Here is a 221,184-nt window from a genome sequence, read left to right on the forward strand (position 1 = left end):
AGAAATGAATATAACTTTGCACCACCTGAAGGCAAACAGCTAAGTTCCAGCCAAAATATGCCTGTCTGGATTGATATTCCTCCGCCTACACGAGAAGAACTGATTGCTGCTGCTGATGCGGAGAAGCAAAAAAGAATAGATTCAGCCAATGATTACATGAACAGTAAGCAGTGGTCCGGTAAGGCGGCGATTGGCAGGCTGAAGGGCGACGAACTGGCGCAATACAACCTGTGGCTAGATTATCTGGATGCACTGGATGGAGTGGATACTTCCAGCGCACCAGATATTGAATGGCCTATGCCTCCGGGGGAACAGGCCAGCTAACACGCTCTGGGTCGGCTGTCACATCAGCCGACTTAACCTCATTTTTATACGCCATCCACGCCGACAGTTTAGCCCTGCTGGCGTCGCTGATTTCACCCAGCAGCAACTCTGTACGCCAGTCCAGCATCACAGCGTCAGCATCTTTTAGCAGTCGCTGACGCTCATTTTCAGCGTTCTGAATCAGTTCTTGCTTTGTGGGGACAGGAATATCAACCCATACCGGCATTCCGTCAGAATTGATACCCAGGCGTTTTCCTGTCGGGGGTATACCATTGTATGTATCGCGTATGTCTCCAGAGACTTCTATTACATCTTCGGGGAGAGTTCCTGCTGCCTCATAGTTGTTTCGTAAGACATCGGGATAAAATGCTAATGTACTGCGTGAAAATAAATACATAGTTATCTCCCTATTGCTATATATGCACCATTTTGTGGGGTCAGGCCGTTTGTTCCTGCCCGGAAACGGGTTAAAGATGCTTCAGTGTCAACAATAAAATTAACACTCGTATCTACAGCTCCGTTTCCTGTGTGTATTGCAACAGGAGGAAGTAATAATTCGTTTGGAAACGGAATAGGATAATTCGTTACTGGCCAGTTTGCTTTGTCTCCAACACCGGCAGTTAAAACATCAAACTGGATGATGTGTCCGCTGGGAAGCGTAATCCAGCGGCTACCAAATGCAAATGACGACATATCCGGTATCTGGTCCGCGTCTGTTCCTGTGTTCTTTTTGGCGGCGCTCCCCAGTTCAAGATATGACAACACTGATGACTTGGTGCTTGCCGCGATTATTGCCCTTCCGATATCAGAAAAATCGGTCATCGACATTACGTCTGGGCCAGAAAAATAAGGGAGTTTATTGGCTGCGCCAGCCAGCCTGGCAAGCGCTGTCAGGGTGTTATCTGCATCCTGCTTGCCTTTGAGTAAGTCGGGTACACCAAGATATGCCAAAACATCTGAGGTCGTGCCACCTGCGATTATATCTCTGCCAACTTTTGTAAAACCAAGGTATTCGAGAAGGGCAGAAACTGATTTTCCAGACAATGCGGTCAATGTGTTATCAAGCGGCTGCTTACCTGCCAGCGCGTTCGTCATGGTGGTGGCAAAGTTTGGATCGTTACCCAAAGCCGCCGCCAGTTCATTCAGCGTATCAAGTGCTTCTGGGGAAGAGGCAACCAGTGCAGCAAGTGCTGCTTTAACAAATGCAGTGGTGGCCAGTTGCGTATCATTGGACGCCTGCACAGCGGTTGGTGCTGTCGGTTTGCCAGTTAATGCCGGACTGGCCAGCGGAGCATAATCGGCGACTACGTTTTTAACATGCCCGGTAGTGGCCAGTTTGGTGCTGTTATCCGTTTTGGTTAGCGTAGGCGCGGTAGGTGTACCGGTCAGCGCCGGGCTTTCCTTTGGTGCATACTGGGTGTGCGGGTCCGGCGCAGCAATATGATCTGCCAAATTCTTATCACCGCTCTCAACCTGTTGTTTCAGGTACGACGTTCGTTTGGCCAGTTGCTTCGCCTGACGGTTAGAAATTCCGTCAGGCCCGCCCAGTACGGGGTCAGAGACCTCAATCTGGTAGATGCCGTCTTCCCACTGTGGGGTTTCAGGTAGGTTTGCCATAATTAACTGCTCCCGTGGTTATAGCTGCCGTCATAGTTGACGGTGTTGTTGTAGCGAATTGCGACAGACTGATATTCCAGACTGGCAAGGTGACAGCGGGCAGGAGCGAACGCAGCGAGGGTCTGTCGCAGCATTGCCGCCTGGTCGTTAGTGATGGGCTGCCGGAGGATAACGCGGTAAACAGCCCATGCCTCGGCGTCACCGTGAACATAGTTACCGTTGTACGTGTGTCTGCCGTCGTAGCCGATTTGACCGGTCCCCTCAATTAGGTCGACCTCGCCAAAACCAAAGCGGCGGATGATTTCCCGAATTGACCACGGCGTCCCCTTGTAGCGGTGCAGCTCGATGGCCGATTTAATCAGGGCGCGTCGCACGTCATCCGCTTCTGCCAGCTCCCAGCCATCACCGAACAGCGAGAACTGCTCCCCCAGCCACGGCAGCGCGGAGCTGTCGACGATATCCACCAGGTACACCATCAGGGCTTCCAGGTTAATGTTGTCCAGGCGCCCGGCCAGTCTGCCCAGCGTTCTGAGGCTGATATCCCCCTCAAGCGGCGGTGGAAGCTGCAGCGGCTCAGCCATCGGCAACCCCCGTCATGGTGATGTTGATGGAGGTACAGTTGGCCCACTCGTTTTCCGCCACCACAACCAGCGCCAGACCGGGCAGCTCAACCTGATACACCCCATCAACGGACAGCACGGCGTTAATCTGCCCTGGCACGATATCCAGCCCCAGCTTTGCCCGACGGGCCGCCACCCAGCGCTGAATGGCATTATTTGCGGCGTCTTTTATCGAATTGACGTCCTGACCGCGATAAACCGTGATGCGGGCGTCGATGGCGTAGTCCACCTGGACGGGCTTTCTGGCATGAACGGTATCGGTGAGCGGTCGGACTTTCTCATCTGAGCAGAAGCTCTCGACCAGCGTGAGGATGCTGTCGTCCGGCAGGCCGGTGCTGAGCAGCGGATACAGCTCAACGGTACCGGGCACCGGGGAGAGAACGGCGACGTCGACAATGCTGGGATGTGCTCCCATGGCATGAAAACGGTATGCGCCACGGCTACCGGCGTTGGTGAAGGATTCCGGGGCCAGCCTGATGCGCTCACGCAGCCGGTCATTGTCTTCCTGCTCTGAGCCGCCAGAACTGGCGGACAGGTTGGTGACCTGCAGGTCGACGTTGTCAATCTCATCGAGCAGCTGGCTGACCTGAGCAGGCTGCCAGCCGTTACCGGCATCACCGGGTTCGGTACAGGTCGCCGTAACGTTGACCAGCAGCAGACCCGCCTTCAGCACCACGTCCGCGTCGGTGGCGAAAATAACGCTGTCGGAGGCGCTGACGCGGGTGCCTGCAGGTATCAGCACATCCATCACCATCGCTTCGTCGACAGCGAACTGGAGAGGGGTGGATGCAGACTGCGCGGCCAGACGGTACACGCCAACCAGCTCACCGAGGTAATCAATCATCGGCTCACGGGCAAAGGCGACCAGATTCTGCTTTGCCGCCTCCTGTACTGCCACCCTGACCAGCATTTCGCGGTAGGCCCACAGGTCAATCAGCAGACGTTCGGCCTGCGCCGGATACAGCGTCTTGCCGGTGTCAGCCTCATACTGCGCAATCATTTCAGCCGTGATTTTGTCGGCATCGCGTTCAATAAAATTGGGTTCTGTCAGCGCCATAGCAGTTCCTGAGTCCGGGATTGTCCGTCCGAGCCTTTCCAGCTCACCCGGAGGGTAAGATGTTCACCGTCAACGGCGGGTTTAACCGACGTCAGCTGGCAGCGAGGCTCCCAGCGACGAATGGCATCGACGGACTCACGCACGACGTGTGGAATGGCACGCTCAACGGGCCAGTCGATATAAAGGTGCAGATTGCTGCCGAACTCCGGGCGGTGCGGGTCGCTGCCGCGAGGTGTGCGCAGAATGATTTGAATGGCCTGCCAGATATCATCCAGCCCCTGGACGATTTCGCCGGGGGCCTGCAGGGCCGGTTGCCAGAATACTGAGGTCGTTTTCATGGGGGCAGTATTGCCCCCGGAAGGGATAGCCGATATTAAAGGCGTTTAAGAAGATGTGCGGGACTGGTTGCCAGTATTACTGGTCCGAAGTGATACTGCCGGTGGCGTGGGCGCTGCCTTCAATCTCCAGATTGCCGGTGATGCGGGCCGCAGCGCCTTCACCACCAGAGGCTTCCAGCCCTCCTTTGAGAACGGTTTTCCCGCCAACGGTCAGATTGCCGGGAATTTCGGTTTCCTCAGCATCGATAACAGCGCTCTGCGCTTTGACCGTCACTTTGTTCAGACACTCAACCGTAATGTGCTCCACGCTGCCCCGGATGGTGAGCGTATGAGTGCCCCGGTGGTAGCTGAACTCGGCCCCGTCGCTGAATATTGTCCCGCGAACGTCCTTGTCACTGAACGAGGGTTTATCAACGGCTGAATAGACCGCACCGAGGATCACGCCATCTTCGCCATTTTCGTCCAGCAGCACCTTGACCTGTTCCCCCACATCCGGGAGCCAGTAGTCTTTGTTGTTCTGGGTGTTGGGCTGCAGGACGTCCAGCCAGTTGGTGCGCATGTTGTCGCACTCGGGCAGCCGGACGCGGGCTTTCACGCCAGCAGCATCGACGGCGCTGACGGTACCGGTCTGCAGGGTTACGCCTGTCATTTTTTCTTCTCCTTTATTACCGTGGATGTGCTGCCGTCAGGCTTGTAGACGGTGAGCGTCTGGGTCTTGCCGGTTTTGTTACCTTTCTTCGCCTTACCCCGCGTCACTGGCCCCCGCGCCACGTCCAGCTCGGTCACGTAGCCGCTGCTGCGGTCGAGGGTGTGGCGGGCGGTGGTTATCAGCCACGGCCCGGACAACTGACCAAATCCGGACAGCTCAATTTTATTACCCGCTATCAGCTGGGACGCTCCCATGAGGGTCAGGGAGCCACTCTGCTGATATTCATTGTGACGGGCCAGCGCGGAATCTGCCTTAATGCGGGCGCTGTCCGGGTCACTGACGCGGCTGTTGACCTGAAGACGGTCGGCGCTGGTGACCTTGCCGCCTTTGGTTTGCTTGCTGCTCTCACTGGTGCCTCCGTCAGCCTCATACACAATCAGCTTTTTCGTGCTGCTCTTCTGGTGCTTGACCCTGGCGGATTTGTAGACCCGATTGATGGTATCGCGCAGCGAGTAGCGAGCCACGTCCTGTGGCTTCAGCTGCTTAACCGGCTCCTGGCTGCGAAGTGTGGCCAGATGCGAAAATATCAGCTGGTCGCTGACAATCTTCACCGCATAGCCGTACTCGCTGGCGAGCCGGTGCAGAAAGGCCACGTCGGTCTCGGCGTACTGCGTCACCCGGTCAATTTTGATAGCCTCGATGCTGCCCACCAGTTTCAGTTGATGCTTTTTGGCAATGCGCCCGGCGATGGCCGCCAGCGTGGTGCTCTCGAAACCCCGGCTTGATTTCGTCCGTAATGCGCTGTTGACCGAGGTGGACACGCCCCGGATGGAGACCACGGACGCGGGCGAACTGACCTCTATCTCGTCAATGGAGAAGGTACCGCAGGACAGCAGTTTCTCCCCCTGATAGCCCACCTTCAGGGTCAGCGTGTCGCCTTTGCCCGGATACCACGCATCCAGCCAGCGACCATCGGTATCATCCAGCTCCACCTCGATGGTGTCGGACTCATTTTTGATGTTATCGCTGTACGTAATGCGGGTGACGTATGGGGTGATATCGCTGGTGATATTCTTTTTCAGATACCACAGGGTGAACACCGGCGACAGCACCTCGCTGACGCCGCCCGGGGCAGACGATGTCTGCGTGCTGCTTACCTCAGCCATGGCGGGGTATCCTCTTCTGTTGTGGCTTCTTCAGCCTCAATCACCGGGATAAGCAACAACAGCCCGGAGGGAAGCACCGGCGTGATGGCCACGTGCGGGTTAGCGGCAATAATCCGGGGGTAGCCCATCGGGTCGCCGTAGTACTGCCATGCAAGCGAGTCCCAGCGATCCCCGTTACGGGTGACATGTTTAAGGAACATCAGACACTCCTCGCCATAATTCTGGCTGCCATGGTGCTTAATCCCGGCGACATGCGGGTAAAGGTGGTACTGGCGGAGTTCAACTGACCAGAAACCGCATCCAGCGCCGCCGCAATATTGCTGCCGTCGACACCGTTCAACAAAGACTGCGCCTGCTGAACATACGCAGCGGCCTCACTGGTGGCCCGGGCCAGACTGACGGCCTCCGGCATGGACTCGGCCAGCGCATTAAACGCCGGGATACTGCTCCCCAGTGACCCGGAGATATTTCCCAGCCCACTCATCAGCCCCGGCACGCGGGTCAGTGCCACGGTCGGGTTATCTTTCATTTTCTCCGCAATCCGCACTGCGCTCATGGTGGTCTGGAGCGCCGATTGCGCCTGTTTTGCGTAGTTGACGCCGTCCCGGACAAACTGCGCCACACCGGAAGGCGATGGAACCGCAGAAGACACCGCGCCGGTGCCCGGCACCTGCGTGCGGATGGCAGGTGGCTTCAGGGGGTTTTTAGGGTCGCCGATGTACTCCCTGAGCGATGCGGTGGCGTTGACTGCCAGCACGTTGCCGGTGCTGTCGGTCTGTTCGCTGGTTGCGGTCACGTCGGTTATCACAAACCAGCCGCGATAGTCGCCGTTGCCAAACACCAGAGCCAGCGCCTGATGGGCCTTCATCGCCGTTCTGAGGCGGGCCAGCTCGACGTCGGGCACGCAATAATGCTGGTGAAAGACCAGGCTTATCTGGATTTCGTCCAGCTTGTCGCCGATGAACTGCAGGCCGGGTTTCCCTTCGATGCGGGGGTGCTCGGCATAATCGACACCGAACGTCGCTTCGAAGCCGTCCCAGTAGGTAATCAGCTCAAACTCAATATCGCCCAGAACCGCAAACATCAGCTGTACCTCCGGCGTTGTTGCTGGGCCAGCAGGCGCTCCAGCATTTTCTCCAGCTCGTGTACGCTCATATTCAGCGCCCCGGTTAACCCGGCGGGCGTCGACGTTTCTTTGCCGTTAAGGTAAAACTGGGGATTAAAGTCGATGTTAATACCGCCAGTAGCTCCGCCTCCGGCAGCAGTACCGGCTCCTCGTCCGCCATACCCTGCGGCCATAATCTCTGGTGACGGAAGGCGGGGGACGTCCGGGGTCATTTCTTCAGCCAGCCGCTGTCCGGCCAGCGCTGCAAGCGGAGTGGTTCGCTGCAGGCCAATGGCGGCACCCTGCGCGATGTTGTCACCGAATCCCATAAACACCCGGCTCGGCGAATGGATACCCAGTTTTTCTTTAAACCAGCCGCCGACGTTGTCGCCCATGTCGGTGACGGTGGTTTTGAGCGTTTCCCACTTGTTTTTGATGCCGTTAATCAATCCGTCGATAAGGTTACTGCCGAAGTCTGTGAACTTTGCGGGCAGGTCAACGCCCAGATATTTCAGGGCGGCGGCAAAGGCTTTATACAACAGGCCAACCGGAGACCAGTTCATCAGCAGTTTGCTAATCCCCACGATACCGCCATTAAACGCCATTTTAATGTCAGTCCAGCGCTGTTTAAACCAGCCGCTGACCGCACCCCAGTTGCGATAAATAAGGTAAGCTGCTGCCGCGACGGCGGTTGTAGCGAGACCAATGGGATTCATCAGCAAAGCCCGCCCCATCCAGAGAACGGCCCGCCCGACGAGCATGATGCCGCGAACAAGGCTGCCAGCCAGTACACGCCCCAGCGTTCCGGCCCCTTTAGCAACTGAGCTGAAGCCAGTCACCAGCCAGCGGAGTTTACCGCCTTCCCCCAGCGCCAGCGTAAGACGTAGCCAGTTGGCACGCAGCAAAATTAAATTTTTCCAGACGTTCACAAAGGGGGAAATCAGCAGGTTCAGCCCCAGTTTGAGGCCGATGGTGGCCATCTTAAACGCGAGCAATGCGCCTATTACCTGAATCGTACCGCTCACGAGTTGCGGGTTGGCTGCAATCCACTTACCGACGCTGTTCATTAATGGGATGAACGTTTCTCCCAGTTGGATCAACGCCGGGCGTAATGATTCACCGATGCTGATAGCCGCGTCGTTAAAGCCAATCTGCGTTCTGCGCCAACGCCCTTCAAGCGTATCATTCTGTTTCGCTGCATCCTTGTCCAACGTAGACATTGCAGAAGGAGTATTCATTTCCTGCTTGTTAGACTGGTATTTATCCCAGCCCTGACGCATCGACAGCAGATGGTTGACTGTCTGAATATCGGTGAATACTTCCGCTAGTCCGAAGGACTCCATCAGCTTCTGCTGGCCCTCCTGATCGCCTCTAGAGCCTGCGGCTTTCCATTGCTGCACGAATGCCTTGCCTTTACCGTCAATAAATCGGTTGGCAATCATGAGAGATGCTTCATATTGAGAGAGACCCTGGGCTACATAATTTTGCATTGACCCTTGGTAATCCACACCTGCCTTGGCGTATTTCTGCGTAGTATCTCCGCGTCCCATCGCCGCCAGCCAGTTGGACATATTAGTGACGGCTTCTTCTGCTGAACCGCTGCCTTTACCTACTTCCAGACTGGCGACAATTTGGGTTATGGCGTCTTTACCGTAAATACCACGGGCCGCAAAGGCTTTTGCCATGCCGGGTAGTGCTTTAGCCATATCCTTCAGTTCAAACGAGCCGAGCTTGGCCCCTGTCGCTGCGATACCAAATGCCTGTTCCAGCTCTTTGGCATCGGTAATTTTGAGGGCATCACTGAAGGCATAGGTCATTTTTGCCAGGTCAGTCATATCGGCTTTTGTCGCGGTGGCCGCTTTACCCAGCATCCCGGCAAACGTAGCAGCCTGCTCCGGTGCCATACCATCAGCAACCAGTTGGCCTACTCCTCCCATCAGGGATTCCTGTAGCTGGTTAATCTTCAGAGAAGCCTGCCTGATGGCCTGACCTATCGCTCGTTCCTGCTTTGCATCCAGATCGCCGGTGACGCTGATATCGCGCAACTGGGATTCAAACGAGGCATATTGTTTGACGGATGCCATGACAGGAGCGCCCAGCGTTCTGCCGATAGCGTAAGTTTCTGCACCCTGACCATAGAGCGCCATGCGGTTGGCCTTCAGTGCATCACTGGTAGCGGATGCAGCCGACAACCGGCGCTGCTGACGCTCAACCTGCTCCATTGTCCGGCCAACCCGTTGCAGTGCATTGTTCAGGTTCTGCATGGAGGAGGTGCCAAGGTGGCCGTAACGCGCTATTTTTTGCGTCAGATTATCCTGCCGCTCCTGCAGACGGCGGGAGGTATCATTAAGGGAGTCAAGCGCACGACGAGTACCGCTCATTGCAGAACGGAAGGTGCTGCCAATCATCCCACCGATAACAACGCCGACTGAAAACTGACCCGACATAGTGGTTAACCTCTGGGGTGAATGCAAATATGTGAGGGGATAATGCAGAACAGCCACCACTGGCGGCTGCTCATACTACGATTTGTCGCCGTACTCGCTGGCGATCTGTTCTTCAGCCTGTTCCAGCCACATTTCCAGATCGTCAATATCGAGAGCGTCAATTTCCCCCGGCTGGAACCGGAACCACCTCGCCAGCAGCCCCTGCGCCTTTGTCATCGTCTTCGGATTTCTTACCCACCCCTGTGATTTTCTGAAATCGTTTCTGCAGCTCCACATAATCAGCCAGATCCATATTGTCCAGGTCTTCCGGCAGGATGCCGGAACTGCGGGCAATCAGGGATTCATCCCAGTCATCCGGGTCTTTAGAGATTTTTCGAACCAGCTTCAGATCTTTAACGGTCAGACGTTTGAGTTCAATGCGCTCAATGCGTGTCCCGGCAGTGGTAGTGAATGGATGGGCTGGGATGAATACTTCGGGTTGTACCTGTGACATGTTCATGCTCCTGTGTGGTTTCAGAGCAGTATGTCCAGTTGAGGGGATAGCGGATATTAAAGGGGGTTAAGAAGAAAGGGAGCCTTGCGGCCCCCTGAAATATGACTACCCGCCAATATTGATGCGGTAATCGGTCAACTGGTCAACGCCGCCGACGCGGAAGATGTTGGCCAGATAATCCAGCTCCAGCAGCTCTTCGCCATCCATCACCTGTTTGATGTACGTGCAGGTGAAGGCGCTGGAGAATTCCGCATTCTCATGCTGTTTGAAGGTACCCAGCGGGTTCTTCTTGAACATGATGGTCAGGAACGTCACCAGCGGCACTTCATCAATCAGGCCCTGAGAGCTGTAGCGCTGAACGCTGGAGCGGCACTGCAGCGCCAGCGACTTATACGGGTTAGCGGCAGACAGCATCGCATCGCGGTAGAAGCTGTTCCACTTAATCTCTCCCTCCAGCTTATCGAAGCCTGCCGGGAGTTCCACCTTGCCCACCATACCCAGCGCTTTATGCTCCTGCATGGTCATGGATACGTCGGGAAGTTTGACCTCCTCGGCCCGCCCCAGCAGGTTAGCGCCATCCAGATAGATGTTGGCATTAGTGATGCGGTTGATCTCAATCTTTGACATCAGCTATTCCCCTTCAGGGTTAACAGGTATTCCGAGGTGATCTCGGTCTCAAACGTCAGTCGCTCCAGCGGCGGCGGTGGCGTGTATTTGTAGCTCAGCAACAGGTGACCGGCGGCAAGCTCCGTCTCTTCGTTACGGGCGGGATCAAACCAGCATTTAAAGCCCAGCAGCGCACCGTCGCCAATCATCTTGCGCCCGTAGGCGTTGACCGATTCCGTCAGCGCATCAATCAGCGCCTGGGTAATCGGCATGTCGATGTACTGCTGGCTGAAGTAACGCAGGGACTCGTTGATCACATCACCGGTGCGACGAACGTTCTCAAAGTTGCGCATATGGGTGACCGTTGGCCATGCCGCCGTCCGGTTGCCCCACAGACGCAGGCCGCTGCCGTAGCTGCTGAAGACCGTCGTGATGCCCTGTTCGTTGAGCAGATTCACCTCGCTCTGCGGGTCGTCAATCATGGCTGACAGCTGGCGCTCCACACCGGTGATACCCATAATTTCCTGGTTGGAGGACGACCACCAGTAGCCCTTGTCCAGGTCGACTTTGGCACGCAGACCCGCAGCACGCTGGCTCAGTGGTTCCAGCCGTTCGCTGTTGGTGGCCGCGTCGTACACCTTAACGTGCGGATAGCACAGACGGACACGGTCTGAACTGGTATTAAAGTTGATGGTACCCACCGGCCCACGACCCGCCAGCGCCTGCGCAAAGGTGGTCCCAATCGGCGCGTCGATGTAGGCCACTGCGCCCAGCTTTTCAGCCATGGCGATAAGCTCCACCGAGACGCTGTTCTGGGTACAGAACACCGGGGCAATCAGGATTTTGGCGAAGTAGCCGAACAGATTGAAACTGTCGTTCAGCAGCTTCATGCCGGTACGGTTGCCCGCCGCATTGACAGCACCGATGATATCCGCTGCCGTGACCTTCGTCGGGTCAGCGTAGTTATAGCTGGCTTTCACTTTGGCACCCGGTGCGATGCTTTTCCCGAGGTTCGTCAGCACGCCGGTCTGCGCATCAAGCACATAGTCCTCACCTTCAGCGTAAGGCTGGCCATCGCCCTCGGGTTTCAGAACCAGCTGTGCGACGACAGGGTTAGCGAGCGTTGCTTTGCCGGTGGTTTTGTCAAACGTTACCACTTCATCGGCCACAGCGGTTTTATGGGTAGCCGGGTCAAGGACGTTAATCACCAGCACCGTGCCCGCACCGTGGTCGTAGATAGCGTCCAGCGCCTGCGGAATGGTGAAGCCGGTAAGCTGGCTGCCAAACGCGGCGGCATCCTTCTCGGACAGGCACTGTACCAGGGTGTTGATGCTGCCCATAGGGGCGGTACCAATCAGCCCGATAACGGCAGATTTTACCGTTTTAACCGGACGGGCACCGTTCTCCACTTCAATGGTTTCAACGCCGTGCAGATAGTTAGCTGACATGGCTGTCCTCCGCTTTCGTATCAGTGTCGTTACCGTTGCGGCGTTTCACCGGGATAGTCTCGGGTGGGCTGGCGGGCGGCGTATCTTCGGCTTCTGGTGACAGATGCTTCAGCGCCACCAGTACCTTCACATAATCATGCTCCTCCGGCAGGGAGACTGTCTTCCCCGGCCAGAGCAGGACTTCAGTTCCGTCCGACAGCGTGACGCCACTGGCCGGGCCGGAATAGCGGTAATTTTTCGTCGCTTGTGCTTTCATCACTCGCGCTCCTCGTAGTTCACTTCGGTTAACAGTGGGCCGGACGGTAAATCGCTGTCTTCGATAAAGACGCTCTCCGTCGCAAAGTCGAGCGCGTACTGCCACAGCCCCTTAACTTCACCGATAAACACTTCACGGGTCAGCCAGATGCGGCGGCGGCAGTTCGGCGGGGTGTATCCACCGAGGATGCGGCGCACCATGTCCAGCACATCCACCGCCCCCTGCTTACCGTTAAGTTGACGAAAGATCACCGTGACACAGAGCTGGATTGTCTGGGGCTGGATCACCGCGCCAATATCGTTGGGTTTGTCGAAGCGCGACCCGGCGTAGCTCACCAGCAAGGCTCCCTTCGGATGGTTCAGGCGGTATTCCGCCGGTTTCTCCGGGAAATACTCCACCGCCAGCGTCGGGAGCTTCTCCTTCAGGCGGACAACAACCGCATCAATAACGGGCAGAACGTTCATCAGTATTTCTCCAGTAAGCCATCGCGCCCGCCAAAGGTAGGGCGGCGTGACCGTGCCCGGATTTCCCCGGACTCCGGTACATCCTTCTGAGTGGACTGCAGCCCCAGCGTGAGTTTTTGGTCACGGATGGCTTCCAGCTGGCGGCAGGCTGCTTTGTTGTCGTCCTTGACGGTATCCGGGATAGCGCCTTCCGGACGGCGGGCATACAGACGATAACGGGTCAGCGTGACAGCAATATCCCGCAGAACGGTCGGCACCTCCGCCAGCGGCAGGGTATAGCGCCCACGCAGGTGGGCATCTATCAGTTCACCGGCGTAGCGGATGCAGCTCTCGACCACGGTCGCGTTGACCGGAGGTTGCTCATCAAACCCCACCGTCTCATTGGTCAGTTCGATGAGCGTCCGCTCCGGCATCTGCTCCAGCAAATCGGAAAGCGTGCAGTACATGTCACACCCCGCGCAGAATGCGGATGGCGTCACCGGCTGCCAGCGCTTCATCCAGCGCAATCCCGGCGGATATGCCTGCCGGAGTATCTCCGGCTGCGGGAACCTGAGGAACGGCGCAGGCGTTCGCATCCGACTGGACGTTCTGCCCTTTGGTCACTGCCGCACCGGCTTCCACGACAATGATGCCGAGAACGTTCACCGGCACAATATCACCGGCGGCGGCATCGACTTCCGCTACGCCGAGCGCGACAGCACCAGCCTTGCAGGGGGCATTATCGGCCCCGACAAAGCGCTGTTGCGTCAGGGCGGCAAACGCCGTCACCGATGTGGTCAGAATGACCTGTTGAGTTGCACCCATGATCCTCTCCTTATTTCACGATGTTGCTGATGAGATACCCGGCATCGCCACCGACCACGGCAACTTTGTAGATATCGGTATAACGGCAGTAATTCACCTTGCCGCCTGCGCCGTCGTACTTATCGGCAACTGGCATGCCTTTACGGCGCAGGGTGTAGCCGAACGACGGTTCGTTTTCATCTGCACTGGTGGTTCCTGGCTGGGGCTTACCGACGTAATGCAGCATCAGGTTGTCGGCCCAGATATCGGACGGCGTTTTGTCCTTATCCTGCGCATCTTTCATGGAGGCCATGGATACCGGTTCGCCGACCACCACGTCTTCCACCTGGAAAAGGTCTTTCAGAATTTCGAGGGTGATCCGCTTACGTTCGTTAGCGCCAATCGCCGCCTGAATCGCCGGGTGGAACTTCAGCAGCGCCATGACGCTGGCTCCCATAGTCATCAGGTTCGGACGCAGGCCGGTTTTGTTACGCACTGCTTCGATACCGGCTTCAATGACACCAATCGGATCACCTTTACCGCCAACCCAACGCTCAGCTGCTGCTAAGGCCTTGACGCTCCCCTGTACATAGACTTTCGGATCCTGAGCCAGGCGGGCGGCATACAGCTCGCGCTTCAGGTTGACGCCATTCGTTACGCGGCGAATGGCCTTGGATTCTTCGTTGAACATTGACTCGGCTTTTTCGCGATAGTCCACCGGCGCGGCCAGATCGTGTTCATTCAGTACCAGGTCAAGGCTCCCGGTTTTCTCACGCACCAGAACGTTACTGTCTGCCCCCACGGCTCGCTGGGTTTCGAACTCAACAAATGCCGTTTTGCCGAAGGTAGGTACTGTCACACCTTCTTTATCGGTCTCAACAATCGGGAAGATGCGCTCGCCGATGAAGGCCGCATTTTTATAACCGCGTGCGATGCTGGTCAGCACCGGATCAACGACGCGCTTACCCTTTAAATAATCAGACATGTTCTCTCCTTAATTACAGGCAGCGGGAGACAGCAGCGTCGTAGCTGATGCCTTCTTTTTTCGACAGGTCCAGCGCTTTCTGATGCAGCGCCAGACGGTCCGGGTCGGCTTCAGCAAACTCCGCTGAAGTCGTTTTGGTATCTGTGTCCACGCGGTCTTTGGTCGCATGTTCACCGAAATTCAGCACAGGGGCAGTGCCGTCCAGCAGCGTCTTAAACGCCGCTGCCAGTGGGGTGCGGGTATCGCCTTCGGCAAACTCAACCGGCTTGTCTCCACCGGCTACCGCATCAAGAATGGCGACCACAACCGGCTTTGCTGCAGGAGTCAGACGGCCAGCACCGACCAGCTTCTCGGCAAAAGAAACGTTGTCCGCGTGCAACTTATCCAGCTTGTTCTTCGCTTCCAGCGCTTCCCGCTGGGTCGCTTCGGCTTTCAGACGGGTGTTTTCCGCCTGCAGCGCTTTGATTTCGTCTTCGGTCATTGCGTTACTCTCTTTTTGAGGGGATGGATTACGTTCACTGAAATCGGGGGTTTTGACTGGTTCATCGCGATAAGCCTCATCACGCAGTGAATCCAGCTGCCACGACGGGATGATTTTGTCGGTCTCATCAATCCCGAACCGGGCAATCAGGAAATCACGCAGACGGCTCCACAACGAGGCGTTGGTGATATCGCTCCAGTCGGCAAACTCGACGACGCCTTCTTCTTTCTCGCCAAACGAGACCTGCTTCAGCCCCTTAATGGAAGGTGGTTGTGCGCCCAGAAAACCGACATGGCGCAGGTAAAGCACACCCGGCTTCGGGTTATTCGGTGAGTCAGGGAGATAAAACGAGGCAGAGACCTTCTTGAAGCGTCCGTTGCCCACCAGTTCGGCAAACTGCGGGTCGAGCTGTTCAGGCTCTGCCAGCAGGTCAGCGCCGCTGAGTGACAGGGACTTCACCCAGCCCCACGCCGGGTCTTCGGTTTTCGGGTGACCAATGACGAGAGGAGCTTCGTGGACGGATGGATCGTAGGCTTTGACGCAGGCGGCAAGGTCGCTCTGCGTGAACGGCAGTTTCGTGCCGTGCATATCGGTATGGGTACCGGCTTTAAAAATATGAATGGCTGACATTTTGCTGTCCCGCGTTACGTTGTCGGAGACAGTCTGCGGAAAAGCACGCAATAGCGCTTTTAATCTGCTTTAGAAAAAACTGGGGGAGAGAAGTACGGCGAAGGGAAACAGGGACGATTAAAGCGGTAAACGAGGGGGCTGTAAACCTTTATAAAGGCTCCGGAGCGGGTAACGCGGTAAATCACCCGCCCCGGAGGGTTAAATTCAACGGTGGGCCGCTGATTCAAGATGCCGGACAATCGTATCCAGAACCGAGGTCTCAGCCTCTGGTTGCAGCTCACCGTCGCCGGTCAGCGGCAGATAAGGGCGGGCTTCCAGCTCCACGGAATGTTTACGCCCGGCCTCGCCACCGAACTGATGAATCGGGCCATACACTTTGTTGGTACCGAGCATCGCATGGCTGGCGTCATAATCGGTGGAAATACTCCCTTTCAGGCCACCGGCATTCCCCTTGTCCTGCAGCGTCATGCCGTCCCGCTCCTGTGCAGCCAGCGAAGGTGTCCAGGCCGGGCGACCTTCATCTTCGAAGTTCAGCAGCGTTTCCGTCAGGAGGGTCCCGGCGATTTTACGCATCGCGGGCGTGAGGTCTGTCGCTGCCAGCTCCAGCGCACTGAGGCTCTGGCGCAGGGATTTATCGTTAATGGTGATAGTGACCAGATTATCTGAAGCCATCGTTATCCTCTCAGTTCCTGCTGTGCCAGTGGGTGAAGCGTGCCCTGATAGCGGGCAAGGTCAGGACGGTACGCCGCACCCGGCGCGTATGACCAGCCGACGTCGGTGGCCACTTTTGTGGTGCCGGTGTTGAAGGTGGCGACGTTCTGCATCTCTCCCGTCTTCTCTGATACCAGCTTCAGCTCCCACCCCATGGCAGAACCTGAATTCGTCACCTTCAGGCCACGGGCGCGAACCTCGGCGGCGCTCAGGGCAATCACCCCACAGCGACAGCGCCAGCCGTTCGGCGGGTAGAACGCCTGCCAGAACGGGTCGTCATAGGGCAGCACCAGACCGTGCAGGACCAGATGGCTTTTGCGGGTGTGGCTGTCGTTGATACCGGTGTACATCCAGTACGGTCTGTCGTCGATGTTCTCCATCTGTTCGGCCCAGCGTCCGGCGCTGTAGAGCACCGACATATTGGTGCGAAAGATGGTATCGAGCCGCCACGGGCTGCCCTGCTGGATGGTAACCGGCTCACCGGTGACCGGGTCGGTGGTATCGCGTGGCCCCCACCAACCTTTGCGCTGCAGCTCCGGCTCCAGTTGCTGGCGGAACCAGCGGTCAGTCTTCCCCTCATCCAGCGCCTGCTGCAGGGCGCTCCTGATATCTTCCAGAATATCCAGCCGGGTCACTTTGGCGACGGTAAAGGCACGGGCATGGGCCTCCTGCCACATCTCCTCCCAGTCCCAGGTGAAGCTATACCCTTTGGACTTCAGATAGCCGATCGCCCGTTTCGGCGGCAGCGTCATGCAGTAAGCCAGCTCAGCCGTGGTTACGCTCATGCAGACGCCCCCAGATAGCAGCAACAAACATGATACGGGCCAGCCGTTCCTGCAGGTCATTCGCATTCATCTGCGGGTACAGTTCAGCCAGCGCCCCCAGCAGCTCTGACGGGTTAACACCGTCTTTCACCTGCTTAAAGAGTGGTTCCAGCACCGGCGTAAGCACACCGTTTAACGAGCCACCGTTCATCAGAATGTCCAGCGCGTCATCAAGGTCCTGCTGGGCCTGAATATCAGCATCAATGGCCTCGGCGAACGACAGCGGCGGCGCGTTCTTCTGGCGCTCTGATGGTGGTGTCTCGTCGATATCCCCGTCCTGCAGCTGGTACTCACGCTTGAAGTATTGCGGGGTGAAGACCACACCGGCGCGGCTGAGTTTCTCGTCGCGGGTTGCCTGGGTATCGTCGACCGTACCCTGTTCCCACATCTTCCAGACGGGGCTGGCCACGTCGCCAAAGTTCATCGAGACCGCCATCCTGATGGCCTGATTCACCGCGCTTTCCACGATATCGGCGTCGGCGTCCCGGATATCATCGGTAACCTCCAGCCCGGCTGTGGCTGATGCCTTATTCGCTGTCGCCTCAGTAGTCTGGTTCTGTCCCAGCAGGGCGATAGAGATTTCACTGCGGGCGAGCGTTATCAGGTTCTGATAAATATCGCTGCTGTCGGCCTTGCCTGCAGCCTCTTTGATCTCAATAGACGAATCATCAGGAATAGCGGCCACCGCGTCTTCGATCATAGATTCCATGGAGTCCAGCAGCAGGTCAATCTCACCCTGCGCTGTCCCGCGCGGATGTTTGCCGATGACCCACGGTGAACCGTACTTCTCGGCAAAGCGTACCCAGAATTTCATGCCACCTTTTTTGAAGGTGACCGGCCAGAAGCACATGGACAGGTCTGGAAAGCCATACGGGTTATCGTAAGTGGCATCCTGTCGCGGCACCACAAACTTACTCAGGGGAACCGCTTCACCGTCCAGCCCGGCGTCTTTCGCGCGAAAGCGCAGCAGGTTGTCATTGTCGAACTGGAACCACTCAGGCGGCTTACCCACGATATCGTTGATGGCCCAGGACTTCACCGAACGGCCCCACATGAGTTCGCAAGGCTGATACCCGTAGAGCACAGCGTCGGTCATCTCGCCGATGATGCGGGACATATCAAGATCGTCCAGCATATCCCGGATGAAGCTGAACACCCGCGCCGGGGCGTGGCCACGCTCCAGACCGCGCTCCAGTGATTTGACTGCCGCCTTGCGTCTGCGGATACAGCCACCAACCAGCGGGTCGGTACGCAGTTCACGATAGATGCGGATATCCCGCCCCTGAGATTTCAGAATGGGGTCAGGGTTCGGCAGGTACATCCCCAGCCCAAAGAAGTCGATGGAACGGCTGCGCGAGGCAATCTGCTCCGTCAGCGTTTTATCAGGTTCGGCAAATGAGACAAACTCAGTCGGGGAAACCCAGATTCCACGGGCCATCAGTAATCCTCCAGCATCCGGGCAGCCTGACGACGACGGCGTGAGCTTGCCTTCACCGGCCCTTTGTTAATTTCACGACTGGCAAAGTACGCCAGTGCCAGCGAGACAGCAGAGTCCCCGTGGCGCTTGCCACTGTCGGCTTTTGCCTTTGACCGCTGTTCAGGTACGCGGGGAACGCCGTTCACGACCTGCACGGCCCGCAGGTCATCCAGCGTGTCTTCATCCTTCGGCAAATCCACCAGGTTACCGTCCTCCAGCGCGGCCTTGACCGGCGGCATATGCTCCCGGTACCAGCCTTCGGTGGGCATAACCTGCTTAACCCGGCTGGAGCCGTAGCGCTGCATGGCATATTCCGCCAGATAGGAGCCGTTACCACGGGCATCAAACGCCGCCCCCATCAGGTTGGGCAGACCGTCCATCAGATACCAGGTGATTTGCTCCTGCTGTTTAAAGGGGACGTTGCGCAGCTCCATCACGAACGGCACGCGGCGGACCAGGTTCTTCTGCTGCAACAGGGGATAGTCCACCGACAGGTCACCGCTGCGGCCAAAGTCACGGCCCAAAAACGAACGGGCATCGGGAGGCAGCGCCTCCAGCAGCGGCTTCAGGTTTTTCTCCAGCCACTCCTGTGTCTCGCTCCACCGAACTTCGTCAGACTGCAGCTCATAGCCCTCCGGGCAGGTCAGGCGCAGCACCGGCGTGTCAGCCGACATGCGGGACTCAATCAGGGCGCGTGAGAGCCATGCTCCGCCGCCGTTCGCCGGAATGCAGTCAAGCTCCTCAGAAGCCCCGGTCCCGTAGAATTTGTACACCGATGCAATCCAGGCATCTTCTGCGTTCTGTGACCATGCCTTCCCGGTACGCAGGCAGACGCGGCGGAACAACCCTTCAGAGACGGCCTCTTTGAATGGAATACGCTGCACGCTGCCGCCCTGACGCCCGGCCCGGATATCGCCGATAAGCGTATTGAACGGGTTATCATCACCGTCATGAGTGGAGATAACGCGCACTTTACCGCCCCAGATAAGCATCGCCAGCGCCGCTTTCAGCAGTTCATCCAGCTGTTCGTGGAACGCGGCCTCGTCGATAACGATGATGCCCTGACGGCCACGCAGGTTAGACGGACGGCTGGAGAGCGCGACAACGCGGAAGCCGGAGTCGGGAAACTTGATGGTGTAGGTCTTGATGTGCTTGTCGTCTTCGTCCTCTTCCCAGAAACCTTCCTCAATTTCGCTGGCGGCATAGTTGAACATACGCGCCCACATCGCACAGGCCTGGATGTACTCGACGGTCATGTCCTGGTTGTAGGCGATGTAATAGACGTTCATGCCACCGGCTGTCACCGCTGATGCCGCTGTCAGGACATTATCGGACGCCTCGGCCCAGGTGATACCGGTTCGGCGGCTCTTCTCGATAATCTTGAGTGGAGAGGTATCAGCCACCCACCGCTGTTGATAGGGCATCAGTACGACGGGAACGTCGGAGGCTGAGGTGTCGGGTACCACTGGCGGTAATGGATTCACGATGCGATCCCCAAAATTTCGCGGCGTATTGCCTGAGCCGCCTCATGTGACAGACCACCCTTGCGGGCAATTTTCTCGGCATTGCTCGCTGCCTGCTGCGCTCTGGCGCGGACTTCGGTCTGGAACTTCTTCAGGTTGACCGAGGCTCGGGACAGCGTGGCTACGTTCTTTGCAACCTTGGACAGCAGAGCCACACGTTCTTTAGGGTCGATTTCTTCTTCGTCCTCCTGCAGCAGGACAATACTCTCGAACAGCTCGGTCTGAATCAGGGCAATCACCGCCTCAGAACGCGCGTCCTGATCGTCAGCGGCTCCCTCGGTCAGCATCCGGGCCGCTTCGGTTGCCGCACGGATGGCACCATAGCGGCGCTCAATCTTCTGCCCATAGCGATGGATAGCGGATTTGCTGATGACGTATCCCCGATCGCGCAGCAGGGTCTCCAGTTCGGTATACCCGCTGAAGCCGGACTCGTTCAGCGCCCGCTCAAGCCAGCGGCGAACATCTTCCGGCAGCTTGTCTATCGTGCTGCGTCTGGCCATCATTCACTCCAGTATTTTTCCGGACGGGCGATGCCGGGACCGCATTCCACGGTATATTCCACGATGTCAACGCCGAGGCGGGTCAGGTCGGCAAACCAGTCGCCGGAGGGCCTCTTCTCCAGCTCAACCATTTTTCGGTCAGACAGGTAGTCCAACTCACGACGCAGCTCAAGCGAGGTGGTGTCGGGATAAATCGCGCGGGCCACGTCCAGCAGCAGCGTTTCGCTGGCGGTGTACGGGCGGGTTTTATTCAACGCAACCAGCAGACTCCAGCGCAGGGATTCCCGGCGTACGCGGGCGATATCAACCATGTTTACCTCCGGTTATACGGTACTGCTGTACCACTTCCAGTTTGTTGTAAACCGCATCCAGCTTGGCCTCAATGACCGTCTGACCACGGATATAGTCCTCACGACGGACATACTGAACGGGTAATTCAGCCTGAAATCGCAGGAATTCTTTTTCCAGCTCGCTCCAGCTGGAGGTGGAGTTCTGCAGTGCCTGTTCCAGTGAAGTGAAACGCGCTGCCTGACGTTCTTCCGCTTTAGTGAAAAGCCACTTGGCCATCCCTCCGACAAAGCTCATGAAGGTGATGAGGAAGCCCACCACCGTCCAGAATTCAACCTGCAGCGTCATTTCTGTAATCCTTCTCGTTCGTCCAGCAGGCCGTTTATCTGGCTTCGCCAGACCCGGCACTGTTTTGCGTTGTCGATAATGTTGGCGAGAACGTCGCGCTGGCTGACGCCTGAGTCGCGTAGCCTGGCCTCAGCGGCTTCAGATTGCCGGGGCGCTTTGCCAGTGCCGGTGCCAGCGGGGGCAGTTGCGCCTGAATGACCGGCGTCGACGGATGCGTCGTCGTATCCGAGCGCGGCGTTGTACTGGCGCACGAAACCGCGAGTAAACACGCAGTTAATGGGATGGCTCTTGCCTTTTTCATCAATCCAGCGCTGTGTGACTTCATTAATCTGCCCCTGTAGTTGTTGGTTCTGGCTCTCAAGCTGAGCGATTTGCGCAAGATAACTCCCTTCAGCCAGATACCCGCTGATAACCCGATCCTGATAGCGCTTCGCGGATTCCCGCAGCGCTGCGTTCTCAAGGGTTGTCTGTTCGGTTTTGTAGGTATTAAATGCGGACTGCAGCCGACTGAGCGCCGCGTCACCGTCACGTTTTGCGTCTTCAGCACCGTCGTGATAACCCCAGCGGTTAAGCCCATAAAGCGCACCCACCAGGACAAGTGCCAGTACCATACCGCGCCACGGTAGTCTTTTAACCAGGTTCCACACAGCTACTGCCTCCCCATGTGAGATAGCGCGGTGCCAGATCCCGCAGGATGCGCTGGGGGTAATGGCGGTTCTCGCGCCAGTTTGCAGCGCTTCGTCCGGCATTCACCGTGGCGACATGACCAAACCAGCGAGCGCTGTCCAGCCCCTTCTGCGATGCCAGCCGCTTGTCACGCTGCACCCAGCCTAAGCCTCCGTTATAACCCGAGAGCGTCATGGCCATACGTTCGCAGTCGTTGGTGGCACTGACGCGCTGCCACAACCAGCGGTCATAGCTGACCAGCGCCCGGATAGCCCAGGCCGGGTTAAACGGCTCACGACTGTTAAGCCCCGGCATCAACTGGCTTATCCAGTCGGCAGTGGCAGGCATAAACTGCGCCAGCCCCTCAGCGCCAACTGGCGATACGGCATCAGGTCGCCAGCCGCTTTCCTGATGCAGCTGCGCCGCAAAGTCGGCCACCGGCGCTGACAGCCCCCATTCAAGCCGGGCATTGCGTATCACATCACTGCGATACTGCAGCGCGGCCTGCGGAGGCTGAGCTGCTCTGGCTTCGCTAAAGAAACCACCGCACCACAGCAACCATGCAAGCGCCAGATTCGCTACAAGTTGCCACCAGAAACTGTATTTATCGTTACGCGGTTGACCATGCCTGATGGCGGTTACGCCCAGCCCGAATGCTAAAAGGATGATGAGAGTGATTTGAGGCCAGTTCATGTTCACAGCCCCATAGCCACGGCCAGACAGACTGCCGCAACAATCAGCGCACGGCGAATCAACGCGGCAGAAAACACCATGTGGAGGCCGGTCTGGACGGGAAAACGACCATCAGCCATCAGCTTTTCGTCATGCTTCAGGTACTGACCGGGACGGGCTTTGGGGAAAAGCGAACGGTCAAGCCAGTAGCCCAGCACTGCTGCTAGTGTTATGAGCGACAACTTGTAAACCACCACCGGCAACTGCTGGGGCGAGACCAGGCCGATGGTGCCGAGCAGCAGCACAGCAGTCAGCAGCCAGCCGCTGAGACGGGGTGTTTTAACAGGGGGAATAAGTTTTTTGATGTTTTTCATGATGCGTCTCCTTGTGTGGTGGAGACAGCATCACAAATGTCAATTAAAGGGGATTTTAAAGCACGTTATAAGTGCGGGAACAATGCAAGCAGTCAGAATGGTAGTTGCATCTTAAATAACGACAGATTCGTACCCGCATCAGGCATTACTCATATCTTTAACTTTTCGTAGCTTGCTTGCCTGAAAATCCAGAACCGGAGAAAACAGGCGCTGCCAGAATCCCACAACAACCATCTGGTCAGTGGGGTAGTCCATCGACAGGATCTGCTCGTTATAGCAGATGCTGTCCAGTACCCGGAGAACTGGTGGTTCATCTTTTTCAATAGATAAACGCTCAGCTGTAATAGCCTGTAAGCTCTCTTTTGATACGTTGGTCACGAGTATCATTTTCTTCTCCAGCTCAAAGAATTTGCGGGCGAAATCAAAATGAGCACGGGCGCGTTGTGATGAACCAACGACCAGATTGATGGCAGAAAAGACGGTCACAATAGCGGCTGAAAGCACTGCTAAATTCGTATTAGCCTGAGACAACACACCATAGATAGCCGTTGAACCAAAAATCAGAGATAACACATTAGTGGTTTGATCCAGCCGATCAAACCAAGCCCTGCGGCGGTTATGGTAGCGAACGGACCGTCTTACATCGAATAGCAGACCTTCCCACTCATGAGCCAGATTTGTCTCCACTGTTATCTCCTTTTCCAGGGCGTACCGGAGGTGAAAAAGTATTCGTCACAATAGTACCCCTGCGTTCGCCATAGTCCAAAGAATCATTGTTGTAGTTTTTTTGGGATGGGCTGCGTGGGCAATTGTCGGACTCATGTTTCTGAGAGCCAGGCTTGTTTAAGTTATGTTTATCATTCATTCGTGACTTTCCTTTTCAGCGTAAATTACCAAACCAGTAAACTGCGTTAATAGCATGCAGACATCCCGAAACTGCATCCTGACAGTGAAAGAACGACCAGCCCGGTGCGTCAACACCGGGCTGGTCATCAACCCACAGAGTGTGCTGTGAGCCAACCAGGGTTCAGTCAGTCTCGCGAGACCAGACTAGCCTGCCATATTTTCACTGATTGCAAAAGGCTTACGGATAATGAAAGAAAAATCTTTACCCATCGTCCCATGGATTGGCGGTAAACGTCGTCTTGCCAGGCACATTCTGCCGCTGTTTCCGGCCCATACTTGCTATGTGGAACCGTTCTGCGGTGCAGCGGCGCTCTATTTCCTCAAGGTGCCCAGCAAGACCGAAGTCATCAACGATATCAACGGCGAACTGGTAAACCTCTACCGGGTGGTAAAACATCACCTGGAAGAGTTTGTCCGCCAGTTCAAGTGGGCGCTTGTTAGCCGTCAGATATACAAGTGGCTGCAGGATACGCCGGAAGAAACACTCACCGACATTCAGCGGGCCGCCCGGTTCTACTACCTGCAAAAGCAGGCTTTTGGCGGCAAGGTGGCTGACCACACGTTTGGAACCTCCACAACCAGTGCACCACGCTTCAACCTGCTGCGGATTGAGGAAGAGTTGTCGATGGCACACCTGCGCTTGTCCAGAACACTGATAGAACATCTGGACTGGCATCAGTGCATAGCGCGTTATGATCGCCCACATACACTGTTCTACTGCGACCCGCCATACTGGGGCACTGAAGGCTATGGAGTGGATTTCGGGCTGGAAAACTATGACCACATAGCGGAATTAGCGCGGAACATCAAAGGAAAGATGATTATTTCGGTCAACGATATCCCAGAAATGCGACAAGCGTTCAACGACCTGAATATTCAGACCGTCGATATCAGCTACAACCTGAAAGTCACGGGTAAGGCTACACAACGGAAAGAATTGGTTATTTGTAATTTTTAACTGTTAGAACAACTGAAGTGGTGCCGTACTTACAACCTACAGCACCACCTCAGTAGTTAATTCAACCTTGGGCATGTCCAAGAATCACTATTAGGCTTTGGTGAAAACACCTTCAGGCATCCCTCTCGTGGGGCCTTGCCATCATTTGTCATAGGAACATTTTCCTTATCAAGTTTCACGATAAGGTCTCCTCCGGGAACATCGGTTTTATCGAGAAAAACAGCCTGACAGGCGGATTTAGATATTTTCACTTCATGGACATTATTTGATATGAACAAAAAACAATTATGACCAGAGGCTATGTAGTCACCAGGAATATTATTCTCGTCTTTGATATGAAATTGAACCGTTGTCACCGGACGTTCGCTATCCTCGGATACTTCGAATTTTTCAAAACTGCCCGCATACTTATCTAAACCGGGGAGCTGTTGACGAATAAAAGGTAATTCACGCTTTACAACCGGGTTGTCAGTTTCAACGCTGAAAACCGGCTGCTCCTTGACTGGGGTGGACGTATCAGCAGGATCGGCATTATCTCCACACCCAGCTAAGACAAATACCAACGGTAAAAATAATTTGCGCATAGTCATATCCTTACACCTTTAATGTTCTTAATGGGAACAAATTAGCCCACATTTTTTAAATTATTTAGCTGTGCGGACAGCTCCTGGATCTGTTTTTCCATCTCAATCACACGCTGTTTTTCTTCAGCGCCTCGCATAAGATCTCGTCGAACCTCAGGGTCTAACTGATTTAATAGTTCAAGCATTTTAAGGTCTGCTTGACTGAAGCTTTGAGTTGCTGGTTCAACCTTCGATACCTCTTCCTCTCCCTTACCTGTGAGTAACCAGTCAAGAGAGATTCCTTTCTCTTCCGCAAGATTTATGCAAATTGAATAAGGCACAGAGTTTCGCTTTCTCCAACTGGCTAAAGTCTGTCTGTTAACATCCAGCGCCTTGGCTAGCCCGCTGTCGCTATCAACATTAAACAGTGACATGAGTCGCAGAAGTACTGCATCAACGGCCTTTTTATTCATTTCAAATAAATCTCACTTGAGTTATTTATTTTGAATAAGTACACTTATTCGTATTGAGTACATCATAACCCAATAGGAACACGGTGCATATGAACAAACAGCAGGTTCGAGCACGACTGGTTGAACGGGGCAGTAGCCTGCGCCAGTTTGCGCTTAACGCGGGCTATGAGCCACGAACAGTCACTCAAGCGGTAAGCCGCTGGGCTGGCAAAAACGAACTTCCTCGCGGACGTCTGACGTTTCGCATTCTGCGTGATTTGTCAGTCGTGATCGGCAAGGAAGTTACACCAGGCATCCTTCAGGAGGCGTCATGAGCAAAGCAAATGTATCCAGTTCCGGGGCCCGCATTCTACGCGTTCTTAAAGCGCTGCGTGGTCACGCTCTGAATGGGGTTTCTAATGGTGAACTGGCATCGGCTTTAGGCGAGTCCCCGGCGAATATTAATCGGGCACTTAATACCCTTATCGAAGAGGGATTGGCCCTGAAACTGGATAACGGGCGTTTCGCCCCTGGAGTCCAACTCTTACAAATCGCCATGGCGCACAGCACCGAGATGGCGCGGGCACAGGATCGTATCAATGAAATTAACCAGCGTGTTATGGCTGGCAGTCGCTAAGGAGTTGAAATGGGACGCACAAAATCACAACCAGTTGAACTAATGGAAGATGCACCGCTGACCGATGGTCTCAGCGTCAATCTGAATGTCATGACTGCACATCGCCTCGAAATCATGCAGCAGTTCGGTGATGGCCTGCCATATGACCGGGAACGCTTAATCCATGAAGCAAAGTTTTATATGTCACAAAGTGCTGAGGCCATGCTGGAAGCAGGTAAGCGCCTGATCGCCCTTAAAGAGAATGAACCTTATGGAGATTTTGCCTTAATAGTCCAAGACCGGCTGGGGCTGGAGCCTCGCATTGCAAGAAAAATGGCACAGGCAGCAGTTAAATTTCTATCTCCTCAGTTGGAAGATAAGCGGAAAACGTTTTCCGATCTGGGCCGTTCAAAATTATATGAATTAATGCTGGAAGACGATGAAGAACTGGCCGAGTTAGCCGAGGGAGGAACAGTTGCAGGACTGACGCTTGACGATGTTGAGCGTATGTCTGTGCGCGAACTTAAAGTGGCACTGCGCGAAGCCCGTGAAACCAACGCAGCACAACAGCGTGTACTGGCCGACAAAAACGAAAAAATCGACTCGCTTTCCACAAAACTGGAAAAGAAATCCCGTATCCAGCCGCCTAAGCCTGACGAAGAAGTGAAGAAGCTGCGGGCGGAAGTGACAGCGTTAGCGGTTGAGGCGGAATCAGCCATCGCTGTCCGGCTGTCCAGCGCTTTTGAAACGTTATGCGCCTACTGCGCTGAAAATGTCATTGATACGCCCAGAGACTTTATGGCGGGTCTGGTCTGCGAACTGGAGAGTGCGGCCCGCAACCTTCGCTCCACCTTTGACCTGCCGGATGAGCCTACAGGTAACACTGCCCCTTCATGGCTGACTGCCCCAACGCCACAGATTAACGGGCAGGAGGCATAACCGATGAGTGCCGCCCTGACTGAACGACTGGTTTATGTTGCCCGCGCGGCACGTGACGCGGGGCATGGTAAGCGCGGTGCAATTTACGAAGCTGCATGCGCCGAACTGGGCCTGTCCCGCGCCACTCTGCTACGTAAGCTGAAGGAGGTATCAGTGACTGACAAACGCAAAAAACGCGCTGACGCCGGGCGCAGCGCCCTGAGCCGCGACGAAGCCGCGCTGATATCGGCCACGCTACGCGAGGCCACCCGTAAGAACGGTAAGCGCCTGTATTCCATCGCGGATGCAGTTGAGACCCTGCGGTCAAACGGCTTTATCTCCGCAGGCAGAACAGACGAGACGACGGGCGAGTTTTTCCCGCTGTCCGAGGACACCATCAGCCGCGCCCTGCGTAACTATGGCCTGCACCCTGAACAGCTGGACGCGGCAGCACCATCCTCCGAGATGGCCAGCCTGCACCCCAACCACGTCTGGGAGATTGATGCATCGCTTTGTACGCTTTACTACCTGAGCAATGGTCACAAGGGACTTCAGGTGATGGACAGTGCGAAGTTCTACAAGAACAAACCTGCCAATATCGCCCGCATCGCCAGTGACCGCGTGTGGAGTTATGAGATTACCGACCATACCAGCGGCTGGATTTACGTTGAATACGTGATGGGCGCGGAGTCCGGTGAAAACCTCTGTTCTGTCCTTATCAATGCGATGCAGGAGCGCGGTGGCGCGGATGTGCTGCACGGCGTACCGAAAATACTCTACCTCGACCCCGGCTCTGCCAACACCGCCGGTATGACGAAAAACATGTGCCGCTCGCTGGGCGTTGACCTGATAGCGCACAAGCCGCACAACGCCCGCGCTACCGGACAGGTGGAAAAGGCCCGTGACATTATCGAGCGCAAGCTGGAGCCGGGCCTGAAGTTCCAGCCAGTTCACAGCCTGGAAGAGCTGAACGCGCTGGCCGTGAAATGGCGCAGCCACTTTAATGCCACGGCTGTCCACAGCCGCCACCGTAAAACCCGCACGGATATCTGGCTGAAAATTACCGCTGAGCAGCTGAAGAAAGCGCCATCAGTTGAGGTCTGCCGCGAACTGGCGGTATCAGCACCTGAACTCCGTAAAGTCACGCCAAAACTGCGTGTCTCGTTCCGGGGTGTTGAGTATGACGTGTCGGCGGTACCGGGCGTACTGGTCGGTGAAAAGCTGATGATTACCCGCAACCCATGGCGCAGCGATGTGGCGCAGGTGGTACTGACCGGCGAAGACGGTCACGAAACGTTCCTGCTGATTGATGAGATCAGGAAGAACGAGTTTGGCTTTGCCGAAAGCGCGGCGGTGTTTGGCGAAAGCTATAAATCCCTGCCGGAGACCCCGGCGCAGACGGCAGCAAAAGAAATTGAAAAGCTGGTCACCGGCACAGATAACGCCGCCGATGCAGCAGCTGCGCGTAAGGCGAAGGCGTTGCCGTTCGGCGGGAAGCTTGACCCTTATAAACATATCAACGACACCACGCTACCGGCCTATATGCCTAAGCGCGGTCAGACTTCAGACGTGCGCGGCCCGCGTATCGAGCAGCGCCCGCTGACCCATGTGGAGGCGGCGAAAGCCCTGCGCGAGAAGTTCTCGGCCATCGGTCAGATGTGGACACCGGAGCATTACCGTCAGTTAGCGGCACAGTACCCGGATGGTGTACCGGAAGCAGCACTGGATGAGGTGATGGTCACGCTGACCACCCCGGCCCGCAACAGCGTTATCAGCATCGTTAACGGCAACTGAGGAGGACAACATGCTGGTACTGAAACAACAACTTAAAGAGGCCCGTATCCCGCAGGCTGTGGTGGCAAGAGCCGTCGCCGTCTCCGAGGCAACGCTTGCCCAGATTGTGAACCATAACGAGTGGCCCCGCACCAGCCCTGAGGAAGTGCGCCAGCGTCTGGCGTCTTATCTGGAAAGTCAGGGGATTGATACAGCTAAGAGTTTTGATGCTGCACAGGGCGCTGCCACGCCCCGTACAGCGGGTACAACCAACCTCAGTGAGGAAGAGAACATGTTACTCAAAAAACAGGTGTTATTTCCAGCAACTAAAAAAGCATTTGGCCTTTTCCGTGACCCGTTCGCCGATGAAGCCATGCAGGGTGCGGATGATGTGTTCACCACGCCGGATATTCGCTACGTGCGTGAGGCGCTGTACCAGACTGCCCGCCACGGTGGTTTTATGGCGGTTATCGGTGAGTCCGGGGCGGGTAAATCCACGCTGCGCCGTGACCTGATTGAACGTGTCAACCGTGAGAACGCGCCGGTGATTGTTATCGAGCCATACATCATCGCCATGGAAGACAACGACGTGAAGGGTAAAACCCTGAAGGCAGCAGCTATCGCCGAGGCCATCATCAGCACCATCGCGCCGCTGGAGAACATCAAACGCAGCCAGGATGCCCGTTTCCGCCAGTTGCACCGCGTTCTGAAAGACAGCAGCCAGGCTGGCTTCAGCCACGTCCTGGTGATTGAGGAGGCCCACAGTCTGCCCATCCCGACGCTGAAGCACCTCAAGCGCTTTTTTGAGCTGGAGTCCGGCTTCAAAAAACTGCTGTCCATCGTGCTGATTGGCCAGCCTGAACTGGCGGATAAGCTGTCCGAGCGCAACATGGAAGTGCGTGAAGTCGTGCAGCGCTGCGAGGTGGTTGAACTGCTGCCTCTGGACAATAGCCTCGAAGAGTTTCTGGCGTTCAAGCTGCAACGCGCCGGTAAGCAGTTTGCCGACGTCATGGACACCAGCGCTGTGGAAGCCATCCGCGCCCGCCTGAGTAATCTGGGCAGCAACCGTAAAAGCATGGTCAGCCTGCTGTATCCGCTGGCCGTCAGTAACCTGGTGATAGCCGCCATGAATCTGGCTGCTCAAATCGGGGTTCAGCAGGTCAATGCTGACGTCGTCAAAGGGGTTTAACCATGAAATCCATTACCGATATCAACCAGCAGATGGGCAAGGTGCAGTCAGCCATTATGGCGCTCAATGCCATGAACACCACCGTGCAGAGTGTGATGATTGCAGGCAGTAAGCCGGTTATCCGTATCGCCCGCAATGGCCACTGTACCCGCCTGCTGGAAGAGGGAAAAGCAAGTTATACCCATGTTGGCCATGACTGTTCATGGCGCTTTCGTCAGGGCGTCTTTGAGTTACATGGCTGCCGTATTACCTGGTCAGAGTCATTACATTAACCATAAGGTGAACAAAGATGAGCGAAGTAAATAAAGAAGACTACATGAAAGACCGCAAGGGGCGTCTGGTGCCGATTAATCAGGTATCTGACTATGACCTCGCTATGGACTCTTTCGTCCGGGAGCAGGTCGCGGCGGCGAAAGTCAAAAGCGCTGACCTCAGCGACTTCAAGCAACGCGCTTTCGACGAGTGCTATGCATGGCTTGACCTTGTGGCTGAGAAGTACGGCAGAACGCGCGGCGGGGCTAAAGGTAATGTGACCTTCAGCAGTTTTGATGGCAGCGAGCAAATCACTATTCGTGTGCAGGAAACCCTGACGTTCGGACCTGAACTGCAGATTGCCAAAGAGTTGTTTGACGAGTGCGTCACCGAATGGTCACAGGGTGCGAACGACAACCTGCGGGCCATCATCAGCGATGCTTTTCAGGTAGACAAAGAGGGCCAGCTTAATACCGGACGTATTCTTTCCCTGCGCCGCGTTAAGATTCAGGACGTGCGCTGGAACCGGGCAATGGAAGCTATATCGGAATCACTACAAGTGGCAATGTCTAAAACTTATATTAATTTCCGGGAGAAAGATAAAGGCGGGAAGCTAATTAATATCCCGTTAGATATCGCTGCCATTTAATTTTATTTCAATTTCTTTTTATTTCGGCGTCAGCGCCGTGGGCTTCTGCACGCCGAAAACAGCATTGAGGAATAAATCATGTCCATCAAATGTACCAACTGCCAGAAAGGTATCACTACCCTGAAGTTCAGCAATGCCAGCGTCATTACCTCTGGTAAATACCATGTTCCGGCAGTTCTTATCACGCTGGTATGCCCACACTGCAGCCAGCATTACTACACCGAAGTACCGGCCATGGAGTTCATACCTTGCGAGGAAAAACAATGAAAATATGGGTAATAAGATTTTTGTATCTGGCGATGCATATAGTTACGGGCACTTTGGATTTAGTCGGCAAATTACTTTACTGGTCTCTTTTTGCTACCGCTGTTGGTGCCGGACTTACTTTCGGTTCTTTGTTGGCTTTTTTATACATCATTTACGGGGGGTAAGTATGGACATATCGAGTGATGCTAAAACCTTTTTAGAAAGAATAAAGGCTCTCAACGCAGATAACCGGCGAGACGTCAGGGTTAATCTCGGCGTACTTAAAGCGGCACGCAGTGAAATCCTGTCTCATGTAGAGCTAAACGGAAAAGGCGTAATGACAGATATGGTTCTTAATGCACTAAACAGCGCAATTAATAATGGCAGGTAATCTATGCAGCAGAATAATCAATTAACAAATGACCGCCTGGCCCAAGTCTATCGAAATCTGAAACGCTGGGCTGAGCACGATAACGCTTTAAATAGCTATATCAGCGGTCAAAAGATTGACCCAATATTTCATGACTGTGTTGTAGCACTGGCTGAGCTGTTGGAGCACCGCAAATCAGGTAAGCCAGAACCTGTTTCATTCGATGCGCTCAACGCTGCAGTAGCAGAGGTTACTGGCGGTAATCAGCACGCCTGGAATGGTAATATTTACAAGGGCCATCAGGAAGTTCCATTTATCAATTACAACTCTCTATCGCGCATTGTTGAGAAATTCAGGATACCCCTGCAGCCTGTGCCGGAAAAGATTATTCCAGACAATGATAACTCCTATGACTACGTAGAAGGCTGGAACGCCTGTCGTGTCGCCATGCTTCAGGCTAAACCTGCAAACACCAGAGGACCAGACCATGCCAGTGACTGATAAAGAAAAAGTGCTGGAAAAGTTAAAAAAACTGCTGGCGCTTTCAAAATCTGATAATCCCCATGAAGCTTCGCTGGCACTGCAGCGCGTTCAGAAACTGATGCAGGCATACGGTATCACCCGTGATGATATCGCGCTCAGTGATATAGACGAGAGCATCAGCAGCTACTGGGCTGCAGGAAGTATTAATCCTCCTCGTTACATACTGGGGCTGCTGGGCATCATCCAGGCCGCTTTTGGGGTTGATTCTATTATCCATTCAGGCCACAAACCCAGCGTTGGCTTTTATGGTAATAAAGACCGCATTGAGCTGGCGTCTTATACCTGGGATGTTCTCGCCAGACAACTCATTGCAGCGCGAAAAAACTATATCGGGCAGCAGAATAAAAGGATTAAAAGCACGACAAAGACCAGCCGGGGCGACAAGTTTGCCGAAGGCTGGGTACTTGCCGTGCGTAGTGAAGTGCAACTCTTTGCTGTGACCCGCGAGGAACGGGAACTGGCCAGCCTCTGGCTCGTGCAAAAATACCCGGACTCCAGCAAAACCAGTGGTCGTGGGGCCGGAAAATCGCGTGATGCGGATATGTCTCGTCACCATGGTTACCGGGAGGGAGAGCATGTCAGGCTACATCAACCCGTCAGCGGACAGGAACAGCGAAAACTGAGGAGCGACTTATGATGGCTGAAACCGTTGTGTGCGCCCTCGTCTGGTATAGCCTCGTGGGCTGGTGTACGGCTGACCTGCATCGTTATTCCGGTTTTTATTCCCGGTACAACGGCGCTAAATACTGGATTAGCTGGGCGGTGATGTTCGCGTGTTGGCCTGTGGCGCTTCCTTTATATGTTGACTATGTCAGAGGGCTGGCAAAGGGGGACATCGACGATGACTAAACAACGTCTCATCCAGCTTATTCATGTTGCCCGTAACGACCTGCAGATGGACGAGGATACCTATCGGCAGATGCTGCAGGGCCTGACAGGCAAAGCCTCCACGAAAGGCATGGACGTCACCCAGCTTAACCGCGTTATGGAGTCTATGAAGAAGAAAGGCTTTCGCATTAAGCCTGCGGGTAAATCCCGACCGGGTTTACCGCTTGATACCCATCCGCAGTCTAAGAAATTACGGGCGTTATGGCTTGAAATGGCCTCAGCGGGCATCGTCCGTGACAGTTCCGAGCAGGCGCTGGCTCTATGGGTTAAGCGGGAAACAGGCATCAGCGCGTTACGCTGGCTCAGCAATGAGCAGGCAAGTAGCGTTATTGAGAAACTGAAGAGGTGGCAGCGCAGAGCTGCGGGGGTGAAGCAATGAGCGACCTGAATCAGTTTCGTAGTAAGGGGCCGGAACTGTTGGTGGAACTGGCGCAGCACACTTCTGAAACCATCCGCGAGATTATTGATATTGAACCAGCGATTGCCGACCAGATTGGTCAGGCCACAGCAAATCGCATGATGCAGGTCTGGGGTGGGCAGAATGTCTATTTTCCGATGGGGATGGTCTGGAAGGTCAGTCAGCGTGACCGGGAAATCTTCCACGAATTCGACGGGCGCAACCATCACGAACTGGCCCGCAAGTTTGGTGTTTCACTACAGTGGGTTTACAGCGTGGTGAAGCGGGTCAGAAAAGAAGAACTGGATCGGATGCAGGGTAAGCTGTTTGATGGTGAACCTGATGCCGATACGGGGAAAAAGGAGTAATATCTGTAATCAGGCTGGCGCGAGTTCTGTTTTTTTTCGGGCCGGTCTGATTTTCACATACTGTAAGGTTATTGCATATTTCATCCAGTCTCTTCCCATGCTGGCCCGGTTCTTCCCATAATTATCTCACTTATTCCCTGTCATTTATCTCAAGTCTAATCACCTTTTGTCCACGAACGTGATGCGTTCTGGGAAATGAAGGAAAGAGGGGAGGCATACAAGCAACCTGCTAACTATGCCGAAATCCATATGCCGAAAAACAGCGGGGCGGGGCTGATTATTGGTCTGCTCTGCATCGGGTTTGGCTTCGGGGCTATCTGGCATATCTGGTGGCTGGCGGGATTGTCATTCCTCGGGATTATCCTGACCTGGGTTATTAAAAGCTTCGATGAAGATGTGGATTATTACGTACCCGTCGCCGAGATAAAAAAAATCGAGGATCAGCACTTTGCAGAAATAAACAAAGCCGGTGTGACATATGGTAAGTGAAGCCCTGGATTCATCCTTCCGCACCCGTGCTGAGCACGGGCATCAGGGTACAGGTACCAGTAAGGTCTTCGGCTTCTGGATCTACCTGATGAGCGACTGCATTATCTTCGCCACCCAGTTCGCGACTTACGGCGTCATGGTTCATAACATTGCAGGTGGTCCGGCGGGTAAGGATATTTTCGAACCTCCGTTTGTACTGGCGGAAACTGTGCTGCTTCTGTTTAGCTCGATTACCTATGGTTTTGCTGTTATCAGCATGGATAAAGACCGCGAGGGCGGTGTACTTGGATGGCTGACCCTGACATTTCTGTGTGGTCTGGGTTTTATCGGAATGGAAGTCTGGGAGTTCAGTCACCTGACTGCTGAGGGTTTCGGCCCACAGCGCAGTGGCTTCCTGTCAGCGCTGTTTACTCTGGTGGGCACCCATGGTCTGCATGTGACATGTGGACTGATCTGGATGCTGATCCTGATGTATCAGGTTGCCCGACGAGGTCTGTCAGGATTCAGTCGCCCCCGTCTGATATGCCTGAGTCTGTTCTGGCATTTCCTCGATGTCATCTGGATTTGCGTGTTCAGTATTGTTTACCTGATGGGAGCAATGCCATGAGACATTCTGCAGACGCACAGGGCGTAGCTTACGGCAATACGATGTCTTATATAACCGGCTTTCTCCTGTCGGTCATTCTGACGGTGATCCCGTTCTGGCTGGTTATGGACAGTGGTGTTTCCGCAGGGATCATCGCAGGCGGGGTCATGACGTGTGCCGTTGTTCAGGTGCTGGTACATCTGGTGTATTTTCTTCACCTGAATGCTTCTTCTGAAATGCGCTGGAACCTCGTAACCATTGTCTTTTCCGCTGCCATTATCTTTATCATTATTACCGGGTCGTTGTGGATCATGTGGAATCTCAATCATCAGATGATGTGAACAGGGCTTTGGCCTTTCTGTTATTCCTGTCTGCCTCATTGTGGGGGGCTATATATGGACATAAAAAAAATACGGAAGGAAAAGATAAACCGACTTGTGGTGTATGAAATTATGCAATGGATTGATGAGCATCTGGAGGAGCCGCTGAAGGTTGAGGATGTTTCTGCAAAAGCTGGTTATTCAAAATGGCATTTTCAACGGATGTTCAAGGAGGTGGCAGGAATAAGTCTAGGGAAATATATAAAGCTTGAAAAACTAAGACGTGCTTATTTTTTACTGGAGAATACGGATATACCCGTCATAGAGGTGTGCTTTATGCTCGGGTTTACCAGTCAGCAGGTATTTACCCGAGCGATGAGAAATGAAATGCATCATACACCAGGGGCTGTCAGAAGGAATAAACCTGTTCTGAAAAAGAGTTCTGGTATAAAGCGTGATGAGTTATAACCCTCTGTGAATATCATACCCCTCATTGTTTTGTTCTAAAATTACAGGGCGGATTTTAATACCAACTGACAAGGATAAATGGAAGGGGAAATACCATGAAGAAGATACAGAAAAATAACAACAGCATCTGCGTTGTCAGATGCTGTTGTTATCGTAATCCTGATTAGTTTTTTGCTGACTCAGGTAGCTTCATGACTGATATTTTTACTATATATATATGGGGGAACATAGTTTTCCCGGCACGTATAAAGATAATCAGACCACCACTGCATCATCGCTTTACGGGCTTCCAGATGTTCAGCTTTGTGGATATAAGCTATCCGCACGCTGTTGCGTTCCTGATGACTCATTTGGCGTTCAACAGCATCCTTCGACCAGAGTCCGGATTCCATTAAGGCGCTGCATGCCATTGCCCGAAAGCCATGGCCGCAAATGTCCATTTTTGTGTCATAGCCCATCAGTCGCAGTGCCTTGTTGACTGTATTTTCACACATTGGCCTGTAAGGGTTATGGTCACCGGGGAACACTAGTTCCAGATGACCTGAGATTTCCTCTACTTGTTTCAGGATAACGATGGCTTGCCGGGATAATGGAACAATGTGGGGCGTGCGCATTTTGGCTCCGCGTCCGGAATAACGAACACCGGGAAGAGCTTCGCGGGTAGCGGGGATGGTCCAGATACAGTTCCTGAAATCAAACTCGCTCCATCGGGCGAAACGCAGTTCACTGGAACGGATAAACAGGTGAAGGGTCAGAAGGACCGCTTGACGGGTTAACCCTCGTCCCTGCTGATAACCATCAATGCGCCCCAGCAATTCCGGCAGGCGTTCCAGCGGCAGGGCGGGGTAGTGGCGCTTAACGGGGGGCGCTGTCACGCCGTCAAGGTTTGCCGCCGGGTTGCTGTCAATGAATCCCTGATGAACCGCATGACGCATGATGTTACAGAGGTGCTGCCGCGTGCGGGACGCGACTTCCAGCAGACCTTTTTTCTCAATGCTTTTCAGCAGGTCAATGAAATGACGGGGTTTAAGTTCCGTGACGGACAGATGTCCGATAACCGGAAAAATATGATTGTGCATGCTGGCAAGCAGACGGTCAGCGGTATTCTGCGACCATTTTTTATTGCTTTTATGCCACGCCAGCGCCACTGTCTTAAAGACCTTTTCCGGTGAGCGGGCGGCTCTTTCGGCTATACGTTGCTGAGCGGGGTTAATGTTCTGCGCCAGCAACTTGCGGATACCGTCTCGTTGTTGCCGGGCGTCGGAAAGGGATACATCGGGATAAGCGCCTAAGCCAAGGCGGGATTCTTTACCGTTAATTCGATACTTAAGATACCAGAGACGTGAGCCGCCTGGATTGACCAAGAGGTATAGACCGTGTGAATCGGAGACTTTGAAGGATTTTTCAGAAGGCTTGAGACTGCGGATTTTCGTGTCGTTGAGAGACATATGGGGGTCACTCCATAATCGAACCAAACTGACCCCAAATCTGACCACCAAATTCTCCCGATGCGGAGGATAAAATCAAAATGCATCGGGAAGAGTTTTCACGCTAACCTGTTGAACCAACATCATATAATGATTCGCAAGGATGCATGAAAGCAGGAAATTGGCTCCTCTGACTGGACTCGAACCAGTGACATACGGATTAACAGTCCGCCGTTCTACCGACTGAACTACAGAGGAATCGTGTGAACGAGGCGCATATTACTGACCTCACCATGAGGTGTCAACAGTAAAATTAGCACGTCATTTCAATTGGTTAATTAATCTTCAAATTCAGCGTTAATGCACATTTGGTGAGCGACAATGACCACCTTAGCGGGTATTGCGTAACCGCTCCATGGGGTTCTGGCGGTAAAACTGAATGAAACGTTGCCATAAGGCCGGAAAACGTGGTGCAAATAATTCAGGGGCACTGAAGAAATACTCCGATAGAACGGCAAAGCATTCGGCAGGATCGATCGCTGCGTAGGCATCTATACTGCATGCGGTTTCACCGACCAGATCAATTTCATCCTGAATGTTATTCATTGCGGCATGCAGGTCGTGCTCCCAACTGGCAATATCTCGTAGAGGGATCGCCGGAATACCACTGGCACGGTCGCCATTACGCATATCAAGCTTATGCGCCACTTCATGGATGATCAGATTAAAGCCGGAGGCATCAAAAGAATCCTGAATGTCGAGCCAGTTGAGGATTATTGGACCTTGCTGCCAGCTTTGCCCGGACTGTACAACACGTTGATTATGTACCAGCCCAATATCGTCTTCCCATTCATCGTCCACGACAAACGGGGCAGGGTAGATGAGAACTTCATGAAACCCGTCGAGCCACTCGATCCCCAATTCCAGAACAGGCAAACAGAAAAGCAGCGCAATGCGCGCACTTTTTAGTGGATCCAGTTCAAACCCCTGAAGCGCTACCAATCTTTTTTGCTGTAAAAAGCGCTCGGCCAGGGCAATAAGCCTGGCTTGTTCTTGCTCGGTGAGATTCACCAGAAGAGGAATAGCCAGGGCGTCGTCCCACGGCCAGTCGTCACTCCGGGTTGTTTCTTGCTCTTTCCAGGGCCACTTAATCATCGTTTTGCTCGCAAACTCGTCACTTGAACGAAATTGACGGAACGGGGTCTGTTAAAATGCCAAATTACCTGGCATCATGGCAACCGCCAAAACGGAGAGATGCCAGAGCGGCTGAATGGACCGGTCTCGAAAACCGGAGTAGGGGCAACTCTACCGGGGGTTCAAATCCCCCTCTCTCCGCCACTATTCAAGCACTTGCACGCCTCGCTTTCAACGACAGTTCTCATGGATGTTTTTTTCTTTGAGTATCCTCACAAGTTTATCGTTGTAATGCCCGCGTGGTAAAAAAATACGTTTCGTATAAATAAAAAGCCCGCTTCATATGAAGCGGGCTTGCTTATTTTTGCGTCAATTAGAACTGGTAGACTAAACCAACGGCAACGATGTCGTCAGTTGCGATACCATTGCTTTCATAGAAGCTGTCGTCTTCATCCAGCAGGTTGATTTTATAATCAACATAGGTGGACATATTTTTGTTGAAGTAGTAAGTCACACCCACATCAACATATTTGACCAGGTCTTTGTCGGTGTAGCGTGGGGTGCCGTTGCTATGGTGATCCCAGCCGCCTAAGTCGACGCCTTTAGACTGCAGGTAAGCGATGGAAGGGCGCAGACCGAAGTCGAACTGATACTGCGCAACAACTTCAAAGTTCTGTGTTTTATTAGCGATCCCGCCTTTAGCAACATCTTTGCCTGTAGCATCTTGATAAGTTCCGCTACCGTATGCTGTCATGTTACGGGTTTCTGCATACATAGCAGCCAGGTAAACGTTGTTAGCGTCATACTTAGCGCCAATAGTCCAAGCATCTGCTGTTTCGCCGCCTGCGTATTTATTCTCATAGCTACGATCGCCACGGCCAGCAGCAACCTGATTGTTAGAACGGTCAGAACTGGAGTATGCAGCGCCAAGACTTAAACCGAAGTCGAAGTCATAAGAGGTGGACAGACCGAAACCGTCGCCGTTTTCTTTAGACAGTTTACGGTTCTCACCGTTACCAGTACCTTCGCCTGCTCCTGCACTTTCATTATTACCCTGGTATTGCAGGGCGAAGTTCAGGCCATCAACCTGACCAAAGAAACCTTTATTACGGTAGGTGGCTACGCCGTTGGTACGGCCGGTCATGTACACGTCGGTCTGGGTGTAGGAGTCACCGCCGAATTCCGGCAGCATATCGGTCCAGGCTTCTACGTCGTAGACCACGCCGTAGTTACGACCGTAGTCGAAGGTACCGTTCTCACCAAAGCCTAAACCGGCAAAGGCCAGACGAGTCCAGGAATTTGCGCCTTCACCTTCGGTGCCGTTGGCCTGAATGTTATATTCCCACTGACCGTAACCGGTCAGCATTTCGTTGATCTGTGTTTCGCCCTTGAAGCCTACACGCGCATAGGTCTGATCGCCGTCGCTGCCAGCATCATCAGAGAAATAACGCAGACCATCGACTTTACCGTACAGATCCAGTTTATTGCCGTTCTTATTATAGATTTCAGCCGCATTTGCTGCGCCTGCAGCTAATAAAGCAGGGAGAAGCAGTGCCAATACTTTTCTTTTCATTATGTATTCCCTTTGCATGATAATTAAAATGAATATGTAGCACTATCCGAGTGACTACATTTTGATACTATCTATGAAGTTCATTTTATTTAAAATATAACATGTAACAAATGTATTTAAAATATTTCAAAATATTTCTTTTGCATCTTTATATAATTATGCGTGTGTGTTAATTACATTGGCATTCGCCATATGAATTGTTTTTAATCAATGTTTTATATGTTTTTATCTATTTATTTGTTATGTGTATTTTATTTGTTTTAGATGTTTGTTTTTAATATTCATATAAATTATTTTTCGATATTGGCGTCGTGGGTTTTATAAATTCATGTGGATTTTGTTTTTAGTGCAATAATAAAAGATGATTATGTAATGAGGCGGGCAGTGGTCTGCAATGAAAATTGTTGCTAAGGTGATTTTCTTTCTACAAAGGGAGATAGCATGAAACTGCACGACTGGCAGTCGCGATTTGAAGCCTGGTTAGCTGATAACCATTCTGGACAAGATGCTGCACATGACATCTTTCACTTTCGACGTGTGTGGATGACGGCGCAAAAGCTGAGTACAGATGCAACCGTAGACTGGCTGGTGGTGCTGACTGCGTGCTACTTCCACGATCTCATCAGTCTGCCAAAGAACCATCCTGAGCGTCATTGTTCGTCGGTACTGGCAGCCAAGGAAACACGTCGTGTTTTGATGTGCGATTTTCCGGATTTTCCACAACAGCGGTTATCGGCAGTGTGTCATGCCATTGAGGCGCACAGTTTTAGCGCCAAAATCGCGCCAGAAACCCTTGAAGCGAAAATCGTGCAGGACGCAGACCGGCTTGAGGCGCTGGGTGCAATTGGTTTAGCGCGCGTATTTGCCGTTTCAGGGGCGTTGGGGGTTGCGCTGTTTGATGCGGAAGATCCGTTTGCCCGAAAGCGTAGCCTTGACGATAAACAGTACGCGCTCGATCACTTCCAGACCAAGTTATTGACGTTGCCGTTGACGATGCAAACCGAGCAAGGGCGGCATTTGGCACAACATAATGCGGATTTTTTACTGACGTATATGGCGAAGCTGAGTGCGGAGCTAAAAGGAGAATACGAAATGCTGGATCTTGACGCGATTCAACCCTTTAAAGCGCGCTAGTCGCCAATACGGCTGAAACGTCAACCGTGCTAATTTATGTTAATCTGTCGGTTATCCATTTCTGCCGGTTAAATGTATGCAGGATAATTTTTCAGTAGCAGGCTCCATGAACCCGATGACAGATGAAAACGAGGCCGACGTGCAGGTGATGTTGGCCAAGTTGCTTGAAATATATGACGTGAAAACGCTGGTTGCTCATCTGAATGGCGTTGGTGAGAACCGCTGGAGCCCGGCCATCTTTAAGCGAGTGGTTGCTAATGAAACATGGCATCGCCTCAGCGACCGCGAGCTCATTCATCTGAATACTTTGTTGCCGAAACCACCTGCGCATCATCCGCATTATGCCTTTCGCTTTATCGATCTTTTTGCCGGTATTGGTGGCATTCGTCGCGGCTTTGAAGCGATTGGCGGGCAGTGCGTGTTTACCAGTGAGTGGAACAAGCATGCGGTGCGCACCTATAAAGCGAACAACTACTGCGATCCGCTCCAGCACAACTTTAATGAAGATATTCGTGATATCACACTCAGCCATCATGACGGGGTGAGTGACCAGCAGGCGGCAGAACATATTCGCCAGCATGTTCCTGAACATGACGTGCTGTTAGCCGGATTCCCTTGTCAGCCATTTTCTCTGGCTGGTGTATCAAAGAAAAATGCGTTAGGGCGGGCACATGGTTTCGCCTGTGATACGCAAGGCACGCTATTTTTTGACGTGGTGCGCATTATCGATGCGCGTCGGCCCGCCATATTTGTGCTCGAAAACGTCAAAAACCTGAAGAGTCACGATCAGGGCAAAACGTTTCGCATCATTATGCAAACGCTGGACGAGCTGGGTTATGACGTAGCGGATGCGGCGGATAACGGTCCGGACGATCCGAAAATCATCGATGGGCAACATTTTTTGCCTCAGCATCGCGAACGTATCGTGCTTGTCGGCTTCCGACGCGATCTGAATTTGAAATCAGACTTCACGCTGCGGGATATTGTCACGCGTTATCCGCCGCGGCGTACCACGCTGGCGGAACTGCTTGAGCCGACCGTCGATGCGAAATATGTACTGACGCCGGTGCTGTGGAAATACCTCTATCGCTATGCGAAAAAGCATCAGGCGCGGGGCAATGGATTTGGCTATGGCATGGTGTATCCCGGTAACCCTGATTGTGTAACGCGCACGTTATCTGCGCGTTATTATAAGGATGGAGCGGAGATCCTGATTGACCGTGGTTGGGATATGGCGCTGGGTGAAATAGATTTTGACGATCCGCAGAATCAGCGCCACCGCCCACGCAGACTTACGCCCAGAGAGTGCGCGCGTCTGATGGGGTTTGAATCTCCGCAGGGCTATCAGTTCAGGATCCCTGTGTCAGATACCCAGGCTTATCGCCAGTTTGGTAATTCGGTGGTCGTTCCGGCATTTGCGGCGGTGGCCAGGTTGCTGGAGCCGAAAATCAGGCAGGCAGTTGCTATTCGCGAGAAAGAGAACCAGCGTGGCAGACGTTCACGATAAAGCAACACGCAGTAAAAATATGCGGGCGATAGCTACCCGCGATACCGCAATTGAAAAACGCCTTGCCAGCGTGCTGACAGAGCAGGGGGTAACGTTTCGCGTGCAGGATGCGACGTTACCCGGTCGCCCTGATTTTGTGGTGGATGATTATCATTGTGTGATTTTTACTCATGGCTGTTTCTGGCACCACCACGATTGCTATTTGTTTAAAGTCCCCGCGACACGAACGGAATTCTGGCTGGAAAAAATAGGCAAAAATGTCCAGCGCGATGCGCGGGATTGTGAAAAGTTGCAGGCTCTGGGCTGGCGCGTATTGATTGTCTGGGAGTGCGCCCTGCGTGGTCGCGAAAAGCTGGACGATGAAGCGTTATCTGAACGTGTCATCGAGTGGATCTGCGGCGGTGGCGACACCGCGCAGATCGACACACTCGGTATTCATTTACTGTAACGTTTTTTCCGACGGGGTAGCAACGGCCTCCGCTTTAACAGGGAACAGGTATTTCCCCAACGTTACCAGCACCACAGCAAACACGATCACGCCGAGCGCCAGCCATTCGATAGGGGCCAGTCTTTCTCCCCCCAGACCGGTACCTAACAGCACGGCAACAACCGGATTGACGTAGGCATAGCTGGTGGCTAGCGCCGGGCTGACATTGCGGATCAGGAACATATACGCATTAATGGCAATAATGGAGCCAAACAGGGCCAGGTAAGCCACCGCCATAAAGCCTGAAAATGTTGGCATGGTGGTCAGTTTTTCCCCGGAGAGTAGCGATGCGCACATCAGCACAATACCGGCGGCTAACATTTCAATGGCTCCGGCCATCATGCCAACGGGTAGCGTAATGCGTGAACCGTACACCGAGCCAAACGCCCAGCTTATTGAACCGATCAGGATTAAAATAGCGCCCCACGGATTGCCACTTAAATTGCCCCCGCTGTTCAGCATGATGATCCCTGCTAGCCCAATCGCTATCCCCAACCATTCCAGCTTGCGCGTTTTGATGCCAAAAAAGTGGCTAAAACACAGCGTAAATAACGGGACGGTGGCGACCACCACGGCGGCAATACCGGAAGGGACATTTTGGTGTTCTGCGACGGTGACCAGACCATTACCCACAGCCAGCAGCAGGATACCAATTAACGCGGCGTTCAGGATTAGGCGTAAGGGGGGCAGCTTATGCCCACGAATAAGTAAGAAACTTGTTAATAAAATTCCCGCGGAGAGAAAACGTACGGCTGCCATCATTAACGGCGGCCAGCTTTCAACGCCAATGCGAATAACGAAGTACGTGGAACCCCAAATGATGTACAGCGCGAATAGCGCACTGAAAAGCGGTAACAATTGCCTGAAACGCATAATCCCTCACGGTGGAAATAAAAAGGTGCAACATAGTAAACGTCAAAACTATCTTACTAGCGAGATTTATAATTACGTGTTGATGTTAAAAACTTGTTGACCAGAAAGGTCAGTTTCAGCATGGCGTGTTTTACTTCATACTTATGACTGCAAAAAAATAATATTGAGGGTGAAAATTTTGGCAGGAAGTAGCTTACTGACCTTACTTGATGATATCGCCACGCTGCTGGATGATATCTCAGTGATGGGAAAACTGGCCGCGAAAAAAACCGCGGGCGTGCTGGGGGATGATCTGTCGCTTAATGCGCAGCAGGTATCGGGCGTGCGGGCGAACCGCGAACTCCCGGTGGTCTGGAGCGTGGCGAAAGGGTCGTTTGTTAACAAAGTTATTCTGGTGCCGTTGGCGCTATTGATAAGCGCATTTATTCCTTGGGCGATCACCCCCTTATTAATGGTAGGCGGGGCGTTTCTCTGTTTTGAAGGCGTGGAAAAGGTTCTGCATACCCTGGAGGCGCGTAAGCACAAAGAAAGCCCGGAAGAGCGTCAGCAGCGTCTGGCTGCTCTGGCCGCACAGGATCCACTCACCTTTGAGAAAGATAAAATCAAAGGGGCAATACGTACCGACTTCATTTTGTCTGCCGAGATTGTCGCAATTACGCTGGGTATTGTAGCGGACGCCCCCTTGCTGAATCAGGTGTTGGTGCTATCTGGTATCGCGTTAGTGGTGACCGTGGGCGTGTATGGCCTGGTCGGGATTATCGTTAAGCTTGATGACATTGGGTACTGGTTGGCAGAAAAGCGCAGCCTGCTTGCCCAGTCGCTGGGGAAAGGGTTGCTGGTGGTTGCTCCCTGGCTTATGAAAACACTTTCTGTGGTCGGCACACTGGCGATGTTTTTAGTGGGAGGCGGCATTGTGGTACACGGAATATCGCCGCTGCATCATGCGATTGAACATTTTGCTCAGCAGCAAAGTACATTGATTTCGCTAATGCTTCCGACCCTGCTTAACCTGGTGCTCGGCTTTATCATCGGTGGAATTGTCGTTCTGCTGGTAAAAGCTGTCGCCAGAGTGCGCGGAATTTCGCACTAATTGTTACAGGACTGATTACGCAAAACGCTTCTTTGTCATCTAAGGTGTAAAGGTTTCTCTTGATACAGGAGGCAGGTATGGTCTTTTCTGTCAGTGAGGAAGTCACCTCCAAAGAGGGTGGCCCACGTATGATCGTTACCGGGTATGCCAGCGGAATGGTGGAATGTCGCTGGTACGACGGCTTTGGCGTTAAACGGGAAGCATTCCGTGAAGATGAACTGGTGGTGCCTGGCGAGCGAAGACAGCTCTGTCAGGATGCCTGAACATTTGGCTCGACCGTAACCTGGTGATCTCTAACCCATTAGTTATATTTATCATTCCGGTGAGAATTATTTACTTGTCAGGCAAAAAAATTGCAGATAAGGTTTGGTTCACATCAGATTTTCTGGTGTAACGAATTTACAAGTGCTTCTTGCATAAGCAAGCTTGATCCCGACCCGATAAGGGCCGGGATTTTTTTCGCCCTCAGTCAGCGATTGATTTCCGACACGCTAAAATCATGGATATCAAGCTCGAACGCATCGGCCAGTTCATGCCATGTATGGTAATCACGCCCGTCAACGCTGACGCGCTCCGGGTCATCCTGGCTGCGATGAATTTCACTCTCGCAGATTTCGTTGATTGCCTTTAGCAGCGCGTCGACATCGACGCTGACTTCACGTTTGGCCGTATCGCTGTACTCTTTCGCGGTTTTCATCCTCATACCTCTCAACCGTTAAGGATACCGGGGGAGCGTACCCAAACATCAGATACGCACAACTTAAGTATAGACCGTCGATAAAACCCGCAATCGCGCGTGCACAGCGCTGCCAGAAAAAGGAATTTGTTCTACACTGGCACAAAGCCACAGGAGGAAAACTATGAAGGTGAATGATCGGGTCACAGTCAAAACGGACGGCGGTCCTCGTCGACCGGGCGTGGTACTGGCAATCGAAGAGTTTAGCGAAGGCACTATGTACCTGGTTTCGCTGGAAGACTACCCGCTCGGTATCTGGTTCTTTAATGAATCAGGTCATCAGGATGGTATCTTTGTGGAAAAAGTGGAGTGACATGAGTTCCGCTGTTTGATTCTGACTGGTGGGGTCGCCACCAGTCAGAACGTCTTAGCGCATATTCACAAAGATACCATTGGTGACGTTATCCGTAAGCCTTACAACGTGATAGATAACTTGCTTATTATGCGTTTTAATCTTTCGTTTTATATTCCCCTTATGGGATGACACCGTCTTGGCTTTGATATTCATTTGATCTGATATCTGTATTGTTCCCTGACCCTCCATCCACATACGCAGCATGCTGGATTCGGTTCGACTTAATGATAATGTCGGCAGATTCACATCAATAGCAATATCTACTTCCTTTTTCAGAATATCGCCAAGTAGTTTATCCAGTGAGTCAGGTTTAATTGATTTAGAACTAATCAATAAATTTTTTCTGACGAGTAGATATTCATCAAAATGCACGTTGGCAATTGCCATAAACACAATAAATAATGTGCTGGGATGCTGATTAATGATTTGCTTTATTTGCTGGCTATTAGCAGGATCGTGGATAAAGCAGTCCTCATTAATAAACACCACAGCGGGTTGTTGAGAGACACAGGCGAGACTGAGTTCATCAACGTTGGAAATGTTGTTGATTTCCCTTTTTTTCACTCCCCGACTTACCAGATATCCGGTTAACCCTAGTCGGGTGTAACTGCATAAATCCATAATAATCGTTGACATGGCATACCCTCACTCAATGCGTAACGATAATTCCCCTTACCTGATTATTTCATCACAACTAAACGGAATAATAACGACCCAAGATGACGCTTTCGCTGTTTTTCAGGCGAATTTACTATCCCGTAAAGTTGCGTATAATTTGCCAGGAAACATCTTAAAGTAAAGTGAATGTTGCGTTATGTGAGTGAGGCAAAAACAAATAAGCCGCGACAGAGATATCCTGGTGGATGTTGTCACTTTTTAAATTTAGGACAATCCTTAGTAAAACAGGATAAAAATTAAGGGTTATTATTTTCCTGGCATTTCGCTGACGATATCGGCCAGTAAATTAAAAATTTCACTGAATAATCGTTCGCAGAATGGCGCAATTAATGGCATTAGCGCCGCCATTAGTGAAATACCTACGGTCAGAGTGAGAGGAAAGCCGATGACGAAAACCGACAGCTGTGGTGCCATGCGATTTAACAAACCAAGTGCGAGGTTTAGCGTGAGCAGTAGCGTCATTACCGGCAGGGCCAGCATTAGCCCGTTGAGGAAAATCAGGCTACCCGCCCGTGCCAGTGCAAGAAACGCATTGCTGTTCACCGGATTGCCGCCGATGGGCAGAGTATGAAAAGTATCTACCAGCAGCGAAATCAGCCATAAATGGCCGTTAAAGGTCAGGAACAGCAGCATGGCGAGCATGTCGATCAGTCGTGCCAGAACCGGCATATTCAGACGGCTACCGGGATCGAAGAACGTCGCGAAGGAAAGGCCCATTTGCAAGCCAATTAATTCCCCGGCGGTACGTACTGCGGCAAACGCAAACTGCATGGTGAAGCCTAATGCGATACCGATCAGGATTTGTTGCATTGCCTGCCAAAGCGCGCCAACAGAAAAGATGGGGACGTCAACGGCGGGAATCGATGGGGCGATAACGACGGTAATCATCAACCCCAGCCCCAGCTTTACCCGTTTGGGGATGGCTCGTTCACTGAGGATGGGGGCCGTTGAGATGAGCGCCAGTATGCGCAGCAAAGGCCAGAAGTATAAATTCAGCCAGTGGAGCCACTCAACGCTGGACACCTGCAACATAACGTTGTCTACCCGATGATATAGGGGATATTGCTGAACAGCGTACGCACGTAGTCGAGCAGCAGGTTAAGCATCCACGGGCCAGCAACAATGATGGCAATAAACACCGCGACAATTTTGGGGATGAAGGACAGCGTCATTTCGTTAATCTGGGTCGCCGCCTGCAGAATACTGATGATAAGACCTGTGACGAGAGCGACTAACAGCAAAGGCGCGGCAAGGGCCAGGGCGACTTTCATCGCCTCTGTACCCATCATCATGACCGATTCAGGAGTCATTTCGCGCCTCTAACTGTAAAAGCTTTGTGCCAGCGAGCCGACAAGTAGCTGCCAACCGTCTACCAACACAAACAGCATCAGCTTGAACGGCAACGCGATTGTGGCGGGCGGTACCATCATCATCCCGAGCGCCATCAACACGCTGGCGATCACCAGGTCGATAATCAGAAACGGAATAAAAATGGTAAAGCCTATCTGGAATGCTGTTTTCAGCTCACTGGTGACATAAGCGGGCAGCAAAATTCGCATCGGCACGGCTTCTGGTCCCTGTAACGGACCGCTGTTTGCTAAGCGCGCGAAGAGTGCCAGATCGGCTTCACGGGTCTGGCGCAACATAAACTCACGCAGCGGCTGGGCGCCTTTATCCATGGCTTCCTGCATGGAGATCTTCTCTTCGCTGAACGGTTGGTATGCGTCAACGTAGATTTTATCGATCACCGGCGACATGATGAAAAAGGTCAAAAAGAGCGCCAGGCCCAGGAGCACCTGGTTAGGTGGTGCTGAGGGGGTACCCAGCGCATTTCGCAGTAGACCAAAAACGATGATGATGCGGGTGAAGCTGGTCATCATCAGCAAAATTGCAGGCAGGAACGTCAGCGAGGTGATGAACACCAGCGTCTGCACGGGCAACGTCCAGTTTTGTCCGCCGCCCGGCAACGGCTGACTGACCAGACCCGGGAGTTGGGCGAGGGCAACGGGGCTGAAAAGCCACAAGCCTGCCAGCGTAAGGGATAACAAACGGCGCATCAGGATCTCCCAGGACGCTTCAGCAAACTCTTCATCATGGCCTGGAAATCCGCAGGGGAGGCCGTTTTTTCTTCTGCATCGGCAGGTGCCGGGGGCAGGGTATGCAGGACATTAATCTGCGAGGCTGTGACGCCCAGTACCAGACGGGCATCTTCGACCTCGACAATCACCACGCGCTCACGTGGACCCAGTGAGGTGCTGGCCGTGACTTTCAGCCCACGCGTACCGGCACTTTTGGGGGCAAACCCCAGACGTTTAATGACCCAGGCCGCCGCCAGGATCAAGACGATGATCCCGAGCAGCGCGCCGCTTACCTGCACCAGCGGTGAGCCGGGAACGGCGGCGGGTTGAGAAACGGTAGCCTGGGTATTCATGATTAACGGCTCAGGCGGCGCATACGTTCAGACGGGGTGATAATGTCAGTGATACGCACACCGTATTTATCCGCAACTACGACAACTTCGCCTTGGGCAATCAGATAACCGTTGATCAGAATATCCAGCGGTTCGCCTGCCAGACCATCCAGTGCGACAACCGATCCCTGCGTCAGACGCAGCAGCTCTTTGATGGTCATGCGGGTACGGCCCAGTTCGACGGTCAGCTTGACCGGAATGTCCATGATCAGGTCGATGTCCTGCAAAGCACCGCTGACGTCGCCGCCACCTAACTGCTGGAATACCGCATCGGCCGCACTTTTGGTGGGCGTGGTTTTTTGCTCGTTTAACGCGTCAGCCCACAGATCGTCCAATGCGCCAGTGTTCTCATCGGACGGATTATTCATATCACTCATTTGGGCTGTTCCTCATTCAGCGAATTCAAAATCGGGTTTATCAGATGTTCTACGCGTAACGCATACTGACCGTTTACAGTGCCATACTGGCTGGTCAGCACAGGCACGCCGTCCACATGAGCAATAATGCGGTCGGGTTTTTCAATCGGCAGTACATCGCCGGGTTTCAGTTTTAAAATCTGGGATAGCCGCAGCGGGATATCGGCAAAGTTTGCCACTAGCTCCAGCTCAGAATGCTGAACCTGACGCACCAGATTATTGCGCCAGTTCTGATCTTCATTACGTGAATTTTCCAGCGGCGGATTCACCAGCAGCTCACGCAACGGTTCAATCATGCTGAATGGCAGACAAATGTTAAATTCACCGGTCAGGTTGCCAATTTCAACGTGGAACGGGGTGTTCACCACAATGTCGTTCGGAGAAGTAGTGATATTGGTAAATTTCACCTGCATCTCCGAACGGACGTATTCCACTTCCAGCGGGTTGATGGCCTTCCACGCGTCGCTGTAGCTTTCCAGCGCCAGCTTCAGCATGCGGTTGATAACGCGCTGTTCCGTGTGCGTAAATTCGCGGCCTTCGACTTTCGTCGGGAAACGACCGTCACCGCCAAACAGGTTGTCTACGGCGATAAATACCAGACTCGGTGAGAACACCACCAGACCCGTACCGCGCAGCGGCTTCAGGTGGATTAAGTTCAGGTTGGTCGGAACCGGTAAGTTGCGCGCAAATTCATGGTATGGCTGGATACGTATCGCACCCACGGTAATATCCGGGCTACGGCGCAACAGGTTAAATAATCCCATTCGGAACTGGCGCGCAAAGCGTTCGTTAATGATCTCCAACGCCTGTAAACGCTCACGTACCACGCGACGCTGAGTGTTGGGATCATAAGGACGAATATCGCTTTCTTTTGCGATACCTGAAATGGGTTCGTCTTTGGTTTCGCTATCGCCGTTGAGCAATGCGTCGATTTCAGCCTGAGAAAGAATACTGTCGCCCATGTCTTTACCGCAGAATAAAAGCTGTATAAAGAACGTCGGTGACAACCTGTTTCGGCTGCCCAACAACGAGCGGAGTCGCCAGCGTCTCTTTGATGGCGGTAATCAGCTGTTGCTTACCTTCCTCGGTGGCGAGTGTGGCTGCATTCTGACGAGAGAACAGCAGCAGCAAGCGGCTGCGCACTTCCGGCAGATATTCGTTAAGACGTGAACGTGTCGCCTCATCTTTCATGCGCAGCGTGATACCGATATACAGTACACGATCTGCATCACCCAGATTGACGGTAAAGGTATCCAGCGCAAAGAACACCGGGGCTGGCGGTGGAGGCGGTTCCGCTTTGACGCTGGCGGACGGCTGCTGCTGCATGCGCCAGTAGCTATAACCCGCAGTTGCGCAGGCGGCGAGGGTAATTAATACCAGCAGAGGGATCCAAATAGCGCGTTTACTTTTTTTGTTAATCGCGGAGTCAGTCATCAGATACGGGCTTCCTGTTTCGGTACAGCTTATGGGCTGATTATCCCGTGTCCTGTCCACGACAAAGCGTGGAAAAGACGCGGATAATCATGCTACCTCTGGCGTTAGGCGAAGATGTCTACTGCGCCATCGCCGCGGGCAGCGGCTTGCAGCGAGGCTGGGGTTGCCAGTATTGCGTCATCTTCAGCGGCAAAAATGTCTTGTCCTTGAGCGCGACCAGCCTGCTGTTGCTGCCCGGAAGACTGCTGATGGCCAGCGAAGCTTTCACTGCTGATGTTGCTTTGCCCCAATTGGATCCCGCTTTCAGCCAACTGCGTACGCAGCATCGGTAATGCGGCTTCCAGTGCGGCGCGCACGTGACTGTGCGGTGAAACCATTTGCAACTGCGCGAGGTTGTCGTCCAGCTTGAGGGAAATATGTACCTGACCCAGGTCCTGCGGATGCAGACGCAGCTCTGCGCTTTGCTGGCCCTGGCGCGTGAACAATGTGACGTGCTGGCTCAGCGATTGCTGCCATTCATGGCTACCTAACGGAGCGCTTAACACCGGCGCGGCCGTCGGTAACGGTTGTGCGTGTGTCTGTGGACCACTTAGCGGGGCCGCAGTCATGCCAATGCTGGTCGGTGACGGGGTGCTATCGATTTCAGCTCTGGCGTTCGCCGCCGCCGTCAGCGGGGTTAGTGCTGGATTGTTTGCCTGATTAGCACCACCGCCAGCAATTGTGACATCCGCTTTGCCTTTTTTGGCATCACCCGGCAGCAATTCGTCTGCATTATCAGTCGTCGCGCCGAGTGCAGCGCCACGTGACAATGCGGAAAGCGTGGCATCAACCGGGGCTGGTGCGCTGTCGACGGCAGGCGTAGCCAGCGGTTGTCCTGGCAGCATGGCGAACAACGCACTTAGGTTGGCGAGATCGTCATCACTCAGCGTGGTGTTTTTTTCGTCCTGCTGAGCAACTTTGCCCAGCGTCGTCAGGGCATTAGCTTTCAGTGAAGGTGTGAGAGCAGACAACAGTTGCTGAGCGTCTGTCATGTCGGCAAGAGAAGACTCGGTTTGTAGCTCCTGTTGCGCCAACAGATCGGTTAATTTGACCGACTGTGCGGCATCGCCATTTTTTTGCAGTAATCCTTTCTGCAGCTTACTGCTGGTCGCCTGTAAGTCGGCAAGCGACAGCGGAGCGTCTTTACCCTGCGCGTCGCCCGCACCTAATGCGCCAGCCAGCAGCGCTAAAAAATCCTCGGGTGAATCTACCGCTTTGCCTGACTGAAGACCTGCGGCTACGTCGGTGTCGGTGGTAATCAGTTGGGGTAAAGTAATCATTCGGGTTTCCTCATAGCTGCGCGCTGAGCAAATTCATCCATTTTTTTCTGGTCCAGACGGTTTTCGGCCAGTAACGCCGCCGAGGTTTGTCTGTCCTGCAACGTCTGCCACGCCTGTAATCGTTGTTTTTTGTCGCGCCAACTGTTCAAAGCCATGTCCACTTTTTGCGTCCACTGATTGAGCTGTTGGCGGTGTTGCTCAATCGCTTTTTCCAGCGTCTGAATAAATTGCTGGTAGTTAATCCAGCGATTGCTGGTAATACCCTGGCCCATATCGGTATTCAGATTGTTGCGATACTCATGCTGATAATCGATCAGCATTTTTAACTGTTCTTCCGCCTGCTGACAGCCACGACGCATCTCTCCTAATAAGACAGCGGCGTCATCTACCTCTTTTTCAGCCAGGTCTTTCAGTGTTGCTAACGCACCATTTTGTGCCATGACCTATGCTCTCCTGCTTAATCACACACCAGGGAAAATCAGTTCTAAAGCTTGTAGAGAATCTTCCCAGTCAGCCCGTTCAAAGATGCCTTGCTGTAAAAACGCTTCCAGCTGTGGCCATAAGGCGATGGCTTTATCCAGCATTGGATCGCTGCCTTTGGCATACGCTCCCACGCTAACCAGATCGCGGTTACGCTGGAAGCTGGACAGCAACTGTTTAAAGTTGCGCACCCGTGCGTAGTGTTTTTCACTAATGAGCGCGGTCATGGCGCGGCTGATCGAGGCTTCAATATCGATGGCCGGATAGTGACCCGCCTCGGCCAGATGGCGGGACAGCACAATGTGGCCGTCCAGAATCGCGCGCGCGGAATCGGCAATCGGGTCCTGCTGGTCGTCACCCTCGGTCAGTACGGTATAAAACGCGGTAACTGAACCGCCGCCGTGAATACCGTTCCCGGCACGTTCAACCAGCGCCGGTAATTTGGCGAATACTGACGGCGGATAACCTTTGGTTGCCGGTGGTTCGCCGATCGCCAGGGCTATCTCACGTTGCGCCATCGCATAGCGGGTGAGGGAATCCATAATCAGCAATACGTGCTGTCCGCGATCGCGGAAATCTTCGGCGATGCGCGTGGCGTAGGCCGCGCCTTGCATACGTAACAGCGGCGAGACGTCTGCCGGAGCGGCAATCACCACCGAGCGTGCGCGACCGTCAGCGCCGAGAATATTTTCAATAAAATCTTTAACTTCACGGCCACGTTCGCCAATCAGGCCGACGACGATGACGTCGGCCTGGGTATAGCGCGCCATCATGCCGAGCAGGACGCTTTTACCGACGCCGGAACCTGCGAAAAGCCCCATACGCTGGCCGCGACCAACGGTTAATAACGCGTTGATGGGGCGTACGCCAGTATCCAGGACGTGTTCAATTGCGGTACGTTGCAGCGGGTTAAACGGTGGCGTAATCAGCGCGCCGGTTTCGGTGGTATCCGGGGCGGGCAGTCCGTCGAGCGGTTTGCCGCTACCGTCCAGCACACGACCCAGCAGAGCAGGGCCAAGCGGTAATTGCTTCCCGCTTTGCAGACCTTCTCCGGCAATGTTCTTCGCGTATACGCGTGCGCCGGGCAGAACGCTTTCGACCTCTTCGAGCGGCATCAGAAACAGACGTTGACCGTTAAAGCCTACGACTTCGCTTTCAACTTCCTGGGTTTCGTTGCCATCCTGACGTTCAATGACGCAGGTGGCACCCAGCGGCAGCTGTAACCCCGTAGCTTCCAGCACCAGCCCGGTTGCGCGGGTCAGACGACCGTAACGACGCACTGCAGGCAGCAGCGACATTTTCTCTTCGAAGTTGTCCAGCGTATTGAGCCAGCGAGTCAGGCGAGTGGTCATTACACGACTCCCGGCGCTGCCAGACGGCAGAGTTCTTGCCAGCGTGTGGCGACGCTGGCATCCAGATCGCCTTCGTCGGCTGAGACTTTACAACCGCCGTGATGCAGCGTGGGATCGCCGCGCAGCCGCCAGCCGTGCAGGCTGAGAGTGGCACCGAGCATCTCCTCAACACGCTGGAGATCGTCCGGATGTACGCGCAGCTGCGGTTTACCGCTAAACAGCGGTTCCTGTTGTAATAACTGTTGGATCTGCTTAATCAGCGCAGCGTTATCCACGATAGGCGTCTGACCAATCACCTGACGCGCAGCTTCCAGCGCCATTTGCATCAGGCGCGAGGCAATGACGCTGTCCAGTGCGTCCAGCGTATTCTGAAACTCGCTCACCAGTTGCTGCATACGGGCATGAATCGGCGCATGCTGCGCACGCGCCTGGTTCTGGCCTTGCTCCAGCCCCTGGCTCAGACCTTCCTGATAGCCTTGTTCATGACCCTTTTGTCGACCTTCCGCCAGCCCCGCGTTATACCCTTGCTCATGGGCCTGCATTTGCAGCTGTGCGAGCTGTTGTTCAAGCTGTTGCTCTGCGGAAAGCTCGGGTTCTTCCGTCTCTTCGGACAGCGGCGTTTCGCTGTGGTCGGCCAGCACGAACTCTGCCATCGGTGGGGCGAGATCGTCCGGAGTCCAGACTTTCCACGGCAGTTCGTTAGACATAGGTATCCTCGCCGCTGCCGATCACCATCTCGCCGGTTTCCGCCAGACGACGCACAATAAGCAGAATCGCTTTCTGTTCGTTTTCCACCTGCGACAAGCGCACCGGACCGCGGTTGGCAAGGTCGTCGCGCAGAATATCGGCAGCACGTTGCGACATGTTGCGCAGGAACTTCTCGCGTAGCGGCTGTTCGGCACCTTTCAGCGCAATCAGCAGCGATTCGGAATCCACTTCCTGCAGCAGACGCTGGATACTGCGATCGTCGACGTCCACCAGGTTTTCGAACAGGAACATCTCGTCGATAATTTTCTGCGCCAGTTCGCCGTCGAACTCGCGTACGGCGGTGATAACCGCTTCTTCCTGCTGGGTTTTCATCAGGTTGATAATTTCTGCCGCCGTTCTCACGCCGCCCATTTTGCTGCGCTTGAGGTTCTGGCCATCGAGCAGACCGTTCAGTACCTCGGTCAGTTCTGCCAGCGCGGCAGGCTGCACGCCGCCGAAGGTGGCGATACGCAGCATCACGTCGTGACGTAAACGCTCGTCGAACAGTGCCAGAATATCGGCGGCCTGGCCCCGTTTGAGGTGCACCAGAATGGTGGCGATAATCTGCGGATGCTCGTCGCGGATAAGGTCGGCGGCGCTTTGCGGCTCCATAAAGTTGAGCGTTTCAATGCCGCTGGTGGTATCGCGGGTTTCCAGAATATCTTCCAGCAGGCTGGAGGCGCGTTCCTCGCCCAGCGCTTTCACCAGCACGGAGCGCAGATATTCGTTGGCGTTGATATTCAGCGCGGCAAACTGTTCTGCTTCTTGCTCAAACTCGGCCAGCACTTCCGTCAACTGTTTGTTGGAGATCTGGCGTACGTTCGCCATCGCTGTACTCAGCGCCTGAACTTCGCGCGTGGAAAGGTGTTTAAACACCTCTGCCGCGCGATCTTCGCCAATGGTCATCAGCAGGATGACGCTTTTATCGGTACCGGTAAGGGCATTACTCATGATCGTTACTCATCCACTGGCGAATGACCAGCGCCACGACGCGCGGATCGTTATCTGACATTTCACGAATACGCTGGCTCATCACTTCTGCACCCAGACGCTGATTCGTACGACGCTGCTGGGTCTGTTCGTCTTTGCTGAGGCGAACTTCTACCGCTTCTTCGGTTTCCTGACGAATACGCGTTTGTTCTTGTACCGCTTTTGCTTCTTCGCTGCGGCGAACCAACTGCGGACGAACAGCCTTACGCCACAGGATCCAGGCAACAAGCAGAACCAGTAACCAACGGCCTGCGGTCATCAACTGATCAATAAAGAACGGCTGTTTCCAGAACGGCAACTCGCCCATGGAATCGTCGGTCGCCGTGAACGGAGAGTTCACCACGTTCAGGGTATCGCCACGTTTGTCGGAGAAGCCCATCGCTTCGCGGGTCAGGTCCTCAATCTGTTTCATCTGATCGGCGGTTAACGGCAGCGGTTTGCCGTCCGGCAACGTTTTATAGTTGACCACCACTGCAACCGAGAGACGCTGCACATCCCCGACGTTCATTTTGGTGTGGCGAATGGTACGGTCGACTTCATAATTGCTGGTTTCATTGCGCTGCGTACTGCGTGGTCCGGCATTATTGCTGTTATTTGCCGTCTGCGTGGTTTGCGCATTTTGCTGATTAGCCGGAGGGTTGGCGATTGGCGCGGTATTCGCCGGTGCTGGCTGATTAGACAATGCGCCCGGTACGCCGCCTGGCGCTCCGCTTCCGATCTGCTCGCTGACGTTTAACTGGCGTGAACGCAGCACGGCCTGGGAATCATCACCGTTTGGACGGTACTGTTCTTCGGTTTGCTCTTTATTAGCAAAATCCAGCTGGGCGGTGACCTGCGCATGTACGTTACCGTTGCCGACAATCGGCGACAGGATCGATTCGATACGACGTTGAACGCGGCCTTCGACATCGCTGGCGTATTTCAACTGCGCATCGTTAAGATCGCGGCTGCTGGTGTTCGACTGAGTTAACAGATGACCCGCCTGGTCGACCAGCGTAACGTTGCCCGGCGGTAACCCGGCGACAGCGCTGGAAACCAGATGCGTAACTGCACTGATCTGACCTTCATCCAGTGCACGGCCCGGTTCAAGGTTAACGGTCACGGAGGCTGAAGGCGCTTTTTGCTCACGCACAAACAGCGACGGTTTCGGCATTGCCAGATGCACGCGGGCGCGTTTTACCGGTCCCAGCGTTTCAATGGTACGGGCTAATTCACCTTCCAGCGCACGCTGGTAGTTGACCTGCTCGCTAAACTGGCTGATACCAAACTTTTCCTGATCCAGCAGTTCAAAACCAACGGCGCCGCCTTTCGGCAGGCCTTGCTGCGCCAGACGTAAGCGTAGTTCGTGGACTTTATCGGCAGGAACTTCTATAGCACCGCTTCCCTCTGTAAAACGATAGGGAACGTTCATCTGCGTCAGTTGGGTGACAATCGCGCCACCATCCTGATCGGAAAGATTGCTGAACAGCGTGCGATAGTCAGGCGCTTTGGCCCACAGGACCATCGCCACGATGATAGCGACGGCAGCGGCTCCCGCCACAATCAAAGGAATTCTGGGATTCGCGCGCAGGCGGTTTAACCACTCGAGAGGTTTAAGCTGGGTTGCAGTCGATGCTGTCGCACTCATCTCGCACCTCGTGGCTTATCGTGGACGGCGTTTTTTGCAAAGTGGAACAAGACTCACTCCCGGGTCAGCAAACTCGAAAAATTGACGGTCTCATTATTTGCGGTTTCGAATTTTTCTATGCGTTAAAAACCGTGGTTTTTTATCGTTATTTAACGCCTTTATCTTATTGACTAACTGGTAATCTCAGCTACGTAAAAAATCATCCAGGGGATCAGAATGTCGGCAATACAGGGGATTGAAGGGGTCATCAGCCAGTTACAGGCCACGGCGATGTCAGCAAAAATGCAGGATATGCAGCCACAACCGACCGTGAGTTTTGCCGGACAACTGCATGCGGCGTTAGACAGAATCAGCGATGTGCAAACCGCGTCCCGTACGCAGGCGGAGAAATTTACCCTGGGTGAGCCGGGTATTGCGTTAAATGATGTGATGACCGATATGCAAAAGGCGTCGGTATCGATGCAGATGGGTATTCAGGTGCGTAACAAACTGGTGTCGGCGTATCAGGAAGTGATGTCGATGCAGGTGTAGGGACAACGTGCTGGGAATGTTTGCCGGATAAGCGCAGTGCCATCCGGCAACCAGTTACTTCTGAATCAAATAGCGGATCGTTGGACCATCCTGCTGAATATCCAGCACCGTATAGCCGTGATTACGCGCATCCAGTGGTATATTGTTGATTGACTGCGGGCAATCGCTCACCACTTCCAGAATTTCACCTTTCTTCAATTGCGGCATCGCTTCCAGCGTGGCTACAGCCGGATATGGACACGGTTCGCCGACCATATCGAGGCGATAATCAGGCACGATATTTTTCATACAGACTCCTTGGCAGGCGTCAGCCCTGCGCGACGGAAGAAACGTTTTTCCCAGCCGATAATCAGCATCAGCGCAGCAAACAACAGCAGATAGGTCACCAGCAGACCGCCGAGCGGACCGAAGGTGTTGAGCAGATTCACTTTGTCCCAGTTTGTGGCAAGCGCGGGAGCAAAATCATCCCAGTAGTAGGCCAGAATGGTCGATCCAATAACGTTGCCAAGACCAACCCACCAGTAATGCACCTGGCCTTCGACGGCGCGATACATCCAGCCGGTTTCACATCCGCCCGCTAAAACGATGCCAAAGCCAAACAGCAAGCCGCCGATCACCGCATTTGGACCCGCCCACATGATTTTAGGCTCGACGCCCAGTTGCACGTAGCTAAAGATACCGATGGCGCTGACCGCCATCCCGAAGATGATCGCTTTTGCCATATGGGTGCGACCGGAAATCCACAGGTCGCGGAAGGCGGAGGTGAAGCAGATTTGCGCCCGTTCAATCAGCAGTCCGAACCCGACGCCGAACAGCATCGCCAGACCGAGCTTGGGGTTATCCATCGCCGTGAGTAGCGCCCAGCCGATCATGCCGATAAACACCAGCATGCCCAGGCGGAAACGGCGACGGGCCTGATCCGGCTTTTGCGTTAACGGCGAAGCGGCGGAGACTTTCTGCATTTTGACCGGAATACGGAACATTGGCAGCAGGGTAAAGCGTGCACCAAACCAGGAGCCAATAGCTGTGGCCAGCGCAAAAAACCAGGCGTGTAGCGAGAACTGCGGAATGCCGGTGAAGAATGCGGCCAGGTTACAGCCCATTGCCAGCCGTGCGCCGAATCCGGCGATTGCCCCGCCGACTATCGCCTGCATAATGCGCACTCGACTGCGCGGCATGCGTAACTTGACGTTGTTGGCCCACAGTGCGGCAGCAAAACAGCCGCCGAACATACCGAGGATCATCATTCCGTCGATGCGGGTCAGGGGCGAGCCTTCGAGATGGATCAGCTTGTAGTATCCCCACTCTTCGGCGTGCACACCAAACAGTTGCAGGATTTGACCACCCCAGCGGGTGAATTCACCGGTAACGGCCCAGAAGGTTCCCGTAATGCCGAAATAATAAGTGGAGAGAATACCCGCTGCGATGACCGCAGGGGCGGGGGCCCAAAATTTAATTAACCAGGCCTGTTTGAAGTGTTGCCATGACATGCGTTGTGCCTCTGAACTCAGAAGGTATGTAACAAGAAGTGTGGATACTACACCGTTCAGAATTTTTGACTATGAGTAATAAGAGGTAATACCGTCTGGATCAATCTTTCTCAACGCTGCCGAAAGGCTGGCGACATCAGGCCTTTAATGCCACAATCCCATTTTCTTCGCATGCAGGATGAATGATGAAAAAATTAGCAATCGTTGGTGTATTTCTGGCGCTTACCGGATGCGCCGAAGTAGAAAATTATAACGACGTGGTGAAAACGCCAGCGCCAGCCGGTCTGGAAGGATACTGGCAGTCAAAAGGTCCGCAACGCAGCCTGGTGAGTCCGGAAGCGATTGCCAGCCTGGTGATAACGAAAGAGGGCGATACGCTGGATTGTCGCCAGTGGCAGCGGGTGATCGCGCTGCCGGGGAAACTGACGATGCTCTCTGGCGATCTCACCAACGTGACGGTGAAACGCGAGCTGTACGAGATCGAGCGCGAAGGCAATACGCTGGAATATGACGGTATGACGCTGCAGCGGGTGGATCGCCCGACGCAGGAATGTGCTGACGCGTTAAAGAAAACGCCGCTGGCAACACCGCTGCCATAAGCCGTACGCCCCGGTAACCATCGGTCACCGGGGTTGAGCTTTACAACACGTCTTCAATCACCCACACGCTGACGCTCCCGCCGTTACAGAAAAACGTCGCTTCGCCGTTTTCATCGGTTACCACGCTTTCTTCACGATTTCCCAGATAGTCCCGCCAGGTTTTATTGCCATAATTGGCGCCGAGATTGATGGTCTTTTCTCCGTCATCGCCGTTAGACAACACCACCACACAGCCGGGATCCTCATCCGTACCGCTGCGGCTAAAAGCGATACAGTTAGGATGATCGAAAAAGAGCGTCTGTACCCCATGTGCGAAGCGCTGGCGTGCGAGGATCAGTTCATCAAGTTGTTCAATGATCGGCATGTCGATAGGATAGGTTTCGCCATCGCCGCCGGTGTCTTCGTAATGCGCTCCGTAGAGGTCAGGGTAAAATACCGACGGCACGCCGTTTTCGCGTAACAGGATCAGCGCATAGGCCAGCGGCTTAAACCACGGCTCGACGGGGGCTTCGAGTGCCTGCAAGGGTTGGGTGTCGTGATTGGCGACCAGCGTGACGGCATGAAAAGGGTCGGCCTCCACCAGAGTGTCGGTGAAAATCTGGCTCATGTCGTAATCGCGGCCCTGACGGGAGGCCTCGTGGAATTTCATCTGCAAAGGGGCGTCGAACAGCATGGTTTTCCCCTCCACCTGATTAATGTAGGTTTGCAGCTTGTCGACTTCGTGGGACCAGTATTCCGCCACAATAAACAGCGGCTTGGGTGCAACCTCCTGCACGTGCTCAATCCACTCTTTGTAAAACCATGCCGGAATATGTTTCACAGCATCTAAACGAAAACCGTCACACTGGGTTTGCTCCATTACCCAACGCGCCCAGTATTTGAGCTCCTCAGTCACCGCGTGATTGCGAAAATCAATGTTTTCGCCCATCAGATAATCAAAATTACCCAACTCATCATCGACCTGATCGTTCCAGCCTTCTCCGGTGTAATCGTTAACGATTTTAAAAATCCCGTCTTCGGTTGGATTCTCGATATGGTCAATGCCGCTGAAGCATTTAAAGTCCCAAATGAATTGCGAATACTGGCCAGCGCGGGCAGGGAAGGTATAGCGCGTCCAGCCTTCGCACTCGACAATCTCATCATCTATTTGCGTGCGATCTTCGGCGTTAACGCGCTGGACGCGGATCTTTTCTTTCTCATCAGCGCCCATTTTGTGGTTAACCACCACGTCCAGCAGTACGGCAATATCATTGTGCTTAAGTGCGTCAATCGCCGCCAGCAGCTGGTTTTTATCACCGTATTTGGTGGCGACGGTTCCCTTCTGGTCAAACTCGCCCAGGTCAAACAGATCGTACGAGTCGTAGCCAACGGAATAGCCGCCGGACGCGCCTTTATAAGCGGGGGGCAGCCATACCATATTGATGCCGATATCATTGAGTCCGCCTGCACGTTCGGCAAGCTCGGGCCAGAGTTGACCCCCATCAGGGTAATACCAGTGGAAGTACTGCAATAACGTGGGATTTTTCATCTTCCGTGCTCCAGAAGTCGTTTGGCCGACCTCTGGAGTATGGAAGATAATTCAGACGAGACGGGAAATTATTGTGGCGAGGTGGGGGCGTCGGGTACCAGCAGCATACCGGAAAGACGACCATAAGCGTTATTCAGCGTCTTTTGGCGTGTCGACTGGCCGATGAGGTTGCTGAGCTCATCCAGTCGCTGCTGCAACAACGTTTTGAGTAATTGTTCGTTATCCAGCGTTTGCTTAATATACCCGGCCACTAAGTCCTGAATACTTCGCGTAATGCCCGGTGGAGTTTGCTCTTCCATGACCACTTCAATACTTTGCAGATAGGTAACTTCCTGTTCCAGTAAAAGGTCCCATTCACCGCGCTGCGCCAGTTCCAGCAGCGAGTGACTGAGTAGCGCGATGCGCTGCCAACGGTTGATAAACTCCACGGCTGAGGTCATTAACGAGACTCCTGGGACGACGCTTTCGGTGAGATCTGTTTCCAGGCATCTGCAATGTTGCCGAGTAACTCTTCGACTTCTTCAATGGCCTGACAATCATTACGCAAGTTAGCTTGCAGTAAACGGCGGATCATATAGTCATACAGCGAGGACAGGTTGGTGGCGATTTCACCGCCAGTTTCCTGATCCAGGCCTGCTTTCAGACCATTGTCGATAATGTTAATGGCTTTACTTAACGCTTCACCTTTGGCGACGATATCGCCCTGTTGCATAAACAGGCGAGCTCGCACCAGGGCGCTGTTCGCGCCATCAAACAACATTTCGATCAGCTGATGCGGATTGGCGCTCATCACGCCACTCTCTATGCTGACCTGTGCATAGGCTTTGGTACCGCTCGCGGTATACATGCTTACCTCGTGTTATCAGGATTTATTCATCGCTGTAAATTGTTGGCCCAGGTAGGTACTGGTGTTATTCAGTTTGCTCATCATACTATCGAGCTGGGTAAACTGCGCCGTATAGCGCGCAACCATGTCGTCAATGCTGGCGCTGACTGACAGGTATTGTTTGGTCAGTTTTTTCAGCGTGGCGTTAATGGTGTCTTGCGCATTATCGATAATGCCGTCATCAGCCAGATAACTTTTCACTTCAGCGGCAATTTTGGTGGTGATACCGGTTTCTTTACCGTCGCCAGCCAACAACTCACGTACCGAAGCGGTGTTTTCGTCCAGCGCTTTTTTCAGTTTGGTGTCATCGATGGTCATCTTGCCGGTTTTGCCATCTTGCTTGATGCCAATTTCATTCAGCGTCTTAAAGGCGCCTTCGCTACCAGAGTTGGCAAACTGGGCGCGAATACCGGTCTGAATGGTACGTACCACGCTGTCGCCCACCAGAGCACCGTTATCCTTGTCCTGACCTTCCGCACCTGCGTCTACGGCTTTATATTTGGTCAGCGTATTAAAGGTATCAATCAGTGAGTTATAGGCATCCACCCAGCCTTTAATCGCTTCCGTGGCTTTCTCATTGCTTTTCGTGACGGTGACACGTGCGTCGGTGACTTTTTTGGTCAGTTCCAGCGTCACGCCCTGCGGGGCATCGGTGATTTTGTTACTCTGGCGTTCAATAGGGATCCCGTTCATGGTTAATTGAGAGTTTTGCGCAACTACTCGTTCATCCATTTTACCGGTACCGGTTTTGCTGTCGTAAGCCAGTAGATCGTTAAGCTTGCTGTCGCCGTCAACAGAGATAGTCATTTCGCTGTCCAGACCTTCGGCGGCGGTCAGCACCAGTTTAAACTCATCGTCTTTCACCTTGACGATACTGGCAGAAATCCCGCTGTCGGAATCGTTAATCGCCTTGCTGATATCGTCCAGCGTGGTTTTGTCCTGCGACAGTTTAATCTCCAGCGGCTCTTTCCGACCCGGCTGCTCAATTTTAATCGTGCGCGTGGCAGAACCGTCACCGAGAGCCTCTTTGTTTGAACCAACCGTTGCAGTACTTAAAGATTGCGCCTGCGCCAGCTGTGTAACGCTGATGGTATAAATCCCCGGTGCCGCGCCGGCTTCGGTGGTCACTTTCAGATCTTCAGTGCTGCTGGTCACATTACTGCTTCTGAACAGTTCAGGTTTATTTAACGCGGTATTGGCCGTCTGGAATTTTTCCAGCGCACTCTTCAGCGTACCGTAAGCCGTCAGACGGGCGGTATTGTCGGTTTGTTGCTGAGTGATTGGATTTAAACGTTTTTTCTCAGCGATAGTCAGGTTGTTTAGCAACGTGTCCAGTGGTAAGCCTGAGCCTACGCCTAATGATGTAAATGAAGCCATGCCCGATTCCTTGTGATTGCAAACAATTGTTAAGCGGGTTATCGGCAATCTGCGCGCAAAGTTTAATGATAGTTTTGTCAAAATAATGCGCGGAATAGTGGTGCATATAGAGGGTATTTCACGGACTAAGAAAAAAGAGAGCGGAAAGTAAAAATTTTCTAAAGTTCGAATTTAAGGTGCCGATACAAGGGTTACGGTGAGAAACCGTGGGCAACAGCCCAATAACATCGAGTTGTAATTGATAAGGAAAAGATCATGGCACAAGTCATCAATACAAACAGCCTGTCGCTGTTGACCCAGAACAACCTGAATAAATCTCAGTCTTCCCTGAGCTCCGCTATCGAGCGTCTGTCTTCCGGCTTGCGTATCAACAGCGCGAAAGACGATGCTGCTGGCCAGGCGATTGCAAACCGCTTCACCTCTAACATCAAAGGTCTGACTCAGGCGTCCCGTAACGCCAACGACGGTATCTCTATCGCACAGACCACTGAAGGTGCTCTGAACGAAATCAACAACAACCTGCAGCGTGTGCGTGAACTGTCCGTGCAGGCGGCGAATGGCTCTAACTCAGACTCCGATCTGAAATCTATTCAGGATGAAATTGATCAGCGTTTGAATGAAATCAATCGCGTTGCAGAACAAACTGATTTTAATGGTAAAAAAGTTTTAAGCCAGGATGGTCAGCTAACTATTCAGGTTGGCGCAAATGATGGTGAAACTATTACAATTGATTTGAAAAAAATTGATAAAACTGAACTGGGTCTAGATAAGTTAGATGTCAGCAAAGGTATTGCAACCACAGTCAAAGATGGCGCAAAATTAAAAGTAGATTTTGATGTAAAAATTGGTGATTTCAGTGATGCGGCTGCTACAAAATTAACCGCTAACCTTGCGTTAAAACAGGATAAAGCTGGTAATTATATAGTTTTTGATTCAGCAAACACTAAATATTATGATGCTACAGTTGATTCCGCTACTGGTAAAATTGATTTTGAATCTGGCGCAGGTAAGGAAACAACAAAAGATACATCGAAGCTTACTGATGTGACTTCTTTGTCTAAAGAAGTCACGGTTAATAGTGGGCTAGCTGATAACAAATCCTTAGTAAAATATAAAGGTACTGATGGTAAAGAACAGTATGCTGTGCAAACAGTTGATACTGCGGGAAATGCAACTTTCAAAGCAGCTGAATTTGCCCGAGATGGTAAAGTAACGGAAGGGGCCGATGTCAATCTGTCTGTTAATGTTGATCCATTATCAAAAATTGATGATGCACTGAAAACCGTTGATGCTTTCCGTAGTCAATTGGGTGCTGTTCAAAACCGTTTTGAATCTGCGATCACGAACTTGGGTAACACCGTCAACAACCTGTCTTCTGCCCGTAGCCGTATCGAAGACTCCGACTACGCGACCGAAGTGTCTAACATGTCTCGTGCGCAGATCCTGCAGCAGGCAGGTACTTCTGTACTGGCACAGGCTAACCAGACTACGCAAAACGTCCTCTCTTTACTGCGTTAATCCACCGATTGGGTTACATAGTAGTCAGAGATAATAAAGGCAGCGAAAGCTGCCTTTTTTCTATACTGGAGTCTGAAGAATGCAAGAAATTACCGTTACCGAACCGGCTTTTGTTAAGACCTTCCAATGCTCTGGAACACAATGCCGCGATCATTGTTGTAAAACATGGCGTATAACCCTGGATAGGTCAACGGTGAAAAAATATATTTCCAGTAAAGATGATCGTATCAGAAAAATCGCTAAGGAAAATATTATTCTCCTTAAAAAGGATATCGGTAATTGGGGATTAATCAAACTTAATGAAGATAGCGGGAACTGCCCTTATCTGACTGAGGACAGTCTGTGTCAGGTACAGAAAACGTTGGGTGCGAAGGCATTAAGTACAACATGTAAAACATTTCCGCGTAGTGAGCGTATCTACAAAAACGATGTAAGAAAAGCATTACATCTGTCGTGTCCGGAAGTAGCGAGTTTAGTCCTGACCGATCCCAATGCGATGGTTCTGAATGAGAGCACTAAAATTGTGCCTAATGCTTATACTGCACCGATGTTCTCTCAGCAACAAAAACTGCTTAATCTTTTCTGCCTGAGTCTTGTGGAACAGGCAGAGAGTGATGTGAATGTGGGGCTATATGCGCTTATAAAACTTATTTTATGCGTTAAGAAGTTTAATCAGATTGATAATGTGGCGCTGTCTGAAGTTGAGCAAATTTATCACGCGATTATGGCTCAGATACAGTCAGGTGAAATGCGAGAGGAGCTGTCGAAATTTTCTGCTGACAACAATGTTAAAGTCAATTTAGTGCTCTTGCTTCAGGATTATTTCCGCAGTCTTCCGGTAAGCCGCGCCAATGGTGTACTTAACTATTATATCCAGTGTCTTTTGAGAACATTGACCCTGGAAGAAAATCATTCTGTTGGTGAAGGGGTTGCTAAACTTGAGGCTACCTGGCAGAAGGTTTACGAACAACAGGATGAGGCTGGATTCGACCTTAAAAATTTTATTTTGTATAAAATTTGGGAAAACAACTTTCCCAATCAAAAGAACGTAGACCCGTTACGTTCTCTGTACATGATATGTGTCGAATACTATTTTATCAAAATACTGATTGCCGCGAGCGCCTACGAGAGAACGTATCTGGAGAAGGAGGATGCTATCAATATCGTCTATAGCTTCCATTCGCTAAGCCAGCATAATCCGACCGTGCATGAAAACTTCCATAAGCACATCGAGACCGTGCGCACAGGGGATGACCTGTCGATGATTCATCTCTTGACATAATTTTAACGGGGATGCGTTAAATCGCATCCCTCGCAAGCTAACCATTTGATTTATGTTTGATTATTTCTGATGCGAAATAACGCCATCAGCTACATAAGTGAAATAACCCTTCTTTTATAGCCTTATTCCTCCGATAGAACCCCCTGCAGAAACGGATAATCATGCCGATAACTCATTTAACGCAGGGCTGTTTATCGTGAATTCACTGTATACCGCTGAAGGTGTAATGGATAAACACTCGCTGTGGCAGCGTTATGTACCGTTGGTGCGTCACGAAGCATTGCGCCTTCAGGTGCGTTTGCCGGCGAGCGTAGAACTGGATGACCTGCTACAAGCGGGCGGCATCGGGTTATTGAATGCCGTTGACCGATATGACGCTTTGCAAGGAACGGCATTTACCACTTACGCAGTGCAGCGTATTCGTGGAGCAATGCTGGACGAACTACGTAGCCGGGATTGGGTGCCGCGTAGCGTTCGGCGTAATGCTCGCGAAGTGGCACAGGCGATGGGACAACTGGAGCAGGAATTAGGGCGCAACGCGACGGAAACCGAAGTGGCGGCGCGTCTGGCTATTCCTGTGCAAGAGTATCGTCAGATGTTGCTCGATACCAATAACAGCCAACTCTTCTCTTATGACGAGTGGCGGGAAGAGCATGGCGATAGTATTGAGCTGGTGACGGAAGAACATCAGCAGGAAAACCCGTTACAACAGCTTCTTGAGGGTAACCTCCGCCAGCGCGTGATGGACGCGATCGAGGCGTTGCCGGAGCGCGAAAAGCTGGTGTTAACGCTGTACTACCAGGAAGAGCTGAATCTGAAAGAGATTGGCGCGGTACTGGAAGTCGGGGAATCACGGGTCAGCCAGTTGCACAGTCAGGCCATCAAACGTCTACGCACCAAGCTGGGTAAGCTATAGGGGTACATCATTACCCCTGAACAATGCCGCATTACGAATTGACTACCAGGAGTTCTCATGACGGTGCAGCAATCAAAAAGACGGCCTCTAAGCCGCTACCTCAAAGATTTCAAACACAGCCAGACGCATTGCGCCCATTGCTTTAAGTTGCTCGACCGGATCACGCTGGTTCGTCGCGGGCAAATTGTGAATAAAATCGCCATCGCTCGACTGGACACTTTGTTGGATGAAGCCGAGTGGGAGCAGGAGAAAAAAGAGTGGGTGGCGCTGTGTCGTTTTTGCGGTGATTTGCATTGCAAAGAGCAGAGCGACTTTTTCGACATTATTGGATTTAAACAATTTTTGTTTGAGCAAACCGAAATGAGTCACGGCACAGTACGTGAATACGTTGTCCGCCTGCGTCGCCTCGGGAATCACCTGACCGAACAAAATATCTCTCATGACCTGCTGCAGGAAGGGTTCCTCGACGAAAACCTTGCCCCGTGGCTGCCGGAAACCAGCACCAACAATTACCGCATCGCCTTGCGTAAGTATGAGCAGTTTAAAGCCCATACCCATATGGGACATATGCAGAAATCCTCCTGGACAGCCAGTTCTGATATATATTAAAAACGAATAAGGTGTAACAGAGTCGTGTTTGTGGATCACGACAAACGCTCTACACTACAGTCATATACACGTCATCCTTCAAGCTGTCTCTGCGTTGGCTGCGCTTATTCACCCCAGTCACTTACTTTAGTAAGCTCCTGGGGATTCACTCGCTTGCCGCCTTGATACAACTCGAATGATTTTGTGAATAAATGATAGTCACTAATGACAATATTCGGGGTAACTATGAAATTAGCACTTCTGGGACGTCAGGCTCTGATGGGTGTAATGGCTGTTGCACTTGTCGCCGGAATGAGCGTAAAAACTTATGCAGATGAAGGTCTGTTAAATAAAGTTAAAGAGCGTGGCACGCTGCTGGTGGGCCTGGAAGGGACCTATCCCCCGTTTAGTTTTCAGGGCGACGACGGCAAGCTGACCGGTTTCGAAGTGGAGTTCGCTGAGGAACTGGCCAAGCACCTTGGGGTGAAAGCTAACCTGAAGCCGACCAAATGGGACGGTATGCTGGCCTCTCTTGATTCCAAGCGCATTGACGTGGTCATCAACCAGGTGACCATCTCTGACGAACGTAAGAAAAAATACGATTTCTCTACCCCGTATACGGTTTCTGGTATTCAGGCGCTGGTGAAAAAAGGCAATGAAGGCGTTATTAAGACCGCTGCCGATCTGAAAGGTAAAAAAGTCGGCGTTGGCCTGGGCACCAACTATGAAGAGTGGCTGCGCCAGAACGTGCAGGGCGTGGATATTCGTACCTATGATGATGACCCGACCAAATACCAGGATCTGCGTGTAGGCCGTATCGACGCCATTCTGGTTGACCGTCTGGCGGCGCTGGATCTGGTCAAGAAAACCAAGGATACGCTGGCTGTGACCGGTGAAGCATTCTCCCGCCAGGAGTCCGGCGTGGCGCTGCGCAAAGGCAATGAAGATCTGCTGAAAGCGGTTGATGCGGCCATTGCTGAAATGCAGAAAGACGGTACGCTGAAAGCGCTGTCTGAAAAATGGTTTGGAGCGGATGTGACGAAATAATCGGCATCCGATGAAAAAAGGCGCCTTTAACAGCGCCTTTTTTTATTTCATTGCGCCTGAGCGTGCATAATAAAAAGAACATCACAACAACGAATACCGGAGGCTGTATGCCGCTGCATAACTTAACGCGCTTTCCACGTCTGGAATTTATTGGCGCGCCAACGCCGCTCGAATATCTTCCACGCTTCTCCGACTACCTTGGGCGCGATATTTTCATCAAACGCGATGACGTCACGCCGATGGCCATGGGCGGCAATAAACTGCGTAAGCTGGAGTTTCTGGCGGCGGATGCGCTGCGTGAAGGGGCCGATACGTTGATAACCGCGGGTGCTATCCAGTCTAACCACGTTCGTCAGACGGCGGCGGTAGCGGCTAAGCTTGGCCTGCACTGCGTGGCGCTGTTGGAAAATCCGATTGGCACTACTGCGGAAAACTATCTCACCAATGGCAACCGTCTGCTGCTGGACCTGTTTAATACGCAGATCGAAATGTGCGATGCGCTGACCGACCCGAATGCGCAACTTCAGGAACTGGCGACGCGCATTGAAGCACAGGGCTTCCGCCCGTATGTGATCCCTGTTGGCGGTTCTAACTCCCTGGGCGCATTGGGTTATGTGGAAAGCGCGCTGGAAATCGCCCAGCAGTGTGAAGGGGCCGTTGCGCTTTCTTCCGTTGTGGTGGCATCGGGCAGCGCGGGAACGCACGCCGGGCTGGCCGTGGGCCTGGAACAACTGATGCCAGAGGTCGAGCTTATCGGCGTGACCGTCTCGCGCAGCGTCGCCGATCAAAAGCCCAAAGTTGTAACGTTGCAGCAGGATATTGCCCGCGAACTGGAACTGACGGCCTCGGCGGATATCCTGTTATGGGACGATTATTTTGCGCCGGGCTACGGTACGCCAAACGAAGAGGGCATGGAGGCGGTAAAACTGCTGGCGCGCCTGGAAGGCATTTTGTTGGATCCGGTGTATACCGGTAAGGCGATGGCGGGTTTGATTGACGGTATCAGCCAGAAACGCTTCAAAGACGAAGGCCCAATCCTCTTTATTCATACCGGTGGGGCACCTGCACTGTTTGCCTACCATCCTCACGTGTAACAACCAGGTCGAAAAACGCTAATGCATGAAAGTATCCAACTGGTAATTGATTCTCTGCCGTATCTGCTCAAAGGCGCGGTTTTTACGCTGCAACTGAGTATCGGCGGGATGTTTTTTGGCCTCGTGCTGGGGTTTATCCTGGCGTTGATGCGTCTGTCGCCGCTGTTGCCTGTGCGCTGGCTGGCGCGTTTTTATATCTCTATTTTTCGCGGAACACCGCTAATTGCCCAACTGTTCATGATCTATTACGGTCTGCCGCAGTTTGGTATTGAGCTTGATCCCATCCCGGCGGCGATGATTGGCTTGTCGCTGAATACGGCGGCCTACGCTGCGGAAACTCTGCGTGCGGCAATCTCTTCCATCGATAAAGGGCAGTGGGAGGCAGGTGCCAGTATTGGTATGACGCGCTGGCAGACCATGCGCCGGGCAATCCTGCCGCAGGCTGCGCGTGTTGCGTTGCCGCCGCTGAGCAACAGCTTTATCAGTCTGGTGAAAGATACCTCTTTGGCCGCCACTATTCAGGTACCGGAACTGTTCCGTCAGGCGCAGCTGATTACCTCGCGTACGTTGGAAGTCTTTACGATGTATCTGGCGGCCTCGTTGATTTACTGGGTGATGGCGACGGTGCTTTCTGCGCTGCAAAACTATTTTGAAGAACAACTGAACCGCCAGGAGAGAGAGCCGAAATGAGTGCTATCGAAGTCAGAAACCTGGTCAAAAAATTTCATGGGCAAACGGTGCTGCATGGGATCGATCTTGACGTCAAACCTGGTGAAGTAGTCGCGATTATCGGGCCGAGCGGATCGGGCAAAACCACGCTGCTGCGTAGCATTAATTTGCTGGAGCAACCGGAGGCGGGCACTATTAAAGTGGGTGAGATTACCATTGATACCGCGCGTTCGTTGACCCAGCAGAAAGGGCTGATTCGTCAGTTACGTCAGCACGTCGGTTTTGTGTTCCAGAACTTTAATTTGTTCCCGCATCGGACGGTGCTGGAAAACATTATTGAAGGGCCGGTGATAGTCAAAGGTGAACCAAAAGCTGAAGCGACAGCTCGTGCGCGTGAATTGCTGGCGAAAGTCGGGCTGGCGGGAAAAGAAACCAGCTATCCGCGGCGTTTATCGGGCGGACAGCAGCAGCGCGTTGCGATTGCCCGGGCGCTGGCGATGCGACCTGAGGTTATTCTTTTTGATGAACCGACCTCTGCGCTCGATCCGGAGCTGGTTGGCGAGGTACTTAATACCATCCGCCAACTGGCGCAGGAAAAACGCACCATGGTGATTGTGACGCATGAAATGAGCTTTGCTCGCGATGTTGCCGATAGAGCGATATTTATGGATCAAGGACGGATAGTGGAGCAGGGACCAGCAAAATCCTTATTCACGCATCCGCAGCAGCCGCGTACCCGCCAGTTTCTTGAGAAGTTTTTGATGCAATAAATAGTGCATATAGCACTCGTCGGAATTGTTTCTGGCGAGTGCTGTTCGCATAACTATTTATAATTATTGCTTTATTATTAATGCTTGAATCTGTTACTTCCTTCCACTGTTGAGTAATACTGAAGTAATTCTTCATTTGTCCGATAATTTGCATATATAAAATACATTTATGTGTTAGCTTGTTTCATATGTTTGGATGATTATCAATCTCAGGGGCATTACCACTTAGTATGCAGGATCATGATTTCTTCACCTGGCGACGGAGCATGCTGTTACGCTTTCAGGAAATGGCGACGGCAGAGGATGTCTATACGGAATTACAACAACAGACGCAGCACTTAGAGTTCGATTTTTACGCGCTCTGTGTTCGTCATCCGGTACCTTTTACCCGACCTAAAACGTCTCTTCATACGACCTATCCCAAAGCATGGGTGGCGCATTATCAGTCCGAAAATTATTTCGCCATTGATCCGGTGCTGAAACCTGAAAACTTCAGTCAGGGGCATTTACCCTGGAACGATACTCTGTTTCGCGATGCGCAACCTTTGTGGGACGCCGCACGCAATCACGGTTTACGCAAAGGGATGACGCAATGCCTATTGTTGCCGAATCGGGCGTTGGGTTTTTTATCGGTATCGCGTGCAAGTATCCGTAATAGTCGTTTTGCGAATGATGAAGTGGAGCTCAGGATGCAGCTTCTGGTGCGGGAAAGCCTGTCGGTGCTGACGCGACTGGAAGATGACATGGTCATGGCGCCAGAGATGCGCTTTAGCAAGCGGGAAAAGGAAATATTGAAATGGACGGCGGAGGGGAAGACCTCTTCAGAGATAGCCATCATTCTGTCGATTTCTGAAAATACCGTGAACTTCCATCAGAAGAATATGCAAAAGAAATTCAATGCACCAAACAAAACGCAGATAGCCTGTTATGCCGCGGCAACCGGGCTTATCTGAGTAAATTATCGTTCTGAGTGTCAGACGCAAAACCGGCTGAGAGCATTGCTATCAGCCGGTTTCTTTTTACTGGCGGTAAGCTTGTTTAATTTGCTTAACCGTGTTGGAAAATACCGCCGCCTGTGATTGATCTTCAATCAGCGCGAGCTGTTTTTCCATTTTAAGAATCACGCGGCCTGCATCGGCTTGACCCATTGCCTGCAGCATCAGCGTTAACATGGCTTTCAGGCAGGTGACTTCGTTGGCCAGTTCCTGGTTATTCTCAGCAGTGGAAAAGTCAGGCGTACTCATTTATTTTCCTCGTTATGTTTCAATGAAAAAGTGCGATGTCAAATCTTAAGGCGGCGGAGTATACCATAAGCGAGGCTAAAAATATCTGTGGTTGTTTTTTGCGCGGACCAATGTTGTGGACATTAAAATAAACAACATGTTGCAGTGCATATATTTTCTCCATATGTTGTTTATTTCGAGTATTTTCCTCGTTAATTATTGTTACAACTTTGACTGCCTATTTTGCATTCAGCGGGGGAATATGAATTTTTTGTCACTATTCTGAAACAGCTATGCAGATATAACCTTGGCAGAAGGCTGTCAGGACTGAAAGTTTCCACTCGTCGTACAATCTAATTTCCAAAAACGAGAGCAAAATCGAAAGTCGGGCGTTTTTTACATTTCAAAGTTGAGATAAAACCCGTTAACATAGGGCCGATTAACTATCGGTAGCGTTATCCCTATTCTGGAGATATTCCTTTGATCAACGTTTTTCTTGTTGATGACCACGAACTGGTGCGCGCAGGGATACGACGCATTCTGGAAGATATAAAAGGCATAAAAGTTGTCGGCGAAGCGTGCTGCGGTGAAGATGCGGTAAAATGGTGCCGCTCAAATTCCGTTGACGTTGTGCTGATGGATATGAATATGCCCGGTATTGGCGGTCTGGAAGCAACCCGCAAAATTGCGCGTTCCACGGCAGACATTAAAGTGATCATGCTGACGGTACACACCGAAAACCCATTACCTGCAAAAGTTATGCAGGCAGGTGCGGCAGGGTATCTCAGCAAAGGCGCCGCCCCCCAGGAAGTAGTGAGTGCCATTCGTTCGGTTTTTTCCGGGCAGCGTTATATTGCCTCCGATATCGCTCAGCAAATGGCGCTCAGCCAGATTGAGCCTGAGAAAACGGAAACCCCGTTTGCCAGTTTGTCTGAACGCGAGTTGCAGATTATGCTGATGATCACCAAAGGTCAGAAGGTCAATGAGATCTCAGAGCAACTGAATCTTAGTCCTAAAACGGTGAACAGCTATCGCTATCGAATGTTCAGTAAATTAAACATTCACGGCGATGTAGAGCTGACTCACCTGGCAATTCGCCATGGCCTGTGTAATGCGGAGACATTAACAAGCCAGTGACCGAGTTTGATGCCAAAGCGTTCCTGAAAACCGTGACCAGTCAGCCCGGCGTCTATCGTATGTATGATACCGCCGGGACGGTTATCTATGTCGGGAAAGCGAAAGACCTGAAAAAAAGGCTTTCCAGCTACTTCCGTAGTAATCTTGCGTCACGCAAGACCGAAGCGCTGGTCGCGCAAATCCAGCAGATTGATGTCACGGTAACGCACACTGAAACCGAAGCGTTATTGCTTGAGCACAACTACATCAAACTGTATCAGCCGCGCTATAACGTATTGCTGCGCGATGATAAATCCTACCCTTTTATATTCCTTAGCGGTGATACGCACCCGCGTCTGGCGATGCATCGCGGGGCAAAGCATGCCAAAGGCGAGTACTTTGGACCGTTCCCGAACGGTTATGCGGTGCGTGAAACGCTGGCGCTGTTGCAGAAAATATTCCCTATCCGCCAGTGCGAAAACAGCGTTTATCGCAACCGTTCTCGGCCTTGTCTGCAATATCAGATTGGCCGCTGTCTTGGTCCGTGTGTCGCGGGTCTGGTGAGTGAGGAAGAGTATGCGCAGCAGGTCGAGTATGTTCGTCTGTTCCTGTCCGGAAAAGACGATCAGGTATTAACGCAGCTGATCGCCCGCATGGAAAAGGCCAGCCAAAATCTCGAATTTGAAGAGGCTGCGCGCATTCGTGACCAAATCCAGGCCGTACGCCGCGTGACAGAAAAACAGTTTGTCTCTAATACCGGAGACGATCTGGACGTCATTGGCGTGGCGTTTGACGCCGGTATGGCCTGTGTGCACGTTCTGTTTATTCGCCAGGGTAAAGTGCTGGGCAGCCGCAGCTATTTCCCGAAAGTACCCGGTGGTACGGAACTCGGCGAGGTCGTCGAAACCTTTGTCGGGCAGTTTTATCTGCAGGGGAGCCAGATGCGTACCTTACCCGGGGAGATCCTGCTCGATTTTAATCTTAGCGATAAAACCCTGCTGGCAGACTCTCTGTCTGAACTGGCCGGACGGAAGATTAACGTGCAGACAAAACCGCGAGGGGATCGCGCGCGTTATCTGAAGCTGGCGCGAACCAACGCGGCAGTGGCACTCACCACGAAACTTTCTCAGCAGTCGACGATTACGCAACGTCTGACGGCGCTGGCCTCCGTATTGAAGTTACCCGCGGTGAAGCGTATGGAGTGCTTCGACATCAGCCATACGATGGGCGAGCAGACGGTAGCCTCCTGCGTGGTCTTTGATGCCAATGGCCCGCTGCGCGCAGAGTATCGCCGCTACAACATTACCGGCATTACGCCGGGTGATGATTATGCGGCGATGAATCAGGTTTTGCGTCGGCGTTACGGTAAGGCGATTGAAGAAAGTAAGATTCCGGACGTCATATTGATCGACGGCGGTAAAGGTCAGTTAGGGCAGGCGAAAGCCGTTTTTGCTGAGCTGGATGTTCCCTGGGACAAACAGCACCCACTCTTGCTGGGGGTGGCAAAAGGGGCCGATCGTAAAGCAGGCCTGGAAACGCTGTTCTTTGAGCCGGAAGGTGAGGGCTTTAGCCTGCCGCCGGATTCGCCTGCATTGCACGTTATCCAGCATATCCGCGATGAATCTCACGATCATGCGATTAGCGGGCATCGTAAAAAGCGTGCGAAAGTGAAAAGCACCAGCACGCTTGAGACTATCGAAGGTGTCGGGCCAAAGCGTCGCCAGATGTTGTTGAAATATATGGGAGGTTTGCAAGGTCTTCGTAACGCAAGTATCGAAGAAATTGCAAAAGTGCCGGGTATTTCGCAAGCTCTGGCAGAAAAGATCTTCTACTCGTTGAAACATTAGGCCCTCTGTAGCAACATAGGGGTAATTTCACTGACAACAGATAGTTATCCGTCATATGCAATTTAATATCCCTACGTTGCTCACGCTGTTTCGCGTCATCCTGATCCCATTCTTTGTATTGGCTTTTTACCTGCCATTCACCTGGGCTCCCTTTGTTTGTGCGCTGATCTTCTGTATCGCAGCGGTCACTGACTGGTTTGACGGTTTTCTGGCACGCCGCTGGAACCAAAGCACGCGTTTTGGCGCCTTCCTTGATCCGGTCGCTGATAAGGTGCTGGTGGCTATCGCGATGGTCCTGGTGACAGAGCATTACCACAGCTGGTGGGTGACGCTTCCTGCCGCAACAATGATTGCGCGTGAAATCATCATCTCTGCACTGCGTGAATGGATGGCCGAACTGGGTAAACGCAGCAGCGTAGCCGTATCCTGGATCGGTAAAGTGAAAACCACTTCGCAAATGGCTGCACTGGCCTGGCTGCTGTGGCGTCCAAATATCTGGGTAGAGTATGCTGGGATCGCACTTTTCTTCGTCGCCGCGATACTGACTTTGTGGTCAATGTTCCAGTATTTGAGCGCTGCACGTGGAGATTTGCTTGATCAGTGATCGTTTCGACGCAAATTTCAGCAAACGATCGTCAGTGGTGAAAAATATCGTTGACTCATTGCGTCAGGTAAGTAGAATGCAACGCATCGAACGGCAGCACTGATTGCCAGACGATAACAAAATCAAGTGATTAACAAAGTTACTTGGTGATGCGGGAATAGCTCAGTTGGTAGAGCACGACCTTGCCAAGGTCGGGGTCGCGAGTTCGAGTCTCGTTTCCCGCTCCAAATTTAAGACATCGGCAATAGCGGATGTCGGCTGTAAAGCAAGAAGATTTCGGCGCGTTAGCAAAGCGGTTATGTAGCGGATTGCAAATCCGTCTAGTCCGGTTCGACTCCGGAACGCGCCTCCAATTTCTTCCCGAGCCCGGATGGTGGAATCGGTAGACACAAGGGATTTAAAATCCCTCGGCGTTCGCGCTGTGTGGGTTCAAGTCCCACTCCGGGTACCATGGGAAAGAACAGAATAATCAAAGCAATAAGCAGTGTCGTGAAACCACCTACGGGTGGTTTTTTTGTTTTTGTGCTTCATGTTCACCATTGTTTCGCCATTCAGCTTCACCATAAAAAGAGGGCATTACTGCCCCCCAACGACCGGAACAACTGAAATTCTTCGATTATATCTCGCTGTTTGTGAGGCGTTTTTATGACCTGAAATTTCTTGTTTCTCACTCAGCGTACCTTCAAGATCCGAAATTCCTTTGGCTTTTAGATCATGGAAAGTGAATTGGAAATCTAGGTCTGGATATTTCTCAGCAGCAAGTTTTTTTGTCTTCATCCACTGTGCATTAAAAGCATCGCGTGTGTATCGCAGACCTGATGGCTGGTGGATGACAAAAATACTTACCATCCCGCTGTTGAGAGGAATGCTGTCAGCAAGATTAACGGCATCCTCCAGACGTTTTGTCCAGGCCTTAATCTGGCTAACTGCGGTTTTACTCTGCTGAATTAAAATTCCTTCGTTCAATAATTGACTCTTTTTGAGGTCAAGAATGTCTCCCTGGCGGGCGCAACATAGATATGCCAACTCCATTGCAACTTTTACGGGAATAGAAGCAACGCTATAAAGTGCATCATATTCCCTGTCGCTAATATAACGGGTACGAGCCTGCTCTTTAAATTGCTTAACGCCCTGGCAAGGATTCATCTTCACCTTTCCTCGTTCGTATGCCCACCGAAACACCCTGGACATAAATGCTTTCTCGCGGTTTGCCTGAACTCTGCTCTTAACACCTCGTTTATCCATATATTTTCTGATGTGCTCGGGCTTGATGTTATCCGGCTTCATTTTCCCGAAGACAACATTTACCTTTGAACCGTATTTTCTGTAGTCTTTACGTGTTTCAGTTGCTAACTCGTGGAAATCACCGGAATTAAAGAACTCTTCACAAAGTGCGTTGAAGTTCGTACCAACCTTTAAATCGTTTATGAAGTTTTCGTAAGCTGCCCATACCTGCGATTTTGTTAGATCAGGATTGCACAACCTGACGGTACGACCATCTGTTGTACGAAACTCATAAGCAGATTTTCCCCGACGAACGCGGGGAGGCATCCAGTTATCATCGGGGTTTTTGCGAGCTCTAGACATTACATATCCTTAAAGTTTGGTTCTTCTTCCTCTGGATTGCTCACTATCAACTTAAGGCCAACTGGGTTTGATACATGTTCCCATGTTGTTCCTGGTCTGCCGTCCTTACGTGGGATAAAAAAGACTCCACTATCCCTTAGAGCTTTACACTGTAGGGAAGGGCGACGATAACCAGTTAATTGATAGAGGTCATCTGGAGTAAGAAAACGTTGGATTTGTCCGCTCATACATAGTTCTCCACTTAAACCGGCTGCACCCGGTTATTTCATTCTGTAAGCACACGATGAACACCCGTGACGGGTTCCATCGTTGCAATTGCGACATAATGGATATTCTTTCGAACCCTTCCCATTTAGATGATGAACTATCTCTACTGGCACCATTACCGGAATTGGTACACGAATCACCATGCTTTTTAGTTCAGCAATTTCGTTTGCCTGTTCGAACACTCGCGCCTTACAGTATTGAGCTTCAGATTTCCACCATGCCACATCCGCTTTTAGGCGACGCACACGCCGCTGCTTGAGTTTACTGGGCATTAATATTCACCTTGATAGCGAACACTTTAACCGGCTCCGGCCCGAAGTGAGGATGAGTAATTACCTTGATTTCGTAGCCGTCATACGGGATATCAATACGCTTGCTCATATCGTCGCGCTTCGGATAACCACGGGTGATGATCAGTCTTTCGTAGTCCTTACCATGAATGCGGCGACCCCAGTACGGATTCACCAGGCGATACTCTTCCGTCTTCTCGCCAGACTTCATCTGGTCGAAGTATTCACCGTTAACTGCCAGTTGAAGGTTAGCCACGTTTCACCTCCTGCTGCGGTGCTGCTGAATGATGCCCAAGACCTTCGTCCGTGAACGAGATGATTATCTTTGTAGAGTCAGCGCACTGAGGTTCCTCGCCATGCCTGAACACAACAAAACTGCAGCCATGTACCTCGGCCAGCCGCTCTGCCTCTACCTTCCAACCATCCGGAGCTACCGGAGAGTTGCCAGCCTGTTTGAAGTTTGGCTTCGCATCCTGAACCAACAGGATGTAGCCATTCTTTGCCGTGTCCAGTTCAGATATTTCAGTTACAGTGCCGAAATAACGATGACCAGCATCTGTATCACAGGTGCTGACGTCTACTGATACCTCCATGCCTTCGATGCTTTTAAGCAGCGTATGAGTCTCGATTTCATGCTCATTGGTTGACGTTTCCGAGATTTCCCGACAATTGTTGGTTGACGAATCTGGAATTTCCCGAAAGTTGCCATCCTGAAGAATGGAGGCGCAGCAGTCATCACTGAGAACTTCGATCCCAGCCTTATCCAACGCAAGCAACAAGCCTCGTTCGCTGTCCCCGCAGTCGTCCAGTGTTTCGTTGAGCACAGAAAGCGCTTTTTCAAATCCCTCTTCGTAAATAGCGAACGGCACAGATACCTGGGCTGGAGGGGCGGTGTAGAGTGGAGCGATGTTTCTTTCAAGGTCAGTTATTACGCTCCAGACCGGAATAGATTCAATTCCGCGCTCAGCCATATCGCGATAACTATCCGCATAGGCCAACACAGGATTTCGTTGTGGCTCAGCACCAAACGCTGCAATCGCCACATCAATCACCTTCAATACATCAGCGAGAATGTAAGCTCTGTTCCCTCCGTTTGAGTACTGGGTATCATGCTGCAGGTGTTCACGTATTTGATGCAGGCGATCGAGTGATACAGGACCTTGCGCCGGGTGGTTGTTAGTTGTCATTGGTTAGTCCTCATCAATTACAACGCCATCCTTCAGCGTTATTCCGTGCCAATCGTCCGCGAAGCTGGTAAACCCAGTGCAATCAATGCTCGCCATATATACTGACGCGGTGTGGTAGTCTCCAGTCTCATCAATATCCGCTACGTGCTCGCCGTTATAACCATTTAGAGTATCGAGGACGCTGTAGAAATTACCGCCAGCAGCTTTGAAATCTTTCACAGCACGCTCAAGTCGTTTCCAGGCTTTCTCCTGCGCCGGGGTCAGGTCAATAAGTTCCTGCAAAGTAGCCATCTCACTCCCCCTTCACGCCAATGCCAGCGGCGGTGGATGATTCTTCACGCGAGCGCTTTACGAAGGTGAGGATTGTGCTCAGCGATGTGCTGGCACCGTTTTCACAAATGGCGTTGTAAATTGCAGCCATTCCCTCACGGAGCTTGCTGTGGCTCGCAGACAGTTCTGCTATGCGTTTCTCTGCGGCTTCCAGCTCATCCAGCAGCGCGTTAGCTTCATCTTCTTTCAGCACAACTGTGTCAAAGCTCTCGGTCTGCTTTTTGATTTTTGCAATCAGCGCCTTTTTGTTGAGTGCTGTCATTGGTCTGCCTCCTGGCGAAACATCATGATTGTCAGATCACCTTTAGTGGCCAGGCGAACCGTTGTTCCGGGCTCGATGCTGGACAGGTCAAACGCATCGTAAAATTCGTTCACTGCTTTTTGCCGACGAGATTGCTTTCTGCGCTTATCCCATTGTTTAAGCGCAACGGAGGCAAACCATTGGCCTGTCCTGATCATGATGAACAACCAACCCATTAAGGCGAGACCGGTATTTAGAATGGTGAGGATGCTCATAGCGCGGCTCCTTTGCGAATCTGGGCGGCGAAAGCATTGGCGAAACGCTGTAAATCTGCTGTTACCATCACTTTGTAGCTGTCATCTCCAAACTCATTCATCAGTTGATCAGCTTCAGCGGCCATCATCTCCACACCCTGCGCCCGCACTTCGGCCAGGAAAGCGTCTGTGGCTGGGGTTGGTTCTTGAGGTGATACAGCAACGCGAATGGTTTCAATGGCTGGGTCTGTTTCCACTGTCGGCACTTTGATATAACCCAGCTGCACCCCATTCATGATGAAAATGCGACGATTATCGCTAAGTGCTTTCAGCCCAATGTTCTCCGCCGCCATCTCCCTGCACTTGCTCTCGGCGTTAGCGAGCTGTACTGCCATGTCTGTGAGTTTCAGTTCCAGATTGTGAATAGTCGCGTCCGCTGCACGGAACTCGCGCTGGGATTCCGTTAAATTTGAGCATGCGCTCTGAATTGAGTAGGCCAAGATTGCAGTATCACGATCATCTGATTCTTCAGCTTTAACCTGCAACTGAACCGCCAGGCTGAAGAGATCAGCAATTTGAGTTTCTGTCATACGGTTATTGATCGTTTGCATTGGTATGTACCTGCTGAAGTTTGTGCTGTTTAACGAAGTGGGCCACTGCTTTAGACTGGCTGGCGATTATTTTGTTATCGCCTAAATCCAGGGTGACGTTCTTCCCGCGATAAATTATTGCCGAGCCGATTTCCTTACCGTCCAACTTCACATACAGCACTTTCCCGATAATCTCTGTCGTAGGGATTGGCTGTGAAAGGCGATAGGTTTCGCGAGCTTCAGCAATGGCTTTGTGTTCGTCGATGATCGCCAGAGCTTCAGCCAGTGCCGTGCCTTGCAAAGTGAACACGCCTTCATCGCTGATCGTCGCCATGGCCATCAGTTCCACGAAACGACGAGCACTTTTAATGTTGAGTTCCGGAGCGATAGAACTGCGGGTAACCTTTGTTTTCCCCTGGGCGGCGGCTACGGCTTTATCGTGCTGGAGAACCTCACCTGCTTGTTCGCCAAACTCACGAACGCGGTCAACAGCAACATCAACAGATACGGCACCAGATTTAACTTCCTGCTGAACGTCATAATTAGCGGTGCTCAGAGTGAGCAACTTCTCAACGGTCGCTACAGACTTATTGACCAGCTTTGCAATCTCGCTGGTGGTCTGGTTGAAAGCGTTATGAAGCTCCTGAATAACAGCAGACTGTTCAATATCGGAAAGTGGGAGTTGGTTATTACTGGTCATGATGCGAGCCAGTCGCTGCACATCGTTACCGTTAAACGGCATGATATGAATGCGGTCTACTGGCTTACCAGCTTCAGCACAACGTGCGTAGCAGCGACGACGGCGATGGCCTTCAACAACCCACACACCGCCTTCATCACGTGCGATAACCTCCAGCGGAGGAACGGTGCCGCCGTTCATCAGATAGTTAAAAAGGTCGTCATCTGCCTGACGGGTGCGTTCGTCGTCTTCACGCTTGTTGAAACCTTCACGCACGTGGATATGTTCAAGGCTGATAAACATCCCGGTATCGGTGCGCTTGATGGTCCCGTCACGGGACATCTGCTTGAATGAGTTAGCGGCCATTACGCAGTACCTTCGCGAAGTTGGTTAGCGAATAACAGAGCCTGATTACCAGCGTAAACAATGCTTTCTTCTTGCTCTTCTTTCCCTATGGCAATAGTGACGTATGCGTACTTTTCCACGCCAGTGGCCTGGATATCACGAATAACCTGATCGGTTACTGGAGTTAACTCGCGCAATTCTCTCTGCGCCTCCAGCATGTGCATATTGGTCGGCGATTTGGTATGACGTTCAACGATGCGGTCGCACTCTTTGGCCCAGCAGTTAACATCGTCGCGTAAAACGGTGTTCTCAATGGCCAGTGCTTTACGCTGTTCCATTGACTCGCACAGCGCCACGCTGACGATATCAAGGCGGTTAGCCAGTTCTGTCATGATCCCGCTGTAAGCAACAGGAAGGAGAGGGGCCGCTTTACGGGCAGCATCGATCAGTTGCTCTCTGGTCATACGTGGTTGTAACTCAGTGACGTTCTGTGTGGTCGTCATGGTTAGTTTCTCCGTGTTATATGCGCCCTGCACGGCGCTGAATTTTGGTTGCACGAATCCCGGCACTATGGATGCTGCCTAATTCGTTGAATTAATAATTAGTTAAAAATATTCCCTGTTATCCGATCTAACTCGTTCGAGAATAATTTTTGCCTCTTCGAATGATGGTGCCAGTAAAGCATTTTCAACTGCTCTGGCGAAGCAGGTAGCATCACATTCGTAACTATCAGATTTTGATTCCCATTCGGAAGCATCTTCTTCGGCGTCTGAAATACGATCTTCATATTCATATTCCAGTTCACGCCTTACCTCGGCGCGAAGACGCTCGCGAATGATGTCTGATGCTTCGTCCAGTGGAAGAATAATCAGTAAATTTTCGGGCTGGTAAGTACCGTACTTAACCGCCAGATCATTCGCAGACATACAACCTCCAGAAAAAGTGCCCGCCGCGAAGCGGGCTAAGAATATTTCTCCAATTCAACCAGAACAGTCTCAACGCCTCCTGTAAGGTTGAGATGGCGTTATTACCATCACCAAGCACCCAGTGGATGCTTGAGGCTGATCGCCATAACCGGTACTGCAATGCCGGTGCTTAGTTCTCCACTCAATTGAAAGCGCGTTCCGCTGGTTTTGGATTTAACGAACTGGCACTTAATGACAAGGGACAGAACGCGCTTTCAGTTGAGTAAAAAGGGCGGTACCAGGGACTTCAAAGGTTGGTACTGGTACCGCCAAGACTCCACACAGCTTTCTTACTTCCTTGGATCACGAGAACTACGTGATTCTGGTGCAGCATGCAGGGTTCGAACCTGCGACCCACGGCTTAGAAGGCCGTTGCTCTATCCAACTGAGCTAATGCCACAACTGGAAGCGCACTCCACCTGTTTCACACCTGTCATCCATAACTGGTAAGTAAAGGTGTGCGCTTTCATGTTGTGAGTTGTGCTGCCGGGACTCGAACCCGGATAACGTCTGGCCAGCCGCATGAGATAACCTGGGTTATGATCCTTGGTTAGTGCTCAACTCCTCCTTCAGGAGGCGCTCTACCCTTTTGAGCTACAACACAACGGTAAGAGCACTGCATTCTTTTCAATTTTGGCGTTGCGAAAGACTTAACAATCACAGCCAACATACAAATGCTCTTACCTGTTGTGTTCGTGGGGTCTACTTCCCTCCTGTCACGGTTCTTTCCCCGCGTCCGTCGCTCATTTCCGACTGTCAGCTTGCTTGATATGGCTCATTGGCCAGCCGAGCAGCTAAGACACATTGAAGAGAGCACTAAATGATGCTTCTAAACAGCTATCGGTTGGGCATCACGTCCGCGTTGCGGGTCGATGTGCTTATTCACAGATAATGCTCTCATCGTTGTGTGCCGGTCTTTCCCGGCTGTCAGTTCTTTATTGCCATTTGAACTCATCGGCCTAACAAGTTTTTACGGCCTGTCATGTTTGCATAGTTGCCGCCGCTGTTATCGGTGCGGTCACCGCCACTGTCCAGGACATTTATAAGGACCGTCTCCAAGTGGTAACTCTTCCAGTCCCGGTAAGAACCCTGCGAGATGCTTACCGTGACTGACTGAAACAGCTGTCTCCTTGTAATTAAGAATCTATCACTGCGGTGCATAATGAGTATCACCAATAGTGATTAATTGGTCAACACCTCTAGTGATAAAATTATCACTAAAAGTGTTAACTTCATGATTATTAAGGTGAAAAAAGATGCAAAAAAAAAGGAGCCGATTGGCTCCTTATTCGAAGATATTTTCAGGCCATTGGGCCTTAACAACCTTACCTATTATCCTGCAATGTTCATTACATTCAATTGCTTGGTATCGTGGGCTAGGATTGAGTGGTTCAAGCCACGGCCTTCCATCCTCACGAACAAATCTCTTAAATGTCACTTCTGAATCGTTAAAAATACCTGCAACGCAAAAATCACCGGCCTCAACATCCTGTTCTGGGTCTATGAGGATTAGCATACCCTCAGGAAAGCTTGGCTTTACGCCAGGTGGTGCGGTCATTGAGTGTCCAGAAACTTCCAGCCAAAAAGCTGAATCACTGGCTTTAACTGTAGTGGAAACCCATTCCTTTGCATCTCGCTCAGTGTAGGAGCTTACAGGACAGAAGGAACCAGCCTGAACTTCAGTTAGTAGTGGGTATTCATAAACTGAAGAATGGTTTTTTCCGTTTGCGATAGCTTCAAACATTGCTGATATTTCAGCTGCAAGCGATGGGCTGAAGTCGTCAACTTTCACACCTAAAATTTTAGCGAACTGAGCTGCATGAGTTGCATTAATTGCGTTGGTCCCATTAAGCAGTTGTGCAACGCCACTCTGACCCATACCCATCTGTTCAGCCAGCGTCTCCTGAGAGAGCCCAAGAGATTTCTTCTTGGACTCAAAAATGGCTTTAAGCCTACTGGCGTCAGCCAATTGTTCGGCGGTCAAAGGTTTCTTTTTCATTCTCATAATTTATCACCGCACGGCATATTTACCAATCACCGCTAGTGTTGACAATATTATCACTAGCAGTGATACTCCTTGTGTGCATCCACGAGGAAATCTAATGAAAATTATTCCGCTATCTGAATATGTTTTGGAAAACGGCCAGGCCAAAACAGCTGAGGCTCTTGGGGTTTACCAAAGCGCTATCAGTAAAGCTCTGAAGCGCAACCGAAGAGTGAACATCCTGGTTAAGGAAGACGGGAAAATCGAGGCTGAAGAAGTTCGACCTTTTCCAAATAAATATAAACCCGCTGATCCAGACGTTGCAGTAACACCGTAACTGATGATCACGCACTTAGTAACTACCAAAGGAAAAACAAGATGGTAGAGCAAACCCTGAAAGAAGTGGTGAAAGCGATGTGTAAAGCGTATCCCGGAGGCCGTCAGGCTATGGCTGGTGCGTTGGGCATGTCAGAAACCCAATTCAACAACAACCTTTACGAGAAAAACGGTTGCCGTTTCTTTGAAGTCACCGAGTTGGAAGCGATGGAGGACATTTCCAATACGTCATTCGTTGCTGACTACTTTGCTAAGCGTCGCGGCGCACTGCTGGTGGACGTACCAAGCCTGGAAGATCTGGACCGTGTTGACTTGTTCAGCCGTGCAATGCGCACAGCAGCTGCAAGAGGGCAGGTTGATCAGATTATCCAGAAGGCGCTTGAGGATGGAGTGATTGAAAAGCATGAAGCCGAAGAGATTCAGGAACATCACCGCCGTCATCTGGCAGCGCGTGAAGAAGAAATCCGCGCGATTGTGGCCTTATTCAGCCGCCGTCAAAAGAAGTGACGCCAGCGAGTGTGCAGCTCCTGGCGTCGTGGCGTGTCGTATTCAGTGGAGAAACTAACGCATGAACAGTGTAACAACACAGTACCGCAGGTCGCAACTTATTGCTCGACCTATGCCGGGTGGAAAAGGTCCGGCGCAGTTCGTGTATGGGGTAATGGTATCCGGATGCTTTGAGCCTGTCTGCTACCAGTTTGCCGATTGGGTTGTAGGTGATTTCAACGGCCAGGCGGAGAAGGTCGAATGCGAGCACTCAACAGACGGTTCAAAGACAGCTACGGCGTCCCAGTCAGGGTTATCCGGTGGGAGCCAGAAACTCAACGGGTTATATACCTGCGCGACGGATACGAGCATGAGTGCTTCAGTCCTCTCGAACAGTTTCAGCGTAAATTCAGGGAAATAGAGGATCAGAATGAGCCTGTTAATGACATCCCGGCCAATAGTAATAAATCCTGACCTTGCATACAGCATTGGCCTGAATGAGGCGATTGCTTTGCAGCAGATTAATTACTGGCTGCAAGAAACCAAATCAGGCATGGAAAGTGATGGTGTTCGCTGGATCTACAACACGACAGAACAGTGGCTGGAGCAGTTCCCGTTCTGGTCTGAGTCAACCCTGAAGCGTACCTTCACCCGCCTGAAGACACTCGGTGTGCTCAAAATTGAGCAACTGAACAAGTCCCAACGCGACATGACCAACTTCTACACGATCAACTATGAAAGCGAGCTTTTAGATGAAGTCAAAGTGACCGAATCGAAGAGGTCAAAATGCGCTGTTCCATCAGGTCAAAATGACACGATGGAAGAAGTCAAAGTGACACGCTCCATCAGGTCAAAACGAATCGATGTCATCAGGTCAAAATGCACTGATGATCCTACAGAGAATACAACAGAGAGTACTACAGAGAATAAAACCCCTTCTTGTCCGGAAGCTTCGCAACCGGACGCTTTGGTTAATCCAAATGATTTTCTGTCTCGTCATCCAACAGCGGTGGTTTTCAGTGCAGCAAAACGTCAATGGGGAACTCAGGAAGATTTAACCTGCGCGGAATGGATCTGGGGAAAGATTATCCGACTGTACGAACAAGCCGCTGAGTCTGATGGTGAACTGGTTCGCCCTAAAGAACCTAATTGGGTTTCCTGGGCTAACGAGGTTCGTCTGATGTGCACTCAGGATACAGGAGAAAGCGAAAAAGATAGTGGCGATGAAGGTAGATCCGGAGACACCGGAATCCTTCATGCTTAAACCCAAGCGTCGTCGCTGGGTAAATGAGAAATACACGAGATGGGTTAAGGCCCAGCCGTGCGTCTGCTGTAACAAGCAAGCTGACGACCCCCACCACCTGATTGGCCACGGGCAGGGTGGAATGGGTACAAAGGCACACGACCTGTTTGTGATTCCTCTGTGCAGAGAGCATCACGACGAGTTGCATGCTGATCCTGTGGCATTTGAAGCGAAATACGGTGACCAGCTGGTCCTGGTGTTTCGGGTTATAGATCGTGCGCTGGCAATCGGCGTACTGGCGTAAGTGGAGAACGCTAATGATTAATCCTTCTGAAGTTGGTAAATCTGGTGAAATGGTTCGTCTTCGTACTCTGGAAAGCATCTGGATACAGGGTAAGTTGCGCATGTGGGGCCGCTGGTCTTATATCGGCGGTGGTAGTGGTGGGAACATGTTTAACCAGCTTCTTGCATCCGGGAAAATCACCAAAACGGCAATTAACGAAGCACTACGCCGGATGAAGAAAGCGGGTATCAGCAAACCAGAACTTGAAGCGTTCTTCAAAGAGATTCAGGAAGGTAATAATAAAAGCGGCCTGGCGTTCTGTACCGATGAAGAAGCGCTGGCCATCAACGCTGTACTCAGCGGTGTCCTTGTGCAGTCAGGGCATAAGAAGTTATACGCTCTTATTGAAGATCGTTATATCAAGCGCCTGAGCAAAAAGGCGATGGCAAGAGACCTAAATGAAAAGCATCCTGAATGGTGTTTGCGAACCTGTGAAAGCCGGATTGATGTTTGGCTAAATGTAGCAGAATCGATGCTGTACAAGCCAATGTGTGACGCATTCGGCACAAATAGCGACAGATTTTACTTGAATAGTTGCGCGGAAAGTGCTTAAATTGTGTTAAGCTCGGGACGTTAAAGCGAACTGAGCAACAAACTTTAAGAACCCGCCATCGTGCGGGTTTTTTGCTATCATCCCCCAATAAATTTCAGGGGGTTTTATGGCTTGGCAAGGAATTCCGTTCTCCATTGAAAAGATTGAACAGGCGCTTACATCATCTGTTCAAACTGCACATCTTGTCTTGGACAAGCTTCCAGCGGTTATGGTTGAAACGCCGTTTGCGTGGGACGCCATCATTGGAGCAATCATTGCTGGCTCAATTCCCGGGATCATTTCTTACCTGGCCCTAAGGAATAGCTATCAACTCGCAAAAATGCAGCACGCACTGCAATCCAAAGAAAAGATTAACAATGAGATCAGAGCGGCAGCAGCTAACTACGTGACGGCAATTAATTACCTTTCGACCGATTATAATGCTTGGGTAAAAGATGTATTGGAAAGGCGCATCTACCACGTCAGTAAAGAATCCATGCCCGATCATATTCGAGAAAATATCTTTAGAGCAGAATCAAACAAAAATTTGCTTACTTTACTTATCGTCCCAGATAAAGATGGGAATGAATTGCTGGAAGCTATGGGTAATGCTCAGAATGCCTTAACCCCATTTTTGGAGGCAAAAGCAACCTATAGAGACAACCTCCAATTAAGAACATCAGTGAACAACTTTTTATATAAATGTCATGAGTATTTTCTGCGGGACTAGGAATACCTAACCTAATTATTATTTTATAAGGGTCGCACTTAGCGGCCCTTTTTCTTCCCCTCGTTCTGAGAGGACTCACAGCAATAAGAGGGGGCTTAATGTCCGATCCTGTTTCTGGCACTACGGTCGCGGCTGGTGGCCTGATGGGAGCCAGCGTATTTGGTCTTGCAACCGGTATTGATTATGGCGTGGTATTTGGCGCATTCGCTGGTGCAGTATTTTATGTAGCGACAGCGGCAAATATCACACGAGTACGATTGATTGCTTACTTCATGACGTCATTCATTGTTGGCGTACTTGCTGCTGGCCTGGTTGGTTCAAAGTTGTCACAGGCTACCGGGTACAGTGACAGACCATTGGACGCACTTGGTGCTGTTGTAGTGGCTGCGATGACAATCAAAGTGCTCACATTTTTCAACAGTCAGGATTTGGGAAGCCTGTTCAGTATTCTTTCGCGATTCCGTGGAGGAGGGGCCAGCAATGGTAACAAGTGATCCGTCAGCGATGGTGAATGCAGGTATTTGTGCGGTCATCGTCCTTGTCCTGATGTTCTACCAGCGTGAAGGGGCAAGACATCGCCCCGCTATATCATTGCTGGCGTACTTCGTTGTGCTGGTTTATGCCAGCGTTCCATTCCGATATCTGTTTGGCCTCTACCAGGAGTCACACTGGATGGTGGTCATCGTAAACCTTCTTATTTGCGCTGCCGTTTTATGGGCTCGTGGGAACGTGGCGCGTCTCGTTGATACGCTGAGGCATTAATGAACCAATCACAATTTCAACAGGCGGCTGGTGTAAGCGCCGGGTTAGCTTCGCGCTGGTTTCCACATATTGATGCTGCGATGAAAGAGTTCGGCATCGTTAAGCCTGAAGACCAGGCAATGTTTATCGCTCAGGCAGGACATGAATCAGCAGGATTTACCGCGCTGGTGGAGAGCTTCAACTACACTCCCGCATCTTTGCTGACCACCTTTGGACGCCGCATTACGAACTACCAGGCCTATATGCTTGGGCGTGACAAAGAAAAAGGGCAGGTAGCCAATCAGCCAGCCATTGCAAATCTGGTGTACAGCAATCGACTCGGTAACAAAGCATCAGGCGATGGGTGGAAATATCGTGGCCGTGGCCTGATTCAGATTACCGGTCTTGATAATTACCGCCGATGCGGAACGGGATTAAAACTGGATTTAGTCAGTAATCCTGAGTTGCTGGAAAAGGATATCAACGCAGCTCGGTCAGCTGCATGGTTCTACGCCACCAGCGGATGCCTGAGCTACTCTGGCGATCTGGTTCGCATCACTCAGATCATCAATGGTGGACAGAACGGCATTAACGACCGCCGTGCACGCTACGCCAAAGCAAAAACCGCACTGGCATGAGGTCGCTATGGGACTTGAAATGATTATCGGCCTGGCTGTTGCTGTGCTGGCTGCAATTGCAGGTGCTTTTGGTCTGGGTAAATCACGCGGTACTAACATCGCTGAGACAAAAGCTGACCAGCAACGCACTGAAGAACGCGCAGCAGCTACTGAAGCGGTTGCAGAACGCCGGGTAGACACAACAAAAGGAGCCAGGGATGTACAGCAGACTGTTAATCATCTTCCTGATGACGATGTTGACCGTGAGTTGCGCGAAAAATTTACCCGCAAAACCTGAAGTAACGGACACGGCCTGTGACTGGGTGAATATCATCTACCTAACCGAGCATGACATTGAGGTTATGGATCGCCAGACGAAGAAAGACATCCTGGCGCATAACAAAGCATGGCAGGCGAACTGCCAGAAGGTGAGCCCATGAGTTACACGCGCTGCACCTTTTGCGGTTCGGGTTTACACACCCGCGAGAATTGCCCGCACACATGGAGCGGCAATGCTCGCCGGGTGAATCTGCGCTGTAGCTACTGCGGCACCACCGGTCACAATTCTAACGCCTGCCCGCACAACGCCAGCAGTTCTAACCGTCGTCGTCTTAATGACGATTTTTATATGGACTGAGGATAAAAATGTCATCTCCAATCATGAAATATTTCGCTTATCAGCATCTCCCGTCTCACCTGCAAGAAGTGAGTAAGCCAATCGGTGACCTCGCGGCACTGATGGACGAAACCCTGCCAGACAGCGCGGAAAAGTCAGCAGGCTTACGCAAGCTGCTTGAAGCCAAAGATGCACTGGTGCGAGCTAAGTTGGGTTAAGGCATTACAGCAGGCATTCACTGAGTGCCTGTGATAATGCTACATTACTCTCCCTACACTATTAGGGAGATTTACCGATGGGTGAATGGTTTAATGATAATGCAAGTGCCATTATAGCAGCTAGTGCTGCTTTATCTGGTGCAGTTATTGCGGCTATATTTGCTTTTATTAACAACACTCAAAATATTCGTGCTGCAAAACTTCAACGTAGCGAACAGTATGATTTTGAAAAATGGAAAGCCAATCGACAAATTTATATTGAGAAGGGGGAGGAGGCTATTGGGTTGATTACCTCCCTCCTGAACGCTTTCTTGGGCGTCGTTAACGCGTCCACTTTAGATGTCGTAATGACGCATGAGCATGGAATATCTGATAGTGTAAAAAATCAATTAATAGATAATAAGTCCGGCGATAACCTAAACCGGTTAGACACTATCATTATCTCCTACTTTCCTGAGCTAATAGAACATAAAAGCCAAATGATTAAATATTACCAATGTGGAATTCATTCCTACATTGAGTCGGCAATGGGGAAAAGAGAAAAGAGCGCTGTTGCAATTGAGTTGTTAGATATCCAATCGAAATTAACTGAAAGCGCTAATTTGTTTAAAAATAAAATTTCTGAGATTATATCTAAACATCTCTGAGACCGACTTCAACGTAAGGCCACCATAACAAATTTGGTGGCTTTTTTTATTGCGCTTCGCACGCGCACATCAAAGAGAGTCTTTCAGTAGTGAGCCTGGGTGATGCCGTTAGGTTGCGTTTACCTCTCGGGCGGCGTTGCCGTGCGACAGGCTCACGTCTAAAAGGAAATGCACATGCAGGTCACAATAGATGGTGTCCCGTATGCACCTGTCAATAATTCACACTCAGCGGTAGGGATCGCCATAACTACGCATAACAGACCTGATGTTCTTAAGCGTGCCATCGAGCAGCACATGAAGCATCTTCCGTCTGGTGCGCTGGTGGTCGTCATCGACGATGGCTCAAAGCCTCCCGCTGTTGTACCGGCTAATGTAAAACTGGTTCGACATGACCAATCATGCGGTATTGTCGCTTCGAAGAACGCCAGCCTGACCGCACTGGTGGATGCCGGGTGTGAGCATCTCTTCCTGTGGGATGATGACGCGTGGCCCATCGCCGATAACTGGCATCTTCCCTACATCGAATCTCCCGAGCCGCACCTGGCTTACCAGTTTCTCGATCTTGCTGGGCCGAGAAAGCTTAATGATATGGCCGTGCTGTACCTACAGCGTACACATGACTCATTGCCAGGTGATGAGAAAATTGTGAATGACCAGTGCGCAAAGGTACTGGTTCTGCTGCATAAAGCTGAATATGTGACTGGCAAAAAAGCTGGTGGACCGAAAAAGAAAAAAGTTAACGCGGAGAATGGCTGATGTGGAATCCTTTTAGTCGGAAATCCTTTCTTATATCCAGGGGAGTAGGTCGTTGGTTGTTGATGACTCTGGAAAGCTTATCGATGGTGAGCCGCTTACACGCGTTCAGACAGCCCTGTTGGTTCTGCTTGGCTATCTTGACCGTAATCGTGGCGGAGAAGAGGAAGAGAAGCTGAAACAGGGGGAACTTCCATTTTCTGTATCAATGCTGATTTACGACCTCCGTAAGCCGACAATTATTTAAGGGGCATGTATGGCATGCGCTGGATGTGCCAGACGGCGCGAGTGGATTAAAAAGTGGACGAGGATTGCCTATGAAAGAGCAGCAGGTAAACGAACTAACGGCGGCACTGAAAGCGATGGCAACGTCTCAACTGAAACAGGCAGAAGCGATAAACCGTCTGGCTCAGGCTGATGAAACACTGATATCTCTGATTGCAAAAACGCTCGTTGATGAAATTGACGATGAGTTGCCACCGCAAACCTATCTTGATGGTAAGCCGAGGTAATTGTGGAATTTGCAAAACTGCGCCACCGCGTCACCATTCAGCGGAGAACCGCTATCCAGTCACCTACTACTGGTGCAATGGAATACACCTGGAATGACCTTGCAGAGGTGTGGGGTAGCGTGGTTGCCTCTTCGGTCAGGGATTTCATTACAGCCCAGGCATCAAACGTAAAAGTAACGGCCAGAATCACTATCCGATACCGGGAAGATATCCAGGAGAAAGACCGTATTCTTTTCCGTGGCAAAATCTACAGCATTGAGGGGATACTTCCTGATCCTGATAGTGGACTTGAATATCTCACGCTTCCGTGCTCAGAGGGGGTAAAGGATGGCTGACAGCATTGAGTTTAAGCTTGAAGGTGTAGATTCACTGCTTGGTAAGTTAGAAGCCATTACCACGGAAACTAAGCGCAAAACAGGGCGCTCCGCACTGAGGAAGGCGGGAAACGTTATCGTAACTCAGATAAAGAGAAACGCAGAGCGGATCGACGATCCTCACACCGCACGTAGCATTGCTGATAACGCCGCGCTGCGCTGGAATGGTCGTATGTTTAAACAAACCGGTGATCTTGCCTTCAGGATAGGCATTCTTCAGGGAGCCGTATTAAAAAAGCATCCAAGCACTGCGAAAGATGCACCCACTCCTCACTGGCGTCTTCTTGAGTTTGGCACTGAAAAGATGGCAGCAAAACCGCTCGTTCGTGCTGCTGCAAATTCCAGGCTGATAGAGGTTTTCAACACCTTCTCTGTTAACTACGAAGTAGGGATTGACCGAGCCATCAAACGAGCACAGAAGAAAGGAGAGACGGCATGATTGCTCCTATTTTTCCTGTTTGCGCGTCGAGTCCTGAAGTCACTGCTTTACTCGGAAGTAATCCGGTAAGAATTTACCCTTTCGGCATTCAGGACGATAACGTTGTTTACCCATACGCCGTCTGGCAGAACATCAGCGGCTCTCCTGAAAATTTCCTCAACCAACGACCAGATGCGGACATGTATTCGCTTCAGGTTGATATCTATGCCGATACCCCTGATGAGGCTATTGCGGTCGCTAAAGCCATGCGTAATGCGATTGAGGTAAAAGCAAACATTGTTCGCTTGGGTAATCAGACGCGAGACCCTGAGACGTTCAGGTATCGATATTCTTTCGACGTTGACTGGATAGTCAACCGATAACAAACCTTCCATAACCGGCCTTGAGCCGGTTTTTTTATACCCGGAGATAATTATGTCAGTAGTGACTCAAGGCACTCAGATGTACGTTCTGAATAACGGTGTGGTCAGTGAAGTTGAATGTATTACTTCGTTCTCACCAGGTAGTAGCCCGGCAGATCAGATTGAAGATACCTGTCTGAGTGAAACCAATACTCGTTCCTACAAAAAAGGTCTGCGAACCCCTGGTCAGGCTACGGTAGCTCTTAACGCAGACCCGGCAAACGCCAGTCATGTCATGCTTAGCAATCTTGCCGAATCAAGCGATCAAACAAACCTGACCTTCGCTATTGGCTGGTCTGATGGAACGGATGAACCAACGGTAGCGACTTCTGGTGATCCAGATACAGTAGATGGTCTTTCTCTACCGGATACGCGTACCTGGTATGTATTCCAGGGCTATGTTTCTGATTTCCCGTTCGACTTCCAGGCTAATACGGTCGTACAAACCTCAGCAACTATTCAGCGTTCAGGGCAGGGGGTTTGGGTTCCAAAGGCTCAACCAACTAGCTAATAACCAGGCATTAATGAGCGGGGGAAACCCCGCAAATTGAGAGGAAAGAAATGAAACTGAATATGGATTCGTTAAAACAGGTAGGGGCGTTCACTGGTCGTCCTGTTGAGAAGGAAATAACCTGGAAGCAGGGAGATAAAGAGATCACAGCTACCGTTTATATCAGGCCAATGTGCTATCACGATGCGGTATCAAATGTTCTTTCAGCAGTGGGTAAGATTGATGGTGTTGCAGGGCGTATCGCTGCATCAATCTGTGATGAAAATGGCGCTCCTGTTTTCACTGTCGCCGATATCACTGGCGAAGCAGACCCTGAGCGCGGCGCACTTGATGGTGCTCTTACCGTTGCTCTGCTTGTCGCTATTCAGCAGGTTAATGACCTGGGAAAGGCGAACTCAGCGCAGAAGACGAATTCTGGTGTGAATTAGTTCTCAACGGGATAGGTGGTCGTACCATTGCTGAAGCAAAAGAACGCGTTAGTGTTACAGAGTATCGCGACTGGGTTCTTTACCGTCAAAAGTACGGTAGCCTTAACGGAATGATGCGTACTGAGTGGGCCGCTGGCCTTATTTCTTCTGTGCTGGCTAACGTCAACCGTGGAAAAGATTCCCCCTCCTTCAAAGTAACAGACTTCACACCACACATTAACGAGCCTTCCATTTCACTGGAGCAGGCTATGCAGGAGTGGACATAGCATGGCTGGTAAATCCCTCGGAACGCTGACCATTGACCTAGTAGCTAAGGTTGGTGGATTTGTATCTGGTCTAAGCCAGGCTGAACGAGCATCACAAAAATGGCGAAAACAGGTTCAGGCTGATGCAAAAGCAGCTGCGGTAGCATTTACTGGTTTTGCTACCGCGGCAAGTGCGGCAGCTATCGGTGTCGGCGTCGCCGGTTAACTGCCAAAGAATACCGCGATTCATTCTACCAGTACGACAATGCCACATACCCAGGCAATGTAGCTTAATCAATATCAAATCAACCTGCCGAGGCGAGTTGTTTCTTTTATGAGGCCCATATGACCACTTATAACACCAGCAATCCGCTGGGGTCTGCTGCTGCAAAAGATTTATACGATAACGCTCAGAACTTTGATCATCTGTCGAATGATCTTGAAAATGAGATGTGGCCTGACCGATTCGGGAAAAGCAGGTTAACTTGGCATGGAATGGAAAAAAGATACCAGGAAAAGCTGGCGTCTATGGGGTGGGAACTGATTGATTCATTTCAGGGAGGAACTACGTTAACGAGGGCAGATCAGGCGTTGCGTTGGGAATTACCTGATGGGGATGGAGAGTATTACCGCTGGGATGGCTCTCTGCCTAAAACAGTCCCTGCCGGTTCTACACCAGATTCAACAGGTGGTGTTGGCACTGGCGCATGGGTTGGAGTTGGTGATGCCTCTCTTAGATCTGATCTAACAAAGTATGGTGCAACAATTGACCAGATTGCCCATCGGGTTACGACAATAAAGTCATTTGAAGAGTTTGGTGCCATTGGCGACGGGGTAACTAATGATACCTCCGCGATGCTGGCGGCATTGTCGTGGTTGGAGGGGGTGCCGTTTGGTAAATTAACAGGGCGAGTTGGGGCTAAATACCGCATACAACAGAGCTTGGTAATGAAGTTCGACGGCTCTTATACACAGGATGTTACCTCTACAAGGTATATTGATTTCACCGGAACAACAATCGTAGCAGGAGCTTCTGGCATCACATGCTTAAGAATGAGTCATGATTTCTGCCACATCATAAATCCAGTAGTAATTAACCCAGACAACTACTCTGACGTTATCGCCTACGCTATCGCGCCAGAAGACGAATCTCAGACTACCGTACGCGTATCACAGCAATTCTGTGTAATGGAGAACCCACGAGCACGGGGAACCAAAATTGGTCTTAATTTTAAACCAGGGCCTACAGTTGGTGGTAGTAATAGCGGTTCGTATTACCACTCAATTATGAATCCTAATTTTGAGCGTGTAGACTGCGGGTTTTATTTCGAACGTAGTGTAAGCGGAGATAATAATAATACCCGCATTCATATCTACAACCCACACCACGCCACTGGTAACTGCTCTTTCTGGATTGAGTCTACCGACACCTTGCGTGTGTTTGGTGGTCATTCAGAGAATATCACTACTGGCACATGGCCAGCTGACGTTCCGTGCGCAGTGCGTATAGTGAAGACTGTGAGCAGTGATACTTCAGTGGCTGGTAATATTCACTTCCGTGGATTCTTTGGCGAGTTGTGTACGCGTCCATATCAGATTGATCTTAACGTTGGGACGTATGAAAACCACTTTGACTGGTCATGGGTATATCTAACTGAGAGCGCACAGCGTCAAGGCGCTAACAGTTACGAAAGCATATCCCAGTTTGACGGAGTTCTTGTTAGCTCAAACATGGACCCAGACCAGAAAAACATTACTGGGTGCCGTAGGCGTTCTAGTGGTAAAGGGGCGCTTATGATTCAGCCTGACGACGAGTCGCCAGCTGAATTTTATTCCGACACAAAATGGAAATTTACCTCTCCGGTAGTTGAGGCACCAGTACAGGATTTACGCAACAATAACAGTGAAATTCAGATTCTTGGGGCTACTAATGCCGGGATTTTAGTGACTACTACCACCGGTACTAAAGGTGCAACCCTGTCCAGCTATGATGGTAAAACATCATCCGGAAACCCAAATGGCGACCTTAAGATTGGTGGATACAATGGATTCATGCCTGATACAGACAATACGACCGTATTAGGCTATACATCACATAGATGGTCTGTTGTCTATGCTGCAACGGGAACAATAAGCACATCTGATGAAACACTGAAGGTAAAAACCCCAGCAACAAACGAGAGTGCGGAAAGGGAAGCGGCTAATGAAATTCGCAAGAATATTATTCGCTATAAGTTTACTGACGCTATAGAGCTTAAGGGAGAAGAGTCTGCACGAGCCCACTTCGGTGTTGGTGCGCAAACTGTTGGTTCTATCATGACAAAGCACGGACTTAAACCAGAGGATTACGCATTCTGGTGCAAGGACGAATGGGAAGCGTCTTCTGAAATAATCATTAATCCAGAAACGTTAGAAGAAGTTGTAACAGTTAAACCAGCAGGAGTAAGGCACGGAATACGCTATGATGAGCTTATTATGTTCTTATTGATGTATGCGTAAATTGCATAGTTATGGCGTTACATGTACAATACTGCAAATTTTTTTTGGGTTATTAACATGAACGCCTTTTTGCTTTTTGTTGCTATATTTAGTGTTATAATCGACTTAGCTTCACCGTTATCTGTGTATGGCGCTCAGCTTATCATTTTTCCACTCTGTTGCATTCTGCTGTACATAAATAGCGGCGCAAAGATTTGCTACCAGTCTGTTATATTTGTAATTTCGTTAATAACTGTAATTTTTATAAGTGCATTTATACATGTCAATATATCAACGCACACAGAGATACTGATATATCAATCTTTGAAAATAAGCATTTGGTTATTTTCTGCCATGTTGTTATATCATGCTGCTGTAAATATCATGGAGCATATAGTATTTAAAGCTGTAAGTGCTGCTCTGGTTCTTTATGTGACGTGCCTGGTTTTGCAGGTTATCTTCTATAGTCTGCATGGGACAATTATAGATTACTCGACTATGATAGGCGGGGAACCGTCAAGAAATATGATGAGTGGAGTAGGATTTAGACCTACTGGATTGACCGCTGAGCCTAGTGTGTATTGTGGAATTACGGCATGGCTTATTTCTTTAAGATATGCCATAAATAAAAAAACAGACACACTATTTATATTATCATGCATGTCTATGCTATTAACTTTATCTTTTGTTGGTGCATTTTTATGTTTTGGTATTCTTTTGATAGGAATGCTCAGAGTTAGAATGATAATTCCTGTTGTGGGATTTGCTTTCATAGCATACTTGGTTCTAATTGACAGAATAAATGAAAGAGTGTCTCTTTTTCTTTCTGGTGCAGATGGAAGTAATAATGTAAAAATAGATACAATAACTAACTTTATGGCTAATCCTGACATATACACCTATGGTTACGGATTTGTTGGCAAATCAATATCAGCACCATCATTTTATGAGTCATTATATGATATGACTATCTTTGGTAATTTATTTACCATCTTTGGGATTCCTTTTGGAATCATTTCATTAATTGCATTCATTGCTTTTATTATTAGAATTAATCTTTCCAAAAGGGCAAAGATTATGCTGTTAATTTCATCATTGAAAATAAGCTTGCCATTCTTTGCCATTTTCTATCTCGCTATGTCTCTATTTCTAGTGATTTCCAAAAATAACAAATGTAAATCATGATTTAGAACATGACATTACCACCCTTGATTTCATGTCTGGTGATTGTATGTTGATACTATAATCACCAGAAAATGATTCTGTTAAAGTTAAAAATGAATCCGATCCGTTAATCCGATAATCCTTAGAACTCGACTCGGTAATAAAACTACGAATTAAAGTAGCACTATTGCCATTGAATTCAATGGCAGATGTGTTGTTTGTATCTATGATTAATGAATTTTTTCCACAATTTAAATTAATTATATTCGCACCTACAGGTAACGAAATAAAAGAAATCAGAAAAAGAGATGGTATCCTTAGCATTACACTTTCCTTTAGCTTGTCCGAGCATTTGATGCTATCATGACCAACGCCAACGCGTTGGAATAAAGGTATAAAGTGTAGCACCAAGCGAAGATTAGATCGACTTCCGTGATATGAAAGAATTGGTTCAACCATGCTCTGCATCATCATTCGACAAGAGCTAAAGCCGCATGAACTAAATTCATACCCATCCAAACACAAAGCGCATTTAGGTTGACTTCTTCGTATTTGCCGCTTGATCGCTAAAACATACTGCGTAAATAAACAGTATCCATCGGATGTGCATCATGAGCTTTCCTTCATCTGCGACATACTACATTGAATACGCCTGTGCCAGACAGTTATCTGTAGGATGGGGGCTGATAGCCACGTTCTTGAAACGGACATAGATTTTACAGTAATCGAACCAGTGAGTACAAAGAGACAAGGTGACGTGCTTTTGATCCTATGTGATGGCCATACACAGTTTGCAAAACTTATAGGTAGGGCGCTTCTCTCCGATGATGGTGAAGCGATAGACGGTTCTGCACTGTAATAAGTTGAAGTTTTGGGAAGAATGACGTTCTTTGTCAACCGAGCGAAAGATGATGGTTGCCATACAATTTAGAGATTTATACGTTCAGATTTCTTCTAAAAAAATTTCGCCATTGTGGCTTTTTGATAGTCACAACCAGTTGATTAGTCAGATCTAAATTTAATGAGTTAATGGCGAAAAATAAACCTATGTATCTGATAATTATAGATAACACGCGTGATTTAAAATCCCTCGGCGTTCGCGCTGTGTGGGTTCAAGTCCCACTCCGGGTACCATGGGAAAGAACAGAATAATCAAAGCAATAAGCAGTGTCGTGAAACCACCTACGGGTGGTTTTTTTGTGCCTGTTTTTTACAAGCATAGATACCTTGCGTCAAGCAACCTGCCAGAAACGTAAACTGCCCTCTATATACTCACTATTGCTAATCAATCTATCGCCGAATCGGCGCGTTAAACATAAAGCCCCCTCGGGCAGGGTTGTTGATAAACCCATCGCGGGCGGGATTATAGTTGTGGTCCTGGAAACCATTCATCAGGATGGGATCGCCAAAGCCATCCTGTATCGCCAGCTGTCTGTGGATTCGGTTTCGTGCCCTGAACGTGAAAGCGAAATCACCCGTCCCGCCAATGATGAACACACCATTACCAGCTCGAAGTGCCGCGCTCAACTCTTGCTCTCTGACGGCCTGGTTTTGTAACGCGCTGGCTGTGGCAGACGATGACGCCAACAGCAGTAATATGAGAACGGCGCATGAAAATACCGATGGCAGTTTCATGATTAATACCTATAAAAAGCATGGCTATTAAAGTATAGCTTTATGTTGTCATCTTAACTGAAAAGAAAACCAATAATTTAAACCTGCTATCCATACTGTGTTTAAAAGTCCGGAAGAGTAGTGCCGCGCAGTTAAGAACTATAATAAAAACAGCCAACAGGTGATTACTTCTTTTTGCTGGCAATGCTGGTTCAGGGGGCTGCTATGAGCATTTCATCTTTTCCGATAGTTATGCTCGCAGCATTGCTCACCCTTAGTGGTGCAGCATATTCGGTGGAAGAAGGGGATATCTTTTCGCAGAATGCCAGGGCTACGGATCCCATCGCGTTTTCTCAACAGTCATTTAATAACCTGACGTCTTATCAGGTCATGATGCGCTCCTCGTCGCCATCCGATGAAAGCAAAATTATTCGCTATAGCTTTCAAAAGCCTGGGTACGTGCGGATGGATTTTACCCAACCGCATTCAGGTGCGGTGCTTATTTTTAATCCTGTCAGCGGTAAAGTGACGTTATGGCCATTTGGTGTGGGTTCGTTGCCCATTTTGCACCTGTCGCCTACTAATTCATTGATCCAGGATGAGCGCGGTCATCGGGTGAATCGTTCTGATATCGGCGTGTTGTTGGGCAATATTCGTCATCTACAACGCGAAGGGACAACAACCACAGTTGGTAATGAAAATCTTGCAGGACGGGCGACGACGCACGTATCTGTGGTTGGGCCTGGAACAATGGCGGTTGATGGTGTTCACCGCTATGACGTCTGGCTGGATAATTATCACGGACTCCCTGCCAAAGTGATCAGCTATGCGCCAGATGGGCAGCGATTAGAAACCGTGCTTCTGGATGCTATGGTCATTAACATCCGTTTTCCCGCCAATTTCTTCTCGCCTTGAGGGAGTCTGTATTATGGCTAACTATCGGTTTTCCACCGTCTGGCGGGTTGAGGCTTCAATTCAGGAGGTATGGGATGTTTTTTCTCATCCCGATCAGTGGCCAGAATGGTGGGAAAGTCTGGAACGCATCGTTGAGATTAAAAAAGGTGATATACAGGGCATTGGGGCGCTGCATCGTTATACCTGGAAAGGAGCGCTTCCTTATCGCTTAACCTTTGATATCAACGTGTTGAATATTCTGCCCTGCTCGCTGCTTGAGGGGCAAGCCAGCGGGGCGGTTGAAGGGCGAGGCGTGTGGTCTTTTTCTGCCAGTGGCGCAGAAACCATCGTCAGATATGACTGGAATGTGCGTACCACGATCCGCTGGATGAATTACCTGGCTCCGCTGGCGGCACCTGTATTTCGCTGGAATCACGATATGGTTATGCGCGAAGGGGCCAGAGGGTTAGCCCGTAAGCTGGCAACGAATGTTTATATATTCTGAACTCGCTCTCACGGCTGTACTTTTTGCCTGCCTATGGCTTACTATCTGTCGCGCAGTTTCTTATTTCATTCACAGTTAACAGGTCTGTTATTGATGAATAACCTCCATCGGCTCACCTTTTTATGTCAGCGTCTGTCTGCTGTGATGATCGCATACGGTTTTTGCCTTCTTAGCCGTAGCCCAACTCTTACAACATGGACAGACAGCAATGCAACGTCGACAATTTCTCAAAAATAGCGTTCTCCTTTCCGCCGCCGGTTTAGTCGGTCCTGCGGTTATTAGCCAGACGGTTCACGCCGCTGAACCATCCGTTGCACCAGTCGCGCGTCGGCGCTTTGTGTTATCCCAGACGTATAAACTTAACCCTCCTAAGGGATCGAGCGGCGTGGTAAAACTGTGGATCCCGCTTCCGGTAGATACCGCGTTTCAACAAATGACGGCGCTTGCCTTTAGCGGAAACTATAAGCAGGCGTACGTTACCACTAATAATACTTATGGCGCGAAAACGCTGTTTGCCACCTGGCCTGACTCGCAGGGCGAACTGTTGATTAACGTTGATATCGACATTGAAACCGCCGACTGGGAGCCGCTGAAGCAGGACGCGCTGAAAACCTGGCAAGCGCCGGAGCAGATTATTTATCCGCTTGATGTAAAACCGTACCTGCTACCGACGACACATACCCCAGTTGATGGGCTGGTTCTGGAAACCGCGCGTAAAATTACCGGTAATGAGCAGGATCCGCTGAAAAAAGCACGCCTGATTTACGAGTGGGTGAGTAGCCATATGGAGCGCGATAATGACGTTATTGGCTGCGGCACGGGGGATGTGGCGGAGATCTTAAAAAGCGGTAAGCTCAAAGGAAAATGCACCGACATGAGCTCCGTTTTTGTTGCTCTGGCACGGGCCAGCGGCATTCCGGCGCGCGAACTGTTTGGCATCCGTCTGGGCAAAGCCAATAAACTCGAACGTTACTCGAAAAGCGCTTTTGGCAAAGCAGACAGTGCAGGCGTCGCCGATGTGAGCGGCGGACAACATTGCCGCGCCGAATTCTATCTGGCCGGTTACGGCTGGTTACCGTGCGATCCTGCTGATGTGACCAAAATGCGTCTGGCAGAGAAAAAATCGCATCAGGACGCCGATGTCCAGGCGGTAAACACTTACCTGTTTGGTAACTGGGAAATGAACTGGGTTGGATTTAACTACGGGCGTGATTTCGAGCTGTATCCGGCAACGGAGCAGGGAGCCATGAACAACTTTGGCTATCCTTACGCTGAAGCCGATGGCGACCCGATCAATTTCTACGATCCTAAAGCGTTCTCCTACAGCTATGTCGCCACAGAACAACGCTAAAGGGGCGGGACTCACCCTGTTGACGGCCGCTGCGGCTGCCGTCACCGCGGGCTTATGCTGCGTTGGACCGCTGCTCTATCTGTTGTTTGGTATTTCGGCGGCGAGCTTTGCTGTTTTCACCCAGTTTGAGTTTTTGCGAATTCCCCTGATGCTGGTGTCATTGGGCTTATTACTGCGCGTCTTCTGGCGGCTCTATTTTTCCAGGCGGCTGTGGTGCTCCGGATGGTTAACGTTGAAGCAAGCGCGCGTTCTCTACTGGTGCGCGCTGGCGTTGATTTTGCCGGTGCTATTTTATCCAACGCTCGTTGCCTGGTTTTATGAGGTATTTGAATGAAAATCTTCACATTAGTTGCATGCTTGTTGCTGCCGCTGTGGGCTCAGGCGGCCAATCAAAAAGTGGTGCTGGATATACAAAATATGACCTGCTCGCTGTGCGTTATTTCGGTCAATCAGGCGCTACGTGAAACCGATGGTGTGATTAAAGCAAAATCCTCCCTAAAAACCCGACAAGCAGAAGCGATTGTGCCAGAAGGTTTCCCAACCGATACGTTACTTAACGCGGTAGCGAAAACGGGCTATACCGCAACGCTCAACCGTATTGAACAACAGTAAACCACCTACGGGTGGTTTTATTGTGTTTTCCCGGTATGATGCCCGGCGGCTTAGTGTTCTCTTTTGTGCGTTAACTTCCGGAATTCCCCTCGTTTCCTGTTAACCTGAACAGGCGGCAGCTATATGCCGCATATGCCCATTTTTATCTGTTATCCCTCCAGCCATGTAGGATGATCACAGGCAAGATTTTTTGACTAAGGAAAAGCGTTATGAAAACGGGACCATTAAACGAGAGCGAACTGGAATGGCTGGATGATGTACTGACTAAGTACAATACAGACAAGGCTATTCTGGATGTGTCAGAACTGGATGGTTTGCTGACGGCGGTGCTGAGTTCACCGTATGAAATTGAACCAGAGCAGTGGCTGGTCGCAATTTGGGGCGGCGCGCAGTATGTCCCTCGCTGGTCCTCCGAAAAAGAAATGACGCGTTTCATGAACCTGGCGTTTCAACATATGGCGGATACGGCCGATCGTCTGGATGAATATCCTGAGCAGTTTGAGCCGCTGTTTGGTTTGCGTGAAATTGACGAGCATGAACTGACCATCGTTGAAGAGTGGTGCTTTGGTTATATGCGCGGCGTCGCACTGTCAGACTGGTCCGCGTTACCGGACACGTTAAAACCAGCACTTGAAGCTATTGCGCTGCACGGTACGGAAGAGAACTTTGCGGTGGTTGAGAAACTGACCCCGGAAGCGTTTGAAGAGAGCGTCGATGCCATCCGCCTGGCGGCGCTGGACCTGCATGCTTACTGGATGGCACATCCTCAGGAAACGCCGGTCAAAGTACCGGTGAAAGTGGATGCCAAAGTAGGGCGCAATGACCCTTGCCCATGTGGCAGCGGCAAGAAATATAAGCAGTGCTGTTTGCATTAACAGAAAGGGGCGAAAGCCCCTTTGTTTTAACCCACTTCTGGTAGTAATCCTGCTGCAATAGAAAACTGTACTGCTATCACCACAATGCCGCACAAAAATACCAGCGCCAGCGCCGGAGCACCGCCTGCTACGCGGTAGTTGGCCTGCGGATTATGTTTTCTGCTCTGCCAGGCCAGCATCGAGGGAATGAGCAGCGCCAGCACCGCCAGGGCAACGCCCGCATACCCTAATGCCATGACAAAACCACGCGGATAGAACAGCGCGAATGCCAGCGGCGGCAGGAATGTCACCGCGCCGGTTTGCATTCTTCCCGCTACGGTATTGCGGCGCTGGAAGAGGTCGGCCAGGTAGTCAAATAATCCCAATGCAACGCCGAGGAAAGAGGTTGCCAGCGCGAGGTCGGCGAACAGATGCACCGCCAGTTCGACGTGCGGCGAAGCCACGACTTCACGCAATGCCTGCAATAAGCCGTTTAAGCCTGCGTGGTTGGCTAATAGCCCCATGAACGTTGTCGAGTTAATGCTACCAAGCGTCGCCAGTTGCCAGAAGATATAGGCGACCAGAGGAATAGCGCTACCCGTAATAAACACCCAACGCAGTTTACGGATGTTACCGTTCATATAGCTGACGATACTGGGAACACTGCCGTGAAAACCGAACGAGGTGAAGATGACCGGGATTGCGGAGAGCGCCAACCCCTGTTGCAGCGGTAGCGTAAGCAGGTTCACTTTATGAATATGCGGCATTAACAGAGCCAGCATCGCCACCAGGAAGATTATCTTGGCACTGAATAGCAGACGGTTGAACAGATCGACCAGCGAGGTCCCCACGCAAACCACGCCACCGGCAACAAAGGTGAACAGCAGTACGCCTGTCGTCGGAGATATATTTGTTCCAGTCCAGTCGCTGATGCTGGAGGCCAGCAGTTCACCTGCACCACTGATGTACGCCGCCGTCAGGGCATACATTAAAAACATCATGCTAAAGCCCGTTACCCATTGTCCGTAACGACCAAGATAACGTTTTGCCAGCGTACCCAGCCCGGTGTCTGCCGGGACATGTTGATACACTTCAAGCAGCAACAGCGCGGTGTAGCACATCAACGCCCAAAGACTGACTAACAATACCAGCGTGACGCTAAACCCCACGCCTGCCGCAGCCAGCGGCATTGCCAACATACCGGCACCAATCGTGGTTCCCGCCACGATAAAAATACTACCCAGGGTTCTGTTTTTCACGCTTTCCTCTGTCCCAGAGATAATCAATGGTTATATCTGCGGCGCAGATTAAGGCAAAACGCTATTTTCGTCAAATCACCGTTACAATGACTGTACATTAATGTTTACGATTTTTTGACCATTAAGATGTATAACAAATGACATTTATCTGCTGATAAACCTGCGTTAGCGCAAAGCGACGATGTGCTGTTCACATTAGGCTACGGACTTTATTAAGGAGGTAATATGGAATCTATTCACGGTCACGAAGTGCTTAACATGATGATTGAATCTGGTGAGCAGTATTCAAATGCCAGCCTTGAAGCGGCGATTACGGCACGTTTCGGCGAGCAGGCGCGTTTTCACACTTGTTCTGCGGCGGATATGACGGCAGGTGAGTTGGTGGCGTTTTTAGCGGCGAAGGGAAAGTTTATTGCAAAAGAAGACGGCTTCTCTACGCACGAAAGCAAGATCTGCCGTCACTGATTTCAAGGGGTAATGATGGCGTGTTGCCTTCATTACCCTAAAATATTAATTCTGTGTATCAAGCGTAGCCAGTTCTTTATCGATGAAATAAAGACCTTCGCCGCTTTTTCCTGCCAGCGACAGCTTATCAATAACAGATTTAAATAATTTCTCTTCTTCATGCTGCTCGGCAACATACCATTGCAGGAAATTAAAGGTTGGATAATCCTGGTGGGTCATTGCCGCGTGTGCCAGCTCATTAATTTTCTGGGTGATTAGCTGCTCGTGTTCGTAAGTAACACGGAACAGTTCATCCAGAGAAGCATATTCAGCAAAGGGTGAAGAAACGGTATTAATACGCGGCAAGCTGCCGGTATCGGTCAGGTAGTCGAACAGACGCTGCATGTGCGTCATCTCTTCCTGGGCGTGACGGCGCAAAAACGCGGCGGCACCTTCGAAGCTGTGATAGCTGCACCACGCGCTCATCTGTTGGTAGAGCAGAGATGAATATAATTCAAGATTCATTTGCTCATTCAGTTGGTCGATCATTTCTGTTTTCAGCATGGTTCTGCTCCACAAACGTTATTATATATTGACGTGGCGCCACTATAATTTGTTATTTAATTATTTGCAAAAGGTAAAATAATAAATTTATTTATTAAAAATGCGAATGGGAATAAAACGCATTAACGATATTAAACGGAGGATATAAATAATAAAGTGGTAAAAGACCAGCAAAAATGAGCTGGTCGGAAATATTAATAATTGAAAGAAGGTGATTGGGGCACCGCGACACCATGACACTGCCAGGCGAGTGTAATTTTGGTATTTAAGCACAGAGAGCCTGCATACACGCTACAGGTTGACACCGGCTGACCAAACGCTTCTGCGCTGGCATAGCCCAGGCGCTGACACTCTTTGGTGGCTGTCCCTTGGGTAACGTAGTCATCGGTACGTGCTGTTTGTAACATGGCCTGATTATAAGTCAGGCGAACCACACCAGTGATGGCGCTGGCTTCGCTGACCTGTGCCTGTTTTGTAATTGTGCATCCTGTCAGCATGAGCGGCAAAAGCGCTAGGATAAAGGTCTTCATGAGATCGCTCTGAAAGTTCGAAGATACACTATCATGGCATACAGAGACCCTCATCAATGGCTTGAATAGCCCGAAGATCACCTGCGATTAATCACAACGAGGTCATTTGTTTGAGGTAATTCTGAACTGTTCAGACAGGAATGTGAGCGCAACTTTGTTTTTTAAAACTAAATTTCATTAAATTTGAAAGTGCGATTGCAAAATAGTAATGTGGCTGAATGTTATGACTTTCAGCGGGCTACCGCAGCGCATTCAGGAGAGTACAGAATGAAAATTGCATTGATGATGGAAAACAGCCAGGCAAGCAAAAACGCCATTATCCATAACGAGCTTAAAGCCGTTGCGGATGAGAAAGGTTTTCCGGTCTATAACGTTGGGATGAGCGACGAAAATGATCATCATCTGACCTACATCCATTTAGGCATTATGGCCAGCATCCTGCTTAATTCCAAAGCTGTAGACTTTGTTGTTACAGGTTGCGGTACGGGCCAGGGGGCAATGATGTCACTGAATATCCATCCGGGTGTGGTGTGTGGTTATTGCCTTGATCCTGCAGATGCGTTCTTGTTCTCTCAGATCAACAACGGCAACGCGCTTTCTCTGGCATTCGCCAAAGGTTTTGGCTGGGGTGCTGAGCTGAATGTGCGCTATATGTTTGAAAAAGCGTTCACCGGGCGTAACGGCGAAGGCTACCCACCGGAGCGTAAAGAGCCGCAGGTGCGTAACGCCGGTATTCTGAATCAGGTGAAAGCGGCTGTGGTAAAAGAAAATTATCTGGACACGCTGCGCGCGATCGATCCTGAACTGGTGAAAACCGCTGTATCAGGCCCGCGCTTCCAGCAGTGCTTCTTTGAAAACTGCCAGGACAAAGCAATCGAAGCGTTTGTACGCGAGGTGATTGGCTAAATCCTGTGAGCCCGGCGGCGTTCACCCTCCGGGCTACCTGTTCTTGTTCGATACTGCGCTTCCTGCATCACGGGTGAGCCGCAGCGTATCCACCATACCTACCAGACAAATAATGGCAATAGCGACAAAGGCCAGCCGGAAACTGATCCCCGGAATATTGCCCAATGCCAGCTTTTCACTGACCACATCGCCAATGCGGATGCCAATAGCGGCTAAAGAAATGCCCAACCCCACCGCTAATTGTGTCGCCGTACTGAACAGCGTATTAGCGTAGCTCATTTGTGCCGCGGGGACGTCCGCGAAGGCAAGCGTGCTGACGCCGGTAAACTGAATTGAGCGGAAAACACCGCCCAGATACAACACCAGCAAAATAACCCACACGGGGGTCTGCGGCGTAATTAATGCACAGGCCAGCAACGCCAGAACGTTAAGTGCACCGTTAATCAACAGCAGTTTCTTAAAGCCCAGCCAGCGTATCAACGGTGTGGTGGCAGGTTTAATCGTCAGATTGCCGACAAATACCGCCAGTACCAGCGAACCCGCGTGAAAAGCGTTCATGCCAAAACCTACCTGAAACATTAACGGCAGCAGAAACGGCACGGCGCTGATAGAGGCACGAAACAGCGATCCGCCATACATGGTGACGCGAAAAGTAGGGACGTTCATGGCATCAAGGCGAATCATTGGCCAGGCGGTGCGATGAAAATGATGCAGGGCAAACAGAAAGGTCACTGTTCCTAGCGCCAAAAGTCCGGCGGTCAGCCAGCCCTGAGGCTGTTGGGTTCCCAGTAACTCCATGGCATACACCAGGCTCACCATCGCAACAGAGGTTGCGATAAATCCCGTTATATCAAATGGGCGGCGCTCGTCGTCATGAATATCCGGGATAAAACGTAGCGCCAGCGCAATCGCCAGTATTCCGAGCGGTACATTAATGAAGAAGATCCAGCGCCAGTTGGCATAGCTGGTAATGAATCCGCCAAGGGGAGGGCCAATGATGGGTGCGACTAACGCGGGCCAGGTCAGGGTCGCAATAGCGGTGATCAACTGATGTTTAGGCGTAGTTCGCAATACCGCGAGTCGGCCAACCGGAACCATTAGCGCACCACCTACACCCTGTAAGATTCGCATGGCGACAAAGCTCTCAAGGCTTTCGGACAAACCGCATAAAACTGAGGCGAGAGTAAATATCGCCAGTGCAAGGGTAAACACCTTTCGGGCACCGAAGCGATCCGCAATCCAGCCGCTGGCGGGGATCAGTACCGCGAGGGTGATCAGATAGGCGCTGATACCTATGTTCAGGTCAACTGCGTGCACGCCAAAACTTTTCGCCATGTCGGGCAGTGCGGTGGCAATCACCGTGCCGTCAATAAACTCCATAAAGAAAGCCCCGGCAACAAGTAATGCCGCCGGGGATAGACCGCGTTTGTTCTCAACCGCTAAATGTTCACTCATGTTGTGCTTGCCATCTCAAAAGAAACTGACTGGAACTATTTTTATTTTCAGCGCATTCGGAAGGCATGCGCGGCTATCGTTTCGTTCGTTGAATGGGTACTATGACGACCTTTCTATAAGGAGCTCACTATGTCCCAAACACTGAATGCCGATCAGGAACTGCTCTCGGACGTTGTTGCCTGTCAGCTGGTTATCAAGCAGATTCTGGATGTTCTTGATGTTATTGCCCCAGTAGAAGTTCGGGAGAAAATGTCCAGCCAGCTGAAAAGCATCGACTTTTCCAGCCATCCTGCAGGTGCCGATCCGGTCACTATGCGCGCAATACAAAAAGCGGTTGCCTTGATCGAGTTGAAATTCACGCCGCAGAATGAATCTCACTAAAATAAACCGTTGTTTCAGATTTTAGAAAGGTTTTTTTGCGCCTCGCAGAATGAGAGGCGTGAGCGTAGAGAAAATTGAGCACCAGCCGGATAAGGTGCGTCGCATCGTTATCCGGCATTAACACGATGAAAATTGAAGATTAGTGATGTTGATAGTTCACGACGTTCAGCAGGTGCTTATCGGTTTGCGCCATGCACAGTCCCGCACGTTTAGCGCTGCGGACTTCATCAAGAATCGTCTGTAACAGCACGCCATCTTGCTGCTGCTCTTTTTCCAGATCGTGAAGAAAATCAATGGTTGTTGCATCATTCAAGGCTTCTGCTTCATTGGTTAAGCGTGATAGCTTGCTGTAGCGCTGTTGGTATTCATCCAGCGTTTTCTGAAACAGTTCTTCAAGGGAAGTTAGTTCATCACCCGGAACATCGATAGCCTTGACGATAGGGTTAGCCCCGGCACTTTTCATAAAATTAAACATACGCATCATTTGAGTCACGTTACCTTGCGCCTGGGTGCGTAGAAAGGTTGCGGTGCCAGTCAGGCTGTGTTCGTAGCACCATTCACTGAGATGCAGGTAAAGATTCGATGCGTAGAACTCGAGGTTCATTTGCGTGTTAAGTTTATGAACAATTCCAACTGCAGCCATATCAATATCCTTATTTCCAGAAAGGGGGATGTACGTTACTAACGTCAGTGCAACGGGCTGCCGCTACACCTCACCACTACGTACAATTAAAACTGTTAGCAGAATAAATCCGTTCCGCCGGTCCTTTAGTGATCACGAATTATATTCGCTCCCGATCGAGATTCAGCATAACTCCAGTCCCGACATAAGAAAATCCTTAAATCTGCGTATTTATGATTTTTTACATATTGTCATAGCAATATTAGTGATTTTTCCGCTTGTGCATATAAATGCTGTGAATATAACAGATTGATATTTATAGCATTAAAGTGAGATGTTGATAATGAAATGATGTTTCATATCACGAAATGGAATTTCATAATCAGGTATTGTCTGTCGCCAGATGATTATCTGGTCTTCGGATGAAGAAATTTCACCATTGACCCGCGTCTGTGAACGCTATCTGCTGGCTAATTTTTTTTGCGCCAGATCAGTTTTGTGGAAATTAATAAAGTTAAGCGCCTGAATGATTCGACATTTATTGTTTGGTGTATTTGGAAAAATCGAGGAGTGTGTATGAAAAAGGTTGCCGTGCTACTGGCACCTGGTTTTGAAGAGGCGGAAGCCATTGTTACCATTGATATTCTGCGCCGCCTGCAGATCGAAGTTGAAACACTGGCCTGCGCCGAGTCCCGTGCGGTGGTGAGCTACCATGACGTGCCGATGGTGACGGACAGCACGCTGGCTGCGCGTCAGACGGATCTTTATGATGCCGTTGTGTTACCCGGCGGGCCGCAGGGCAGCGTTAACCTTGCCGCCAGTGAGGCTGTCATCCAGTTTATCGCTCGCCATGACGAGGCAGGAAAACTCATTTGCCCGGTGTGTTCTGCGGCGGCGCGCGTGCTGGGTGGCAACGGCCTGCTGAAGGGGCGTCGCTACGTGTGTTCGGGAGATCTGTGGCAAAACGTCGCGGATGGAGAATATATTGATGCGCCGGTTGTTGAAGATGGCAATCTTATTAGCGGCAAAGGGTTAGGGCATATTTTCGATTTTGCTTTCACGCTTTCAGCGCGTCTGCTGGAAGATGACATTCCGGTTCGCGATCACGCTGACCACATTTATTACAGATGGTAATCATTGTGCTCCCGAATGCTTCGGTATTCGGGAACAAGGATTCGTTGGCTGATGTTATGGATTAATCTGCTACCCCTCTTTTTTCCCGTCGACAAAACCGCGTTTTTTTATGTCATTTCCCGCTGAATTTATGTACGCAATTACTGTAATTCTGTGGTGTGATGCCGCTCTCTTATGGAGAATCAATTTCCCGCTAAAAATACTCTCAGCACTGGCATTGATCTTATCAATAAAAGGTAATGCCTTGTTTTACGTCCGAATTACAAAAAATCGTCTGATTTTACCCTACATAAAAGAACGTTAAAGCTGGAGTTAACCATGCACAAATTCACTAAAGCGCTGGCTGCCATCGGTCTGGCTGCCATTATGTCACAATCCGCTATCGCTGAATCCATGAAGCTCGGTTTCCTGGTCAAACAGCCGGAAGAACCGTGGTTCCAGACTGAATGGAAATTTGCCGATAAAGCCGGTAAAGACCTTGGTTTTGAGGTGATTAAAATTGCCGTTCCGGATGGTGAGAAAACCCTTAACGCCATCGACAGCCTGGCTGCAAGTGGAGCAAAAGGGTTTGTGATTTGTACGCCAGACCCAAAACTGGGGCCAGCCATTATGGCTAAGGCGCGTGGCTACGATATGAAAGTCATTGCCGTCGACGACCAGTTTGCCAACGCCAAAGGTAAGCCAATGGATACCGTGCCACTGGTGATGATGGCGGCAACCAAAATTGGTGAGCGCCAGGGCCAGGAGCTGTACAAGGAGATGCAAAAACGCGGTTGGGATGTGAAATCCACCGCCGTAATGGCCATTACCGCCAACGAACTGGATACCGCACGTCGTCGTACTTCTGGTTCAATGGAAGCGCTTAAAGCCGCAGGCTTCCCGGAAAAACAGATTTACCAGGTCCCAACAAAATCGAATGACATCCCCGGCGCATTTGACGCCGCCAACTCCATGCTGGTTCAGCATCCTGAAGTCAAAAACTGGCTGATTGTCGGCATGAACGACAACACCGTGCTGGGTGGCGTACGTGCGACCGAGGGGCAGGGCTTCAAAGCACCAAACGTGATTGGTATCGGGATCAACGGCGTTGACGCGGTGAGCGAACTGTCAAAAGGCGAAGCGACCGGGTTCTACGGTTCACTGCTGCCAAGCCCGGACGTGCACGGCTACAAATCCAGTGAAATGCTCTACAACTGGGTAACGAAAGGTGCAGAGCCACCGGCATTCACTGAAGTGACAGATGTGGTGCTGATTACCCGCGATAACTTCAAAGAAGAGCTGGCGAAGAAAGGCTTGGGCGGTAAGTAACAGAAATGCTGCGATGTTGTAGGCCGGATTAGGCGAAGCCGCCTTCCGGCGCAATGCCCGGTGGCGCTGTGCTTACCGGGCCTACGTCCGGCGGTTTTCCAGGCCGGTAAAATCCTGACTCACGGAGACGTTATGCAACAGTCTACCCCGTATCTCTCATTTCGCGGCATTGGCAAAACGTTCCCGGGCGTTAAGGCGCTGACGGATATCAGTTTCGACTGCTATGCCGGACAGGTGCATGCGCTGATGGGCGAAAATGGCGCCGGGAAATCAACACTCTTAAAAATTCTCAGCGGTAACTATGCGCCAACAACGGGATCTCTGACGATCCGCGGACAGGAAGTTTCGTTCGCGGATACCACTGCCGCACTCAACGCCGGTGTCGCCATTATTTATCAGGAACTGCATCTCGTCCCGGAAATGACCGTTGCCGAGAATATTTATTTAGGGCAGTTACCGCACAAAGGCGGGATTGTGAACCGCTCGCTGCTGAACTATGAAGCAGGAATCCAGCTGAAGCATCTGGGGATGGATATCGATCCCGATACCCCACTGAAATACCTCTCCATTGGCCAGTGGCAGATGGTGGAGATTGCAAAAGCGCTGGCGCGAAACGCCAAAATTATCGCCTTTGATGAACCAACCAGCTCCCTGTCAGCTCGCGAGATTGAGAATCTGTTTCGCGTTATCCGTGAGCTGCGCAACGAAGGACGCATCATTCTGTACGTTTCGCACCGTATGGAGGAGATTTTTGCTCTCAGCGATGCCATCACCGTGTTTAAAGATGGTCATTACGTCAAAACTTTCACGGACATGCAGCTGGTCGATCACGATGCGCTGGTGCAGGCGATGGTCGGGCGCGACCTCGGGGATATCTATGGCTGGAAATCCAGACCGTATGGCACAGAGCGTCTGCGGCTGCATGAAGTCAAAGCTCCAGGCGTGCGTACGCCAATCAGCTTATCCGTGCGAAGCGGTGAAATTGTCGGGCTGTTTGGCCTGGTGGGGGCCGGACGTAGCGAATTAATGAAAGGGCTGTTCGGCGGTACGCGTATCACGGCGGGCCAGGTATTTATTGATGAACAGCCTATCGATATCCGTAAACCAAGCCATGCCATTGAAGCGGGGATGATGCTGTGCCCGGAGGATCGTAAAGCCGAAGGGATTATTCCGGTCCATTCAGTGCGCAACAACATCAACATTAGTGCACGGCGTAAGCATGTTTTGGGGGGATGCGTGATCAACAACGGCTGGGAAGAGACCAATGCCGATCACCATATTCGTTCACTCAACATCAAAACGCCGGGAGCAGAGCAACTGATCATGAATCTCTCCGGGGGTAATCAACAGAAGGCTATTCTCGGCCGTTGGTTATCGGAAGAGATGAAAGTGATTTTGTTGGATGAGCCTACACGCGGCATTGATGTGGGCGCCAAGCATGAAATTTACAACGTGATTTATGCCCTCGCAGCGCGCGGTGTGGCCGTATTGTTTGCTTCCAGTGACCTGCCAGAAGTACTCGGTGTTGCCGACCGTATTGTGGTGATGAGAGAAGGCGAAATTGCCGGTGAGTTACTTCATGAACAGGCGGATGAGCGCCAGGCGTTGAGCCTTGCTATGCCTAAAGTCAGCCAGGCTGTAGCCTGAATAAGGAGAGTATGATGTCTTCCGTTTCTACATCGGGTTCTGGCGCAGCGAAGTCGGCGCTAAATCTGGGCCGCATTTGGGATCAATACGGCATGCTGGTGGTGTTCGCCGTGCTGTTCCTGGTTTGTTCCCTCTTTGTGCCAAACTTTGCGACTTTCATCAACATGAAGGGGTTAGGGCTGGCGGTATCGATGTCGGGTATGGTTGCCTGCGGGATGCTGTTTTGCCTGGCATCCGGTGATTTCGACCTGTCTGTCGCGTCTGTAATTGCCTGTGCTGGTGTAACCACTGCCGTAGTCATTAACATGACCGAAAGTCTGTGGATTGGCGTGGCTGCCGGGCTGCTACTCGGTATTCTGTGTGGCCTGGTCAATGGGTTCGTGATTGCGCGGTTAAAAATTAACGCCCTGATCACTACTCTTGCGACAATGCAGATTGTACGTGGTCTGGCCTATATTATCTCCGACGGTAAGGCAGTCGGGATTGAAGACGAGCGTTTCTTCACACTCGGCTATGCTAACTGGTTTGGTCTGCCGGCGCCTATCTGGATCACGGTCGTTTGTTTCATTGTCTTTGGCTTACTGCTGAACAAAACCACGTTTGGGCGTAATACACTGGCCATTGGGGGCAATGAAGAGGCGGCGCGCCTGGCTGGGGTTCCGGTTGTTCGTACCAAGATTATTATCTTTATTCTTTCCGGTCTGGTATCCGCCATTGCCGGGATTATCCTCGCATCGCGTATGACCAGCGGCCAGCCAATGACCTCAATCGGTTATGAGTTGATCGTTATTTCGGCCTGCGTGTTAGGGGGCGTTTCGCTTAAAGGCGGCATCGGAAAAATCTCATATGTGGTGGCCGGGGTGTTGATCCTGGGGACGGTTGAGAATGCGATGAACCTGCTGAATATCTCTCCGTTCGCGCAGTATGTGGTACGTGGCCTCATCCTGCTGGCGGCGGTGATCTTCGACCGTTACAAGCAAAAAGCGAAGCGTACCGTTTGATGATTTAAACCCCAACTTTTTAGTCTAGCTTCTGCCCGTCGCCAGCCGCTACCCGGCTGGCGATTGTTTTTTCAAATGGCGAGCATGGTCACACTGTCTATACTTATATCCGTCATACATCATTTATATGCCGCGATCCGCGTGGCGTTCTGACCATGATGAGGAGGATAACCGGGTGACAGCATCACTGACTTTACCCCCTGAACAATCTGCAAACTGTGCTTACTTTTTTGATCTCGATGGGACACTTGCTGAGATTAAACCTTTTCCCGACCAGGTCGTTGTCCCGAAGACAATCCTGCAATGTCTACATCGGTTAGCGACGCAGAATGCGGATGCGCTGGCATTGATTTCAGGGCGCTCAATGGTTGAGCTTGACGCACTCACTACTCCGTTTCGTTTTCCGCTTGCCGGAGTGCATGGGGCAGAACGCCGTGACATCAATGGTCAAACGCACATAGTAAACCTGCCTGAAGGTATCGAACGTGAAGCCGGGGCGTTATTACACGCAGCGTTGGTGACGTTACCGGGGACAACACTTGAAACCAAAGGCATGGCCTTCGCGTTGCATTATCGCCAGGCACCCGAACACGAAGCGGCGCTGGTTACGCTGGCTGAACGCATCACGCGCAGATGGCCGCAGCTTGCTCTGCAGCACGGAAAATGTGTCGTGGAAATAAAGCCTAAGGGCAGTAATAAAGGCGACGCGATAGCTGCATTTATGCAGGAAGCGCCTTTTGCTGGCCGGATCCCTGTGTTTTTCGGTGATGATCTGACAGATGAAACAGGGTTTGCTGTAGTTAACCGCGCTGGCGGTATTTCTGTAAAGGTAGGGAGCGGGCCGACGCAGGCAACATGGCGTCTGGATGGTGTCAGGGATGTCTGGCACTGGCTGGAGAAAAATAACTCTTCGCAGCAAGAACCGAAAGCAACGAATAACAGAAGAGGTGGCTATGAGTCGTTTAGTCGTAGTATCTAATCGTATCGCCTCACCAGATGACAAAGGGAGCGCGGGTGGGCTCGCGGTCGGTGTACTGGGCGCGTTAAAAGCTGCTGGTGGTTTATGGTTTGGCTGGAGTGGTGATACAGGTAATGAGGATAAACCGTTAAAAAAGGTCACCCGTGGCAATATCACCTGGGCCTCGTTTAATTTGAGTGAGCAAGATTACGAAGAGTATTACTGCCAGTTTTCAAATGCGGTTTTATGGCCCGCGTTTCACTATCGATTGGATTTAGTTCAGTTTCAGCGCTCTGCCTGGGAAGGTTACCAACGGGTTAATGCCTTACTGGTAGATAAACTTCTGCCGTTGCTTGGCGATGACGACATTATTTGGGTTCATGATTACCATCTGTTGCCGTTTGCCTGCGAGCTGCGTAAGCGCGGCGTGCGCAATCGTATCGGTTTTTTCCTGCATATTCCTTTTCCGACGCCGGAAATTTTTAATGCGCTCCCGCCACATCTGGCGCTGCTTGAGCAAATGTGTGATTTTGATTTGCTTGGTTTCCAGACCGAAAACGATCGTCAGGCTTTTCTGGACTGTCTCGCAGCCCAGACTCGGGTGTCCACGCATAAAGATAAGCAGCACCTGGCATGGGGAAAAGCGTTTCGCACTCAGGTTTATCCCATCGGTATTGAACCGGATGAGATTGCTCGACAGGCGTCCGGTCCGCTGCCACCAAAATTGGCACAGCTAAAAGCGGAGCTTAAAAATGTGCAGAATATTTTCTCCGTGGAGCGTCTGGATTACTCCAAAGGCTTGCCGGAGCGCTTCCAGGCCTATGAGGCCTTACTGGAACATTATCCGCAGCACCACGGTAAAATTCGCTATACGCAGATAGCACCGACCTCGCGTGAAGAGGTGCAGGCCTATCAGGATATTCGCCACCAACTGGAAACAGAGGCAGGGCGAATCAACGGCAAATATGGGCAACTGGGCTGGACGCCGCTTTACTATCTGAACCAGTATTTTGATCGTAAATTGCTGATGAAGATCTTCCGCTACTCTGATGTAGGGTTGGTGACCCCGTTGCGCGATGGTATGAACCTGGTGGCGAAAGAGTTTGTGGCCGCACAGGATCCTGCTAACCCTGGCGTGCTGGTTTTATCGCAATTTGCCGGGGCGGCGAACGAGCTAACCTCCGCGCTTATTGTTAATCCTTATGACCGGGATGAAGTGGCAGGCGCATTAAACCAGGCGCTGACGATGCCACTTACCGAACGTATCTCGCGCCACGCTGAAATGCTTGAGACTATCGTTAAAAACGATATCGACAACTGGCAGGCGACGTTCATTTGCGATCTTAAAACGGTCACGCCGCGTCGGAGTCAATGCCAACTGCCAGACAATATCTCTTCCTGTTCTAAACTCGCATGAAGTCGTGGCACTGTGGATTAATCTCCAGCTAGCGGAACCAGAAGAACGTCCACCTGGCTGGTATGAATCACGCTTTTCGCTGAACAGGAAGCGCGCGAAAAAAAACTGTGGTTATGGTTGCCGTAAATGACCAGATCAATGGCGTGTTTGCGGCACACATCCAGGATATGTTCATTCAGAGCCCCATAGGTAATAAAGGTATGCTCAATGGGGTATTCTGCTTCTTTGCTAAGTTTGTCGATAAAATCCTGAGTCTCTTCCTGCATCACTTCACGCAGGTCTTCCAGCATGGGGGCAGCAAACTGGTTATACAGTTCGGGGTCTGAGACCAGCGTAATCAGGCTAATTCGGGCGTTGACAGGGCGAGCGATAGAAACCGCCTTGTCTAACAACTGCTGACTTTCAGGGGTGGCGGCAACAGCAACAAGAATGTGCGAATAGCTCATAACTCGCTCCTTTTTTTCAAGAATTATGAGAGGGCTTTTCAGCTTTACTCAGCTTACCCCATACTGCAACGTTTCCCGCCTCGATAGTGTGAATGTCATCATGATTATTCATTAATTATTCTTATAAATAGAATAATCGATTCATATTAGTTGCAGATATGTTCAGGTTACTTAAGTGAAACCCACCGCTAATGAAAACAATGTGTTAATAAAAATTAAACATATATTAACATTTGCAAGGTCGTCACATCGCGGTATTAATTAATCACTCTAAATATTTAACTTATTGTTTCTAAAGAATTTAATTAAAAAAGTTTTTTGAGTTAAATATGTGATCCAGCTCGCTATTTCACGGCGTGATATTAACGGATGTGAACAAAATACTATTCGGTTTTATTGCAAGAATATTCGTACATCAGGAATTGAAATAGATGATTGCAGATTAAAAAATAAGCAAAGTAAAAGCTGCGCTGATGGATTTATGTTAAGTGTTTGGTTGGTTTATGTGATCTTGATCACATATTCTTTAAATTCGCAGCATACCTCCGTTGTATGTGTAACTGACGGCGGGTAGAGTTGCGTCGAATTAGGAAAAATCTTAGACATTTGTAAGAATTGATGTGAGCTTGTAAGGGACGCTGCCTTCTTAAAAGGGAATGTTTAGACAACGCGTAAGTGTCGTCACGCTGCTATGTATTTGACCTTTTGCTTTTTTTTACCGGGCCTTCCCGGCGACATCACGGGGTGCGGTTTTACCGCATGAAAACAATGTTGGTTATTATGGATGCAAATAATGCATACATCCGAGTTGCTGAAACACATCTATGACATCAATTTGTCATATTTATTGCTTGCACAGCGTTTGATCGTTCAGGACAAAGCATCTGCGATGTTTCGCCTTGGTATCAGCGAGGAAATGGCGGACACGTTGGCAACATTAACACTTCCTCAAATGGTCAAACTGGCCGAAACAAACCAACTGGTATGTCATTTCCGTTTCGACGATCACCAGACTGTTACTCGCCTGACGCAAGACTCCCGCGTTGACGATCTTCAGCAAATTCATACTGGTATCATGCTTTCAACACGCCTGTTAAGCGACATCGATGATGCAGCACGTAAGAAAAGGGCTTGATGATGAGCGAAAAAAGCATTGTTCAGGAAGCGCGTGATATCCAGTTAGCAATGGAATTAATCACATTGGGCGCCCGTTTGCAAATGCTGGAAAGCGAAACGCAATTAAGCCGTGGTCGATTAATCAAGCTGTACAAAGAATTACGCGGTAGTCCTCCGCCAAAAGGGATGCTCCCGTTTTCCACCGACTGGTTTATGACGTGGGAACAAAATATTCATGCGTCGATGTTTTGCAATGCATGGCAATTCCTGCTCAAAACGGGTCTCTGTAGCGGCGTGGATGCCGTGATCAAGGCGTATCGGTTATATCTTGAGCAGTGTCCGCAGCCTGAAGAAGGGCCATTGTTGGCGTTAACCCGCGCGTGGACGCTGGTGCGATTTGTCGACAGCGGATTGCTGGAGTTGTCCCAATGCAATTGCTGCGGTGGGAATTTTATCACCCACGCACACCAACCCGCAGGCAGCTTTGCCTGTAGTTTATGCCAACCGCCATCACGGGCCGTAAAAAGACGTAAACTTTCCCAGAATGCTGCCGATATTATTCCACAACTGCTGGATGAACAGATCGAACAGGCTGTTTAACTGATACGGTGTGGATGAACACTCCAGCAGCGGTAAGCGATTACCGCTGCTTTTTTTTGTCCTGACCTTACGTTAATTGCCCGACTGCGCATCCTGTCATAGTCAATTGCGAAAGGATGATGTCGTGCTTATCTTATTAGGTTACCTGGTTGTTATTGGTACAGTTTTCGGCGGTTACATGATGACCGGCGGACACCTTGGGGCACTCTATCAACCGGCTGAGCTGGTGATTATCGGTGGTGCGGGTATTGGGGCATTCATCGTCGGCAATAACGGGAAAGCCATCAAAGGGACGATGAAAGCGATCCCGTTGCTTTTCCGTCGTTCGAAATACACCAAAGCGATGTATATGGATCTGCTGGCGCTCTTGTATCGCCTGATGGCCAAGTCACGTCAACAGGGCATGTTCTCGCTTGAACGCGACATCGAAAACCCAAAAGAAAGTGAAATCTTCGCCAGCTATCCGCGCATTCTTGCGGATGCCGTGATGCTTGATTTTATTGTCGATTATCTGCGACTGATCATCAGCGGCAACATGAATACGTTTGAGATTGAAGCGCTGATGGACGAAGAAATTGAGACTCATGAGAGCGAAGCCGAAGTTCCGGCGAATAGCCTGGCGATGGTTGGCGACTCGCTACCGGCATTCGGGATCGTCGCGGCCGTTATGGGTGTTGTGCATGCGCTGGCTTCTGCCGACCGCCCGGCAGCAGAGCTGGGTGCGTTGATTGCGCATGCGATGGTGGGAACATTCCTCGGTATTTTGCTGGCCTATGGATTTATTTCTCCGCTTGCCAGCGTTCTGCGACAGAAAAGCGCTGAAACAACCAAAATGATGCAGTGCGTGAAGATAACGCTGCTCTCCAATCTGAATGGTTACGCGCCGCCGATTGCCGTTGAATTTGGTCGTAAGACACTGTACTCCAGCGAACGTCCTTCGTTTATCGAACTGGAAGAACATGTTCGTGCGGTGAGAAATCCAACTGCGCAACAGACGACCGAGGACGCATGAAAAATCAGGCCCATCCCATTATCGTTGTAAAGCGACGCAAACATAAGAATCACGGTGGTGGGGCGCACGGCTCGTGGAAAATCGCCTACGCCGATTTTATGACCGCAATGATGGCCTTCTTTCTGGTGATGTGGCTCATTTCTATTTCCAGCCCTAAAGAATTGATCCAGATTGCCGAATATTTCCGTACACCGTTGGCCACCGCAGTGACCGGGGGAAATCGTATTTCGAATAGCCAAAGCCCGATTCCAGGCGGCGGGGATGATTACACCCAGCAGCAGGGCGAGGTGAACAAGCAGCCGAATATTGATGACCTGAGAAAACGTATGGAACAGAGCCGCTTGAGCAAACTTCGCGGCGATCTCGATCAACTGATTGAATCCGATCCCAAACTGCGAGCGCTGCGTCCGCATTTAAAGATTGATTTAGTTCAGGAAGGGCTGCGGATACAGATTATCGACAGTCAGAATCGACCGATGTTTAAGACCGGTAGCGCTGAAGTTGAGCCCTACATGCGCGATATCCTGCGCGCGATTGCCCCAGTGCTCAACGGGATCCCTAACCGGATCAGCCTTTCCGGTCACACGGATGATTACCCTTACGCGAATGGTGAGAAAGGGTACAGCAACTGGGAATTGTCTGCCGATCGCGCAAATGCATCGCGTCGCGAGCTGGTTAGCGGCGGTCTGGATGATGGAAAAGTATTACGTGTGGTAGGTATGGCCGCCACGATGCGTCTGAGCGATCGCGGTCCTGAAGACGCTATCAACCGCCGTATTAGCCTGCTGGTTCTCAATAAGCAGGCAGAAGAGGCCATTTTGCATGAAAACGCTGAAAGCCAGAATGAGCCGGTAAGTGTCTTACAACGGCCAGCGGAACTCCCGCCGGTAAGCGTTCCCACATCGCCACCAGCCAATCCGAGGTGATAGCGTGAGCATGGATATTAGCGATTTTTATCAGACATTTTTTGATGAAGCTGACGAACTGTTGGCTGATATGGAGCAACACCTGCTTGATTTGGTTCCTGAAGCCCCGGATTCCGAACAGCTGAATGCCATTTTTCGTGCAGCGCACTCGATTAAAGGCGGGGCGGGCACCTTCGGCTTTACCATTTTGCAGGAAACGACCCATCTGATGGAAAACCTGCTGGATGAAGCGCGGCGTGGCGAGATGCTGCTCAATGCCGACATTATCAACCTGTTTTTGGAAACGAAAGATATTATGCAGGAACAGCTCGACGCCTATAAAAGCTCAGTGGAGCCTGATGCCGACAGTTTTGAGTACATCTGCCAGGCGTTACGGCAGTTAGCGCTCGAAGCGAAAGGTGAAACCGCACCGGCAGTTGTCAACTCAGCAAAACTTAGCGTTGTTGACAGCGCCGCGATGCAGGAAGAGGCGGTTGCAAAGCCTGAACCCGCCAGTGAAGAGAGCAAAAAACGCATTACTCTCTCGCGCCTGAAAGCCAGCGAAGTGGATTTACTGGAAGAGGAACTGGGGAATCTGGCGACCTTAACCGATGTGGTAAAAGGAAGCGACACGTTATCAGCAACGCTTGATGGCAACCTCGCAGAAGATGACATCATCGCGGTGCTTTGCTTTGTCATTGAAGCGGACCAAATTGAATTCGAAACCGTCAGCGCAGCGCCTGTGGCAGCTGAAGAGGTAGCAGTTGTCACTGAGCCGCAGCCGGTTGCTGTGGCACCTGCGGTGAAAGCTACCGCCAGTGAAGCACCACATAGCCGCGCGGAACGTGAAAAACCCGCCCGCGCCAGCGAGTCGACCAGTATCCGCGTAGCGGTAGAAAAGGTTGATCAGCTTATTAACCTGGTCGGTGAGTTGGTGATCACCCAGTCGATGCTGGCCCAGCGCTCTAACGAACTGGATCCTGTCAATCATGGCGATCTCATCACCAGTATGGGTCAGTTACAACGTAACGCCCGAGATTTGCAAGAGTCGGTGATGTCGATTCGTATGATGCCAATGGAGTACGTGTTCAGCCGTTTCCCTCGTCTGGTGCGCGATCTGGCCGGTAAGCTGGGTAAACAGGTTGAGCTGACGCAGGTAGGTAGTTCAACCGAACTCGATAAGAGCCTGATTGAACGCATCATCGATCCGTTGACGCACCTGGTGCGTAACAGCCTCGACCATGGTATCGAATTGCCGGAAAAACGCCTTGAATCCGGCAAAAGCCCAATCGGCAATCTGACGCTTTCCGCGGAGCATCAGGGCGGGAATATTTGTATTGAAGTGACCGATGATGGCGCTGGCCTGAACCGCGAACGTATCCTGGCTAAAGCTGTCTCTCAGGGCATGCCGATCCACGAAAACATGAGCGATGACGAAGTGGGTATGCTGATCTTCGCGCCAGGCTTTTCGACCGCCGAACAGGTAACGGATGTTTCCGGACGCGGCGTGGGTATGGATGTGGTGAAGCGAAATATCCAGGAGATGGGCGGCCATGTCGAGATCCAGTCTAAACAGGGACAGGGGACCACTATTCGCATTCTGCTGCCGCTGACGCTGGCGATCCTCGACGGGATGTCCGTGCGTGTGGCCGATGAGGTCTTCATTCTGCCACTGAATGCCGTTATGGAATCGCTGCAACCGCGCGAAGAAGATCTCCATCCGCTGGCCGGAGGAGAGCGCGTTCTGGAAGTGCGTGGCGAATATTTACCACTGGTTGAGTTGTGGAAAGTCTTTGAGGTTGAAGGCGCTAAAACTGAAGCGACTCAGGGCATAGTGGTCATTTTACAAAGTGCAGGGCGTCGCTATGCGCTGCTGGTGGATCAGTTAATTGGTCAACACCAGGTGGTGGTCAAAAACCTGGAAAGCAACTACCGCAAAGTGCCAGGTATTTCTGCTGCAACGATCCTCGGCGACGGCAGCGTCGCGCTGATTGTCGATGTCTCTGCATTGCAGGGGTTAAACCGCGAACAACGTGTGGCGATCACAGCCGCCTGATTGAGTGAGAAGGGAATAATATGACCGGTATGAGTAATGTAACTAAACTGGCCGGCGAACCGTCAGGTCAGGAATTCCTCGTGTTTACGCTGGGGGATGAAGAGTACGGTATCGATATCCTGAAAGTGCAGGAAATCCGTGGTTATGATCAGGTGACGCGCATCGCTAACACGCCTGCGTTTATCAAAGGCGTCACAAACCTGCGTGGTGTGATTGTGCCTATCGTCGACCTGCGCGTGAAATTTAGCCAGAGCGATGTGGATTACAACGAAAACACAGTGGTGATTGTGCTGAATCTGGGTCAGAGGGTGGTTGGAATTGTGGTAGATGGCGTCTCGGATGTGCTGTCGCTGACAACGGATCAAATCCGTCCGGCACCGGAGTTTGCGGTCACGCTGTCGACGGAATATTTGACGGGATTGGGTGCGCTGGGTGACCGGATGCTGATTCTGGTCAACATTGAGAAGCTGCTGAACAGCGAAGAAATGGCGCTGCTGGATATTGCCGCTTCCCACGTCGCATAATCGCCATAACTCATCCGGCCTACAATGATTGCTGTTGCAGGCCGGATTAGCGTAGCGCATCCGGCAGATTTCCCTCTTACGCTTCCCGCTCAACCAGCTCCGGTTCTTCTTCCAGTAAACCTTCATCCTGCGCCAGCATCGCCGTTGCAATCCCGTTACCTAATACGTTGATTGCTGAACGTCCCATATCCAGGAAGTGGTCAATTCCCATCAGCAACAGGATCCCGGCGACCGGAATGTTAAAGCTCGGGATGGTTGCAGCCAGCACTACCAGTGCTGAACGCGGCACACCGGCAATCCCTTTGGACGCCAGCATCAGCGTCAGCATCAGGACGGTGATTTCTGCGAAGGAGAGGTGAATATTATAGGCCTGCGCGATAAACATGGAGGCAAATGAACAATAGACCATGGAACCGACCAGGTTAAACGAATAACCGATAGGCAGCACGAATGACACGATGTTGGGTGAGCAGCCAAATTTAGTTAATTGCTCCAGCGTTTTCGGATAAGCGGCTTCGGAACTGCTGGTGGTGAAGGCGACCAGAACCGGGTCTTTCAGCATGCTCACCAGGCGGAATACCTCTTTTTTTAGCATCACATAACCCACAGCCAGCAGAACCAGGCAGGTCAGCAAAATAGCCACATAGTAGCCGCCGATGAACGAGGCATAGTTGAGCAGAATCCCCAAACCCTGGGTAGAGATAACAGAGGAGATGGCGGCAAAAATTGCCAGCGGCGCAACGTACATCACGTAGCCGGTCACTTTGAGCATAATATGGGAAACCACATCCAGCGCCGCAACCAGCGGGGCGTTGAATTTCTCACCAAGGGATGCGCCGCCAATACCGAAGAACATTGAGAACACCACAATTTGCAGGATCTCATTGTTAGCCATCGCTTCGGCGATGCTGGTTGGAATGGTATGTGTCAGAAAACCTTTCAGGCTCATGCCGCCCACGGCCAGGCCGGTGTCGGTGGCTTCCAGCGGGATCGCCAGGTTCAGCCCGCTGCCGGGTTGCTCAAGGGAAACCACAAACAGACCGACCAGGATAGACAGTATAGAAGAGCTGATAAACCAGATCATCGCTTTACCGCCCACGCGACCGATGGTGGACGTTTCTCCCAGGCGCATAATACCAACGGTCAGGGTGCTGAATACTAAAGGCGCGATCACCATTTTAATCAGGCGTAAAAAGATGTCGGTAAGAAGCGTAATGTTATCGGCCCAGGCGGTCACGACGCCGGGGGAGGCATAAGAGTGGATCACCGCACCCGACAGGATCCCCGCCAGCATGAAGATCACGATAAACAACGTGAGTTTGTTTGCATTTGCCACTAAAAAGCCCTCAGTAAGGATTTAACATTTATTGATCGGTTACTCATTTTTTATACTTATTAAGTGGTAACGAGGTATTCATCATATAAATTGGATTAAAGCGTAAGCGGATACAACTTTTTTTAATTTTTTATCCATTTTGTTGTGGTATTTGCGATGCGTATGTGTGATCTCAATCACATAAAAATGCGTATTTCGGCCATTCTGACCGTGCTCACCGATAAAAATAAATGTTATTTACATGATAATTATGGTGTTTTTATGTGAATGATTTGTGGTTGCTGCGCACCCGTTTTATCTTCCCCTCGCCAGGCTTCACATCCCTTCAGGATTTCCTTTTCGCAAACGTAAAGTTATCTCAGCGAGTGCCGATAACGTTGATAACTCGTTTTCAGGAAGGTGCCTTATGTTTAACCGTATCCGCGTTGTCACAATGCTGATGATGGTGCTGGGGGTTTTCGCACTGCTACAGCTTGTTTCCGGTGGTCTGTTGTTTTCTTCATTGCAGCAGAATCAGCAAAGTTTTGTTATTTCTAACGATCTTCGACAGCAGCAAAGTGAACTCACCTCAACATGGGATCTGATGCTGCAGACACGAATCAATTTAAGCCGTTCTTCTGCGCGCATGATGATGGATGCGTCTAACCAGCAAAGCAGCGCCAAAAACGATCTGCTGAAGAATGCGAAAGCATCGCTGGCGCAGGCTGAAACGCATTACGCAAAATTTAAAAACATCACACCGTTGCCGGAAATGGCAGAAGCCAGCGGCAACGTTGAGGAAAAATATCAGCAGTACCATGCGGCCCTGGCAGAACTGGTTCAGTTTCTGGAAAGCGGCAATATGGACGCCTACTTCGCGCAGCCCACGCAGGGAATGCAAAACGCGCTCGGCGAGGCGCTGGGCAAGTACGCCAGCGTTAGCGAAAAGCTTTACGTCCAGGCATTTGATCAAAGCGCACGGGATTACCATTTCGCCCAATGGCAGCTTGGCGTGCTGGCCGTGGTGCTGGTGCTGATTCTGGTGGTGGTCTGGTATGGCATCCGTCATACCCTGCTTAATCCTCTGTCCCGTGTCATTGCCCATATCCGGGAAATCGCCAGCGGTAACCTGACCGCAACTCTCGCCGTTAGTGGCCGTAACGAAATCGGCGAGCTGGCCAGTACGGTTGATCATATGCAGCGCTCGCTGACGGAAACCGTCACTCTGGTGCGTGAAGGCTCTGATGCGATTTATTCCGGTACCAGCGAAATTGCCAGCGGAAACACTGACCTTTCATCTCGTACGGAACAGCAGGCGTCTGCACTGGAAGAGACCGCTGCCAGCATGGAACAGCTGACCGCAACCGTGAAGCAAAACGCGGACAACGCGCGTCAGGCCTCGCAACTGGCGAAAAGCGCGTCCGATACCGCGCAGCATGGCGGCAAAGTGGTTGATAGCGTGGTGAACACCATGCACGAAATCGCCGATAGCTCGAAGAAAATCGCAGACATCATCAGCGTCATCGATGGCATTGCCTTTCAGACCAACATTCTCGCACTGAACGCGGCAGTTGAAGCAGCACGCGCCGGTGAGCAAGGCCGCGGCTTTGCCGTGGTGGCGGGTGAAGTGCGTAATCTGGCAAGCCGCAGTGCGCAGGCGGCGAAAGAGATCAAAGCATTAATTGAAGATTCCGTTTCCCGGGTTGATACCGGTTCCGTACTGGTAGAAAGCGCCGGCGAAACAATGAACGACATCGTCAATGCCGTGACGCGGGTGACCGACATTATGGGCGAGATTGCCTCGGCATCTGATGAGCAAAGCCGGGGGATTGATCAGGTTGCGCTCGCGGTCTCTGAAATGGATCGCGTTACGCAGCAGAACGCCTCTTTGGTACAGGAGTCAGCTGCCGCAGCGGCCGCTCTTGAAGAACAGGCCAGTCGCTTAACGCAGTCGGTATCGACTTTCCGTCTTGCGTCACGTCCGGCCTCGACAAAACCACGCGATACACGATTACCAGCAGCCCCGAGCGCATCCTATCCGCGCCAGAGCATTGAACAAGATACGAATTGGGAAACATTTTGACTGATAGTTAAACCGCGGCCAGTGCCGCCCAATGGGAGCGTTGATGTTTAATCGTATTCGAATTTCGACCACGCTGTTTTTGATTTTAATCCTCTGCGGTGTTTTGCAGATTGGCAGTAATGGCTTGTCCTTCTGGGCATTTCGGGACGGTTTTCAGAACCTGAATCAGGTCGAACGGAGTAATCAGCAACGCGCTGCGCTGGCCCAAACCCGCGCTGTGTTATTACAGGCCAGTACGGCCCTTAATAAGGCAGGGACGCTGACCGCCCTGAGCTATCCGCCAGAGGACATCAAAACGCTGATGACCCTCGCGCGCGATAGCCTGGCGCAGTCTGAATTGATGTTTAAACGCTTTATGGCGACGTCGGATTCGACGGAGCAAGGCAAGGCGCTGTTTGGCGCAACGGAGAATAGTTTCAGCCAGTGGCACAGCGCTCTCGCGCATCAGGCCACCTGGCTTGAAAATAATCAGTTGTCAGATTTTCTGACCGCGCCGGTGCAGGCGGCTCAAGATGCTTTTGATGCGAATGTGAATGCGTGGCAGAGCAACATCGACAGCGTGTTGCAAACGGCGGGAGAGCAGAGTCAGCGTAATTACCATATGTCGGGGGTGATTTTCGCCACCATGGTGGTACTGGCGGCACTGCTCACCAGCGGTGCGCTGTTCTGGTCGCGCAAGATGATCGTTCAGCCGCTGGCGATTATTGGCAGCCATTTCGACAGTATTGCCGCGGGGAACCTGGCACGACCGGTAGCGGTTTATGGGCGCAATGAGATCTCGGCCATTTTTGCCAGCCTGCAGAAGATGCAAAAGGCGTTACGCGAAACGGTAAGTGACGTTCGTCAGGGCAGCTCAGCCATGCATAGCGGTATTTCAGAAATTGCGATGGGCAATAACGATTTATCTTCGCGAACCGAACAGCAGGCGGCCGCGTTGGCGCAAACGGCGGCCAGCATGGAGCAACTGACCGCCACCGTCGGCCAGAACGCTGATAATGCGCGCCAGGCGTCAGGAATCGCCAAAAGTGCGGCAGACACAGCGCATAAAGGTGGCGAGCAGACGTCCCGGGTCGCCAGCACCATGCATGAGATTTCTGCCAGCTCGCAGAAAATCGGCGACATCATCGGCGTGATTGACAGCATTGCCTTCCAGACCAATATCCTGGCGTTGAATGCCGCGGTAGAAGCTGCCAGGGCGGGGGAGCAAGGGCGTGGTTTTGCCGTCGTCGCTGGTGAGGTGCGCAATCTGGCAAGCCGTAGCGCACAGGCGGCGAAAGAAATTAAGGGACTGATTGAGGAATCTGTCACCCGGGTGCATCAGGGCTCGCAGCTGGTGGATATGGCGTCGCGCACTATGACGGAAATTGTCAGTTCGGTGACCCGGGTTAACGACATCATGGGCGAGATTGCCTCGGCATCCGATGAACAGCGCAGAGGCATTGAGCAGGTGGCGCAGGCCGTCAGCCAGATGGACTCCGTGACGCAGCAAAACGCCGGTCTGGTAGAAGAAGCCGCATCCGCCGCCGGACAACTTGCGACGCAGGCCGATCATCTTTCTGCTTGTGTCGCATTTTTTAAACTTGAAGAGCAAACCGTAGCAAAACAAGAGTTGGCGCAGCCTCAGGTTGCGCCCGTTGTATCTTGAATGTGATTGAGAAGGCGCTATGACATCATCTCTGCCCTCCGGGCAAACGTCATTATTGTTACAGATGACACAGCGCCTCGCGCTGTCTGACGCGCATTTTCGTCGGATATGTCAATTAATCTACCAGCGTGCGGGGATCGTACTGGCCGACCATAAGCGGGACATGGTTTATAACCGCCTGGTTCGTCGACTGCGTACCCTGGGGCTGGATGACTTTGGTCGCTATCTCAGCATGCTGGAAGCTAACCAGAACAGTGCTGAGTGGCAGGCTTTTATTAACTCCCTGACTACCAACCTGACCGCGTTTTTTCGCGAAGGGCATCATTTTCCGGTGCTGTCAGATCACGCTCGTCGGCGCAGCGGTGAATACCGCGTCTGGAGCGCGGCGGCGTCAACCGGAGAAGAACCCTACAGCATTGCGATTACGCTTGCCGATACCTTAGGTATGGCACCGGGCCGCTGGCGCGTTTTTGCCAGCGACATTGATACCGAAGTGCTGGAAAAGGCCAGAAACGGCATTTACCGCCTTGATGAGCTAAAGACGCTGTCACCCCAGCAGTTGCAGCGTTATTTCATGCGCGGCACCGGGCCGCATGAAGGACTGGTACGCGTAAGGCAGGAACTGGCAGGTCATGTTGAATTTTCCAGCGTGAACTTACTGGATAAGCAGTACAACGTGCCTGGCCCTTTTGATGCCATATTTTGTCGTAACGTGATGATCTATTTCGATAAAACGACACAACAGGACATTTTGCACCGTTTTGTTCCACTTCTTAAACCTGACGGGCTGCTGTTTGCAGGTCATTCAGAAAACTTTAGCAACCTTGTGCGCGAGTTTAGCCTGCGTGGACAGACCGTGTATGCGCATGCGCCAGGTAAGGATAAAGCATGAGTAAAATCAGGGTGTTGTCGGTAGATGATTCTGCATTGATGCGTCAAATCATGACCGAAATTATTAACAGCCACAGTGATATGGAAATGGTGGCGACGGCGCCGGATCCGTTGGTCGCCCGGGATTTAATCAAAAAATACAATCCCGACGTCCTGACGCTGGACGTGGAAATGCCGCGCATGGACGGCCTCGACTTCCTGGAGAAGTTGATGCGCCTGCGTCCAATGCCTGTGGTGATGGTTTCTTCACTGACCGGCAAAGGTTCAGAGGTCACGCTGCGGGCGCTGGAGCTGGGTGCGATTGATTTTGTCACCAAACCGCAACTGGGGATCCGCGAAGGGATGCTGGCGTATAGCGAGATGATTGCTGAAAAGATCCGCACCGCATCGCGCGCAAAACTGGCGGCCCATAAGCCCATGGCGGCACCGACGACCTTGAAAGCAGGGCCGTTACTCAGTTCGGAAAAGCTGCTGGTGATTGGGGCGTCAACCGGAGGAACAGAGGCAATTCGCCATGTACTCCAGCCATTGCCGCTTTCAAGTCCCGGTATTCTTATTACCCAGCATATGCCGCCAGGGTTTACCCGTTCGTTCGCCGAACGTCTGAACAAACTGTGCCAGATAACTGTGAAAGAGGCAGAAGACGGAGAGCGCGTACTCCCGGGGCATGCGTATATCGCGCCGGGCGACAAGCATATGGAACTGGCGCGCAGTGGCGCGAACTATCAAATCAAAATTCATGACGGTCCGCCGGTTAATCGGCATCGGCCCTCAGTGGATGTGCTGTTCCATTCGGTGGCGAAACATGCGGGGCGCAATGCCGTCGGGGTGATCCTGACCGGTATGGGCAACGATGGCGCAGCCGGAATGTTAGCGATGAATCAGGCGGGAGCCTGGACCATTGCGCAAAACGAAGCAAGTTGTGTGGTGTTCGGCATGCCGCGCGAGGCCATCAATATGGGTGGCGTAAGCGAAGTGGTCGATCTTAGCCAGGTGAGCCAGCAAATGCTGGTGAAAATTAGTGCCGGACAGGCAATACGTATTTGAATCAGGAGTTTATTTTTATGGCGGATAAAGAGCTTAAGTTTTTGGTTGTGGATGACTTTTCCACCATGCGTCGCATCGTGCGTAACCTGCTTAAAGAGCTGGGATTCAACAATGTTGAAGAGGCTGAAGACGGCGTGGATGCGCTGAACAAGCTGCAGGCTGGGGGATTCGGTTTTGTTATTTCTGACTGGAACATGCCGAACATGGATGGACTGGAACTGCTGAAAACCATCCGTGCCGATGGCGGGATGGCTTCTCTGCCGGTGCTGATGGTCACGGCAGAAGCGAAAAAAGAGAACATCATTGCGGCAGCACAGGCAGGTGCCAGTGGCTATGTCGTGAAACCGTTCACGGCGGCGACGCTGGAAGAAAAACTGAATAAAATCTTTGAGAAACTGGGCATGTGAGGGTGTGATGATGATGCAACCACAAATTAAACCTGCTGACGAACACTCTGCAGGGGACATCATCGCGCGCATCGGCAGTTTGACCCGAATGCTGCGCGACAGCCTGCGTGAACTGGGGCTGGATCAGGCCATTGCCGAAGCGGCAGAAGCGATTCCTGATGCCCGCGATCGTCTCGATTATGTTGTACAGATGACCGCGCAGGCGGCGGAGCGTGCGCTAAACAGCGTAGAAGCTTCGCAGCCGCATCAGGACGCGATGGAAAAAGGGGCCAAAGACCTGACTAAACGCTGGGATGAATGGTTCGAAAATCCGATCGAACTCTCCGACGCACGTGAACTGGTCACCGATACCCGTCAGTTCCTTGGTGATGTACCTGGACATACCAGCTTTACCAATGCCCAACTGCTGGACATCATGATGGCGCAGGATTTCCAGGATCTCACCGGACAGGTCATCAAGCGCATGATGGATGTTATCCAGGAAATTGAACGTCAGCTGCTGATGGTTCTGTTGGAAAACATTCCGGAACAGGGCGCTCGTCCAAAACGTGAAAACGAAAGCTTGCTTAACGGCCCGCAGGTTGACGCCTCGAAAGCCGGTGTAGTGGCAAGTCAGGATCAGGTTGACGACCTGCTGGATAGCCTCGGGTTCTGATGAGTATTTGCCGGATGTGAGGCGTGGGCCTCTCATCCGGCTTACGCGCAATTCTGCTTAAAGCCATAAATCCCGTCTTTTTTACCGCTTACTCTTCCCATTGCTGGATAGCTGTTCTGGCATCATTCTCGCCTATATCTCTATCCAGGGTCTGATGCGTGGCAGAAGAAAGCGACGACGACAAAACAGAAGCCCCCACACCCCACCGACTTGAAAAAGCGCGGGAAGAAGGGCAGATCCCCCGATCCAAAGAGCTAACCTCACTGCTTATTTTGCTGGTGGGTGTGTGCATTATCTGGATTGGTGGGGAGTCGCTTGCCCGTAGGCTGGCTGGCATGCTGTCGGCCGGATTACGTTTTGACCACAGTATGGTCAACGACCCGAATCTGATCCTCAGCCAAATCATCCTGCTGATTAAAGACGCGATGATTGCGCTGTTGCCGTTGATTACCGGCGTCGTTCTGGTGGCTTTAATTTCCCCGGTGATGCTTGGCGGCTTGATTTTCAGCGGTAAATCCCTGCAACCCAAATTCTCTAAGCTGAATCCGCTGCCGGGCATTAAGCGCATGTTTTCCGCGCAAACCGGCGCAGAACTGCTCAAAGCAATACTGAAGTCCACGTTGGTGGGAAGCGTGGCCGGATTTTATCTCTGGCATAACTGGCCGGCGATGATGCGTCTGATGGCGGAGTCACCGATTACGGCGATGGGCAATGCCCTGGATTTAGTCGGTATGTGTGCACTACTGGTGGTGCTTGGCGTTATTCCGATGGTGGGGTTCGACGTCTTTTTCCAGATCTATAGCCATGTGAAAAAACTGCGTATGTCGCGTCAGGATATCCGCGATGAATTTAAGCAAAGCGAAGGTGACCCGCACGTTAAAGGCAAAATTCGGCAAATGCAGCGCGCGGCCGCTCAGCGTCGCATGATGGCGGATGTGCCGAAAGCAGACGTTATTGTCACTAACCCTACGCACTACTCAGTGGCGTTGAAGTATGACGAGAACAAAATGAGCGCGCCGAAAGTTGTTGCGAAAGGGGCCGGGCTGGTTGCGCTGCGCATTCGTGAAATTGGCGCAGAGCACCGTGTCCCGACATTAGAAGCGCCGCCACTGGCGCGTGCGCTCTATCGCCATGCTGAGATTGGTCAGCAAATACCGGGGCAATTATACGCCGCCGTTGCCGAAGTACTGGCATGGGTATGGCAGCTAAAACGCTGGCGTCTGGCTGGCGGCAAACGTCCACCACAACCTGAAAACCTTCCGGTGCCAGAAGCACTGGATTTCATGAACGAGAAGAATACTGATGGCTAATCTGGTCGCGATGCTGCGTCTGCCCAGCAACCTGAAATCCACGCAATGGCAAATCCTTGCCGGACCGATCCTCATCCTGCTGATTTTGTCGATGATGGTGCTGCCGCTGCCGGCTTTCGTCCTCGATTTGCTGTTCACATTTAACATTGCGCTGTCGATCATGGTGCTGCTGGTGGCGATGTTCACCCAGCGTACACTGGAATTTGCCGCATTCCCGACGATTTTGCTGTTTACCACATTATTACGTCTGGCCCTGAACGTCGCGTCTACCCGTATCATTTTGATGGAAGGACACACTGGCGCGGCGGCGGCGGGGAAGGTGGTTGAAGCCTTCGGCCACTTCCTGGTGGGCGGTAACTTCGCGATCGGCATCGTGGTCTTCGTGATTCTCGTCATCATTAACTTTATGGTAATCACCAAAGGTGCAGGGCGTATCGCCGAGGTTGGCGCGCGCTTCGTGCTGGATGGTATGCCCGGCAAGCAGATGGCGATTGATGCAGATTTGAATGCCGGTCTGATTGGCGAAGATGAAGCTAAAAAACGACGCTCGGAAGTGACCCAGGAAGCGGATTTTTACGGCTCAATGGACGGTGCGAGTAAATTCGTCCGTGGAGATGCCATCGCTGGTATTTTGATCATGGTAATCAACGTGGTCGGCGGTCTGTTAGTTGGGGTGTTGCAGCATGGTATGAGCATGGGCAGCGCTGCGGAAAGTTATACCCTGCTGACCATCGGTGACGGGCTGGTGGCACAAATTCCTGCGCTGGTTATCTCTACCGCGGCGGGTGTTATCGTGACCCGCGTGAGTACCGACCAGGACGTAGGCGAACAGATGGTGACCCAACTGTTCAGCAACCCCAGCGTCATGTTGCTCAGTGCGGCGGTACTTGGACTTTTGGGTCTGGTTCCGGGCATGCCGAACCTGGTGTTTCTGATGTTTACTGCCGCATTGTTGGCTCTGGCATGGTGGATGCGCGGTCGTGAGCAAAAAGCGCCGGATGAACCGCAGCCGGTGAAAATGCCGGAAAACAACTCCGTGGTGGAAGCCACATGGAACGACGTGCAGTTGGAAGATTCGCTGGGCATGGAGGTAGGTTACCGCCTGATCCCAATGGTGGACTTTCAACAGGATGGCGAGTTGCTGGGGCGAATTCGCAGTATTCGTAAGAAATTTGCCCAGGATATGGGCTTCCTGCCGCCGGTGGTACACATTCGAGACAATATGGATCTGCAGCCAGCCCGCTATCGAATTTTGATGAAAGGGGTAGAAATTGGCAGCGGTGACGCCTATCCGGGACGCTGGCTTGCCATTAACCCGGGTACTGCCGCCGGGTCGCTGCCGGGTGAGAAAACGGTCGATCCGGCGTTCGGACTGGACGCTATCTGGATTGAAAGCGCATTGAAGGAACAGGCGCAGATTCAGGGCTTTACGGTGGTTGAAGCCAGTACTGTTGTCGCTACGCATCTAAACCAGCTGATTGGGCAGTTCGCCGCTGAGCTGTTTGGCCGTCAGGAAGCGCAGCAGTTACTGGATCGAGTGTCGCAGGAGATGCCAAAGCTGACGGAAGATCTGGTGCCGGGCGTTGTGACGCTCACCACGCTGCATAAAGTGCTGCAGAACTTGCTGGACGAGAAAGTACCGATTCGCGATATGCGCACCATTCTTGAAACGCTGGCGGAACATGCGCCGCTGCAAAACGATCCGCATGAGCTTACCGCGGTCGTCCGTGTTGCGTTAGGACGCGCCATCACTCAGCAGTGGTTCCCGGGTAATGAAGAGGTTCAGGTTATCGGTCTTGATACTCCGCTCGAGCGTTTGCTGCTGCAAGCGCTGCAGGGGGGCGGCGGCCTGGAGCCTGGGCTTGCAGACCGACTGCTGGCCCAGACTCAGGAAGCGCTGTCCCGGCAGGAAATGTTGGGCGCGCCGCCGGTCTTGCTGGTTAATCACGCGTTACGTCCGTTACTGGCGCGGTTTTTACGCCGCAGCATCCCGCAGTTGGTGGTGTTATCGAATATGGAGCTTTCCGATAACCGCCATATCCGCATGACGGCGACCATTGGAGGTAAATAATGCGTAAGTTACTGTGGTTGTTGTTTTTTCCTCTGGTGGCGCAGGCCGCTGGAGAAGGGGCCTGGCAGGCAAGTGGCATGGGGATCACCTTAAATCACCGTGGCCAGTCAGCCTCGTCTGATCCTTTGGTTCCCAGCCAGCCGGTCTCAGGCTTGATGACGCTGGTGGCCTGGCGCTATGAGCTGAATGGCCCCACGCCCGCAGGTTTGCGGGTGCGTTTATGTTCTCAGTCCCGTTGTGTCGAGCTGGACGGGCAAAGTGGGACCACCAACGGGTTCAATAACGTTCCGGCCATTGAACCGATGCATTTTGTCTGGGAGGTCCCCGGCGGTGGTCGCCTGATCCCCGCGTTACGCATTCAGAGCAATCAGGTGATTGTGAACTACCGTTAACCCCCTCCGTCATTCAGACCAGCAGTTGAAACTGCTGGTTGTTTCAACATTCCAGCCTCTAATTCAATTAAATAGAAACGTCGTTTTATAAAATAAGTGACGTACGTTGCCGGACTCTTTGTATTGTTGCCATTTCACGAATCCTTCTGGCAGAAATAGAAAGGTTTCACTTTCTGTTAGCTTTTACTGTGACCCTATAAGGATGCCCATTGTCAAAGCGAGGATTGCGGGGCCTCCCAAATAAAGCTGCTGCGCCGTAACAGGGGCAGGTCACAGCATTGAATCCGACATTGACAGAGGTTTAGTAAATGATTGTTTACCCGGTTAAACATAGCCCGTTATTGCGCCAGCCAGAACATTTTATTGCCAGGGATGAATTAAAAACGCTGATCAAAAAGGTGACGCATAACCTGGTCAATATTCATGACGAAACCGGTGAGTTCTTACTGCGTCTGGACGATGGACGCGTAATTGATACTAAAGGCTGGGCGGGATGGGAGTGGACACACGGCGTCGGCCTGTACGGGATGTATCAGTACTATCTGCAAACCGGCGATGAAACGATGCGCGATATCATCGATAGCTGGTTTGCCGATCGCTTTGCTGAAGGTGCAACCACTAAAAACGTGAACACCATGGCGCCATTTTTAACGTTGGCGTATCGCTATGAAGAGACGCGTAATCCAGCGTATCTGCCGTGGCTCGACAGCTGGGCTGAGTGGGCAATGCATGAGATGCCGCGTACCGAATTTGGTGGTATGCAACACATCACGCTGGCGGAAGAAAACCATCAACAGATGTGGGATGACACGCTGATGATGACGGTTTTACCGCTGGCGAAGATTGGCAAGCTACTCAATCGCCCGGACTACATCGAAGAGGCAACGTATCAGTTCCTGCTGCACGTGCAAAACCTGATGGATAAAGAAACGGGGCTGTGGTTCCACGGCTGGAGCTATGAAGGAAATCATAACTTTGCTAATGCCCGCTGGGCGCGTGGCAACAGTTGGTTAACTATCGTGATCCCGGACTTCCTCGAATTACTTGATTTACCGGAAAACAATGCTGTTCACCGCTATCTGGTACAGGTCCTGAACGCGCAAATCGCGGCGCTGGCGAAATGCCAGGATGAAAGTGGGTTGTGGCATACCTTGCTGGACGACCCGCAGTCGTATCTGGAAGCATCGGCAACTGCCGGATTTGCCTATGGGATCCTCAAAGCAGTACGTAAACGCTACGTTGGGCAAGAGTATGCGCCGGTAGCCGAAAAAGCCATTCGCGGCATTGTGCAGCATATTTCACCGGAAGGTGAACTGCTGCACACCTCGTTTGGTACCGGGATGGGACACAATCTCGATTTCTACCGCAACATCCCTCGGACCTCCATGCCTTACGGACAGGCGATGGCGATGCTGTGCCTTACCGAATACTTGCGAAAGTATTTTTGATATCGGTATTCGATGGTGATACCGCTATCGGACCTGATTGTTCAGTCGTCACTGTTTGTACCGTGTTGTCCTGCGGGGCAAACAGATGATCCATGATCTGACGCATAACCGGCGCGGCGGTGACACCATCGCTGCCGCCGTTTTCCAGAATTAACGCCACCGCGACCTTCGGGTTCTTATAGGGTGCAAATGCGGTATAGAACACGTGGTCGCGCAAGCGGACAGGGATCATCTTCGCATTGTAGGTCTGATTTTCTTTCAGGCTAAAGACCTGCGAGGTGCCGCTTTTTGCCGCAATGCCGTATGGCGCGGTGTGAAAGAACTTATAACCTGTACCATTTGGTTCATTCGCCATGCCGAACATCGCCTGACGCACCAGTCCCCAGTAGGGCGATGAGGCCGAGGCGATTTGTGATGGTGCTTCTGGAGCCTGATACGGCGTGATGGTTTTGCCGCTCTCTTCATCGAGCAGCAGGTGAGGGACGATAACCTTGCCGTTGTTAATCAGTGCGACCATGGCTTTTACCATCTGAATAGGTGTGGCAATCCAGTAGCCCTGACCGATGCCAACTGAAATAGTGTCCCCCTGATACCAGGCTTTTTTGTGCACTTTTTGCTTCCATTCGCGGCTCGGGAGCAGGCCGTTATACTCCTCATCAAGATCGATGCCGGTCGGTTTACCATAACCAAACTGGCTGAGCATGCTGTTAATCCGGTCGATCCCCATCATATACGCCACCTGATAGAAGAATGTATCGGCAGACTCTTCTATCGCTTTGGTGACATCCAGCATACCGTGGCCCGTTTTTTTCCAGTCACGGTAATGTCGCTCGGTGCCGGGTAGCGTCCAGGTAGGGGCGCCGAAGAAACTGGTCTGCGGCGTGATCACACCGTTCAGTAATGCCGACATCGCCATATACGGTTTGACCGTTGAAGCGGGAGGGTACAATCCTTGCGTGACGCGATTGATTAATGGCAGGTCTTTATCCTGGAGTAGCTTGTTATAGTCCTGATAGCTGATGCCTTTGACAAACGGATTGGGGTCATAGCTGGGGTTTGAGACCATCGCCAGGACGGAACCGTCGTGTGGATCTTCAACCAAAACGGCGGCACGCTGGCCAGCCAACAAACTCTCAATGTATTGCTGTAAATGTAAATCCAGCGTCAGATGGATATCTTTTCCGGCAACGGGCGGCACATCTTTGATCAGGCGTACGATGCGTCCGTGGTTATCTACTTCCACCTCCTGATAACCGGTTTTTCCATGCAGTTCGTTTTCGTAATAGCGCTCAATACCTTGCTTACCGATGTTGTGATCGGCGGCGTAGTTCTCCGCCAGACCCTTTTGATCCAGTGCTTTCAGGTCGTTGTCATTGATTTTTGAAACATAACCCAGGACATGCGCCAGCGCCGCACCATAGGGATACTGGCGGTCTTCGTAACTATTGATGTTGACGCCGCTAAAATGAAACTGGTTTACTGAGAAACGGGCGATTTCGACATCGGTTAGCGCATTTTTTAGCACCACAGGACGATAGCGGCTGCTGGCTTTCAGCTCATGGCGAAACTGGTCTATGTCATCAGGTGTGAGGTCAACGATCGGCGTGAGCTGCTGGAGTAACGCATTCATATCGCTGATTTTATACGGCGTAACGGAAATATCGTACCAGGTAACGTTGCGCACCAGCGGGATGCCGTTGCGATCGTAAATCATGCCACGCGTTGGGGCGACGGGCAGCATTTTGATGTCGTTTGCATTCGACCGGGTGGTGTAATACTGGTGCTGGCAGATTTGTAAGTTATACAGATTGTAAATCAGGATGCCAAAACAGATGACTACCAGGCCAAAGGCCACCAATACACGCCGCTGGAAGAGTTTTTCTTCCGCCTCAAAATCTCTGAATGTCATTGACCCGTACCCGATTAATTCGCCGCCTAATGATACGGAGGCTTAGACGGGATGACAGGCAAAAGATGTTCCATATCTCTAGGGAAATGTGTCATTCCTTGTGGGTTGTTACAAATTACAGTGAACGTAGCCGTTTCTCGTCGGCCTGAGTGTGCTGCCTACGAGGGCGGTCATTCGGGGAAATAAAAAAACCCGCGACATAGCGCGGGCTTTCATATTACTTGAGGTGATTACATACGTTCTACGGTTTCGATACCCAGTGTATCCAGACCCAGCTTCAGGGTTTTCGCCGTCAGTTGTGCCAGCTTCAGTCGGCTGTTACGAATCTCTTCGTTTTCAGCGCTGAGAATAGGGCAGTGCTCGTAGAAGCCTGAGAACAGACCAGCAACGTCGTACAGATAAGCACACATCACGTGTGGCGTACCTTCACGCGCAACGACGGTTAACGTTTCTTCAAACTGCAACAGACGCGCCGCCAGTTGAGCCTCGCGATCTTCGCTGATAACGACCTGCGCATTTGCCAGCTCGCTTTCGTCGATATCTGCTTTACGGAACACGGACAGTACGCGGGTATAAGCGTACTGCATATATGGCGCGGTGTTACCTTCGAACGCCAGCATGTTGTCCCAGTCGAAGATGTAGTCGGTGGTACGGTTTTTGGACAGATCCGCGTATTTCACTGCGCCGATACCGACCGCATTTGCCAGTTTTTCCAGTTCGTCGGCAGGCATGTCCGGGTTCTTCTCCGCGACCAGACGACGTGCGCGCTCCAGCGCTTCATCCAGCAGATCGGCCAGTTTAACCGTGCCGCCCGCGCGGGTTTTGAACGGTTTACCGTCTTTGCCCAGCATCATACCGAACATGTGGTGTTCCAGCGGCACTGAATCCGGCACATAACCGGCTTTACGTACGATGGTCCAAGCCTGCATTAAGTGCTGATGCTGGCGAGAGTCGATGTAATAAAGTACGCGATCGGCATGCAGGGTTTCGTAACGATACTTGGCGCAGGCGATGTCGGTTGTAGTGTAGAGATAGCCGCCATCTTTCTTCTGAATGATAACGCCCATCGGTTCACCTTCCTTGTTCTTATACTCATCAAGGAATACGACGGTAGCGCCTTCGCTTTCAACAGCCAGGCCTTTCGCCTTCAGATCGGCGACGATGCCAGGTAGCATCGGGTTGTACAGGCTTTCGCCCATGACGTCGTCACGGGTCAGGGTAACGTTGAGGCGATCGTAGGTTAACTGGTTCTGCGACATGGTAATGTCGACCAGTTTGCGCCACATCTCACGGAAGTATTCGTCACCGCCTTGCAGTTTCACGACATAACTACGGGCGCGTTCCGCGAAGGCTTCATCTTCGTCGTAATGTTTTTTCGCATCACGGTAGAAACCTTCCAGGTCAGCCAGCGCCATCTCTCCGGCATTTTCCTGCTGCTGTTTTTCCAGCCATGCGATGAGCATACCGAACTGAGTACCCCAGTCGCCGACGTGGTTAGCGCGAATAACGTTGTGACCGAGGAACTCCAGCGTACGCACCGCCGCGTCACCGATGATGGTGGAACGCAGGTGACCAACGTGCATCTCTTTCGCTACGTTAGGCGCGGAGTAGTCAACCACGACGGTTTGTTTAGCCGGTTGAGTTACGCCCAGACGATCGGAAGCCAGCGCCTGCTGAACGTGCAGCGCCAGAAATGCTGGATCGAGAAAAATATTGATAAAGCCCGGGCCTGCAATTTCAACTTTGCTGGCAATCCCGTTGAGATCCAGATGAGTCAGCACCTGCTCAGCCAGTTGTCGCGGCGCCATACCCAGTTTTTTAGCGACAGCCATCATGCCGTTAGCTTGATAGTCGCCGAACTGTACTTTTGCTGACTGACGAACCTGCGGTTCGCAATCTGCAGGTGCGCCTGCAGCAATCATGGCCTGACTGACTTTTTCTGAGAGAAGAGCCTGAATATTCACCGGAATACCTTACATTTATGAAGCGGCCTAAAATTCACCGCACCAGTTTAAGAATTAAGGGCGGGAGTATACTGCAAATGCCCGTTGCCGTCAGCATTGTGTGTACCGTCAGTAGCCTGAAATATAAACAATGCAATGGCGTAAATTTATTCATGATGTGTTCGGAGAAAACAGCGGTTGGATGGCGCAGCGCAACAGAGTAAATTAGCGACTTTGAACATGGATATGAGCTTTTAATATGGCGAACTGGCAAACCGTTGCAGAACTACAGGATATTTCTGCAGATTTACCGCATTTCACGCAGGCATTAACGGAACTTTCTACCCGTCTTGGGCTGGATATCACAGGCCTGGAAGCCGATCACATTTCCTTGCGTTGCCATCAAAATACCACCGCAGAACGCTGGCGTCGTGGGTTTGAACAGTGCGGTGAATTGTTGTCAGAAAACATCATTAACGGCAGACCTATTTGTCTTTTTAAACTGCATGAGCCGGTTTGTGTGCAACATTGGCAATTTTCCATCGTCGAACTGCCGTGGCCGGGCGAAAAACGTTACCCTCATGAAGGCTGGGAACATATTGAAATTGTTCTGCCGGGAGAGGCGGAAACGCTGAATGCGCGAGCGCTGGCGCTGCTTTCCGATCACGGTCTGAGTCAACCGGGCATTTTTGTGAAAACCAGCTCGCCAAAAGGAGAGCGTGAGCGTTTACCGAATCCGACGCTGGCGGTTAGCGATGGTAGCGTGACGATAAAATTCCATCCGTGGTCGATTGAAACCATTGTGGCAAGCGAACGTCAGGAGTGAGCATGGCTATACTGGAAATCTGCTGTTACAGCATGGAGTGCGCGCGCACGGCGCAGCAAAACGGCGCGGATCGTATTGAACTATGCTCGGCACCCAAAGAAGGGGGCTTAACGCCGTCACTGGGCGTCTTGCGTTCCGTTCGCCAGCACATTTCGATTCCCGTCAATCCCATTATTCGCCCACGTGGAGGCGACTTTTGCTACACCGAAGGTGAATTTGCTGCAATGCTGGATGATATTGCGATGGTCAGGGAACTGGGATTCTCAGGGCTGGTTACCGGCATTTTAGATGTGGATGGCAATGTCGATATGCCGCGCATGGAGAAAATAATGATTGCCGCCGGTTCGCTGCAAGTCACTTTTCATCGGGCCTTTGATATGTGTGCTAACCCACTCAATGCGCTTAAAAAATTAGCTGATTTGGGCATTGCCAGAGTACTCACTTCAGGGCAAAAATCAGATGCGGCGCAAGGTTTAACAAAAATAATGGAACTTATTGCGCAGCCCGGTGCTCCAATCATTATGGCCGGAGCGGGGGTTCGCGCCTCGAATTTGTCCCTGTTCCTTGATGCTGGAGTGCAGGAAGTCCACAGTTCTGCCGGAGTATGGCTGGCTTCACCAATGCGTTATCGCAATTCGGGGTTGTCGATGTCTTCGGATACGCAGGCGGATGAGTATTCGCGCTATGCGGTAGACGGGACGGCGGTTGCTGAAATGAAAGCAATCATTGCACACCATCAGGCCAGCTGATTTTTACCGTTGCATCATGTCGCCCAATATGATGCTTGCTCGTACCAGGCCCCTGCAATTTCAACAGGGGCCTTTTTTTCTCCTTCATATTTCAAGCCGCAGCAGCGTTGGCCGCCTCGCGCACCCCGGTCACGTAGTTATCTACGCTCCCGGGGATTTGCTGCGTTGCCGCCTTGCTGCAACTTGAACTATTTTGGAGAAACGGCGCTATACGTAACGGTCATTCGGCAATCTATTACGGCTTACGCGCAATCAATACCGCACGTAATGGGGCGGGGTAGCCTTCCACCGTTTTGCTGTGGTCGATAGGGTCGAGGAAGTCGGCCAGCGACTCGGTTACCATCCACTCGGTGCGGCGCTGCTCTTCGGTGGTGGTGACGCAGACATCGGCGATGCGCACATCAACAAAACCGCATTTTTCCAGCCAGTTTTTTAGCGCCAACGCAGATGGAATAAAGTAGACGTTACGCATCTGCGCGTAACGATCGCCCGGCACCAGTACGGTATTTTCATCACCTTCGACGACCAGCGTTTCCAGCACCAGTTCGCCATCTTTAACCAACTGATCCTTTAATTGCCACAGATGTTCCAGCGGCGATCGGCGGTGATAAAGCACGCCCATGGAGAACACAGTGTCAAAGGCGTTTAGCGCTGGAAGTTGCTCAATACCCAGCGGCAGCAGGTGAGCACGCTGGTCATTGCCCAGCAGTTTACGTACCGCCTCAAACTGGCACAGAAACAGTTGCGTAGGATCGATCCCAACCGCCAGATGCGCTCCAGCGCCAATCATGCGCCACATGTGATAGCCACTGCCACAGCCGACATCAAGAATGGTACGGCCGGTGAGATCAGACAAGTGCGGCAGAACGCGATCCCACTTCCAGTCGGAACGCCATTCGGTATCGATGTTGACGCCGTACAGCGAGTACGGTCCTTTACGCCATGGCATCAGGTTACGCATCAGGGTGTCGATGCGTTTAAGCTGGCCTTCGCTGAGCGGTTCTTTACTTTCTGCGGTAACGCTGTGTAGTAAGTCCAGACGATGCGGCGTCAGCTCGGGCAGAAACTCGACGGCGTTTGACCATTGCTTAAAAAGACCGTGCTGATCGCGCTGCCAGGCAGCGATTTGCGCCGGAAGCGTTTCCAGCCAATGGGACAGATGATTTTTGGCAATCAACTGATAAAAGTTACCAAAATCGATCATGCGCTAACCTCAGCTTTCAACGCCACCAGAGAGCCAAAGTTGAAGCACTGGAACCACAATTCGCTGTGCTCAAAGCCGGCCTGATGCAGTCGCGCTTTGTGCGTTTCTACCGAGTCGGTCAGCATCACGTTTTCCAGCATGCTGCGTTTCTGACTAATTTCCAGTTCGCTGTAGCCATTGGCCCGTTTGAAGTCGTGGTGCATGTTGAACAGCAGTTCGCCAACGTTAGCGTCTTCGAAACTGAATTTTTCAGACAGCACCAGCGCGCCGCCGGGATTCAACCCTTGATAAATCTTATCCAACAATGCCTGGCGCTCAGGTGGCTCAAGGAATTGCAGGGTAAAATTCAGCACCACCATCGAGGCGTTTTCGATAGTAATGTTGCGAATATCGCCTTCGACTACCTCAACCGGGGTCGGTGCCTTATAGGCGTCAATATGACGACGGCAGCGCTCAACCATCGCCGGGGAGTTATCGACGGCAATAATTTTGCAATTCTCGTGATGAATATTGCGACGCACTGAGAGTGTCGCCGCGCCCAGAGAACAGCCCAGATCGTAGACCTGCGTGTTGGGTTGTACGAAACGTTCGGCCAGCATGCCAATCATAGAAATGATATTGGAATAGCCAGGAACGGAACGCTGGATCATATCCGGGAAGACTTCAGCTACCCGTTCATCAAAGGTCCAGTCACCCAGACTGGCGATAGGCGCAGAAAAAAGCGTGTCGCGGTGAGACATAACGTAAAAATTCGGGAAAAATAAAGTGGCGTATTGTGCGCTAATGCAGGGAGAAAACCAACTCCCAGGGCATATACCAAAGATTCGCCAGCACCATTAGCAACAGCGAACACCAGGTTGCGCTCATGCCTGAACGGCGCCAGCGGAAGAGCCGGTGGTGGAATCCGTAATAATGCATCAGTCGTCCGGCAATCAACATCAGCCCGCAAATATGCACCATCCACGTCTCTGCGCCGTTCATTTCCATAAATAACAGCAGCACTAACGCGACGGGAATATATTCCACCGCATTACCGTGAATGCGGATAGCGCTTTGCAGTTCACTAAAACCTCCATCGCCATAGGCAACGCGATATTGCATGCGCAGGCGAACGACGTCAAAGGAGAACTTTATTAACAATAACGCACCCAATACGGCATAAAGCGCGCTTACCATACAAACTCCCTTTTAAAATGGCTGCTGGCACTGACTATGATAGGTGGCAATTTCAGAAAAGAGAAGATTGCTGTGGAATAGAGGGTGCTGATCCGATCTCTGGCAGGGCGCTGCGTAAATCTGCCCATAGCGTATCAACAAGCTCCGGGGCCTGCGCGATGTCCGGCGTATGCAAAAACAGATACGGCGTCGTGGTGCGTTGCCATAGCGATAGCTTGGTCAGCCAGACGGCAAAAAGCTCGCTGTTTTGTGCCATATTATCGCTACCGATAAAGCGTACCATCGGATGGTTTGCCGTCACTACCGCATGCACCGGAACCTTAGGTTTCTTGCGCTGGGCGTCACGTATTGCTTCAGTATGCGGGATTGCGGCATGCACCGGGCGGCTGTCCAGAATCACCCGGTTTACTCCGCGCTCGTGTAAACCGCGATTAAATAGCTGCTCGGCTTCGCCTTTGGCAAAGAAGTCTGGATGGCGAACTTCCACACCGTAGGTAAAGGAATTCGGGAGCACATCGAGAAACTGCCACAGGGCAGGCAGATCGCGTGGGCCAAAAGTCGCAGGTAATTGCAGCCAGTATTGTCCAATGCGCGATTCCAGCGGCGACATGCGCGTAAAAAATTCCTGTACGAGGTCATCACAATTACGCAGCGCAGCCTGATGCGAAATGGTCGCCGGAAACTTAAAACAAAATCGAAACGCATCGGTGGTCTGTGCCTGCCAGCGGGCAACAATATCAGCTTTAGGCAGCGCATACAGCGTGGTATTGCCCTCCACGCAGTTAAAATGGCGGGCATACTCTTCAAGGCTGGTGATCCCCAGACGCACCCATTTTGGATGCGACCACTGAGGTAATCCGATATAAATCATAGCGCTTGCAGAATCTCCTCCACGCTGCGAACGCGCGCAATGCGCGGGAAAATGTGGGTCATGCTGCCCTGGTGTTGCTCAGTACTGGCGGCGCTACAGGCATCCTCTGCAATGATAAGACTGAAACCCAGCTCCCACGCATTTCGCGCCGTCGACTCAACACCAATGTTCGTCGAGATCCCGCACAGGACGATGGTATCAATACCCCGGCGACGCAGCTGCAATTCCAGATCGGTACCATAGAAGGCTCCCCACTGGCGTTTAGTCACTTCGATATCGCTGGCGCATTTCCCCAAAGCAGCCGGGTAATGCCACCAATTTTCAGGTAACGCTTTTGCCGGAGTCTGAGCATCTACGGGTTGTTTCAGCGCTTCGGCGTAATCGTCAGACCAGCCGACTCGCACCATTACCACCGGGGAACCGTGGGCACGGAATTTTTCCGCCAATTGCGCGGCGCGGGTAACCACATCATGTGCCGTATGAGGGCCGCCAGCGAAAGGCAGGATCCCTTCCTGTAAATCAATTACGACAAGGGCGGTTGTTTTAGCGTTCAATTCCAGCATGGTCACTCCAGTAATAAAAGAATTCCGTTACACCTTAATCGCGAATCAGTGTGAAAGGGGCGACAATTTTTGTTATTTTTTGTGAGATTACGCAATGCCCGTCCAGGAAACAGGCGTACAGTCAGTACCGGACTGAGAGTCTATCCCAGTAGGCTCTTATCGTGCGGCAGAATTTCCAGTATAATAGCCGCCTTTTTTCATTAAGTTGTGACATTCAGCTAAAGCTGCGACTTCGTCATCTGCGAGGCAGGTGACAATCCGCCTGCGGCAAAGTTAAGGGATATCTCATGCGTACAGAATATTGCGGACAGCTACGTCTGTCCCACGAGGGGCAGCAGGTGACTCTGTGTGGTTGGGTCAACCGTCGTCGTGATCTTGGTAGCCTGATCTTTATCGATATGCGCGACCGCGAAGGTATCGTGCAGGTATTTTTCGATCCGGACCGTGCGGACGCGTTAAAGCTGGCCTCCGAACTGCGTAATGAGTTCTGTATCCAGGTTACGGGCACCGTGCGTGCGCGTGACGCGAAAAACGTCAACGCCGATATGGCGACGGGCGAAATTGAAGTACTGGCCTCCGATCTGACCATCATCAACCGTTCAGACTCGCTGCCGTTGGACTCTAACCACGTCAACACCGAAGAAGCGCGACTGAAGTATCGCTATTTAGATCTGCGTCGCCCTGAAATGGCGCAGCGCCTGAAAACGCGTGCCAAAATCACCAGTCTGGTGCGTCGTTTTATGGACGACCACGGCTTCCTCGACATCGAAACACCGATGCTGACCAAAGCGACGCCGGAAGGCGCGCGCGATTACCTGGTACCTTCTCGCGTACATAAAGGTAAATTCTACGCGCTGCCGCAATCACCTCAGTTGTTTAAACAGCTGCTGATGATGTCTGGCTTTGACCGCTACTATCAGATCGTAAAATGCTTCCGTGATGAAGACTTACGTGCTGACCGTCAGCCTGAATTTACCCAGATCGACGTTGAGACTTCCTTCATGACCGCACCGCAGGTGCGTGAAGTGATGGAAGCGCTGGTGCGTAACCTGTGGCTGGAAGTGAAAGGTGTGGATCTGGGTGATTTCCCGATCATGACCTTTGCCGAAGCTGAGCGTCGTTACGGTTCCGATAAACCAGACCTGCGTAACCCGATGGAGCTGGTTGACGTTGCCGATCTGGTGAAAGACGTTGAGTTCGCAGTGTTCTCTGGCCCGGCAAACGATGCGAAAGGCCGCGTAGCTGCTCTGCGTGTACCGGGCGGTGCTGCACTGAGCCGTAAGCAGATCGACGATTACGGTAACTTTATCAAGATTTACGGCGCGAAAGGCCTGGCTTACATCAAAGTCACCGAACGTGCGAAAGGTCTGGAAGGTATTACCAGCCCAGTTGCTAAGTTCCTGAACGCAGAAATTGTGGAAGCGATTCTGGCACGTACCGGTGCACAAGACGGCGACATGATTTTCTTCGGTGCCGACAACAAGAAAGTAGTTGCCGACGCGATGGGCGCGCTGCGTCTGAAACTGGGTAAAGATCTGAGCATTACCGACGAAGCCAAATGGGCACCGCTGTGGGTTATCGACTTCCCAATGTTCGAAGACGATGGTGAAGGCGGACTGACCGCAATGCACCACCCGTTCACCGCGCCGAAAGATATGACGGCCGCTGAGCTGAAAGCTGCGCCGGAAGACGCGGTTGCCAACGCGTACGATATGGTCATCAACGGCTACGAAGTAGGCGGCGGTTCCGTGCGTATTCACAACGGCGACATGCAGCAAACCGTATTCGGTATTCTTGGCATTAATGAGCAAGAACAGCGTGAGAAATTCGGCTTCCTGCTGGATGCACTAAAATATGGTACACCGCCGCATGCGGGCCTGGCGTTTGGTCTGGACCGTCTGACTATGCTGTTGACCGGTACTGACAACATTCGTGACGTTATTGCTTTCCCGAAAACCACGGCTGCAGCGTGTCTGATGACTGAAGCGCCAAGCTTTGCCAACGAAGCTGCGCTGGCGGAACTGAGCATTCAGGTTGTTAAGAAGGCCGAGAATAACTGATATGACATATAAACAGCCTGTCTCGGTGTTAGTCGTGATTTATGCAAAGGACACCGGGAGAGTGCTGATGTTACAGCGACGCGACGATCCTGATTTCTGGCAGTCGGTCACCGGCAGCCTTGAAGAAGGTGAAACCGCGTCGCAAGCCGCTATGCGCGAAGTAAAGGAAGAGGTCGCCATTGATGTTGCATCTGAGCAACTGACCTTAATTGACTGTCAGCGCACGGTGGAGTTTGAGATTTTTAGCCATTTACGTCATCGCTATGCACCGGGAATTGAACGTAATACTGAATCCTGGTTTTGCCTGGCACTTCCCTCAGAACGAGAGATCGTGTTCACCGAACATCTGACCTATCGTTGGGTTAATGCGGTTGAAGCCGCCCAATTAACCAAGTCGTGGAGTAACCGGCAGGCGATTGAAGAGTTTGTAATTAACGTCGCCTGAAAAGGCGCGCTTTTTGGAGATATTATTTATGGCAGGTCATAGTAAATGGGCCAACACCAGACACCGTAAAGCAGCGCAGGATGCTAAACGCGGTAAAATTTTCACCAAAATAATTCGTGAGCTGGTGACGGCGGCTAAACTGGGCGGCGGCGATCCGGATGCTAACCCGCGTCTGCGTGCAGCGGTTGATAAAGCGCTGGCTAACAACATGACCCGTGACACCCTGAACCGTGCAATCGCGCGCGGTGTGGGTGGTGATGAAGATTCCAACATGGAAACCATCATCTATGAAGGTTACGGTCCTGGCGGTACAGCCGTTATGATTGAATGTCTGTCTGACAACCGTAACCGTACCGTTGCGGAAGTGCGTCACGCATTCACGAAAACGGGTGGTAACCTCGGTACCGACGGTTCCGTGGCTTATCTGTTCAGCAAAAAAGGCGTGATCTCCTTTGAACAGGGCGACGAAGACGCCATCATGGAAGCGGCGCTGGAAGCAGGTGCTGAAGACGTTGTGACCTTCGACGACGGCGCAATTGACGTTTACACCGCGTGGGAAGAGATGGGCAAAGTGCGTGACGCGCTGGAAGCGGCTGGTCTGAAAGCGGACGCAGCTGAAGTGTCTATGATCCCATCCACCAAAGCGGATATGGATGCAGAAACAGCGCCGAAGCTGATGCGTCTGATCGATATGCTGGAAGACTGCGACGACGTGCAGGAAGTTTACCACAACGGTGAAATCTCCGATGAGGTTGCTGCCACCTTAGAATGATGTGGTTAAGCCATAAAATAACAGGAGATGCGTGATGTCTATTATTCTCGGCATTGACCCGGGGTCTCGCATCACCGGTTATGGCGTTATTCGTCAGGTCGGCAGGCAGTTGACCTATCTCGGCAGCGGCTGCATTCGCACCAAAGTCGACGATCTCCCGTCACGTCTGAAATTGATTTACGCGGGCGTGACGGAAATCATCACCCAGTTTCAGCCGGACTATTTTGCCATTGAGCAGGTTTTTATGGCGAAGAACGCCGACTCGGCGCTAAAGCTGGGACAGGCTCGCGGCGTGGCAATCGTTGCGGCGACCAATCAGGATCTACCGGTCTTTGAATACGCGGCCCGCCAGGTAAAACAGACCGTGGTGGGGATCGGTAGCGCGGAAAAAAGCCAGGTCCAGCATATGGTACGCACGCTGCTAAAACTCCCGGCGAATCCGCAAGCAGATGCCGCGGATGCACTGGCGATTGCCATTACCCACTGCCATGTCAGTCAGAACGCCATGCAAATGAGCGAGTCGAGGCTGAATTTGGCGCGAGGTCGATTACGTTAGTGACAAATGAGGCTGGATATCTATCCAGCCTTTTTTTATGATAGCGCATTACCTTTTAGCCCTTAACGCAGGAGCGTCACGTGATAGGCAGACTCAGAGGCATCATTATTGAAAAACAACCCCCGCTGGTCCTTCTGGAAACGGGCGGGGTAGGCTATGAAGTGCATATGCCGATGACCTGTTTCTACGAGTTGCCGGAAGCCGGGCAAGAAGCGATTATTTTCACCCATTTTGTGGTGCGAGAAGATGCTCAGCTATTGTATGGCTTTAACAACAAGCAAGAGCGCACGCTGTTTAAAGAGTTAATCAAAACCAATGGCGTGGGGCCGAAGTTGGCGCTGGCGATCCTCTCCGGTATGTCTGCTCAGCAGTTCGTTAATGCCGTAGAGCGCGAAGAGCTGGGCGCGCTGGTGAAATTACCGGGTATTGGTAAGAAAACCGCAGAACGCCTGATTGTAGAAATGAAAGACCGCTTTAAAGGTTTGCATGGTGATCTCTTTACACCAGCGGCGGATCTGGTCCTGACGTCTCCGGCAAGCCCGACAACGGACGACGCCGAGCAGGAAGCGGTTGCTGCGCTGGTGGCGTTGGGCTATAAACCACAGGAAGCCAGCCGCATGGTGAGCAAAATTGCCCGCCCTGATGCCAGCAGTGAAACCCTGATTCGTGAAGCGCTTCGCGCGGCATTGTGAGGTAACGGATGATTGAAGCAGATCGCCTGATTTCGGCTGTCAGCACTACCCCTGAAGATCTGGTGGATCGTGCGATTCGCCCAAAATTGCTGGAAGAGTATATTGGCCAGCCTCAGGTTCGTTCGCAAATGGAGATTTTTATCCAGGCGGCGAAGCTGCGCGGTGACGCTCTCGATCACCTGCTGATTTTCGGTCCTCCTGGTCTTGGTAAAACTACGCTTGCCAATATTGTCGCCAATGAAATGGGCGTTAATCTGCGTACCACGTCCGGTCCGGTACTGGAAAAAGCGGGTGACCTGGCGGCAATGCTTACCAACCTTGAACCCCACGATGTGCTGTTTATCGATGAAATACATCGTCTGTCACCGGTGGTGGAAGAGGTGTTGTATCCGGCGATGGAAGATTATCAGCTGGATATCATGATTGGTGAAGGACCGGCTGCCCGTTCGATTAAGATCGATCTGCCGCCGTTCACGCTAATCGGGGCGACGACGCGCGCCGGGTCGTTAACCTCTCCGCTGCGTGACCGTTTTGGTATTGTGCAGCGCCTGGAGTTCTATCAGGTGGCAGACCTGCAGCACATTGTTGGGCGCAGTGCGCGTTTTATGGGTCTGGAAATGAGCGATGAAGGTGCGCTGGAAGTGGCACGCCGCGCCCGCGGTACACCGCGTATCGCCAACCGCTTATTACGCCGGGTACGCGATTTCGCCGAAGTGAAGCATGACGGCACAATTTCAGCAGATATTGCCGCCCAGGCGCTGGATATGCTCAATGTGGATGCGGAAGGATTCGATTATATGGACCGTAAGCTGCTGCTGGCGGTTATCGATAAATTCTTTGGCGGACCGGTAGGACTGGATAACCTGGCAGCGGCGATTGGGGAAGAGCGTGAAACCATTGAGGACGTGCTGGAGCCGTATCTGATTCAGCAAGGTTTTCTACAACGTACGCCGCGTGGACGTATGGCAACCGTGCGCGCCTGGAACCATTTTGGCATTACACCGCCACAGATGCCTTAATGCCTGATGTCGCGACGCTCATCAGGCCTGGGCGATTTTATGGGCCCGGTAAGCGCAGCGCCACCGGGCAACGCATGCTTAGCTCGCTTGCTTTTTCATCATGCTGAAAATAAACAGCAGCGCGGCGCACAGCACCACGGAAGGACCTGCCGGGGTGTCATAGAAGGCCGAGAAGGTCAGCCCGCCTGTAACCGCTATCATTCCCACTCCAACGGCAACCCCTGCCATCTGCTCCGGCGTACGGGCAAAGCGACGGGCGGTCGCCGCAGGGATGATAAGCAGTGAGGTGATAATCAGCGCCCCGACAAACTTCATCGCCACGCCAATCGTTAACGCCGTAACCAGCATCAGCAGCAGCTTCACGCGTTGCAGCTTCACACCATCGACAAATGCCAGATCCGGACTGATGGTCATCGACAGCAGGTTACTCCACTGCCAGAACAGAATCGCCAGAACAATAACCACGCCGATGGCGATGGAGATAAGATCTTCTGGCGTCACGGCGAGCAAATCACCAAACAGGTAAGCCATCAGATCCACACGGATGTTGGACATCAGGCTGACAACAACCAGCCCCAATGACAACGCGCTGTGCGCCATAATACCCAGCAAGGTATCGATCGCAAGGTGAGGGCGCTTCTCCAGCCATACCAGACCGCCAGCCAGCAACAGGGTGACGGCGATAACCGCATAGAAAGGGTTTACATCCAGCAGCAGGCCAAAGGCGACTCCCAGCAGCGAAGCGTGGGCCAGCGTATCACCGAAATAAGACATTCGACGCCAGACGACGAACGAGCCGAGTGGGCCAGCGGCACAGGCCAGCATGATCCCAGCTAACCAGCCGGGTAATAACAATTCAATCATGAGTGACCATTTCCCCGGCGTAAGACGATACGACCCTGTAAATCGTGGCGGTGATTGTGATTATGACGGTAAATTCCGAGTTGTTCGGCGCCGCGTTGCCCGAACATTGAGATGAATTCCGGGTGCATAGAAACCACTTCAGGCGCACCGGAACAGCAAATATGATGGTTCAGGCACAGTACCTCATCGGTTTTGGCCATCACCAGATGCAGGTCATGGGAAACCATCAGTACGGCGCAATCCAGTTCACGTCGCAACTGGTCGATAAGGTCGTACAGTGCGACCTGCCCATTGACATCCACGCCCTGGGTTGGTTCATCGAGCACCAGTAGCTGAGGTTTATTCAATAAAGCACGGGCCAACAGGACGCGTTGTGTTTCCCCGCCAGAGAGCTTTTGCATCGGTGCATCCATCAGATGCCCGGCTTGAACGCGCTTCAGTGCCGGAAGGATATCCTCTTTTTTGGTACCGGGACGTAAGCGCATAAACCGACTTACCGTCAGTGGCAGCGTAGTATCGAGGTACAGTTTTTGCGGTACATAGCCAATCCGCAATTGACCATTACGCTTGATTACTCCCTCATCAGCCGCTACCAGCCCTAATACAACGCGCACCAGCGTAGACTTCCCGGCGCCATTTGGGCCGAGAAGCGTTAAAATTTTACCGGGTCGAAGTTCAAGCGATACGTCAGACAGGACGCGGCGTTGACCATAAGAGACCGAGACATTTTCCAGTGAAACCAAAGTCGTCATATCAATTTTAGTCTTGCAGAAGTTATAGAATGTTATAATATCACATTTCTTACATTCATTACGATGATTGGTCGCATTATGTTACATAAAAATACGCTTCTTTTCGCAGCATTATCCGCTGCTCTTTGGGGTAGTGCAACACAGGCAGCAAATGCCGCTGTGGTGGCCTCGCTCAAGCCGCTGGGGTTTATTGCTTCAGCCATTGCAGACGGGGTAACAGACACTGAGGTTCTCCTGCCTGACGGGGCTTCCGAACATGACTATTCACTGCGTCCATCAGACGTAAAACGCTTACAGGGCGCGGACTTAGTTGTTTGGATTGGACCTGAGATGGAAGCGTTTATGGAAAAGTCAGTCAAGAATATTCCTAACGCGAAACAGGTAACGATTGCGCAGCTCAATGACGTGAAACCGTTACTCTTGAAAGGTGCTGATGACGACGATGACGATCATGGACACAATGATGCTGGCAGTGAAAAAAGTGACGAGCATCACCATCATGGCGATTACAACATGCATCTTTGGCTTTCCCCAGAGATAGCGCGGGCCTCAGCGGTTGCAATCCATGAAAAATTAGTGGAACTTATGCCGCAAAGTCGAGCCAAACTTGACGCCAACCTGAAGGATTTTGAGGCACAATTAGCCGCAACCGATAAGCAGGTAGGTAACGAGCTCGCACCGCTCAAGGGAAAAGGTTATTTCGTTTTTCATGACGCCTATGGCTACTACGAAAAACACTACGGACTAACACCGCTTGGTCACTTTACCGTGAACCCTGAGATTCAACCTGGTGCGCAGCGTTTACATGAAATAAGAACACAGTTGGTTGAGCAAAAAGCAACCTGCGTTTTTGCTGAGCCACAGTTCAGGCCAGCGGTCGTTGAAGCCGTCGCGAGAGGGACATCCGTTCGAATGGGAACGTTGGATCCGCTCGGAACGAATATCAAACTGGGTAAAACAAGCTATTCAGCGTTTTTGAACCAATTAGCCAACCAGTATGCGAGCTGCCTGAAAGGAGATTAATGAGGAAGTGAATACGTGCAACAGATAGCCCGCTCTGTCGCTCTGGCATTTAATAATCTGCCGCGACCCCATCGCGTTATGCTGGGGTCGCTTACCGTACTGACATTGGCCGTCGCCGTCTGGCGGCCTTATGTTTACCATCCCGATTCAGCACCCATCGTTAAAACTATCGAGCTGGAAAAAAGCGAAATTCGTTCACTGTTGCCTGAGGCCAGTGAACCTATCGATCAGGCCGCGCAGGAAGACGAAGCCATTCCGCAGGATGAACTGGATGACAAAACGTCTGGTGAAGCCGGCGTGCATGAGTATGTCGTCTCCACAGGCGATACGCTGAGCAGTATTCTGAATCAGTACGGCATCGATATGGGCGACATCAGTCAGCTCGCTGCTTCCGATAAAGAACTACGCAATCTGAAAATTGGTCAGCAGTTATCCTGGACCTTAAGCGCGGAAGGTGACCTGCAGCGTCTGACCTGGGAAGTGTCCCGCCGTGAAACCCGCACTTACGATCGTACTGCGACAGGTTTCAAAATGAGCAGCGAAATGCAGCAGGGCGATTGGGTTAACAGCCGTATCAAAGGCACGGTGGGCGGAAGCTTCGTCGCCAGCGCCAAAGAGGCCGGACTGACCAGCTCTGAAATCAGCGCGGTGATTAAGGCCATGCAGTGGCAGATGGATTTCCGCAAACTGAAAAAAGGCGATGAGTTCTCAGTGCTGATGTCTCGCGAAATGCTGGACGGTAAGCGCGAGCAAAGCCAGCTGCTGGGCGTGCGTTTACGTTCTGAAGGCAAAGACTATTACGCCATCCGTGCTGAAGACGGTAAGTTCTATGACCGTAACGGTACCGGGCTGGCGAAAGGCTTCATGCGTTTCCCGACGGCGAAACAGTTCCGCATCTCCTCGAACTTTAACCCGCGTCGCCTGAATCCGGTGACTGGACGCGTAGCGCCGCACAAAGGTGTCGACTTTGCGATGCCGCAGGGGACGCCGGTACTGTCGGTAGGCGATGGTGAAGTGGTTGTAGCGAAGCGTAGCGGCGCTGCCGGATACTATGTTGCGGTTCGTCATGGTCGCACCTACACCACCCGTTATATGCACCTGCGTAAGCTGTTGGTGAAACCAGGTCAAAAAGTGAAACGTGGCGATCGTATCGCGCTGTCAGGTAACACGGGGCGTTCAACTGGTCCGCATCTGCACTACGAAGTGTGGATTAACCAGCAGGCCGTGAACCCTCTGACGGCTAAACTGCCGCGTACAGAAGGTCTGACCGGCTCGGATCGCACCGATTATCTGGCGCAGGTGAAAGAAGTTATGCCTCAGCTACGTTTTGATTAATTAGCACACTGATAAAGCCGGTACGCGATGCGTGCCGGCTTTTTTATTTTGTACGGCGCACGGTGCGCCGCTACACTATCAGCAGATTTACTTTTCGCGGCACCAGACACTGGAAGAGCATGGAAACGAAAAAAAAGAATATTGAGTATATCCCTGAGTTTCATAAATCATTTCGCCATCCGCGCTACTGGGGCGCCTGGCTGGGTGTAGCGGCGATAGCTGGGATTGCGTTAACGCCAGCGTCATTTCGCGATCCTATTCTGGCAAAGCTCGGACGGATGGTTGGACGCTTGGGAAAAAGCTCACGTCGCAGAGCGCTGATCAATTTATCCCTTTGTTTTCCTGAACGCAGCGAAGCTGAGCGCGAAGCCATTGTTGATGAGATGTTCGCGACCGCCCCTCAGGCGATGGTCATGATGGCGGAACTCGCCCTGCGCGGGCCGGAGAAAATTCAGAATCGGGTTGACTGGCAGGGCCTTGAAATCATCGAAGAGATGCGCCGCAACGATGAAAAAGTGATTTTTCTCGTTCCTCATGGCTGGGGCGTAGATATCCCGGCGATGCTGATGGCTTCCCAGGGACAGAAAATGGCAGCAATGTTCCACAATCAGGGAAACCCGGTATTTGATTACGTCTGGAACACGGTACGCCGTCGTTTCGGAGGTCGATTACATGCGCGTAATGATGGCATCAAACCGTTTATTCAGTCTGTACGACAGGGATATTGGGGATACTACCTCCCGGATCAGGACCACGGGCCTGAGCACAGCGAGTTTGTCGATTTTTTTGCTACCTATAAAGCAACGTTACCGGCAATTGGTCGCTTGATGAAGGTCTGCCACGCGCGTGTCGTGCCGCTGTTTCCGGTGTATGGCGGTAAAACTCACCGCCTGACGATTAAGGTCCGTCCTCCGATGGATGACATCCTGACAGCGGATGACCACACCATTGCCAGACGAATGAACGAAGAGGTGGAGATTTTTGTCACGCCTCATGTCGAACAATACACCTGGATACTGAAACTGCTTAAGACGCGTAAACCCGGCGAGATTGAGCCCTATAAGCGCAAAGATCTCTATCCGAAGAAATAAAAAAAAGCCTCTCAAACGAGAGGCTTTTTTACATCAAACTCTGGTGTTACTCGACGGTCAGGATACGCGTGGTGTTAGTTGAGCCAATGGTGCTCATCACATCGCCCTGTGTCACGATCACCAGATCGCCGGAAACCAGATAGCCTTTATCGCGCAGCAGGTTCACTGCTTCATTGGCGGCAACGACGCCATCTGTTTCGCTGTCAAAGTGAACCGGGGTGACACCGCGATACAGAGAGGTCAGATTCAACGTACGTTCATGACGAGACATCGCGAAAATTGGCAGACCGGAACTGATACGAGAAGTCATCAGCGCAGTACGACCAGACTCCGTCATAGCGATGATAGCGGTGACCCCTTTCAGGTGGTTAGCAGCGTACATCGCTGACATCGCAATCGCTTCTTCAACGTTATCAAACTGCACGTCAAGGCGGTGTTTAGAGACGTTGATGCTTGGGATCTTCTCTGCACCCAGGCACACGCGCGCCATTGCCGCGACGGTTTCCGCCGGGTACTGACCTGCTGCTGTTTCGGCAGAGAGCATTACGGCATCGGTGCCGTCGAGGACGGCGTTAGCCACGTCCATCACTTCCGCACGAGTCGGCATTGGGTTGGTAATCATCGACTCCATCATCTGTGTGGCGGTGATGACCGCACGGTTCAGCTGACGCGCACGGCGAATCAACGCTTTCTGAATACCTACCAGCTCAGGGTCACCGATTTCAACACCCAGGTCGCCACGGGCTACCATCACTACGTCAGAAGCCAGGATGATGTCATCCATCGCATTCTGGTCGCAGACGGCTTCTGCACGTTCTACCTTGGCGACAATTTTCGCATCGCAACCGGCGTCGCGCGCCAGACGGCGGGCATAGTTTAGATCTTCGCCGCAGCGCGGGAAGGAGACAGCCAAATAGTCAACGCTGATTTGCGCAGCGGTAATGATGTCGGCTTTGTCTTTTTCGGTCAGGGCTTCAGCAGAGAGACCGCCGCCCAGTTTGTTGATGCCCTTGTTATTGGACAGCGGGCCACCGACAGTGACTTCGGTGAAGACTTTCATGCCCTGAACTTCCAGCACTTTAAGCTGTACGCGACCGTCGTCGAGCAGCAGGATATCGCCAGGCACGACGTCTGCAGGCAGTCCCTTATAATCAATGCCGACTTTTTCTTTGTCGCCTTCGCCTTTACCGAGGTTGGCGTCTAACAGGAACTTGTCGCCAACATTAAGAAAAACTTTACCTTCTTTAAAGGTAGATACGCGGATTTTAGGTCCCTGCAGGTCACCCAAAATAGCTACATGACGTCCCAGTTTTGCGGCAATTTCACGGACCTTATCCGCCCGCAGTTTGTGATCTTCTGGAGAGCCGTGGGAAAAGTTCATACGTACGACGTTCGCACCCGCGGCGATAATCTTCTCAAGGTTGTTATCGCGGTCAGTTGCCGGGCCTAACGTGGTAACGATTTTGGTTCTGCGAAGCCTTCTGGACATGTAATACTCCGTTGACTGAAACAACTAGGTGTTGCGTGAACATTAATCCGGCCGTTCTCAAACATTAACGGTAAAATGAACGACCCGGATGATAAAAGGGTAGAACATTGTTATTGCTTTTAGCGGTCATCACTCTTGATGAGTAATTCTTTATCAAAACGCGATTCCTTAAGCGCTTCCTTGACACGCTTCAAGTTATCTCTAAATTTTGCCCCTCGGCGCAAAGTAAATCCTGTAGCCAGCACATCTATCACGGTCAGTTGAGCAAGTCGAGAGACCATGGGCATATAAATGTCAGTATCTTCCGGCACATCGAGGGTAATAGCCAGCGTGGCTTCACGCGCCAGTGGCGTCCCGGGAGAGGTGAGGGCGATAACCATAGCGTCGTTTTCCCTTGCTAACTGCGCCAGTTCAACCAGACTTTTGGTTCTTCCGGTATGAGAAATAAGCACAATGACGTCGTCGTCGCTACAATTCATACAACTCATCCGTTGCAGGACAATGTCGTCGGAATAGATTACCGGTACGTTAAAGCGGAAAAATTTGTTCATCGCGTCGTGTGCGACCGCGGCGGAAGAACCTAAACCAAAGAAGGCGATTTTCTTCGCCTGGGTTAACAAATCTACCGCCCGGTTTACCGCCGCGTTATCCAGCGACTGACGAACGTGGTCAAGGCTTGCCATCGCCGATTCGAAGATTTTCCCCGTATAAGATTCTACGCTGTCATCCTCATCCACATTGCGATTAACATAAGGGGTACCATTTGCCAGACTTTGTGCCAGATGCAGTTTAAAATCAGGGAAGCCGCGCGTATCCATGCTACGACAGAAACGGTTCACCGTCGGTTCGCTGACGTTGGCTTCTACAGCAAGCGCAGCGATGCTTGAGTGAATTGCCCGTTCGGGAGAGGCAAGAATAATGTCGGCGACTTTACGCTCTGACTTGCTCAAATGTTCCAGTTTTAACTGGATTTTTTCCAGCATATTCATGATGTAGGTAGACTCATGGGTCATGGGCAAAAACGATTTCAACGATAAGGAGAAATCGAGCGGTAACTCTGGTAGATAGTACCCCTGCTAGTGCAGCAACGGGGCAAAATGGACAAAATAGTTGTTGTTTTTTTTCATTACATGATCGGAGTCGGATTTTCATACTTCTTCATGGGTACGAAAAAGACGACTTTTTTATCCATTTTGATGGGTTATACGCCAATAAAGCGGCTGTTCGCGGTAACAGCACGGCTGGATAAGCGTTTACGGTTTCCGGATTCACGTAAAAGCAGTACAGTGCACTGTAATAAAATTACAACCAGTGTCTGGCAAAAGCACCAGGCACTTAATTGAGGAGAATGACATGGCGGTAACGCAAACAGCCCAGGCATGTGATCTGGTCATTTTCGGCGCGAAGGGCGACCTGGCGCGACGGAAATTGCTGCCTTCCCTGTATCAACTGGAAAAGGCCGGCCAGATTAACCCGGATACCCGCATCATTGGGGTTGGGCGTGCCGACTGGGACAAAGCAGCCTATACCAAGGTTGTGCGCGAAGCGCTCGAAACCTTCATGAAAGAAAAAATTGATGAAAGGTTGTGGGAAACCCTCAGCGGTCGTCTTGAGTTTTGTAACCTGGACGTCAACGACACCGCCGCGTTTAAGCGTCTGGGCAAAATGCTGGATCAAAAATCGCGTACCACCATCAACTATTTCGCAATGCCGCCAAGCACCTTTGGCGCGATCTGCAAAGGTCTGGGTGAAGCAAAGCTGAATGCTAAGCCTGCCCGCGTGGTGATGGAAAAACCGCTGGGCACGTCACTGGCAACATCTCGTGAAATCAACGATCAGGTTGGCGAGTATTTCGAAGAGTGCCAGGTTTACCGCATCGACCACTATCTCGGCAAAGAGACGGTACTGAACCTGTTGGCACTGCGTTTTGCCAACTCCCTGTTTGTGAATAACTGGGATAACCGCACTATCGACCACGTAGAAATTACCGTGGCGGAAGAAGTGGGCATTGAAGGGCGCTGGGGCTACTTTGACCAGGCCGGTCAAATGCGCGACATGATCCAGAACCACCTGCTGCAGATCCTGTGCATGATCGCGATGTCTCCGCCGTCCGATCTGAGCGCAGACAGCATCCGTGATGAAAAAGTGAAAGTACTGAAATCACTGCGTCGTATCGATCGTTCGAACGTACGTGAAAAGACAGTTCGTGGTCAGTACACCGCCGGTTTTGCCCAGGGTAAAAAAGTTCCGGGATACCTGGAAGAAGAAGGCGCGAACAAGAGCAGCAACACGGAAACGTTTGTGGCGATCCGTGTGGATATCGATAACTGGCGCTGGGCGGGCGTACCGTTCTACCTGCGTACCGGTAAGCGTTTACCGACCAAGTGCTCTGAAGTGGTGGTTTACTTCAAAACGCCTGAGCTGAACCTGTTCAGAGAATCCTGGCAGGACCTGCCGCAGAACAAGCTGACTATCCGTTTGCAGCCTGATGAAGGTGTCGATATCCAGGTACTGAACAAAGTGCCTGGACTGGATCACAAGCATAACCTGCAAATTACCAAACTTGACCTGAGCTACTCCGAAACCTTCAACCAAACGCATCTGGCCGACGCTTATGAGCGCCTGCTGCTTGAAACGATGCGCGGCATTCAGGCGCTGTTTGTGCGTCGAGATGAAGTTGAAGAAGCATGGAAGTGGGTCGATTCTATTACCGAAGCCTGGGCAATGGACAACGATGCACCGAAGCCGTATCAGGCCGGGACCTGGGGACCAGTTGCCTCTGTGGCCATGATTACCCGTGATGGTCGTTCCTGGAACGAATTCGAGTAAAATATCATCTAGCCCATAGGTGTTATTTTACCGGTAACATGATCTAACACAGATTGTAGAATAATTTTTGCACTTTTAAGCTCCGCGTGGATTCACCCGCGGGGCTTTTTTTATTACACTGCCTGAAACGATTTTGCCCCTGAGCTACGGCTAACAAGCGATTCAGCTGTTTTTAACCCAACTGAAACACATTGTTGATCCAACGCTCTGACAGATAAATTTTAGGAGCCTCTATGAATCCGAATTTGTTACGCGTAACAAAACGTATTGTCGAACGTTCTCGCGACACGCGTTCCGCCTACCTTGCCCGTATTGAACAAGCGAAATCGACTACCGTTCATCGTTCACAGCTGGCGTGCGGTAACCTGGCGCATGGTTTTGCTGCCTGCCAGCCGGATGACAAGGCCTCGCTGAAAAGCATGCTGCGTAACAATATCGCGATCATTACTTCCTATAACGACATGCTTTCCGCGCATCAGCCGTACGAACATTATCCCGACATCATTCGTAAAGCGCTGCATGAAGCCAATGCGGTAGGCCAGGTCGCTGGCGGTGTTCCTGCGATGTGCGACGGTGTGACCCAGGGACAGGATGGGATGGAGCTTTCGTTGCTGAGTCGCGAAGTGATTGCGATGTCGGCTGCTGTCGGCCTCTCACACAATATGTTCGACGGCGCGTTATTCCTTGGCGTGTGCGACAAAATTGTCCCGGGTCTGGTGATGGCGGCACTGTCATTTGGTCATCTGCCTTCGATCTTTATTCCCTCCGGTCCGATGGCGAGCGGTCTGGCGAACAAAGAAAAAGTGCGTATCCGTCAGCTGTATGCTGAAGGCAAAGTCGATCGCATGGCGCTGCTTGAATCCGAAGCGGCGTCTTATCACGCACCGGGGACCTGTACGTTCTATGGCACGGCAAACACCAACCAGATGGTGGTGGAGTTTATGGGGATGCAACTGCCAGGGTCCTCATTCGTACACCCGGATGCCCCGCTGCGCGAAGCGTTGACCGCCGCGGCTGCTCGTCAGGTAACGCGTCTGACCGGCAACGGCAATGAATGGATGCCGATCGGTAAAATGATCGATGAAAAAGTAGTGGTGAACGGTATTGTCGCGCTGCTGGCGACCGGGGGGTCAACCAACCATACAATGCACCTGGTTGCGATGGCGCGTGCAGCCGGGATTCTGATTAACTGGGACGACTTCTCCGATCTGTCCGATATCGTGCCGTTGATGGCGCGTCTGTATCCGAATGGTCCGGCAGATATTAACCACTTCCAGGCAGCGGGTGGCGTGCCGGTGTTAATGCGCGAACTGCTGAACGCGGGTCTGCTGCATGAAGATGTGAACACCGTTGCTGGGTTTGGTTTGTCTCGTTACACCATGGAACCCTGGCTCAACGATGGTGAACTGGACTGGCGCGAAGGGGCAGCGAAGTCGCTGGACAGCAATGTGATTGCTACCATCGATCAGCCATTCTCCCACCACGGCGGTACCAAAGTGCTGAGCGGTAACCTCGGACGTGCTGTGATGAAAACGTCGGCGGTTCCGGTAGAAAATCAGGTAATTGAAGCGCCCGCGGTTGTTTTTGAAAGTCAGCATGATGTATTGCCGGCCTTCGATGCGGGACTGCTCGACCGTGATTGCGTAGTCGTTGTGCGCCATCAGGGACCAAAAGCAAACGGAATGCCAGAATTACATAAACTCATGCCGCCACTTGGTGTATTATTGGACCGTTGTTTCAAAATTGCGTTAGTTACCGATGGACGACTTTCAGGTGCTTCAGGTAAAGTGCCTTCAGCAATCCATGTAACCCCAGAAGCCTATGATGGCGGGCTACTGGCAAAAGTACGCGATGGCGACATCATTCGTGTGAATGGACAGACAGGTGAATTGACGCTGCTGGTTGATGAAGAGGAACTTGCTTCTCGTCAGCCTCACATTCCTGACCTCAGCGCATCGCGCGTGGGCACAGGCCGTGAAATGTTCAGCGCGTTGCGTGAAAAGCTGTCCGGTGCGGAACAGGGCGCAACCTGTATCACTTTTTAAGACTTATTTTGTAATCAGGCGAGAGAAAACTCTGATGAAAAACTGGAAGACAAGTGCAGAAGCAATCCTGACCACTGGCCCGGTTGTACCGGTTATCGTGGTTAATAAACTGGAACACGCAGTGCCGATGGCAAAAGCGCTGGTTGCAGGCGGCGTGCGCGTTCTGGAAGTGACCTTACGTACCGCATGTGCGATGGATGCCATTCGCGCGATCGCAAAAGAAGTTCCGGACGCTATCGTTGGTGCAGGTACTGTACTGAATCCGCAACAGCTGGCTGAAGTGACCGAAGCCGGTGCGCAGTTTGCTATCAGCCCGGGCCTGACCGAGCCGCTGTTGAAAGCCGCAACGGAAGGCACTATTCCGCTGATCCCTGGTATCAGCACCGTGTCTGAACTGATGCTGGGTATGGACTACGGTTTGAAAGAGTTCAAATTCTTCCCTGCTGAAGCAAATGGCGGTACCAAAGCGCTGCAGGCAATTGCGGGTCCGTTCTCTCAGGTGCGTTTCTGCCCAACCGGCGGTATCTCTCCGGCGAACTACCGTGACTACCTGGCACTGAAAAGCGTGCTGTGCATCGGTGGTTCCTGGCTGGTTCCGGCGGATGCGCTGGAAGCGGGTGATTACGATCGTATTACCAAGCTGGCTCGTGAAGCAGTAGAAGGCGCGAAGCAGTAAGCCGTTAATGCGTAAACCGTAGGTCGGATACGGCATCAATGCTTTATCCGGCCTACGGGTCTGGTTTTTATCCTGCAACTTTCACCTGTGCGGCTGCGTCTTTCGCGCGTATCACCGCATCTTCAATGTTCTGTGCTGTGGCCAGCACAACGCCAAGACGACGGCTTCCGTCGATTTCCGGCTTGCCAAAGAAACGCACTTGCATACCCACACCTACAGCGGCTTGCACGTTATCAAATGTGATATTCTTGCTGGTAAGTTGCGGCAGAATAACGGCGGAAGCAGAAGGTCCATACTGGCGGATTTCGCCAACGGGCAGACCGAGAAATGCACGTACGTGCAGGGCAAACTCAGACAGATCCTGCGAAATTAAGGTCACCATACCCGTGTCGTGAGGGCGAGGGGAGACTTCGCTGAAAATCACCTCATCACCGCAGACAAACAGCTCCACGCCAAACAGTCCGTGACCGCCCAGCGCCAGTACCACCTTGCGGGCAATCTCCTGCGCGCGCGCCAGCGCCAGGTCACTCATCTGCTGCGGCTGCCAGGACTCGCGATAATCGCCATCTTCCTGGCGATGACCTACCGGCGCGCAGAAATGCACACCATCAACGGCGCTGACGGTTAGCAGGGTGATTTCAAAATCAAAATTCACTACGCCTTCGACGATAACGCGTCCGGCGCCTGCCCGGCCTCCCTGTTGAGCATAGTTCCACGCCTCGGTGAGTTGATCGGCTGAACGGATAAAGCTCTGCCCCTTGCCGGAAGAACTCATTACCGGCTTCACAATGCAGGGATAGCCGATTTCGGCAACGGCCTCACGAAAACGTGTTTCGGTGTCTGCAAAACGGAAAGATGATGTGGGTAAAGACAATTCTTCGGCGGCGAGGCGACGGATTCCTTCCCGGTTCATGGTCAGTTGGGTCGCTCGTGCGCAAGGCACAACGTGTTGACCTTCCTGTTCCAGTTTGATCAGCATATCCGTGGCAATCGCCTCTATTTCCGGCACGATGTAATGTGGTTTTTCACGTTCGACAAGCTGGCGTAATGCCTCGCCATCCAGCATGTTAATTACATAGGAGCGATGGGCAACGTGCATGGCTGGCGCGTCGGGGTAACGATCCACGGCAATGACTTCCACACCCAGGCGTTGGCATTCAATCGCCACTTCTTTACCCAGTTCACCTGAACCTAATAACATCACTCGCGTTGCTGCGGGACGCAGCGCTGTGCCTAATAACGTCATAAATTAATCCCCTGTTTTATCTGGGCGCAGTATATACGAAAACGTTTGCGTCTGTCTTTATTACCAGGTTGATTTCAGGGCTTAAAAAGAATATACTGTACATAAATACAGGTAATTTAAGAGGCTGCAAAAATGGCGGTTGAAGTTAAATACGTAGTCATTCGGGAAGGTGAGGAAAAAATGTCGTTTACCAGCAAAAAGGAAGCCGATGCGTATGACAAAATGCTGGATACAGCAGATCTGCTCGACACATGGCTGGAGCAATCGCCGGTAGCGCTCGAAGACGAGCAGCGTGAAGCTCTTTCCCTGTGGCTGGCTGAGCAAAAAGATGTGCTGAGCGCCATTCTGAAAAACGGCAAGCTGCCTTCGCCACAGGCTGTCGAAAACGATGCACACACTGAGGATGATACTCAGGCTGCCTGAAACGACTTGCGCTCCTGACGTTTTGTACCATGCTTTTCCCTGAATCATTGTGCAATCTCTGACGTTATTTCACGTTGCCGCAGGCAACCTGAAGGACGAAGGGGAGATTAAGGAGAAAAGAATGTATAAAAAAAGAGCGTTATTGAGCCTGCTGTTATTGTCTGCCAGCGTATCGGTATTTGCGGCAAATATGGAAAGCAAGAATGTTCAGTTCCCCAAGTGCGAAGGACTGGATGCTGACGGTATTGCGGCAAGCGTGAAACGTGACTATCAGCAAAATCGCATCGCGCGCTGGGCTGACGATCAAAAACTCGTCGGGCAAGCCGACCCTGTCGCCTGGGTCAACACGCCCGATATTACGGGCAAAGACGGGAAATGGTCAGTTCCCCTGACGGTTCGCGGTAAAAGCGCGGATATTCACTATCAGGTAAAAGTCGACTGCAAAGCCGGAACGGCGGAGTATCAGCCGCAGTAACGCAGGTATTTGCACATCTTTTGATGACCTGAACACTTCCTGACATCCCCTCGGGTACGCTTTGATGATTATTCGTCTGTACTTGAGGGGCAAAATGGCTAATTGGCTGAATCAACTACAATCTCTTCTTGGGCAAAAAGGATCCTCCACGTCATCTTCTGGCGAGCAAGGGCTGAGTAAACTTCTGGTTCCAGGCGCGTTAGGCGGTCTGGCAGGATTACTGGTTGCCAACAAATCTTCACGTAAATTACTGAGTAAATACGGCACCAGCGCGCTTCTGGTGGGCGGCGGTGCGGTTGCCGGTACCGTGTTATGGAACAAATACAAAGATAAAGTTCGCGCTGCGCATCAGGATGAGCCGCAGTTCGGTGTACAAAGCTCACCGCTGGATGAGCGAACCGAGCGTCTGATCCTGGCGCTGGTTTTTGCGGCGAAAAGCGACGGTCATATTGATGCTAAAGAACGAGCGGCCATTGAGCAGCAGCTTCGTGAAGCGGGCGTGGAAGAGCAGGGCCGCGTTCTGATTGAACGAGCCATTGAACAACCGTTAGATCCCCAGCGCCTGGCGCAAGGGATCCGCAACGAAGAAGAAGCGCTAGAAATTTACTTCCTGAGCTGTGCGGCGATTGATATCGACCACTTTATGGAGCGTAGCTATCTCAATGCGCTGGGCGATGCGTTGAAGATCCCGCAGGATGTTCGTGAAGGCATTGAACAGGATCTCAAAGAACAAAAACAGGCTTTACCGGGTTAATTACTTACCGCTAAGGCGCATGTTTCGCTTGCATCATTGCTGTCTTTTGCCACCCTTATAGGATGTTTAAGCAAAAGAACAATGACATGCTACCAAAAGCTTCTCGTATTCCCCGCGCCATGACGCAGCATGGCGATACTCGTGTTGATAATTATTACTGGCTGCGAGATGACACCCGCTCGCAGCCAGAAGTGCTGGATTATCTGCAACAAGAAAATGCGTATGGCCGCCAGGTTATGGCCTCGCAGCAGGCTTTGCAGGATCGCGTCCTGAAAGAAATTATCGACCGTATCCCGCCTCAGGATGCTTCCGCCCCCTATGTGAAGAATGGTTATCGCTACCGGCATATTTATGAACCGGGGTGCGAATATGCTATTTATCAGCGTCAGTCTGCCTTCAATGAAGAGTGGGATGATTGGGATACTCTGTTGGATGGGAACCAGCGCGCGGCACACAGCGAGTTTTATACGCTGGGAGGACTGGCGATATCTCCGGATAACACCATCATGGCGCTGGCAGAAGATTATCTCTCTCGCCGGCAATATGGCGTGCGTTTTCGCAACTTGCAAAGCGGCAACTGGTATCCGGAAGTGCTGGAAAACGTCGAAGCGGATCTGGTCTGGGCGAATGATTCTCAGACTTTCTATTACGTGCGCAAGCACGAAACAACATTATTGCCGTATCAGGTGTGGCGACATACGGTCGGCTCGCCATCGTCACTGGATGAGCTGGTGTATGAAGAAGCCGATGATATGTTTTATGTCAGCCTGCATAAAACCACCTCGCTACACTATGTGGTTATTCATATCGCCAGCGCGACCACCAGTGAGGTTTTACTGCTTGACGCAGAACTGGCGGATGCCGAACCGTTGGTCTTTTTAGCGCGACGCAAAGACCATGAATACAGTCTCGATCACTATCAACACAATTTTTATCTGCGCTCCAACCGTCAGGGGAAAAATTTCGGCCTGTATCGTACCCGTGTTCGTGATGAGCAAGCCTGGGAGACGCTGATCCCTCCGCGCGACAACGTGATGCTCGAGGGCTTTACGCTATTCACTGACTGGCTGGTGGTAGAAGAGCGTCAGCGCGGCTTAACCAGCCTACGACAGATTAATCGTAAAACGCGCGAAGTGGTCGGGATCGCCTTTGACGATCCGGCTTATGTGACCTGGCTTGCCTATAATCCAGAGCCGGAGACATCGCGCCTGCGCTATGGCTATTCCTCCATGACCACCCCGGACACGTTGTTTGAACTGGATATGGACACCGGGGAACGTCGTGTGCTTAAGCAGACGGAGGTCCCCGGATTTGATGCGGCGAATTACCGTAGCGAACACCTATGGATAACCGCGCGTGATGGCACCGAGATTCCGGTTTCGCTGGTTTATCATCAAAAGTATTTCCTGAAAGGAAAAAATCCGTTACTGGTTTATGGCTATGGCTCATATGGCGCCAGCATGGACGCCGATTTCAGCAGCAGCCGTTTGAGCTTACTGGATCGCGGCTTTGTTTATGCTATTGCGCATGTGCGTGGTGGTGGTGAATTAGGACAACAGTGGTACGAGGACGGTAAGTTTCTGCACAAGAAAAATACTTTTAATGATTACCTCGACGTCTGTGATGCGTTGCTAAAAATGGGCTATGGCGCGCCTGAGTTATGTTATGGCATGGGCGGAAGCGCCGGAGGCATGTTAATGGGCGTCGCCATTAATGAGCGCCCGGAACGCTTCCATGGTGTTATTGCTCAGGTGCCGTTTGTCGATGTGGTAACCACAATGCTCGATGAATCAATTCCCCTGACGACCGGTGAGTTTGAAGAGTGGGGTAATCCGCAGGACGAAGAGTATTACACCTATATGAAAAGCTACAGCCCGTATGACAATGTAACCGCGCAGGCATACCCACATCTGCTGGTCACGACGGGATTACACGATTCCCAGGTGCAATACTGGGAGCCAGCAAAATGGGTGGCAAAACTGCGTGAGCTGAAAACGGACGATCGTTTGCTGCTACTTTGCACGGATATGGATTCCGGACACGGCGGTAAATCCGGGCGTTTTAAATCTTACGAAGGCGTGGCCCTTGAGTACGCTTTTTTGATTGGACTGGCGCAGGGAACACTGCCTGCTCAGGCGTGATCCAAATAGTGTTTTAGCGTTAATCGCAGTTCCGGGCTCATATTGTCAAGGTTATTAAATAACCAGCGCAGATAGCCCGGATCGCGCTCAGCCACTTCTGATACCGGTTTTCCGCGGTACTTACCAAAAGTGAAAGTAGTGAGTAACGCGGGACGGCCGGTAATATCGACCATTTGATCGGCTGTCCAGCCTGACGTCTGCATGATGTCGATCAGCAGTGCCGCAGTGATGTAGCAATCGTACAGGGCGCGGTGATGGTGGAGACCCGCTGGCGTCTGGACGCTCAGCTTGCGCGATTTATACAGCGCCATGTTGCTGTATTTAATCCCCGGCCACAGCCGACGGGAGAGCTTCATGGTGCAAATCCATTCCCCGGGCATGTCGGGCAATACGCGGCGGTCAAAGCTGGCATTGTGCGCAACGTACCATTCGCTGCCGTAATACTGCGGGATGACGTCTTCAATCCATGGCTTATCGGCCACCATTGCTTCAGTAATGCGATGGATAGCCATCGCCTGTGGGCTGATGGGGCGGTCAGGGCGTACCAGGTGGCTCATGGGGTTGACTATTTTTCCATCAACCACGTCGACAGAAGCAATTTCAACAATGCCTCCCTGTAGACCACAGGTTTCTGTATCTATTATGCGCAACATGCCATGCTCCTGACCCAAAACGACTAGCGTAATGGAATGATATCACCTTGCCAACCCCGTGGCGTGCGTTGGCCGGTTAACAGTAACGAACCGCTGTCTGCGCGAACAATCAATCGACCTCGTTCATCCCATAACGCACTGCTACCCCGCGCATTGGCCATTAATACCGCGATGGCGAATTTATGTGAGAAACTTTGTAGGCGAGATGTAGAGGAGAGCAGTTCCGGTTCACTGACTGACTGGCAGCTGGTGAACAGCGAATAGGCCGGGTCGATATCAATGCCTTCCGGTTGGCTATCTACAACGCTGATGGCATTTCGCTGTCTGGCAATACAGGCCCCGTGGCTCTGATGGAAGGTTAGTGGCGAAGTCATCCAGGGAGAGAAAAGTGCAATGCCTTTCACGAACCGGTTGTTATGTTCTACCGGTAGTCCCGCAATTATCGTCATGCGATAAGTCGCGGCGGCATGTGCGAGAGGTTCTAACAGCGCTTCATCGGGTGGGGCAGGAAGCGCGTCATTCTCATCAACACAACCCAGCAATGAGAGGGAAGGGAAGACCAGCAATTCACATTGGCATTGAGCTGCCGCATGAATGAATTGCAGGTGATGCGCGACATGTTCGGTAACTGAGGTGTGAAGAGGTTCGTATTGTGCTGCTGCGATTTTCCAGTATGACATAATGATTTCCTTTTCATAGTGTCTACAACCATCCTTAATGTGTGGATTAAGAATATGCTTATACTGTAGCAGGCGTCATGTAAGGAATCGTAACGTAATATAAGTTTTATTTAACTTTAGGCTCGTAAGGTAAACGTGAAAGCGAAACGGATGCCAGGCGGTGCGCGATGAGTCTTTCGCGGAACCAGTCGCGTAAATGCTCTGGCTGTTCGCGTTCAACAACTTCTGCAACAACGGGCATATTGTATCGTTCCTTAAATGCCACTCCAGCCGCAGCCAGATCGACATTGACCTTGTCCATTTCCGCTTGCTCAAGTTTGGCCAGATTGATGTTCATGGGCTTCTCCTTTTCTCTGTCTTTCGGCGCGCAAAGTTACTAAGAGTGTGCGTTAATGGCAAGACAGAAATGATGATTCTCGACTCGACCATTGTAGAAGGTTATTCTCTACAGGTTAGACATAACAAAAAGGAATAGTTGAAATGGCTTCATCTGCATCTATGCTTCGCAACGCGCTCATCGTACTCGCCAGCGTCCTGGCTACACCTGCGGCATTGGCGCATGCCCACCTCACAAAACAAAGTCCGGCGGCTAACGCTGAAGTTGCGGCATCTCCTCAGGCGTTGACGCTGAATTTTTCTGAAGGCGTAGAGCCGGGATTCAGCGGTGCAACGCTGACCGGTCCTAACAAAGAACAGATCAAAACGGGCAAGGCATCGCGCAGTGAGCAGGACAAAACGCAGCTGATTGTTCCGCTTGATCAAACGCTTGAAGCAGGAAAATATACGGTCGACTGGCACGTTGTCTCCGTGGATGGTCACAAGACGAAGGGGCAATATACCTTTAGCGTGAAATAACCAATGCTGGCATTTACCTGGGTTACGCTACGGTTTATCCATTTTACCGCTTTGATGCTGGTGTTTGGCTGTGCGCTTTACGGCGCATGGCTGGCCCCCGTTTCGGTTCGTCGTTTAATGATGCGTCGTTTTTTACGTCTGCAACGGCATGCTGCGACGTGGAGCTTTATCAGCGCGACGCTGATGCTGGCGATTCAGGGTGGGTTAATGGGCTCAGGCTGGCGGGATGTTGTCTTTCCTGATGTTTGGCTCGCCGTGTTGCAAACGCAATTTGGCGGCGTTTGGTTATGGCAGATTATCCTCGCGTTGGTCACGCTGGTGGTGACCATCATGGTGCCACGCAGTATGCCGCGACTGCTGTTAATGCTGACAATTGCGCAGTTTATTTTGCTGGCTGGCGTCGGACATGCGACGCTGCACAGCGGTATCCCTGGCGCAATCCAGCAGGTTAACCACGCCTTACATTTGGTATGCGCTGCCGCCTGGTTCGGCGGTTTGCTGCCCGTACTTTATTGTATGCGAATGGCGCAAGGTCGCTGGCGGGAACAGGCCATCAGTACCATGATGCGCTTCTCACGCTATGGGCATCTTTTCGTTATCGGTGTTTTACTAACCGGTATTATGAATGCGCTGTTTATTGTCGGTTTTTCTGTTCCCTGGCACATGGCTTACGGGCGACTGCTTTTGTTAAAAGGTGCCCTGGTCATGTTAATGGTGGCGATTGCGCTGGTGAATCGGTATGTTCTGGTACCACGCATGCGGCAGGATAACCGTGGCATGACTCTCTATTTTATTTGGATGACCAAGCTGGAATGGGGTATAGGAGCCGTTGTGCTGGCGATTGTCAGCTTGTTTGCAACCCTTGAACCTTTCTGATTGATGGACTGGCGAAACGCATGAAAAAAATCATTATCTCTTTATTACTCCTGGCAAGCTCCGGAGCCGCGCTGGCTGCGCCGCAGGTCATTACCGTCAGCCGTTTTGAGGTTGGCAAAGATAAGTGGGCGTTTAATCGGGAAGAGGTGATGCTGACCTGCCGTCCAGGTAACGCGCTGTATGTCATCAATCCCAGTACGCTGGTGCAATACCCGTTGAATGATGTCGCCAGACAGCAGGTGGAGAGCGGAAAAACCACGGCTAAGCCGATCGAGATTATCCAGATTGATGATCCGGCGAAACCGGGCGAAAAAATGAGCCTGGCACCGTTTGTAGAGCGTGCAGAAAAGCTCTGCTAATTGTCAGATGTAGCGCTCTGATTTCCAATAAAAAACCGCAAGCATCTCGCAGGAGAACTTGCGGTTTTTGCGTTTGGATGCGTAACAAACGTCCTTTTTTTCCGGCCACTTTAGTCGCGGACTGGAAAACCTGGCGCTGTCATCTATTCTTAAATGGCAGGGTAACTTAGCCTGCATTAATGCCAACTTTTAGCGCACGGCTCTCTCCCAAGAGCCATTTCCCTGGACCGAATACAGGAATCGTATTCGGTCTCTTTTTATGTGGCGAATGCGATGCCATCCAGGGCAAAACACGGCGTATTGCATGCTGCATTCTCCATAAACCATACCATACTCCTGCCCACGATCGTCCAGGCTTTTTTACCAACATTGCTAAAATTATAATCAGGTACCCTTGTACTCTGGAGGCGACATGGGACGACCTGGCAATATCTATCAACGAATCGACGGTACGCAGTGGCGTCACGTCTGGGTGGTTGGGGATATCCACGGATGCTTCTCGATGCTGATGGCTAAGCTGCGCCAGTACCGTTTTGATCCCTGGCAGGATTTGCTGGTTTCAGTGGGGGATGTTATCGACCGTGGACCAGACAGTTTGCGTTGTCTGAAACTACTGCGTAAACACTGGATTGTCGCGGTCAGGGGGAATCATGAACAGATGGCGCTGGACGCGCTGGCGACGGGGGATCAATTCATGTGGTTTATGAATGGTGGCTCGTGGTTCGAGCAGGCGGAGCAACCGGCAGCGAAATTTGCTCTTGAAGCGTGTTGGCAGTTACCCTGGATACTGGAGCTGCATTGTCAGAACGGTATACACGTTATTGCTCATGCCGATTACCCGGATGATGATTATCAGTGGCTAAAAGAGATCGATTTACAGCGCGTGCTGTGGGACCGTTCGAGGCTGATGAACAGTGGTTGTGCGATTCAGGGCGCGGATCACTTCTGGTTTGGCCACACGCCGCTGCGCCATCGGCTGGATCGCGAGAATTTACACTATATTGATACCGGTGCTGTATTTGGTGGCGAGTTAACGCTGGTACAACTGCAATAATCAAAAATCGCTGTATTCCTGGGCCGGATGCCAGAAACTGTCGATGTAGTCGTCCGCAGGTAAACATCCGCCGTTACGAATACGTTGATCGTCCATCGATATCAGGCACTGCTGCTCAGTTTTGTAGACATCAACCACGATATCTTCACAACCGCCATCCAGATAGCACACAAAAAGAACCAGCGTGAACATTCCATCCTCAAATGGTAAAGCCATACCTGTAGTGTAGAAGATGTTGATAGATGAGGGAAATTAACCAAGAAATAACCCGTCTGGCGACGGGTTCTTTTTGAATCAGGCAAGGCGCATGATCCAGGCATCTGACTTACGATCGTAGTGTTCGCGAAATAGTACTGAATGTTCTCCGTTCAACAGGGCCGGGACGCTGGTTTCGGCATCCCAGGCATCCAGTTGCATACATAAATCCGGATCGGATTTACACGGAATGGTTAACGTTCGGTCCCCCGGCGATTCGCCATGTAACTCGGCGTCGTCGATTTCAAAAGCGCCAATGCGCACACTGGTTTTCATCATCGTGCTCTCCGTTAATTTGCTGGTTGTGGTACGACCAGTTAGGGCGTCCATTTTTCAGCGTAGTCAACGTTAGCAAAAGCGCCAGTAAAAACGTGCGTTATCCCGTAAAGAGTTTGCCATCCCGGACAAGATCGCGCGGGTAGCTATTCTTCAGTCGCGATCCAATGCGTTTTGCCAGACCGATCGGCTGATGCTGGAACGTAACCAGTACGTCATCAGTCGTCGGTGCGGTTTGCGGGTAAACATCTCTACCGCGATACCACTCTTCCGCTTCGGCAAGGGTCAGTTCGAATGCATGGCTGTGGTTCGGGTCGGCGAGGGCGATAACGGCCTCATGCTGCCAGCGATACCCTTTATTGTGGGTTTCGGCCAGTTTGATCCCAAGTCGAGAAAAGCGAACCTTGCCAATCAGAGGTTCAATTTCAGTCGGGAACAGCCAGATCTCTTTATCGCGCTGCCACAGGCGCAAATTATCTTCCCACTGCAGTCCACAAGCGCTCGCGGCTTGCGTGACAAGCGCAGACTCGCGCCCTTTAAGCGGGCTAAACGGGAAGTTACCGACTTTGTACTTCGGCGCAGGTAGTGCAGGGATTGCAGCTATTTTGCGCAAACGCGCAACGAAGAAACCTTCGCAATCGTAAATCTGCGGGAATACATGAAGGAATCCTTCCGGCGTCAGGGCGCGTTCGGCCTGCGGAAATAAATCGCCCAGAGGTAAAAACTCGACGGCATCAGGGTAGGTCTCAATCAACCACTGCATGATATTTTCATTTTCGTCACGATTAAGCGTACAGGTCGAGTAAACCAATGTGCCACCGGGACGCAGGGCGTGGAAGGCGCTGTCGAGTAATTCGCGCTGGGTCGCGGCAATTTCCAGATTACTTTCTACAGACCAGTTTTTTAGCGCATCGGGGTCTTTACGCACCACACCTTCACCGGAACACGGTGCGTCGAGCAATATGGCATCAAATGACTCCGGCAACGCAGCGCCAAATACGCGTCCGTCAAAATGGGTCAGGGCGACGTTGGCTATCCCGCAACGGCTGATATTGGCATGCAGGACTTTGACGCGACTGGCAGAAAACTCATTCGCCAGAATGGCGCCTCGATTATTCATTTTTGCGGCAATTTGCGTGGTTTTGGAGCCGGGGGCTGCCGCAACATCCATTACGCGTTCCGGGGTATTGCCTTCGGCGAACAGTGCTGCGACTGGCAGCATTGAACTGGCTTCCTGAATATAAAACAGGCCGCTTAAATGTTCTGCGGTGCTGCCGAGCGGCACTGACCCTTCATCATCGCGCTCGATCCAAAAGCCTTCAGCACACCAGGGAACCGGGGTGAGAGACCAGTTGTAAGGTGCTGTCAGCGCGAGGAAATCGGCAACGGAGATTTTCAGCGTATTGACGCGAATGCTGCGGCGCAACGGGCGCTGACAGGCAGCGAGAAATTCATCGAATGAGAGCGTGGAAGGCATTGCTTCACGCATTTGAGTCAGAAAGGCGTCGGGAAAATAAGCCACTTGGTACCACCGGCAAAAAAACAGGTGCGCAGTGTAGCATAAGTGCTCCGGCGCGAGTACGCCGGAGCAAGTGGAGAGGTTAACGTGGCAGGGCGGTTCCCCATTCACGCCACTCTTTAGGTTCACTTTCCAGCAACAGGAAGTGTTTACCTGCCTGCGCTTTCGGAGCCAACGGTGTACCCGGTGGAGTCGCGAAGGCGATGCCGCCGCGGATGAACTGATTGAAGGTACCGGTCTTCACGACACCGCCGGTCAGGCCGAAGTCGAGATTGTAGCCGGATGCCAGCCAGAACACGGAGTTGTTGCGTACCAGATGCTGATAGCGTTGGCTAATGCGCATGGCAACCATCACACGATCGGAAAGCGAGCCCAGCGTCAGCCCGGTGACGGTCCCCACTTCAATACCTCTGAACAAAACCGGGGTTCCGATATTCAGCGAACCTGCTTCTGGTGCTTCAACCACAATACTCAGACCATCGAGGTAACGAGAGTCGGTAATGGTGGCTTCCTGCAGCTCAAAATCACGGCGCGGATTACCGCGTCCTGGTTCAACGTTGATATACGGCTGCAGGATTGTATCCAGATGCTCCACGCCCGCTGCCGAAATTTGCGGGGTGATCACGGAGAAACGGGTACCGCTTCGCGCGAAGGTTTGTACGTATTCCGGGTACAGAACCGCTTTTGCCTGAACTTCGTTACGGGCGGTGATCAGCTCAAGCGTCTGGATCTGTCCGATATCGATTCCCAGGTAGCGAATCGGCATGCCTGCAGCGAGTTTACCGGCATCGAACGCATGCAGCGTTATCTGGCCGCCGACCGCACGCGCGGCGGTTTCCGAAGCATACAGAATACGCTTGTCGCCTTTACGTTGGCTGGCGCTGGCACCGCTTAAATTATCGAAGCTAATCGCCCCTTTAAGCGCGCGTGAAAGGGGAGATGCCTGTACGGTTAATCCGCTGCCGTTAAGCTGAACTTTTGCTCCGCCTTCGGCCCAGAACACGCTGTTGCTGGTCAACAGGTTGCGATATTCCGGTTTGATATGCAGATCGATATCAAACGCATCAGCGCGAGGACGAACGCTAATCACTTCACCGACCTCGAATTTGCGGTAAAGCACCACCGAGCCGGCCTGCACATCAGGTAGCGTTTCGGCGCTCAGGCTGACCGTAGTGGTTGGCAGATCGCTCAGGCTGTTTTCAATCGCTTTCTCCAGGTTAGCGTAAAGCGGGTAGCTTTTTTTCATTTCGCCCTTGGTTCCGGGCAAAATACGAATGCCGCCGCTGAGCCACTCACTGGCGCTGGCGCCAAGGAACTCCACGCCATCAAGTCCAACTTTGACATCCACGCGGCTGTTCACCACGAACTTACTGTCACCTTGCACCAGGTCACGATGCTGTGGTTCAACTGCAACGGTAAATGAGACGCCTTTGCTGGAAAGCGTACGCTCAATCACCTGACCGACCTGTACGCCGTGAAGAATTAGCGGCTGGCCAGCATCAATACCGTAACTCTCCGGCGCGGTCAGCGTAAACGTCATGACGCCTGGGTCGTGTAACAACGACTTCTCAGCGGGAATAACGACAAACTGGTTACGCGGCTCGCCTTCGCCAGGTACCAGCTCGAAAGTTTTACCTGTTAGCAGCGAACTGAGATTCACATCGCTTAACGATAATTTAGGGCTGTGTAACTCAATGCGTGTGTTGTCACGCAGCAGCGTTACGACGCTGGGATCGACCGTCATTTCGCCGGTGACTTTACCGCCTGGGTTTAAATCCAGTTTTGTGAGCTGACCGACTTCTAATCCTTGATACATCAGCGATGTTGAGCCTGCTTTGAGTCCATCTCCGTTGGGTAAATCAAGCTTGACGATTACTCCGCGCTGGCTGTGCGCGAGATCCTGATATAGACCAAACGTGTCGTCTGCCGCAGCAGGTTTTGAGTCTTCGGGTGAATCAAAAGCAATGGCACCGTTGACCAGCGCCGCCAGACTCTCCAGTTTTACCTTCGCACCGCTAAGGCTGACATCCGCATTTACACCGGAGACGTTCCAGAAGCGGCTGCCTTTTTTCACCAGATTGGTGAAGCGACGTTCAATCAATACATCGATGGTTACGCCCTGATGGTTCGGGTTGATGGTGTAGTCATAGACCCTGCCCACCGGAATCTTACGGAAATAAACCAGCGAACCGCTATTAAGCGATCCGAGATCAGGGGCGCGCAGATGCAGCATTAAATCGCCATTATCCAGACGATACTTAGGCTGGGTGTCGAGGGCGACGAAATGATCCTCGGCCTCGCCAGTACCGGGCATCATGCCGATATAGTTGCCACCAACCAGCGCATCCAGACCAGAAACCCCAGCCAGCGACGCCTTCGGCGTGACCAGCCAGAACTGGGTATCTTTGCGCAGAGCATCTTTCATGCTCGATTTGATGCTGACGCGGACTTCAATTTTGCGCAGATCTTTGCTGAGGTTGATATCCTGCACCGTGCCCACTTCAACGCCCTGATAACGAACGGGAGTACGGCCTGGCACAATGCCGTCAGCAGACATAAAGTCGATGGTCACGGTATTGCCGCGATCTTCATAACTTCCCCAGATAAGCCATCCTGCGATCATCAGCGCGATGAACGGCAGCAGCCAGAACGGGGAGATACGGCGTTTTGTTTTAATCTGCGCTTCAGTCTGCGAAGCGGGCGTTTCCTGACTCATGTGCATCCCAAAGTAAGCGGCTGTCCAGCCATTCCACAGCAAGAATAGTCAATATTACCGCTGCGCCGAAATAAAACGCAGCCGGTCCCATAGTAAAAGCAAGTATCTGATCGCGATTTATCAGCGACATGGTTAACGCGATAACAAAGAGATCGAGCATCGACCAGCGGCCAATCCAGGTCACCATACGCAGTAGTTTTATACGGGTGCGCAACCCTTGTTCACAATTAAAGTGGATGCTGAATAGCAACGTAAACATCACAATCACTTTGGTGAATGGCACTAATATACTGGCGATAAACACGATCGCCGCTACGCCGACATTACTGTTTGCCAAAGACATTATGCCTGACAGGATTGTGTCTTCCTGCCGGCCGCCGTTGACATAAATTATCGAGATGGGCAGCAGGTTAGCGGGCAAAAGCAGGACAATCGAGGCCAGCAGTGCCGCCCAACACTTTTGGATACTTTGATTTCTGCGCCAGCGCAACGGGATATGGCAGCGAGGGCAGCGACCGCGGGCATCCGGATAACCTGTAAAATGGCAGCCGAGGCAGACGCGGAGCTTTTCATCGGGCCGACGAGCCGGTCTTTGCGGGTAGAAACGGTCCCAAAGCTGCTCAACGTTAAGATGCGACAGCGTCAAAATACTGAGGATCACCAGCGCAATAAAAGCAAACAGCCCCACGCCAGGCTGCAAAAAAGCATAGTCCTGAACCTTGATTGATGCGACGCCGATACCCACCAGGTAAATATCGAGCATCACCCACTCTTTGAGCCTTTCCAGCATCAGCAGCACCGGGCGCAGGTTCATCCCAAGAATATTACCAAACCACAGATAAGCGATTGAGGTCACGAGAATTAGTGGCGCACCAGCGACGCAAAAAAGCACGAAGGAGGCGGTGAGGGGATCACCTTGTCGGGTCATTTGCCAGATGCCTTGCATCACATTGGCATCAATGCGCACGCCTAATAAATAGATGTGCAGGAGCGGCTCTCCCCAGGCAAAGGGCATCAGCAGCAACATGGTGAAAGCCATTGCCGCCAGTCGTGTTAACGACCAGTCGCGTCCGTCACGAATTTTTGCCTGGCAGCGTGGGCAAAAGGCACTTTGGTGCGAACGCATTTTAGGCAAGCTAAATATCAGGTCACATTCAGGGCAGCGATGATAATGTGCACGAGGTAGTGCCTCACCGATGGACCTGATGGCTATTTTTTTAGTTGGCGTGATGCGTGGTGTCGTTAAGGCCATGTATCGCGAATCAAATTGTTGAAGTAATGTTATCTTAACTCATGACGGGAATGATCTTGAGCATTAACGCATTTAATGTTTATTTTAGTAGGCTGCAGTTTTAAGTAAGACAACTAAGTGATTATATAATGAACAAAATAGAGCTATACACGGATCTGAACCGTGATTTTCAGGCATTGATGGCAGGTGAAACCAGTTTTCTGGCAACGCTGGCGAATACCAGCGCATTGTTGTACGAGCGTCTTGCAGAAGTGAATTGGGCCGGTTTTTACCTGCTTGAGGACGATACGCTGGTGCTTGGTCCCTTCCAGGGCAAAATTGCCTGCGTGCGGATCCCGGTAGGGCGCGGTGTGTGCGGTACCGCAGTGGCGCAGAACCAGGTTCAGCGTATTGAGGACGTACATGCTTTTGATGGGCACATCGCCTGTGATGCCGCCAGCAACGCTGAAATCGTCCTGCCGATCGCTGTCGATAATCAGATAATCGGCGTGCTGGATATTGATAGCACGGCATTTGGCCGCTTTACTGAAGAAGATGAACAAGGTCTGCGTACGCTTGTGGCACAGCTTGAAACCGTGCTTGCAACGACGGATTACAAAAAATTCTTTGCGCGCGTCGCAGGATAATCAACGGATAACGTAGCAATTACTGATGACGTCATTATAATGTCGCCTGTTCATGCCTGCGCTTGTTGGCTACGTCCGTTGTAATCAGGAAATTTCATGGAAAATCAACCTAAGTTGAATAGCAGTAAAGAAGTCATCGCGTTTCTGGCCGAACGCTTCCCGCAGTGTTTTAGTGCGGAAGGCGAAGCGCGCCCACTGAAAATTGGCATTTTTCAGGATCTGGTAGAGCGTGTTGAGGGTGAAATGAACCTCAGCAAGACTCAGCTCCGTTCTGCCTTACGTCTCTATACTTCAAGCTGGCGCTATCTGTATGGCGTTAAATTGGGCGCAACGCGTGTTGATCTCGACGGCAACCCTTGTGGTGAGCTGGATGAACAACATGTTGAACATGCTCGCAAACAGCTGGAAGAAGCTAAAGCCCGTGTTCAGGCGCAACGCGCAGAGCAACAGGCGAAAAAACGCGAAGCGGCTGCTGCCGCCGGTGAAAAAGAAGACGCCCCGCGTCGCGAGCGTAAGCCGCGTCCTGCACCGCGTCGTAAAGAAGGTGCTGAGCGTAAACCTCGTGCTGAAAAACCAGCAGCAAAAGCACCGCGTGCTCCTCGCGAAGAACAGCATACCCCGGTATCTGATATTTCAGTACTGACGGTAGGGCAGTCTCTGAAGGTGAAAGCAGGAAATAATGCGATGGATGCCACCGTATTAGAAATCACCAAAGATGGCGTCCGTGTACAGCTGAATTCGGGTATGTCTTTGATTGTACGCGCAGAACACCTGGTGTTCTGAAACGGAGGCCAGGCCTGGCATGAACACTTTTTTTAGGCTTACTGCGTTAGCTGGTCTGCTTGCATTAGCAGGCCAGGCACTTGCTGTGGAAGACATCACGCGTGCCGATCAAATCCCCGTGTTAAAGGAAGAAACCCAGCATGCGACGGTAAGCGAACGTGTGACGTCGCGTTTTACGCGATCACACTATCGCCAGTTCGATCTGGATCAGGCGTTTTCGGCAAAAATATTTGACCGCTATTTGAATTTGCTCGACTACAGCCACAACGTGCTGCTGGCGAGCGATATCGAACAGTATGCAAAAAAGAAAACGGTCCTCGGCGATGAACTGCGCACCGGCAAGCTGGATGTCTTTTACGATCTCTATAATCTGGCGCAAAAACGCCGATTTGAACGTTATCAGTACGCATTAAGCGTACTGGCACGTCCAATGGATTTCACCGGTAATGACACCTTTAACCTCGACCGAAGCAAAGCGCCGTGGCCGAAGAGCGAAGCAGAGCTTAATGCGCTGTGGGACGGCAAGGTTAAATTTGACGAACTCAGCCTGAAGCTGACCGGTAAAACCGATGCGGAAATCCGCGAAACGCTGACGCGCCGCTACAAATTTGCGATTCGCCGTCTGGCGCAGACCAACAGCGAAGATGTGTTCTCACTGGCGATGACAGCGTTCGCCCGTGAAATCGACCCGCATACTAACTATCTCTCTCCGCGTAATACCGAGCAGTTCAATACTGAAATGAGCTTGTCTTTGGAAGGTATTGGCGCGGTTCTGCAGATGGATGATGACTACACCGTCATTAACTCCATGGTGGCAGGTGGTCCGGCAGCCAAGAGCAAAGCGATCAGCGTTGGCGATCGTATTGTCGGCGTCGGGCAGACGGGCAAGGGCATGGTCGATGTGATTGGCTGGCGTCTGGATGACGTTGTAGCGCTGATCAAAGGACCTAAAGGCAGCAAGGTGCGCCTTGAAATTCTGCCTGCCGGTAAAGGTACCAAGACGCGCACCGTGACGCTAACGCGTGAACGTATCCGTCTCGAAGACCGTGCCGTTAAAATGTCCGTGAAAACCGTTGGCAAAGAAAAAGTCGGCGTACTGGATATTCCTGGCTTCTATGTTGGCCTGACGGATGACGTCAAAGTCCAGTTGCAGAAACTGGAAAAACAAAATGTCAGCAGTATCATCATCGATCTGCGTACCAACGGTGGTGGAGCGCTGACCGAAGCGGTTTCGCTTTCCGGTCTGTTCATTCCTTCCGGCCCGGTGGTTCAGGTTCGTGACAATAACGGTAAAGTGCGTGAAGACAGTGATACCGACGGCGTTGTGTACTACAAAGGCCCGCTGGTGGTATTGGTCGATCGCTTCAGCGCCTCAGCTTCAGAGATTTTCGCTGCGGCAATGCAGGATTATGGCCGAGCGTTGATCGTTGGTGAACCCACCTTCGGTAAAGGCACCGTTCAGCAGTATCGCTCCCTGAACCGTATTTACGATCAGATGCTGCGTCCGGAATGGCCTGCGCTGGGTTCTGTTCAGTACACGATCCAGAAATTCTACCGCGTAAACGGTGGCAGCACGCAGCGTAAGGGTGTTACGCCGGATATCATCATGCCGACAGGTAATGAAGAAACTGAAACCGGTGAGAAGTTTGAAGATAACGCGCTGCCGTGGGACAGCATTGATGCGGCAACCTACACCAGGTCAGATAATCTGACGCCGTTCGGACCTGAATTGCTGAAAGAGCACAATGCACGTATTGCGAACGATCCCGAGTTCCAGTACATCATGAAGGACATTGCGCGTTTCAATGCGATGAAGGATAAGCGCAACATCGCTTCTCTGAATTACGCTCAGCGTGAAAAAGAGAATAACGAAGATGACGCAATGCGTCTGGCGCGTATTAACGATCGGTTCAAGCGTGAAGGCAAACCGCTGCTGAAGAAACTGGACGATCTACCGAAGGATTACCAGGAACCGGATCCGTACCTGGATGAAACGGTAAAAATCGCGCTCGACCTGGCGCATCTTGAAAAAGAAAAGCCAGCGGAACAGCCCGCAACCAGTCAATAACCTCGAACAGGCACAAGAAATTGTGCCTGTTTTTTTAACAAGCGCATGAAGACGTCAGTCTGATACGATAAAATGTAAAGTTGTGTCTTTCTGGTGACTTAGCACCTATGGATGCTTGAAAATAGTCATAAGACCCATACGATATGGGTAATCGCATAGTGCGTTTTGTTAAATTGAGGTTAAAAGAAAATTATGATGCGAATCGCGCTCTTCCTGCTGACGAACCTGGCTGTGATGGTCGTTTTCGGGCTGGTATTGAGCCTGACAGGGATTCAGTCAAGCAGCGTTCAAGGCTTGTTGATCATGGCACTGCTGTTTGGTTTTGGTGGTTCCTTCATTTCGCTGCTGATGTCCAAATGGATGGCGTTAAAGTCCGTTGGCGGGGAAGTGATCGAACAGCCTCGCAATGAAAGAGAACGCTGGCTGATGAATACAGTCGCGAACCAGGCCCGCCAGGCCGGGATCGCTATGCCGCAGGTTGCAATCTACCATGCGCCAGATATTAACGCGTTTGCTACCGGTGCGCGCCGGGATGCCTCGCTGGTGGCTGTAAGTACTGGCCTGTTGCAAAACATGAGTCCGGATGAAGCCGAAGCGGTTATCGCGCATGAGATCAGCCACATTGCTAATGGCGATATGGTTACCATGACGTTAATTCAGGGTGTGGTGAACACTTTCGTTATCTTTATCTCACGTATTCTGGCGCAGATTGCCGCTGGGTTTATGGGAGGCAACCGCGATGAGGGAGAGGGTAGCAACGGTAACCCGTTAATCTACTTTGCGGTAGCGACGGTACTGGAGCTGGTATTTGGTATTCTGGCGAGCATTATTACGATGTGGTTCTCACGTCATCGTGAATTCCATGCGGATGCAGGCTCAGCGAAACTGGTGGGTCGTGAAAAAATGATCGCCGCGCTACAGCGCCTGAAAACCAGCTATGAGCCGCAGGAAGCGACCAGCATGATGGCATTCTGCATCAACGGTAAATCCAAATCGTTGAGTGAGCTGTTTATGACTCACCCGCCGTTGGACAAACGTATTGAAGCGCTGCGCAGCGGTGAATACCTGAAATAAATGGCAGCAGACTTAAAATAAAAAGCGCGTCGACAGACGCGCTTTTTTTATGCCTGAACTCGCGGTTGTGTGATACGTAAGCCACTCACGATTGCGGCTAGCGAAGCCAGAATACCCGCTGTTATCAGCGAAACGTGTGTTCCGCTGTCGCCAAACTGATTTAGCATCAGCGCAACCAGTGCGGCCCCGGTACTCTGGCCCAGTAAACGCGCCGTTCCAAGCATACCGCTCGCGCCTCCGCTACGATCACGCGGCGCGGAGGTGATGATGGTGTGATTATTCGGTGACTGGAACAAGCCAAAACCCGCACCGCACAAAATCATTGGCCAGATGATATTAAAATCAGAAGGTGATGCGGGCAGCAACACCAGCGAAAACAGCCCACACGCCATTACTGCCATGCCCAGCGCGCCCAGCAGACCCGCATGAACACGTTCAATCAAATATCCCGCCAGTGGGGCCATCACCATGGTTGCCAGTGGCCACGGCGTCAGCAGCAGGCCCGTTTCAACCTCGCTGCGCCCGAGAACCGTTTGCATGAAAAATGGGAGAGAAACCATCGCCAGCATCTGTGCGCTGAATGAACAGATTGAAGTACAAATAGAGAGTGAAAACAGCGGAATGCGCAGCAGATCAACCGGTAGTAACGGTACTGGCAATGCGAGTTGGCGGCGGATAAAGAAAAACCCTACCACGAGAAGCCCCACAAGTTCAGCACCAATCAGTTTTAGCGACTGTCCCTGCGCAAATCCGCTGAGTGCCGTGATTAACAAACCGAATGTTAAGGCGTTCATCACTGCGCTGGGCAGATCGAAGCGCGGTTTATTGCTACGTGATGAATTGGGTGGCAAAAAACGCATAGCCAGTAGCAGGGCGATGATCCCCAGTGGAACGTTAATCAGGAATAGCCATTTCCACGAGGCAATAGAAAGAATAGCCGCCGCAATAGTCGGACCCGCTGCCGAGGATACAGCCACGATAAAGGAGTTAATACCCATTCCGCGGCCAAGCTGGCGCTGAGGATAAATGAGTCGGATCAATGCCGTATTAACGCTCATCAGCGCCGCGCCGCCAAACCCCTGAGCCACGCGCGCTAACGTCAGCATATGCAGCGAGTCTGACAAGGCACAAAACAGCGACGCCAACAGAAACACGACCAGACCACACTTATAAATGCGTCGGTAGCCAAACATATCACCTAAAAAAGAGAGCGATAACAGCGAAACAACGATCGCAATTTGGTAGGCGTTCACAATCCAGATTGAGCTGGCGGGTGAGGCCTGAAGATCGGTGGCGATAGTGGGGAGGGCAACATTCGCTATTGCGCCGTCGAGTACTGCCATAGAGATGCCAATAACAATGGTTAAAATTGCGCCATATCGCTGGGGCAATGGCAGACCATCGGTCTGAGTTTTTTCCATAGGAAGTCAATATTGTCGGAATTTATGATGAGAATAATAATTTTAGCATTGATATTCAGGCGTTAGGTCGCAGATTTGTAACTAAGTAAGCAAAGAGCGATTGCGAGGGCTGATACGTGAAATTATAATAAAAACCGGTTCTGATTTTTATAAAACACTCGAAAGGGGTGATAAATGGCAATCGCAGATCTGGATAAACAACCCGATTCTGTATCTTCCGTGCTGAAGGTTTTTGGCATCCTGCAGGCGCTCGGTGAAGAGCGCGAAATTGGTATTACCGAGTTGTCGCAACGCGTCATGATGTCGAAAAGCACCGTTTATCGCTTTTTGCAGACCATGAAAACGCTGGGCTATGTGGCACAAGAAGGGGAGTCTGAGAAATACTCACTGACCCTGAAACTATTCGAGCTGGGTGCTCGCGCGTTACAAAACGTCGATCTTATCCGTAGCGCTGATATTCAGATGCGCGAACTTTCGCGCCTGACCAAAGAAACAGTACACCTTGGCGCACTGGATGAAGACAGCATCGTCTACATTCATAAAATCGATTCCATGTACAATCTGCGCATGTATTCTCGCGTAGGTCGCCGTAATCCACTGTACAGCACGGCTATCGGTAAAGTTCTGCTGGCATGGCGTGACCGCGATGAAGTGAAGCAAATTCTGGACGGTATTGAGTACAAACGCAGCACCGACCGTACTATTACCAATACTGATGAGCTGCTGGTACTGCTGGATAAAGTCCGTGAGCAGGGCTACGGTGAAGACAACGAAGAACAGGAAGAAGGTCTGCGCTGCATCGGTGTGCCGGTGTTTGACCGTTTCGGTGTGGTGATTGCAGGCTTGAGTATTTCATTCCCGACGCTGCGTTTCTCAGAGGAACGTTTGCACGAGTATGTGGCGATGCTGCATACGGCTGCGCGTAAAATTTCAGAACAAATGGGTTATAACGACTATCCGTTCTAATCTGGCGTAATAGCGTCAACTTAAAAACCCCAGGTATTTTTGTATCTGGGGTTTTTTATGAACAGTCATAACGTTAGTTGGTGCAAATAACGTAGCGTATGTATTGTTGCTATATTAACCGTTATCAATAATGACCGTACTTTTTCTTAACAAGGGACAATCCGACAGGCCAATGATACCGCTGTTTGTGTGGACGTATTGTGCGGTGCTGGTTCCGCGGGCGGTCAGATATTGGCATTGCAAGCCCAGACCCGCTGCATTCTCCTTACTTCCAATCAAAATTCCGTAGCCGCTCAGTAATAAACCGATCCAAACCAGAGCTAACAACACAATAGCGCGGATTATCAGACGCATTACAACCTCTTATCTTTTCTCGTTATTATTAGATTAGCCTGTACATGGGATGAAACAAGTGAATCATTCCTAAAAAGATTGAATGCCGATACAGTTAACGCTGGGTTTAGGTAACGCATGATAATTTATAGACATAAGATGTAGATTCGAAGAGTGGAGCTGGAGTGAAAAAAATTCGCTGGGTAGTGCTGATAGTTGTCGTGCTGGTATGCATACTGATGTGGGCGCAAGTGTTCAACATCATGTGCGATCAGGATGTACAATTTTTCAGCGGTATTTGTGCCATTAATAAATTTATTCCCTGGTAAGCGCATTTTTGCCACAGTTGATTACCTTCTTGTGCGGCAGTGGTAAACTACGCTGTCTACATTGAGGTGGTGAAATGAACGAAGTTTTGAATTCTGGCGCGTTGAGTTTGGCGTCTTTGGCTGTATCGGTGGTGATTCTGGTTGTCGGGCTTGTACTGTGGTTTTTCGTCAATCGGGCAAGTTCGCGTACTAATGAGCAGATTGAGCTGCTTGAAGCATTGTTAGATCAGCAAAAAAGACAGAACGCATTGCTCCGTCGCCTTTGCGAAGCTAACGAACCTGAAAAAGCAGCAGAGCCTGCTGCGGTCACAGCGAAGGATGAAGATGATGACATCATCCGCCTGGTAGCTGAGCGGTAAAAACGGTATGACAGGGTGAGGATCTGTTGCTTTTGTTCTCGGATGTTTCATCCTGTCACCAACGTGCCAGATTATTTTCTTCTGTACATGTCGTGTAATTAGCACTCTGATACGCGTGTAAACTCAGTATTTTCAGATGCTCCAACCAATTAATATCTTATCCCCGGTCTGATATAAATATAATTTCCCATACGATAAAAATATGATTATGTCATTTTTGTGATAGCGATCGTTTTATTAACAGCGAAACGTTTCTCTTACTTTTTTTGTGCATTGTCATCATTCTTTCATTATTTTGGTGCAAAAGCAGAAGGCGGATCTCATTTTTACGCTTGTGACATTTTATGCATTACTAAGCATAAAAAATGATATCCGGCACATCCTGTAACAGCTAATCTGGAACAACCGAAGCTATTGAGCTATGGTAGAAATGTCCCGGCTATGGTGCAAGCCAGACGGGGGATGGGGTGAGCGGCGGGAATATAACACTTCTCGGTGTGGCGCATAACTGTGCAGTTGCTGTTTGATGAACGACGGGATTTGTGCGACCGATCGAGACACGTTTAAAAATGGCTTGCCATTATTAACGTTGTATGTGATAACACGTTTTGGGTTAAACGAGGTACAGTTCTGTTTATGTGTGGCATTTTCAGTAAAGAAGTCCTGAGTAAACACGTTGACGTTGAATACCGCTTCTCTGCCGAACCTTATATTAGTGCCTCAAGCAGTAATGTCTCAGTTTTATCTATGTTATGCCTGCGGGCGAAGAAAATACTCTAAGGAATTTTGCAAATGGCAAAGATTAAAGGTCAAGTTAAGTGGTTCAACGAGTCTAAAGGTTTTGGTTTCATTACTCCGGCTGATGGCAGCAAAGACGTGTTCGTACACTTCTCCGCTATCCAGGGTAACGGCTTCAAAACTCTGGCTGAAGGCCAGAACGTTGAGTTCGAAATTCAGGACGGCCAGAAAGGTCCGGCTGCTGTTAACGTAACAGCTATCTGATCGACACCACTGATTTGAAGCGCATATGCGCAACCATCTCAGATATAAAGCCTCGCCTATGCGGGGCTTTTTAATTCAAAATACGTCTAAATATTTCTAAATGCCCTTCCATTAGCGCTTTGTTGCAAAGGCGTGATGTTCGTAGCATAGTTTTCCCCGCTTTCTTACGACATTTCTCGTTAAATCAGACACCTGAAAAACTATCTTGCTGGAGACCAGGTGAAAAAGAAAAACGACGGCGACGCGCGCAATTTTACTCCCGTACGTTTTGCCCTGCTTTGTGTGGCAATATTATTGAGTCTGGGGTTGCTGCTGGGTCGGGTTGCGTGGCTGCAAATTGTCACGCCGACGAGTCTGGTGAAACAGGAAGACATGCGTTCGTTACGTGAGGTAACTATTGCCTCGCCGCGCGGGATGATTACCGACAGAGAAGGGCGACCGCTGGCGGTAAGTGTTCCGGTTAACGCCGTATGGGCCGATCCTAAGACCATCATCAGCAAGGGAGGCGTGGGTTACAACGAACGCTGGCAGGCTCTGGCAAGGACTCTGCATTTGTCACTGAGTACGCTGGCGGAACGCGTTAACAGTAATCCTGGCGGACGTTTTATTTATCTGGCACGACAAATTTCCCCTCAGCAGGCTGAGTGGGTAGATGATCTTAATCTCCCGGGCATCAACCTGCGCGAGGAATCCCGCCGGTTCTATCCCGCAGGCCACGTAGCGGCGAATCTCATTGGTTTTACCAACATTGATGGACAAGGCATTGAAGGGCTGGAAAAGAGCTTTAATAACCAGCTGATGGGTAAACCTGGCTCCCGTCTGGTACGTAAAGACAAATTTGGCCATGTCATTGAGAATATAACCGAAGTTACGCCTGTTCCTGCACACGAATTACAGCTCAGCATCGACGAGCGTCTGCAGACGGTCACCGAAGATGCGTTGGACAATGCCGTTACGTGGAATAAAGCAGAATCAGGAGCCGCAGTGCTGGTCAACATTGCTACCGGTGAAATACTGTCCATGGCGAGCTTTCCTGACTTCAACCCCAATAATCGTGATGGCGCGGTACTGGATGATTTTCGTAACCGTGCAATTAGCGATACGTTTGAACCCGGTTCAACCGTTAAACCGCTGGTGATCATGACTGCACTCCAGCAGGGGATAGTACAACCCGACAGCGTGATTGATACCCATCCTTTTTACCTTGATGGACATCGTATTCGCGACGTCGGATTTTACCCGGAACTGTCGCTGACCGGGATTTTACAGAAATCGAGCGATACCGGCGTGTCGCACCTTTCATTGGCTATGCCTGTCCAAAAATTGCTGGATACCTATAAAAGCTTTGGTTTTGGCGATCCAACCGGACTGGGATTGACCGGTGAAAGCAGCGGTTTGATGCCTCAGCGCCGCTACTGGAGCGATTTGGATCGCGCGACCTTTGCATTTGGTTATGGATTAATGGTAACGCCGCTGCAGTTGGCGCACGTATATGCAACCATTGGTAGTTTTGGTATCTATCGGCCCCTTTCGATTACCCGTATTGACCCGCCGGTAATCGGTACCCGAGTGATGCCGGAGGCGCTGGTTCACCAGGTTGAACATATGATGGAAAGCGTTGCGTTACCTGGTGGTGGGGGAACTAAAGCCGCGGTCAGGGATTATCGCGTGGCGGTTAAAACAGGAACGGCAAAGAAAATTGGTGATGACGGTAAGTATGTCGATAAATACGTGGCTTATACAGCAGGCGTTGCGCCAGCGAGCGACCCGAAATTTGCACTGGTGGTCGTCATCAATAATCCGCAAAACGGTGCTTATTATGGTGGGGCTGTCTCTGCGCCTGTCTTCAGCCAGATAATGGGTGATGTCCTGCGTCTGGAGAACGTTAAACCAGATGGCATGCCTGCTGACTCCGATCATCTGCTGGTGATGCACGGCAGCAACGTATCCTCGCCGTCGCTGTAAGTTATTTTCCCAGGGCGCAATTCGCGTTACACTTGCGCCCTTAAGTCACCTGCCGGAGTTGTCATGTCGTTTTCCTGTCCTCTTTGCCACCAGCCTCTTACTCAAGCGAATAACAGTTTTGTCTGCCCCGGGCGGCACCAGTTTGACGTGGCGAAAGAAGGGTATGTCAACTTACTGCCGGTTCAGCATAAACGATCGCGCGATCCGGGTGACAGCGCTGAGATGATGCAGGCGCGACGGGCATTTCTTGATGCCGGGCACTATCAACCGTTGCGTGATGCGATTGTGAATGTGCTGAAAGAGAAGTCGACTTCAGAAGATGCAGCGATCCTGGATATTGGCTGTGGGGAAGGGTATTACACCCATGCGTTTGCCGACGCGCTGACGGGTTGTACAACCTTTGGTCTTGACGTCTCCAAAGTGGCAATTAAAGCTGCAGCCAGACGCTATCCGCAGGTGACCTTTTGCGTTGCCTCCAGCCATCGTCTGCCGTTCGCAGATGAGTCAATGGATGCCATCATCAGGATCTACGCGCCCTGTAAAGCGCAAGAGCTGGCACGCGTGGTTAAACCGGGGGGATGGGTTATCACCGCCACGCCGGGACCGCGTCATTTAATGGAACTGAAAGGGCTTATTTATGATGAGGTGCGTTTGCATGCGCCGCACACAGAGCAACTGGAAGGTTTTGTTCTGCAACAGAGTATTGCGCTGGGGTATAAGATGCAGCTTCAGGGCAGCGAGGCCGTTGCGTTACTGCAAATGACGCCGTTCGCCTGGCGGGCAAAGCCGGAGGTGTGGAAAACGTTAGCGGAGAAAACGACGTTTGACTGCCAGACCGATTTTAGTATTCATGTCTGGCAGCGTCTGAATTAACCGTGGAAGTGTGCCCAGAGGATCTGGGCACCGATACCAATCAGCACCACCCCACCCAAAATTTCTGCTCGTTTGCCCAGCATCGGGCCAATGAAACGACCAATCATCATGCCGAGCGTGGACATAATCAATGTGGCGCAGCCGATGGCCAACGCGGTGGCAATAATATTGACCTGCAGGAAAGCCAGACCCACCCCGACGGCCATTGCGTCGAGACTGGTGGCAATGGCGGTGGTAACCAGCAGCCAGAAACCATGACGGCGCTGCGGTTCTTCCTCTTCATCCCCGTTGTCGCGAAAACCTTCGATTATCATTCGCCCGCCTAAAAAGATCAGCAGAATGAAGGCGATCCAGTGGTTCCACTCCAGCACGAATTTGCTGGCCAACATACCCATGCCCCAGCCAATCAGCGGCGTAAGCGTTTCAACTGCGCCGAATATCAGACCTGTGCGCAATGCTTCAGAAAATTTGGGTTTATGCAGTGTGGCGCCTTTGCCAATTGATGCAGCGAAAGCATCCATCGACATGCCGAAAGCGAGAAGAACGGTAGCGGTGAGATTCATAACAGCGTCCTGACCGGGGTATCCATAAAACACATCACTGCCCCCAGTAACCATGCATACAGGCCGGAATCACTGTAAATACAGCGCCATTCAGATATGCATTGCAGTTGATGTGCCTATGGTCTCGCCTGACTGAACCTGTAAATTCAGTCCGTACGCGCCACGTTTTTCAACGAGTATGTTGACACGTACATTTCCGGAGTCTGGAAATCGGCTACTCCCCAACGACGGGCGCAACCTTAACATATTTTGAGAATATAAAACAAGAAACGCAGAAATAATATTTGACTCCTAATTGAAAACGATTTTCATTTAGATTTATTTATAAATAAAACGTTAAAATAAATAACATTGTGGACAGTTAAATATAGCCTTGGCTATGTTTGTTTTTATACTGATATATAAAAACATAGTTCAGGCTATATTTATAAGTTATTGATTTGAAATTAAAAGTTTATATATCTTCTCAAGATCGTCTATATTTCGTACGCGGATCAACAATCTTCGATGTTCTAATTGCATCACTAATACACCGTCTTCAGATAAATTCATCTCTTTAATGCGGTTATATTCAATCCAGACGTTGGCGAAGAAAAAACCTTTCTGCTTGAAGATGATTTTTGGCGTACGGATCCAGAACAGATACAACCCCATCAATACCAGTGCACATAATAACCATGTGGTAAATTGCGCGCCGTGGCTGGTGATGTTGTTGTAGATAAGAATAGCTACCAAGCCAAGGAAGATAACGCTGTCGACTCTGCTGCGGGGAAGCAGGGCGACAGTAAGCAGAGTAGGGCCATTACGGCGGGGCATGATGAACTGATCGTAAATGGCATACGCCAGCAGCGAAAAGATGAATAGAACCAGCACCAGGTCCGTGATAGTCATGAATCCTCAACCCTCTAAATAGAAAAACCGGGGGCAAGCCCCCGGTGATGTACAACAGTCTTACAGGCCGAGCAGTCCGACAGCGTAGCCCGCGATACCGATGACGAAGAAGCCAACGATGATCCACAGCGGGTTCACTTTCTTACGCAGCAGCCACATACAGGCGAATGTCAGCAGCAGAGGAACCAGACCCGGCATCAGCTGGTCAAGGATCGTCTGCACGGTGGTAACACGAGTCTGACCATCCTGACCGGTGATAGTGGAAACCACCAGCGGGATGTTTACGTGCGTCCACTTGTTAACCAATGCTCCCATGACAAACAGGCCGAGGATTGACGCCCCCTCGGTCAGTTTCTGCAGGAAGCCGCCGCCCATATCTTTAACGATATCGACACCTTTACGGTAGCCATATGCCACACCGTAATAACGGGTTGCCAGACGAACCAGGTTAAACAGGATGAAGAACAGCAGTGGCCCCAGCAGGCTGCCGCTCATCGCAATACCTGCGCCGAGTGCGGCGAAGACCGGACGTACGGTACCCCAGAAGATGGGGTCACCGACGCCTGCCAGCGGACCCATCAGACCAACTTTGATACCGTTGATGGCACCATCGTCAATCTCTGCGCCGTTTGCACGCTGTTCTTCCATTGCCAGCGTAACGCCCAGTACTGGAGCCGCTACGTACGGATGGGTGTTAAAGAATTCCAGGTGACGCTTAATCGCTTGCTTACGTGCATCGTTGTTTTCCGGGTACAAGCGGCGGATAGCCGGTACCATGGAGAAACAGAAACCCAGCGCCTGCATACGTTCGAAGTTCCATGAACCCTGAAACAGGTTAGAACGAATGAACACGCCACGAATGTCACTCGGAGTGAGTTTTTTCTCGGTGGTAGTTTTAGTCATATCAACCATTTCGCTCACCTGCTAGTCCAGTTCGTTATCGAGATCGTTATTGCCAGCCGCCGCAGCAGGTGCACCGGCTACGCGGTTATATTTCGGGCTCAGCTGAATGTAGAGGATGGCCATGACTGCGCCAATCACACCCAGAGCAACCAGGTTGAAGTTAGTAAATGCCGCGGTGACGAAGCCGAGGTAGAAGAATGGCATCAGATAGCCTGCGCGCATCATGTTGATGACCATCGCATAACCAACCACTACAATCATACCGCCTGCGATGTTCAGACCACCGGTTACGACTTCCGGAATGGCGTTAAGCATGCTCTGAACTTCACTGGTACCAACAGAAATCGCAACGATTACCGCCGGGATAGCGATACGCATAGCCTGCAGGAACAGAGAGGATACGTGCAGCCAGGAGAGCGCAGTCAGGTTACCGTTTTCGGCTGCCTTATCCGCTGCGTGCTGGAATGCTACGGTGATTGTACGAACGATAATGGTCAGTACCTGGCCTGCTGCTGCCAGTGGGATAGCCAGCGCGATACCGGCACCAATGCTTTGGTGACCCGCGATAACCAGAACGGTAGAGATAATTGAGGCCAGTGCGGCATCTGGTGCAACCGCAGCACCGATGTTCATCCAGCCCAGGGCGATCATTTCCAGGGTACCACCGATGATGATACCGGTTTTCATATCCCCGAGAACGGCACCAATCAGCGTACAGGCCACCAACGGACGGTGGAACTGAAATTCATCGAGTACCGACTCCATACCCGCGATACATGCGACGATGAACACCAGCACAATCTGAAGAGTGGTAATCTCCATTGTACTTCTCCTATTGCTATACAGACTTAAGTGTGAAAACTAAGTAAATGCCAGAGAATTATTTCACCTTGGCAATCAAATCCATCATTTTCAGTTTCTGATCGGTAGAAACCTTACGGGCCTCAAGCTCAATACCGCGTTCGTTGAGTTTCTTGAAGGCTTCGATGTCTTTGTCATCGACAGAAATTGCGTTGTTTACCTGCGTTTTACCCTGACGGAAAGCCATACCGCCAATGTTCACGGAGGTAATTTTCACACCACCTTCAACGATACGTTCTACGTCGGTTGGGTTGGTGAACAACAGCATCACACGCTCACCTGCATATTTCGGGTTGTTGTAGACGCGGATCATTTTCGCGACATCAACCACATGCGCCGTCACACCCGGAGGTGCTACCTGAGTCAGCAGCGTTTTACGCACGGTATCGGCGGCAACTTCATCACTGACGACGATAATGCGTGTTACGTTGGTTTCTTTGGTCCAGCGAGTTGCCACCTGACCATGGATTAAGCGGTCATCAATACGCGCCAGGCCGATCTGCATATAATCGTTCGGACCCATTGGTTTCGCGGGGGTTGCTGCTTTAGGTGCCGCGACAGGGGCAGGAGCGGCTTTTTCCACCGGTTTTGCTTTCAGCGCTTTCACGCCTTCGCTACCGGTTTCAACGGCCAGTGCCACTAATTCATCAAAGCTTGGGTTGTCATCACGCGCCATGAAGGTCTCAACCAGCATGGGAATGTTCACACCGGCGATTACTTCGTAATGCTCTTTATCGACGACAATGCGGCTCGCAGCGTTAAACGGGCTGCCTCCCCATGTGTCAACGAGAAACAGCACGCCTTTACTGGTATCGAGTTTTGCCAACTGAGCGTTGTACTTTTCGATCAGCGTTTCAGCATTTTCGCCTGGAACGAAATCGATCCAGCCGACGTTTTCCTGCTCGCCTAACAGCATCTCTGCCGTCTTAAGTAACTGCTCTGCAGCCCAACCATGTGTGCCTATTACAATAGCAATGGTCACTTGCTACCTCCTTTATTATCGTTAACACATCAACGTGAAGATGTATTTGAATCGTCGTCCGCAATCGAATCGATTCAGATAAGGGTTACAAAGAAAAACCTATGATTTTCGTGAATTATTTTAGATATCGAAAAAAATATTTTATGTGATGAAGATCCGTAATTTAACTTCCGATAAAAAGAAATTTCGAAGGGTAAAATATCTCCGAAACAACTTATTGCAAAGGAAGGTAAATCTTTGCTAAAAACAGCTTCTCTCTGTTATGTTTAGCATCTGTTTAATTACTCAGGAGTATAGGGCAGTAGCCCACCATATGGATCGTCACCGACGTCATTTCACCTTCAGGCCGTATCAAGCCTGTCAGATTGGCACTTTTTGCCACAAATTTTCTCTGCATATCGCTTTAACGCCTGAGATCCTCAGCGCGCAGTTTGGTCATTCCTTAAGCAGGAGCTTGTCATGGAATTATTAATGGACCCGCAGATTTGGGTGGGTTTGCTCACGCTTGTCGTTCTCGAAATTGTTCTGGGTATTGATAACCTGGTCTTCATTGCGATCCTGGCTGATAAGCTGCCGCCGAAACAGCGTGATAAAGCGCGTTTAATCGGTTTGTCACTGGCACTGATTATGCGTCTGGGCTTGTTGTCCGTGATTTCGTGGATGGTGACGCTGACAAAGCCGCTGTTCACGGTAATGGACTATGCGTTCTCGGGGCGCGATCTGATTATGCTGCTGGGGGGTATCTTCCTCTTGTTCAAGGCTACGACAGAGCTGCATGAGCGGCTGGAAAACCGTGAACATGATACCGGGCAGACGAAAGGGTATGCGAGCTTTTGGGTTGTCGTAACGCAGATTGTCATCCTCGATGCGGTGTTCTCGCTGGATGCCGTGATTACGGCGGTCGGCATGGTCAACCATCTGCCAGTGATGATGGCGGCAGTAGTGATTGCCATGGCCGTGATGCTGCTGGCCTCTAAGCCGCTGACACGATTTGTGAACCAACACCCGACGGTGGTGGTGCTGTGTCTGAGCTTCCTGTTGATGATTGGTCTGAGCCTGGTTGCCGAAGGGTTTGGCTTCCATATTCCGAAAGGTTATCTGTATGCGGCGATTGGTTTCTCGATCATCATCGAGTTGTTTAACCAGATTGCCCGTCGTAACTTTATTCGTCACCAGTCGACGCTGCCGCTGCGTGCACGTACTGCCGATGCAATCCTGCGTCTGATGGGCGGTAAACGTCAGGCCAGCGTGCAGATGGAATCCGATAACCCGGTGCCGGTTCCTGTCCCGGAAGGCGCGTTTGTGGAAGAAGAACGCTATATGATCAACGGCGTCCTCTCCCTGGCGTCGCGTTCGTTACGCGGCATTATGACGCCTCGTGGTGAAATCAGCTGGGTTGATGCCGACCTGAGCGTGGCAGAAATTCGCGAGCAGTTGCTCTCTTCACCTCACAGCCTGTTCCCGGTGTGTCGTGGCGAACTGGATGAAATCATCGGTATCGTGCGTGCTAAAGAGCTGCTGGTGGCGCTGGAAGACGGTGTGGATGTGGCGGCGATTGCCTCTGCTTCTCCGGCTATCGTTGTTCCGGAAACGCTGGACCCGATCAATCTGTTAGGCGTACTGCGTCGTGCCCGCGGTAGCTTCGTTATCGTCACTAACGAGTTTGGCGTAGTACAGGGTCTGGTCACGCCGCTGGACGTATTAGAAGCCATTGCCGGTGAATTCCCGGATGCCGATGAAACACCTGAAATTATTGCTGATGCAGGTGGTTGGTTGGTCAAAGGCGGTACCGATCTGCATGCGTTGCAACAGGCGCTGGACGTGGATACGTTAGTGAATGAAGACGAAGATATCGCCACGGTGGCAGGTTTAGTCATTGCGGCTAACGGCCATATTCCACGTGTAGGTGATGTTATCGAAGTCGCACCGCTGAGCATTACGATTGTCGAAGCGAATGACTATCGTGTGGATTTAGTTCGCATTGTTAAAGAACAACCCGCTCACGGCGAAGACGAGTAACCGGGTTTAGCGAAACGGCATGACGGGCATACTGTGTCGCCCGTTATGTCGGGTGGGCGGCGGCGTGCTGCCCGCCAGCCATTTTGGGAAATCACGCAGCGGCATTGGCTTTGCGTACAAAAAACCTTGCAACAAATGTACGCCGTGTCGGCGCAAATGCTGAGCCTGCGCCTGGGTTTCAACGCCTTCCGCCACCAGTTCTATATTCAATTTTTTCCCCAAAGCGATAATGATGTCTGTGACGGTTGAGTTCACGGCGTCTGTTCCTATGGCCGAAGTAAATGATTTATCGATCTTCAGCACATCCGGGCGTAGTTTTTCCAGCCAGGAGAGCGAGCTGTTACCGGTACCGAAATCATCAATCGCCAGTTTTACGCCAAGCCGATTTAATTCGCGTACGACCCGATAATCCACATCCAGTAACGCATCGCGTTCGGTCAGTTCGATAACCAACTGCTGGATTGGGTGCTGGCTGAACCAGTACTGATTAAGATCTTTTAGCAGCGTGCCGTTACGAAAATGGCTGGCGGCGACATTAATCCCAATATGAAACTGACTGCTCATCGGGAAAACGTGTCTTTGCTGAATGGTTTCTGCGATGACATGACGGGTTAGCGGCACAATCAGGTTGTGCTCCTCAGCGATGGGAATAAACACTTCCGGAGAGATCCAACCCTGGCGTGGGTTATTCCAGCGTAGAAGAATCTCCACGCCCATGCATTGCTGGGTTTGCGCATTAAGCAGCGGCTGGCAAAATAGCTCGAATTCCCGAGCAGCAAGGGCCAGATTAATCTCCCAGGAAAAACTCATTCTGCTGGCAGTCGCCAGCCATGCCAGGTAGCCCACTAATAAACTCAGGATCACCGCCAGCGGCAGCTGTGTTGGCAGATGTTTAATCGCCAGTTCACTGGGACCGGGGCCGGTGACGCTAATGGTAAACGGGAAATGTTGAGATGACAGCTGGTAGCGTTTTTCATCATTTAGCTTAGGCAGAGTATCGACCACACCTTGATCATACAGTAGATGCCGATTACCAACGGTTAAGCTGGCATCGGTGATCTGCGGCGGCTGGGGTTCAAGCAACATAGACGACAATAAATCGATATTGACGATTTCCAGCACGCCATCTTCACCATCGGCAGAGGATGGATACCATTGCGTCAGAATCGGGCTGCCTTTTATCAGCGAATGGTCAGTAGACAGCAGCAGTTGCGGTTCTCTGCTGGGTAATTCGGGCTGTAGTTGACGAATGGGGACATTGCGATACCCAAAAATGCTGGAGCAGTAGAGGATTCCGCTTTGAATAAGATTAATAGAACGCACCGTTTGCAGTCTTGCGGCATGTTTGCTTAAGGGTAAACGCGCTACTGAGCAGGGGAGGCCAATTAACGGCAGCAATACATCACGTCCGGTCTGCAAGGGTAAAAGCACGTCATCCAGTTCTTCTACAGCATGGTTGGCAAAGGTGACGATATTTCGGTGATTTAAATTACGCTCCGAAATAAATCGGACAGTTAATGTGAGGATGAGCGTCAGTAGTGCACATACTGTGCAGACGATTAAGCGATTCCGGCGATAATTTTTAATGATCCGTTGTGCTGTTTGCATGCGGGCCGCCCGATAAGCCGTTGGTCACAGAAGCCAACAGCAACAGAGCAAGTGTAGTGGGGAAAATTACAGTAGACGAGGGAGAGGGGGCAAATTCGCCCATCCGTCGCAGATGGGCGAAAATTAAGTATTAGTCACATTGAACTTTGATTGCCAGGCCACCGCGTGACGTTTCGCGGTATTTGGCGTTCATGTCTTTACCTGTTTCGTACATGGTCTCAATGACTTTATCCAGCGAGACGCGCGGCGCGCTGGTACGGCGCATTGCCATACGCGCAGCGTTGATCGCCTTCACTGAAGCAATGGCGTTACGCTCAATGCACGGAACCTGTACCTGACCGGCAACCGGATCGCAGGTTAAGCCGAGGTTATGTTCCATGCCGATTTCGGCAGCAACACACACCTGCTCAGGGCTCGCGCCCAACAGTTCAGCCAGACCAGCGGCAGCCATGGAGCAGGCTACACCCACTTCACCCTGACAACCTACTTCTGCACCAGAGATTGAGGCGTTCATTTTGTACAACGCGCCAATTGCACCGGCCGCCAGGAAATAGCGGGTATAGATATCCGGGCTGACGGACTCGATGAAATGATCGTAATAGGCCAGTACCGCAGGCACGATACCGCAGGCACCGTTGGTTGGCGCTGTCACTACGCGACCGCCCGCGGCGTTTTCTTCGTTAACGGCCAGCGCGAACATGTTCACCCAGTCGATCACGTTCATCGGATCGTTGGACAGCTTATCGCTGGAAACCAGCATACGACGCAGAGCTGAAGCACGACGAGGAACGCGCAGCGGACCCGGCAACACACCTTCGGTGTTCATGCCACGATCGATACAGGCCTGCATGGTTTGCCAGACGTGGCCAAAGTACTCTTCAATCTCTTTTTTGCTGTGCAGAGCAAGTTCGTTCTGCATCGCCATGCCAGAGAGAGACAGGCCGGTGCTGTTGCAGTACTCCAGCATTTCAGTCGCGGATTTGAACGGATAAGGCACGCTGACCTCGCCCGCGGCATCCTGACCAAAATGTTCTTCATCAACGATGAATCCACCGCCGATTGAGTAGTAGGTTTTGCTATAAATGACGGTTTCGCCATTGTACGCATGGATCTGCATTCCGTTTTCATGCAGCGGCAGGTTGCCGTTGTGAAAACGCATCCCGTCATTCTGCGGGAAATCCACTTCGTGCTGACCTTGCGCAAGCAGCAGGCGTCCGCGCGTTTCTACGTCGCGGATAAATCCGGGGATGCTATCAATATCCACGGTAGCAGGCTCATTGCCCGCCAGACCCATAATAATGGCGATATCGGTGTGGTGACCTTTACCCGTGAGCGACAGTGAACCATACACGTCGACGGCGACACGAGTAACGCTGTCCAGTAATCCTTTTTCGACCAGGTCATCGACGAACTGTTTACCCGCCTTCATAGGCCCTACGGTATGGGAAGATGAGGGACCAATCCCCACCTTAAACATGTCGAATAGACTAATCACGATAATACTCCTACAGGGCGACTGGGCTTTCCAGTAACGATGTTATAACTGCGCATAGTGTAAGAGGGAACGCGGCGATCGGCTTAACTATTCACATGAATTAAACTAATAGATAACCGCGGTTTTACTAATGTTGTGACCTGAGTTTCAAGTTGTCTATGGCGCGCGTAAAGATAAGTATAGTCAGGGCTTGACGCCAATTTGCAGCGCCAGCTCACGAATTATTCCGGCAGTCATTCCCCAGACGAAATATTGCTCATACCAGGAAAGCCATACGCGATGTGAATCGCCACGACGGTAAATATCCAACGGGTGGTAACGACCTAAATGCAGGGCCTGGGCCAGCGGCATTTCGAACACTGCTGAAACTTCATCTTCACTGGCGCGATACGGCAGATTAGGCGGGATAATGCCTACCACTGGGGTGACCTGGAAACCGGTCACGCTGTCGACCGGCGGCAGAACGCCGATCACTTCTACGCATGAAGGTGGGATCGCCACCTCCTCCTGTGCCTCGCGAAGGGCGGCGGCAATTAACGAGGCATCACTGCTATCCACCGCCCCACCGGGGAAGGCGACCTGTCCGGCGTGCTTGCGCAGGTGAACGGAACGTTGGGTTAACAACAATCCCGGCTGTGGACGACGCACGACGGGGATCAGTACGGCGGCCTGGCGCTGGTTTAACGCGGCATGATTGACCTGCGGGCGCAGGAGTTGAAAGCGCGATAAGAAATCATCAAGCGTCAGGCTGCTGTATTCCACGTATCAGTTCTCCAGTTGGTGCAAAATACGATTCACTTTATCAAATGTTTCCTGATATTCAGCGTCTTCCTGACTGTCCGCCACTATGCCGCCGCCAGCGGAACAATAAATTTGTCCGTTTGTGGCTGTCAGCGTGCGAATGGTGATGCTGGTATCCATATTGCCGCAGAAACTCAGATAACCGATGCTGCCACACCAGGCATTACGTCTTTGAGGCTCCAGTTCGTCAATAATTTCCATCGCCCGCACTTTCGGCGCACCGGTAATAGAGCCGCCGGGGAAGGCTGCGCGTAGCAGATCGGTGGCGTGTAATGACTCTGGCAGACGTGCGGTAATGGTGCTGACCAAATGATGAACGGCAGGGAACGGTTCGACGACAAACAGCTCCGGAACCTGTACCGAACCCGGTACGGCAACGCGGCCAATATCATTACGCATCAAATCGACGATCATCAGGTTCTCCGCACGATCCTTCGGCGAATTCGCCAGCCGCCGGGCCTGCTCACGATCGGCATCGGCATCTTCAAGCCTGGGCAACGTACCTTTAATAGGACGCGTCTGGATATGCTGGTTCTCCAGCAGAATAAAACGTTCCGGCGAAAGACTGAGGATAACGCCTTCCTCAAGACGAATAAACGCGCTGAACGGGGCGCGGTTAGCGTGATTGAGTTTGACAAATGCCTGCCACTCATCCCCCTCGTAATGCGCCTGAAAACGCTGCGCGAGGTTGACCTGGTAACAATCGCCGCTGTGCAGATAGCCCTGTACCTGGCGGAATTTTTCGCCGTACTGGGCGCGGCTCATATTGGACTGCCACGCCGAGGTCAATATAAACGGCTCACGCGTTGGCGGCTGTTGCGCGTCCAGCCATTTCAGGCGAGCCTCGACATCGGTATGGCTGAGTAGGGATACGGTCTGCAACTGGTGATCGACAATCAACGCCCAGTCGTAAATGCCAACGGCCATATCCGGTAGCGTAATATCGCGCTCAGCAATAGTCGGCAGAGATTCAAAGCGTCGGCCGAGGTCGTAGCCAAACAGACCTAACGCGCCGCCCTGAAACGGCAGATCCGGGTGATACTCGGGGTGAATCTTGTGTGCAGCTAGCGCGGAATGTAATACCGTCATTGGATCATCAAGCGAGCGCGTGATTGCGTGCCCGTTCTGCACTACGGTCTCTTCAGCACGTGTAACCAACGTGGTGACGGGGTCCGCCACCAGAATATCAAAGCGGTTATGCGGATGGTCGGCTTGACCTGAATGCAACAGCATCGCCCAGGGCAGATGGCTTAATGTCGAAAAATAGCGTTCAGCGGCGTCCTGACGCCAGGGTAATGTGATTACTGCGGGAGATAACGTCTTCATCAGTCCTGACTCGTTGCTACTCTACTGGCTAACTGCCCGGTAGCATGAAATAATTAGCGCAGACAATTTAGCAGGAGTTAACAATGTTTGCAGGTTTACCTTCACTCAGTCATGAGCAGCAGCAAAAAGCGGTTGAACGTATTCAGGAGCTGATGTCGCAGGGGATGAGCAGCGGACAAGCCATTGCTCTGGTTGCTGAAGAGTTACGCGCCAGTCATACCGGCGAGCGGATCGTGGCGCGTTTTGAAGATGAAGACGAATAACGCCGCTTAAACTGCAGCGATTATCTTAATCTCAACTTTGTATTTCGGGTTCATCAATCCGGCCTGAACGGTACAACGTACCGGCGCGTGGCCAGCAACGACCCACGCGTCCCAGGCTTTGTTCATGGCGGCAAAATCGTTTTTGTCTGCCAAAAATAGGGTGGCATCAAGAATACGTGACTTGTTGCTGCCTTGTTTTTCCAGCACTGCATCAATTTGCGCCAGCGTATTTGCCGTCTGCTCAAAGGCGTCTGCATCCAGATTTTCCGGCACGCCGGTGTAATACAGCGTGTTGTTGTGGATTACCACGTCGGACCAACGCGCTTCGGCATCAATGCGCACAATCGTCATAAATCATTCCTCATTTACGTTTTTTCATAATAGCTTTGGGTTGCGCCAAGACTGCCATAATGTTGTGCCCACGTCACCTCTTCAACTGGCGAAAGACCCGCTGGCCTGACATAATCCCTGTTCAAATGAACAGGGGGCAGTGTGACGGACGATTTTGCAGCAGACGGTCAGTTGGCTAAAGCGATACCGGGTTTTAAACCGCGAGAACCACAGCGGCAGATGGCCATCGCCGTCAGTCATGCCATCGAAAAATCACAACCGCTGGTGGTAGAAGCCGGAACCGGAACGGGTAAAACCTACGCTTATCTTGCCCCAGCGCTGCGTGCAGGAAAGAAGGTCATTGTCTCCACGGGCTCGAAGGCGTTGCAGGATCAGCTATACAGCCGCGACCTCCCGACCGTCGCGAAAGCACTGAAGTTCACCGGTAAACTGGCGCTGCTGAAAGGGCGTTCAAACTATCTGTGCCTTGAGCGTCTCGAACAGCAGGCGCTGGCGGGTGGCGACTTGCCGGTACAAACATTAAGCGACGTCATTCTGCTGCGCTCCTGGTCAAATCAAACCCTTGATGGGGACATCAGCACCTGCGTCAGCGTGGCGGAAGACTCTCAGGCCTGGCCGCTGGTGACCAGCACTAATGACAACTGTCTGGGCAGCGACTGCCCGCTGTATAAAGAGTGTTTTGTCGTTAAAGCGCGTAAAAAAGCGATGGATGCGGATGTCGTCGTGGTTAACCATCATCTGTTTCTCGCCGATATGGTGGTAAAAGAGAGCGGGTTTGGCGAACTGATCCCGGAAGCTGATGTGATGATCTTCGATGAAGCGCATCAGTTACCGGATATCGCCAGCCAGTACTTTGGTCAATCACTCTCCAGTCGCCAGCTGTTAGACCTGGCGAAAGACATCACCATTGCCTATCGCACCGAGCTGAAAGACACTCAGCAGCTGCAAAAATGCGCCGATCGCCTTGCACAAAGCGCTCAGGACTTCCGCTTGCAGCTTGGTGAGCCGGGCTATCGCGGAAATCTGCGGGAACTGCTGGCCGACCAGCGCGTACAGCGCGCGTTTTTGCTGCTCGATGACACGCTGGAGCTGTGTTATGACGTGGCGAAGCTGTCTCTCGGGCGTTCGGCATTGCTGGATGCCGCGTTTGAGCGCGCCACGCTTTATCGTGCGCGTCTGAAGCGCCTGAAAGAGATCAATCAGCCAGGCTTCAGCTACTGGTATGAATGCACCTCCCGCCATTTCACCCTCGCGCTGACACCGCTTACGGTGGCGGATAAATTCAAAGAGGTGATGGAACAAAAGCCGGGCTGCTGGATTTTTACTTCCGCGACGCTGTCGGTAAACGACGATCTTCATCATTTCACCGCACGACTGGGTATTGAAGATGCCGAGTCGATGCTGCTGCCAAGCCCATTTGATTACACGCGCCAGGCGCTGCTGTGCGTGCCGCGTAATCTCCCGCAAACCAACCAGCCGGGGGCTGCGCGCCAGTTAGCATCCATGCTGCGACCTATTATCGAAGCGAACAACGGCCGCTGTTTTATGCTGTGCACTTCGCACGCGATGATGCGCGATCTGGCGGAACAATTCCGCGCTACCATGACGCTTCCCGTACTGCTGCAGGGCGAAACCAGCAAAGGACAACTGCTACAGCAGTTTGTCAGCGCAGGTAATGCGCTATTGGTTGCCACCAGCAGCTTCTGGGAGGGCGTGGACGTGCGCGGCGATACGCTGTCGCTGGTGATAATCGATAAACTGCCATTTACCTCGCCGGACGACCCGCTGTTAAAAGCCCGAATGGAGGATTGTCGACTGCGCGGCGGCGATCCGTTTGAAGACGTCCAGTTGCCGGATGCGGTAATCACCCTGAAGCAGGGTGTAGGGCGTCTGATACGTGATGCTGACGATCGCGGCGTGCTGGTGATTTGCGACAATCGTCTGGTTATGCGGCCATACGGCGCCACCTTCCTGGCGAGTCTTCCTCCTGCGCCGCGGACGCGTGACATCGCTCGCGCGGTTCGCTTTCTTGCCATACCAACGACTGAGTAATTTGTTACGGAGTGTGGTAAGATGCGCGCCAAATTTATTGATCTGATCACAAACACCCATGCGAATTCTGGCTATCGATACCGCCACAGAGGCGTGCTCTGTTGCCCTGTGGAATGACGGTACTATCAAGGCTCTCTTTGAGCTTTGCCCACGAGAACACACCCAACGAATTTTACCGATGGTTCAGGAAATCCTGGCCGCTGGCGATCTCACGTTAACCGATATCGACGCCCTGGCGTTTGGTCGCGGTCCCGGCAGTTTCACCGGCGTGCGTATCGGTATTGGCATTGCTCAGGGGCTGGCGTTAGGCGCAAACTTACCGATGATCGGCGTCTCCACCCTGGCGACCATGGCACAGGGCGCCTGGCGTAAGTCGGGCGCGACTCGCGTACTGGCGGCGATTGACGCGCGAATGGGCGAAGTCTACTGGGCCGAATACCAGCGTGATGACAACGGTAACTGGCACGGTGAAGAAACCGAAGCGGTGTTAACCCCCGAGCAGGTATATGAGCGTTTATTGCAGCTGTCTGGCGAGTGGGTGACGGTCGGGACGGGCTGGCCGGCATGGCCTGAGCTTGGTAAAGACAGCGGGCTGACGCTCAGCGATGGTGACGTGCTGCTTCCAGCGGCTGAAGACATGCTGCCCGTCGCCACGCAAATGCTGGCTGCGGGTGAGACCGTAGCGGTCGAACACGCTGAACCGGTTTATTTACGTAACACCGTGGCGTGGAAGAAACTTCCCGGTAAAGAATGAATCTTAGTAGTAGAACCCCGGCTAAGACGTACAGTCGTCAGTGAACAGCATTGTGATTATGCCGGGGCTGGCGCTAAGAAAAGGGAGTCGCAATATGGCGGTGCAAAAGCAGTTATTGAAAGGTGTGTTGGCGGGAGCCTTAGCGTTAATGCTTAGCGGCTGCGTCACCATCCCGGATGCGATTAAAGGTTCGAGCCCGATGCCGCAGCAGGATCTGGTGCGGGTGATGAATGCGCCGCAGCTGTATGTCGGACAGGAAGCGCGTTTCGGTGGCAAAGTGGTGGATATTCAGAACCAGCAGGGAAAATCCCGTCTGGAAATTGCCACCGTTCCGCTCGATAGCGGTGCACGCCCCGTGCTGGGTGAAGCCTCTCGTGGGCGGATTTATGCTGATGTAAATGGCTTTCTCGACCCGGTAGATTTCCGTGGTCAGTTGGTCACCGTCGTCGGCCCGATAAGCGGTACGGTGGACGGAAAAATCGGTAATACGCCGTATAAATTCATGCTGATGCAGGTAACTGGTTATAAACGTTGGCATATTACTCAGCAGATTGTCATGCCGCCTCAGCCTATCGACCCTTGGTTCTACGGTGCGCGTGGCTGGCCTTACGGCGGCTACGGCGGATGGGGCTGGTACAATCCCGGCCCGGCACAGGTTCAGACCATAGTAACAGAGTAACTCTTTGTTTTATTGGTAAAAGAAACAGCGGCTCGTCCGCTGTTTCTGCATTAACGTGGATATAAGAAAAATAAATAGTGACGTGCTTCGCAACCTTGTCGTTGTGTAATAAACAAACTGGTACGCTGAGTTAATATTATGTTAACAGTTTGTTTATTGCCTGGGGTTGTGATGACGACGAATACGCATTTTAGAGGTGATGTATTGAAAAAGGTTTGGCTTAACCGTTATCCCGCTGGTGTTCCTGCGGAGATCAATCCTGACCGTTATCAATCCCTGGTGGAACTCTTTGAACACTCAGTAAGACGCTATGCCGATCAGCCCGCGTTTGTAAACATGGGGGAGGTGATGACCTTCCGCAAGCTTGAAGAGCGTAGCCGTGCGTTTGCCGCTTATTTACAACAGGGGCTCGGGCTGAAAAAGGGCGATCGCGTCGCGCTGATGATGCCGAATCTGCTGCAATATCCGGTCGCACTGTTTGGGATTTTACGTGCCGGCATGATCGTCGTGAACGTGAACCCGTTGTATACGCCTCGCGAGCTGGAACATCAGCTCAACGATAGCGGCGCGTCGGCGATTGTCATCGTGTCCAACTTTGCCCATACGCTGGAAAAAGTGGTCGACAAAACGTCGGTGCAACACGTGATCCTGACGCGTATGGGCGATCAGCTGTCGACCGCCAAAGGAACGCTGGTTAACTTCGTCGTCAAGTATATCAAGCGCCTGGTGCCGAAATATCACCTGCCGGATGCCATCTCGTTTCGCAGTGCGCTGCAAAACGGCTATCGCATGCAGTATGTGAAACCCGAAGTGGTGTCGGAAGATCTGGCGTTCCTGCAATATACCGGCGGGACAACCGGTGTGGCGAAAGGCGCGATGCTCACGCACCGCAACATGCTGGCTAACCTGGAGCAGGTTAACGCCACCTACGGCCCGTTGCTGCATCCGGGCAAAGAACTGGTGGTAACGGCTCTACCGCTGTATCACATTTTTGCGCTGACGATGAACTGCCTGCTGTTTATTGAGCTGGGTGGTCAAAACCTGCTGATTACTAACCCGCGTGATATCCCTGGACTGGTCAAAGAACTGGCGAAGTATCCGTTTACCGCGATGACCGGCGTAAATACGCTGTTTAACGCGCTGCTGAATAACAAAGAGTTTCAGCAACTGGACTTCTCGTCACTGCACCTTTCAGCAGGTGGCGGAATGCCGGTTCAACAGGCAGTGGCTGAGCGCTGGGTGAAGCTGACAGGGCAGTATCTTCTGGAAGGTTATGGCCTGACGGAGTGCGCGCCGCTGGTGAGTGTTAACCCTCACGATATTGACTACCACAGCGGAAGTATCGGTTTACCGGTTCCCTCCACTGAGGTCAAGCTGGTGGACGACGACGACAACGAAGTGCCGCCGGGAGAACCGGGTGAGCTGTGTGTGAAAGGTCCACAGGTGATGCTGGGCTACTGGCAGCGACCTGACGCCACTGACGAAATCATCAAAGACGGCTGGCTGCACACCGGCGATATTGCGGTGATGGATGATGAAGGCTTCCTGCGTATTGTCGATCGTAAGAAAGATATGATCCTGGTGTCCGGCTTTAACGTCTACCCTAATGAAATTGAAGACGTGGTTATGCAACACCCTGGCGTGCAGGAAGTGGCTGCGGTTGGGGTTCCGTCCGGCAGCAGCGGTGAAGCGGTGAAAATTTTCGTAGTGAAGAAAGATGCCTCGTTAACCGATGACGCGCTGGTCACTTTCTGTCGTCGTCACCTGACGGGCTATAAAGTACCAAAGCTTGTGGAGTTTCGCGATGAGTTGCCGAAATCTAACGTTGGTAAAATTTTGCGACGAGAATTGCGTGACGAAGCGCGTGCCAAAGTGGACAATAAAGGCTGAGCGTTAAGTCAGCCAGTAGAAAACGCCGGGAAATCCGGCGTTTTTTTTGGCGCAAACCTAAGAGAGCACGATTTGAATTATCAAATGATCACCACGGACGACGCGTTGGCCACGCTGTGCGAAGCCGTCCGTGAATTTCCGGCGATAGCCCTGGATACAGAATTTGTTCGCACGCGTACCTATTATCCGCAGTTGGGGCTGATCCAGCTGTTTGATGGCAAACACGTTGCTCTGATTGATCCGCAGGGGATCACCGACTGGTCGCCGCTGCGCGATATTCTGCGTGATACTGCCATCACCAAATTCCTGCATGCAGGTAGCGAAGATCTGGAAGTGTTTCTCAACGCTTTTGGCGAACTGCCGCAGCCGTTGATTGATACACAAATTCTGGCTGCTTTTTGCGGTCGTCCGATGTCGTGGGGGTTTGCCGCGATGGTGGAAGAGTTTACGGGGGTGGCGCTGGACAAAAGCGAATCCCGCACCGACTGGCTGGCCAGACCGCTGACCGAGCGTCAGTGTGAGTACGCGGCGGCTGATGTCTGGTATCTATTACCGATCACCACAAAACTGATGGTTGAAACTGAAGCCAGCGGCTGGCTGCCAGCCGCACTGGACGAATGTCGCTTAATGCAGCAGCGTCGCCAGGAGGTTCTGGCGCCTGAAGACGCATGGCGCGATATCACTAACGCCTGGCAGTTGCGTACCCGTCAGTTGGCCTGCCTGCAACTGCTTGCCGACTGGCGACTGCGTAAAGCGCGTGAGCGCGATCTGGCGGTGAACTTTGTGGTGCGTGAAGAACACCTGTGGGCGGTCGCTCGTTATATGCCAGGGAGTCTGGGTGAACTGGACAGCCTCGGCCTTTCCGGTAGTGAAATTCGCTTCCACGGCAAAACGCTGATTTCTCTGGTAGAAAAAGCGCAGGCTTTACCGGAAGAATCACTGCCACAGCCGCTGCTGAATTTGATGGATATGCCTGGATACCGCAAAGCGTTTAAAGCTATTAAGGCGCTGGTTGCCGAGGTAAGTACTGAGCATAATCTTAGCGTCGAACTGCTGGCTTCACGCCGTCAAATCAACCAGCTACTCAACTGGCACTGGAAATTAAAGCCGCAGCAGACCCTGCCGGAGTTGGTTTCCGGTTGGCGTGGCGAACTGATGTCCGATCGTCTCAACGCGCTGCTGCAGGAATATCCGCAGTAAGTCACCAGGCTCGCCGGGTTGCGCCATTGCTAACCCGGCCTGCGCAACGCTACAAATCAAGCACCAGGCGCTTACCTTTGGCGCGTGAGCAGCAAATAAGCATGCTTTGCTGGCTAGCTTTTTCGTCGTCGCTGAAATACTGATCGCGGTGATCCGCTTCCCCTTCAAGAATCGTCGTTTCACAGGTGCCGCAAACACCTTCCCGGCACAGGCACTCAACGCGCGCGGCTTTGTTATTTTCGATAACCTGCAAAATGGTCATCTCTTCCGGGACCACAAACTCGCGTCCGGAACGCGCCAGAACCAGGGTAAAGGCATCACCGCTTTTATCTTCCAGCGCAAATTGTTCGAAATGTAGCGTATTGCTGTCCAGTCTATGGAGGGAAGCCGCTTCTCTGACGGCATCGTTGAGCACTGCTGGCCCGCAGGTGTAAATATGTGTGCCGGGTTCGACATCGGCCAGCAGGCGAGATAAATCAAGGCGGGTCCCTGCGCTTGACAGATGCAGATGAATACGATCGACGCTGGGGTGCTGCAGGAGTTCGTCATAAAACGCGCAGTTGTCCTGACTGGGAGAGCAATAATGCAGTTGCCATTGCGCCTTAGAATGTTCCAGCTCCGGGATATGCGATAAAAACGGTGTGATGCCGATACCTCCAGCAATCAACAGATGTTGTTGTGCCTGAGGGGCGAGGGCGAACAGATTGTTTGGTGTGGAGATCGTGAGCGTGTCGCCGGGTTTCACGTTTTGATGCAGATATCGTGAGCCGCCTTTGGATGCTTCCTCCAGTCGTACGGCGATTTGCCAGGCGCTCGTATCAAAGGGTGAACTCATCAGCGAGTAAGCATTGCTGTACAGATTCTCGCCATCGCGCATCTGTACGATAATATGGCTGCCACCCTGAAACGCGGGCAACGGCTCGCTTGATGTCGCCGTTAAGGTAAAGCGTTTTACCTGCGCGGTAATCGTCTCAATCCGGCTGACCCGGACTTCTTGCATTTGATAATCAGACATTGCGGCACTCCCTAAAAAATCTGTCCGGCGCGGCTTGACGATGCGCCGGAACCTGTCGTTACAGCCTCTGGTTATTCCTGAAACACCTGCGCGACCAGATTATGGAAATGGGCAATGCCATGTTCGGAGATACCGCTGCCGCTGGTGTCGGCCATAATGCGGCCCTGACCGCGATACCCGCGCGATTTCAACCCTTTTTGGACGCTTTCAACCAGACGTAAATCTTCAGGGCGGAAGACGTTGCGATACCATTCGATCAGTTGTTTCTGCTCTTCGGTCAGCTCTTCGTTGGTGAAGTAGATGTCATAGTTTTGCAGCGTAGTTTCTGCATCCACTGGAAATTCGTAGATAACGGTCATCATGCCTTTGATTGGCGTAACGTTGAGCATGGTGCACGGCCACAGCCAGAAACCGTGGAAGGCGGCATCAACACCTTCTTCGAACTTAAATGACTGCTCTGACGGTTTGGCGAAACCGTATTGTAGCGTCCAGTTGCCGTGCATAGTATGCCAGTAACGATCAACCTGAACCGAGTCGGAAAAACCAGGGTGAGCCGGGCCGCAGTGGTAGCACTCCAGATAGTTATCGACAATATTCTTCCAGTTGGCTGGAGTTCGGGTCGTAAAGCGCGCCGCCAGCTTCAGGTCATGCACATCAGGGCAGGCTTCGATAACTTTGTCTGCAAGACCTGGGAGTTGTTCTTCTACGCTGCCCGCGTTCGGATCCATGTTGATAAACACGAATCCGGCATATTCTTCCAGCCGTACCGGGGTGAGATGTGCTTTCTCACTGTCGAAGTTGGCAACGTTTTCGCAGTTACGTGCATGCGCCAGGTTACCGTCAAGCTTGAATGCCCAGGCGTGGTAAGGGCAGGTAATCACATTTTTCGCTTTCCCTTCGCCGCTCAACAGCTGATGACCACGATGCGGGCAAACGTTGTAGAACGCGCGCAGCACGTTATCGCGACCACGTACCAGCACGATGTTCTCGCCAATCACTTCCCGGGTTACATAGTCATTGGGTTTCGCCAGTTCGCTACTGTGGGCGACGCAAATCCAGCTCTTAGCGAACACTTTCTCCTGCTCGTGCTCGAAGGCCTGATGGTCGGTATAGAACCGGGCAGGGATAGTCCAGGCGTCCTGTGGGTTGGCACAGAAATTTTGCGGCAGAATAAACTCAGGGCTCAGATTGCTCATTGGAATACCTTTAATTTGTGAGTAAGAGGATTTTTTACTGGCGCTTAGTTGTCGCCTTTGAGTAATGTCGCGGCCGGTGGTGCGACGGGGACGTCCACTGGCGTTTCGGGGAGATGGCCTTCAATTTGATGTGCAGGAACGTGGGCATAGTCCTGCCGTACCCAACGAAGAAAACCGCCAACCTTCACCAACAGAATGGCGAGGAAGGGAAGTGCGGTCAGAACCACCGTGGTCTTCATGGTTTCCAGGGACGCGCCGGTGAACAAAATCGATAATGGGATCAGGGTGATGACCACGCACCAGAACAGACGTAAGCTACGTTGCGGATCTTCCCCTTCCTGCAGGTTACGCGTGCTGGTGGCCGCCATGGTGTAGGCGACGGCATCCATATGCGAGGCGAGAAAAATAATCATGATCGCCAGATACGCCACCAGGAACAGTTTCCCGGCAGGCAACGACATCAACACTTGCTGTACGGCTGTTTCGCCGCCTAACGTGGCCATAACCTGCGGTACGTCGATCACACCGTTCACAAATTGGTGAATGGAGTAGCTTTCCATCACGCCAAAGAAGAACCAGCAGCCAACGGTACTACCCAGGATTAACGCCCAGATAACCTCTTTGATTTTGCGACCACGGGATACGCGAGTGACAAACATTGCCACGCCAGGGGTGTAGGAGATCCACCACAGCCAATAGAACACCGTCCAGTTGCGGGTGAACTCACCGTTGCCTAGCGGGTCGGTGAACAGACTCATCTGCAAAAAGTTTTGTGTCGTCAGACCGATGGCGTTAATGATGTTGTTGGTGATGAACTCGGTCGGGCCGACAATCAGCACCAGCAGCGGCAGTAAAAACGCCCCCCAGCCGACCATTTTGCTCAGACGTTGCAAGCCGTTGTTGATGCCAATCCAGGAGCTCAGACAGAAAATGCCGCCAGAGAACAGGATAATAAACGCCTGTACTGTGAAGTTATCCGGTAAACCCGTGAGAGCAGATAAACCACGGGTAAAGGTGGCGGCGGTGACAACCAGAGAGATGGTTAACGCGCCAACTGTGGCGATCAGGAACATCAAATCAACCAGCCGGCCCCAGACGCCCTGCGGATGCACGCCGGTGATAGCGGCGATTATTCCGGACAGGCTCAGCCCTTTGTTTTTCCGCACATGAAAGTGGTAGGCCATGGTTAATGAAGCCAGCGTATAGGTCGCCCAGGCGCTGATTCCCCAATGGAAAAAAGAGTAGGGTAAGCTGTATTCCAGTGCTTTTTGCGAGTGCGGAGCGATATTCAGACCCGGGGTCTGGTAATAATAGGCCCACTCAGCAACGCCCCAGTAGAGCGTGGAGGAACCTAGTCCGGCACAAATAAACATAAACAGCCAGGACAGCGTGCTGTATTCCGCTTTTCCTTCTCCCAGACGAATATTGCCGTATTTGCTGGTGGCCAGCCAGACGACCAGACCCATCGCCATCAGAACGAGGATCTGCACGGCGGAACCCAGCATCCGGGTAACGCCGTTAAAAAGGGTATTTGCGACTTGTGCAGACTGCTGAGGGAAGAGACTAAGTGTGGCGGCGATGAAAAGAATAGCCACCAGACTGATGGCTATCAGCGGCATGTCTTTTTTCTTAACGTTGCTCAACATGGGATCTCCTGGGCACAGTTGCCCGCGTATGGCATTAGCCTGTCGTTGTTATCATGCTGTAGGGAATCAGTGATTTTGTATTTAACAATTTTATTATTTGTTCTTTACATGAATTAAACAATTGCTCGATGCGTGAAGCAATAAAACACGGAACGGAAATAATAAAAGGTGAATTGGCGCAGGTTATTGGCGCCATAAAAAGCATAAAAAAGCCGCGTCAGTGACGCGGCTCATATTCCGTGGTTTGACCTCTAACGCAATGCCCGAGAGATGGCCTCGCCAACCTGTTGGGTGGTGGCATTGCCTTTCATATCCGGTGTTTTCGGGCCGCTGGCAATAACCTGCTCAATTGCAGCCAGAATACCGTCGTGGGCGGCTTTATAGTTAGCATCACCGTTGCCAAGGAAGTCGAGCATCATGGCGCCAGCCCAGATAGTCGCTATAGGGTTGGCGATGTTCTTGCCGTAGATATCGGGGGCCGAACCGTGTACTGGCTCGAACAGAGACGGGAAGGTGCGTTCCGGGTTTAAGTTGGCTGAAGGCGCAATGCCAATCGTTCCGGTACAGGCTGGACCCAGATCGGAAAGGATGTCGCCAAACAGGTTGGAGGCAACCACCACGTCAAAACGCTCCGGCTGCATCACAAAGCGGGCGCAGAGTATATCAATATGCTGTTTATCCCAACGGATCTCGGGATAGTGAGCCGCCATTGCTTCTACACGCTCGTCCCAGTACGGCATGCTGATGGCCAGGCCGTTGGATTTGGTCGCCGAGGTCAGGGTTTTACGCGGGCGATTTTGTGCCAGCTCGAAAGCGTAACGCAATATACGATCGACGCCGCGACGGGTGAAGACCGACTCCTGGATAACCACTTCGTGTTCTGTACCTTCGCTTACGCGTCCGCCGAGTGAAGAGTATTCTCCCTCGGTGTTCTCGCGCACCACATAGAAATCAATGTCTCCAGGCTGCTTGCCAGCCAGCGGGCAAGGTACGCCTGGAAACAGACGTACCGGGCGCAGGTTGACATACTGGTCAAATTCGCGGCGAAACTTAAGCAGCGAGCCCCATAATGAGATGTGGTCCGGCACGGTGTCCGGCCAGCCAACGGCACCAAAATAGATAGCATCGAAGGATTGTAACTGCTCATGCCAGTCATCCGGCATCATCTTTCCGTGATAGGCGTAGTACTCGCAGCTGGCCCATTCCATTTGCTCAAAGCTGAGTGACAACCCCCAACGCTCGGCGGCTGCCTGCAACACCTGAATGCCTTCAGGCAGGACTTCTTTACCAATGCCATCTCCGGGGATAGCGGCAATACGACAGGTTTTCTTCATAGCAGCTCTCACTTGTACGCCATCAAAATTGACTTTCCCCGTATCCTATAATTGACTGATTAATAGTTAATCCCCCTAACTGGTGAAACATAAAACACAGATCATGAATAATCTGCCTCTGCTAAATGATTTACGCGTCTTTATGCTGGTTGCCCGTCGTGCGGGATTTGCCGCCGTTGCCGAAGAGCTGGGCGTATCTCCGGCTTTTATAAGTAAGCGCGTTGCCCTGTTGGAGCAAACGCTTAACGTGGTGCTGTTGCACCGAACAACGCGGCGCGTAACCATCACGGAAGAGGGGGAGCGGATCTACGAATGGGCACAGCGGATCCTGCAGGATGTCGATCAGATGATGGACGAGCTGTCCGATGCCAGGCAGATCCCGCAGGGGATGCTACGAATTATCAGTAGCTTTGGTTTTGGCCGCCGGGTGGTCGCTCCGGCGCTGTCTGCGCTGGCAAAAGAGTACCCGCAGTTAGAACTGAGGTTCGATGTTGAAGACCGTCTGGTAGATATGGTCAATGAGGGCGTCGATCTCGATATTCGTATCGGGGATGATATCGCGCCGAACCTGATTGCCCGCAAGCTGGCGACTAACTATCGTATTCTGTGCGCCTCGCCGGAGTTTGTGGCGCAGCATGGAGTGCCGAAACAACTGAACGATCTTTCTACTTTTCCCTGCCTGGTTATTAAAGAACGCGACCATCCGTTTGGTATCTGGCAAATGCGTAATAAAGAGGGCGCACACTCAATAAAGGTTACGGGGCCGCTGTCGTCTAACCATGGCGAAGTGGTACATCAATGGTGTCTGGATGGGCAGGGAATTGCTTTGCGTTCGTGGTGGGACGTTTGCGACAACATTGCCAGCGGACATCTGGTGCATATATTGCCTGAGTATTATCAACCCGCCAATATATGGGCGGTTTATGTCTCCCGGCTGGCGACGTCGGCAAAAATCCGTATTACGGTTGAGTATTTGCGCCGCTATTTTGCCGAAAACTACCCAAAGTTTACTTTGGAATAAATGCTCGATAGGTTAGTCAGAGACAGAAAATAAAAAAGGCAGAATAATCTGCCTTTTTCGTAACCATGATTTAGCGACAAAAGAGTTTATTTAGACTCTTCTGCTTCAGGTAATGTCACGTTAAGTTCGAGGATCGAAATATCGCCGTCTTTTTGTTCAAGTTGTACCGTGACCATTTCGGGATCAATTTGTACATACTTACAGATAACGTCGAGAATATCCTTACGCAGCTGCGGTAAATAATGTGGCTCGGCGTCACTACGACGACGTTCCGCAACAATAATCTGCAGTCGCTCTTTAGCGATGTTCGCTGTGCTCTTTTTCCGCGAGAGAAAAAAATCCAGTAATGCCATAACTTATCCTCCGAACAGGCGTTTGAGGAAACCTTTCTTCTCTTCTTCAATGAAGCGGAAAGGACGTTCTTCTCCCAACAGACGGTCTACGGTATCAGCATAGGCTTTACCGGCATCAGCATTGATGTCGAGAATAACCGGCTCACCCTGGTTAGACGCGCGCAGGACTGACTGATCTTCAGGAATCACGCCAACCAGCTTGATTCGCAGAATTTCCAGTACGTCTTCCATGCTCAGCATGTCACCTTTATTAACGCGGCCAGGGTTGTAGCGCGTCAGCAACAAATGCTCTTTAATTGGATCTTCACCGTTTTCCGCGCGACGAGATTTCGACGCCAGAATACCCAGTATACGGTCAGAGTCACGTACAGAGGAGACTTCCGGGTTGGTGGTAATAATCGCTTCATCGGCAAAATACAGGGCCATCAGCGCACCGGTTTCAATACCCGCCGGAGAGTCGCAGACGATGAAGTCGAATTCCATCGTTTTCAGATCGTCCAGAACTTTCGCGACGCCTTCACGCGTCAGCGCGTCTTTATCGCGAGTTTGTGAGGCCGGAAGAATAAAGAGATTTTCGGTACGCTTATCTTTGATTAGCGCCTGATTTAACGACGCATCGCCCTGAATAACGTTGACGAAGTCGTAAACGACGCGGCGTTCACAACCCATAATCAGATCAAGATTACGCAGGCCGATATCAAAATCAATAACGACAGTTTTCTTTCCCTTCTGGGCCAAACCTGTAGCGATGGCCGCGCTGGAGGTGGTTTTGCCAACGCCCCCTTTACCCGAAGTAACAACAATAATGCGTGCCATAGAAATTCCTTGTTAAAAAGGGATCAATTCAACGGTTGAACTGTCAAAGCGTTCTCTGCTAATTGCAGACGTGCCGCTTTGCCATAAAATTCTGCTGGGATTTTATCACTCAGCCAATAAACACCTGCGATAGACACCAGTTCTGCCGTCAGATGGGTACAAAAAATTTGCGCTTCCCGGTCACCGCTTGCGCCTGCCAACGCACGGCCTCTCATCATTCCATAAACATGAATATTGCCATCAGCGATAAGCTCTGCGCCTGCACTGACGTGGCTTGTAACAATCAGATCACATTGTGGTGCATAAATGCGCTGACCGGAACGAACCGGCACATTTATTAATCGTGTTTTTGTGATGGGAGTAACGTTTTGTGGCGGAGCGACGGGAGCCGGGGCCTCAACGGGCGCAGGACGAATAGCTTTTTCTTTACCTTCAGTCAGTAAAGGAAGACCCATTTCGTCGATTTCAGCCTTGAGTCTGGCGTCTTTGCATCCGCTAACGCCGATAATGCGCAATCCGGTAGACGCGACAACCTTCTGCAGCGCTGACCAGTTTACCGGGCTTTCAAGACCACTCACGTTAACCACTACGGGAGCATGTTTTAAAAAAGCAGGTGCCTGCGCGATTTTGTCTTCCAACGCCTGACGAATAACCTCGGGTTCTGCTTCATGTAAATGAACCACTGATAAGGTGAAGCTACTGCCTTTAAGCTCGATTGGCGTGTTTGACATCCTGGCCTTACTCAATTTGCTATTTATCATCCCCAGCGCGGGGTGATATTCCGAAGACTATAAGGCATGTTATAGTCAGTATTATATTGAGGCAAGCCACCATTCCGTGAATTCAGAGTAAAAGATATGTTTTGTGTGATCTACCGAAGCAGTAAACGTGACCAGACCTATTTATATGTCGAAAAAAAAGACGATTTCTCGCGAGTTCCTGAAGAACTGATGAAAGGATTTGGTCAGCCGACGCTGGCAATGATGTTGCCGCTTGATGGCCGTAAAAAGCTGGTTAATGCCGATCTGGAAAAAGTAAAACAGGCACTCACCGAGCAGGGCTATTATTTACAAATACCACCGCCGCCAGAAGATTTACTTAAACAGCATCTGGCCGCGACGAAACAAAATACACCAGACGATAAACGTTAAACTGCATCCGGCAGCAGCACGCCCCATCGATGCAGTACCTGAAATTGATAACTACGTTAGGGGAAAGTAATGTATCAACATCATAACTGGCATGGTGCTCTGCTGGATTATCCGGTGAGTAAGGTGGTTTGCGTAGGGAGTAACTATGCTAATCATATTAAAGAGATGGGCGGAAGTACCCCGGAAGAGCCGGTGCTGTTTATTAAACCGGAAACCGCGCTGTGCGATTTACGCCAGCCGCTGGTGATCCCATCTGATATGGGTTCGGTTCACCATGAAGTTGAGCTGGCTGTGCTAATTGGCGCGACCCTACGTCAGGCGACGGAAGAACATGTGCGCAAAGCAATTGCGGGCTATGGCGTCGCGTTGGATCTGACCCTGCGTGATATTCAGGGCAAAATGAAGAAGGCGGGGCAGCCGTGGGAAAAAGCGAAGGGCTTTGATAACTCTTGCCCGCTGTCAGGGTTTATTCCGGTGGCGGAATTTAATGGTGATCCTCAGGATACGATGCTCGGGTTAACGGTTAACGGTGAGCAGCGCCAGCACGGCACCACGGCGGATATGATCCATCACATCGTTCCTTTGATTGCCTACATGAGTCGTTTCTTTACCCTCAAAGCGGGCGATGTTGTGTTGACGGGGACGCCAGCAGGAGTTGGGCCGTTAAACAGCGGTGATGAGCTGGCTATCAGTTTTCATGGTCAAACGCTGACGACACGCGTGCTGTAATCTCTTCTTGCCGCCTTTTCGGGCGGCAAAACTTGCATCAGCGTGTCAGACTGGTTATAAGGTGCAGCTTTATTGCAATAGCGGATACCCTGATGAGCGACATACCTTTCTGGCAAAGTAAAACCCTGGATGAAATGACCGATGCCGAGTGGGAGTCATTATGTGACGGGTGTGGTCAATGCTGCCTGCATAAGCTGATGGATGAAGACACCGACGAAATCTATTTTACTAACGTCGCGTGTAAGCAGCTCAATATCAAAACCTGTCAGTGCCGTAATTACGAACGCCGATTCGAGTACGAGCCTGACTGTATCAAACTGACGCGCGATAATCTGCCTACCTTTGAATGGCTGCCGATGACCTGTGCGTATCGTCTGCTAGCGGAAGGTAAAGGGCTGCCGGAGTGGCATCCACTGCTGACGGGATCAAAAGCG

The 221,184-nt window shown here is 51.6% G+C and carries 256 protein-coding genes, 7 tRNA genes and 8 pseudogenes (1 of these 271 only partly in view); 148 read left to right on the top strand and 123 right to left on the bottom strand.

Annotated features, from left to right (window positions below):
• The coding region (locus OGY33_RS16245) for a tail fiber assembly protein (RefSeq protein WP_286571926.1) at positions 1–324 on the top strand (324 nt) is incomplete at its 5' end.
• Here the strand turns inward: OGY33_RS16245 and OGY33_RS16250 are convergent.
• The 31 genes from OGY33_RS16250 to OGY33_RS16400 all read right to left on the bottom strand — a co-directional run bounded on the left by OGY33_RS16250 (position 296) and on the right by OGY33_RS16400 (position 23,539).
• Complete coding sequence (locus OGY33_RS16250) at positions 296–721, bottom strand: tail fiber assembly protein (RefSeq protein ID WP_286571928.1); 426 nt, start codon at positions 719–721, stop codon at positions 296–298. The genes OGY33_RS16245 and OGY33_RS16250 overlap by 29 nt on opposite strands.
• Positions 722–723: 2 nt before the next feature.
• The gene (locus tag OGY33_RS16255; protein WP_286571930.1) at positions 724–1,941 is read right to left on the bottom strand and encodes a gp53-like domain-containing protein; all 1,218 of its coding nucleotides are present in this window, start codon (positions 1,939–1,941) and stop codon (positions 724–726) included.
• Positions 1,942–1,943: 2 nt separating this feature from the next.
• Entirely contained in the window at positions 1,944–2,522 is a 579-nt protein-coding gene (locus tag OGY33_RS16260; RefSeq protein WP_115454717.1) for a phage tail protein I, read from the bottom strand.
• Positions 2,515–3,618 (bottom strand): baseplate assembly protein, encoded by a 1,104-nt coding sequence (locus OGY33_RS16265; protein ID WP_181562010.1) that lies wholly within the window; start codon positions 3,616–3,618, stop codon positions 2,515–2,517. The genes OGY33_RS16260 and OGY33_RS16265 overlap by 8 nt, the downstream gene beginning before the upstream one ends.
• The gene (locus tag OGY33_RS16270; protein WP_115454719.1) at positions 3,609–3,956 is read right to left on the bottom strand and encodes a GPW/gp25 family protein; all 348 of its coding nucleotides are present in this window, start codon (positions 3,954–3,956) and stop codon (positions 3,609–3,611) included. Before OGY33_RS16270 ends, OGY33_RS16265 begins: the two co-directional genes overlap by 10 nt.
• 76 nt (positions 3,957–4,032) lie before the next feature.
• Positions 4,033–4,605: a phage baseplate assembly protein V gene (locus tag OGY33_RS16275; protein ID WP_286571933.1), complete on the bottom strand. Its 573-nt coding sequence runs from the start codon at positions 4,603–4,605 to the stop codon at positions 4,033–4,035.
• Complete coding sequence (locus tag OGY33_RS16280) at positions 4,602–5,771, bottom strand: phage late control D family protein (RefSeq protein ID WP_286571935.1); 1,170 nt, start codon at positions 5,769–5,771, stop codon at positions 4,602–4,604. Before OGY33_RS16280 ends, OGY33_RS16275 begins: the two co-directional genes overlap by 4 nt.
• Positions 5,759–5,971 (bottom strand): tail protein X, encoded by a 213-nt coding sequence (locus OGY33_RS16285; protein ID WP_286571937.1) that lies wholly within the window; start codon positions 5,969–5,971, stop codon positions 5,759–5,761. The genes OGY33_RS16280 and OGY33_RS16285 overlap by 13 nt, the downstream gene beginning before the upstream one ends.
• The gene (locus tag OGY33_RS16290; RefSeq protein ID WP_286571939.1) at positions 5,971–6,855 is read right to left on the bottom strand and encodes a phage tail protein; all 885 of its coding nucleotides are present in this window, start codon (positions 6,853–6,855) and stop codon (positions 5,971–5,973) included. The genes OGY33_RS16285 and OGY33_RS16290 overlap by 1 nt, the downstream gene beginning before the upstream one ends.
• The gene (locus OGY33_RS16295) at positions 6,855–9,323 is read right to left on the bottom strand and encodes a phage tail tape measure protein (protein WP_286571942.1); all 2,469 of its coding nucleotides are present in this window, start codon (positions 9,321–9,323) and stop codon (positions 6,855–6,857) included. Before OGY33_RS16295 ends, OGY33_RS16290 begins: the two co-directional genes overlap by 1 nt.
• Before the next feature lie 75 nt (positions 9,324–9,398).
• Positions 9,399–9,539: a GpE family phage tail protein gene (locus tag OGY33_RS16300; RefSeq protein WP_114683004.1), complete on the bottom strand. Its 141-nt coding sequence runs from the start codon at positions 9,537–9,539 to the stop codon at positions 9,399–9,401.
• Entirely contained in the window at positions 9,481–9,816 is a 336-nt protein-coding gene (locus OGY33_RS16305; RefSeq protein WP_286571945.1) for a phage tail assembly protein, read from the bottom strand. Before OGY33_RS16305 ends, OGY33_RS16300 begins: the two co-directional genes overlap by 59 nt.
• Positions 9,817–9,921: 105 nt before the next feature.
• Positions 9,922–10,446 (bottom strand): phage major tail tube protein, encoded by a 525-nt coding sequence (locus OGY33_RS16310; RefSeq protein WP_237423291.1) that lies wholly within the window; start codon positions 10,444–10,446, stop codon positions 9,922–9,924.
• Positions 10,443–11,870 (bottom strand): phage tail sheath subtilisin-like domain-containing protein, encoded by a 1,428-nt coding sequence (locus tag OGY33_RS16315; protein WP_286571947.1) that lies wholly within the window; start codon positions 11,868–11,870, stop codon positions 10,443–10,445. Before OGY33_RS16315 ends, OGY33_RS16310 begins: the two co-directional genes overlap by 4 nt.
• The gene (locus OGY33_RS16320) at positions 11,860–12,126 is read right to left on the bottom strand and encodes a hypothetical protein (protein ID WP_286572055.1); all 267 of its coding nucleotides are present in this window, start codon (positions 12,124–12,126) and stop codon (positions 11,860–11,862) included. The genes OGY33_RS16315 and OGY33_RS16320 overlap by 11 nt, the downstream gene beginning before the upstream one ends.
• The gene (locus OGY33_RS16325) at positions 12,126–12,590 is read right to left on the bottom strand and encodes a Gp37 family protein (protein ID WP_286571949.1); all 465 of its coding nucleotides are present in this window, start codon (positions 12,588–12,590) and stop codon (positions 12,126–12,128) included. The genes OGY33_RS16320 and OGY33_RS16325 overlap by 1 nt, the downstream gene beginning before the upstream one ends.
• Complete coding sequence (locus OGY33_RS16330; protein WP_057069213.1) at positions 12,590–13,036, bottom strand: gp436 family protein; 447 nt, start codon at positions 13,034–13,036, stop codon at positions 12,590–12,592. Before OGY33_RS16330 ends, OGY33_RS16325 begins: the two co-directional genes overlap by 1 nt.
• 1 nt (position 13,037) lies before the next feature.
• Positions 13,038–13,394, bottom strand: a complete 357-nt coding sequence (locus OGY33_RS16335) for a DUF2190 family protein (protein ID WP_115454729.1) — start codon at positions 13,392–13,394, stop codon at positions 13,038–13,040.
• A gap of 10 nt (positions 13,395–13,404) precedes the next feature.
• The gene (locus OGY33_RS16340; RefSeq protein WP_057069209.1) at positions 13,405–14,358 is read right to left on the bottom strand and encodes a major capsid protein; all 954 of its coding nucleotides are present in this window, start codon (positions 14,356–14,358) and stop codon (positions 13,405–13,407) included.
• A 13-nt stretch (positions 14,359–14,371) separates the two neighbouring features.
• Positions 14,372–15,469, bottom strand: a complete 1,098-nt coding sequence (locus OGY33_RS16345; RefSeq protein WP_286571952.1) for a peptidase — start codon at positions 15,467–15,469, stop codon at positions 14,372–14,374.
• Positions 15,470–15,673: 204 nt separating this feature from the next.
• A complete protein-coding gene (locus tag OGY33_RS16350) occupies positions 15,674–16,141 on the bottom strand; it encodes a phage virion morphogenesis protein (protein WP_286571954.1) in 468 nt (155 codons plus the stop codon).
• A 2-nt stretch (positions 16,142–16,143) separates the two neighbouring features.
• Complete coding sequence (locus OGY33_RS16355) at positions 16,144–16,965, bottom strand: phage head morphogenesis protein (protein ID WP_286571955.1); 822 nt, start codon at positions 16,963–16,965, stop codon at positions 16,144–16,146.
• Positions 16,946–18,442: a DUF935 domain-containing protein gene (locus OGY33_RS16360; protein WP_286571958.1), complete on the bottom strand. Its 1,497-nt coding sequence runs from the start codon at positions 18,440–18,442 to the stop codon at positions 16,946–16,948. Before OGY33_RS16360 ends, OGY33_RS16355 begins: the two co-directional genes overlap by 20 nt.
• Positions 18,442–19,965: a hypothetical protein gene (locus tag OGY33_RS16365; RefSeq protein ID WP_286571960.1), complete on the bottom strand. Its 1,524-nt coding sequence runs from the start codon at positions 19,963–19,965 to the stop codon at positions 18,442–18,444. Before OGY33_RS16365 ends, OGY33_RS16360 begins: the two co-directional genes overlap by 1 nt.
• Complete coding sequence (locus OGY33_RS16370; RefSeq protein ID WP_115454734.1) at positions 19,962–20,504, bottom strand: DUF3486 family protein; 543 nt, start codon at positions 20,502–20,504, stop codon at positions 19,962–19,964. Before OGY33_RS16370 ends, OGY33_RS16365 begins: the two co-directional genes overlap by 4 nt.
• Positions 20,504–20,815 carry a hypothetical protein gene (locus OGY33_RS16375; protein WP_057069271.1) on the bottom strand — a complete coding sequence of 104 codons (312 nt, stop codon included), beginning with the start codon at positions 20,813–20,815 and terminating at the stop codon, positions 20,504–20,506. The genes OGY33_RS16370 and OGY33_RS16375 overlap by 1 nt, the downstream gene beginning before the upstream one ends.
• A complete protein-coding gene (locus OGY33_RS16380) occupies positions 20,808–21,140 on the bottom strand; it encodes a hypothetical protein (RefSeq protein ID WP_057069268.1) in 333 nt (110 codons plus the stop codon). Before OGY33_RS16380 ends, OGY33_RS16375 begins: the two co-directional genes overlap by 8 nt.
• Complete coding sequence (locus OGY33_RS16385; protein WP_286571962.1) at positions 21,137–21,787, bottom strand: MreC domain-containing protein; 651 nt, start codon at positions 21,785–21,787, stop codon at positions 21,137–21,139. Before OGY33_RS16385 ends, OGY33_RS16380 begins: the two co-directional genes overlap by 4 nt.
• Positions 21,771–22,499 carry a transglycosylase SLT domain-containing protein gene (locus tag OGY33_RS16390; protein WP_286571964.1) on the bottom strand — a complete coding sequence of 243 codons (729 nt, stop codon included), beginning with the start codon at positions 22,497–22,499 and terminating at the stop codon, positions 21,771–21,773. The genes OGY33_RS16385 and OGY33_RS16390 overlap by 17 nt, the downstream gene beginning before the upstream one ends.
• A gap of 2 nt (positions 22,500–22,501) precedes the next feature.
• Positions 22,502–22,852 (bottom strand): putative holin, encoded by a 351-nt coding sequence (locus OGY33_RS16395; RefSeq protein ID WP_057069720.1) that lies wholly within the window; start codon positions 22,850–22,852, stop codon positions 22,502–22,504.
• A 138-nt stretch (positions 22,853–22,990) separates the two neighbouring features.
• Positions 22,991–23,539, bottom strand: coding sequence for a hypothetical protein (locus tag OGY33_RS16400; RefSeq protein WP_286571966.1), 549 nt, complete (start codon positions 23,537–23,539; stop codon positions 22,991–22,993).
• A 406-nt stretch (positions 23,540–23,945) separates the two neighbouring features.
• Here OGY33_RS16400 and OGY33_RS16405 point away from each other — a divergent pair, with 406 nt between their 5' ends.
• On the top strand, positions 23,946–24,716 hold the full coding sequence (locus OGY33_RS16405) for a DNA adenine methylase (RefSeq protein ID WP_115454737.1): 771 nt from the start codon (positions 23,946–23,948) through the stop codon (positions 24,714–24,716).
• A 56-nt stretch (positions 24,717–24,772) separates the two neighbouring features.
• On the opposite strand, the gene OGY33_RS16410 is transcribed toward OGY33_RS16405, so the two are convergent.
• Together OGY33_RS16410 and OGY33_RS16415 are read right to left on the bottom strand one after the other, a co-directional pair.
• The gene (locus tag OGY33_RS16410) at positions 24,773–25,300 is read right to left on the bottom strand and encodes a hypothetical protein (protein WP_247751218.1); all 528 of its coding nucleotides are present in this window, start codon (positions 25,298–25,300) and stop codon (positions 24,773–24,775) included.
• A gap of 41 nt (positions 25,301–25,341) precedes the next feature.
• Positions 25,342–25,752, bottom strand: coding sequence for a helix-turn-helix domain-containing protein (locus OGY33_RS16415; RefSeq protein ID WP_057069525.1), 411 nt, complete (start codon positions 25,750–25,752; stop codon positions 25,342–25,344).
• 89 nt (positions 25,753–25,841) lie between these two features.
• Here OGY33_RS16415 and OGY33_RS16420 point away from each other — a divergent pair, with 89 nt between their 5' ends.
• The 19 genes and pseudogenes from OGY33_RS16420 to OGY33_RS16510 all read left to right on the top strand — a co-directional run bounded on the left by OGY33_RS16420 (position 25,842) and on the right by OGY33_RS16510 (position 35,803).
• Positions 25,842–26,066, top strand: coding sequence for a helix-turn-helix domain-containing protein (locus tag OGY33_RS16420; RefSeq protein ID WP_115454739.1), 225 nt, complete (start codon positions 25,842–25,844; stop codon positions 26,064–26,066).
• Positions 26,063–26,368 carry a helix-turn-helix domain-containing protein gene (locus tag OGY33_RS16425; protein ID WP_115454740.1) on the top strand — a complete coding sequence of 102 codons (306 nt, stop codon included), beginning with the start codon at positions 26,063–26,065 and terminating at the stop codon, positions 26,366–26,368. The genes OGY33_RS16420 and OGY33_RS16425 overlap by 4 nt, the downstream gene beginning before the upstream one ends.
• Before the next feature lie 9 nt (positions 26,369–26,377).
• Positions 26,378–27,286, top strand: a complete 909-nt coding sequence (locus tag OGY33_RS16430; protein ID WP_286571968.1) for a Mic19 family protein — start codon at positions 26,378–26,380, stop codon at positions 27,284–27,286.
• A 3-nt stretch (positions 27,287–27,289) separates the two neighbouring features.
• Positions 27,290–29,059 (top strand): DDE-type integrase/transposase/recombinase, encoded by a 1,770-nt coding sequence (locus tag OGY33_RS16435; protein WP_286571969.1) that lies wholly within the window; start codon positions 27,290–27,292, stop codon positions 29,057–29,059.
• Positions 29,060–29,069: 10 nt separating this feature from the next.
• On the top strand, positions 29,070–30,227 hold the full coding sequence (locus tag OGY33_RS16440; protein ID WP_286571971.1) for an ExeA family protein: 1,158 nt from the start codon (positions 29,070–29,072) through the stop codon (positions 30,225–30,227).
• A gap of 2 nt (positions 30,228–30,229) precedes the next feature.
• The gene (locus OGY33_RS16445) at positions 30,230–30,499 is read left to right on the top strand and encodes an HI_1482 family protein (RefSeq protein ID WP_286571974.1); all 270 of its coding nucleotides are present in this window, start codon (positions 30,230–30,232) and stop codon (positions 30,497–30,499) included.
• A 17-nt stretch (positions 30,500–30,516) separates the two neighbouring features.
• Complete coding sequence (locus tag OGY33_RS16450) at positions 30,517–31,128, top strand: DUF3164 family protein (RefSeq protein ID WP_115454744.1); 612 nt, start codon at positions 30,517–30,519, stop codon at positions 31,126–31,128.
• 78 nt (positions 31,129–31,206) lie between these two features.
• On the top strand, positions 31,207–31,395 hold the full coding sequence (locus tag OGY33_RS16455; RefSeq protein WP_181561983.1) for a hypothetical protein: 189 nt from the start codon (positions 31,207–31,209) through the stop codon (positions 31,393–31,395).
• Positions 31,392–31,559 (top strand): hypothetical protein, encoded by a 168-nt coding sequence (locus tag OGY33_RS16460; RefSeq protein ID WP_286571977.1) that lies wholly within the window; start codon positions 31,392–31,394, stop codon positions 31,557–31,559. Before OGY33_RS16455 ends, OGY33_RS16460 begins: the two co-directional genes overlap by 4 nt.
• A 2-nt stretch (positions 31,560–31,561) precedes the next feature.
• A complete protein-coding gene (locus tag OGY33_RS16465) occupies positions 31,562–31,765 on the top strand; it encodes a hypothetical protein (protein WP_286571979.1) in 204 nt (67 codons plus the stop codon).
• A 3-nt stretch (positions 31,766–31,768) separates the two neighbouring features.
• Complete coding sequence (locus OGY33_RS16470) at positions 31,769–32,245, top strand: hypothetical protein (RefSeq protein ID WP_286571981.1); 477 nt, start codon at positions 31,769–31,771, stop codon at positions 32,243–32,245.
• Positions 32,232–32,924, top strand: coding sequence for a DUF2786 domain-containing protein (locus tag OGY33_RS16475; protein ID WP_286571982.1), 693 nt, complete (start codon positions 32,232–32,234; stop codon positions 32,922–32,924). The genes OGY33_RS16470 and OGY33_RS16475 overlap by 14 nt, the downstream gene beginning before the upstream one ends.
• The gene (locus OGY33_RS16480; protein ID WP_115454747.1) at positions 32,921–33,136 is read left to right on the top strand and encodes a hypothetical protein; all 216 of its coding nucleotides are present in this window, start codon (positions 32,921–32,923) and stop codon (positions 33,134–33,136) included. Before OGY33_RS16475 ends, OGY33_RS16480 begins: the two co-directional genes overlap by 4 nt.
• Complete coding sequence (locus tag OGY33_RS16485; protein WP_181884070.1) at positions 33,129–33,554, top strand: gp16 family protein; 426 nt, start codon at positions 33,129–33,131, stop codon at positions 33,552–33,554. Before OGY33_RS16480 ends, OGY33_RS16485 begins: the two co-directional genes overlap by 8 nt.
• Complete coding sequence (locus OGY33_RS16490; protein WP_115454748.1) at positions 33,551–33,940, top strand: Mor transcription activator family protein; 390 nt, start codon at positions 33,551–33,553, stop codon at positions 33,938–33,940. Before OGY33_RS16485 ends, OGY33_RS16490 begins: the two co-directional genes overlap by 4 nt.
• A gap of 162 nt (positions 33,941–34,102) precedes the next feature.
• A pseudogene (locus OGY33_RS16495) lies at positions 34,103–34,429 on the top strand (cytochrome o ubiquinol oxidase subunit I); the annotation flags it as partial.
• Positions 34,419–35,036 carry a cytochrome o ubiquinol oxidase subunit III gene (gene cyoC / locus OGY33_RS16500; protein WP_023137325.1) on the top strand — a complete coding sequence of 206 codons (618 nt, stop codon included), beginning with the start codon at positions 34,419–34,421 and terminating at the stop codon, positions 35,034–35,036. The pseudogene OGY33_RS16495 and the gene cyoC, both read left to right, overlap by 11 nt.
• On the top strand, positions 35,033–35,356 hold the full coding sequence (gene cyoD / locus OGY33_RS16505) for a cytochrome o ubiquinol oxidase subunit IV (RefSeq protein WP_050310712.1): 324 nt from the start codon (positions 35,033–35,035) through the stop codon (positions 35,354–35,356). The genes cyoC and cyoD overlap by 4 nt, the downstream gene beginning before the upstream one ends.
• 54 nt (positions 35,357–35,410) lie before the next feature.
• On the top strand, positions 35,411–35,803 hold the full coding sequence (locus OGY33_RS16510) for a helix-turn-helix domain-containing protein (RefSeq protein ID WP_003030860.1): 393 nt from the start codon (positions 35,411–35,413) through the stop codon (positions 35,801–35,803).
• 179 nt (positions 35,804–35,982) lie between these two features.
• On the opposite strand, the gene OGY33_RS16515 is transcribed toward OGY33_RS16510, so the two are convergent.
• The 3 genes from OGY33_RS16515 to mtfA form a co-directional block, all read right to left on the bottom strand.
• Positions 35,983–37,251: a tyrosine-type recombinase/integrase gene (locus tag OGY33_RS16515; protein ID WP_003030858.1), complete on the bottom strand. Its 1,269-nt coding sequence runs from the start codon at positions 37,249–37,251 to the stop codon at positions 35,983–35,985.
• 161 nt (positions 37,252–37,412) lie between these two features.
• Positions 37,413–37,488: transfer RNA gene (locus OGY33_RS16520), tRNA-Asn, on the bottom strand.
• 132 nt (positions 37,489–37,620) lie between these two features.
• Positions 37,621–38,385, bottom strand: coding sequence for a DgsA anti-repressor MtfA (gene mtfA / locus OGY33_RS16525; RefSeq protein ID WP_191238351.1), 765 nt, complete (start codon positions 38,383–38,385; stop codon positions 37,621–37,623).
• A gap of 93 nt (positions 38,386–38,478) precedes the next feature.
• Between mtfA and OGY33_RS16530 the strand changes: the two genes are divergently transcribed.
• A tRNA-Ser gene (locus OGY33_RS16530) sits at positions 38,479–38,568 on the top strand.
• A 169-nt stretch (positions 38,569–38,737) separates the two neighbouring features.
• Here OGY33_RS16530 and ompC read toward each other — a convergent pair.
• Positions 38,738–39,937 (bottom strand): porin OmpC, encoded by a 1,200-nt coding sequence (gene ompC, locus OGY33_RS16535; RefSeq protein WP_191238352.1) that lies wholly within the window; start codon positions 39,935–39,937, stop codon positions 38,738–38,740.
• Between the two features lie 441 nt (positions 39,938–40,378).
• Here ompC and OGY33_RS16540 point away from each other — a divergent pair, with 441 nt between their 5' ends.
• The 3 genes from OGY33_RS16540 to OGY33_RS16550 all read left to right on the top strand — a co-directional run bounded on the left by OGY33_RS16540 (position 40,379) and on the right by OGY33_RS16550 (position 43,026).
• Entirely contained in the window at positions 40,379–41,071 is a 693-nt protein-coding gene (locus OGY33_RS16540; protein ID WP_191238353.1) for a phosphohydrolase, read from the top strand.
• 76 nt (positions 41,072–41,147) lie between these two features.
• Entirely contained in the window at positions 41,148–42,578 is a 1,431-nt protein-coding gene (locus OGY33_RS16545) for a DNA cytosine methyltransferase (protein ID WP_149607399.1), read from the top strand.
• Positions 42,559–43,026 (top strand): very short patch repair endonuclease, encoded by a 468-nt coding sequence (locus OGY33_RS16550; protein WP_003839067.1) that lies wholly within the window; start codon positions 42,559–42,561, stop codon positions 43,024–43,026. Before OGY33_RS16545 ends, OGY33_RS16550 begins: the two co-directional genes overlap by 20 nt.
• Here the strand turns inward: OGY33_RS16550 and yedA are convergent.
• Complete coding sequence (gene yedA, locus OGY33_RS16555; protein ID WP_149607400.1) at positions 43,018–43,938, bottom strand: drug/metabolite exporter YedA; 921 nt, start codon at positions 43,936–43,938, stop codon at positions 43,018–43,020. The two genes, OGY33_RS16550 and yedA, sit on opposite strands and share 9 nt — an antisense overlap.
• A 178-nt stretch (positions 43,939–44,116) precedes the next feature.
• Between yedA and OGY33_RS16560 the strand changes: the two genes are divergently transcribed.
• Both OGY33_RS16560 and OGY33_RS16565 read left to right on the top strand, forming a co-directional pair.
• Positions 44,117–45,028 carry a DUF808 domain-containing protein gene (locus OGY33_RS16560; protein WP_048235177.1) on the top strand — a complete coding sequence of 304 codons (912 nt, stop codon included), beginning with the start codon at positions 44,117–44,119 and terminating at the stop codon, positions 45,026–45,028.
• A gap of 77 nt (positions 45,029–45,105) precedes the next feature.
• Complete coding sequence (locus OGY33_RS16565; RefSeq protein ID WP_003030415.1) at positions 45,106–45,291, top strand: YodC family protein; 186 nt, start codon at positions 45,106–45,108, stop codon at positions 45,289–45,291.
• A 206-nt stretch (positions 45,292–45,497) separates the two neighbouring features.
• Here OGY33_RS16565 and yodD read toward each other — a convergent pair whose 3' ends face one another.
• Positions 45,498–45,725: a YodD family peroxide/acid resistance protein gene (gene yodD, locus OGY33_RS16570; RefSeq protein WP_003030417.1), complete on the bottom strand. Its 228-nt coding sequence runs from the start codon at positions 45,723–45,725 to the stop codon at positions 45,498–45,500.
• A gap of 163 nt (positions 45,726–45,888) precedes the next feature.
• Between yodD and dsrB the strand changes: the two genes are divergently transcribed.
• Positions 45,889–46,077: a protein DsrB gene (gene dsrB, locus OGY33_RS16575; protein ID WP_003030419.1), complete on the top strand. Its 189-nt coding sequence runs from the start codon at positions 45,889–45,891 to the stop codon at positions 46,075–46,077.
• 54 nt (positions 46,078–46,131) lie between these two features.
• On the opposite strand, the gene rcsA is transcribed toward dsrB, so the two are convergent.
• The 14 genes and pseudogenes from rcsA to fliF all read right to left on the bottom strand — a co-directional run bounded on the left by rcsA (position 46,132) and on the right by fliF (position 57,632).
• Positions 46,132–46,755: a transcriptional regulator RcsA gene (gene rcsA, locus OGY33_RS16580; RefSeq protein ID WP_003030421.1), complete on the bottom strand. Its 624-nt coding sequence runs from the start codon at positions 46,753–46,755 to the stop codon at positions 46,132–46,134.
• Positions 46,756–47,033: 278 nt separating this feature from the next.
• Positions 47,034–47,829, bottom strand: a pseudogene (gene fliR, locus OGY33_RS16585) (flagellar biosynthetic protein FliR).
• An 8-nt stretch (positions 47,830–47,837) separates the two neighbouring features.
• Complete coding sequence (fliQ, locus tag OGY33_RS16590) at positions 47,838–48,107, bottom strand: flagellar biosynthesis protein FliQ (RefSeq protein WP_003030425.1); 270 nt, start codon at positions 48,105–48,107, stop codon at positions 47,838–47,840.
• 9 nt (positions 48,108–48,116) lie between these two features.
• On the bottom strand, positions 48,117–48,854 hold the full coding sequence (gene fliP / locus OGY33_RS16595; protein WP_191238354.1) for a flagellar type III secretion system pore protein FliP: 738 nt from the start codon (positions 48,852–48,854) through the stop codon (positions 48,117–48,119).
• Positions 48,854–49,231: a flagellar biosynthetic protein FliO gene (gene fliO, locus OGY33_RS16600; protein WP_103014243.1), complete on the bottom strand. Its 378-nt coding sequence runs from the start codon at positions 49,229–49,231 to the stop codon at positions 48,854–48,856. The genes fliP and fliO overlap by 1 nt, the downstream gene beginning before the upstream one ends.
• Positions 49,231–49,644, bottom strand: coding sequence for a flagellar motor switch protein FliN (fliN, locus tag OGY33_RS16605; protein ID WP_003030433.1), 414 nt, complete (start codon positions 49,642–49,644; stop codon positions 49,231–49,233). Before fliN ends, fliO begins: the two co-directional genes overlap by 1 nt.
• Positions 49,641–50,645 (bottom strand): flagellar motor switch protein FliM, encoded by a 1,005-nt coding sequence (gene fliM, locus OGY33_RS16610; RefSeq protein ID WP_003030434.1) that lies wholly within the window; start codon positions 50,643–50,645, stop codon positions 49,641–49,643. Before fliM ends, fliN begins: the two co-directional genes overlap by 4 nt.
• Before the next feature lie 4 nt (positions 50,646–50,649).
• Positions 50,650–51,117: a flagellar basal body-associated protein FliL gene (fliL, locus tag OGY33_RS16615; protein WP_003834054.1), complete on the bottom strand. Its 468-nt coding sequence runs from the start codon at positions 51,115–51,117 to the stop codon at positions 50,650–50,652.
• Positions 51,118–51,221: 104 nt separating this feature from the next.
• A complete protein-coding gene (gene fliK, locus OGY33_RS16620) occupies positions 51,222–52,436 on the bottom strand; it encodes a flagellar hook length control protein FliK (RefSeq protein ID WP_286571989.1) in 1,215 nt (404 codons plus the stop codon).
• A complete protein-coding gene (gene fliJ / locus OGY33_RS16625; protein WP_048216061.1) occupies positions 52,433–52,876 on the bottom strand; it encodes a flagellar export protein FliJ in 444 nt (147 codons plus the stop codon). Before fliJ ends, fliK begins: the two co-directional genes overlap by 4 nt.
• A 21-nt stretch (positions 52,877–52,897) precedes the next feature.
• Complete coding sequence (fliI, locus tag OGY33_RS16630; RefSeq protein WP_191238356.1) at positions 52,898–54,268, bottom strand: flagellar protein export ATPase FliI; 1,371 nt, start codon at positions 54,266–54,268, stop codon at positions 52,898–52,900.
• Positions 54,268–54,975, bottom strand: a complete 708-nt coding sequence (gene fliH / locus OGY33_RS16635; protein ID WP_003834049.1) for a flagellar assembly protein FliH — start codon at positions 54,973–54,975, stop codon at positions 54,268–54,270. Before fliH ends, fliI begins: the two co-directional genes overlap by 1 nt.
• Entirely contained in the window at positions 54,968–55,966 is a 999-nt protein-coding gene (fliG, locus tag OGY33_RS16640) for a flagellar motor switch protein FliG (protein ID WP_003030443.1), read from the bottom strand. The genes fliH and fliG overlap by 8 nt, the downstream gene beginning before the upstream one ends.
• Positions 55,959–57,632 (bottom strand): flagellar basal-body MS-ring/collar protein FliF, encoded by a 1,674-nt coding sequence (gene fliF, locus OGY33_RS16645; RefSeq protein WP_008785112.1) that lies wholly within the window; start codon positions 57,630–57,632, stop codon positions 55,959–55,961. Before fliF ends, fliG begins: the two co-directional genes overlap by 8 nt.
• Before the next feature lie 216 nt (positions 57,633–57,848).
• Here fliF and fliE point away from each other — a divergent pair, with 216 nt between their 5' ends.
• Entirely contained in the window at positions 57,849–58,163 is a 315-nt protein-coding gene (gene fliE, locus OGY33_RS16650; protein WP_003030448.1) for a flagellar hook-basal body complex protein FliE, read from the top strand.
• 54 nt (positions 58,164–58,217) lie between these two features.
• On the opposite strand, the gene yedF is transcribed toward fliE, so the two are convergent.
• Positions 58,218–58,451, bottom strand: a complete 234-nt coding sequence (gene yedF / locus OGY33_RS16655; RefSeq protein WP_000790504.1) for a sulfurtransferase-like selenium metabolism protein YedF — start codon at positions 58,449–58,451, stop codon at positions 58,218–58,220.
• Complete coding sequence (gene yedE, locus OGY33_RS16660) at positions 58,448–59,653, bottom strand: selenium metabolism membrane protein YedE/FdhT (RefSeq protein ID WP_048216063.1); 1,206 nt, start codon at positions 59,651–59,653, stop codon at positions 58,448–58,450. The genes yedF and yedE overlap by 4 nt, the downstream gene beginning before the upstream one ends.
• A 185-nt stretch (positions 59,654–59,838) precedes the next feature.
• On the opposite strand from yedE, the gene yedD reads away from it, so the two are divergent.
• On the top strand, positions 59,839–60,252 hold the full coding sequence (gene yedD, locus OGY33_RS16665; protein WP_003030454.1) for a lipoprotein YedD: 414 nt from the start codon (positions 59,839–59,841) through the stop codon (positions 60,250–60,252).
• A 40-nt stretch (positions 60,253–60,292) separates the two neighbouring features.
• Here the strand turns inward: yedD and amyA are convergent, their stop codons facing one another.
• The 4 genes from amyA to fliD all read right to left on the bottom strand — a co-directional run bounded on the left by amyA (position 60,293) and on the right by fliD (position 64,043).
• Positions 60,293–61,780, bottom strand: a complete 1,488-nt coding sequence (gene amyA / locus OGY33_RS16670) for an alpha-amylase (RefSeq protein ID WP_048216064.1) — start codon at positions 61,778–61,780, stop codon at positions 60,293–60,295.
• Between the two features lie 68 nt (positions 61,781–61,848).
• Positions 61,849–62,220 (bottom strand): flagella biosynthesis regulatory protein FliT, encoded by a 372-nt coding sequence (gene fliT / locus OGY33_RS16675; RefSeq protein WP_008785101.1) that lies wholly within the window; start codon positions 62,218–62,220, stop codon positions 61,849–61,851.
• A complete protein-coding gene (gene fliS, locus OGY33_RS16680) occupies positions 62,220–62,627 on the bottom strand; it encodes a flagellar export chaperone FliS (RefSeq protein ID WP_048216065.1) in 408 nt (135 codons plus the stop codon). The genes fliT and fliS overlap by 1 nt, the downstream gene beginning before the upstream one ends.
• 15 nt (positions 62,628–62,642) lie before the next feature.
• A complete protein-coding gene (gene fliD, locus OGY33_RS16685; RefSeq protein WP_191238357.1) occupies positions 62,643–64,043 on the bottom strand; it encodes a flagellar filament capping protein FliD in 1,401 nt (466 codons plus the stop codon).
• A gap of 255 nt (positions 64,044–64,298) precedes the next feature.
• Between fliD and OGY33_RS16690 the strand changes: the two genes are divergently transcribed.
• From OGY33_RS16690 to sdiA, 9 genes are all read left to right on the top strand, one after another.
• Positions 64,299–65,561 carry a FliC/FljB family flagellin gene (locus OGY33_RS16690; protein WP_191238358.1) on the top strand — a complete coding sequence of 421 codons (1,263 nt, stop codon included), beginning with the start codon at positions 64,299–64,301 and terminating at the stop codon, positions 65,559–65,561.
• A 79-nt stretch (positions 65,562–65,640) separates the two neighbouring features.
• Positions 65,641–66,843 carry a flagellin lysine-N-methylase gene (fliB, locus tag OGY33_RS16695; RefSeq protein ID WP_191238359.1) on the top strand — a complete coding sequence of 401 codons (1,203 nt, stop codon included), beginning with the start codon at positions 65,641–65,643 and terminating at the stop codon, positions 66,841–66,843.
• Between the two features lie 196 nt (positions 66,844–67,039).
• Positions 67,040–67,759 (top strand): RNA polymerase sigma factor FliA, encoded by a 720-nt coding sequence (locus OGY33_RS16700; protein WP_003030465.1) that lies wholly within the window; start codon positions 67,040–67,042, stop codon positions 67,757–67,759.
• A 57-nt stretch (positions 67,760–67,816) separates the two neighbouring features.
• Positions 67,817–68,368 carry a flagella biosynthesis regulatory protein FliZ gene (gene fliZ, locus OGY33_RS16705; protein ID WP_003030467.1) on the top strand — a complete coding sequence of 184 codons (552 nt, stop codon included), beginning with the start codon at positions 67,817–67,819 and terminating at the stop codon, positions 68,366–68,368.
• Positions 68,369–68,593: 225 nt separating this feature from the next.
• Positions 68,594–69,394, top strand: a complete 801-nt coding sequence (gene tcyJ, locus OGY33_RS16710; protein ID WP_003030469.1) for a cystine ABC transporter substrate-binding protein — start codon at positions 68,594–68,596, stop codon at positions 69,392–69,394.
• Between the two features lie 107 nt (positions 69,395–69,501).
• The gene (gene dcyD / locus OGY33_RS16715; protein ID WP_191238360.1) at positions 69,502–70,488 is read left to right on the top strand and encodes a D-cysteine desulfhydrase; all 987 of its coding nucleotides are present in this window, start codon (positions 69,502–69,504) and stop codon (positions 70,486–70,488) included.
• A 21-nt stretch (positions 70,489–70,509) separates the two neighbouring features.
• Positions 70,510–71,178 carry a cystine ABC transporter permease gene (tcyL, locus tag OGY33_RS16720; RefSeq protein ID WP_003030474.1) on the top strand — a complete coding sequence of 223 codons (669 nt, stop codon included), beginning with the start codon at positions 70,510–70,512 and terminating at the stop codon, positions 71,176–71,178.
• Positions 71,175–71,927, top strand: coding sequence for an L-cystine ABC transporter ATP-binding protein TcyN (gene tcyN, locus OGY33_RS16725; RefSeq protein ID WP_003030477.1), 753 nt, complete (start codon positions 71,175–71,177; stop codon positions 71,925–71,927). The genes tcyL and tcyN overlap by 4 nt, the downstream gene beginning before the upstream one ends.
• A 230-nt stretch (positions 71,928–72,157) precedes the next feature.
• Positions 72,158–72,880, top strand: coding sequence for a quorum-sensing transcriptional regulator SdiA (gene sdiA / locus OGY33_RS16730; protein WP_103014249.1), 723 nt, complete (start codon positions 72,158–72,160; stop codon positions 72,878–72,880).
• A gap of 66 nt (positions 72,881–72,946) precedes the next feature.
• Here sdiA and OGY33_RS16735 read toward each other — a convergent pair whose 3' ends face one another.
• Positions 72,947–73,171, bottom strand: a complete 225-nt coding sequence (locus tag OGY33_RS16735; protein ID WP_003030482.1) for a DUF2594 family protein — start codon at positions 73,169–73,171, stop codon at positions 72,947–72,949.
• Positions 73,172–73,190: 19 nt separating this feature from the next.
• Positions 73,191–73,334, bottom strand: coding sequence for a hypothetical protein (locus OGY33_RS24600; protein ID WP_418219448.1), 144 nt, complete (start codon positions 73,332–73,334; stop codon positions 73,191–73,193).
• Positions 73,335–73,630: 296 nt separating this feature from the next.
• Here OGY33_RS24600 and uvrY point away from each other — a divergent pair, with 296 nt between their 5' ends.
• From uvrY to OGY33_RS16765, 6 genes are all read left to right on the top strand, one after another.
• Complete coding sequence (gene uvrY / locus OGY33_RS16740) at positions 73,631–74,287, top strand: UvrY/SirA/GacA family response regulator transcription factor (RefSeq protein WP_003834023.1); 657 nt, start codon at positions 73,631–73,633, stop codon at positions 74,285–74,287.
• On the top strand, positions 74,284–76,113 hold the full coding sequence (gene uvrC / locus OGY33_RS16745) for an excinuclease ABC subunit UvrC (protein WP_079934683.1): 1,830 nt from the start codon (positions 74,284–74,286) through the stop codon (positions 76,111–76,113). Before uvrY ends, uvrC begins: the two co-directional genes overlap by 4 nt.
• Before the next feature lie 55 nt (positions 76,114–76,168).
• Positions 76,169–76,717 carry a CDP-diacylglycerol--glycerol-3-phosphate 3-phosphatidyltransferase gene (gene pgsA / locus OGY33_RS16750; RefSeq protein ID WP_003030490.1) on the top strand — a complete coding sequence of 183 codons (549 nt, stop codon included), beginning with the start codon at positions 76,169–76,171 and terminating at the stop codon, positions 76,715–76,717.
• A 151-nt stretch (positions 76,718–76,868) separates the two neighbouring features.
• Positions 76,869–76,944 (top strand) — tRNA-Gly (locus tag OGY33_RS16755).
• Positions 76,945–76,995: 51 nt separating this feature from the next.
• A tRNA-Cys gene (locus OGY33_RS16760) sits at positions 76,996–77,069 on the top strand.
• Between the two features lie 12 nt (positions 77,070–77,081).
• Positions 77,082–77,168, top strand: a tRNA-Leu gene (locus tag OGY33_RS16765).
• A 125-nt stretch (positions 77,169–77,293) separates the two neighbouring features.
• Here OGY33_RS16765 and OGY33_RS16770 read toward each other — a convergent pair.
• The 14 genes and pseudogenes from OGY33_RS16770 to OGY33_RS16835 all read right to left on the bottom strand — a co-directional run bounded on the left by OGY33_RS16770 (position 77,294) and on the right by OGY33_RS16835 (position 85,457).
• Complete coding sequence (locus tag OGY33_RS16770) at positions 77,294–78,304, bottom strand: tyrosine-type recombinase/integrase (RefSeq protein ID WP_121851498.1); 1,011 nt, start codon at positions 78,302–78,304, stop codon at positions 77,294–77,296.
• The gene (locus OGY33_RS16775) at positions 78,304–78,531 is read right to left on the bottom strand and encodes a DUF4224 domain-containing protein (protein WP_075552805.1); all 228 of its coding nucleotides are present in this window, start codon (positions 78,529–78,531) and stop codon (positions 78,304–78,306) included. Before OGY33_RS16775 ends, OGY33_RS16770 begins: the two co-directional genes overlap by 1 nt.
• Before the next feature lie 301 nt (positions 78,532–78,832).
• The gene (locus OGY33_RS16780; protein ID WP_191238361.1) at positions 78,833–79,117 is read right to left on the bottom strand and encodes an ASCH domain-containing protein; all 285 of its coding nucleotides are present in this window, start codon (positions 79,115–79,117) and stop codon (positions 78,833–78,835) included.
• Positions 79,118–79,267: 150 nt separating this feature from the next.
• Positions 79,268–79,469, bottom strand: a pseudogene (locus OGY33_RS16785) (ead/Ea22-like family protein); the annotation flags it as partial.
• Between the two features lie 582 nt (positions 79,470–80,051).
• Entirely contained in the window at positions 80,052–80,339 is a 288-nt protein-coding gene (locus tag OGY33_RS16790) for a hypothetical protein (RefSeq protein WP_191238362.1), read from the bottom strand.
• Position 80,340: 1 nt separating this feature from the next.
• Positions 80,341–80,640, bottom strand: a complete 300-nt coding sequence (locus tag OGY33_RS16795; protein ID WP_223123733.1) for a hypothetical protein — start codon at positions 80,638–80,640, stop codon at positions 80,341–80,343.
• A complete protein-coding gene (locus OGY33_RS16800) occupies positions 80,637–80,894 on the bottom strand; it encodes a DUF4752 family protein (RefSeq protein WP_191238363.1) in 258 nt (85 codons plus the stop codon). The genes OGY33_RS16795 and OGY33_RS16800 overlap by 4 nt, the downstream gene beginning before the upstream one ends.
• Positions 80,891–81,484, bottom strand: coding sequence for a hypothetical protein (locus tag OGY33_RS16805; protein WP_262411169.1), 594 nt, complete (start codon positions 81,482–81,484; stop codon positions 80,891–80,893). Before OGY33_RS16805 ends, OGY33_RS16800 begins: the two co-directional genes overlap by 4 nt.
• Positions 81,468–82,508, bottom strand: a complete 1,041-nt coding sequence (locus tag OGY33_RS16810) for a ParB-like helix-turn-helix domain-containing protein (protein WP_191238364.1) — start codon at positions 82,506–82,508, stop codon at positions 81,468–81,470. Before OGY33_RS16810 ends, OGY33_RS16805 begins: the two co-directional genes overlap by 17 nt.
• The gene (locus OGY33_RS16815; RefSeq protein ID WP_241031173.1) at positions 82,508–82,990 is read right to left on the bottom strand and encodes a hypothetical protein; all 483 of its coding nucleotides are present in this window, start codon (positions 82,988–82,990) and stop codon (positions 82,508–82,510) included. Before OGY33_RS16815 ends, OGY33_RS16810 begins: the two co-directional genes overlap by 1 nt.
• Positions 82,991–83,092: 102 nt before the next feature.
• Complete coding sequence (locus OGY33_RS16820; protein WP_128295777.1) at positions 83,093–83,413, bottom strand: hypothetical protein; 321 nt, start codon at positions 83,411–83,413, stop codon at positions 83,093–83,095.
• Between the two features lie 362 nt (positions 83,414–83,775).
• A tRNA-Arg gene (locus OGY33_RS16825) sits at positions 83,776–83,852 on the bottom strand.
• A 78-nt stretch (positions 83,853–83,930) separates the two neighbouring features.
• Positions 83,931–84,056, bottom strand: a tRNA-Leu gene (locus tag OGY33_RS16830).
• Positions 84,057–84,737: 681 nt separating this feature from the next.
• Positions 84,738–85,457 carry a LexA family protein gene (locus OGY33_RS16835; RefSeq protein ID WP_047416133.1) on the bottom strand — a complete coding sequence of 240 codons (720 nt, stop codon included), beginning with the start codon at positions 85,455–85,457 and terminating at the stop codon, positions 84,738–84,740.
• Positions 85,458–85,554: 97 nt separating this feature from the next.
• Between OGY33_RS16835 and OGY33_RS16840 the strand changes: the two genes are divergently transcribed.
• Together OGY33_RS16840 and OGY33_RS16845 are read left to right on the top strand one after the other, a co-directional pair.
• A complete protein-coding gene (locus OGY33_RS16840; RefSeq protein WP_047416137.1) occupies positions 85,555–85,773 on the top strand; it encodes a Cro/CI family transcriptional regulator in 219 nt (72 codons plus the stop codon).
• 41 nt (positions 85,774–85,814) lie between these two features.
• Positions 85,815–86,279: a YmfL family putative regulatory protein gene (locus OGY33_RS16845; RefSeq protein ID WP_032207800.1), complete on the top strand. Its 465-nt coding sequence runs from the start codon at positions 85,815–85,817 to the stop codon at positions 86,277–86,279.
• A gap of 183 nt (positions 86,280–86,462) precedes the next feature.
• Here OGY33_RS16845 and OGY33_RS16850 read toward each other — a convergent pair whose 3' ends face one another.
• Entirely contained in the window at positions 86,463–86,630 is a 168-nt protein-coding gene (locus OGY33_RS16850; protein WP_227467236.1) for a hypothetical protein, read from the bottom strand.
• On the opposite strand from OGY33_RS16850, the gene OGY33_RS16855 reads away from it, so the two are divergent.
• The 25 genes and pseudogenes from OGY33_RS16855 (at position 86,574) to OGY33_RS16970 (ending at position 99,271) form a co-directional block, all read left to right on the top strand.
• Entirely contained in the window at positions 86,574–86,732 is a 159-nt protein-coding gene (locus tag OGY33_RS16855; RefSeq protein WP_239823337.1) for a DUF4222 domain-containing protein, read from the top strand. The genes OGY33_RS16850 and OGY33_RS16855 overlap by 57 nt on opposite strands.
• Positions 86,689–87,441 (top strand): annotated as a pseudogene (locus OGY33_RS16860) (hypothetical protein); the annotation flags it as partial. The gene OGY33_RS16855 and the pseudogene OGY33_RS16860, both read left to right, overlap by 44 nt.
• Positions 87,442–87,451: 10 nt before the next feature.
• A pseudogene (locus tag OGY33_RS16865) lies at positions 87,452–87,805 on the top strand (DUF968 domain-containing protein); the annotation flags it as partial.
• A gap of 13 nt (positions 87,806–87,818) precedes the next feature.
• Positions 87,819–88,397, top strand: a complete 579-nt coding sequence (locus OGY33_RS16870; RefSeq protein ID WP_048216088.1) for a DUF1133 family protein — start codon at positions 87,819–87,821, stop codon at positions 88,395–88,397.
• 106 nt (positions 88,398–88,503) lie between these two features.
• The gene (locus tag OGY33_RS16875) at positions 88,504–89,106 is read left to right on the top strand and encodes a hypothetical protein (RefSeq protein WP_191238370.1); all 603 of its coding nucleotides are present in this window, start codon (positions 88,504–88,506) and stop codon (positions 89,104–89,106) included.
• A 98-nt stretch (positions 89,107–89,204) separates the two neighbouring features.
• Positions 89,205–89,600 (top strand): phage holin family protein, encoded by a 396-nt coding sequence (locus OGY33_RS16880; protein ID WP_008323296.1) that lies wholly within the window; start codon positions 89,205–89,207, stop codon positions 89,598–89,600.
• On the top strand, positions 89,587–89,868 hold the full coding sequence (locus OGY33_RS16885; protein ID WP_008323297.1) for a phage holin family protein: 282 nt from the start codon (positions 89,587–89,589) through the stop codon (positions 89,866–89,868). Before OGY33_RS16880 ends, OGY33_RS16885 begins: the two co-directional genes overlap by 14 nt.
• On the top strand, positions 89,868–90,485 hold the full coding sequence (locus OGY33_RS16890) for a glycoside hydrolase family 19 protein (protein ID WP_191238371.1): 618 nt from the start codon (positions 89,868–89,870) through the stop codon (positions 90,483–90,485). The genes OGY33_RS16885 and OGY33_RS16890 overlap by 1 nt, the downstream gene beginning before the upstream one ends.
• Before the next feature lie 7 nt (positions 90,486–90,492).
• Positions 90,493–90,762: a hypothetical protein gene (locus tag OGY33_RS16895; RefSeq protein ID WP_191238372.1), complete on the top strand. Its 270-nt coding sequence runs from the start codon at positions 90,493–90,495 to the stop codon at positions 90,760–90,762.
• Positions 90,719–90,904 carry a hypothetical protein gene (locus tag OGY33_RS16900; RefSeq protein WP_262411170.1) on the top strand — a complete coding sequence of 62 codons (186 nt, stop codon included), beginning with the start codon at positions 90,719–90,721 and terminating at the stop codon, positions 90,902–90,904. Before OGY33_RS16895 ends, OGY33_RS16900 begins: the two co-directional genes overlap by 44 nt.
• Positions 90,901–91,101: a hypothetical protein gene (locus OGY33_RS16905; protein ID WP_191238373.1), complete on the top strand. Its 201-nt coding sequence runs from the start codon at positions 90,901–90,903 to the stop codon at positions 91,099–91,101. The genes OGY33_RS16900 and OGY33_RS16905 overlap by 4 nt, the downstream gene beginning before the upstream one ends.
• Before the next feature lie 8 nt (positions 91,102–91,109).
• Positions 91,110–91,298: a hypothetical protein gene (locus OGY33_RS16910; RefSeq protein WP_022648762.1), complete on the top strand. Its 189-nt coding sequence runs from the start codon at positions 91,110–91,112 to the stop codon at positions 91,296–91,298.
• A 77-nt stretch (positions 91,299–91,375) separates the two neighbouring features.
• Complete coding sequence (locus OGY33_RS16915) at positions 91,376–91,945, top strand: hypothetical protein (RefSeq protein WP_181632029.1); 570 nt, start codon at positions 91,376–91,378, stop codon at positions 91,943–91,945.
• Positions 91,946–92,119: 174 nt separating this feature from the next.
• A pseudogene (locus OGY33_RS16920) lies at positions 92,120–92,593 on the top strand (glycosyltransferase family 2 protein); the annotation flags it as partial.
• A gap of 130 nt (positions 92,594–92,723) precedes the next feature.
• Positions 92,724–92,945, top strand: a pseudogene (locus OGY33_RS16925) (head-tail connector protein); the annotation flags it as partial.
• Between the two features lie 70 nt (positions 92,946–93,015).
• Entirely contained in the window at positions 93,016–93,210 is a 195-nt protein-coding gene (locus OGY33_RS16930) for a hypothetical protein (RefSeq protein WP_191238380.1), read from the top strand.
• A gap of 2 nt (positions 93,211–93,212) precedes the next feature.
• Positions 93,213–93,545: a phage head closure protein gene (locus OGY33_RS16935; RefSeq protein WP_094790184.1), complete on the top strand. Its 333-nt coding sequence runs from the start codon at positions 93,213–93,215 to the stop codon at positions 93,543–93,545.
• Positions 93,538–94,023, top strand: a complete 486-nt coding sequence (locus OGY33_RS16940; RefSeq protein WP_191238381.1) for an HK97-gp10 family putative phage morphogenesis protein — start codon at positions 93,538–93,540, stop codon at positions 94,021–94,023. The genes OGY33_RS16935 and OGY33_RS16940 overlap by 8 nt, the downstream gene beginning before the upstream one ends.
• Positions 94,020–94,385 carry a DUF3168 domain-containing protein gene (locus tag OGY33_RS16945; protein ID WP_191238382.1) on the top strand — a complete coding sequence of 122 codons (366 nt, stop codon included), beginning with the start codon at positions 94,020–94,022 and terminating at the stop codon, positions 94,383–94,385. The genes OGY33_RS16940 and OGY33_RS16945 overlap by 4 nt, the downstream gene beginning before the upstream one ends.
• 52 nt (positions 94,386–94,437) lie before the next feature.
• On the top strand, positions 94,438–94,935 hold the full coding sequence (locus OGY33_RS16950; RefSeq protein ID WP_191238383.1) for a phage tail tube protein: 498 nt from the start codon (positions 94,438–94,440) through the stop codon (positions 94,933–94,935).
• A 50-nt stretch (positions 94,936–94,985) separates the two neighbouring features.
• Positions 94,986–95,363, top strand: a complete 378-nt coding sequence (locus OGY33_RS16955) for a phage tail assembly chaperone family protein, TAC (RefSeq protein ID WP_191238384.1) — start codon at positions 94,986–94,988, stop codon at positions 95,361–95,363.
• Positions 95,364–95,389: 26 nt separating this feature from the next.
• A complete protein-coding gene (locus OGY33_RS24605) occupies positions 95,390–95,629 on the top strand; it encodes a phage tail assembly protein T (RefSeq protein WP_418657851.1) in 240 nt (79 codons plus the stop codon).
• A gap of 1 nt (position 95,630) precedes the next feature.
• Positions 95,631–95,831: pseudogene (locus OGY33_RS16960) on the top strand (hypothetical protein); the annotation flags it as partial.
• A gap of 122 nt (positions 95,832–95,953) precedes the next feature.
• Complete coding sequence (locus OGY33_RS16965) at positions 95,954–98,107, top strand: tail fiber/spike domain-containing protein (RefSeq protein ID WP_262411171.1); 2,154 nt, start codon at positions 95,954–95,956, stop codon at positions 98,105–98,107.
• 21 nt (positions 98,108–98,128) lie between these two features.
• Positions 98,129–99,271 (top strand): hypothetical protein, encoded by a 1,143-nt coding sequence (locus OGY33_RS16970; protein WP_228356349.1) that lies wholly within the window; start codon positions 98,129–98,131, stop codon positions 99,269–99,271.
• 1,269 nt (positions 99,272–100,540) lie between these two features.
• On the opposite strand, the gene OGY33_RS24485 is transcribed toward OGY33_RS16970, so the two are convergent.
• Positions 100,541–100,885, bottom strand: a complete 345-nt coding sequence (locus OGY33_RS24485) for a hypothetical protein (protein ID WP_003833919.1) — start codon at positions 100,883–100,885, stop codon at positions 100,541–100,543.
• A 204-nt stretch (positions 100,886–101,089) separates the two neighbouring features.
• Here OGY33_RS24485 and OGY33_RS16980 point away from each other — a divergent pair, with 204 nt between their 5' ends.
• The 6 genes from OGY33_RS16980 to OGY33_RS17005 all read left to right on the top strand — a co-directional run bounded on the left by OGY33_RS16980 (position 101,090) and on the right by OGY33_RS17005 (position 105,101).
• Entirely contained in the window at positions 101,090–101,779 is a 690-nt protein-coding gene (locus tag OGY33_RS16980) for a LolA family protein (protein WP_191238389.1), read from the top strand.
• 13 nt (positions 101,780–101,792) lie between these two features.
• Positions 101,793–102,263: an SRPBCC family protein gene (locus tag OGY33_RS16985; protein WP_003833916.1), complete on the top strand. Its 471-nt coding sequence runs from the start codon at positions 101,793–101,795 to the stop codon at positions 102,261–102,263.
• 208 nt (positions 102,264–102,471) lie between these two features.
• Positions 102,472–103,614, top strand: a complete 1,143-nt coding sequence (locus OGY33_RS16990) for a transglutaminase-like domain-containing protein (RefSeq protein WP_191238390.1) — start codon at positions 102,472–102,474, stop codon at positions 103,612–103,614.
• Entirely contained in the window at positions 103,592–103,948 is a 357-nt protein-coding gene (locus tag OGY33_RS16995; protein ID WP_003833912.1) for a mercuric transporter MerT family protein, read from the top strand. The genes OGY33_RS16990 and OGY33_RS16995 overlap by 23 nt, the downstream gene beginning before the upstream one ends.
• Entirely contained in the window at positions 103,945–104,226 is a 282-nt protein-coding gene (locus tag OGY33_RS17000) for a heavy-metal-associated domain-containing protein (protein WP_003833910.1), read from the top strand. The genes OGY33_RS16995 and OGY33_RS17000 overlap by 4 nt, the downstream gene beginning before the upstream one ends.
• Before the next feature lie 209 nt (positions 104,227–104,435).
• Positions 104,436–105,101, top strand: coding sequence for a YecA/YgfB family protein (locus OGY33_RS17005; protein ID WP_003034581.1), 666 nt, complete (start codon positions 104,436–104,438; stop codon positions 105,099–105,101).
• Positions 105,102–105,127: 26 nt separating this feature from the next.
• Here the strand turns inward: OGY33_RS17005 and tyrP are convergent, their stop codons facing one another.
• Positions 105,128–106,339, bottom strand: coding sequence for a tyrosine transporter TyrP (tyrP, locus tag OGY33_RS17010; protein WP_003833907.1), 1,212 nt, complete (start codon positions 106,337–106,339; stop codon positions 105,128–105,130).
• 225 nt (positions 106,340–106,564) lie between these two features.
• On the opposite strand from tyrP, the gene OGY33_RS17015 reads away from it, so the two are divergent.
• A complete protein-coding gene (locus OGY33_RS17015; RefSeq protein WP_003034586.1) occupies positions 106,565–106,804 on the top strand; it encodes a YecH family metal-binding protein in 240 nt (79 codons plus the stop codon).
• 45 nt (positions 106,805–106,849) lie between these two features.
• On the opposite strand, the gene ftnA is transcribed toward OGY33_RS17015, so the two are convergent.
• Positions 106,850–107,347: a non-heme ferritin gene (gene ftnA, locus OGY33_RS17020; RefSeq protein WP_003034588.1), complete on the bottom strand. Its 498-nt coding sequence runs from the start codon at positions 107,345–107,347 to the stop codon at positions 106,850–106,852.
• Positions 107,348–107,541: 194 nt separating this feature from the next.
• Positions 107,542–107,877 carry a YecR family lipoprotein gene (gene yecR / locus OGY33_RS17025; protein WP_008785081.1) on the bottom strand — a complete coding sequence of 112 codons (336 nt, stop codon included), beginning with the start codon at positions 107,875–107,877 and terminating at the stop codon, positions 107,542–107,544.
• A gap of 267 nt (positions 107,878–108,144) precedes the next feature.
• Here yecR and OGY33_RS17030 point away from each other — a divergent pair, with 267 nt between their 5' ends.
• Positions 108,145–108,783: an RpiB/LacA/LacB family sugar-phosphate isomerase gene (locus OGY33_RS17030; RefSeq protein WP_003034591.1), complete on the top strand. Its 639-nt coding sequence runs from the start codon at positions 108,145–108,147 to the stop codon at positions 108,781–108,783.
• Between the two features lie 33 nt (positions 108,784–108,816).
• On the opposite strand, the gene OGY33_RS17035 is transcribed toward OGY33_RS17030, so the two are convergent.
• Entirely contained in the window at positions 108,817–110,238 is a 1,422-nt protein-coding gene (locus tag OGY33_RS17035; protein ID WP_048216119.1) for an MFS transporter, read from the bottom strand.
• A 129-nt stretch (positions 110,239–110,367) separates the two neighbouring features.
• Here OGY33_RS17035 and OGY33_RS17040 point away from each other — a divergent pair, with 129 nt between their 5' ends.
• Complete coding sequence (locus OGY33_RS17040; RefSeq protein ID WP_003034595.1) at positions 110,368–110,619, top strand: DUF2766 family protein; 252 nt, start codon at positions 110,368–110,370, stop codon at positions 110,617–110,619.
• A gap of 139 nt (positions 110,620–110,758) precedes the next feature.
• Here the strand turns inward: OGY33_RS17040 and OGY33_RS17045 are convergent, their stop codons facing one another.
• Positions 110,759–111,262 (bottom strand): non-heme ferritin-like protein, encoded by a 504-nt coding sequence (locus tag OGY33_RS17045; protein ID WP_003034597.1) that lies wholly within the window; start codon positions 111,260–111,262, stop codon positions 110,759–110,761.
• Between the two features lie 555 nt (positions 111,263–111,817).
• Here OGY33_RS17045 and OGY33_RS17050 point away from each other — a divergent pair.
• The 6 genes from OGY33_RS17050 to otsA all read left to right on the top strand — a co-directional run bounded on the left by OGY33_RS17050 (position 111,818) and on the right by otsA (position 118,706).
• Entirely contained in the window at positions 111,818–112,375 is a 558-nt protein-coding gene (locus OGY33_RS17050) for a DJ-1/PfpI family protein (protein WP_048235190.1), read from the top strand.
• 318 nt (positions 112,376–112,693) lie between these two features.
• Complete coding sequence (locus OGY33_RS17055; protein ID WP_003833897.1) at positions 112,694–113,683, top strand: arabinose ABC transporter substrate-binding protein; 990 nt, start codon at positions 112,694–112,696, stop codon at positions 113,681–113,683.
• 132 nt (positions 113,684–113,815) lie between these two features.
• On the top strand, positions 113,816–115,330 hold the full coding sequence (gene araG, locus OGY33_RS17060; protein ID WP_149607409.1) for an arabinose ABC transporter ATP-binding protein AraG: 1,515 nt from the start codon (positions 113,816–113,818) through the stop codon (positions 115,328–115,330).
• A gap of 14 nt (positions 115,331–115,344) precedes the next feature.
• Positions 115,345–116,331, top strand: coding sequence for an L-arabinose ABC transporter permease AraH (gene araH / locus OGY33_RS17065; protein ID WP_003034609.1), 987 nt, complete (start codon positions 115,345–115,347; stop codon positions 116,329–116,331).
• A gap of 127 nt (positions 116,332–116,458) precedes the next feature.
• On the top strand, positions 116,459–117,310 hold the full coding sequence (otsB, locus tag OGY33_RS17070) for a trehalose-phosphatase (RefSeq protein ID WP_196239027.1): 852 nt from the start codon (positions 116,459–116,461) through the stop codon (positions 117,308–117,310).
• The gene (otsA, locus tag OGY33_RS17075) at positions 117,285–118,706 is read left to right on the top strand and encodes an alpha,alpha-trehalose-phosphate synthase (protein ID WP_008785073.1); all 1,422 of its coding nucleotides are present in this window, start codon (positions 117,285–117,287) and stop codon (positions 118,704–118,706) included. The genes otsB and otsA overlap by 26 nt, the downstream gene beginning before the upstream one ends.
• 17 nt (positions 118,707–118,723) lie before the next feature.
• On the opposite strand, the gene uspC is transcribed toward otsA, so the two are convergent.
• Positions 118,724–119,152, bottom strand: coding sequence for a universal stress protein UspC (gene uspC, locus OGY33_RS17080; RefSeq protein ID WP_032943802.1), 429 nt, complete (start codon positions 119,150–119,152; stop codon positions 118,724–118,726).
• Positions 119,153–119,945: 793 nt separating this feature from the next.
• Between uspC and flhD the strand changes: the two genes are divergently transcribed.
• The 6 genes from flhD to cheW all read left to right on the top strand — a co-directional run bounded on the left by flhD (position 119,946) and on the right by cheW (position 125,365).
• Positions 119,946–120,287 (top strand): flagellar transcriptional regulator FlhD, encoded by a 342-nt coding sequence (gene flhD, locus OGY33_RS17085; protein ID WP_003034622.1) that lies wholly within the window; start codon positions 119,946–119,948, stop codon positions 120,285–120,287.
• Entirely contained in the window at positions 120,284–120,868 is a 585-nt protein-coding gene (flhC, locus tag OGY33_RS17090; RefSeq protein ID WP_008785071.1) for a flagellar transcriptional regulator FlhC, read from the top strand. Before flhD ends, flhC begins: the two co-directional genes overlap by 4 nt.
• Before the next feature lie 124 nt (positions 120,869–120,992).
• Complete coding sequence (gene motA / locus OGY33_RS17095) at positions 120,993–121,880, top strand: flagellar motor stator protein MotA (protein ID WP_003034628.1); 888 nt, start codon at positions 120,993–120,995, stop codon at positions 121,878–121,880.
• On the top strand, positions 121,877–122,806 hold the full coding sequence (gene motB, locus OGY33_RS17100) for a flagellar motor protein MotB (protein WP_003034631.1): 930 nt from the start codon (positions 121,877–121,879) through the stop codon (positions 122,804–122,806). Before motA ends, motB begins: the two co-directional genes overlap by 4 nt.
• A gap of 4 nt (positions 122,807–122,810) precedes the next feature.
• Positions 122,811–124,841: a chemotaxis protein CheA gene (cheA, locus tag OGY33_RS17105; protein ID WP_191238392.1), complete on the top strand. Its 2,031-nt coding sequence runs from the start codon at positions 122,811–122,813 to the stop codon at positions 124,839–124,841.
• 20 nt (positions 124,842–124,861) lie between these two features.
• Positions 124,862–125,365, top strand: coding sequence for a chemotaxis protein CheW (cheW, locus tag OGY33_RS17110; RefSeq protein ID WP_003034638.1), 504 nt, complete (start codon positions 124,862–124,864; stop codon positions 125,363–125,365).
• A gap of 76 nt (positions 125,366–125,441) precedes the next feature.
• Here cheW and OGY33_RS17115 read toward each other — a convergent pair whose 3' ends face one another.
• Positions 125,442–126,701, bottom strand: a complete 1,260-nt coding sequence (locus OGY33_RS17115; RefSeq protein WP_003833882.1) for a dicarboxylate/amino acid:cation symporter — start codon at positions 126,699–126,701, stop codon at positions 125,442–125,444.
• 406 nt (positions 126,702–127,107) lie between these two features.
• On the opposite strand from OGY33_RS17115, the gene tar reads away from it, so the two are divergent.
• From tar to bglB, 10 genes are all read left to right on the top strand, one after another.
• Entirely contained in the window at positions 127,108–128,763 is a 1,656-nt protein-coding gene (gene tar / locus OGY33_RS17120; protein ID WP_003833879.1) for a methyl-accepting chemotaxis protein II, read from the top strand.
• Positions 128,764–128,806: 43 nt separating this feature from the next.
• On the top strand, positions 128,807–130,408 hold the full coding sequence (tap, locus tag OGY33_RS17125; protein ID WP_071446161.1) for a methyl-accepting chemotaxis protein IV: 1,602 nt from the start codon (positions 128,807–128,809) through the stop codon (positions 130,406–130,408).
• A 19-nt stretch (positions 130,409–130,427) separates the two neighbouring features.
• Entirely contained in the window at positions 130,428–131,300 is an 873-nt protein-coding gene (gene cheR / locus OGY33_RS17130; RefSeq protein WP_032943796.1) for a protein-glutamate O-methyltransferase CheR, read from the top strand.
• Positions 131,297–132,346, top strand: coding sequence for a protein-glutamate methylesterase/protein-glutamine glutaminase (locus OGY33_RS17135; RefSeq protein ID WP_003833872.1), 1,050 nt, complete (start codon positions 131,297–131,299; stop codon positions 132,344–132,346). Before cheR ends, OGY33_RS17135 begins: the two co-directional genes overlap by 4 nt.
• Before the next feature lie 17 nt (positions 132,347–132,363).
• Positions 132,364–132,753: a chemotaxis response regulator CheY gene (gene cheY, locus OGY33_RS17140; RefSeq protein WP_003034656.1), complete on the top strand. Its 390-nt coding sequence runs from the start codon at positions 132,364–132,366 to the stop codon at positions 132,751–132,753.
• A gap of 10 nt (positions 132,754–132,763) precedes the next feature.
• A complete protein-coding gene (gene cheZ / locus OGY33_RS17145) occupies positions 132,764–133,408 on the top strand; it encodes a protein phosphatase CheZ (RefSeq protein ID WP_003034659.1) in 645 nt (214 codons plus the stop codon).
• A gap of 158 nt (positions 133,409–133,566) precedes the next feature.
• Entirely contained in the window at positions 133,567–134,718 is a 1,152-nt protein-coding gene (gene flhB / locus OGY33_RS17150; RefSeq protein WP_003833866.1) for a flagellar biosynthesis protein FlhB, read from the top strand.
• The gene (gene flhA, locus OGY33_RS17155; protein WP_191238393.1) at positions 134,711–136,789 is read left to right on the top strand and encodes a flagellar biosynthesis protein FlhA; all 2,079 of its coding nucleotides are present in this window, start codon (positions 134,711–134,713) and stop codon (positions 136,787–136,789) included. Before flhB ends, flhA begins: the two co-directional genes overlap by 8 nt.
• On the top strand, positions 136,789–137,181 hold the full coding sequence (gene flhE / locus OGY33_RS17160; RefSeq protein WP_003833862.1) for a flagellar protein FlhE: 393 nt from the start codon (positions 136,789–136,791) through the stop codon (positions 137,179–137,181). Before flhA ends, flhE begins: the two co-directional genes overlap by 1 nt.
• Positions 137,182–137,489: 308 nt before the next feature.
• Entirely contained in the window at positions 137,490–138,629 is a 1,140-nt protein-coding gene (gene bglB, locus OGY33_RS17165) for a beta-galactosidase BglB (protein WP_008785063.1), read from the top strand.
• Here the strand turns inward: bglB and mrdA2 are convergent.
• Positions 138,601–140,538: a peptidoglycan DD-transpeptidase MrdA2 gene (gene mrdA2, locus OGY33_RS17170; protein WP_048216124.1), complete on the bottom strand. Its 1,938-nt coding sequence runs from the start codon at positions 140,536–140,538 to the stop codon at positions 138,601–138,603. The two genes, bglB and mrdA2, sit on opposite strands and share 29 nt — an antisense overlap.
• A 230-nt stretch (positions 140,539–140,768) precedes the next feature.
• Positions 140,769–142,502, bottom strand: a complete 1,734-nt coding sequence (gene argS, locus OGY33_RS17175; RefSeq protein ID WP_191238394.1) for an arginine--tRNA ligase — start codon at positions 142,500–142,502, stop codon at positions 140,769–140,771.
• A 238-nt stretch (positions 142,503–142,740) separates the two neighbouring features.
• On the opposite strand from argS, the gene OGY33_RS17180 reads away from it, so the two are divergent.
• On the top strand, positions 142,741–143,307 hold the full coding sequence (locus OGY33_RS17180) for a VOC family protein (protein ID WP_003833855.1): 567 nt from the start codon (positions 142,741–142,743) through the stop codon (positions 143,305–143,307).
• A gap of 2 nt (positions 143,308–143,309) precedes the next feature.
• Entirely contained in the window at positions 143,310–144,056 is a 747-nt protein-coding gene (cutC, locus tag OGY33_RS17185) for a copper homeostasis protein CutC (RefSeq protein WP_048216126.1), read from the top strand.
• Positions 144,057–144,291: 235 nt separating this feature from the next.
• Here cutC and cmoB read toward each other — a convergent pair whose 3' ends face one another.
• From cmoB to OGY33_RS17210, 5 genes are read right to left on the bottom strand one after another with little or no spacing between them, the layout of a single operon-like run.
• Complete coding sequence (cmoB, locus tag OGY33_RS17190) at positions 144,292–145,260, bottom strand: tRNA 5-methoxyuridine(34)/uridine 5-oxyacetic acid(34) synthase CmoB (protein WP_048216127.1); 969 nt, start codon at positions 145,258–145,260, stop codon at positions 144,292–144,294.
• Positions 145,257–146,000: a carboxy-S-adenosyl-L-methionine synthase CmoA gene (cmoA, locus tag OGY33_RS17195; RefSeq protein WP_003034686.1), complete on the bottom strand. Its 744-nt coding sequence runs from the start codon at positions 145,998–146,000 to the stop codon at positions 145,257–145,259. The genes cmoB and cmoA overlap by 4 nt, the downstream gene beginning before the upstream one ends.
• 40 nt (positions 146,001–146,040) lie before the next feature.
• The gene (locus OGY33_RS17200; RefSeq protein ID WP_003833847.1) at positions 146,041–146,436 is read right to left on the bottom strand and encodes an MAPEG family protein; all 396 of its coding nucleotides are present in this window, start codon (positions 146,434–146,436) and stop codon (positions 146,041–146,043) included.
• Positions 146,437–146,488: 52 nt separating this feature from the next.
• Entirely contained in the window at positions 146,489–147,307 is an 819-nt protein-coding gene (locus OGY33_RS17205) for a DUF72 domain-containing protein (RefSeq protein WP_048224204.1), read from the bottom strand.
• Complete coding sequence (locus OGY33_RS17210; RefSeq protein ID WP_191238395.1) at positions 147,304–147,870, bottom strand: hydrolase; 567 nt, start codon at positions 147,868–147,870, stop codon at positions 147,304–147,306. Before OGY33_RS17210 ends, OGY33_RS17205 begins: the two co-directional genes overlap by 4 nt.
• A gap of 287 nt (positions 147,871–148,157) precedes the next feature.
• Here OGY33_RS17210 and aspS point away from each other — a divergent pair, with 287 nt between their 5' ends.
• The 6 genes from aspS (at position 148,158) to ruvB (ending at position 153,414) form a co-directional block, all read left to right on the top strand.
• Entirely contained in the window at positions 148,158–149,930 is a 1,773-nt protein-coding gene (aspS, locus tag OGY33_RS17215; RefSeq protein WP_048216173.1) for an aspartate--tRNA ligase, read from the top strand.
• A 1-nt stretch (position 149,931) separates the two neighbouring features.
• A complete protein-coding gene (gene nudB / locus OGY33_RS17220; protein WP_003034863.1) occupies positions 149,932–150,375 on the top strand; it encodes a dihydroneopterin triphosphate diphosphatase in 444 nt (147 codons plus the stop codon).
• A 28-nt stretch (positions 150,376–150,403) separates the two neighbouring features.
• Positions 150,404–151,147, top strand: coding sequence for a YebC/PmpR family DNA-binding transcriptional regulator (locus OGY33_RS17225; protein ID WP_003833836.1), 744 nt, complete (start codon positions 150,404–150,406; stop codon positions 151,145–151,147).
• A 34-nt stretch (positions 151,148–151,181) separates the two neighbouring features.
• Positions 151,182–151,703 carry a crossover junction endodeoxyribonuclease RuvC gene (ruvC, locus tag OGY33_RS17230; RefSeq protein WP_003034867.1) on the top strand — a complete coding sequence of 174 codons (522 nt, stop codon included), beginning with the start codon at positions 151,182–151,184 and terminating at the stop codon, positions 151,701–151,703.
• An 80-nt stretch (positions 151,704–151,783) separates the two neighbouring features.
• Complete coding sequence (ruvA, locus tag OGY33_RS17235) at positions 151,784–152,395, top strand: Holliday junction branch migration protein RuvA (RefSeq protein ID WP_003034869.1); 612 nt, start codon at positions 151,784–151,786, stop codon at positions 152,393–152,395.
• Between the two features lie 8 nt (positions 152,396–152,403).
• Positions 152,404–153,414 carry a Holliday junction branch migration DNA helicase RuvB gene (gene ruvB / locus OGY33_RS17240; protein WP_003034872.1) on the top strand — a complete coding sequence of 337 codons (1,011 nt, stop codon included), beginning with the start codon at positions 152,404–152,406 and terminating at the stop codon, positions 153,412–153,414.
• A gap of 78 nt (positions 153,415–153,492) precedes the next feature.
• Here ruvB and znuB read toward each other — a convergent pair whose 3' ends face one another.
• Complete coding sequence (gene znuB, locus OGY33_RS17245; RefSeq protein ID WP_191238396.1) at positions 153,493–154,278, bottom strand: zinc ABC transporter permease subunit ZnuB; 786 nt, start codon at positions 154,276–154,278, stop codon at positions 153,493–153,495.
• The gene (gene znuC / locus OGY33_RS17250) at positions 154,275–155,030 is read right to left on the bottom strand and encodes a zinc ABC transporter ATP-binding protein ZnuC (protein WP_003833829.1); all 756 of its coding nucleotides are present in this window, start codon (positions 155,028–155,030) and stop codon (positions 154,275–154,277) included. Before znuC ends, znuB begins: the two co-directional genes overlap by 4 nt.
• Positions 155,031–155,108: 78 nt before the next feature.
• Here znuC and znuA point away from each other — a divergent pair, with 78 nt between their 5' ends.
• The 3 genes from znuA (at position 155,109) to lpxM (ending at position 158,479) form a co-directional block, all read left to right on the top strand.
• Entirely contained in the window at positions 155,109–156,053 is a 945-nt protein-coding gene (znuA, locus tag OGY33_RS17255; RefSeq protein WP_133158639.1) for a zinc ABC transporter substrate-binding protein ZnuA, read from the top strand.
• A 15-nt stretch (positions 156,054–156,068) separates the two neighbouring features.
• Positions 156,069–157,388, top strand: a complete 1,320-nt coding sequence (gene mepM / locus OGY33_RS17260) for a murein DD-endopeptidase MepM (RefSeq protein ID WP_003833825.1) — start codon at positions 156,069–156,071, stop codon at positions 157,386–157,388.
• Positions 157,389–157,507: 119 nt separating this feature from the next.
• Positions 157,508–158,479 (top strand): lauroyl-Kdo(2)-lipid IV(A) myristoyltransferase, encoded by a 972-nt coding sequence (lpxM, locus tag OGY33_RS17265; protein ID WP_286572014.1) that lies wholly within the window; start codon positions 157,508–157,510, stop codon positions 158,477–158,479.
• A gap of 46 nt (positions 158,480–158,525) precedes the next feature.
• Here lpxM and pyk read toward each other — a convergent pair whose 3' ends face one another.
• Both pyk and OGY33_RS17275 read right to left on the bottom strand, forming a co-directional pair.
• Positions 158,526–159,968 (bottom strand): pyruvate kinase, encoded by a 1,443-nt coding sequence (gene pyk, locus OGY33_RS17270; RefSeq protein WP_003034890.1) that lies wholly within the window; start codon positions 159,966–159,968, stop codon positions 158,526–158,528.
• 119 nt (positions 159,969–160,087) lie between these two features.
• Positions 160,088–160,957 (bottom strand): MurR/RpiR family transcriptional regulator, encoded by an 870-nt coding sequence (locus tag OGY33_RS17275; RefSeq protein ID WP_003034893.1) that lies wholly within the window; start codon positions 160,955–160,957, stop codon positions 160,088–160,090.
• Between the two features lie 364 nt (positions 160,958–161,321).
• On the opposite strand from OGY33_RS17275, the gene zwf reads away from it, so the two are divergent.
• The 3 genes from zwf to kdgA all read left to right on the top strand — a co-directional run bounded on the left by zwf (position 161,322) and on the right by kdgA (position 165,518).
• Complete coding sequence (gene zwf / locus OGY33_RS17280) at positions 161,322–162,797, top strand: glucose-6-phosphate dehydrogenase (protein ID WP_048216177.1); 1,476 nt, start codon at positions 161,322–161,324, stop codon at positions 162,795–162,797.
• 233 nt (positions 162,798–163,030) lie between these two features.
• Complete coding sequence (gene edd, locus OGY33_RS17285; RefSeq protein WP_008785050.1) at positions 163,031–164,842, top strand: phosphogluconate dehydratase; 1,812 nt, start codon at positions 163,031–163,033, stop codon at positions 164,840–164,842.
• 34 nt (positions 164,843–164,876) lie between these two features.
• The gene (gene kdgA / locus OGY33_RS17290) at positions 164,877–165,518 is read left to right on the top strand and encodes a bifunctional 4-hydroxy-2-oxoglutarate aldolase/2-dehydro-3-deoxy-phosphogluconate aldolase (protein ID WP_003034901.1); all 642 of its coding nucleotides are present in this window, start codon (positions 164,877–164,879) and stop codon (positions 165,516–165,518) included.
• Positions 165,519–165,585: 67 nt separating this feature from the next.
• On the opposite strand, the gene purT is transcribed toward kdgA, so the two are convergent.
• Positions 165,586–166,764: a formate-dependent phosphoribosylglycinamide formyltransferase gene (gene purT, locus OGY33_RS17295; RefSeq protein WP_048216178.1), complete on the bottom strand. Its 1,179-nt coding sequence runs from the start codon at positions 166,762–166,764 to the stop codon at positions 165,586–165,588.
• A 132-nt stretch (positions 166,765–166,896) separates the two neighbouring features.
• Between purT and yebG the strand changes: the two genes are divergently transcribed.
• The 4 genes from yebG (at position 166,897) to ptrB (ending at position 170,557) form a co-directional block, all read left to right on the top strand.
• Positions 166,897–167,187, top strand: a complete 291-nt coding sequence (gene yebG / locus OGY33_RS17300) for a DNA damage-inducible protein YebG (protein ID WP_032943780.1) — start codon at positions 166,897–166,899, stop codon at positions 167,185–167,187.
• A gap of 121 nt (positions 167,188–167,308) precedes the next feature.
• The gene (gene yebF / locus OGY33_RS17305) at positions 167,309–167,662 is read left to right on the top strand and encodes a protein YebF (RefSeq protein ID WP_020996626.1); all 354 of its coding nucleotides are present in this window, start codon (positions 167,309–167,311) and stop codon (positions 167,660–167,662) included.
• A 94-nt stretch (positions 167,663–167,756) separates the two neighbouring features.
• Positions 167,757–168,416, top strand: coding sequence for a tellurite resistance TerB family protein (locus tag OGY33_RS17310; protein ID WP_048235202.1), 660 nt, complete (start codon positions 167,757–167,759; stop codon positions 168,414–168,416).
• An 86-nt stretch (positions 168,417–168,502) separates the two neighbouring features.
• Positions 168,503–170,557, top strand: coding sequence for an oligopeptidase B (ptrB, locus tag OGY33_RS17315; protein ID WP_191238397.1), 2,055 nt, complete (start codon positions 168,503–168,505; stop codon positions 170,555–170,557).
• On the opposite strand, the gene exoX is transcribed toward ptrB, so the two are convergent.
• The 3 genes from exoX to OGY33_RS17330 form a co-directional block, all read right to left on the bottom strand.
• Positions 170,548–171,210 carry an exodeoxyribonuclease X gene (gene exoX, locus OGY33_RS17320; protein WP_003833802.1) on the bottom strand — a complete coding sequence of 221 codons (663 nt, stop codon included), beginning with the start codon at positions 171,208–171,210 and terminating at the stop codon, positions 170,548–170,550. The two genes, ptrB and exoX, sit on opposite strands and share 10 nt — an antisense overlap.
• Positions 171,211–171,233: 23 nt before the next feature.
• The gene (locus OGY33_RS17325; protein WP_008785043.1) at positions 171,234–171,890 is read right to left on the bottom strand and encodes a carbon-nitrogen hydrolase family protein; all 657 of its coding nucleotides are present in this window, start codon (positions 171,888–171,890) and stop codon (positions 171,234–171,236) included.
• Between the two features lie 106 nt (positions 171,891–171,996).
• Positions 171,997–172,227 (bottom strand): DNA polymerase III subunit theta, encoded by a 231-nt coding sequence (locus OGY33_RS17330; RefSeq protein WP_003034925.1) that lies wholly within the window; start codon positions 172,225–172,227, stop codon positions 171,997–171,999.
• A gap of 143 nt (positions 172,228–172,370) precedes the next feature.
• On the opposite strand from OGY33_RS17330, the gene yobA reads away from it, so the two are divergent.
• From yobA to pphA, 4 genes are all read left to right on the top strand, one after another.
• Complete coding sequence (gene yobA, locus OGY33_RS17335; protein WP_003833799.1) at positions 172,371–172,745, top strand: CopC domain-containing protein YobA; 375 nt, start codon at positions 172,371–172,373, stop codon at positions 172,743–172,745.
• A gap of 3 nt (positions 172,746–172,748) precedes the next feature.
• Positions 172,749–173,621, top strand: coding sequence for a copper homeostasis membrane protein CopD (gene copD, locus OGY33_RS17340; protein WP_103014309.1), 873 nt, complete (start codon positions 172,749–172,751; stop codon positions 173,619–173,621).
• A 20-nt stretch (positions 173,622–173,641) separates the two neighbouring features.
• Positions 173,642–173,980 carry a YebY family protein gene (locus OGY33_RS17345; RefSeq protein ID WP_003833793.1) on the top strand — a complete coding sequence of 113 codons (339 nt, stop codon included), beginning with the start codon at positions 173,642–173,644 and terminating at the stop codon, positions 173,978–173,980.
• 412 nt (positions 173,981–174,392) lie between these two features.
• Positions 174,393–175,034 carry a protein-serine/threonine phosphatase gene (gene pphA / locus OGY33_RS17350; protein ID WP_048224177.1) on the top strand — a complete coding sequence of 214 codons (642 nt, stop codon included), beginning with the start codon at positions 174,393–174,395 and terminating at the stop codon, positions 175,032–175,034.
• Here the strand turns inward: pphA and OGY33_RS17355 are convergent, their stop codons facing one another.
• The 5 genes from OGY33_RS17355 to yebS all read right to left on the bottom strand — a co-directional run bounded on the left by OGY33_RS17355 (position 175,035) and on the right by yebS (position 181,052).
• Positions 175,035–175,226 carry a YdfD/YebW family protein gene (locus OGY33_RS17355; RefSeq protein WP_003034941.1) on the bottom strand — a complete coding sequence of 64 codons (192 nt, stop codon included), beginning with the start codon at positions 175,224–175,226 and terminating at the stop codon, positions 175,035–175,037.
• Between the two features lie 102 nt (positions 175,227–175,328).
• Positions 175,329–175,565, bottom strand: coding sequence for a YebV family protein (locus OGY33_RS17360; protein ID WP_165612495.1), 237 nt, complete (start codon positions 175,563–175,565; stop codon positions 175,329–175,331).
• A 100-nt stretch (positions 175,566–175,665) separates the two neighbouring features.
• A complete protein-coding gene (gene rsmF / locus OGY33_RS17365) occupies positions 175,666–177,087 on the bottom strand; it encodes a 16S rRNA (cytosine(1407)-C(5))-methyltransferase RsmF (RefSeq protein ID WP_191238398.1) in 1,422 nt (473 codons plus the stop codon).
• A gap of 79 nt (positions 177,088–177,166) precedes the next feature.
• Complete coding sequence (locus OGY33_RS17370) at positions 177,167–179,800, bottom strand: PqiB family protein (protein ID WP_048216184.1); 2,634 nt, start codon at positions 179,798–179,800, stop codon at positions 177,167–177,169.
• Complete coding sequence (yebS, locus tag OGY33_RS17375; protein ID WP_048216185.1) at positions 179,769–181,052, bottom strand: membrane integrity lipid transport subunit YebS; 1,284 nt, start codon at positions 181,050–181,052, stop codon at positions 179,769–179,771. The genes OGY33_RS17370 and yebS overlap by 32 nt, the downstream gene beginning before the upstream one ends.
• A 128-nt stretch (positions 181,053–181,180) precedes the next feature.
• On the opposite strand from yebS, the gene msrC reads away from it, so the two are divergent.
• The 4 genes from msrC to htpX all read left to right on the top strand — a co-directional run bounded on the left by msrC (position 181,181) and on the right by htpX (position 185,603).
• Positions 181,181–181,678, top strand: a complete 498-nt coding sequence (gene msrC / locus OGY33_RS17380) for a free L-methionine (R)-S-oxide reductase MsrC (protein WP_003833782.1) — start codon at positions 181,181–181,183, stop codon at positions 181,676–181,678.
• Between the two features lie 96 nt (positions 181,679–181,774).
• Positions 181,775–182,461: an RNA chaperone ProQ gene (gene proQ / locus OGY33_RS17385; protein WP_003833781.1), complete on the top strand. Its 687-nt coding sequence runs from the start codon at positions 181,775–181,777 to the stop codon at positions 182,459–182,461.
• Positions 182,462–182,480: 19 nt separating this feature from the next.
• On the top strand, positions 182,481–184,529 hold the full coding sequence (gene prc / locus OGY33_RS17390; protein ID WP_191238399.1) for a carboxy terminal-processing peptidase: 2,049 nt from the start codon (positions 182,481–182,483) through the stop codon (positions 184,527–184,529).
• 192 nt (positions 184,530–184,721) lie between these two features.
• Entirely contained in the window at positions 184,722–185,603 is an 882-nt protein-coding gene (htpX, locus tag OGY33_RS17395) for a protease HtpX (RefSeq protein ID WP_003034964.1), read from the top strand.
• A gap of 47 nt (positions 185,604–185,650) precedes the next feature.
• On the opposite strand, the gene OGY33_RS17400 is transcribed toward htpX, so the two are convergent.
• The gene (locus tag OGY33_RS17400) at positions 185,651–187,024 is read right to left on the bottom strand and encodes an MFS transporter (RefSeq protein WP_048216186.1); all 1,374 of its coding nucleotides are present in this window, start codon (positions 187,022–187,024) and stop codon (positions 185,651–185,653) included.
• A 174-nt stretch (positions 187,025–187,198) separates the two neighbouring features.
• Between OGY33_RS17400 and kdgR the strand changes: the two genes are divergently transcribed.
• Positions 187,199–187,990, top strand: coding sequence for a DNA-binding transcriptional regulator KdgR (gene kdgR, locus OGY33_RS17405; RefSeq protein WP_003833778.1), 792 nt, complete (start codon positions 187,199–187,201; stop codon positions 187,988–187,990).
• Between the two features lie 114 nt (positions 187,991–188,104).
• Here kdgR and OGY33_RS17410 read toward each other — a convergent pair whose 3' ends face one another.
• A complete protein-coding gene (locus OGY33_RS17410; protein ID WP_003034975.1) occupies positions 188,105–188,344 on the bottom strand; it encodes a YobH family protein in 240 nt (79 codons plus the stop codon).
• 164 nt (positions 188,345–188,508) lie between these two features.
• Between OGY33_RS17410 and mgrB the strand changes: the two genes are divergently transcribed.
• The 6 genes from mgrB (at position 188,509) to rlmA (ending at position 192,851) form a co-directional block, all read left to right on the top strand.
• Positions 188,509–188,652: a PhoP/PhoQ regulatory lipoprotein MgrB gene (gene mgrB, locus OGY33_RS17415; RefSeq protein WP_003034977.1), complete on the top strand. Its 144-nt coding sequence runs from the start codon at positions 188,509–188,511 to the stop codon at positions 188,650–188,652.
• 74 nt (positions 188,653–188,726) lie between these two features.
• The gene (locus OGY33_RS17420; RefSeq protein WP_003833774.1) at positions 188,727–189,011 is read left to right on the top strand and encodes a YebO family protein; all 285 of its coding nucleotides are present in this window, start codon (positions 188,727–188,729) and stop codon (positions 189,009–189,011) included.
• Positions 189,012–189,647: 636 nt separating this feature from the next.
• The gene (locus tag OGY33_RS17425; RefSeq protein ID WP_003034983.1) at positions 189,648–189,791 is read left to right on the top strand and encodes a DUF2627 domain-containing protein; all 144 of its coding nucleotides are present in this window, start codon (positions 189,648–189,650) and stop codon (positions 189,789–189,791) included.
• Positions 189,792–189,803: 12 nt separating this feature from the next.
• Positions 189,804–190,013, top strand: coding sequence for a transcription antiterminator/RNA stability regulator CspE (gene cspE / locus OGY33_RS17430; protein ID WP_001062678.1), 210 nt, complete (start codon positions 189,804–189,806; stop codon positions 190,011–190,013).
• Between the two features lie 219 nt (positions 190,014–190,232).
• Positions 190,233–191,978 (top strand): peptidoglycan DD-transpeptidase FtsI2/PBP3(PARA), encoded by a 1,746-nt coding sequence (ftsI2, locus tag OGY33_RS17435; protein WP_003833773.1) that lies wholly within the window; start codon positions 190,233–190,235, stop codon positions 191,976–191,978.
• Between the two features lie 63 nt (positions 191,979–192,041).
• Positions 192,042–192,851 (top strand): 23S rRNA (guanine(745)-N(1))-methyltransferase, encoded by an 810-nt coding sequence (gene rlmA, locus OGY33_RS17440; RefSeq protein WP_191238401.1) that lies wholly within the window; start codon positions 192,042–192,044, stop codon positions 192,849–192,851.
• Here rlmA and mntP read toward each other — a convergent pair.
• The 5 genes from mntP to manX form a co-directional block, all read right to left on the bottom strand.
• A complete protein-coding gene (mntP, locus tag OGY33_RS17445; protein WP_003021013.1) occupies positions 192,848–193,414 on the bottom strand; it encodes a manganese efflux pump MntP in 567 nt (188 codons plus the stop codon). The genes rlmA and mntP overlap by 4 nt on opposite strands.
• A 432-nt stretch (positions 193,415–193,846) precedes the next feature.
• Positions 193,847–194,305: a DUF986 family protein gene (locus tag OGY33_RS17450; protein ID WP_048216190.1), complete on the bottom strand. Its 459-nt coding sequence runs from the start codon at positions 194,303–194,305 to the stop codon at positions 193,847–193,849.
• Between the two features lie 60 nt (positions 194,306–194,365).
• Entirely contained in the window at positions 194,366–195,217 is an 852-nt protein-coding gene (locus tag OGY33_RS17455; protein ID WP_003833769.1) for a PTS mannose transporter subunit IID, read from the bottom strand.
• A 12-nt stretch (positions 195,218–195,229) separates the two neighbouring features.
• On the bottom strand, positions 195,230–196,030 hold the full coding sequence (locus tag OGY33_RS17460) for a PTS mannose/fructose/sorbose transporter subunit IIC (RefSeq protein ID WP_003021004.1): 801 nt from the start codon (positions 196,028–196,030) through the stop codon (positions 195,230–195,232).
• Between the two features lie 58 nt (positions 196,031–196,088).
• Positions 196,089–197,051 (bottom strand): PTS mannose transporter subunit IIAB, encoded by a 963-nt coding sequence (gene manX, locus OGY33_RS17465; protein WP_003833768.1) that lies wholly within the window; start codon positions 197,049–197,051, stop codon positions 196,089–196,091.
• 313 nt (positions 197,052–197,364) lie between these two features.
• Here manX and OGY33_RS24610 point away from each other — a divergent pair, with 313 nt between their 5' ends.
• On the top strand, positions 197,365–197,523 hold the full coding sequence (locus tag OGY33_RS24610; RefSeq protein ID WP_370766360.1) for a protein YoaL: 159 nt from the start codon (positions 197,365–197,367) through the stop codon (positions 197,521–197,523).
• Positions 197,511–199,070, top strand: coding sequence for a CNNM family cation transport protein YoaE (gene yoaE / locus OGY33_RS17470; protein ID WP_149281072.1), 1,560 nt, complete (start codon positions 197,511–197,513; stop codon positions 199,068–199,070). Before OGY33_RS24610 ends, yoaE begins: the two co-directional genes overlap by 13 nt.
• A 6-nt stretch (positions 199,071–199,076) precedes the next feature.
• Here yoaE and pdeD read toward each other — a convergent pair whose 3' ends face one another.
• From pdeD to pabB, 4 genes are all read right to left on the bottom strand, one after another.
• Positions 199,077–200,678 carry a cyclic di-3',5'-guanosine monophosphate phosphodiesterase PdeD gene (gene pdeD / locus OGY33_RS17475; RefSeq protein ID WP_008785025.1) on the bottom strand — a complete coding sequence of 534 codons (1,602 nt, stop codon included), beginning with the start codon at positions 200,676–200,678 and terminating at the stop codon, positions 199,077–199,079.
• A gap of 130 nt (positions 200,679–200,808) precedes the next feature.
• A complete protein-coding gene (sdaA, locus tag OGY33_RS17480) occupies positions 200,809–202,173 on the bottom strand; it encodes an L-serine ammonia-lyase (protein WP_003833765.1) in 1,365 nt (454 codons plus the stop codon).
• Positions 202,174–202,356: 183 nt separating this feature from the next.
• Positions 202,357–202,935 (bottom strand): CoA pyrophosphatase, encoded by a 579-nt coding sequence (locus OGY33_RS17485; RefSeq protein WP_003020991.1) that lies wholly within the window; start codon positions 202,933–202,935, stop codon positions 202,357–202,359.
• Positions 202,936–202,938: 3 nt separating this feature from the next.
• Complete coding sequence (gene pabB, locus OGY33_RS17490) at positions 202,939–204,300, bottom strand: aminodeoxychorismate synthase component 1 (protein WP_048216193.1); 1,362 nt, start codon at positions 204,298–204,300, stop codon at positions 202,939–202,941.
• 83 nt (positions 204,301–204,383) lie between these two features.
• On the opposite strand from pabB, the gene OGY33_RS17495 reads away from it, so the two are divergent.
• Positions 204,384–204,563, top strand: a complete 180-nt coding sequence (locus tag OGY33_RS17495; protein ID WP_003020986.1) for a YoaH family protein — start codon at positions 204,384–204,386, stop codon at positions 204,561–204,563.
• Between the two features lie 6 nt (positions 204,564–204,569).
• Here the strand turns inward: OGY33_RS17495 and OGY33_RS17500 are convergent, their stop codons facing one another.
• A complete protein-coding gene (locus OGY33_RS17500; RefSeq protein WP_003020984.1) occupies positions 204,570–204,914 on the bottom strand; it encodes a RidA family protein in 345 nt (114 codons plus the stop codon).
• A 141-nt stretch (positions 204,915–205,055) separates the two neighbouring features.
• Here OGY33_RS17500 and yoaA point away from each other — a divergent pair, with 141 nt between their 5' ends.
• The 5 genes from yoaA to rnd all read left to right on the top strand — a co-directional run bounded on the left by yoaA (position 205,056) and on the right by rnd (position 211,489).
• Complete coding sequence (yoaA, locus tag OGY33_RS17505; RefSeq protein WP_003020980.1) at positions 205,056–206,966, top strand: DNA repair helicase YoaA; 1,911 nt, start codon at positions 205,056–205,058, stop codon at positions 206,964–206,966.
• Positions 206,967–207,024: 58 nt separating this feature from the next.
• The gene (gene tsaB / locus OGY33_RS17510) at positions 207,025–207,720 is read left to right on the top strand and encodes a tRNA (adenosine(37)-N6)-threonylcarbamoyltransferase complex dimerization subunit type 1 TsaB (RefSeq protein ID WP_191238403.1); all 696 of its coding nucleotides are present in this window, start codon (positions 207,025–207,027) and stop codon (positions 207,718–207,720) included.
• Between the two features lie 94 nt (positions 207,721–207,814).
• Entirely contained in the window at positions 207,815–208,399 is a 585-nt protein-coding gene (locus tag OGY33_RS17515; RefSeq protein ID WP_003020975.1) for a Slp family lipoprotein, read from the top strand.
• Positions 208,400–208,603: 204 nt separating this feature from the next.
• The gene (fadD, locus tag OGY33_RS17520; RefSeq protein WP_125362605.1) at positions 208,604–210,289 is read left to right on the top strand and encodes a long-chain-fatty-acid--CoA ligase FadD; all 1,686 of its coding nucleotides are present in this window, start codon (positions 208,604–208,606) and stop codon (positions 210,287–210,289) included.
• Positions 210,290–210,373: 84 nt separating this feature from the next.
• Complete coding sequence (rnd, locus tag OGY33_RS17525; protein ID WP_032943754.1) at positions 210,374–211,489, top strand: ribonuclease D; 1,116 nt, start codon at positions 210,374–210,376, stop codon at positions 211,487–211,489.
• A gap of 49 nt (positions 211,490–211,538) precedes the next feature.
• Here rnd and OGY33_RS17530 read toward each other — a convergent pair whose 3' ends face one another.
• The 4 genes from OGY33_RS17530 to OGY33_RS17545 all read right to left on the bottom strand — a co-directional run bounded on the left by OGY33_RS17530 (position 211,539) and on the right by OGY33_RS17545 (position 216,680).
• On the bottom strand, positions 211,539–212,504 hold the full coding sequence (locus OGY33_RS17530) for a PDR/VanB family oxidoreductase (RefSeq protein ID WP_191238404.1): 966 nt from the start codon (positions 212,502–212,504) through the stop codon (positions 211,539–211,541).
• A 71-nt stretch (positions 212,505–212,575) separates the two neighbouring features.
• Positions 212,576–213,700 (bottom strand): carnitine monooxygenase, oxygenase subunit YeaW, encoded by a 1,125-nt coding sequence (yeaW, locus tag OGY33_RS17535; protein ID WP_003833746.1) that lies wholly within the window; start codon positions 213,698–213,700, stop codon positions 212,576–212,578.
• A gap of 44 nt (positions 213,701–213,744) precedes the next feature.
• The gene (locus tag OGY33_RS17540; RefSeq protein WP_191238405.1) at positions 213,745–215,346 is read right to left on the bottom strand and encodes a BCCT family transporter; all 1,602 of its coding nucleotides are present in this window, start codon (positions 215,344–215,346) and stop codon (positions 213,745–213,747) included.
• A gap of 251 nt (positions 215,347–215,597) precedes the next feature.
• Positions 215,598–216,680, bottom strand: a complete 1,083-nt coding sequence (locus tag OGY33_RS17545) for a tartrate dehydrogenase (protein ID WP_191238406.1) — start codon at positions 216,678–216,680, stop codon at positions 215,598–215,600.
• Positions 216,681–216,783: 103 nt separating this feature from the next.
• Between OGY33_RS17545 and OGY33_RS17550 the strand changes: the two genes are divergently transcribed.
• Complete coding sequence (locus OGY33_RS17550; RefSeq protein WP_003833741.1) at positions 216,784–217,701, top strand: LysR family transcriptional regulator; 918 nt, start codon at positions 216,784–216,786, stop codon at positions 217,699–217,701.
• 86 nt (positions 217,702–217,787) lie between these two features.
• Here the strand turns inward: OGY33_RS17550 and minE are convergent, their stop codons facing one another.
• Genes minE through minC form a run of 3 tightly spaced genes read right to left on the bottom strand, consistent with a single transcriptional unit; the run spans position 217,788 to position 219,601 of the window.
• Positions 217,788–218,054, bottom strand: a complete 267-nt coding sequence (gene minE, locus OGY33_RS17555) for a cell division topological specificity factor MinE (RefSeq protein WP_003833739.1) — start codon at positions 218,052–218,054, stop codon at positions 217,788–217,790.
• 3 nt (positions 218,055–218,057) lie between these two features.
• Positions 218,058–218,870: a septum site-determining protein MinD gene (gene minD, locus OGY33_RS17560; protein WP_003020956.1), complete on the bottom strand. Its 813-nt coding sequence runs from the start codon at positions 218,868–218,870 to the stop codon at positions 218,058–218,060.
• 23 nt (positions 218,871–218,893) lie between these two features.
• A complete protein-coding gene (gene minC / locus OGY33_RS17565; protein WP_003833736.1) occupies positions 218,894–219,601 on the bottom strand; it encodes a septum site-determining protein MinC in 708 nt (235 codons plus the stop codon).
• A 126-nt stretch (positions 219,602–219,727) separates the two neighbouring features.
• Here minC and OGY33_RS17570 point away from each other — a divergent pair, with 126 nt between their 5' ends.
• The 3 genes from OGY33_RS17570 to ycgN all read left to right on the top strand — a co-directional run.
• Positions 219,728–220,021: a YcgL domain-containing protein gene (locus OGY33_RS17570; protein ID WP_003833735.1), complete on the top strand. Its 294-nt coding sequence runs from the start codon at positions 219,728–219,730 to the stop codon at positions 220,019–220,021.
• A gap of 69 nt (positions 220,022–220,090) precedes the next feature.
• Positions 220,091–220,750 (top strand): fumarylacetoacetate hydrolase family protein, encoded by a 660-nt coding sequence (locus tag OGY33_RS17575; protein WP_048235224.1) that lies wholly within the window; start codon positions 220,091–220,093, stop codon positions 220,748–220,750.
• Positions 220,751–220,842: 92 nt separating this feature from the next.
• On the top strand, positions 220,843–221,184 hold the 5' portion of the coding sequence (ycgN, locus tag OGY33_RS17580) for a cysteine cluster protein YcgN (RefSeq protein ID WP_003020944.1). It continues 105 nt past the right edge of the window; only the first 342 of its 447 coding nucleotides appear in the window; the start codon lies at positions 220,843–220,845; the stop codon falls past the right edge of the window.

This window comes from Citrobacter sp. Cpo032 (genome assembly GCF_030332975.1).
Taxonomy (GTDB): Bacteria; Pseudomonadota; Gammaproteobacteria; order Enterobacterales; family Enterobacteriaceae; genus Citrobacter; species Citrobacter portucalensis.

Coding starts and splice junctions, on each gene's coding strand:
- yodD (WP_003030417.1), bottom strand. CDS start 45,725: ATGAAAACCGCGAAAGAGTACAGCGATACGGCCAAACGTGAAGTCAGC.
- yecR (WP_008785081.1), bottom strand. CDS start 107,877: ATGAAGACCTTTATCCTAGCGCTTTTGCCGCTCATGCTGACAGGATGC.
- OGY33_RS16870 (WP_048216088.1), top strand. CDS start 87,819: ATGATTAATCCTTCTGAAGTTGGTAAATCTGGTGAAATGGTTCGTCTT.
- fliZ (WP_003030467.1), top strand. CDS start 67,817: ATGACGGTGCAGCAATCAAAAAGACGGCCTCTAAGCCGCTACCTCAAA.
- fliS (WP_048216065.1), bottom strand. CDS start 62,627: ATGTATACCGCGAGCGGTACCAAAGCCTATGCACAGGTCAGCATAGAG.
- OGY33_RS17030 (WP_003034591.1), top strand. CDS start 108,145: ATGAAAATTGCATTGATGATGGAAAACAGCCAGGCAAGCAAAAACGCC.
- OGY33_RS16840 (WP_047416137.1), top strand. CDS start 85,555: ATGAAAATTATTCCGCTATCTGAATATGTTTTGGAAAACGGCCAGGCC.
- flhE (WP_003833862.1), top strand. CDS start 136,789: ATGCGTAAGTTACTGTGGTTGTTGTTTTTTCCTCTGGTGGCGCAGGCC.
- OGY33_RS17550 (WP_003833741.1), top strand. CDS start 216,784: ATGAATAATCTGCCTCTGCTAAATGATTTACGCGTCTTTATGCTGGTT.
- tsaB (WP_191238403.1), top strand. CDS start 207,025: ATGCGAATTCTGGCTATCGATACCGCCACAGAGGCGTGCTCTGTTGCC.
- OGY33_RS16405 (WP_115454737.1), top strand. CDS start 23,946: ATGAAAGAAAAATCTTTACCCATCGTCCCATGGATTGGCGGTAAACGT.
- OGY33_RS16290 (WP_286571939.1), bottom strand. CDS start 6,855: ATGTTTGCGGTTCTGGGCGATATTGAGTTTGAGCTGATTACCTACTGG.
- OGY33_RS16815 (WP_241031173.1), bottom strand. CDS start 82,990: ATGACGACCACACAGAACGTCACTGAGTTACAACCACGTATGACCAGA.
- OGY33_RS16315 (WP_286571947.1), bottom strand. CDS start 11,870: ATGTCAGCTAACTATCTGCACGGCGTTGAAACCATTGAAGTGGAGAAC.
- yobA (WP_003833799.1), top strand. CDS start 172,371: ATGGCTTCATCTGCATCTATGCTTCGCAACGCGCTCATCGTACTCGCC.
- sdiA (WP_103014249.1), top strand. CDS start 72,158: ATGCAGGATCATGATTTCTTCACCTGGCGACGGAGCATGCTGTTACGC.
- htpX (WP_003034964.1), top strand. CDS start 184,722: ATGATGCGAATCGCGCTCTTCCTGCTGACGAACCTGGCTGTGATGGTC.
- OGY33_RS16955 (WP_191238384.1), top strand. CDS start 94,986: ATGAAACTGAATATGGATTCGTTAAAACAGGTAGGGGCGTTCACTGGT.
- cyoD (WP_050310712.1), top strand. CDS start 35,033: ATGAGACATTCTGCAGACGCACAGGGCGTAGCTTACGGCAATACGATG.
- OGY33_RS16800 (WP_191238363.1), bottom strand. CDS start 80,894: ATGAGCATCCTCACCATTCTAAATACCGGTCTCGCCTTAATGGGTTGG.
- araH (WP_003034609.1), top strand. CDS start 115,345: ATGTCTTCCGTTTCTACATCGGGTTCTGGCGCAGCGAAGTCGGCGCTA.
- OGY33_RS16875 (WP_191238370.1), top strand. CDS start 88,504: ATGGCTTGGCAAGGAATTCCGTTCTCCATTGAAAAGATTGAACAGGCG.
- OGY33_RS16275 (WP_286571933.1), bottom strand. CDS start 4,605: ATGACAGGCGTAACCCTGCAGACCGGTACCGTCAGCGCCGTCGATGCT.
- pabB (WP_048216193.1), bottom strand. CDS start 204,300: ATGAAGACGTTATCTCCCGCAGTAATCACATTACCCTGGCGTCAGGAC.
- araG (WP_149607409.1), top strand. CDS start 113,816: ATGCAACAGTCTACCCCGTATCTCTCATTTCGCGGCATTGGCAAAACG.
- fliF (WP_008785112.1), bottom strand. CDS start 57,632: ATGAGTGCGACAGCATCGACTGCAACCCAGCTTAAACCTCTCGAGTGG.
- OGY33_RS17210 (WP_191238395.1), bottom strand. CDS start 147,870: ATGCTGGAATTGAACGCTAAAACAACCGCCCTTGTCGTAATTGATTTA.
- pphA (WP_048224177.1), top strand. CDS start 174,393: ATGGGACGACCTGGCAATATCTATCAACGAATCGACGGTACGCAGTGG.
- OGY33_RS17450 (WP_048216190.1), bottom strand. CDS start 194,305: ATGACTATCACGGACCTGGTGCTGGTTCTATTCATCTTTTCGCTGCTG.
- tcyL (WP_003030474.1), top strand. CDS start 70,510: ATGCATGAAAGTATCCAACTGGTAATTGATTCTCTGCCGTATCTGCTC.
- OGY33_RS16890 (WP_191238371.1), top strand. CDS start 89,868: ATGAACCAATCACAATTTCAACAGGCGGCTGGTGTAAGCGCCGGGTTA.
- OGY33_RS16435 (WP_286571969.1), top strand. CDS start 27,290: ATGAGTGCCGCCCTGACTGAACGACTGGTTTATGTTGCCCGCGCGGCA.
- OGY33_RS17420 (WP_003833774.1), top strand. CDS start 188,727: ATGAACGAAGTTTTGAATTCTGGCGCGTTGAGTTTGGCGTCTTTGGCT.
- OGY33_RS16455 (WP_181561983.1), top strand. CDS start 31,207: ATGTCCATCAAATGTACCAACTGCCAGAAAGGTATCACTACCCTGAAG.
- OGY33_RS16420 (WP_115454739.1), top strand. CDS start 25,842: ATGAACAAACAGCAGGTTCGAGCACGACTGGTTGAACGGGGCAGTAGC.
- mtfA (WP_191238351.1), bottom strand. CDS start 38,385: ATGATTAAGTGGCCCTGGAAAGAGCAAGAAACAACCCGGAGTGACGAC.
- OGY33_RS17410 (WP_003034975.1), bottom strand. CDS start 188,344: ATGCGTCTGATAATCCGCGCTATTGTGTTGTTAGCTCTGGTTTGGATC.
- kdgA (WP_003034901.1), top strand. CDS start 164,877: ATGAAAAACTGGAAGACAAGTGCAGAAGCAATCCTGACCACTGGCCCG.
- minE (WP_003833739.1), bottom strand. CDS start 218,054: ATGGCATTACTGGATTTTTTTCTCTCGCGGAAAAAGAGCACAGCGAAC.
- OGY33_RS16430 (WP_286571968.1), top strand. CDS start 26,378: ATGGGACGCACAAAATCACAACCAGTTGAACTAATGGAAGATGCACCG.
- OGY33_RS24600 (WP_418219448.1), bottom strand. CDS start 73,334: ATGGAGAAAATATATGCACTGCAACATGTTGTTTATTTTAATGTCCAC.
- OGY33_RS16945 (WP_191238382.1), top strand. CDS start 94,020: ATGATTGCTCCTATTTTTCCTGTTTGCGCGTCGAGTCCTGAAGTCACT.
- OGY33_RS17425 (WP_003034983.1), top strand. CDS start 189,648: ATGTGTGGCATTTTCAGTAAAGAAGTCCTGAGTAAACACGTTGACGTT.
- OGY33_RS17355 (WP_003034941.1), bottom strand. CDS start 175,226: ATGTTCACGCTGGTTCTTTTTGTGTGCTATCTGGATGGCGGTTGTGAA.
- otsB (WP_196239027.1), top strand. CDS start 116,459: ATGCCGCGATCCGCGTGGCGTTCTGACCATGATGAGGAGGATAACCGG.
- motB (WP_003034631.1), top strand. CDS start 121,877: ATGAAAAATCAGGCCCATCCCATTATCGTTGTAAAGCGACGCAAACAT.
- OGY33_RS17035 (WP_048216119.1), bottom strand. CDS start 110,238: ATGAGTGAACATTTAGCGGTTGAGAACAAACGCGGTCTATCCCCGGCG.
- OGY33_RS16255 (WP_286571930.1), bottom strand. CDS start 1,941: ATGGCAAACCTACCTGAAACCCCACAGTGGGAAGACGGCATCTACCAG.
- OGY33_RS17540 (WP_191238405.1), bottom strand. CDS start 215,346: ATGTTGAGCAACGTTAAGAAAAAAGACATGCCGCTGATAGCCATCAGT.
- OGY33_RS17515 (WP_003020975.1), top strand. CDS start 207,815: ATGGCGGTGCAAAAGCAGTTATTGAAAGGTGTGTTGGCGGGAGCCTTA.
- OGY33_RS17500 (WP_003020984.1), bottom strand. CDS start 204,914: ATGACGATTGTGCGCATTGATGCCGAAGCGCGTTGGTCCGACGTGGTA.
- OGY33_RS16795 (WP_223123733.1), bottom strand. CDS start 80,640: ATGACAGCACTCAACAAAAAGGCGCTGATTGCAAAAATCAAAAAGCAG.
- OGY33_RS16985 (WP_003833916.1), top strand. CDS start 101,793: ATGGCTAACTATCGGTTTTCCACCGTCTGGCGGGTTGAGGCTTCAATT.
- mrdA2 (WP_048216124.1), bottom strand. CDS start 140,538: ATGACATTCAGAGATTTTGAGGCGGAAGAAAAACTCTTCCAGCGGCGT.
- otsA (WP_008785073.1), top strand. CDS start 117,285: ATGAGTCGTTTAGTCGTAGTATCTAATCGTATCGCCTCACCAGATGAC.
- OGY33_RS16465 (WP_286571979.1), top strand. CDS start 31,562: ATGGACATATCGAGTGATGCTAAAACCTTTTTAGAAAGAATAAAGGCT.
- yedF (WP_000790504.1), bottom strand. CDS start 58,451: ATGAAAAATATCGTGCCTGATTATCGCCTCGATATGGTCGGCGAACCG.
- OGY33_RS16460 (WP_286571977.1), top strand. CDS start 31,392: ATGAAAATATGGGTAATAAGATTTTTGTATCTGGCGATGCATATAGTT.
- ruvB (WP_003034872.1), top strand. CDS start 152,404: ATGATTGAAGCAGATCGCCTGATTTCGGCTGTCAGCACTACCCCTGAA.
- OGY33_RS16270 (WP_115454719.1), bottom strand. CDS start 3,956: ATGAAAACGACCTCAGTATTCTGGCAACCGGCCCTGCAGGCCCCCGGC.
- znuA (WP_133158639.1), top strand. CDS start 155,109: ATGTTACATAAAAATACGCTTCTTTTCGCAGCATTATCCGCTGCTCTT.
- OGY33_RS17055 (WP_003833897.1), top strand. CDS start 112,694: ATGCACAAATTCACTAAAGCGCTGGCTGCCATCGGTCTGGCTGCCATT.
- OGY33_RS16305 (WP_286571945.1), bottom strand. CDS start 9,816: ATGTCACAGGTACAACCCGAAGTATTCATCCCAGCCCATCCATTCACT.
- proQ (WP_003833781.1), top strand. CDS start 181,775: ATGGAAAATCAACCTAAGTTGAATAGCAGTAAAGAAGTCATCGCGTTT.
- OGY33_RS17575 (WP_048235224.1), top strand. CDS start 220,091: ATGTATCAACATCATAACTGGCATGGTGCTCTGCTGGATTATCCGGTG.
- yedD (WP_003030454.1), top strand. CDS start 59,839: ATGAAAAAATTAGCAATCGTTGGTGTATTTCTGGCGCTTACCGGATGC.
- cheW (WP_003034638.1), top strand. CDS start 124,862: ATGACCGGTATGAGTAATGTAACTAAACTGGCCGGCGAACCGTCAGGT.
- OGY33_RS17200 (WP_003833847.1), bottom strand. CDS start 146,436: ATGGTAAGCGCGCTTTATGCCGTATTGGGTGCGTTATTGTTAATAAAG.
- znuC (WP_003833829.1), bottom strand. CDS start 155,030: ATGACGACTTTGGTTTCACTGGAAAATGTCTCGGTCTCTTATGGTCAA.
- OGY33_RS17360 (WP_165612495.1), bottom strand. CDS start 175,565: ATGAAAACCAGTGTGCGCATTGGCGCTTTTGAAATCGACGACGCCGAG.
- OGY33_RS17455 (WP_003833769.1), bottom strand. CDS start 195,217: ATGGTTGATATGACTAAAACTACCACCGAGAAAAAACTCACTCCGAGT.
- yebF (WP_020996626.1), top strand. CDS start 167,309: ATGTATAAAAAAAGAGCGTTATTGAGCCTGCTGTTATTGTCTGCCAGC.
- cspE (WP_001062678.1), top strand. CDS start 189,804: ATGGCAAAGATTAAAGGTCAAGTTAAGTGGTTCAACGAGTCTAAAGGT.
- OGY33_RS16295 (WP_286571942.1), bottom strand. CDS start 9,323: ATGTCGGGTCAGTTTTCAGTCGGCGTTGTTATCGGTGGGATGATTGGC.
- dcyD (WP_191238360.1), top strand. CDS start 69,502: ATGCCGCTGCATAACTTAACGCGCTTTCCACGTCTGGAATTTATTGGC.
- znuB (WP_191238396.1), bottom strand. CDS start 154,278: ATGATTGAATTGTTATTACCCGGCTGGTTAGCTGGGATCATGCTGGCC.
- OGY33_RS17495 (WP_003020986.1), top strand. CDS start 204,384: ATGTTTGCAGGTTTACCTTCACTCAGTCATGAGCAGCAGCAAAAAGCG.
- cheR (WP_032943796.1), top strand. CDS start 130,428: ATGACATCATCTCTGCCCTCCGGGCAAACGTCATTATTGTTACAGATG.
- lpxM (WP_286572014.1), top strand. CDS start 157,508: ATGGAAACGAAAAAAAAGAATATTGAGTATATCCCTGAGTTTCATAAA.
- yoaE (WP_149281072.1), top strand. CDS start 197,511: ATGGAATTATTAATGGACCCGCAGATTTGGGTGGGTTTGCTCACGCTT.
- OGY33_RS16450 (WP_115454744.1), top strand. CDS start 30,517: ATGAGCGAAGTAAATAAAGAAGACTACATGAAAGACCGCAAGGGGCGT.
- OGY33_RS16515 (WP_003030858.1), bottom strand. CDS start 37,251: ATGTCTCTCAACGACACGAAAATCCGCAGTCTCAAGCCTTCTGAAAAA.
- OGY33_RS16735 (WP_003030482.1), bottom strand. CDS start 73,171: ATGAGTACGCCTGACTTTTCCACTGCTGAGAATAACCAGGAACTGGCC.
- OGY33_RS17545 (WP_191238406.1), bottom strand. CDS start 216,680: ATGAAGAAAACCTGTCGTATTGCCGCTATCCCCGGAGATGGCATTGGT.
- OGY33_RS16260 (WP_115454717.1), bottom strand. CDS start 2,522: ATGGCTGAGCCGCTGCAGCTTCCACCGCCGCTTGAGGGGGATATCAGC.
- OGY33_RS16540 (WP_191238353.1), top strand. CDS start 40,379: ATGAAACTGCACGACTGGCAGTCGCGATTTGAAGCCTGGTTAGCTGAT.
- rcsA (WP_003030421.1), bottom strand. CDS start 46,755: ATGTCAACGATTATTATGGATTTATGCAGTTACACCCGACTAGGGTTA.
- yebS (WP_048216185.1), bottom strand. CDS start 181,052: ATGGCCTTAACGACACCACGCATCACGCCAACTAAAAAAATAGCCATC.
- tar (WP_003833879.1), top strand. CDS start 127,108: ATGTTTAACCGTATCCGCGTTGTCACAATGCTGATGATGGTGCTGGGG.
- uspC (WP_032943802.1), bottom strand. CDS start 119,152: ATGAGCTATTCGCACATTCTTGTTGCTGTTGCCGCCACCCCTGAAAGT.
- OGY33_RS16905 (WP_191238373.1), top strand. CDS start 90,901: ATGAGTTACACGCGCTGCACCTTTTGCGGTTCGGGTTTACACACCCGC.
- exoX (WP_003833802.1), bottom strand. CDS start 171,210: ATGTTGCGCATAATAGATACAGAAACCTGTGGTCTACAGGGAGGCATT.
- OGY33_RS16340 (WP_057069209.1), bottom strand. CDS start 14,358: ATGTCTGATTATTTAAAGGGTAAGCGCGTCGTTGATCCGGTGCTGACC.
- cheZ (WP_003034659.1), top strand. CDS start 132,764: ATGATGCAACCACAAATTAAACCTGCTGACGAACACTCTGCAGGGGAC.
- tcyJ (WP_003030469.1), top strand. CDS start 68,594: ATGAAATTAGCACTTCTGGGACGTCAGGCTCTGATGGGTGTAATGGCT.
- edd (WP_008785050.1), top strand. CDS start 163,031: ATGAATCCGAATTTGTTACGCGTAACAAAACGTATTGTCGAACGTTCT.
- OGY33_RS16970 (WP_228356349.1), top strand. CDS start 98,129: ATGTACAATACTGCAAATTTTTTTTGGGTTATTAACATGAACGCCTTT.
- OGY33_RS17325 (WP_008785043.1), bottom strand. CDS start 171,890: ATGTCATACTGGAAAATCGCAGCAGCACAATACGAACCTCTTCACACC.
- prc (WP_191238399.1), top strand. CDS start 182,481: ATGAACACTTTTTTTAGGCTTACTGCGTTAGCTGGTCTGCTTGCATTA.
- OGY33_RS16690 (WP_191238358.1), top strand. CDS start 64,299: ATGGCACAAGTCATCAATACAAACAGCCTGTCGCTGTTGACCCAGAAC.
- zwf (WP_048216177.1), top strand. CDS start 161,322: ATGGCGGTAACGCAAACAGCCCAGGCATGTGATCTGGTCATTTTCGGC.
- pdeD (WP_008785025.1), bottom strand. CDS start 200,678: ATGCAAACAGCACAACGGATCATTAAAAATTATCGCCGGAATCGCTTA.
- bglB (WP_008785063.1), top strand. CDS start 137,490: ATGATTGTTTACCCGGTTAAACATAGCCCGTTATTGCGCCAGCCAGAA.
- OGY33_RS16425 (WP_115454740.1), top strand. CDS start 26,063: ATGAGCAAAGCAAATGTATCCAGTTCCGGGGCCCGCATTCTACGCGTT.
- cmoA (WP_003034686.1), bottom strand. CDS start 146,000: ATGTCTCACCGCGACACGCTTTTTTCTGCGCCTATCGCCAGTCTGGGT.
- OGY33_RS16995 (WP_003833912.1), top strand. CDS start 103,592: ATGTCGCCACAGAACAACGCTAAAGGGGCGGGACTCACCCTGTTGACG.
- mntP (WP_003021013.1), bottom strand. CDS start 193,414: ATGAATCTCACCGCTACCGTTCTTCTCGCTTTCGGCATGTCGATGGAT.
- OGY33_RS16850 (WP_227467236.1), bottom strand. CDS start 86,630: ATGCTCGTATCCGTCGCGCAGGTATATAACCCGTTGAGTTTCTGGCTC.
- OGY33_RS16485 (WP_181884070.1), top strand. CDS start 33,129: ATGACTAAACAACGTCTCATCCAGCTTATTCATGTTGCCCGTAACGAC.
- OGY33_RS16390 (WP_286571964.1), bottom strand. CDS start 22,499: ATGAACTGGCCTCAAATCACTCTCATCATCCTTTTAGCATTCGGGCTG.
- flhD (WP_003034622.1), top strand. CDS start 119,946: ATGCATACATCCGAGTTGCTGAAACACATCTATGACATCAATTTGTCA.
- pyk (WP_003034890.1), bottom strand. CDS start 159,968: ATGTCCAGAAGGCTTCGCAGAACCAAAATCGTTACCACGTTAGGCCCG.
- OGY33_RS17345 (WP_003833793.1), top strand. CDS start 173,642: ATGAAAAAAATCATTATCTCTTTATTACTCCTGGCAAGCTCCGGAGCC.
- minC (WP_003833736.1), bottom strand. CDS start 219,601: ATGTCAAACACGCCAATCGAGCTTAAAGGCAGTAGCTTCACCTTATCA.
- OGY33_RS16280 (WP_286571935.1), bottom strand. CDS start 5,771: ATGGCTGAGGTAAGCAGCACGCAGACATCGTCTGCCCCGGGCGGCGTC.
- OGY33_RS16790 (WP_191238362.1), bottom strand. CDS start 80,339: ATGGCTACTTTGCAGGAACTTATTGACCTGACCCCGGCGCAGGAGAAA.
- OGY33_RS17005 (WP_003034581.1), top strand. CDS start 104,436: ATGAAAACGGGACCATTAAACGAGAGCGAACTGGAATGGCTGGATGAT.
- OGY33_RS16300 (WP_114683004.1), bottom strand. CDS start 9,539: ATGACAAAGGCGCAGGGGCTGCTGGCGAGGTGGTTCCGGTTCCAGCCG.
- fliD (WP_191238357.1), bottom strand. CDS start 64,043: ATGGCTTCATTTACATCATTAGGCGTAGGCTCAGGCTTACCACTGGAC.
- OGY33_RS16810 (WP_191238364.1), bottom strand. CDS start 82,508: ATGGCCGCTAACTCATTCAAGCAGATGTCCCGTGACGGGACCATCAAG.
- OGY33_RS16285 (WP_286571937.1), bottom strand. CDS start 5,971: ATGTTCCTTAAACATGTCACCCGTAACGGGGATCGCTGGGACTCGCTT.
- fliM (WP_003030434.1), bottom strand. CDS start 50,645: ATGGGCGACAGTATTCTTTCTCAGGCTGAAATCGACGCATTGCTCAAC.
- flhA (WP_191238393.1), top strand. CDS start 134,711: ATGGCTAATCTGGTCGCGATGCTGCGTCTGCCCAGCAACCTGAAATCC.
- msrC (WP_003833782.1), top strand. CDS start 181,181: ATGAACAAAATAGAGCTATACACGGATCTGAACCGTGATTTTCAGGCA.
- OGY33_RS17205 (WP_048224204.1), bottom strand. CDS start 147,307: ATGATTTATATCGGATTACCTCAGTGGTCGCATCCAAAATGGGTGCGT.
- OGY33_RS17050 (WP_048235190.1), top strand. CDS start 111,818: ATGAAAAAGGTTGCCGTGCTACTGGCACCTGGTTTTGAAGAGGCGGAA.
- OGY33_RS16415 (WP_057069525.1), bottom strand. CDS start 25,752: ATGAATAAAAAGGCCGTTGATGCAGTACTTCTGCGACTCATGTCACTG.
- fliK (WP_286571989.1), bottom strand. CDS start 52,436: ATGATTACTTTACCCCAACTGATTACCACCGACACCGACGTAGCCGCA.
- OGY33_RS17310 (WP_048235202.1), top strand. CDS start 167,757: ATGGCTAATTGGCTGAATCAACTACAATCTCTTCTTGGGCAAAAAGGA.
- OGY33_RS17370 (WP_048216184.1), bottom strand. CDS start 179,800: ATGAGTCAGGAAACGCCCGCTTCGCAGACTGAAGCGCAGATTAAAACA.
- OGY33_RS17040 (WP_003034595.1), top strand. CDS start 110,368: ATGTCCCAAACACTGAATGCCGATCAGGAACTGCTCTCGGACGTTGTT.
- OGY33_RS16440 (WP_286571971.1), top strand. CDS start 29,070: ATGCTGGTACTGAAACAACAACTTAAAGAGGCCCGTATCCCGCAGGCT.
- OGY33_RS16940 (WP_191238381.1), top strand. CDS start 93,538: ATGGCTGACAGCATTGAGTTTAAGCTTGAAGGTGTAGATTCACTGCTT.
- OGY33_RS17460 (WP_003021004.1), bottom strand. CDS start 196,030: ATGGAGATTACCACTCTTCAGATTGTGCTGGTGTTCATCGTCGCATGT.
- cmoB (WP_048216127.1), bottom strand. CDS start 145,260: ATGATCGATTTTGGTAACTTTTATCAGTTGATTGCCAAAAATCATCTG.
- OGY33_RS16320 (WP_286572055.1), bottom strand. CDS start 12,126: ATGAAAGCACAAGCGACGAAAAATTACCGCTATTCCGGCCCGGCCAGT.
- OGY33_RS16835 (WP_047416133.1), bottom strand. CDS start 85,457: ATGAGAATGAAAAAGAAACCTTTGACCGCCGAACAATTGGCTGACGCC.
- OGY33_RS16410 (WP_247751218.1), bottom strand. CDS start 25,300: ATGCGCAAATTATTTTTACCGTTGGTATTTGTCTTAGCTGGGTGTGGA.
- OGY33_RS17275 (WP_003034893.1), bottom strand. CDS start 160,957: ATGAATATGCTGGAAAAAATCCAGTTAAAACTGGAACATTTGAGCAAG.
- OGY33_RS16980 (WP_191238389.1), top strand. CDS start 101,090: ATGAGCATTTCATCTTTTCCGATAGTTATGCTCGCAGCATTGCTCACC.
- fliN (WP_003030433.1), bottom strand. CDS start 49,644: ATGAGTGATATGAATAATCCGTCCGATGAGAACACTGGCGCATTGGAC.
- OGY33_RS16775 (WP_075552805.1), bottom strand. CDS start 78,531: ATGAGCGGACAAATCCAACGTTTTCTTACTCCAGATGACCTCTATCAA.
- OGY33_RS17135 (WP_003833872.1), top strand. CDS start 131,297: ATGAGTAAAATCAGGGTGTTGTCGGTAGATGATTCTGCATTGATGCGT.
- OGY33_RS16770 (WP_121851498.1), bottom strand. CDS start 78,304: ATGTCTAGAGCTCGCAAAAACCCCGATGATAACTGGATGCCTCCCCGC.
- OGY33_RS16885 (WP_008323297.1), top strand. CDS start 89,587: ATGGTAACAAGTGATCCGTCAGCGATGGTGAATGCAGGTATTTGTGCG.
- cutC (WP_048216126.1), top strand. CDS start 143,310: ATGGCTATACTGGAAATCTGCTGTTACAGCATGGAGTGCGCGCGCACG.
- OGY33_RS16345 (WP_286571952.1), bottom strand. CDS start 15,469: ATGTCAGCCATTCATATTTTTAAAGCCGGTACCCATACCGATATGCAC.
- OGY33_RS16330 (WP_057069213.1), bottom strand. CDS start 13,036: ATGTACTGCACGCTTTCCGATTTGCTGGAGCAGATGCCGGAGCGGACG.
- OGY33_RS16990 (WP_191238390.1), top strand. CDS start 102,472: ATGCAACGTCGACAATTTCTCAAAAATAGCGTTCTCCTTTCCGCCGCC.
- fliE (WP_003030448.1), top strand. CDS start 57,849: ATGTCGGCAATACAGGGGATTGAAGGGGTCATCAGCCAGTTACAGGCC.
- OGY33_RS24610 (WP_370766360.1), top strand. CDS start 197,365: ATGGATCGTCACCGACGTCATTTCACCTTCAGGCCGTATCAAGCCTGT.
- OGY33_RS16480 (WP_115454747.1), top strand. CDS start 32,921: ATGATGGCTGAAACCGTTGTGTGCGCCCTCGTCTGGTATAGCCTCGTG.
- OGY33_RS16370 (WP_115454734.1), bottom strand. CDS start 20,504: ATGGCCAGACGCAGCACGATAGACAAGCTGCCGGAAGATGTTCGCCGC.
- OGY33_RS16375 (WP_057069271.1), bottom strand. CDS start 20,815: ATGGTTGATATCGCCCGCGTACGCCGGGAATCCCTGCGCTGGAGTCTG.
- OGY33_RS16470 (WP_286571981.1), top strand. CDS start 31,769: ATGCAGCAGAATAATCAATTAACAAATGACCGCCTGGCCCAAGTCTAT.
- pgsA (WP_003030490.1), top strand. CDS start 76,169: ATGCAATTTAATATCCCTACGTTGCTCACGCTGTTTCGCGTCATCCTG.
- OGY33_RS16490 (WP_115454748.1), top strand. CDS start 33,551: ATGAGCGACCTGAATCAGTTTCGTAGTAAGGGGCCGGAACTGTTGGTG.
- OGY33_RS16910 (WP_022648762.1), top strand. CDS start 91,110: ATGTCATCTCCAATCATGAAATATTTCGCTTATCAGCATCTCCCGTCT.
- yedA (WP_149607400.1), bottom strand. CDS start 43,938: ATGCGTTTCAGGCAATTGTTACCGCTTTTCAGTGCGCTATTCGCGCTG.
- OGY33_RS16880 (WP_008323296.1), top strand. CDS start 89,205: ATGTCCGATCCTGTTTCTGGCACTACGGTCGCGGCTGGTGGCCTGATG.
- OGY33_RS24485 (WP_003833919.1), bottom strand. CDS start 100,885: ATGAAACTGCCATCGGTATTTTCATGCGCCGTTCTCATATTACTGCTG.
- OGY33_RS17400 (WP_048216186.1), bottom strand. CDS start 187,024: ATGGAAAAAACTCAGACCGATGGTCTGCCATTGCCCCAGCGATATGGC.
- OGY33_RS16930 (WP_191238380.1), top strand. CDS start 93,016: ATGAAAGAGCAGCAGGTAAACGAACTAACGGCGGCACTGAAAGCGATG.
- tcyN (WP_003030477.1), top strand. CDS start 71,175: ATGAGTGCTATCGAAGTCAGAAACCTGGTCAAAAAATTTCATGGGCAA.
- yebG (WP_032943780.1), top strand. CDS start 166,897: ATGGCGGTTGAAGTTAAATACGTAGTCATTCGGGAAGGTGAGGAAAAA.
- cyoC (WP_023137325.1), top strand. CDS start 34,419: ATGGTAAGTGAAGCCCTGGATTCATCCTTCCGCACCCGTGCTGAGCAC.
- OGY33_RS16820 (WP_128295777.1), bottom strand. CDS start 83,413: ATGTCTGCGAATGATCTGGCGGTTAAGTACGGTACTTACCAGCCCGAA.
- ruvC (WP_003034867.1), top strand. CDS start 151,182: ATGTCTATTATTCTCGGCATTGACCCGGGGTCTCGCATCACCGGTTAT.
- aspS (WP_048216173.1), top strand. CDS start 148,158: ATGCGTACAGAATATTGCGGACAGCTACGTCTGTCCCACGAGGGGCAG.
- OGY33_RS17180 (WP_003833855.1), top strand. CDS start 142,741: ATGGCGAACTGGCAAACCGTTGCAGAACTACAGGATATTTCTGCAGAT.
- OGY33_RS17015 (WP_003034586.1), top strand. CDS start 106,565: ATGGAATCTATTCACGGTCACGAAGTGCTTAACATGATGATTGAATCT.
- OGY33_RS17000 (WP_003833910.1), top strand. CDS start 103,945: ATGAAAATCTTCACATTAGTTGCATGCTTGTTGCTGCCGCTGTGGGCT.
- OGY33_RS16445 (WP_286571974.1), top strand. CDS start 30,230: ATGAAATCCATTACCGATATCAACCAGCAGATGGGCAAGGTGCAGTCA.
- fliJ (WP_048216061.1), bottom strand. CDS start 52,876: ATGGCACAAAATGGTGCGTTAGCAACACTGAAAGACCTGGCTGAAAAA.
- OGY33_RS16360 (WP_286571958.1), bottom strand. CDS start 18,442: ATGGCCCGTGGAATCTGGGTTTCCCCGACTGAGTTTGTCTCATTTGCC.
- OGY33_RS16805 (WP_262411169.1), bottom strand. CDS start 81,484: ATGCAAACGATCAATAACCGTATGACAGAAACTCAAATTGCTGATCTC.
- OGY33_RS16325 (WP_286571949.1), bottom strand. CDS start 12,590: ATGAACGTTCTGCCCGTTATTGATGCGGTTGTTGTCCGCCTGAAGGAG.
- OGY33_RS17330 (WP_003034925.1), bottom strand. CDS start 172,227: ATGAACATCAATCTGGCCAAACTTGAGCAAGCGGAAATGGACAAGGTC.
- ftnA (WP_003034588.1), bottom strand. CDS start 107,347: ATGCTGAAAACAGAAATGATCGACCAACTGAATGAGCAAATGAATCTT.
- fliG (WP_003030443.1), bottom strand. CDS start 55,966: ATGAGTAATGCCCTTACCGGTACCGATAAAAGCGTCATCCTGCTGATG.
- OGY33_RS17045 (WP_003034597.1), bottom strand. CDS start 111,262: ATGGCTGCAGTTGGAATTGTTCATAAACTTAACACGCAAATGAACCTC.
- OGY33_RS16510 (WP_003030860.1), top strand. CDS start 35,411: ATGGACATAAAAAAAATACGGAAGGAAAAGATAAACCGACTTGTGGTG.
- fliL (WP_003834054.1), bottom strand. CDS start 51,117: ATGACTGACTCCGCGATTAACAAAAAAAGTAAACGCGCTATTTGGATC.
- kdgR (WP_003833778.1), top strand. CDS start 187,199: ATGGCAATCGCAGATCTGGATAAACAACCCGATTCTGTATCTTCCGTG.
- OGY33_RS16350 (WP_286571954.1), bottom strand. CDS start 16,141: ATGGCTTCAGATAATCTGGTCACTATCACCATTAACGATAAATCCCTG.
- OGY33_RS16250 (WP_286571928.1), bottom strand. CDS start 721: ATGTATTTATTTTCACGCAGTACATTAGCATTTTATCCCGATGTCTTA.
- OGY33_RS17530 (WP_191238404.1), bottom strand. CDS start 212,504: ATGTCTGATTATCAAATGCAAGAAGTCCGGGTCAGCCGGATTGAGACG.
- tap (WP_071446161.1), top strand. CDS start 128,807: ATGTTTAATCGTATTCGAATTTCGACCACGCTGTTTTTGATTTTAATC.
- rnd (WP_032943754.1), top strand. CDS start 210,374: ATGATCACCACGGACGACGCGTTGGCCACGCTGTGCGAAGCCGTCCGT.
- OGY33_RS16545 (WP_149607399.1), top strand. CDS start 41,148: ATGCAGGATAATTTTTCAGTAGCAGGCTCCATGAACCCGATGACAGAT.
- OGY33_RS16265 (WP_181562010.1), bottom strand. CDS start 3,618: ATGGCGCTGACAGAACCCAATTTTATTGAACGCGATGCCGACAAAATC.
- OGY33_RS16475 (WP_286571982.1), top strand. CDS start 32,232: ATGCCAGTGACTGATAAAGAAAAAGTGCTGGAAAAGTTAAAAAAACTG.
- OGY33_RS16395 (WP_057069720.1), bottom strand. CDS start 22,852: ATGAAAAACATCAAAAAACTTATTCCCCCTGTTAAAACACCCCGTCTC.
- cheY (WP_003034656.1), top strand. CDS start 132,364: ATGGCGGATAAAGAGCTTAAGTTTTTGGTTGTGGATGACTTTTCCACC.
- OGY33_RS16845 (WP_032207800.1), top strand. CDS start 85,815: ATGGTAGAGCAAACCCTGAAAGAAGTGGTGAAAGCGATGTGTAAAGCG.
- OGY33_RS16335 (WP_115454729.1), bottom strand. CDS start 13,394: ATGGGTGCAACTCAACAGGTCATTCTGACCACATCGGTGACGGCGTTT.
- fliP (WP_191238354.1), bottom strand. CDS start 48,854: ATGCGCCGTTTGTTATCCCTTACGCTGGCAGGCTTGTGGCTTTTCAGC.
- OGY33_RS17570 (WP_003833735.1), top strand. CDS start 219,728: ATGTTTTGTGTGATCTACCGAAGCAGTAAACGTGACCAGACCTATTTA.
- OGY33_RS16895 (WP_191238372.1), top strand. CDS start 90,493: ATGGGACTTGAAATGATTATCGGCCTGGCTGTTGCTGTGCTGGCTGCA.
- ompC (WP_191238352.1), bottom strand. CDS start 39,937: ATGAAAAGAAAAGTATTGGCACTGCTTCTCCCTGCTTTATTAGCTGCA.
- ptrB (WP_191238397.1), top strand. CDS start 168,503: ATGCTACCAAAAGCTTCTCGTATTCCCCGCGCCATGACGCAGCATGGC.
- OGY33_RS16565 (WP_003030415.1), top strand. CDS start 45,106: ATGGTCTTTTCTGTCAGTGAGGAAGTCACCTCCAAAGAGGGTGGCCCA.
- yedE (WP_048216063.1), bottom strand. CDS start 59,653: ATGTCATGGCAACACTTCAAACAGGCCTGGTTAATTAAATTTTGGGCC.
- fliI (WP_191238356.1), bottom strand. CDS start 54,268: ATGACCACTCGCCTGACTCGCTGGCTCAATACGCTGGACAACTTCGAA.
- OGY33_RS16915 (WP_181632029.1), top strand. CDS start 91,376: ATGGGTGAATGGTTTAATGATAATGCAAGTGCCATTATAGCAGCTAGT.
- copD (WP_103014309.1), top strand. CDS start 172,749: ATGCTGGCATTTACCTGGGTTACGCTACGGTTTATCCATTTTACCGCT.
- fliQ (WP_003030425.1), bottom strand. CDS start 48,107: ATGACTCCTGAATCGGTCATGATGATGGGTACAGAGGCGATGAAAGTC.
- minD (WP_003020956.1), bottom strand. CDS start 218,870: ATGGCACGCATTATTGTTGTTACTTCGGGTAAAGGGGGCGTTGGCAAA.
- fliH (WP_003834049.1), bottom strand. CDS start 54,975: ATGTCTAACGAACTGCCGTGGAAAGTCTGGACTCCGGACGATCTCGCC.
- OGY33_RS16380 (WP_057069268.1), bottom strand. CDS start 21,140: ATGACGCTGCAGGTTGAATTCTGGACGGTGGTGGGCTTCCTCATCACC.
- nudB (WP_003034863.1), top strand. CDS start 149,932: ATGACATATAAACAGCCTGTCTCGGTGTTAGTCGTGATTTATGCAAAG.
- OGY33_RS16950 (WP_191238383.1), top strand. CDS start 94,438: ATGTCAGTAGTGACTCAAGGCACTCAGATGTACGTTCTGAATAACGGT.
- dsrB (WP_003030419.1), top strand. CDS start 45,889: ATGAAGGTGAATGATCGGGTCACAGTCAAAACGGACGGCGGTCCTCGT.
- OGY33_RS17225 (WP_003833836.1), top strand. CDS start 150,404: ATGGCAGGTCATAGTAAATGGGCCAACACCAGACACCGTAAAGCAGCG.
- rlmA (WP_191238401.1), top strand. CDS start 192,042: ATGTCGTTTTCCTGTCCTCTTTGCCACCAGCCTCTTACTCAAGCGAAT.
- OGY33_RS16355 (WP_286571955.1), bottom strand. CDS start 16,965: ATGAGCGTAACCACGGCTGAGCTGGCTTACTGCATGACGCTGCCGCCG.
- fliT (WP_008785101.1), bottom strand. CDS start 62,220: ATGACCTCAGCCGTGGAGTTTATCAACCGTTGGCAGCGCATCGCGCTA.
- OGY33_RS16900 (WP_262411170.1), top strand. CDS start 90,719: ATGTTGACCGTGAGTTGCGCGAAAAATTTACCCGCAAAACCTGAAGTA.
- yeaW (WP_003833746.1), bottom strand. CDS start 213,700: ATGAGCAATCTGAGCCCTGAGTTTATTCTGCCGCAAAATTTCTGTGCC.
- purT (WP_048216178.1), bottom strand. CDS start 166,764: ATGACGTTATTAGGCACAGCGCTGCGTCCCGCAGCAACGCGAGTGATG.
- amyA (WP_048216064.1), bottom strand. CDS start 61,780: ATGAAAAATCCCACGTTATTGCAGTACTTCCACTGGTATTACCCTGAT.
- OGY33_RS16965 (WP_262411171.1), top strand. CDS start 95,954: ATGACCACTTATAACACCAGCAATCCGCTGGGGTCTGCTGCTGCAAAA.
- fliB (WP_191238359.1), top strand. CDS start 65,641: ATGCAAGAAATTACCGTTACCGAACCGGCTTTTGTTAAGACCTTCCAA.